The following is a 226,418-nucleotide window of genomic DNA, read 5'->3' on the forward strand; positions in this document are numbered from 1 at the left end:
GCGGCGTACCGCGCAGGGGTTCCGCGAGTGATCATCGCTTCCAGTAATCACGCCGCCGGCCTGCAGTCGCGGAATCTGGCCGGGCCGGGCGGTCTGCCCGATGACGTCGCGGCGCGGCCGGACACCTACTACGGCTGGAGCAAGGCGGCCGTCGAGTCGCTGGGACGGCTCTACCACGACCGGTACGGCCTGCACGTGATCTGTCTTCGGATCGGCAAGTGCGCCGAGCAGCCGGCGACGCCCCGCGACCTGTCGACGTGGCTGTCGCCGGACGACGCGGCACGGCTGGTGGAGGCGTCACTGACGGCGACCGGCTGGCGGCTGGTGTGGGGTGTCTCCGCCAACACTCGCCGCTGGTGGTCGGCGGCGGGTGGCCGGGAGATCGGTTATCACCCGCTCGACGACGCCGAGCCGTGGGCGGCCGAGGTGGGCGAACCTGACCCGGCCGGCCTGGACAATCGCCTGGTAGGCGGGAGGATGACCGGGACCCATCTCGGTTCGCGATGAATCAGGGGCGCAGGCCGGCGGGCGGGGCTGCTTGAGCCGAGGTGCGGGCTGGCGAGCCAGAGCCGCATGAATCGGGGTGCAGGCCGGCGAGCCGGGGTTGCCCGACTCGGGGTGCAGGTCAGGGAGGCGGAGCTGTAGGAATCGGGGTGCGGGTTGGGGGGAAGCGGCAGTAGCCGGGTGAGAGCCGCACACCGTACCGCCGCGCAGGCGATTTCGCCGATCCATGAGGGTCGATGGTCCGGCATCGTCGGAAGCCCGTCCCCCACGGGAAGACGACGAGAAGGGAGCAATCCCATGCGGAACCGAATCCTCATGACGGCGCTGGTCGCCGCCCTGGTGGCGATCGGTGTGCAACCCGGCGCCGCGCAGGCGGCGCCCGGCGGCTCCGGGCCGTACCCCGCCGACTACGAGACCACGATCCGCCTCTACAACCACACGATCTACCGCCCCTCCATCCTCCCTGCCGGGCTCGCCCTGCCGATCGTGGTCTGGGGCAACGGCGCCTGCCGCGCCGACGGCACCTGGTTCGAGAACATCCTCAAGGAGTTCGCCTCGCACGGGTTCCTGGTCGTCGCGAACGGCAGGCCCGGCGGCACCGGCAGCACCGACGCCGGCATGCTGACCGACGCCATCGACTGGGCGGTCGCGGAGAACTCCCGGGCCGGCAGCAAGTACCGCGGGCGCATCGACACCGGCAAGGTCGCCGTGATGGGCCAGTCGTGCGGCGGCCTGGAAGCCCTGGAAGCGAGTGCGGACGCCCGCGTCGACACCACCGTGTTCTGGAACAGCGGGCTGCTCACCGACCGGGAGAACGTCCGGCTCGCGCGGCTGCACGCCCCGGTCGCCTACATCACCGGCGGGCCGGACGACATCGCGTACCCGAACGCGGTCGACGACTACGGGCGCCTGCCCGCCGGCCTGCCGGCCTACCTCGCCCACCTGCCGGTCGGTCATTACGGCACGTTCGCGCAGGTCAACGGGGGCGAGTACGGCCGTGTCGGCGCCGCCTGGCTGAAGTGGCAGCTCAAGGGTGACCCGACTGCCCGGTCGGTGATCCTGGGCCTGGGCTCGACCGGGCAGTGGACCGTCACCAGCAAGAACCTGACGTAGTCACCAGTTGTGCATGGAGCCGTCCGTCAGGCGGTTCACGGGCAGGGAGGCGGCGCGGTACGGGTACCGCGCCGCCAGTTCCTCGTCGATGTCCACCCCGAGCCCCGGCTCCTCCGACGGGTGCAGATACCCGTCGGCGAAGGTGTACCCGTGCGGGAACACCGCATCGGTGGCCTCGGTGTGGCGCATGTACTCCTGCAGCCCGAAGTTCGGGATCGCCAGATCGACGTGCAGCGCCGCCGCCATGCAGACGGGGGAGAGGTCGGTCGCGCCGTGCGAGCCGCTGCGCACGTGGTAGAGACTGGCCAGGTCGAAGATCCGCCGCAGGTGGGTGATGCCGCCGGCGTGCACGACGGTCGTCCTGATGTAGTCGATGAGCTGCTCGGTGATCAGCTGCTGGCAGTCCCAGACCGAGCTGAACACCTCACCGACCGCGATCGGCGTCGTCGTGTGCTGCCGGATCAGCCGGAAACCCTCCTGCAGTTCGGCCGGCACCGGGTCCTCGATCCAGGTCAGGTGGTACGGCTCCAGGCTCTTGCCGAGCCGCCCCGCCTCGATCGGGGTGAGCCGGTGGTGCACGTCGTGCAGCAGTTTCAGGGTCGGCCCGAACTCCTCCCGGACCCGCGCGAACACCCGCGGCACGTGGTCGAGGTAGTGGGCGGTGGACCAGACGTTCTCGGTCGGGATCGCCGCGTCGGCCGGCTCGTAGAACAACTTGTCCTTGCTGACGCCGTACGTGCTCTCCAGCCCCGGAATGCCGGTCTGCACGCGAACCGCCTGGTACCCCAGTTCCACGTACGCCGCGATCTCGGTCAGAACGGCGTCGATGTCAGGCGCGTTGGCGTGGCCGTAAACGGTCACGCCGTCCCGGGACCGCCCGCCGAGCAGCTGATACACCGGCAGCCCCGCCACCTTGCCCTTGATGTCCCACAGCGCGGTGTCCACCGCCGCGATCGCCGTCATCGTCACCGGCCCGCGCCGCCAGTACGCCCCCCGGTACAGGTACTGCCAGGTGTCCTCGATCCGGGACGCGTCCCGCCCGATCAGCGCGGGCACCACATGATCGGTCAGGTAGGAGGCGACGGCGAGCTCCCGCCCGTTGAGCGTGGCGTCCCCGATCCCGCTGACCCCGTCCTCAGTGACGATCTTGAGGGTGACGAAGTTGCGGTCGGGGCACGTGACGATCACCCGGGCATCGACGATTCTCATGCTGTCATCTTTGTCGGGGCGCGGCCCAACCATCCAGGGGGTCCCGGGCGTTGGAGTGATGTGGATATCGAGTTCGCTGCCTTCGTCGAGGCCCGCCAGCATCGGCTGCTGCGGTCGGCGTACCTGGTCTGCGGCGACCATCACCTCGCCGAGGACCTGTTGCAGGGCGCGCTGGTCAAACTCGCCCTCCGGTGGGACCGGGTCCGCGAGGGCGACCCGGAGGCGTTCCTGCGCACCGTCGTGTACCGGGACGCGATCTCATGGTGGCGCCGGTTCCGCCGGGAGGACCTGCGGGACGCGCCCCCGGAACGCCCGGGCGGCGCCGACGACGTGCCGAACCGCCTGGTGTTCGAGGCGGCGCTGCGGCGGCTGCCACCCCGGCAGCGGGCGGTGCTGGTGCTGCGCTACTTCGACGACCTCACCGAGGCGCGCACCGCGGAGATCCTCGGCGTCACCGTCGGGACGGTGAAGAGCCAGGCCAGCGCGGGCCTGCGGAAGCTACGGGAACTCGCCCCGGAACTCGGCGAGATGGCGGGAAAGGGCTGACGATGGGAACCAACCGGCTCACCGAGCTCCTCGAGCAGACCTCGGCGGACGTCACCCCGCCGCAGTTCGCCGCGTCGGCCTGGGCGAAAGCGGGCAGGGTACGCCGTCGCCGGCGGATCACGGCCGCCGCGGCCGCCGTGCTGGTGGCAGCGATCACCCCGGTGGTGATCCTCCAGCAGCGCCCGGAACGGACCATCCCGGTCGTCACGCCGTCGATCTCCACGGGCCCCGTCCACCCGCTGCCGGGCCGGCTCGCCCGGCAGACCGTCGCCGGGCTGCCCGGGACCTGGGACATCCCGGCCGGCGCGCCGGTGCTCTCGGCGAACCCGGTGACCGAGGCGGTCGCGGTCGCCCAGGAGAAGAACTACGACGGGGAGATGCGGCCGCTGCACGTGCTCGACACGGCGGGACGGTGGATCCGGGTCGATGTCGGCGACCTGGTCCGTACCCATGACGGAGGGGGGAACGCGGCGGACCCGCTGCGCGCCGCCTCCCTCTCCCCGGACCGGCGCCGCGTCGCCCTTCCGCAGCCACAGGCCCTCGTCGTGATCGACCTGACCACGGCGAAGGCGGTCCGGATCCCCGTTCCCGGCCTGAACGAGCAGGTCATGTGGTGGGGCGACGGCACCGTGCTGGTGGGTGCGGGCGGTCCCGGGGTGGTCCGGGTCGACTGGCGGAGCGCTGCCGTCACGCCGGAGCCGGCCGGCGTCTCGGCCTGGAACGGCCTGGGCACCGACGTCCCCGCCGGTGAGCTGCCGGAACTGACCGGCGAGCGCACAGTGCGGGTCTGGCGGGCGGGTGCGGCGACGGCGCTGCGAGAGGTTCCGCTGGCGGAGAGCGGTCTGCCGCCGGGTTTCCGGCTCAACGAGTGGTACGGCGCCGCGGCGCCCGACGGGACCGGCCGTGTCGCGGCGTTCGGCTGGGGCAACCGGCCGCTGGACGGCCCGAACGGCGGCAGCATGGAGGGCGCCGAGATGCTGGCGGTGGTGGACACCCGGGACGGCTCGGTGGACCGGATCCTCGACCTCGGCGACACCACCCGTACCCGGAGCAAGGCCTGCTGCGCGGTCCTCGACTGGATCGACGAGCGGACCGTCCTCGCCCGGACCGACCTGGAGGGCCTGATCAGCTGGAACATCGAGACCGGCGAGGTCGTCCTGATCACCGCCGGCCCGATCGACGCGACCCTCTCCGTGCGGGTGCGGTGACGCGGGCCGGCGCCGCGGAGGTCACTTGTGGTTGACGCCGTGCATCAGCGCGAGGATCGCCCGGTTGAGCGGCACCGGTACGCCGTGCCGCTCACCCAGGCGCACCACCGCGCCGGTGATCAGCTCGTGCTCGGTGGCCCGCCCGGCGAGCCGGTCGTACAGCATCGACGTCCCGTCGTCTCCGGCGAACCCGTCGTAGATCTCCAGCGTGTGCTCGACATCGGCCTCGGTGAGCCGCGCACCCGCTGCCTTGCCGACCGCGATCGCCTCGTCCAGCAGCGCCTTCGTCAGCTCCCGAACCGCTGGGTCATGCTGAATCACGGACATCCGCTTCATGGTCAGCGACGTCACCGGGTTGGCGCCCACGTTGGTGAGCAGCTTGCGCCACGCCGCCGTCGGGAAGTCGGCGACCCGCTCGACATGCAGCCACGACCCGTCCAGCAGCGCCGCGAAACGCTCCGCCGGATCCGTCGCCGTCGCGTTGGCCCGCACCGCCGACCCGGGGACCGGCGAGTCGAACGTCGCCCGCATCCCGTCGGAGGCCGTCCCCGGCGCGCCCGGCACCGTGATCCGCGCGCCCATCCGGTGCAGCGTGTGCCCCGGCCCCAGCGACTCCGCCGCCACATAGACCAGCGCCGGCAGCACCCGGGTCCCGCGCGGCACCAGCGGCCCGATCCGCTCGGCGTGATCCACACCGTTCTGCAGCACCACGACCGTCGTGTTCGGCCCGATCAACGGCCCGAACCAGGCCGCCGCGCCACCCGCGTCCTGCGCCTTGGTGGCCAGCAGCACCCAGTCGGCCTCGGTCGCCTCGGCCGGGTCGACCAGCACCGGGACGTCCAGCTCGCGCACGCTGCCGGCCCGCTCGACGACCAGCCGCTCCAGCCGCCGCCGCGCGCAGACCACCACGTCGTGCCCGGCATCCACCGCAGCCGCGGCGACGACCGTACCGACCGCGCCGGCTCCGATCACCGCGACGCGGGTCCGTCTTGTGGACATGAACCAGCCTCCCGAAGTAACTGAGAATGTTTTCTCACTTCCCAGTCTCCGGGAGATCTTTTTCGCCTTCGTTACACGGCGGAGAAAGCGGCGCCGATCACATTTCCGGTACGCCGTACGCCGCATCCGTCCCCGCCACCAGCGTGCCGACCGCTCACCCGCCTCGTTGAGCACCGGGAGACGGCGGTGATGTCCGGTGCCGTCCCCACGGGCGGTATCGTCGTCGGGTGCCTTGCTCGACGCACGGCGTCCGCCCGGCCGGCGCGATCCACGCCGATCCGTGCGGAGTATCCCTGTTCGCCGTTGGAGCGGAGGTTTGATGGACACCTACGAACCTGATCCGATCGGGGCTGCCCCGGCAGTCGCCCGCCTGCTGCTGGAGCTTCGCGGCCGGACGAACGTGGACGTCAAGCCCTTCGGGCGGACGCTCCAGGTCCGTCCCAAGGGCGCCAGCCGGATCGCGGTCCACATCCACCCCGGCGGCGTCGACGTCGCCCTCGACCGGGAGAGCGCGGCTGTCTTCCTCGAGTCGGTGGAGGGCTCCTACCTGAAGGACCCCGACGACCCGGCCGGCCTCGTCTCCCTCGACGCCGACTGGATCGACGTCAACTACGACGCCCTGCTCGACGCCGCGGTGAAAGCGGTCGAGACGCAGGCCGCGCCCCGCCAGCCCGCCGCCGCCCGGGCCACGGCCACCCGGACCCCGTCCGCCCGCAAGGCCGCCGCCCCGGCGAAGGTCAAGCCCGCGCCGCGTCCCGAGCCGGCGATCTGCCCCACCTGCCGGCAGTACCAGCTGCTCGCCAGCGGCGAGTGCCCGTCCGGTTACTGCTGAGCGGACGGCTCACGCGCCAGGACGGGGCCGGTCAGGTTGACCATGTTGCCGTCCGGGTCGTGGACGTGCGCTACCCGCTGACCCCACGGCATGTCGTTCGGCGGGCCGAGCAGCCGCCCGCCCGCGGCCTCCACCCGTGGCAGCAGCGCGTCGACGTCGCCGACCTCGATGCTCAACAGCGTCCGCGACGGGCGGGACACGTCCGTCTCGGCGTTGCTGACGATCCCGAACTCGGAGTCGCCCAGCCGCAGGCCGACGAAGAAGAGCGGCCCCTCGGCGGGGTGGCGGTTCGTCTCGACAGCGCCGAGAAGCTGCTGGTAGAAGGCGATCTGACGGTCGATGTGCGGGGTGCTGATGATGGCTTGCACGGTGGGCACGGCGATCCTTTCGGCCGGTCGGCTTTCCCGGTAGACCGGCCGGGCGCCCGGAACTCATCGGGTCTCTAGGATCGCAGGATGTCGGCGGAGGCGGGACAGCGACAGCGGCGCGGGGACGCGCGGCTGCGGCGGGCGGCGCTGCTGGCCGCGGTGGGGGAGTTGCTGGCCGAGCGCGGGACCGGGTTCTCGCTGGCGGAGGCGGCGGAGCTGGCCGGGATCTCGACGGCGACCGCATACCGCAACTTCTCCGACACCGCGAGCGCGGTCGACGCGTTCTTCGGTGAGCTGGCCGTCGAGCTGATGGAGGCCTTCGACCGGTTGCCGGCCGGCGGCGATCCGATCGCGGACATCCGGGCGGTGTGCCGGGAGTGGGTGGCGCGGGCGTCCCGCTGGGGTGCGGCAGCCGTGCACATCCGCTCGCCGCGCGGGGTGCTGGCCCGGCGGGGTGATCCGTTCGTCGGTGGCCTTTACCAGCGCCTGGACCGGTTCGTCGAGGCGGCGATCGGGAGCGGCGCGGCGCCGGCGCAGGACGTGCGGTTCGCGGTCCTGATGTGGCTGACGATCTTCGACGAGCGGGTGGTCGTCGACCTGACCGGCACCCTCGGCTGGACCGTCGAGGACGCCGCCGAGCATCTGACCGGCGCGTTCCTGCGGGTGCTCGGCGTCTGACGGGTCACCACGGCCACCCCGCGCGCAGGATGTCGGCGCTCTCGCCGGGGTGGACGGCGAAGAGGTCGCCGCACGAGTCGTCGAGGACCAGTTGCGGTCCGGCGGTCTCGGCCAGGGCCTGCACCGCCGCGAGGACGGCGGCGGGGTGCGGTTTCCGGAACGCGACGTGATCCACCGGCGTCCCGAGATCGACGAGCTCACCGGCGTGGATGGTGACCTCGCCCAGGTCGAGACCTCCGGCGCATTCGCTGGGCGCCGGGCACTCCGGCAGGTGGGCGGCCGGGTCGGCGTCGCTCAGCCGGAACCAGGCCGTGCCGTGACAGCCCGCCCGCCGGAACGCGGCCAGCACCTCGGCGACGGTGGGCAGCGGGTGCTCGGGTATCGGCCCCGCCGGGAGCCCTCGCGTGTACGACGCCTCGTCGGTGAACTCGCGCATGCCGGTGTGCAGCGCGATCACGTACATCGACCAGCTCATCGCCGCATTGTGCCAACCGTGGGCAACTAGATTGTCTGCCTAACTAGGTAGGCATACCATCTAGTCATGGAGGAGACGCGATGGCCGGGCGACTGGCTCCGGGGGGCACTCGGCATGTGTGTGCTGGGAGTGCTCGCCGACGGGCCGACATATGGCTATGCGATCAGTCAGCGGCTGCAGGAGGCCGGGCTCGGGGTCGTCAAGGGCGGCACCCTCTATCCGCTGCTCGCCCGACTGGAGCAGGAGGGCCTGGTCGCCTCGTCCTGGCGGGCCGGTGAGGCCGGTCCGGGCCGGAAATACTTCGCTCTCACCGACGCCGGGCACGACGAGATGGTCAGCCGGTTCGAGCAGTGGGAGCGGTTCGTGGGAGTCACACGGCAGTTACTCACCACCCGGGAGAGTTCATGATTCCTCAGCACCTGATGGACCCGTGGCGGGACGCGCTGATCGCCGAGCTGCGGTTGCGCGACGTGCCGGGCAGCCGCATCGGCGAGGCGCTCGCCGAGGTGGATTCGTTCTGCGCCGACAGCGGGCAGACGCCGGAGGAGGCGTTCGGTGACCCGGTGGTCTACGCGGCGTCCCTGATCGCCGTGCACGCGCCGGCCGAGCCTGTCCCGCGCCGGTGGGGGTGGCACGCCGTGCGGGGCGCCGCCACTCTGGCCGGCATGTTCGGGGTGATGAACGGGGTGGACGCCGTCGTGCACGGCGACCCGGGCGTGATCACCACCGGCGAGGTCGTCTGTGTCGCCGCCGCTGCCGTGACGATTCCGCTGCTGGCGGCGGTCCTGCTCACTCCGGCGCTGTTCCGGAGGGTGTGGGCCTGGCGAGCCGTCGCCGCGGCCGGGATCCTGGGCGTCATCGTGCCTGGCGTGCTCTGGCGTGATCCGCTGGCGCACCCGCCCGCCTGGGCGCTGCTGCTCGGCGGCCTGCTCCTGCTGGCGGCGGCGTGGTGGCCGGTCGTCTCGCAGCGGATCGTCACCGCCGACCGGATCGTCGATCCCCGCACCGGGGCCGAGCCGTTCCGCACGCCGCGCTGGGTCGTCTTCATGGTCCGCTGGCTGCCACCGCTCACCCTGCTCGTGGCCGTCCTCGTCGCGGCCTTCCTGCCATGACCGGCGACGCCGCGCGGGCCGTGACCGGTGCCGCCGCGCGGGCGGTGACCGGCGATGACGTGCCAGGGAGACGAGCCGTGGGCGGCCCGGGACCGTTCGCGCGGGTCCGGGCCGCCCACGGGCGGCGGTGGTCAGCCGAGGGCCGCGACGGCCGCCAGGATCGTCTCGGTGACCGCGGCGGGCTGGGAGACCGGCAGGGCGTGACCGGCCCCCTCGATCTCGCGCTGGATCCGGCCGGCGGCCCGGTCGGCCATGAACGCCATCGCCTCGGCCGGGATGTTGCGGTCGGCGCTGCCCCAGACGAAGAAGCTCGGCACGGTGCGCCACGCGGGCTCACCCTCGGCCAGGCCCTCGGTCAGCGCGGCCTCGGTGACCGGGCGCTGGGTGACGGCCATCAGCGCGGCGGTGGCCGGGTCGACGTCCGCCGCGAACTGCTGCGCGAACTTGTCCTGGTCGATCGACAGCTCGACGCCGCCGCCGGTCAGGGTGCGCGGGACGACAGCGCCGCCGAGCGTGCTGCCCTCGAACTTGCCGGACAGCTGCAGGGCGCTCTCGCCCGCCTCCGGGGTGAACGCGGCGACGTAGACGAGCGCCTTCACCGCGTCGTTCCCGGCGGCCGCCTGGGTGATGACCTGACCGCCGTAGGAGTGCCCGGCCAGGATCACCGGGGCGTTCAGCGAGGCGACCACATCCCGGACATAGGCGGCGTCGCCGGAGAGGCTGCGCAGCGGGTTCGCCACCGCGAGCGTGCTGACGCCCGCCTCGGCCAGCAGCGTGGCGACACCGTTCCAGCTCGCGGACTCGGCGAACGCGCCGTGCACCAGGACGACGACCGGTTTGGACATGACTACCTCCCGTGGGTGTTTCCGACAGTGCGGGAGGCTACGGCGGCGATGTTGGCTATCAGTGACAAACGAGTGCATCAATCGGTGGCGGGTGGGTTATCGTTGCCCGCAGCCGTGGAGATCAGGAGAGAGACATGGCAGGGGACGACGACATCGCAGGGTGAGGACCCCGCCCCGGCCGCCCGCGTGGTGGCTGCCTTCGTCGTGCCCTGAAACTCCGATCTTGCTGTGGGGTCTCCATGTCCTTTTCCGTTTCCGAGCTGTCGTTCTCGTGGCCCGATGAAACCCCCGTCTTCGACTGCCTGTCATTGACCGTGCCGGAGGGCCGCACCGGGCTGGTCGCCGTCAACGGCGCCGGCAAGTCCACCCTGCTGAAACTGATCGCCGGTGAGCTCACCCCCACCGGCGGGGCGGTCACCGTCCGCGGCACGCTCGGCTACCTGCCGCAGCACCTGCCGCTCACCGCCGATCTGACCGTCGCCGAGGTCCTCGGCATCGCCCCGGTGATCGCCGCCCTGCACGCCATCGAGTCCGGCGACGCCGCCGAGGAGCATTTCGCTGCTGTCGGCAACGACTGGGACGTGGAGGAGCGCAGCCGCGCCGAACTGGACCGGCTCGGTCTCGGCGACGTCACCCTGGACCGCCGGCTCGGCACCCTCAGCGGCGGTCAGGCGATCTCCCTCGGGCTCGCCGCCGAGCTGCTGAAACGCCCGGACGTGCTGCTGCTCGACGAGCCCACCAACAACCTCGACCGGGACGCCCGGGAGCGGCTGATCGGGGTGGTCCGCTCCTGGACCGGCACCCTGCTGGTGGTCAGCCACGACCGGGAGCTGCTGGACGAGATGGACCGGATCGCCGCCCTCGATCCCGGCGGCGACGTGACCTGGTACGGCGGTAACTTCACCGCCTACGAGGAGGCGGTCGCCGCCGAGCGCGGCACCCTGGACCGGCAGCTGCGCAACGCCGAGCAGGACCTCAAACGGCAGAAACGGGAGGCCCAGCAGGCGAAGGAACGGGCCGCCCGCCGCTCGTCGAACGCGACACGCAACCTGGCCAGCGCCGGCCTGTCCCGGCTGCACGCCGGCAACCACAAACGCGGCGCCGAGGTGTCCGCGGCCCGGTCCGCCGACGTGCACGGGGACCGGGTCGGTCAGGCGCAGGCGCGGTACGACCAGGCGAGCTGGGCCGCCAAACAGGACGACCGGATCGTCCTGGACCTGCCCGGCACGCACGTCCCGGCCGGCCGCACCGTCTTCCACGGCGAGCACCTGCAGGCCCGGGACCTGTTCCGGGACGGCGGGCTGGAACTGATCATCCGCGGTCCCGAGCGGATCGCGCTGACCGGCCCGAACGGCGCCGGCAAGTCCACCCTGCTCCGGATGGTCAGCGAAGCGCCGGGTACGGCGTACCTCTCGCAGCGTCTCGACCTGCTCGACGGCGACCGCACGGTCGCTGCGAACCTGGCCGCCTTCGCCCCGAACCTGCCCGACGCGGAGCGGATGAACCTGCTGGCCCGGTTCCTGTTCCGGGGCGCCCGCGCGCACCTGCCGGTGTCGGTGCTCTCCGGCGGCGAGCGGCTGCGCGCCACCCTGGCCTGCATCCTGTTCGCCGAGCCCGCCCCGCACCTGCTCCTGCTGGACGAGCCGACGAACAACCTGGACCTGGTGAGCGTGGGCCAGCTGGAGAGCGCGCTGACCGCCTACCAGGGGGCGTTCGTGGTGGTCAGCCACGACGAGCGGTTCCTCGCCGAGATCGGGGTCACCCGGCGCCTGCATCTGGCGGACGGCGCCCTGACCGCCGTCGGATAGGCGACCGTTCTTTCACCCACAGGGGTGGACGGCCTTTTTGTACGGTTGGCGCCGGCGCAGGATCCGGCGGGCGAAGACACTGCCCCGCCCCGCCGGGTCCTGCGCGCACCGATCATCCGGCCGATCGGTGCCGATCATTGTGCCCCGGCGTCTTTCGGATGGTTCTTGGACACCTGCGTTGACTTCGGCATTCACGAGGCATCCATTGGAGTTCTGACAAATCCAACGGCGGCCGGAGGCTCACCATGTCCGTGGAACTGGATCGTCGACTCGCGGAGTCCGGCACGAAATTCCGGATCTTCCCGCAACCCCGCTTCCTGACCAAGGAAGGCACCAACGAACCGCTCTTCCCCGAGCCCGAGGTCGTGGTGGTGTCCGTCGAACCGGCCGCCATGCAGCCCGGACCCGCCGACGACCGGATGTTCGTGGTCGACGCGATCGGCAAGCAGCCCTACAACAGCTTCTTCCGGCCACCGTTCCGGGGCTCGGCACGGCCACCGGTCCGGCCGGCCGAGAACGGCCATTTCGATCACCTCGATCCGGCGAGCCGGGAATTCAGCGCGGCCACGATGTACGCGACCGTGCGCCGGGTCCTGGACATCTGGGAGGACTACTTCGGGCGTACCATCCAATGGCATTTCGAGTCTGATTTCGCCCGCCTCGAACTGATCCCGTTGATCGAATGGGACAACGCGCAATCCGGTTACGGATTCCTGGAATTCGGGTTCGGCCGCAAGGAGAACGGCACGATCGACCACGAGCGGCCGTTCTGCGAGAACTTCGACGTGCTCGCCCACGAACTCGGCCACAGCATCATCTTCGCCGAGGTGGGGGTGCCGGCCAGCCCGTTCGACGAGGGCATCGACTACGGCGGCATGCACGAGTCGGCCGGCGACCTGGTCGCGATCGTGGCGTCGCTGCACTTCCATTCGCTCGTCGACCAGCTGCTCGACTTCACCAAGGGCAACCTGCTCACCGTCAACGGCCTGGACCGGGTGGGTGAGCTGTCGAACAGCCGGGAGATCCGGGTCGCGCTGAACTCGCGGCGCATGTCCGACGTCGGCGACGAGCCGCACGAGCGGTCGCTGCCGCTGACCGGCGCGATCTTCGACACCATGGTCGAGGTGTTCCAGCAGGACCTGGTCGAACGGAAACTGATCACCGAGGATCTGCGCAACCGGTCCACGCACCTGCCCGGCAACGAGGCCGACCTGCGCCAGATCCAGGAGGACTTCACCGCCGCGTACACCGGCAACGAGGCGGCGTTCAAGGAGTCGCTGCTAATGGCGCGCGACTACCTGGGCCGGCTCCTGGCGGTCACCTACAGCGCCATCTCGGCGGACTTCCTGACCTACCACGGCATCCTGCGGGCGATCCTGGACGCCGACCGGGAGCTGACCGGCGGCGCGAACGCGCAGATCATCCGCGAGTGCTTCGCCTGGCGGGAGATCGCACCGGTGCCGACGTCGATGCTGGTGCGCCAGCACACCATCATGAACTGCGGTTTCACCGCCGGTAAGGGCCCGACGTACACCGACGAGGCCCGCCGCGACTACATGATCCCGGCGCCCCGGGCCAACGGCGCACGCCTCATCGTCCGCTCCTGAAGACCCGGCCGGGTGGGTGCCCGAACGCGCGACGGAACACGTCGATGAACGCGCTCGCGGACGCCCACCCGCACCGGCGCGCCACCACGGTCACCGCCTCGCCGTCGGCGAGCAACAGCAGGGCGTGGTGCAACCTCAGCTGGGTCCGCCACTGCGGGAAGCTCATCCTCAGGTCCGAGCGGAAGAGCCGGCTGAGGGTACGATCCCCGGCCCCGACCTGACGGCCCAGCTGCGCCAGCGTCCGCTCGTCGGACGGGTCCGCGCGCAGGATCGCGCACAGCGCCACCAGTCTCGGGTCGGCCGGCGTGGGCAGGTGCAGCGGCTGCTGCGGCGCCGCCCGGAGCTGGTCGATCAGCACCGCGAACATCCGGTCCCGGACCGCCCGGTCCGCGGCCGGCTCCCGGGTGTACTCCAGGATCAGCTCGCGCAGCAGCGGGCCCACGTTCAGGACCGTCGGGTCCGCGAACACGGCCGGCCCCGGGATCCCGACCAGCCGCAACTCGGCGTGGCCGTGCGCGCGGTGGGCGTGCACCGTGCCGGCCGGGATCCAGATCGCCCGGGTCGGCGGGGCCACCCAGGTGCCCGCGTCGGTCTCCACGGTGAGCACGCCCCGGGCGGCGTGCACGATCTGATGGTCGTCGTGGCGGTGCGGGGTGATGACGGCGCCGGGCGGCAACGGCTGGGCCCGGGTCGGGGCGACGGCGACGTGGCGGATTTCCGGCATCATGCGGCAGGTTATCGGAAGCGCGACACCCCGGGCGGTCCCGAGGATGGGAGGCGTGTCGCTGAGGAGACTGGCCGCGGGCCATGCGTGTGTGGACGTCTACCAGGGGGCGGTGGCTGCCCTGGTGCCGTGGTTCGTGGCGGAGCGCGGGTACTCGTACGCCGCAGTCTCGGGGTTGATGCTCGCCGCGGCGCTCATGTCGTCGGTGACACAGCCGGTCTTCGGTCTGCTCACCGATCGCTTCGCGATGCCGTGGCTGCTGCCCGCCGGCACGATCGTCTCCGGTACGGGCATCGCGCTCAGCGGCGCCGCCGGCTCCTATCCGCTGACCCTCGCGGCGGTGGCGCTCGCCGGGCTCGGCGTGGCCGCGTACCATCCCGAATCGGCCCGGCAGGCCCGGCTGGCGAGCCGTGGCAGCCACACCGGGATGGCCTGGTTCTCCCTCGGCGGCAACCTCGGGTTCGCGGGCGCACCGCTGCTGGTCGCCGTGGTCGCGGACGGCCCGCTGCTGATCGTCCCGGCCCTGGCCGGCGCCGTCCTCAGCCGGCGCGTCTCGTCCGCTCCGCCGGCGCCCGCCCGCGCGGACCGCACCGGGACGTCGCAGCCCCGCTCGTTCGCCGTCCTGGCCGCCGTGATCATCTGCCGTTCGATCGTGTTCACCGGGCTGAGCACGTTTCTCGCCCTCTACGCCGCCGCCCGCGGCGCCGACGGCACGATCGCGCTGTTCCTGCTGTTCCTGGGCGGCGCCGCCGGAACCGTGATCGGTGGCCGCCTCGCCGACCGCTGGAACCGGGTCCTGGTGATCCGCTGGTCCTACCTGCTGACCGCGGCCGCCGTCAGCGGCCTCCTGCTGGCCTCCGGCCCGCTGCTGTACGCCTTCGTCGCGCTCACCTCGGCCGGCCTCTACGTCCCGTTCTCCCTGCAGATCACTCTCGGACAGGACTACCTGCCGTCCCGTGCCGGCACGGCCAGCGGCGTCACCCTCGGCCTCACCGTCAGCGCCGGCGGCCTGGCCGCCCCGCTGCTCGGCGCCCTCGCTGACGCGACCACGCTGCGTACCGCCCTGGTTCCGCTGCTGGCCCTGCCGGTCCTGGCGTGCCTCCTTGCGGGGCAACTTCGCGAACCGGCGGCCCTCCCGGTGGCCGAGGGCTGACCCTGGAGGGGACGCCGACGATCGAGGAGGAACAGCATGACGTACGAGGTCACCGTCAAAGAGGTCGCCGCCCGCCCGGTGGCCGCCCTGACCCTGCGGGCGGGTCTCGCCACCATCGGCGAGGCCATCCAGCACGGGTTCGGCACGGTGATCAGCGCCGTCACCGCGGGCGGCGCCACCCCGGACGGCCCCCCGTTCGTGATCTACCACGCGGTCCTCGACGCCGAGACGGAAGGCGACGTGGAGATCTGCGTGCCGGTCCCGGCCGGCGCCACCCTCCCGGAAGGGCTGGTCCGCTACTACGAGATCCCGGCCGGAAGTGTCGCGTCCACTCTCCACCGTGGCCCGTACCAGGAGATCTCCCCGGCGTACCAGGCGCTGCGGGACTGGTTCGAGGAGCGGGGCGCGGGACCGTACGGCGCGCCCCGCGAGATCTACCTCGACGTGCCGGAGACCGTCGCCCCCACTGACCTGCGCACCGAGGTCCAGTTCCCGATCGGCTAACCCGCGAAGGATTCCCGGCCCACCACCCGCAGCAGTGCCAGGTGGCCGGCGGTCTCGCTGCCCGGTGGGGCGGTCAGCAGCTCCAGCCGCTGGTCCTCCGCCGGGGTGGCCAGGGTCTCGCAGTGGAACTCGATCAGCCCGACCGCCGGGTGCCGCAACCGGATCCGGCTGTGCCGGCGCACCGCCACCTCGTGCCGGTCCCACACCGCGGCGAACTCGGTGCTGGCCCGCAGCCGGGTGACCAGCGCGGCCGCCACCGGATCCGTGCCGCGGCGGGCGACAGCGGCGCGCAGATCGGCCACGTACAGCCGCGCCCAGTAATCGTGTTCCTCCACCGGGTACGCGGCCCGCATCCGCGGGTCGTTGAACCACCGCCACACGATGTTGTGGTCCCGGCCGTGGTCGTGGTCGAACGGCACGCAGATGTCACCGAACAGGGCCTCCGCCAGGGTGTTCTGCGCCAGCAGGTCGCCGAGGTCGCTGACGATCTGGGCGGGCACGCCGGTGAGCTGGTCCAGCAGGTACAGCAGACCGGGCCGGACATGCGTGCCGGCCGGCCGCCCGGCCGGCGGGCGGTGCCCGGCGAGCAGGTACAGGTGGTCGCGTTCGTCGTCGTCGAGCCGCAGCGCCTGGGCCAGCGACCGCAGCAGCTGGGTGGACGGTTGCGGGCCGCGGGCCTGTTCCAGGCGCATCAGGTAGTCGGTGGACATGCCGGCCAGCAGCGCCACCTCCTCCCGGCGCAGCCCGGGCGTGCGCCGCCGCGGCCCGGCCGTCAGCCCGACCTCCTGCGGCCGCAGCCGTTCCCGGCTGCGCCGGACGAAGTCGGCCAGCTCACGTCGATCCATGCCGTCCATCCTGGTGCAGCCGCCGTCGCACATCCAGGGACCGCCGGTCCTAGCCAGAGCCCCGACGGCGTGTGGAGTTCGGCCGCTGTGCGCGCCGCAACTTCACACGCTGCCGGGGGGACCGCCGGTCCTAGGGAGAACGGTCCGCTCCACAACGGGTCCCGGGCGTCGCAGGGTGGGTGCAGCCCTGACGACAATGAGAGGTGGCAGGCGTGGAGGCGATCGTCTTCGAGAGGTTCGGCGGGCCCGAGGTGCTGCACGTGGCCGAGGTCGCGGTGCCGGAGCCCGGACCGGGCCAGATCCGGCTGCGGGTGCGGGCGGCCGGGGTCAACCCGGTCGACTACAAGATCCGGAACGGGTGGCTGGAGCAGGTCTTCCCGACCACGTTCCCGGCGATCCTCGGGTGGGAGGCGTCCGGGGTGGTGGACGCGGTCGGCGCGGACGTCACCGGGCCGGCCGCCGGAGACGAGGTGTTCGGGTTCACCGACACCGGCGGCTACGCGGAGTACGCGCTGGCCACCGTGGTGGCGCGGAAACCGTCCGGGCTCGGCTGGGACGAGGCGGCGGCGCTGCCGGTGGCCGGTGAGACCGCGCAGCGGGTGCTGGACCTGCTCGCCGTGGGCGCGGGCGACACGCTGCTGCTGAACGGGGCGTCCGGCGGGGTCGGCGGGCTGGCCGTGCAGCTCGCGGTGGCGCGCGGGGCGACGGTGATCGGGACGGCCTCGCCTGCCAACCACGAGTACCTGCGCTCGCTGGGGGCGGTGCCGGTGGCGTACGGCGAGGGCCTGGCCGACCGGGTTCGTGCCGTCGCACCGCACGGTGTCGACGCGGTCTTCGACACCGCCGGGCCGAGCGCGCTGCCGGTGTCGGTGGAACTGCGCGGCGGCACCGGCCGGATCGTCACGATCGCCGACGCGGTGGCCGCGCAGGAGCACGGCGTCGCGTTCTCCTCGGCCGGTTCCCGTACCCCGCAGGGCTTGGCGCAGTTGGCTTCTGCCGGTCTGCGGATCGCGGTGGCGCAGACGTTCGCGCTGGCCGACGCCGGAAAGGCGCACGAGCAGGTGGCCACCGGGCACACGCGCGGGAAGATCCTGCTGCACCCGTGAGTGCCGCGGCTGTGGGCGGGAGCGCTCCCGCCCACAGCCGGCGCGAAGATCAGTACCGGGCGGGCGTGGCCTGCCGCTGGGCCTGCTGGCCCACCCAGGCCTGCAGCTCCTCGACCGTCATGATCGGGCCGAGGGCCGAACCCTGGCCGCCGGCGCAGCCGATCTGAACCACCGCGTCGTACAGCTCACGGGAGTCGATGCCCTCGACGACGGTGGTGATGTTCAGCGATTTCGCCAGCTCGACGGTGGACCGGACGACCGCCGCGTCCTGCGGGCTGTCCAGGATCGGGGTGACGAACGCCGGATCGAGCTTGATCTCCTCGACCGGGGTGGACCGCAGCCGGGTCAGCGACGGCGCCGACCTGCCGTAGTGGTCCAGCGACAGCCGTACCCCGAAGTGGCGCAGCTGCCCGAGCGCGGTCGAGGTGCGCCGCGGATCGATCAGCAGCACCTCCTCGGAGATCTCCAGGGTCACCGCGCCGGCCGGCAGCCCCAGCTTGTTGATCAGCGGGCCCAGCTCGTACGGCAGCCGCGCGTCGAGCACGTCAGCGGCGGTGACATCGATCGCCACGCCCATCTCGATGCCCTGCCGCAGCCAGTAGGCGCAGGTGGACAGGGCCGATTCGAGCAGGATCCGGGTCAGCTGCCGGGCCAGGCCGAGACGTACGGCCAGCGGCCGCACCCGCTCCGCGTCGATCACCCCGAGTGTCGGGTGGTGCCAGCGCAGCACAGCCTCCATCGCGATCGGCCGCCCGGTCGCCAGGTCGATCTTCGGCTGGTAGTAGGTGGCGAACTCGGACCTCTCGACCGCGCGGAGCAGGTCCGGGAACACCGACGGGCCGAACTCGTTGCCGAAGTCGGCGCTCCTGCCGTACGTCTCCACCTCGCTGCGGTTCTCCTTGGCCACCCGCAGCGCGTCGACCGCGCACCGGATCAGGTCGGCCGGCCGGTTCGCGTGCATCGGCGCGAGGGCGATGCCGGTGCTCAGCTCGATCTGCACGGCGCCCTCGCCGACCGGCACCGGAGCGGCCAGTTTGCGCAGCAGGGCCCGGGTCTGACCGTCGATGTTGTTGAGTTCGCCGGGCCCGAACATCCGCAGCACGGCCATCTCCACGCCGCCGAGCCGGGCCGGGATCGCGTCCTCCGGCAGGTTCTCCCGGAGCCGGGTGCCGACCGTGTCGATGATCGTGTCGCCGGTGCCGTACCCCAGGATGGCGTTGATGTCCGGCAGGTGGTCCACGGTGATGATGGTGAGCGCCAGCTGGCTCCCGGGGGAGATCTTCGACAGCAGCGCGGGCAGCTCCGCGTCCAGGACCCGGCGGTTGCCGAGGCCGCTGAGAAGGTCGGTGTTCGCCGCCTTCTGGGTACGGGCCAGCTCCCGCGCCTGCTCGAAGGTGAGCGCGGTCCGCCCACCCGCCGCGATCAGGCAGCCGCTGGCCAGGACGATCGAGATCGGGTGCAGCTCCACGAACGTGCCGACGATCAGCACCCCGAGCGCGCACAGCGAGAACAGGATCGGCACGATCAGCGTCGCGAACGCGCGCGCCTCCTCGACCGGGCCCCGGCTGCGGGCCGACCCGGCGAGGGCCATCAGGGTCAGGCCCACCATCCACACGCCGTCGACCCAGTTGCCGTCGGTGTAGGTGTTGTTGGCCAGGCTGAACAGGTACGCGGTGTCGGCGATGGCGAAGAACCCGGCGCCCACGCCGAGCAGCCACCAGGCCGGGTCACGCCGCCACCGGACCATCGCGAGCGCGGCCACCGTGACGACCATCAGCAGCAGGTCGCCGATCGGGTACGACAGGTTGGTCAGCGTGGCGGCGCTGTTGTCGGCGTCGGCCTCGGCCAGCACGTCGGCGAGCGCGAGCGCGGAGAACACCGCGCCGGCGGCCAGCGACGAGACCAGGCCGTCGAGCCACACCGAGGCGGGCAGCCGCTTGCTGCCGGCCCGTGCGAGCAGGATCAGGCCCAGGTAGGCGAGCGGGTACATGCCGACGTAGAACGCGTCGGCCAGGGACGGGACCGGGATCACCGCGGCGTCGGAGAACGCCGCCTGCCAGTAGATGTCGCCGATCGACCAGGACGTGATCGCGAGGGCGATCAGCAGCCACGCGGTCCGGTTGCGCCGCGACAGCAGCGGCCGGGCCAGCGCCAGCAGGCACGTGAGGACCAGCACGACGGGGTAGAAGCCGTTGTCGAGAAGGGCTGGGCGGGTGGCGAGGGGGGCCAGGGTGGTGAGCGCGTAGACGAAGCCGAGCCCGGCCACCACGACACGCGCCTGCCGGAAGAAGCTGCTGGTGAGGAAGCCCTCGTCGCGGTCGACCGGGTCCGCTTGGTCGACGTGGGCCGGGGTGTGCGTCACAATTCTGATCCCGTCGTCAAAATATGCTTAGCGGTCGACCGAGTAATGGTGAGGCGAAAAAATAGGGGGCACTCGAATAGGCGTATTAAGGGGGAACACGCCTCGAAATCGACCGGTCTGGATCTTAGTGCACGGTGAGTGTCCTGTGTGGCCCCACCGTCGCCGAACCGCCGACGGCTTCGACGAAAGGTGTGTCGAAGCCGTTGAAAGACGAGGCGTAAACCGAGGTGTACGCCCCCGCGCTGCCGATGAACACCTGGTCACCGGTGGACAGCCCCCGCGACAGCGGCACGCCGAACAGGATCGTGTCCTGGCTGTCGCAGGTCGGGCCGGTCAGATGACACGGCGCCGGATCGCGGTCCAGGGAGTCCCACACCGGGAAGTGCAGCCGGTTGCCGGTCTCCAGGCTCTCCATCAGGCCGTTGAACGCGCCGACGTCCAGGTGCACCCAGCGGCGCCCGGCCCGTTCGGCGACCCCGATCACCGTCGCGACGAGCGTGCCGGCCTCGGCGACCAGCGCCCGGCCCGGCTCGGCGACGGCGTGCACCGGGTACGGCAGGGCGGCCAGGCCCGCCGCGATCACGTCGCCGTACTCGGCGGCAGGTGGTGGTGGCACGTCGTACCGGGCGGGGAAACCGCCGCCCAGGTCGACCATCTCGAGGTGGATGCCGTCGGCGGCGAGCTTCGCCATGATCTCGCCCGCGACGGCCAGCGGCGCCCGCCACGCGGCCGGGCGCATCATCTGCGAGCCGACGTGGAAGGCGATCCCGTACGGCGGCAGGCCGCGCTCGCGGGCCGTCAGCAGCAGGTCCACGGCGGTCTGCGGATCGACGCCGAACTTGCCCTCGCTGGGCACCTCGCTGTCGATGTCCGGGGCGGCGAGCCGGATGAAAACGGCGGCCCCGGGAGCCAGCGCGGCCAGCTTGTCCAGCTCGGCGACCGAGTCGAAAGCGAACCGCCGCACCCCCGCGGCATAGGTGCGCTCGATCTGCCGGGGCGCCTTCACCGGGTTGCTGAACAGCACCTGACCAGGGTCGACGCCCAGCGGCAGGAGCAGGTCCAGCTCTCGCGCGGAGGCGATCTCGAACCGGCAGCCGAGCCCGTGCAGGGTGCTCAGCACGGGCGGGAAGTCGTTGCACTTCATCGCGTAGTGCAGGGTGACGCCGGGCAGTGCCGCGGTCATCCGCCGATAGCCGGCCGCCACCGCGTCCAGGTCCATCAACAGTCGGGGCGTCTGTTCGTGGCGCACGATGTCTCTCCGTTTCAGCCCGGGCCGGTGGTGCTGCCTTGCCGCGGCCGTGACGCGCCGACGGCGGCCACGGCGGCGAAGCGGGGAGCGGGCGGCGCGATCACCGCGGCGTCGATCCGGCGCCTGCGGGCCGTGGCGCGCCGCTGGGCGGCCTCGTAGCAGACGATCGCGACGATGTAGAAGACGACGTCGGCGAGGATCTTGCCGAGCGCGGAGCCGGTGACGATGCCGCCGGTGAGGAACGGGCCGAGGAGGAGCATGAGCGGGCGTACGGCGAGGGAGTCGACCGCCTCGGCGGGACCGAACTCGGCCGACAGCATCACTGCCGTCCGTGCCGCGCGCCGGCGTCGGCCGGGCGGCCCGACGGCCTGCCGCCGCCACTCCATGACCACCATCACCCCGTAGAACCCGGCGTTCTCCGCGATCGTGCCGGCCAGCGCCGCGGCGGCCCGGCTGTCCCACATCTGGAATGCGGCATAGGCGCCGATGACTGAGCAGATGGTTCCCACCAGCTCGGCGGGCAGGTAGCGGGAACACCATTCCCGCGCCTTGCGCAGCCAATGTCGACCGCGCACGCCGATGGTCGCCACGGAGTCACATTCTCTCTGTCGGGGGGAAACAGCAGCTCACGCGTGCGATCACGGCACATAGAGCCATGGGAATTTATCACGGGCCATTTACGCCTACAAGATTCGGGCCGAGGAATCGCAGCGAGTCCACAGTGAACTGCCGGTCACATTAAGATGATCATGAATAGATTGTTGCGGCGGCGGGGTGGCGATCTTGCCGGGTGCGGGCTTCGCCGGTAGCGTCCGCGGGGAAAGCGCTTACCCGCAGGCGGGGAGCCATGTCGAGGAAAGGTCGGCGGGATGACTGAGCTGCTGGTCGACGGGAACGCTGTCGCCACCTATGTGACCAGCCCCGACGTCGACATCCGGCTCGCCCCGCGGCCCTATCTCCACCCCGTCCGCACCCTCGGCGGAATCGTGGTCACCGACGAGTTCCCGTACGATCACCCCTGGCACCTCGGGGCCTCGGTGACCATGCAGGACGTCGACGGCATCAACATCTGGGGCGGGCGCACCTACGTGCGTGACGAGGGTTACCTCTGGCGCGACGATCACGGCCGGGTCGTGTCCGACGCCCGGACGCCGGCGCCCGGCGGCCTCACCGACAGCCTGCGCTGGTGCGACGCCACCGGCCGCACCCTGCTGCGGGAACAGCGGTCGGTCACGGCCGGTCCCGCACCGCGCGGTTGGGAGCTCTCCTTCCGGTACGAGTTGAGCACCCCCGCCGACTCCCCGGTCGTGATCGGCAGCCCCGCCACCAACGGCAGGAGCGGCGGGGCGGGGTACGGCGGCTTCTTCTGGCGCGCCACCGGCGGCGACGCGGTGGCCTTCACCCCGTCCGGCGCCGAACCGCACGGCTCGGCCGAACCGTGGGTGGCACTGACGGTGGGTGGGGCGTACACCCTGGTCTTCAGCGGTCTCGAAGGGGACGATCGGTGGTTCGCCCGCACCGGCGACTACAACGGGGTGTGCGTCGCCCTGGCCTACGACCACCCCCTGACGATCAAGCCCGGCGCCCCCTACGTCCGGGACATCCGCGTCCTGATCGCCGACGGCGCCCTCACCCCCGCCGACATCTCCTGAGCACCGTTCCCCGAACGGTCGCCCGTGGATCTTGTGCGGCTGGCTCTCATGGCTGTCTCGCGCCCATCGAGACAGCCATGAGAGCCGGCCGAGGTTCTCCGGCTGGTCGTCAGTGCTGTCTCCACCGGCCGGAGGCGGCACTCACCGCCGGCCGCACGGTCCCGCCATCGACCCTGGCAGGACCTGTGTTCCACCGGTCGGCCGGGCCGAGCGACGGTGGGGTCTCGTGCTGAGCCGTCGTCCAGGAGGGTTGTCCGCCGGCGGAGGCGAGCCTGGGCGACGGCTGGTCGTGCGCTGGCGGCCGTCGTTGAGCGCTGTTCAGGGTCTGCGGAAGCCGGGCTGGGCGACGGCTCGCGGTTTGCGTCGGATGCCGGCCGTCGTTGAGGGCTGTTGAGGGTCTGCGGAAACAGGTCTGGGCGACGGCTCGGGGTTGCGTTGACGGGCTGTGGGAACCAGGCCGGGTGTACGGCTGCTTGTCGGCCGGAAGTGGTCAGGTGGCCTGGGCCAGGAAGAAGCCCTGGCCGTCGCGTTCGCCGGGGTGGGGGCTGGCGGACCAGGCGGCACAGTTCGCGCAGGCCGGCCGCCCGGGCGTGCGCGGCTATCTCGTCGGCGGTGTAGTCGAAGCGCGTGAGGGTGATGTCGTAACCGAAGGCCCGGTAGAGCTCGCCGACGTCCCGGGTGCCCTCGCCGTGCTGGTAGCCGACGAGCAGGTAGCCGCCGGGGCGCAGGACACGGGCGGCCTCGGCGAAGATCTGCGGCTGGCCGGTGGGCGGGGTGTGGATCATCGAGTACCACATCAGCACGCCGGTGAACGAAGCGTCCGGGAACGGCAGACCGGTCAGGGACGCGACCGAGAACGTCAGGTCGGGATGATCACGGCGGGCCATCGCGATCATGACGGGGGAGAGGTCGACGCCTTCGGTGTGGCAGGCGCGGGCGGTCAGGTAGCGGCTCATCCGGCCGGCGCCGCAGCCGGCGTCCAGGACCCGCGGATCACCCGTGGCGACGACCGCGGAGGCGAAGGCGTCGACCATCGCGAGGTCGAGCGGCGCTTCGATGCGGGTGTCGGGCATCCGCTCGGCGTACTCCTCGGCGACCGTGTCATAGGCGAGCCGCACCCCACGGAGGTCCACGGGCTCGGCAAGGTACGGCGAGCCGGTGGTGGTAGCCGCGTGGGTGGTCTGTGCCGAACCGGTGTGGGGGACGGTGGGTGGAGGGTTGCTGGGATCGACCGGGTTCGTCACGCGGCGCATCATCGCATGGGGCGGGTCGGTGGGTGGGCAGCCCACCGCCACCAGGCGCAGCCGCAAGCCGCCGATCATGGGCCGGCCGGCTCGGACGTGACCGGGGCGGTGAAGAAGGAGGCGAGCGCGTCGATCAGGTGCTGCGGGGCGCGGTTCAGGGCGTCGTGGCCGGCGCGTGGCACCACCAGCGTTCGGGCGTGCGGCAGGGCGGCGGCCAGGGCCTCGTTGACCGGCTGGTAGTAGGGCGGGCCGGCGGCCCCGCACGCCAGCAGCACCTCGGCGCCGGCGCCGGCCCACTGCTCGGGCGGGCCGTCGTGGCGGTGGATCAGCTGGGACTCGTCCAGGGTGGTGGGCAGCAGCTCGCCCATGGTGCGGCCGATCGACGTGCGCAGGAAGAGACGGCATATGGCGACCTGGACGGCGAGCGGCAGCCGGGACGCGGGCGAGTGGGTGTTGATGCCGGCGGAGGTGAGAGCCATGGCGCGGGCGATGTCGCCGGCGGCTGCGGCCTGCCGGGCGGCGGGGAGCCAGCCGGAGGTGGGGCCGATGCCGTTGACCTGGACCGCGGCGTCGTAGAGGGCGAGCCGCCCGATCGGCAGCCGGCGCGCGGCGGCCCGCAGGGCGATGAAGCCGCCGCCGCTGTGGCCGATCACGTTGCGGGCGCCGGTCCACGTCAGCAGGGTGGCGAGGTCGTCGATGTCCTGCTCGCCGTCGTACGGCTCGGCGCGTGCGGCGGCGTCGGCCCGGCCCCGGCGGTTGTAGAGGTGCACGGTGAAACGGCCGGCAAGCCGGAGGGCGAGCCGCCGGTAGACCTCGATGGTGACGCCGCCGCCGTGCACGACGATGACGCCCGGGCCGATGCCGGTCGAGTGCAGCACGATCTCGGCCCCGTCTGCTGCCGGCACCCGCTGGACGGTCCATTGCTGTTCCACGTCGGCCCCCCTAAAAACTGCGAACGGCGTTTGCGGTTGTGAGTGTAGCGGCATCGACCTGCCGGCCGCCATGTCGCCTCGGCGGCGAGGCGCGCTATGAGAACGTTTCAAGGGGTGCTGCGGAAGGCGGGAGCCAGGATTCTGGGAAAGCGCTTGCCGTTCGGCAGCTGACATGCATAAATCGTTTCAGAACATACGACGGGATGAGGTGCGAGTTCGATGCCGGCTGATCTCGAGGTGCAGGGCCCGCACGGACCCGTCCCGGTGCGGGTGTACGAGCCGGGCACGCCCGCCGAGACCGTCCTCGTCTGGGCGCACGGCGGCGGTTTCCGGCACGGCGACCTCGACATGCCCGAATCCGATCACGTCGCCGCCGAGCTGGCCCGCCGTGCGAACGCCGTGGTCGTGGCCGTGGGTTACCGGCTGGCCGTCGGCGGGGTCCGCTACCCGGTCCCGATCGACGACGTGCACGCCGTCTGGACCTGGGTCACCGGCCGCGCCGACCTGCCGGAGCGGAGGGCGATCGGCGGCGCGAGCGCGGGCGCGGCCCTCGCCCTGTCCACCGCGCTGCGCGTCCGCGACGCCGGGGAGCGGGCTCCCGACCTGCTGCTCCTGGCGTACCCGTTCAGTCATTTCCCGGCACCGACGCTGGGACTGGGCCGGAGCCCGACCGGCATCGAGGACATGGTCCGCAACTACGTGGGCCGGATCAGCGATCTGCCGCCGGACGCGCTGCCCGGCGCGGCCCGCCTCGACGGCCTGCCCCCGGTGCACATCCTGCTGTCCGATAACGACGACCTGCGGCCCTCCGGCGAGCTGCTCGAACGGCAACTGCGCGAGGTGGGGGTGCCGGCCGAGTCGTTCCTGGCGCGCGGCACCACGCACGGCCATCTGAACCGGCCGCACGACAACCCGGCGGCGGACGACGCCTCGCTGGGGTTCTTCGCGGGCGTTTTACGCGTACCCCGCAAAGCTCCTCAATGGCTCCGCCGCGAGGGGGAGAACCGCATCGAGTTCGGCGCCGACTACAACCCGGAGCAGTGGCCGCGCGCGGTGTGGGCCGACGATGTGCGGGCGATGCGGGAGGCCGGGGTCACCATCGTGTCGCTCGGCATCTTCGCCTGGGCGAGGCTGGAACCGGCCGAGGGGCGGTACGACTTCGGCTGGCTCGACGAGATCATCGACCTGCTGCACGCCGCCGGCATCCTGGTCGACCTGGCCACCCCGACCGCGTCACCGCCGCCGTGGCTGACCACGAAGCACCCGGAGATCCTGCCCGTCGACCGGGAGGGCCGCACCGTCTGGCCGGGCGCCCGGCAGCACTGGCGGCCCACCTCGCCGGTGTTCCGCGAGCATGCGCTGCGGCTGGTCCGGGCGATCGCCAACCGGTACGCGAACCATCCCGCGCTCGCCGCCTGGCACGTCAACAACGAGCTGGGCTGCCACAACGCGCACGACTACTCCGACGACGCGGCGCGTGCCTTCCGGCTGTGGCTGCGGGAGAAGTACGCCACCCTGGACGATCTGAACGCCGCCTGGGGCACCGACTTCTGGTCGCAGCGGTACACCGACGGTGATCAGATTCTGCCGCCCCGCTACGCGAACGGACCGGTCAACCCGACCCAGCAGCTGGACTTCCGGCGGTTCTCCTCGGACGCGCTCAAGGACCACTTCCTGGCCGAGCGGCGGATCCTGCGGGAGATCACCCCGGACGTGCCGGTGACCACGAATTTCATGGTCGCCGGGGACATCAACGACATGAACTACCCGGACTGGGCGGCCGAGGTCGACTTCCTCGCCAACGACCACTACACCCGGCCCGGTCCGCAGAGCCGTGACGAGCTGTCGTTCTCGGCCAACCTGTGCGGAAACCTGTCCGGCGGCCGGCCCTGGTTCCTGATGGAACACTCCACCAGCGCCGTCAACTGGCAGCCCGTCAACGCGGCGAAACTCCCCGGCGAACTGGCCCGCGACTCGCTCACCCACGTCGCCCACGGCGCGGACGGCGTCTGCTTCTTCCAGTGGCGGCAGTCCCGGTCGGGGGCCGAGAAATACCATTCGGCGATGCTGCCGCATGCCGGGACCTCCAGCGCGATCTTCCGGGCGGTCACCGACCTCGGCGCGCGGCTGCGGTCGCTGTCGCACATCGCCGGTCTGCGGCGTACGCCGTCGCAGGTCGCCGTGGTCGTCGACTACGAATCGTGGTGGGCCGCCGAGCAGGACTCGCACCCGACCGGCCGGCTGCGTTACCGGCAGGAGGCCCTGGACTGGTACACCGCCCTGCTCGACGCCGGCATCCGCTCCGACGTGGTGCCGGTCGGCGCCGACCTTTCCGGCTACCGCCTGGTCGTCGCGCCGATCCTGCACATGGTCCCGGATCCGCTGCGGCAGCGTCTGGAGGCGTACGTGGCGGGCGGCGGCCACCTGGTCACCACCTACTTCTCCGGGATCGTCGACGAGAACGACCACGCCTGGCTCGGCGGCTACCCGGGCGCGCTGCGTGACCTGCTCGGCATCCGGGCCGAGGAGTTCGCGCCGCTGCTCGACGGCGAGACCGTGGAACTCACCAACGGCGCCACCGGCACCCTCTGGTCGGAACGGCTGGAGGTCACCGACCCGGCGGTCAAGATCCTTGCGGGGTACGCCGGGGGCGGCGGGCCGGCCGTGACCCGCCGCGAGGTGGGGGCGGGCTCGGCGGCGTACGTCTCCACCCGCCTGGGCCCGCAGGGTCTCGCCACCGTCCTGGACGATCTGCTCACGCCCGCCGGAGTGGCCAGCGAACTGCCGCCGGAGCTGCGCGGCACGGTGGAGCTGGCGATCCGCGGCGACGTCCGCTTCCTGATCAACCGCACGCCGCACCCGGTCGGCCTGTCCACGATCCCCGGCGCCCCGCCCAAGATCCCCGGCCGCGGCGTCGTCGTGTGTTGAGTTCGGCCGTCCTGCGCGCCCGAACCCAACACGCTTTCTGGTGTGTTGGGTTCGGCCGTCCTGCGCGCCCGTACTCGACACGCTTTCTGGTGTGTTGGGTTCGGCCGTCCTGCGCGCCTGAACTCAACACGCGCTTTCTGGTGTGTTGAGTTCGGGCGGCATACGCGTCCGAACTCAACACGCGGTCAGGGGTGGTACTCGCGGATCACGTCGGCGCCGTCGCGGGCGGTCTCGGCGAAACCGGCCTTCTCGGCGACCCGGGCGGACCCCGCGTTCGCCGCGTCGTGCCGGATCGCGACCCGCTCGATGCCGGGCAGCGTCAGCGCGACCCGGGTCAGCACGTTCACCGCCGCCGTCATGTGACCGCGGCCGGTGAACGGCGTCCGGATCCAGTAGCCGATCTCCAGCACGTCCGGCCCCATCCGGGTCATCAGCCCGATCGAGCCGATCAGCTCCCCGACGGTCGTGAAGATCGCGTAGTTGAACTGGGTGGCCTCGGCCCACTCGGTCACCGACCGGCCGATGTACTCGCCGGCCTGGGTCAGGTCGTAGGTGTCGGTCGCCCACGGCAGCCACGGCTTGAGCTCGGGCAGCGACTCGCGGACGGCGGCGGTCAGCTCGGCGGCCCATTCCGGTTCCCACCGTTTGAGCACCAGTTCACCGGCATTGATCATTTCGGGCGGTTCCATGATCCTCATTGTGCCGGTCTATATCGCAGGTTAGGGATGGGGATCCCGCCGCAGCCAGATCCGCCGGGGCCGCCGGGACGACAGACTTCTCCCCATGTTGATGCCAGCGCCGTCCGGCAGCCCGTACCACCGCCTCGCCCGCACCCCCGCCCACCGCTGGTGGCGTACCGTCCTGGGGTCGCTCTTCATCGTGATCTGCGGGTTCGTGGTGATGTTCGCCGGCTGGTTCGCCTACACCGGGGCAGCCGAACTCACCGGCCGCCCGGACGGGCCGGACGGCCTGGCCGGTTTCGGCCCGCTGCCCGATCTGGCGGTGGGGTTCCTGTCGATCGCGGTGTTCCTGCCGTTCATCCTGCTGGCCGCGCGGCTGATCCAGGAGCGTCCGGCCGGCACGCTGTCCTCGGTGGCCGGGCGGATCCGGTGGCGCTGGCTGATGCTCTGCCTGCCGGTCGCGGCGGTGACGATCGTGCTGTTCCTGACCCTCGGCACGGCGTTGCTGGCGGTCACCGGGGAGGACGCCGGACTGGGCGATCCGCTCGCCGGCTGGGGCCCGTTCCTGCTGTCCGGCGTCGTGATCCTGCTGGTGGTGCCGGTGCAGGCGGCCGCCGAGGAGTACCTGTGCCGGGGCTGGCTGCTGCAGGGGCTCGGCGCGTGGATCCGCAACCCGTGGGCGCCGATCCTGGTGCAGGCGGCGGTGTTCGCGGCGCTCCACGGCTGGGGTACGCCGTACGGCTTCGCGGATCTCATGGTCTTCGGGGTGGTCGCCGGCTGGGTGACGGTGCGCACCGGCGGCCTGGAGGCGGCGATCGCGCTGCACGTGCTGAACAACGTGCTGAGCTGCCTGGTCGCGGCCGCCTTCGGGCAGCTGGCCATCGACGAGACGGCGGCGGACATGCCGTGGCAGGCGGCGCTCGTCGATCTGCCGGTGCTGATCGGCTTCGCCCTGGTGATCGTGTGGCTGGCCCGCCGCCGGCGGCTCGCCACCGCCACCCCGATCGTGGCCCCCGGCGTCGCGGGCGGTTCGCGCCTCATGGCCGCCGCGCGATGAGCCCGGCTGGTTGTGGTGGCTGTCTCGAGCGGCCGGAGACAGCCACCACGACCAGCCCTGTTGTCGGCACGATGCGGGAAATGAGGTCTAAAAAGGAATAGTCCCGCAATTTCCGGGCGCAACTAAGATCAAACCGGGCAAATACTGAGAAGAACGTCACTATCCCGGGCCGAAAGCTTGGCTTCCGGCCCATCGACGTGGTTACCGTCGGGCCGTCCCGCGACGCGGGCACTGTGGACGGACCGCCGAGTCCTGCCGCCGCCCACAGACTCGATTCCGACGGCAGGAGCGGGGGACCCAATCTTCGCGGCGCTTCCCACAGCGCCTTGGGGTGAAGCCGTGCCCAGCACGGCCGGGACGCCTATCCCGAACCCGACAGCTCACCTCGCAGGCGTGGAGGATCATCCATGTCTCGGATCGTTGGTAGACGAGTGCGCCTCGCCCTGACCACCCTGGTCACCGCCGGTGTCGCCGGAGCGGGCGTGCTGTTCGGCCCGGTCGGCGGAGCCCAGGCCGCCGCCCGGCAGGTCAACTGGGACGTCGTCGCGAAATGCGAGTCCGGCGGGCGCTGGCACATCAACACCGGTAACGGGTACTACGGCGGCCTGCAGTTCAGCCGCAGCACGTGGAAGTCGAACGGCGGAACGAAGTACGCCCCGACCGCCGACCGGGCCAGCAAGGCCCAGCAGATCGCCATCGCGGAGAGGCTCTACAAGAAGCGTGGCCTCAAGCCGTGGCCGGTCTGCGGCAAGAAGCCGGGCGTCTACAGGTCCGGCTCCGCCACGAAGCCGAAGCCCGCTGCCAAACCGAGCGGCAAGACCTACGTGGTCCGCTCCGGCGACACCCTCGCCTCGATCGCGAAGAAGTTCACGATCAAGGGCGGGTGGCGTACGTTGTACGCGCACAACAAGGACCGCCTGTCCAGCCCGAACCGGATCTACCCGGGCCAGCGCATCCGGCTGTGACCTACCGGATCAGCGCCTGCAGGATCTGATCCGCGTGCGTCCAGAGCAGAGCGCCGCCCGCGCCCGCCACCACGTGCCGGCGGGCGTGCGGCAGACGTGACGCGCACGTGGCGCCCAGGTCCGGTGAGTGCACCGGGCTGGTGTCGGCGTCGCCGTACCAGAGGTCGACCGGGATCCGCACGTCCGCCGGATCGAACGGCCAGCGCGCCGACGCCAGCACCGTGTCCCGGGCGTACCCGCCGGGCCCCTGCGTGAAAGCCTCGCTCAGGGCCCGGCGGTACGCGACCTCGAACACCGGATCGGTGTAGACGGCCCGGTCGGCCGCCCCGGCCATCGACAGGATTCGCTGCCAGAACCCGTCGGCGTCACCCCAGCCGGCGAAGAGCTCCTCGGCGCCCGCCGGATCGGCCCGCACCGCCTCGACCATCGCGGCGACGTCCGGGATCAGCGACCCCGCGAACGCCGGATGGGCCAGCTCGTCGGTGCCGGCCACCACGGCCGCGGCGTCCAGGATGCCGGCGGCGGCACAGGCCAGCAGGAACGGGGCGCCCTGCGAGAAACCCACGCCGCGGACGCCGGTGAGCCCCCGCGCCGCGAACAGCCGCGCCATGTCAGCGGCGAATCCGGGCAGGGTCCGGCCGGGGGCCGGGTCCGACGCGCCGAGCCCGGGACGGTCCACCGACACCAGCCGGACACCCCGGTCACCCAACCCGGCGAGCAGATGGGCGCCGAACCCGAGCGACCGGCTGGTGGCGGCGCCGGGGCTGAACAGCACCGGGAGACCGTCCGTGGGTCCCCACTCGGCCCAGCCCAGTCGCCTGCCGCCGGGAAGCGGGGTCGTGCCGAGCCGGTCCGGTGAGGTCACGTTCTTGTCCACGGGACGCCATTCTCAGCGTTCGGCCGCGTCATGTCGCCCGGTTTTCTCCGGCCAGGCGGGGCCACCAGCGCCGGACCGCCTCGACTGCCTCGTGCACCCGGGCGACCGCTCGCGGCCCGCCCGCGCCGCGGACGATGTCGACCGCTGCGGAAAGACGGTCAAGGCCATGGTGCCCTTGTCCTCCAGCTCCCGGGCCAGGGCGAGGGCTTCCGGGCCAGGGCGAGGGCTTCCGGGCCAGGGCGAGGGCTTCCGGGCCAGGGCGGTGCGCTGAGGCTCGGTGGATTCCAGGGCGATCTCGGCCGGCGCCCACGGGACCTCGCCGGCGGTCAGCGCACCTGACGGAAAAACGCGCGCAGGTCGTTCACCAGCAGGCCGGGGACCTCCAGCGCGGGGAAATGCCCGCCGCTGCCGTGTTCGGACCAGAGCCGGATGTCGGGGTACCGCCGGGCCGCCCAGCGCCGCGACGGCCACGGCACCTCGGCGTGGAAGAGCGACGCGCCGACCGGAACGTCGACCGGCTCGGCGTCCACCCCGGTGATCCAGCCGGCGATCCGTTCGATGCTCTCCGCGTACAGCCGGGCCGACGACGCGGCCGTCCCGGTCAGCCAGTACAACGTCACCTGATCCAGGATCTGATCCCGGGTCAGGCCGTCACCCCAGGTCAGGAGCTTCTCCCCGAGCCACGCGCAGAGTCCCGCCGGTGAGTCGACGAGCCCGTACCCCACGGTCTGCGGCGCCGTCCGGTGGATCTCCGAGTACGCCGACGCGGACCGCCCCCGTTCCTGGATCCGCTGCAGCGCCGTCCGCTCGGCCTCGGTGAGATCGCCGGGTCTCGCCGGATCCGGGCCGGCCAGCGGGGGGATCAGGTGGATCCCGGCCACGTGGTCCCGGTGCCGCGCGGCGAGACAACTGGACACGCTGGTGCCCCAGTCGCTGCCCGCCGCGCCGTACCGGTCATAGCCGAGCCCCGCCATCAACTCCGCCCAGGCGTCCGCGATCCGTTCCACACCCCAGCCGGTGGTCGTGGGCTTCCCACTGAACCCATAGCCCGGCAGCGACGGAATCACCACGTCGAAGGCGTCCGCCGGGTCATCGGGATCGGTCAGCGGCCCGGCGAGATCCACCAGCTCGAGCACCGAACCCGGCCACCCGTGCGTGATCACCAGCGGCATCGCCCCGGGATGCGGCGACCGGGCATGCAGCACATGAACATCGACCCCCTGCACGGTCACCATCGACTGCGGGACCGCGTTCAGCCGCGCCTCCGCCGCCCGCCAGTCGTAGCCGTCCGCCCAGTACTCAGCGAGGCCGCGCACCACGTCGAGCGGAACGCCCTGCTCCCAGCCGTCCACCGGCGCCGCCTCCGGCCAGCGCGTCCGGGCGAGCCGCTCCCGCAGCTCCGTCAGCTCCGCCTCCGCCACCTCGACCCGGAACGGCCGCACCTGGATAGCCATCCCGCCAGTCTCCGCCACATCCGCCACCCGCGCAGCGTGCCGAACCAGCAGCCGAACTCGCGCTGATCATCTGACAGGAGAGGGGGAGACACTCAGTTCCAGTGGCTCGCGGTGCTGGCGGCCCGGTGGCAGTCCTCGCAGAGGAACAGGCTGCGGAATCCGGAACCGTGCTCGCGGATGGAGGAGGTCACCGTGGCGGCGTGGAACATCAGGCGTTCGCAGGACGGGCAGAGCGGGTTCGGATACAGCCCGATGGGTGGGCCGCCCGCTGTGCCGACCACGCCCGGCGTCCGGTGGGTGTTGCCGTTGCTGTAGATCAGGTCGGGACCATAGGGCCGCAGGACCGCCTGGCCCCGGCCGAACTCCGGGTGGTCCGGGACGGGGTCCTCGTCCTCGAGGATCACCTGCTCGCCCTGGTAACGGCCGTCGGGAGCGATGCCCGCGAACACCGTCCACAGGCCGGTGGCGGCCGGGGCGACCAGGTGCGCGTGCGGCGCCGGCCACGATGGCAGGCCGGGCACGTCGGCCAGGCGCAGCGACAGGTAGTGCCAGACGACGGGGCTGGTCGCGGGCTCGCGAACCACGCGCTCGACCGGCAGGCCCACCGGGTGCGCCGCGTCCGGGAAGTCGCCGGTCTCCAGGTGGACGGCCTGCCGGTGGGGAGTGAAGCGATACTCCGCGGGGCCGGTCGGGGGGATCCAGATGCCGGAGTCCTCGTAGTCGGAGCGGTCCGCGCCGTCCCGGACGTCCTCGGCGACGGCGGCCAGGGCCACGCCGGTGCCGATCGAGGCGAGCACCCAGGCGTCCTGGAAGGACCGGTCGGCTCGCAGCCGGCCGGCCAGAACATCCACGCACCGGTCGGAAGCGCCGGCGAAGAGCACGCACAGGTCGTCGAACATGACCTCGAACCGGTCGAGCAGGCCGTCGATCACCAGCTCCTGGAAGGGCCGGAACAGCTCCGGCCGGGTGCCGGCCAGATAGGAGAAGTGGTCGCCCAGCAGGTTTTTCTCCAGGTCACCCCGCTGCAGGTGCTCGACGAGCACCGCGACGTCGTCGGGTGTCTCCACGGGCAGCGGGTCCCTGCCCCGTCCGGCATCGATCGGCATGGCGGGGACGCTAACAGCAGGGTCCGACAAAACCCTCTGACCAGGGGAGACGGGTGCTCACCCGTACAGCGAAGTCATGGCGACGGCGCTGGACCGCATCATCTCCCGCAGAGCGGGTGGGGAGACCACCTCGATGTCCGCCCCGAGACGCAGGAACTCGGCGTGGGCGTGCTTGATCGACTCGATCGGGAGGGTGACGGTGGTCCAGCCGTCCGGATCGGGTGGCCCGATGCCGTCCCGGACGTTGCGGGCCATGGCGCGGGTCATCAGGTGCGGGATGCGGTCCAGCGCCGCCGGGGCCAGGCGGACCGTGGCCTCGTCCCGGTGCAGGCGCCGCTCGAAATCAGCGGCCCACTCCGCCCAGGTCGCCGCCAGGTCGAACCCCTCCGGCCGTTCGAACGTCTCGTCCAGCACGGTCAGATCGATGATCGTCGCGACCCGGTAGGTCCGCGGAGTGCCGGAGACGTGGGCGACGAAATACCAGACGCCGGCTTTCAGGACGATGCCGAGCGGCTCGATGTCCCGGTCCACCTCGCGCGGCTCGCGCCAGCGGCGGTAGCGCATCCGGGCGCGGCGCCGGTTCCACACCGCCGCGGCCAGGTCGGCCAGGTGGGGATGGGTCTCGGTCTCGCGGAACCAGCCGGCCGGATCGAGGTGGAACCGGTCGCGGATCTCGTCGACGTGCCGGCTGAGCCGGGCCGGCAGCGCCGCCCGCAATTTCAGCTCGGCGGTCGTCAGGACCGCGCCCAGACCGAGTTCGGCAGCCGCGTCCGGCACCCCGGCCAGGAAGATCGTCCCGGCCTCCTGCGGGGTGAGCCCGGTCAGCCGGGTCCGGTAGCCGTCGACGAGCTGATAGCCGCCGCCCGCGCCGAGTTCGGCATAGACCGGCACACCCGCCGCGTCGAGTGCTTCCATGTCCCGATAGACGGTCCGCACCGAGACGTCCAGCTCGGCCGCGATCTGCTGGGCGGTGAGCCGCCCACGGTCCTGCAGCAACAGGACCACCGACAGCAACCGGCTCGCACGCATGTTCCGAAGACTGCCACAGGTGACTGACACAGGATGTCAGTCACCCCCGGGCAGAGTGACACGTGACGAAAGGAGCACCACCATGGCACTCGCCACCCTCGCCGGCTTCTCCCTGGACTGCGACGACCCGGCCGCCCTCGCCGCCTTCTACCACCAGTTGCTCGGATGGGAGGTCAGTTACTCCAGCGACGAGTTCGTCTACCTGGGGGAGATGGGCAGCGGCCTCGGCTTCGTCAAGGTCGACAAGTACGTCCCGCCGACCTGGCCGTCCGCGGACGTGCCGAAGCAGGCCCACCCCGAACTCGGCGTCACCGACCTGGACTCCGGCGAGGCGGCGATCCTGGCGATCGGCGCCACCAAGCCGGAGTTCCAGCCGATGCCGGATCGCTGGCGGGTCCTGCTCGACCCGGCCGGCCACCCGTTCTGCATCTCGGTGATGTCCTCGTAGCGGTATGTCAGCCGGGCGTAGCGGGCGGTGCTCGCGGTCACCGCCTCGCCCGGCGACGTCACGACGTCGAGGACGGCGATCGCCAGAACTCGATCGCCTCGGTCAGGGCCCGGTCGGTCAGCGCCGGGTCGTGCCGGGGGCCGACGTCCCGCATGAACGCGTGCTCCCCGCCGGCGTAGACGTGCAGCTCCAGGTCGGCCAGCCCGGCGGCGTACAGCCTGTCCAGGATGAACAGCCGCGCGTCCGCCGGCACGTGCGGATCCTGACTGCCGAAGACGATCAGCAGGCGGCCCCGGATCTCCGCGGCCCGCGCGATCGAACCGGCGTCGGCGTCCTTGCCGAGCGCCCCGTTGTGCAGCCCGGTCGGATAGAAGCAGACCGTCGCCTCCACCCGCGGATCGAACGCGGCCCGGAACGCCAGATGCCCGCCGATGCAGAAGCCGGTCACGAACAGCCGGGTGATGTCGTCCCGGCCCTGCATCCAGTCGAGCACCGCCACCCGGTCCGCGTCGAACGCGGCGGCCGTGGTGGCCGCCGCGCCCGCCAGCCCGCGCTGCTTGCCCTCGTCGTCGAACGCGAGGGCCACCCCGGCCAGTTCCCCGTGCGGGTATATCTCCGGCGCCACCACCACGAACCCGGCCCCGGCCAGCCGCCGCGCCGTCCGCAACGTCGACTCGGTCAGCTGGAAGATGTCCGTGTAGAGCAGCAGGCCCGGCCACGTCCCGTCACCGGCCGGCCGCAGCACCACTGTCCGGATGGCACCGATCCGAACCTCTTCTTCGCGTACCTTCATGATCGAAACCCTACCGGCGGCAATTCCGGATATGTTCCCACCGGCCCGGCAGCCGTAGCGTCGAAGGAGTGAACCGACCGACACAGCCAACGATCGCTGTCGAGTTGCTCGCCGACCGCCCGGACCTCATCGCCGAGCTGGCCCGGCTCCGCTGGCACGAGTGGAGCCGCCACCCCGGCAGGGAGGACCCGCAGTGGTGGATCGACACCACCCGCCGGGAGACCGGCCGTACCCTGCCCCCGGTCACCTTCGTCGCCATCGACGAGACCGGCAACGTCGCCGGCGGCATCGGCCTCGTCCCCGTCGAACACCCCGAACTCGCCGACCGCGGCCCCTGGGTCGTCGGCGCCGTCGTCCGCCCCGACCGGCGCGGCCTCGGCGTCGGCGGCACCCTGCTCACCGGCCTCAAACTGTGGGCCACCAGCAGCGGCATCGAACGGCTGTGGGTGTCCACCGGCGGCCTGCCCGTCGGCTTCTACGCCCACTGCGGCTTCCGCGCCACCGCCCTCGTCGACCTGCCCGGCCGTGACCGCCTCACCATCCTCACCGTCCAGTTGGGAACCACCGACTAGGCTGCGGGCGGTGCCGATGACCTTCCCGACGCATCCCGCCGCCGTCCTCCCGCTCAAACTGTGGCGGCCCCGCTGGTTCGACGGCGTCGCCCTGGTCCTCGGCTCGGGGGCGCCCGACGCGGCGTACGCGCTGGACGGCAGCGGCCTCCCCGTCTGGCCCCTGTCGCACCAGCCGCACGGCCTGATCCTGTGGTGCCTGCCGGTCACCCTGATCGCCTGCCACCTGGTGCGCCGCGCGATCCCGGTGATCGCCGCCCACCTGCCGTCGTTCCTCCACGACTACGGCGCCCTGCACCGCTCCGGCCATCCGTGGTGGATCACCGCCGGGTCGGCTCTGCTCGGCGCCGCCAGCCATCTGCTGCTCGACGGCCTGGAGGAGTGGATGCCCGCGATCGAATACCCGGCCCACGCCGCCGGCACGATAGTGATGGCCGGCCTGCTGCTGGTCATCGGCCGGCGCGGGCTGCTGCGCCGCTGGCACGGCGCGCCGCCGCACCGGGAGCGGCGCCCGGTTCTGTTCTGGTCCGTCGTGGTGGCGATCGCCCTGCCGGGGCTTGCGGTCACCCCTTTCCTCCCGGCCGCCGGCCTTCTTCACACCTCGGGCGTACGGGTGATGGCCGCGCTCTCCCTCGGCCTCCTGCTCGCCGCCGCTGTCGCCGCCCCTCCATCGCGCCATGACACACACGGGAGTTCCCATGGTTCAGTCCTTCGACGCCGTCTCCGCCTGGCGGGCCGCCGGTGAGGCCGGTGACGCCGCCGGTGCGGTCGCCGCGCTCCGCCCCGACGTCACCCTGATCTCGCCGATCACCGAACAGTTCACCTTCCGGGGCCACCGGCAGGTGCACACGCTGCTCGAGGTCGCCCTGGCCGCCATCGACGACCTCACCTACACCGACCAGGTCGCCGAGGGCCGTACCGTCGCGTTGTTCTACGAGGCGCGCATCGGCACGACGCGTCTGCACGAGGCCCAGCGGCTGCGCCTGGCCGACGACGGCTTGATCAGCGAGATCACCCTCTACGTCCGGCCGCTGCCGGCCCTCACGCTCCTGATGAGCCGGCTCGGGCCGGAACTGGCCCGCCGCAACGGTCAAGCCGGTATGGCCCGATTGATCCCGCTCGCCAGCGGCATGATGAACTCGATGGCCACCACCGGCGAACAACGGATCATGCCGAAGGTGGCCCCCCGATAGCCGCGCCGGCGCGTCACTCCAGCGAGGAGGCCGCCGGCCCGCGGAACGTCGCGCGGTAGAGGCTCGGCGTGCAGCCGACCTGCCGCCCGAAGTGGTGCCGCGGGGTCTCGGCCGAGCCGAAGCCGGCGGTCCGGGCGATCCGGTCCACCGTGAGATCGATGGTCTCGGGCAGCTCCCTGACCCGTGGGAGGCGGCGGCCGAGCAGCCATGGCATGGGTGTGGCCCCGGTGTGGCCCGGAAACGCCGGGCCAGGTTCCGGGGGGCTCATCGCCGCGCGGGCGGCGATGCCGGCGACGGTCAACGGCGCCTCCAGACGCTCCTGGATCCAGTCGAGTGTCGGACCGAGATCGCCCGGATCGCCGGCCCGGGGGCGGTGGTCGATGAACTGCGCAGATCGTCTCCGGCCGCGTGGTCGACGACGGCGACCTCATCACGTCGGGCGGCGTGACCTCCGGGCTCGGCCTCGGCCTGTGGATCGCCGAGCGCTTCCTCGGCCCGGACGCAGCCCTGCAGGCCGAGATGGTGCTCGCGTACGAACGTCGCGGCACCGTCCGGCGCACTCAGAAAGAGCCGGCCAGCCGGTTGTCCGGGGTGTGGCTGCCGGGGTGGATCTCGCCGGAGCCGCGGCGGATCAGGGTGGTGGGGATCCAGTGTTCGGTGGGTGGGGTGCTGTCGCCGTCGATGCGGCGGAACAGGGCCTGCGCGGCGGTGCGGCCCATCGCGACCGGGTCCTGGGCGACCACGGTGATCGCCGGTTCGAGCAGGTCGGCCAAGGGGAAGTCGTCGAAACCGACGAGGGCGACGGTACGGTGCAGGCCGAGCCGGCGCAGGGCCCGGACCGCCCCGACGGTCACCAGGTTCTGGCTGGTGAACAGGGCGGTCGGTGGATCCGGGCGGTGGAACAGCTCGGTGACCTTGCATTCGGCCAGGCGTTCGGTGTGCAGTTCGGTGCCGATCAGGCGCGGGTCGGGTTCGATGCCGGCGTCCCGTAGCGCCGCGAGATAACCGTCCTGGCGGTGCCGGGCCGTGGAGATCCGGCTGTAGTCGCCGAGGCAGGCGATCCGGCGGTGCCCGTGCGCGATCAGGTGCCGGGTCGCCTCGCCGGCGCCGAGAACGTTCGTGGCCAGGACCGTGTCGCCGGGGAACCCCACGCCCGGCCGGTCGACGAACACCACCGGGGTGTCGACCCGTAGTTCCGTCGTCAGATAACCCTGATCCGGGCCGACCGGAGCCATGATCAGGCCGTCGGTGCGGCGCATGGTGAACGCGCGGGCGAGTTCGCGTTCGCGGGCCGGGCACTCGTCGAGGCTGCCGGTGAGCACCTGGACACCCCGGTTGCGGGCCTCGTCCTCCACAGCACGGTGCAGCGCCGCCGAGAACGGGTTCCCGACGTCCTCCAGCAGCAGGGCGATCATCTCGGTCCGGCGGTCGCTGCGCCGCAGCGCCCCGGCGCCGACGTCGGGACTGTAGTTGAGCAGCTTGATCGCGCTCCGGACCTGGGCGACCAGGACCGGGGAGACGTTCTCCTCGCCGTTGACGACGCGGGACACCGTCTTGAGGCTGACGCGGGCGGCGCGGGCGACGTCGTTCATGGTGGGCCGGCTGCGGCGGCCGGGCGTCCGGTCGGGGGACAAGGTGCTCCTCGCGTACCTCTGTGATGCGTCCGGCAGAGCTTAGCGAATCGTGCCTGCTCAGCCGGAATGACCTGCGACTATTTATTCGTAAAGAAACCTATTGAAATGTGTTGTTGACAAGATCGAGAGCCTCGCGTTCACTCCCCTGACAACGTTGTCACGAGCGGCGTTGTGACGTCCCCGCGTGATGACAGGAGCTGCGACACCCATGACGGCTGCCCCCGAACCGCCGCGCCCTGGCGGCTCGACCCCGTTCTCCTCGGCCGGCAAGCCGAACCCGGCCGGGCAGCACTCGCCGATCGTGGCGCTCGCCATGGCGACGACGGTCGCCATCCTCGGATACTCCGCCGTGGCCGTGATGCTGCTGGACCGGGGAGCGCCCCCTGCGCCGGCCCGACCGGCCCCGCCCGTGTTCGTACTGCCGCCCGGCTCGATGCCCGCCGCCCCGCCCGCCTCGCCGCCCGTCTCGATCCTTCCGTCGCCGGTGCCGTCCTTCGGGCCGCCGCGGACCGGCATCCGCGCCATCAGTGACGGGATCCCCGCCCGCCCGTCCCGCAGCGCCCCGTCCGCCGGGCGCAAGACCGCCGTCCCGAGCGCTTCCGCCGCGGCCCGGCCCGTCTTCGCCGTCGGGAACACCGTCGGCCTCGGGTTCCCCGCATGGCCCGGTTACCTGGTCCGGCACCGCGACCAGATCGCCCGCGTCGAGCAGGTCACGGCCGCGAGCGGCCCGGCCGACCGTCGCGCCGCCCGGTTCGTGGTGGAGACCGGCCGTGCCGACCGGCGCTGCTTCTCCTTCTCCTCGGCCGAGTACCCCGGCTTCTACCTGCGGCACCGTGGCTTCGTCCTGCGCCTGGAACACGCCGAGCCGACCACGCTGTTCCAGCACGACGCGACCTTCTGCGCCGTCCCCTCCGGCGCCGGTTTCGTGCTGCGCTCGACGAACTACCCGAACCATCACCTGATCCAGGACGGCGGCCTGCTGCGCCTCATCCCCTCGGAGCCCGGACAGGCGACCGTGTTCCGCGCGCTGCCCCCGATCTGACCGACAGGAAACCCATGCCCCTCACCCCGGCGGACATCCACACCGTGGAGTTCCGCAGACCAGCGCTGGGAAAACGCGGCTACGACGACGCCGCTGTCGACGCGTTCCTCGACGCCGCCGCCCAGGAGTTCGCCCGCCTCACCACCGAGAACCGCACCCTGCGGGAACGCCTGCGCCGCTCCGCCACCCCGGAAGGGCGGCCGGCGGCCGCTGCCGTCGCACTCACCGCGCGTCTGGAACGCCTGACGGCGGAGTGCTCCCGCGCGGAACAGGAGGCCCGCGAGGTGCGAGCCGCCCTGGAACATGCCCGCGCCGCCGACCCGCCGCCGGCCGCCGACCGCGTGGGGAGCCTCGCCTCTCCACCGGCCGCCGACCGTGCGGGGAATCTCGCCCTGCCCCCGGCCGCCGACCGTGTGGTGAGCCTCGCGCAGCGGACAGCCGACGAATACCTGCGGGAGGCCGCGGAGACCGGGCGTGCCCTGCTGGCCGCCGCGCGTACCAAGGCCGACCACCTGACCAGCGACGCCGCCCTGCGAGCCTCCACCATCGACAGCGACGCCCGCCACCGGCACGCCGAGGCGATCAGCGGCCTGGCGGACGCGCGCGCCGCGGCCCTCGCCGAGATCGACCGCCTCACCGGGCTGGTCCGAAGCCAGCGGGAGCGGTTGCAATCCCAGATGGCCCGGCGCCTGCACGACCTGTCCGGCAGCTGACCCGGGCGCCGGTACCTTCCCGTCGCTTCGCGGCGCATCGGGTGGACCGGCCCGTCGTTCCGCGGCGCGTCGGTGGCATCGGCTCGTCGATCCGGAGTGTGACCCGCGGCCGGTGTCACACCGTCGCGACCCACCCGCGGAGCACAGCCTGGACCGTCGAGTCGAAATGCACGTCCGCGGTGGCGCTGTCGAACGCGCCGGCGAGTTCGAGATCGACCAGCCCGTGCAGGGACACCCAGAGGGACACCGCGATGGTGGCCGGGTCGCCGGCCAGAACTCCCGCCGCCCGACCACGATCGATCGCGCCGATGAGCGGCCGGACCGGATCGCCGGCGCCGACCGGGCCGAACGGGTCGAACGCCTGGATGCCACCGAACAGGACCGCGTACAGGTGGCGATGGCCGAGGGCCCAGCGCCGGTACGCCACCGCCAGCGCGAACAGGTCGGCCAAGGGGTCGGCCGTGGCCGGCACTCCGGTCAGCTCCGCGGCCAGACCGCCGATCGCCCGCGCCCGCACCTCGCCGATCAGGGCTTCCTTGCTGCCGAACAGGGTGTAGACCGCCGCCGTCGCCGCGCCGGCGGCCTCGGCGAGGACGCGAACACTCATCGACCCGGAGGGCCGGGTGGCCACGACCGGCCTCTTCCTGGCGTTGGTGCTGCTCTTCCTCATGGCGATCGCCGCCACGGACGGGGCCGCCGGTGGCGTTCCCGCCTGGCTGCTGACCGTTCTCACCGGCGTCGCGGTCGCAGCCCGGCTCCGCCGCCGGCGGGAGGGCCAGAGGCCGGGACCCTGGCTGGTTCTCCCGGTGGCGGCGGCCGTGGTGCTCACCGCCTCGGTGTGCGTCCCGACCGTTCCCACCCAGCGGCGCCACCCCGCCGACCTGCCGTTCGTTGCGACCCAGCACTGGCGGCTCGCCACGGGCAGCCGGGTCGCCGTCTACCACCACCCGCCCGCCCCCGGAACTCCCCGGCGCCCGGTTCCCCTGGTCCACCTGCACGGCGGCCCGATCCGGAGCATCTCCCTGATCGATCACCGGTTCCTGCGGCAGCTGGCGAGCCAGGGGTACGACGTCTACGCCTACGAACAGGCCGGCGGAGGGCGGAGCGACCTGCTGCCGATGGCGCAGTACACCGTGGACCGGCTGGTCACCGACCTCGGAGCGTTCCTCGATCGGCTCGGTGGCGGCAACCGGCAGGCCGACGTGCTCGGATTCTCGTCCGGTGCGGTCGTGCTCACCAGGAGCCTGGCCGATCCGGCGATCGCCGCGCGGGTACGCCGTGCGGTCATCGCGGAACCCGGCCCGATGGACGGCCCGACCGCCCGGATCACCGGGCGCGCGGGCCGGCCCACCGCCCGTGGTCTCGCTCCCGGCCCGTCCGGCGCCCGGTCCACCCACCAGCCTCGTTACGGCGTCGCCTTCGGCTTCATGCGACTCGGGTGGCTCAGCGCCGACAACGGCCTGATCGGCCAGGCCGAGGGCGTGAACGCCTTCACCGCCGCGGACCTCGGTGGCGACGTCGCCTCCGCGTACTGTGCGGAGGACGCGGGCCGGATCGCCGACGAGGACAGCCCGGAGAACTTCTCCTTCAGCGCCGCCGCCAGCCTCCAGGTCCGGCAGACCATCCAGGACTCACCGTCGCTGGCGCCGCGATTGCGGCTCTCGGCCACCCCGGCGATGCTGCTGATCGCCGAATGCTCCGCCCAACTGCGTCAATGGGCGACCGCTGTGCTGGACGCCGACTCCGCGATCACCCGGACCCAGTTTCTCCGCGGGGTCGGGCACCGCCTGTGGAACGGCCTCGACGACAACGACGAGCGGGCCGGTGCCGTGATCACCGCCTTTCTCGAGGACCGCCCGGCGCCGCTGCCGGACTATCCGGCACGTGCCGACATCCCGGCCTTCCTCTCGTCAGGTAGGCCTTGACGTTGGTCACCTCGGTGCCCGCCCGTCGCGCCCGGACCAGGCCCGGCATCGCGTCCTGCACGATGTCCTCGGCGTCGCCGACGGAACCGGGCATGCCGTACGTGATGGAGAACAGCAGCGGCCGGAAGTCGCCCGCCGCCGTCTCGTCGTCGGTCGAGGTCACGCGAATTGACCCGGCTGGTACCGCCCGGCGGGCTGCTGGGTGATCACGTTCAGCCGGTTGAAGGCGTTGATCGTCGCGATCGTCGCCACCAGGCCGAACAGCTGATTCTCGTCGTAGTGCTTCGCGGCGGCCGCCCACACGTCGTCGGGGACGCCGCCGGCGCCGTCCGCGATCCGGGTGCCGTGCTCGGCCAGGGCGAGCGCGGCCCGCTCGGCGTCGGTGAAGACCGTCGCCTCCCGCCAGGCCGCGACCAGGTGCAGGCGCTGCGCGGTCTCGCCGGCGGCCGCGGCGTCCCTGGCGTGCATGTCGACGCAGAACCCGCAGCCGTTGATCTGGCTGACCCGCAGCAGCACCAGCTCACGGGTCGCATCCGGCAGGCCCGCGTCCTGGGCGGCTTTCCCGGCCGCGGTGAAATGCTGGAGGATCCGGGAAGCGTTCGGGTTGCCGAGTAGGTCGAGGCGAGCTTGCATGTCCGACTCCTTTGCCGTTGTACGTTGCTCGCCCTCTTTGACAGGACAACCCTCGGCCCTGTGACGTCACGCCGCTGAGATCTGCTTCACATCCTCTTCTCGTTTCACCGGTGGGTACATGATGCGGCCGTGTGCCCGGACGGTCTTCACGATCCGCTCCTGCGGGCGTGCGGCAGGGAAGGTGAGGGGTTCGAAGCGAGGCATGGCGGCATAGGTCGGCACCGCGGGCGGCGACTTCAGGAATCCTGCCGGTGAATAAGTCGATCGGCCGGGTGGCTGTGGAGAAGTCAGCGCGGACGGGTCGGCCGGGCGTCGGCGATGATGGTGCCGTTGCGCAGGATGATGTCGTATTCGAGGATCACGCGAGGCTCCGAGCTGCCCTTCCGGTTCGGGGTGAACGCCGGGCCCGGCCACCAGACGACGTACTGGCCGTCCTCGACCGTCGCCTGCGCGGTGAAGTTCCCGGCCCGGACGGTCACCCCGGCCACCTCGTCGCCGACCGCGCCCTCGGTCACCGAGGCGTCGATGAAGTCCGCGATGGCGCCCTGGGTGAAACGGCCGCCGGTGACCGTCCGTGCCGCGCTGGAGCTGCTGGCCGCCGCGGCCCGGATGTCGTCGACCTCGTCGCTGCCGGGGACGTTGTGGACCAGGCAGCTTCCGGCCATGTCCGGGTTCGTGCTGCGGAGCAGCATCATGACGTAGTCGCCACGCCGTTCGGCGAGAGCCACGGTGGTATCGCGGAAGAGGGAACTGCCCAGGTCGTCGCGGCATTCCGGGCCGATCAGGGCGATCTCGGCCGCGGTCAGCGGGGTGGGCGCGGGAGTCCACGAGGCGTACGCCCGGCCTCCTCCGTCGCCGGGGAGGACGGCGAACGCGCCACCGGCGGCAGCCACCGCGGCGGCCGCGGCGATCAGCGGCATCCGCCGCCTCGGGCGGCGCGGGACCGGCGCCGGGCCGGTGACGGCGGGATCGGACTCGAGAATCCAGTCCAGGGTGACGGTGGCGGTACGGTGCTGGTCGGCGGTGAGCGGCGGGGCGGCGTCCATGGTCCGCAGAACCGCGGCGAAGTCGGTGGTCACGACCGGGTCTCCATCCGGTTGGCGGGGTCGAGTCCGAGCCCGGTGGTCCCGGGCGCCGGGTCGGGGGAACGGTCGGTCTTGTCGAGTCCCAGGCCGGCCAGGCCGATGGCCTCGGCTGCCGGTTGCAGGGCGCGGCGCAGGGCGCGGCGGGCCCGGAGAAGACGCAGACGGTACGAGGTTGCGGTCACGCCCAGCACCCGCGCCGCCTGCGCCGAGGTCAGTTCCTCGAAGACCGTGAGGGCCAGGGTCTCCTGCTCGGCGGCGGTCAGCCGGCGCCACGCGGCGGCCAGGTCGATCCGGGAGACCGCCGCGTCGTCCTCGGGATGCCCGGCCGCGGCCGGTGGCGCCAGCTCGGTGATCCGGACCGCGAGCGCGTCCTGCCGGCCGATGCCGCGGCGGGTGTTGAGCAGGCAGTTGCGGGCGATTCCGAACAGCCAGGCCCGGGCGTCGCCGAGGTCGGCCGGGGCGGTGTCGAGGCGGCGCCAGGCGACCAGGAACGCGTCGGCGGCGACGTCCTCGGCGTGGCTGGGATGCACCCGGCGCTGCGCGAACCGCAGCACGTCGGGGTAGGTGTCGGTGAAGAGCGCCCGGAAGCGCGTCTCTCGGTCCGGCTTGATTGTCCTCACATCCGGTACGTGTCCACCACCCCGCCCGCTGTTTCCCGGCGGCAGGCGCCCATCGGATCAGCTCAGCACGATCGGTTCGAAGAGACGGTTGAAGTCGCGCTGCTCCTCGGCGGTGTCGAACCCGACGTAGTAGTGCAGTCTCCTGTAGTCGTCGTCGCTGGGGAAGACCAGCGGGCTGGCGGCGACGGCCAGCATCTCGTCGCGCATGTCGGCGGAGAGGTGGGCGGCGTCCTTGCGGATCTGGGCCCGGGCGGCGGGGACCGGGCAGACGTAGTTGATGTACTCGGCGAGCGACGCGGCGTTCTCGACCTCGTAGAAGAAGTCGATGAGCATCAGGGCGTCGACCGGGTTCGCGGCGGTGACCGGGATGGCGAAGTTGTCGGTCCAGATCGTTCCGCCCTCTTTCGGGATCACGAACTTGAGGTTCGTACCCTCGGAAAGGTTTTTCTGGAAGATGTCGCCGGACCAGGCCTGGGAGATCCAGATCTCGCCCTTGCCGAGGGCGTCCAGGTAGTCCTGTTCGTAGTAGTTGCGGACGATGCCGGCGTCCTTCTGCCGCCGGAGCCGGGCGGCGGCCTTCTTCCAGTCGGCCTCGCCGGAGGCGCCGGGGACGATGCCTTCGGCGAGCAGGCCGAAGTTCGCCAGCTCGGTCGGGTCGGACATCATGCCGACCTTGCCCTTGAACGCCGGGTCCCACAGGTCGTCGAGGCTGGTGATCGAGCGCTTGATCTTGGCGGGGTCGTAGGCGATGCCGGTGATGCCGGACGCCCACGGGACGCTGAACACGTTCGCCGGGTCGAAGGACTCCTGGGCGTACTTCGGGGCCGCGTTCTTGGCGAAGTTCGGCAGGCGGGTGTGGTCCAGCGGGGCGAGGAAGCCGGCCGCCCGGAACTGGCCGAACTGGATCCCGTTGGTGATCACCATGAGGTCGAAGCCGATCGGCTGCTTCGCCGACAGCTGCGGCTGCACCTTGGCGAACCAGGGGCCCATCTCCTGGATGACCTCCTGGTAGTTCACCTGGATGCCGGTCCGCTTGGTGAACTTCGCCAGCTCGGGCTTGGACGGGTCCATGTACAGCGGCCAGTTCGCGAAGTCGGCCCGGCCGTTCTTGACCTTGCCGTCCCAGAAGGTGGCGATCGTGGAGGCCGCGGGCGCGTCCGGCCCACCCGTCCCCTCGACGCCGCACGCGGCCAGCGTCGCCCCGAGCGCGGACAGGCCACCGATCCGGAGGGCGTCGCGGCGGCCGAGACGGCGCTGCGAGAGCCCGCGGAGCAGGGACGGGTCGGTGGCGGGGCGGGGGAGGATCCGGTCGATCATGATCTTCAAAGCTAGGCGCTTTCGTACGGATTACCGATCGGTAACCAAGCCATCCCGCACTGCCCGCCCGCCGCCGGACAGCGGCAACCGGCCGATCCTCCCCGCCCTTTCGGATGAGGCGACTTCCGGTGTGTGGAGTTCGGGCGCACATGGCGGCCGAACTCCACACACCAGAAGGGGCTCAGGGGGTGGGGCGGTTCAGGCGGCGGTAGACCGGAGCCAGGCGTTTGTGCAGGTCCTGGTAGATGTCGTAGATCTCCAGGTAACGGTCGTGGTCGGCGCCCGGGGTGTAGACGTGATCGTTGCGGGCCAGCGCCGGGATGTCGGCGAACGAGATCATCCCCGCGCCGACCGCGCCGATCCAGCCGGCGCCGCGGGCGTTGACGGTGACCGGGTTGGCGTCGCGGCGGATCTCGATGCCGAGGACGTCGGCGAAGATCTGGCACCACGACGCCGAGCGGGCCGCGCCGCCGGTGATCACCATCGACGGGACCGGCGCGCCGAGGAATCTGTCGACGGCCTTGGTCAGCCACCGGGTGTTCAGCGCGACGCCCTCGAAGACGGCCCGGAGCAGGTCGGACCGGGTGGTGTCGAGGGAGATGTTGAGGAAGGCGGCCCGCAGGTGGGGGTCGTCCACGGGGGCGCGTTCCCCGTACAGCCAAGGGGTGTAGAGGACGCCGTTGGCGCCCGCCGGGACCGAAGGGATGATCTTGTCGAAGGCGTCGAAGATGGTGCCCTCGTCCCGGCTGACGTGGCCGGCGCTGACGATGGGGTCGTCGTACTCCACGATCTTGTCGCGCAGCCACGTCAGGTTCGCCCCGGCGGTGGCCTGCAGCGCGGTCATCAGGTACCGGTCGGGGATCGCGCACGGGATGGACGCGATGCCGGTCAGCACGTCGGTCTTCTTCTTCGGCACGTGCGCGGCGATCCACGACGAGGTGCCGAGGTAGAGGTGGGCCTCGTTGTCGGCGATGGTGCCGGCGCCGATCGCGGCGGCGGTGTTGTCGATGGCGCCCGCGACCACCTGGACCGACGGGGGAAGACCGAGGTGATCGGCTGCCTGGGGGGCTAGGGTGCCGATCACCTCGGTACATCTCACGATCGGCGGGAACTTGTCCCGCTCGATCCCGCTGGCCGCGACCAGCGACGGCGCGTACCGGATCGCGCCGGCGCGGCGGTTGTCGGTGACCCACGAGGTGAGGATCGAGTCGACGGTCGCCACCGTGCGGCCGGTCAGTTTGAGGTTGATCCAGTCGAGGACGTTCAGAAATGTTCGAGTTTTATCGTAAATTTCCGGCATTTCGTCGCGGATCAGCAGCATGTGCGCGGCCGGATCCTTGCCGGTCACCGACGGCATGCCGCCGGTGAGCCGTAGCCAGCGCGCGATCTTCGTAACGGACATGCCCTGGTAGGCCGGGAAACCCCCGAACTGCCGCCGGAGGTGGACCGCCCCGCGCATGTCCAGCCAGCTGATGCACCGGGTCAACGGCGCACCCGCCGCGTCCACCGCGATCGTGCCCTCGCCCTGCGTGGACGAGCAGATCGTGGTCACCGCGCGCAGGTGATCGGGGAAGAGCCGGCCGAGGTCGGCGACGACCTCGGCGAGCGCGTCCCACCAGGCGACCGGGTCCTGCTCGGCGCCGCCGCCGGGCAGCACGACCAGCGGGACCGGGCGTTCGGCCCAGCCGGTCACCGTGCCGTCGGCCGCCACCAGCGCGGCCTTCATGCCCGACGTGCCGAGGTCGATCGCCAGCACCTGCGGCGGTATCGCCATCAGACCCCCTCGACCTGCGCGAAGACCTGGTCGAAACGGGCCAGCGCGTCGTCGATGACCTCGTCGGTGTCGGCCATCGACGTGTACATCCGGGAGCCGGCGAGCGTGATGATGCCGTGCGCGGCGTACGCGGCGCCCATCTGCTCCATCAGCTTCTTGCGGCCCTTGTTCTCCTTGAACAGCTTGACCGGGTTGCGCATGTCGAGCATCAGCACGCCGCTGGACTGCAGGTGCACGATCGAGCCCTGGTTGTACGCGACGTAGGGCAGCCCGTACTTGTCGATCAGGCGCTGCAGGCCGCGGGTCAGCCGGTCACCGGCCCGGCCGGCGATCACCGGGGCGTTCGTACGGGCCATCTCCTGGATCGCGTAGTAACCGGCGGCGCAGGACAGCGGGTTCGCCGACAGGGTGCCGCCGACCTGGATGTGCGCGCCGTGCTTGCCGTCCAGCCCGGAGCCGAACACCGCCATGATCTCCGCGCTGCCACCGACCCCGCCGGCCATCGGGTAGCCGCCGGAGACGGCCTTGCCGAAGACGGTCAGGTCGGGGGTGACGCCGAAGTAGCCGGCGGCGCCGCCCAGGCCGATCCGGAAACCGGTCACCACCTCGTCGAAGATCAGCAGCGCGCCGAACTCGTCGCACAGCTTGCGGACGCCGGCGTTGAAGTCCTTCGGCACCGGGCGAGTGCCGGACTCCGGGCCGAGCGGCTCGACGATGACGGCGGCGGTGCCGCCGCGGGCGCGGTTCTCGATGAGCTTGCGCTTGAGGGTGCCCAAGTCGTGCGGGAACGACTCGCGGGTCCGGCCGGTGGCGCCGAACGGGATGCCCTTCGCGTTCATCCGGAAGCTGCCGGGGACGCGGAGCCCGTACACCACGGTGTCGGACCAGCCGTGATAGGCGCCGCCGACCTTGATCACCATCTTCTTGCCGGTGTGGGCGCGGGCCGCGCGCACCGCCGCCATGACCGCCTCGGTGCCGGAGCCGAGCGACCGGTACATCTCGATGTGCGGCATGTACTTGTTGATGATCTCGGCGAGCTTCAGCTCGTACTCGTGGAAGAGGCCGGTGACCGGGCCGGACTCCCTGATCACCGCCGCGACCTTCTCGTTGACCGGGGCGTAGTTGCTGCCCAGGATCGTCGGGCCGCCGGCCTGCAGGAAGTCGATGTAGACGTTGCCGTCGCGGTCGGTCAGGTAGGCGCCCTCGGCCTTGTCGATCGCGAGCGGGAACGGGTAGTTGAAGGCCAGGTTGTGCTGGACGCCGCCCGGAATCCGCAGTTTCGCCCGGTCGGTGATCTCCTTGGACGCGCGGCACTTCGTGTCGAAGTAGTTCAGCGTGTCCAGCAGGGCGTCGTGACGCAGCCCGCGCAACGGCTGGGCGACCAGGGCCTTGAGCCGGCGCATGGTGTCGTCCACGTCGAGATACTCGCTGATCGAGTAGCCCAGGTCTTCCTTTTCGGGAATGTCGGAAACCGTCGGGACGCTGGGAAGCTCTTCCTCCTCCGGCACACGGATCGGCTCGACGGCCGAGGTGATCTGCGCGGCGATCCGCTTCTCGTCCTTGCGCAGCTTGCTGAACGCGATCTCGCGGATCGTGTCCGGAATCTTGTAGACCTTGCCGGCCTCGGTCGCCAGGGCCATCAGGTAGGCGATCGACACCTTCTCCAGCAGCGCCATGTTGAACACCGCCCGGTCCGGGTCGGTACCCAGTGCCACCACGCCGTGGTTGGCGATGATGAACGCGTTGTCGCCGCTCGCCACCTTCTTCTGCACGTTCTTCGCGAGGAAGCCGGTACCGGACGGCGCGTAGGCGATGATCGCGACCTGCTTGCCGAGGAACCGGACCTGCTCGTCGGTGAGCGCCGGAATCGGCTTGCGCAGGAAGGCGAGAGCGGACGCGTACGGCTGGTGGGTGTGCACGATCGCGTTGACGTCCGGTCGCTCGCGGTAGACGTTGGCGTGCATCCCGCACTCGATCGACGGGACCAGGCCACCGGCGCCGTCCGGATCGGGCACGTGCTTGCCGTCGAAGTCGACGATGCAGATGTCCTCGACCCGCATCTTGTCGTAGTCGTAGTTGCTCGGCGTCACCGCGTAGAGCCGGTGGCCGGGAACGCGGACCGAGACGTTGCCCTCGGTCGCCTTCAAATAGCCGCGTTCGAGCATCGTCCGGCACATGTCGACGACGTGCTGGCGGGAGAGGCGGTGTTTCATCAGGCGGATCCGTCCGTGAGCGAGAGGTCTTACCCGCACCATCGTCGTCCCGGGGCGCGGACGAAGCATCGTCCGGGAAACAGTAAGAATTGGCCCGTGACTTATCCCCGCGTGACAAAGGTGCCGTGGCTGCACGTCCCCGCCGATCTCGCCGACGCCATGCGGCCCCGGCTGCCCGACGCGGTGCCCGCCATCGCCGGGGCGGTCGCCGCCGTGTCCACCGGCGCCGGCGAGAAGTTCGAGCGCGACGTGCGTACCGCCGTGCAGGTGGCTCTCGAACGCTTCCTCGAACTCGCCGGCACCGACGAGCCGGCCCTGCCCCCGCGCATCCGCGAGGTCTTCGTGGCTCTCGGCGCCGCCGAGGCCCGGGAGAACCGCGGGCCGGAGACCCTGCTCGCGTCGTTGCGCATCGCCGGCCGTCTGCTGCTGCGCACCGCCACCCTGGCCCTGGAGGAACGGCGGCCGGTCGGTGTCGCCGAGGTGGTGGAGCTGTCCGACGCGACCAGCGCGTTCATCGACGAACTGGCCGCCGCCTGCACCGACGGGCTCGCCCAGCAGCTGCGCGAACAGGCCGGCGAAGGCGACCGGCGCCGGGGCCGGCTCGCCGACCTGCTGCTGCGCGGCGGCAGCTCGGCCGAGGTGATCCGCGAGGTCGCGGCCGGGATCGGCTGGCCGGCGATGGACCAGATCGTGCCGGTGCTGCTGCCGGCCGACCAGGCACGCGACGCCCGGTTCCGGTTCTCCGCGGACGGCATCGTCGCCGAACGCGGCCGGGACGCGGTGCTGCTGCTGCGCGCGGGCGCCCGGCCGGCCCTCGAGGAGGCGCTGCGGGACCGGGGCGCGGTGGTCGGCCCGGCGTCACACTGGACCGAGGTGCCGCAGGGCGTCCGCCTGGCCGAGCGCACCGCCGAACTGGTCACTCCCGGCGCGTCCCCGGTCTTCGTCGAGGACCATTTCGCGGCGCTGGCGTTACGCGGCGAACCGGGCGCGCTCGCGGTGCTCACGGCCCGCCGCCTCGCGCCCCTGGCGGGCCTGCGGGCGAGCCGGCGGGAGGCCTTTCTGGTCACCCTTTCCAGCTGGTTGCGGCACTGGGGTTCGCGTACGTCCGTGGCCGCCGAGTTGTTCGTCCACCCGCAAACCGTCAGTTACCGCCTCAACCGCCTCCGCGAACTCCTCGGCGACGACCTCGACGACCCGCGCGCCCGCTTCGAGCTGCAGCTCGTCCTCGCCTACCGCACCTGAGGCAGCGGTTCGGTGTGTGGAGTTGGGGTGCGGATGACGGCCGAACTCCACACGCTGGGTTGCGGCGGTTCGGTGTGTGGAGTTGGGGTGCGTGGGGCGGCCGAAGTTCACACGCTGGGTTGCGGCGGTTCGGTGTGTGGAGTTGGGGTGCGTGGGGCGGCCGAACTTCACACGTGTCAGTGGTCGCAGCTCTCCGGGTCCAGGTTCAGCGGGAAGGTGGGGCCGGGGGTGTCGGGGCGCCAGCCGCGGGTGCGGGCCTGGCGGATCAGGGTGGCGACCAGGGCCGGAACCGCGGGTGGGGTGGCGGTGCCCATCCACTCGGTGGGGCGGGTGCCCGGGGTGGTGGCGATCAGGATGGTGCCGCGGCGGTCGGCGCGTTCGATCGCGAAGGAGAGTGGACCCTGGTGGGCGGGGCGGCGGCGGACCCGCCAGCGGTAGACGACGCCGTCAACGGTGATCAGCCTGGTGCGCTTCTTCGCCGGAGTCATGGATCTTCTTCATGCCCGGTCCGGAGCGAGATCAACCGATGTGACGGCGAACCCGGTTGTGGCGGGGGATTGAACCGTGGTTCACTTCTTCCCTTGAGTTGAACTCGGATTCAGAGTTTGGGGTCCCGGATGCCATATCGGCCAACCGCGTTGACCAGGAAGAACGCGGAGGACAAGCGGGACCGTTTCCTGCGTGCCGCGCGGGCGCTGGTGGCCGCGGACGGGTTCCGGGCGGCGACCGTCGCGGCGATCGCGGCGCGCTGCCAGGCCAGCGTCGGCTCGGTGTATTCGTATTTCGACAGCCGGGACCTGCTGCTGGCCGAGGTGTTCCGCAGCGCGGCGAGCCACGAGATCGACCTGGTCCGGGCGGCGGTGGTCGACGCGCGGCTGCAGGCGTCGCAGCGGCTCGGCGAGCTGATCCGGATCTTCACCGGGCGGGCGCTGCACGGGCGGCGGATGGCGTGGGCGCTGCTGTTCGAGCCGGTCAGCCCGGTGGTGGAGGCGGAGCGGCTGGAATACCGGCGGTTCTACACCGACGTCGGCGAGCTGATCATCGCGGACGGGCTGGCGGCCGGGACGTTCGTGCCGCAGGATGCCCGGCTCGCGTCGTCGGCGGTGATGGGGGCGGTGTCCGAGGCGCTGGTCGGGTGGATCCGGCCGGACAGCCCGGAGCCGTCGCCGGAGGAGCAGCGACGCGTCGTGGACGGCATTCAGGGTTTCTGCTTCCGCGCATTGGGCGTGCGCGACCTCGCCGCCTCTGTCCCGGGTGGGGGCGCGACGAGCGTACGAGAAAACTTCGGAGGAGAGCCGTGAGCGTGACGCCCACCTTGGCCACCGCACAGCGGTTTCTGGCCGATCAGAATGTGAGCCGGATGTTCGGCACCCGGCTCGTCGCGTTCGGCGCGGACAGCGCCGTGGTCGAGCTGGACATCCGGGCGGAGATCGCCGATCAGCACGGGGCCGTGCACGGCGGGATCATGGCGTACGCGGCGGACACCGCCCTGGAGTTCGCCGCCGGCGCGGCGCTCGGGCCGGACGTGGTGACCTCCGGGCTGACCATCGACTACATCGCGCCCGCCGTCGGGCGCACGCTACGGGCCAGCGGTGTGGTGATGCGGGCGTCGGGGCGGCGTGCGGCCTGCCGCTGTGAGCTGCACGCGATCACCGAGGACGGGACCGAGACGCTGGTCGCGGTGGCGCAGGGCACCATCGTGGCGCCGGAGACGACGGGCGAGCAGACCCCGGCGCAGGAGCGCAAGGAGGAACGCGCGACCCGCACGGCGGCGGTCCGGCTCGGGCGCATCGGCACGCCGACCGTGCAGCAGGTGCTCACCGCGCGGCGGCGCACCGGCGACAACGACGACGGCGCCACCGTCGCCCTGGTCATCGAGGGTGGCGGCATGCGCGGCATCGTGAGCGCGGCGATGGCCGCCGTCCTCGAGGAGGAGGGGCTGCTCGACTCGGTCGACATGATCGTCGGCACGTCGGCGGGCGCGGTCAACGCCGCCGCCCTGGCCGTCGGGGCGGCCGGCGCGATGGCCGAGTCGTACGCCGAGGTGTTCGCCTCGCCCGAGTTCATCGACGTGCGGCGGCTCGCCCGGGGCCGGCCGGTGATCGACGGCGAGCGGATCGTCGGCCATGTCGACCACCTGCTCGACATCGGCTCAGCGGCCGGCACCGACTGGGCCGGGCGCCTGGCCATGGTGGCGACCGACGTGGCGACCGGGCGGGCCGAGGCGCTCACCGACTTCCGTGACCGCGACGACCTGATCAACTGCCTGCACGCGTCCGGGCTGCTGCCGCTGCTGGCCGGCGACCCGGTGGTGTGGCGCGACCGGCGCTGGCTGGACGGCGGGATCGTCGAGGCGGTGCCGGTGGTCACGGCGGCGGCGCGCGGCGCGACGCACGCGATCGTGCTGGCGACGCGGCCGGCGGGGACGCAACCGGCGTACGGGGCGGCCGATGTGGTGGTCGAGCGGTATCTGCGCCGGCTGAACCCGGAGCTGGCGGCGGCGTACCGGGGCCGCCCGCACCGCTACCGGGAGACGTTGCAGCAGGTCCGGGACGGGTGGTCGCACGGCATGAGCACCGTCGCGCTGACCCCCGGCCTGCGCGATCCGCTGCCGTCGCGGCTGGAACGGGATCAGGTCGCGTTGCGGGCCGCCCGGCGGGCCGCCGGTGACGTCGCGCGTTCTCTGCTGCGGGAGCTGCGATGACCCACGAGGTGGTCAACCAGGCGCCGCCCCGGGTGGACCTCAACGAGTACCTGATCAACCCGGCGCTGGTCGAGGCGGTCATGCGGTACGGCGGCGCCCGGCCGCACCTGGCCGACGTCGGTGAGCTGGTGGGCCGGGCGGATTTCCAGCGGGACGCGGAACTCGCCGACACGCATCCGCCGGTCTTCGCCTCGCATGATCGCTGGGGCGACCGGGTCGACGAGGTCGAGTTCCATCCGGCGTACCACCGGGTCATCGGGGCGGCGATCGAGCACGGCGCACACACCAGCTGCTGGTCCTCTCCCGAGCCCGGCGCGCACGTCGCACGGGCCGCCACGTTCATGTTGTTCGCGCAGGTGGAGGCCGGTCACGCCTGCCCGGTGAGCATGACCCACGCGGTGGTGCCATCGCTGCGGTTCACGCCCGAGCTGGCCGGCGAGTGGCTGCCGCGGGTGTATTCGCGGGTCTACGACCCGGCGCTTGCGGCGCCCAAGGCATCCGCCCTCGTCGGCATGGCGATGACCGAGAAACAGGGCGGTTCGGACGTACGGGCCAACACCACCCGCGCAATCGATGCCGGCGACGGGACGTGGCGGCTGACCGGGCACAAGTGGTTCTGCTCGGCCCCGCAGTCGGACGCGTTCCTGGTGCTCGCGCAGGCTCCGGGCGGGCTGTCCTGTTTCCTGGTGCCGCGGGTGCTGCCGGACGGTGCGCGCAACGTGTTCCGGATCCAGCGGCTCAAGGACAAGCTCGGCAACAGGTCCAACGCCTCCTCCGAGATCGAACTCGACGGTACGGCAGGCTGGCTGCTCGGCGAGGAGGGCCGTGGCGTTCGGACGATCATCGAGATGGTCGCGCAGACCCGTCTCGACTGCGTGCTCGGCAGCGCGGCCGGGATGCGCCAGTCGGTGGCCGAGGCGGCGTGGCACGTCCGGCACCGCAGCGCGTTCGGGGCGACGCTGATCGACCAGCCGGCGATGACAGCGGTGATCGCCGACCTGCAACTGGAGGCGGAGGCGGCGACCTGGCTGGGGTTGCGGCTGGCCGCGGCGTACGACGACGACGGCGCCGAGTCGGTCGCCTTCCGCCGGCTGGCCACCGCCGTCGGCAAGTACTGGGTGTGCAAACGCGGCCCGAACCACGCGTACGAGGCCCTGGAATGTCTCGGCGGCAACGGGTACACGGAGAGTTTCCCGCTCGCCCGCCGTTACCGGGAACAACCGGTGATGGCGGTGTGGGAGGGCTCCGGCAACGTGATCGCCCTGGACGTGCTCCGCGCCATGTCCCGCGAGCCCGACTCGGTCCAGGCCGTCGACGCCGAGATCGCGTCCGCGCTCGGGGTGTACCCCGCGTTCGACGCGCACGTCGCCGCCACCCGTGGGCTGATCGGGTCGGCGACCGCCGGTTCGGCCCGCCGGGTGGTCGAGGCGCTCGCGCTGGCCCTGCAGGCCGCCGTCCTGATCAAGGAGGCGCCGTCCGCCGTGGCCGACGGTTTCGTGGCCGCGCGGCTGGGCGCCGGCCGCGGCCTGGAGTACGGCGCGCTCGACCCGGGGCTGCCGCTGGCCGCGATCGTGGCACGTGCCTGAATGTGCCCCATGGTGTGACGGCGGTAACAGCGGCCTCCCGCGCGTGTGAGACTTCAGTGTCACTCGATGCGGGAGAGTCGCTGATGCATGAGCTGGCGATAGCCGAGAACCTCGTCGACACCGTGTGCACCCGGGCCGCCGGCCGCCCGGTCCGGCGGGTCACCGTCCGGATCGGGGCGCTCACCGCGGTGGTGCCCGACGACATGCGCTTCTGCTTCGACCTGGCGGCCATGGGGACGGCGGCACACGGCGCCGCCCTCGACCTGGACCTGCGCCCGGCCATGGTGTTCTGCCGGGTCTGCAAGGCCGACCAGCGGTTACCGGACCGGATTCCGCTCTGCCCCTGCGGGAGCGCCGACGTCACCGTCACCACCGGCCGGGAGCTGCACGTCGTCTCCGTCGAGACCGGCTGACACCGGCGTGGCAGGCCGTGGGGCGCGGCGGACCCCGACGGTCAGCAGGTAGCCGATGATCCAGAACTCGCCGACGGTCGCGAGGTAGGTGAACGGCGCGAAACCGGTGAACGCGTTCAGCACGTAACCGGCGCCGCTCGCCACCAGGATCCAGCCGAGGACCGGGGGCATGAGGCGGGTGCGCAGGATCGCCGTGCCCATCGGAACGAGCCAGAGGCCGAAGAAGACCGCGCCCACCGCCCACAGCTTGCCACTGATCAAGAACAGCAGCTGTACGGTCGAGGCCGCGTCCCCGAAGGGGTCGCCGGCGACGGCGACCGCGGTGGCCAGCATCGCGGCGCTGGCCAGGATCAGCGCCGCGTTGATCAGGCCACCCGCGCCGATCCCGGCGGCGCCGACCGGATCGCCGGCGCGGAACAGCCGGTAGAACCAGGCGGCCGTGAGCGCCTGCGTGACCACGATGAGCAGCTCGAAGACGACCAGCGCGGTGGCCAGCCGGGGCTGGCCGGTGAGGTTGGCGAGGGTGGCGGCGGGGTCACCGTCGGCGAACAGCCGCGGCCGGGTGACGAGGAACCCCAGCATGCCGGAGACGGCGAGCCCCAGATAGAGGAGCCCGGTGATGCGGGCGGTGCGGATCATGTGTCCTCCTGCGACGTGGCTACCTTACTCTGTAAGGTAAGCGGCGTGCGCAAGGCAGACAGGGAACCGCTGAGCCGGGAGCGGGTGCTCGCCGCCGCCGTGACGATCGCCGACGCCGACGGCCTCGTCGCGCTCACGATGCGCCGCCTCGGCGCCGAGCTGGGTGTCGAGGCGATGTCGCTCTACTACCATCTGCGTGGCAAGGACGCCCTGCTCGACGGGCTGGTGGAGACCCTGACCGAGGAGATCCTCGAGGCGGTCGGGCAGGTCGGCGAGGAGCACTGGAAAGCCCGCCTGCGGCAGTGGTTCCTGGCCGCCCGCGACGTCATGGAACGCCACCGGTGGGCCCCCGGCCTGCTGGCCTCCCGGCACACCGTGCCGTTCGGGGTCTACTCCTACTACGACCGGATCGTCGGCGTCATGACCGGGGCCGGATTCTCCCAGCGCCTCGCGCACCGGGCCCTGCACGCCTTCGGCAGCATGCCGCTCGGCTTCGTGCAGGAGATCTTCACCCCGGCGGCGGGGCAGGAGGACGGCGACGACCTCGCCGGCATGGCCGAGCAGCTGCCACACCTGGTGGCCATGGTCGCCGGCGAGGCGCACGACGCCGAGCTCGGCTGGTGCGACAGCCGGGCCGAGTTCGAGTTCACTCTCGACCTGCTGCTCGACGGGCTCGACCGGGCGCGGTGAGAAAGTCGTCGGTGGGGTCCCGTAAGCTCCGGCGCGGCGGAGTCGTAGCGCAGAGGTCGTCGCGCCTTGGCATCGAGCAGGAGGACGCCGGTTCGAATCCGGTCGGCTTCGCCCCTTTCTGTAGCGTTCGGGGGAGGTGGCGGCGGTGGCTGACGAGATCGTCGTGCGCTGCCCCGCGATCAGCGACCCCGACCGCGGTCTCGCCGATCCCGCCGACTTCGACGGCATCCTCGGCCGGCTCGCCGCCCCCGATCCGGTCACCGCGCCACAGGAGTTCGCGCGTGGCCTGTTGCGCCCCGACGGCCGGGTCGACCTGTGCAAGCAGGGCGTCGGGCCGGACGTGGCGGCCCGCGTGGTCCGGGTCGCGGCCGGTTCGCCGCACGTCGCGCACCTGCTGCTCGGCACCAACGGGCTCGGCGCCGACGGGGCCCGCGCGGTCGCCGGCGAGCTGACCCCGGGCCACCGGATCAGCACCGTCTACCTGGGCTGCAACCGGATCGACGCGGACGGCGCCGGGGCCCTGGCCGACCGGCTCGCCACCGACGGCGAGATCCGCGCCCTCTGGCTGAAACGGAACCCGATCGGTGACGCCGGGGTCCGCCGGATCGCCGGGGCACTCGCCGGCAACACCACCCTGCGTACCCTCGATCTGGTCAACACCGGCCTCACCGCAGCCGGGCTGGAACCGCTCGCCGACGCCCTCGCCGCCCGCCCGCCGGTCATGGAGCGCCTGTTCCTCGGCGGCAACGGCCTGCGCCCCGACGCCGTGCCGGTGCTCGCCCGTCTGGTCCGCGACGGTGGCGTGCGGGAGCTGTTCCTCGCGGTCAACCATCTCGGCGACGAGGGCGCCGCCGCTCTCGCGGAAAACCTCCGGGGGTTCGCGATGACCCTCGGCCTGGGTGGCAACGGCATCACCGACGTCGCCCCGCTCGCCGCGCACCTGCGGTCCTGGGTGGCGCTCGACCTGTCCCGCCCACCGTCCGAACGGGCCCTGGGCGGTGTCGGCAACGTCGTCGGCGACACCGGTGCGGCAGTGCTCGCCGCGGCCCTGCCGGGCAGTGCGCTGAAACGGCTCGACGTGCGGTTCACCGGTGTCCGCGGCCGTGGCGCCCGGCTGTTGCTGGAAGCGGGCACCGACCTCGACCACCTGGGCATCAACGGGGGCGTGCCACGCCGGATGCGGCGGCTCGCCCCGCGCGCGGCCACCCTGCCGCATGAGGACATCAACGCGATCGTGAGTGTGTACCGGTGAGTGGCCACGACCGTCTCGCGCTCGCCGAGTGGCAGCGCATCCGCCGCTACGCCGTCCCGGACCGGATGATCACCGAGGCCACCGCCGCCCGGGAACGCGGCGACTGGCGGGCCGCGTGTGCCGCCGCCGAGGTGGACGTCGACCTCACCGCAGCGCAGGTGGCAGCGTCTGCGGACGCGCTCGCCGGGTTCGCGCCCGACCTGCTGCGCTGGCACCTGCCCCGGGCGCTGGGCGGCAACACCACCCTCGCCATCGACGCCGACTACGCGCTGCGTACCCCCGAGCCGCTCACCAGGGACTCGGTGGTGCTGGTCGTGGAGGCGCCGGCCTCGATCCACGGCTCGCAGCGGCTCACCCTGCGGGCCGTCCCGGCGGTGGACTTCGAGCAGCTGCGGCGCTACCACCCGGTGCCGCCGCATCTGTGGGATGCCCGGCGGGCCGGTGACCTGAGGACCGCGGCCAGCCGGTCGATCAGGTCCTGGGCGGACGCCGGCCTCACCGTGACGACCGAAGGCGCGCGCTGGTTCGAGGACTATTCACATCGGGCGTGGCATATCGACCCGGCTCTGCTGGCCGGTGAGGTCCGGCAGGTGGCACGCTGGTCCGGCGAGCCGACCTTGACCCTCTGGCACGACAGGTTCGACTTCCTGCGCATCGATGTGGACGGCGACGCGGTGCACATCGTCCAGCTCACCGACTATGACCGGAAACTGGCCGGTCTGCCGAGACTGCACCATCAGCTGCTGCGCTACAACGTGGACCTCGACCTGGTCCGGGCCGGCCGGCTCACCCCCGGCGACCTGCATCCGCTGGTCCGCGACGCGTTGTTCCCGTCGGCGCCGGCACAGCCCGGGCCGGTCCCCGGGCCGCCCGGTCATGTCCGGATCCGGTGCGGGGACGGGTGGCACGGCATCGAGGCGCGCCTCGGCCGGCTCACGCTGACCGCGCACAGCGCCGCCGAACAGCAGCGGGAACGCGCCATGCGCGCCTTCGGCGGGACGGTCACCGGCTGTTTCGCCGTCGAGCAGATGTGGCACGGCGCCCCCGGCCGGCTGCCGAGACGTCTGCGCGCCCACCGCGACGACCTGTGGCGGCGGATGCTGCACGGCGGTACCCGCGCCGTCCTGGAACTGCTCGACGCCGGGATGGATCCGAACCTGCGCGACAGCCGCGGGCGTACCCTCGTGCACCGGGCCCGGTCCTTCGATCATCGGGTGCTGCTGCCCCGGCTCCTCGAGGACGGGGCCGACGTGAACGCCCGCGACCTGGAGGGCAGCACCCCGCTCTACCTCGCCGTCGTCTACCAGGCCCCGGCGGATCTGATCATCGCGCTGGTCGAGGCGGGCGCCGACCCGCACGCCCCCAACCAGGACGACATGTCCGTCATCGACTACCTCGACGACGTCCTCGCCTACCGTGAGGACACCGACGTGGACCCGGAGTTCGAGCCCGCCCTCGACTTCCTGCGCCGGCGGGCGTGAGCGGCGCCGATCCGCTCGCCCTCAGCGAGTGGCTGCGGATCCGGCGCCACACCGTTCCGGCGTGGATGATCGAGGAGTGCACCGCCGCCCGGGAACGCGGCGACTGGCGCCGGGCCTGCGCGATCGGCGAGATCGAGATCGCCTTCGACGAGCGGGACGCGCCCCTGGAGGACCTCGCCGGGTTGGCGCCCGACCTGCTCCGCTGGCACCTTCCCCGGCACTCCGGCGGGCACACCACGCTGCTCAAACAGGCGACCTACGTGCTGACCGAGTGGTCCACCGCCCTGGTCCTGCGGTCACCCGTCTCGTTCCTCGGCTCCCAGCGGCTGACCCTCGACCTGGTCGACCGCGCCGCCCTCGCCGACGGGAGATATGTCCGCCTGCCCCGCCCGCTGTGGGACGCCCGCGAGGCGGACCGGCTGCGGATCATGGTCGGTGGCTCCGCCCAGCGGGTGCCCTACTTCGACGCCGCCGGCGTGCCGCTGCCGGCCTCCGCGCTCGGGATCGGCGGCGACGCCCCGGCACGCGCGGAACGCCGGCACATCGACCGCCGGGACGGTTTCGGGCCGGACCGGCGCGGCCTCCCGGACCCGTCGGTCGACCTGGACCTGGTCCGGCACGGATTACTTCAACCCCAAGATCTTCACCCATTGGTACGGTCGTCGCTGTTCCCGACCGCACCAGCCGCCGTCCCGGCGACCCCTCCGGTGAGCGAACCGGTGCGGGTCCGCTGTGGTTCCGGCTGGCACGAGGTACTGAACCGGTCCGGTCAACTCGCCCTGCCCGCCCACTCCACCGCCGAACGCCGCCGCGAACGCGCCCTGCTCGCTCTCGGCGGCCCGGCCACCGGCTGCTTCGCCGCCGAACAGGCCTGGACCAGCCCTGTCGGCCGGCTGCCACGCCGGCTCCGCGCCGACCGTGACGCCCTGTGGCTGCGCATCCAGCACGGCGGCACCCGGGCCGCCCTGGACGCGCTCGACGCCGGAATGGACCCGAACCTGCGCGACAGCCGCGGCCGCAACCTGATGCACGCGCTCGGCTGGTTCGACCACCGGCGGGTCCTGCCGGTGTTCCTGGCGGCCGGCGTCGAGGTGGACGCCCGCGACCGGGAAGGGTGCACACCACTGGGGCGGGCGGCGTCGTACCCCTGGCCCCTCGAACTCATCGAGGGGCTGATCGAGGCCGGCGCCGACCCGTACGCCCCGTCGGCCGACGACCCGGACGTGCCGATCCACCGGTGCGACCACATCCGCCGCCGGATGCGCTGGGCAGGCGCCGGCCCGGAGACCCTCGCAGTGATCAAGTTCTTCGAACGGTACGCCTGAGAGCTGTAGCGCTCGTGATCGCCCTTCCGCTGCTGGCCGCCCGGGGCCTGTCGCCTACCCGGGGCCTGCCGACAGGCCCGGAGTCTGCCGCCTGCCCGGAGCCGAAACGGCGGCGAGAAATGTCGTAGGGCTCCCGTATGCTGCGGCGCGGCGAGGGTCGGAAGCGTGCGGATCGGCGTGTCCCGGCTGCGCTGTGGAGCGACACGGGGAGGTGCCGGGATGATCAGATCCGGCCATGGCAATGGTTCGGCGGCGGGCCGGTGAGCCGCCGCTGGCAGCAGTATTCCGTTCCGGACTGGCCGCTGATCCGGCGGTTCGCGGTCCCCGTGTGGATGATCGACGAGGCCACCGCGGCCCGCGAGCGCGGTGACTGGCGGGCCGCCTGCGTGGCGGCGAACGTCGAGGTCACGTTCGGCGAGATCGACGGCCCGGTGGCCGAGTTGCTCGCCGGGTTCGCCCCCGACCTGCTGCGATGGCACCTGCCCCGCGCTTCCGGGGTGACGACCCTGACCCGGGACGCGCGATACGTGCTGACGCCGGACGGGCCGATCGGGCCGGACACCACGGTGCTGGTCGCCCACACTCACGGGCCGACCCCGTCGGACCGTCTCACCCTGGCCACCGCGCGGGCCGGCGACCTGGCGGAGGGCCCGGTCCATCCGGTCCCGCCGTACCTGTGGGATGCCCGCCGCGCCGGCGACGTGCGGCTCGCGGCGAACGGTTCAGCCACCAGGCTGCCCCGTCTCACCGCGGAGGGCGAGCGGCTGCCGGAGGCTCTGTTCGGCATGGGCGACGACCTGCCCGCACTGGCGGAGCGGATCTCCCGGGCGTCCGGTCCGGCCGAGGCGTGGGCGATGGCCGGGTGGACCCCGGTCCATCACGGCGACCTGGGCGGCTATCCGATCCCGGGCGGCGTCGATCCGCTGCTGCTGGCGCGCGAGGTGCGGCGGCTCGCCGTCCAGTTCCGCCGCCGGGTGTGGGCGGTCGCGGCCGCCGACGCGGTGCCGGCGATCCACCTGGTGACCACCGGTGACCGTCCGCAGATCGCCCGGTTCTCCGCCGACGCCGAGCTGGCCGGGCCCTTCCGGGCATCGTTCCGGCTGCATCCGCACTTCGTGGCGGCGCCCGTCGACCTGAAACTCGTCCACGACGGGGAGATCCGTCAGGCGGATCTGCATCCGCTGGTCCGTGCGGCGCTCTTTCCTCGGTCGCCGGGCCGCCCGGAGCAGGTCACGGCAGGGTCGAGAGAACGTTCGGTCGCTGTGGTGGGTGTTGGGTCGGGGGAACGTTCGGTCGCTGTGGGCGGTGCGGGGTTGGGGGAACGTTCGGTCGCTGTGGTGGGTGTTGGGTTGGGAGAACGTTCGGTCGCTGTGGTGGGTGTTGGGTCGGGGGAACGTTCGGTCGCTGTGGTGGGTGTTGGGTCGGGGGAACGTTCGGTCGCTGTGGGCGGTGCGGGGTCGGGGGAACGTTCGGTCGCTGTGGGCGGTGCGGGGTCGGGGGAACGTTCGGTCGCTGTGGGCGGCGCTGGGTCGGGAGAACGTTCCGTCTCCGCGGTTGCCGCTGGGCTGCTCGCGGAGCGGCAGGTCCGGGTTCGGTGCCGCGGGGTGTGGCACATGGTCCACTATCGGGCCGGCCGGCTGAACATGCCCGAGCACTCGGCGGAGGAGCAGCGCCGGGAGCAGAGCCTGGGCGCGTTCGGCGGTCGCGTGGGCGGCTGTTTCCAGGCTCACTCCGCCTGGACCGGCGGCGGCGGCCACCTGCCCAAGTCCCTGCGCCACCACCGCACCGACATGTTCCACCGGATCCGCCACGGCGGTGCCCGGTTCCTGCACCTGCTGCTCGACGAGGGGCTCGACCCTTTCGTGCGGGACGGCCAGGGCCGCACGCTGCTGCACATGACCGGCGAGTTCGGTGACGCCGGGCTGCTGAACCGGCTGCTGACCGCGGGTCTCGACGTGAACGCCCGCGACAAGCAGGGCATCACCCCGCTGTACGAGGCGGTGTTTCCGCTGAGCCGGCGCTGGCCCAGCGATCTGATCATGGCGCTGGCCGACGCCGGCGCCGATCCCGTCATGCCGGCCGGCGAGATGTCGGTGCTCGGCTATCTGCGGTCGCAGGAGTCCCACTCCGGACCCGACGTCTCCGAACTGATCACCTACCTGCGGGGGAAGACGACATGACCACCGGGCTCGACGCCGCCGACACGCTGTTGCGCCAGATCCGGGTCACCCGGACCGAACCGGTCACCGACCATCGGGCCGCCGCGCTCGCGCTGTGTGTGGCCGCGAACCTGCCGGTGCTGCTCTGGGGTGAGCCCGGGATCGGCAAGTCGGCGACGCTCGCCCAGCTCGCCGACGGCCTGGACGTGCCGTTGGAGACGGTGATCGCCAGCGTGCACGAGCCGTCCGACTTCGCCGGACTGCCGATCGTCGGCGACGACCCGGCCGTGCAGGGGGTGCCGATGGCCCCGCCCGACTGGGCGGTCCGCCTCGCCCGCCGTGGCCGTGGCCTGCTGTTCCTCGACGAGCTGTCGTCCGCGCCGCCGGCCGTGCAGGCCGCCCTGCTGCGGGTCGTCCTGGAACGCCGGGTCGGCAGCCTCATCCTGCCCGACGAGGTGCGGATCGTCGCCGCCGCGAACCCGCCGGCCAGCGCCGCCGACGGCTGGCATCTGAGCCCGCCGCTGGCCAACCGGTTCGTGCACCTGCACTGGACGCACGACCCGCGGGTGGTCGCCCGCGGTCTCGCCGGGGTGTGGCCACAGATCGACGTCCCGGCCGTGCATGCCGACCGGGCGGCGAGCGCGCTGGCCCGGGCCCGCGGTGTGATCGCCGGGTTCCTCACCGCCCGGCCCGGCCTGACCCACAGCCTGCCGTCGGACGCCGAGGCCCGCGGTGGCGCGTGGCCGTCCCCGCGCACCTGGGACATGACGCTGCGGCTGCTGGTGTTCCACTTCTGCGCGGGCACCAGCCGGGAGGCTCTCGCGACCGCTGTCGTCGGGGCGGTCGGGGACGGCGCCGGGCTGGAGCTGGTCACCTACCTGGACGAGCTGGACCTGCCGGACCCGGAGCGGGTGCTGGCCAACCCGGCCGCCTTCGCCCTGCCCGACCGCGGCGACCGCCAGCTCGCCTTCCTGACCGCGGTGGTCGCCGCGATCGAGGCGTCCGTCACCCGGGAGCGCTGGGAGGCCGGCTGGACGGTCCTGGCCAAGGCCGTCGACGCGGGGGTGCCGGACGTGGCGGCCCGGGCGGCGTTCGACCTGGCCCGCATGCGCGATCCGGAGTGGCCGGTGCCGGCCTCGATCGACGCCTTCCTCGACGTCCTCACCGCATCGGGGCTGCTGACCGGTGGCGCCTGACCTGCCCCCGGCCGCACCGGCCGGGCCGACTGCACCGGCCGGGCCGGGCGGGCCGGGCGCGGCGGTCCGGCTGGATCGGACGAAGCTTCTCGCGGCGCGGTTGAAAGCGGCCGGGGCACAGCCCTACCTGGCGTCGGCGCTGTACAGCCTGACCGTGGTGCCCAGCGACGGTGTGCCGACGATGGGGGTGGACCGGCACTGGCGGGTCTACGTCAACCCGGGGTTCGTCGACGCGACGCCGGTGCGGGAGCTGGCGGCGGTCTGGGTGCACGAGGTCGCGCACCTGCTGCGGGACCACCATGTGCGGGCGGAGCTGCTGCCGCCGGGTGTCCGTGCGGACCATCGCCGGGTCAACATCGCCCAGGACTGCGAGATCAACGACGATCTGTCGTCGCTGCCGTCCGGTGCGATGCGGCCGGAACGGTTCGGGTTGCCCGCCGGGCAGCTGTTCGAGCAGTACCTGCCGGGCATCCCGGCGACGCCGACCTGTTGCGGCTCGGCGGGGAGCGCGGGCGAGTGCGACTGCGGCGGGGCCGGAGAGGCGCTGGGCGCGGCCGAGTGCGGGTCGGGTGCGCACGGCCGGGCGATGCCGTGGGAGAAGTCCGGCGGCGCGAAGGTCAGCGCGGTCGAGGCCGCGGCGATCCGCCGGCAGATCGCTCAGGAGATGCGGAACCACGCCAAGAGCCGGGGGCGGCTTCCGGGAAGCTGGAAACGCTGGGCCGACGAGATCCTGGAACCCACCGTCGACTGGCGGCGCGCCCTCACCGGCGCCGTGCGGGAGGCCGCGTCGTGGGCGTCCGGGGCTGTCGACTACACCTATCAGCGCCCGTCGCGCCGGGGCGCCGCCGTACCCCGCGTGGTCTTTCCCAGTCTGCGCCGGCCGATGCCGCGGGTCGCCGTGGTCGTCGACACGTCCGGTTCGATGGGGCCCGACGAGTTGGGCGCGGTCCTCGGCGAGGTGGCCGGGGTGCTGCGGGCGGTCGGTATCGGCCGCAACCGGGTCGCCGTGCTGTCCTGTGACGCCGACGTGCACACCGTCCGCAAGGTCAACACCGTCGGTGAGGTCGTCCTCGAGGGTGGCGGCGGCACCGACATGCGGGTCGGTATCGACCAGGCGTTACGCGGCCCGGAACGCCCGCACATCATCATCGTCCTCACCGACGGTTACACCCCCTGGCCGGCAAGCAGTCCTGGCAGCGCCCGCGTCATCGCCGGGCTGATCGGCGACAACGCGCCCGAGCCACCGTCCTGGATCGAGTCGATCAACATCCCCCTGGGCGAGGCGGCCGGGAGGTAGCAGAGCGCTGGGACGGCCGGCCCGGCGAAGAGTCCGGGGGCCTAGGTGGACGCGGTATCGGCAGCCGGGCGATCCGGTTACCGTCACGGCATGGATGACGGTCTCTTCGACGATGCCGCGGTCATCCGGCGGGTGGCCCGGGAAGGGCTCCTGCTCGCCGGTGGTGGCCGCGCAACCCTGCTTCAGATCGCGCACCCGGGCGTCGCACAGGGCGTCCACGAGCACAGCGACTTCGCGGCACGCCCTCTCGACCGGCTGCGGACCACGATGAGTTACGTCTTCGGCGTGCTCTTCGGCACCGTCGAGGAGGGCCGGGCGATCAGCCGGGCCGTCGTCGCGATGCACCGCAAGGTGACCGGCCCCGGCTACTACGCCGACGACCCGGACCTGCAGGTCTGGGTCAACGCCACCCTCTATGACACGGCGGTCCTGATCTACCAGCGCGTGTTCGGCCCGCTCAGTGCGGCCGAGCTGGACGAGTGTTACCGGCAGTACAGCGTGCTCGCCACCTCGATCGGCTGCCCCGAGGAGGCGTGGCCGGCCGACCGTGCCATGTTCACCGCGTACTGGGACCACGCCGTCGCCACGCTCCGGGTCGGCGACGAGGCGCGGGAGATCGCGGCCGCGCTGATGGAGCCGGAGAACATCCCGCTCGTGATGCGCCCGGCGAAACCCCTCCACCGCCTGGTCACGATCGGCCTGCTGCCGGAGCCGATCCGGGCCGGGTTCGGCTACACCTGGTCGCCGGGGCGGCAGCGGCTCTTCGACGCGTTCTTCGGCACGACCGCGGTGATCTACCCCCGCCTGCCCGGGAGGCTGCGTGACGCGGTGAAGGACTACTACCTCGCCGACCTGCGCCGCCGGCTGTCGCGCCGGCGCCATCCGCTGACCGCCGACGGGCGATAGGGAGGGCGGTCAGGACGATCCCCGGCAGGAGACGCTTGCTATGCAACTCGTTGCATAGCAAGATGCGGGCATGGCCCTCGAACACGCGATCCTGGTCTCCCTGCTGGAGCAGCCCGGGTCCGGATATGAGCTGGCGCGCCGGTTCGAGCGATCGATCGGCCGGTTCTGGACCGCCACCCACCAGCAGATCTACCGCGTGCTCAAGCGGATGGAAGCGGACGGCTGGGTGACCGCGGAGGAGATCGGCCAGGACGGGCGGCCGGACAAACGCCGCTTCACGGTCACGACGCGGGGCCGGGAGCTGCTGGCCGGGTGGCTGCGCGCGCCGGTCCAGCCGGAGGCGGTGCGGCACGAGCTGGCCGTCAAGATCCGCGGGGCGGCCTTCACCGACGCCGCCGGGCGCGCGGAGCTGATCGGTGAGGTGGAGCGGTACCGGGCTGATCATGAGACGCTGCTTCTCACGTACCTAAAAGGTGAAAAAAGGGATTTTCCTGAGCCGGCGAGTGTCGGCGAGAAACTCCAGCATGTGGTGCTGCAAGGCGGCATCGCCTACGAGCGGATGCTGATCGACTGGCTCGACGACGTCCTCCGCACGCTTCGGGCACTGTGAAAGGAAGTTCTGTGCTCTTCAACCCCACCACCTACGACCCGGCGCACCTCGACCCGGAGAGCCGGCGGCTGCTGCGGGCGCTCGTTGACTTCTTCGAGCAGCGCGGCAAGAAAGCCCTGGTCAAGAGCTATATCGACCGCGCCTGGTACAGCGACTTCCTGGAGTTCTCGGCCAAGGAGGGGCTGTTCGCGACGTTCCTGACGCCGTCGGCGGACGGTCACGGGGACCAGCGCTGGGACACCGCCCGCAACGCCGCGCTCAGCGAGATCCTCGGCTTCTACGGCCTCGACTACTGGTACACGTGGCAGGTGACCGTTCTCGGTCTCGGACCGGTCTGGCAGAGCGCCAACCAGCTCCAGCGCAAGCGGGCGGCCGAGCTGCTCGGCGAGGGGCACGTGATGGCGTTCGCGCTGTCCGAGCGCAGTCACGGCGCGGACATCTACGCCACCGACATGATCCTCACGCCGGCCGGCGACGGCGGGTTCACGGCGAGCGGCACCAAGTACTACATCGGCAACGGCAACGTCGCCGGCCTGGTGTCCGTCTTCGGCCGTCGCGCGGACGTCGAGGGCCCGGACGGGTACGTGTTCTTCGCCGCCGACAGCCGGCACGAGAACTACCACCTGATCAAGAACGTCGTGAACAAGCAGATGTACGTGAGCACCTTCGAGCTGACGGACTACCCGGTGCGCGAGGAGGACGTGCTGCACACCGGCAAGGCCGCCTTCGACGCCGCGCTCAACACCGTCAACGTCGGCAAGTTCAACCTGTGCACGGCGGCGATCGGCATCTGCGAGCACGCCATGTACGAGGCGGTCACCCACGCCCACCAGCGGATCCTGTACGGGCGGCCGGTCACCGCGTTCCCGCACGTGCGGCGGGAGCTGACCGACGCGTACGCCCGGCTCGTGGCCATGAAGCTGTTCAGCGACCGGGCCGTGGACTACTTCCGCAGCGCCGGCCCGGACGACCGCCGGTACCTGCTGTTCAACCCGATGACGAAGATGAAGGTCACCACCGAGGGCGAGAAGGTCGTCGACCTGATGTGGGACGTGATCGCGGCCAAGGGCTTCGAGGCGGACACCTATTTCGACAAGGCGGCGATGGACATCCGCGGGCTGCCGAAGCTCGAGGGCACCGTGCACGTCAACCTGGCTCTGATCTTGAAGTTCATGCCCAACTACCTCTTCAACCCGGCGGTGTACGAGCCCGTGCCGACCCGCCACGACCCGGCCGACGACGAGTTCCTGTTCCGGCAGGGTCCGGCGCGCGGGCTCGGGGCGATTCGGTTCCATGACTGGCGTACGGCGTACGACTCCCGTGCCGATCTCCCGAACGTCGCCCGTTTCCGGGAGCAGGCCGACGGCTTCTGCGCCCTCCTGAGGGAGCACGCCCCGAGCGGCGAACAGCAGAAGGACCTCGACTTCCTGCTGGCCATCGGGCACCTGTTCGCGCTGATCGTCTACGGACAGCTGATCCTCGAGAAGGGCGGCGTCGACGACCATCTGCTCGACGAGATCTTCGCGATCCTGGTGCGGGACTTCTCCGCGTACGCCACCGAGCTGCACGGCAAGACCGCGACCACCGAGGAGCAGGCGGCGTGGGCGCTCGCGCACGTGCGCCGCCCGGTCGCCGACGCCACCCGCGACGACGCCGTCTGGCAGCAGGTCCTGGCCCTGGCCGGCGCCTACGAGATGCGCGACTGACAGGGCCGCGGCCGTCCTTCCCTGCGGGAGGACGGCCGCTAAGCCTTGAGTTCTCCGGGTTCCGTCCGATCTATCGGGGGAGGACCAGCGGAGAGGACGACAGTTGACCAGCACGGGAACGGCCGGGCGGCCGGTCGATCACCTGCGCCGGGACCCGATGCTGCGTGGCCTGGTCGGGCTCACGCTGCTCGGGTGCGCGCTGTTCTTCCTCTTCTCCGGGCAGCCGGCCCGGCAGGTGCAGATCTACTGGGCGTTCCAGGTGCCGCTCGACGCGGCGCTCGCGTTCGGCGCGTGGCGGCTGCGCGGGCTCGCCCACGAGCGGTACCGCCGGTTCTGGACGATGATCGCCTTCGCGGGGAGTTCGTTCACCGTCGGTGACACGTACCACTGCCTCTCGATCCTGATCTCCCCGGTCGAGCCGTCACTGAACGGCGGCCTGGTCCAGTCGGTGTTCTTCACCATCGGGATGTGCAGCAACGTCATCGCCTGCCTGATCTTCCCGCAGGGCCTGCGGACCTCCCGCGAGCGCTTCATCTTCTGGCTCGACGCCACCACCGTGCTGGTCGGCGGCAGCGTGGTGGCCTGGTGCTTCGCGGTCAACCCGGTCGGCGGCGCGCACATCGACCGGATCACCGCCAGCATCACCGCGGCGCTCGTGCTGGTCGCGACGTTCTCCGCGACCAAGGTCGCCCTGATCAAGAAGCCGCCGATGGCCCGGATCGCGGCCTGGCCGATGGTCGCCGCGCCGGTGGTCCAGGGGGTCAGCACGTTCCTGCCGGGACCTTTTCAAACCCTCGACCACGGGTACGTGTACGCGATCCGCCTGCTCCCGTCGGTGCTGATCGCGCTCGGCCCGTGGATCCAGGTGATCGTGCTGCGGGTGGGTGACCCGCGTTACACCGCCAAGCGCCGCCCGTACAGCCTGCTGCCGTACGGCATGATCGCGATCACCTTCGTGGTGTTTTTCCTGATGCTGCCGGTGCACGCGTCGTCCCAGCTCGTCGGCGCGACCATCGGCGTCGTGGTGATCGTCTGCCTGGTCGCCGGCCGGCAGCTGGTCGCCTTCCACGACAACATGAACCTGATCGGCCGCCTCGACGTCGCCCTCGGCGAACTGCGCGACCAGGAGATCCTGCTGCGGGAGCAGGCCAGCACCGACGGGCTGACCGGGCTGGCCAACCGCACGCACTTCAGCGCCGAGATGATCCGGCTGCTCTCCCTGGGCAGGGGCGCGGACGGCAGCGCCTCGATGCGGCTCGCCGACGCCTGCGAGCTGGACTGTGACGCGTCCCTGCTGCTGATCGACCTGGACGACTTCAAGACGATCAACGACACGATGGGTCACGCGGCCGGCGACGCGCTGCTGGTCATCGTCGCGAACCGGTTGCGGGCCGCGGTCCGCGCCGACGACCTGGTGTGCCGGCTCGGCGGCGACGAGTTCGCCGTGCTGCTGCCGCGCACCGGCCCCGAGGGCGCCGGCACCGTCGCCGAGAACATCCTGCGCAGCCTCGCCGAACCCCTCGAACTGCTGCAGCACACCGTCGTCAGCCGGGCCAGCGCCGGGCTCACCGCGGCCCGGTCCGGCGACGACCCGTCCGTCCTGCTCAGCAACGCCGACATCGCCATGTACGAGGCGAAACGGCGCGGCAAGGGGATGTGGGTCGCGTACACCGACGAGATGGGCGCCCGGATCAGCGCCGAGGCGGTCCTCATCCGGGAGATGGGCCAGGCCATCGAGGAAAGTCAGTTCCGGCTCCTCTACCAGCCCATCGTGCGGCTCTCCGACGGCGTCCTGACCAGCGTGGAAGCGCTGATCCGGTGGGACCACCCGACCCGCGGCACGGTGCCGCCGGTCGAGTTCATCCCGGTCGCCGAACGGACCGGGCAGATCGTCGCGATCGGCCGCTGGGCGCTGCAGGAGGCGTGCCGGCAGGGCGCCGCCTGGATGCGGGAGTTCCCGGGCGCCGTCCCGCTGTCGGTCGGCGTCAACGTGGCCGGCCGTCAGCTGCGCGACCCCGGCCTGGTCGGTGACGTGGCCGCGGCGCTCGCCGCCTCCGGCCTGCCCGCCGCCAGCCTCACCATCGAGGTCACCGAGACCGCGGTCCTCGACGACGAGGAGTCGCACGCCACCATGCTGGCGCTGCGCGGGCTGGGCGTGAAGCTGGCGCTCGACGACTTCGGCACCGCCGCGTCGTCGCTCGGCCTGCTGCTGACCTGCCCGGTCAACACCCTGAAACTGGACCGCTCGTTCGTCGAGTCGATCACCACGGTGGGCCGGCAGGCGGCGGTGGCCACGGCGGTCAGCCAGATGGCGGCGGCGCTGGAGTTCTCGTCGGTGGCCGAGGGCATCGAGACGGAGGAGCAGGAGGAGGTGCTGCGGTCGCTGGGGTACCAGTACGGGCAGGGCTACCTCTACTCCCGGCCCGTCCCACCGGCCGACATCACCGCTCTGCGGGCCCGGGAACAGATCACCGTGCCCGCGCGCTGAGCCGTTCCTTCATCCGCGTTCTCCGGGAGGATCGGCGGGGCGGAGACCGGCCAGCAGCGCGGCGAGCCCGGAGCTGAACTCGGCCTCCGGGGTGACCTCGGCCGCGGCCCGGGCGGTGGCGGCCATCAGCGGGAAGTCCCGCTGACCCGCGATGACGCCGGTGCCCGGGCCGTCGAGCGGACCCAGATGTTCCAGTTGCAGCGCGCCGGCCAGATAACTCGTGATCGCGCGCAGCGCCACCACCCGCGCCGTCCCGTCGAACCCGGCCGCCGCCAGCACGCCGAGCATGCTCTCCGACCAGGTGAGCAGGGCGGGCGAGCGGTGCCGGTGGATCATCAGCAGCGGCACCACGGCCGGATGCTCGCCGACCGCCGCGCGCAGCCGCCCGGCGAGCACGGCGGCATGCTCGCGCCACGATCCCGGCACGTCCGGCATGGTCGTGTCGACAGGCGCGAGCACCAGCTCGACGACGAGGGCTTCGATCTCCTCCCGGCCCTGGACGTAGCGGTAGAGGGCCATCGTGCTCATGCCGAGCCCGGCGGCGACCGTCCGCATGGTGAGCGCGTCCAGACCGTCGTCGTCGATCACGGTGAGGGCGGCGGCGGCGATCCGCTCGGGCGTCAGGGAGCGAGGGCGAGGCATAGCGGCAACAGCGTACGGCACCCTTTTAGGTGTACGATGTACGCCTACGAATCAGGAGGCCATCATGCGTGTGACCGACCTGCACCTCACCTCGGTGATCGACGGGACGCCGGTGCCCGTGCCCGACCCCGATCGCTTCGTCCACCTGCAACTGCGCCGCTTCGCCGGCTGCCCGATCTGTCACCTGCACCTGCGGTCGTTCGTCCGCAGGCACGCCGAGCTGGAGCGCGCCGGCGTCCGCGAGGTCGTCGTCTTCCACTCCACGGCCGACGAGCTGCGCCCGCACGTGACCGGCCTGCCGTTCCCCGCGATCGCCGACCCGGACCGCCTGCTGTACCGGCGGTTCGGTGTCGAGTCGTCCCCGCGGGCGCTGCTCGACCCGCGGGCCTGGCCGGGAATCGTGCGCGCGGTCGCCCTCGGCAGCATCGGCGTGATTCGGGGCCGTGCCCACCTTCCGGCCGCCCGGCCCACCGGCGGGCGCCTCGGCCATCCCGCCGACCTGCTCATCGGCCCGGCCGGAGAGATCCTCGCCCAGAAGATCGGCGCCCACGCCGACGACCAGTGGTCAGTGGACGACGTCCTCGCGCGCTCCCGCGACGCCGCCGGTCTGAACCAGGTCTGAGGATCGCCGGGTGGGGCGTCCAGCCGTTCAACCCGTACGCGATGGTTAAGGTTCTGACGTGCCGCGTGTCTCCGAAGCCCACCTCGCCGCCCGCCGCCAGCAGATCCTCGACGCGGCGGCGCGGTGTTTCGTGCGCAACGGGTTCCATCAGACGTCGATGCAGGACGTGATCAAGGAGGCGGGGCTGTCGGTCGGCGCCTTCTACCGCTACTTCAAGAGCAAGAACGAGCTGATCACCGCGATCGCGACGGAGAAGATCTCGGCGGTGACGGGCGTGCTGGACCGGCTCCTCGAACTGGAGCCGATGCCGCCGATCGTCGCGGTGCTCGAACAGGTCCTCGAGATCGTGGACGCCTCGGTGGACGACGACGGGCCGGTGCGGATCGCCGTGCAGGTGTGGGGCGAGGCGGTGCACGACCCGGAGGTCGGGGCGCTGGTCGCGGAGATCTACGGCAGGGTCCGGGAGCGGGCGGTGCGCACGGCGGAACAGGCCCAGGCCGCGGGTCAGCTGCCCCCGGACGCCGACCCGGCCGGGATCGGGGCGGCGTTCTTCGGCCTGGTGCAGGGCTACATCCTGCAACGGATCCTGCTGGGTACGGTCGACCGGCAGCTCTACATGAACGGCGTCCGCGCCCTGATCACCTGAGCGCTGTCACCACCCCGGCGTGGCGGCCACCAGGACCAGGATGCTCGCGCCGATCTCGGCGAAACCGACCTGTTTCGGCGTCAGCGGCCGGCCCGGCAGCGCCCAGGCACGGGCCAGCAGCAGGGCGAACACCAGCGCGGCGAACACTCCGGTGGTGGCCGCGGCGGCGACGGCGGCCAGGTGGTACAGGATCGAAGCGCGACGGTACGCCACACTGCCGCGCTCACGGATCATCGTCTTGACGTAGAGCACCGTCCCGGTGAAATACAGCAGGACGATCAGAAACGGCTCCCCGCGCGGCCCGGCGCCGGCGACCACCGCCACGACCGGCACCATGAGGCAACTCTGCACGACGGAGGCGAGATCGTTGAGCAGGGCCCGTTCGTGGCGCCGCCAGGCGAACCAGGCGTTGACAGCCAGCAGGACGGCGTAGGCGGGCGCGAACCACAGAAGCTCCGGAACAGCCACGACGACGAGGGCGGCCAGGAGCAGCGCCGGTGGCCCGTACCAGGCGATCTGTCGTTGAAAGCGGGCCGGCCGCCGGGTCTTGATCGCCTGCAGCACGTAGTAGGACAGCAGGTATCCGGCCAGCCAGGCGCCCAGCAGCGGCACGTCCGGCCAGCGGAAACCGGACACCAGCAACCCGGTGAGGTACGGCAGGAGCAGCATCGCCCACGCGCCGTGCTGCGGCGGCACGAACTGCCGGACCGTACGGCGGCGGGCTGTCACTGCGGTCACGGGGTCACCTCGATCCGTTCGTGGTCCTTCCACGAGCCGGACGCTATGCCGCCGTCCGGCGGTGCGGACAGGGTAGGAGGGCCCTTCGGCCCCTGAACACTCGTCACAGGATCGGTTAATCTTGCCGTCATGAACGAGCGGGATGCCCAGCGGCGGATGGCCGGTTACCGGCTCGCCGTGCCGATGGCGGGCCCGCACGTGCGCCGGGTCTTCGACGAGCGCTGTCCGCGCGGCTGACGCCCCGCCGTCACCGGCCGGCTCGCCGGTGTGGCACGGTTGGCCCCGTCACGGGGCCGGCGCCGTCCCCCGCTCATCACCCGAGGAAGACCCGTGCTGGAAGACATCCGCGCCTATTGCCGGCGTGACCCCGCCCTGTACGGGATGAAGCTGGCCGAAGTGCTGCTCTATCCCGGCCTGTGGGCGCTCTGGGGCCATCGCGTGGCCCACCTGCTGCACCGCGCCCGCATCCCGTTCCTGCCCCGGCTCCTGTCCCAGGTGATGCGGTTCCTCACCGGCATCGAGATCCACCCCGGCGCGGTGATCGGCAGGCGGCTCTTCATCGACCACGGGTCCGGCGTCGTCATCGGCGAGACCGCCCGGATCGGTGACGACGTCACCATGTACCACCAGGTCACGCTCGGCGGGCGGGGCTGGCAGCGGGACGCCAAGGGCAGCCGCCGTCACCCCGAGGTGGGCGATCGCGTCATGCTGGGGGTGGGCGCCACCATCCTCGGCCCGGTCCGCATCGGCGACGACGCGGAGATCGGCGCGCTCGCTCTCGTCCTGTCCGACGTGCCCGCCGGCGCCCGTCTGCGCGCGCCTGCCGCTTTCTCCGTGACGCCCTCTGACATCTCGACGTTCACCGCAACCGCCGGCGCCAACCCTGGAGCGACCACATGATCTACAACGACGTCACCGAGCTGATCGGCCGGACCCCGATGGTGCGCCTGTCCCGGTTCGAGCCCGGCCTGCCGGCGAAGCTGATCGTCAAGCTCGAGTCCGCGAACCCCGGCGGCAGTGTCAAGGATCGGATCGCCCTCGCCATGGTCGAGGCCGCCGAGGCCACCGAGGAACTCCGCCCGGGATCCGCGATCGTCGAGGCGACCAGCGGGAACACCGGCATCGGGCTGGCTCTGGTGGCGGCGGCGCGCGGCTACAGCCTGACCCTCACGATGCCGGACAGCATGAGCGCGGAGCGGCGGGCGCTGCTTCTGGCGTACGGCGCGAAGCTGGTCCTCACCCCGGCGGCCGAGGGTATGAAGGGCGCCGTGGCGAAGGCGCTGGAGATCGCCGAGGAGCAGCGGGCGTGGCTGCCGATGCAGTTCGACAACCCGGCCAACCCGGACATGCACCGGCGTACCACCGCCCTGGAGATCTGGAACGACACGGACGGGCAGATCGACCTGTTCGTCGGCGGCGTCGGCACCGGCGGCACCCTCACCGGGGTCGGCCAGATCCTCAAGGAGAAGCGGCCCGAGCTGCGGGTCTACGCGGTCGAGCCGGACGAGTCGCCGGTGCTGTCCGGCGGGGCGTCGGGGCCGCACGGGATCCAGGGCATCGGAGCCGGGTTCGTGCCGGAGGTGCTCGACCCGACCATCTACGACGAGGTCGTGCGGGTGACCGTGGAGCAGGCGCGGGCGGCAGGGCGGCAGCTGGCCCGTAGCGAAGGGATCCTCGCCGGGGTGTCCAGCGGCGCCGCGCTGCATGCCGCGCGCGAGCTGGCCTGGCGTGCCGAGAACGTCGGCAAGACCATCGTGGTGGTCCTGCCGGACACCGGGGAGCGGTACCTGAGCACCCCGCTGTTCGCCGCCCCCTGAGAAGGTGACGTCCCGGCGTGCGGTGCACGCCGGGACGTTGGCAGGTCAGGCCTTGACGCCGATCGCGGCGCACGCCTTGGTGAGGGTGTCGGTGGCCTTCCCGCCTTCGGGGGTGTCCATCGCGCCCAGCGGGTCCTTCGGGTCGGCCGCGGCCTTAATCAGGCTGGCGGACCAGGCCTTGACGGCCTTCCCGATCTCGGTCTCGCTGCTTCCGGCGGCCGCGGTGAGAGCGGCGTTCAGGTCGTCCACGATCTTCTTGGCGTCGGCGACCGCGGGGTCGGCGCCGTTGGCGGCCTTCAGGAGGGCCATCATCGCCTTGCCCTGGGCCGTGGCGGCCGCGGCGGAGTCCTCACAGATCTTCTTGTCGGTGGGGGCGGGTGCGGCGGCCGCGGTAGTAGCGGCAGCGGTGGTGGCGGCGGCTGCCGGAGCCGACGTGGTGGTCTTCTCCTCCTCGCCGCACGCGGCGAGGCCCAGCATCGAAACGCCGACGAGTACGGCGGAGGCGATCTTCACAGGTTTCACGTCGCGAGACGCTAGTCGATCATGGGGTTCATGATCAATTGAACTTTCGGGCATGTCCCCCGGCGGCCCGGGGGACATGCCCGAACGGATCAGAAGTGGGTCGTGACGCCGGCCGCCTTGCAGGCCGTGTTGAACTCCTTGCCCGTCTTGGTCGCCTCCGGGGTGTCACCCGCGGTGATCGGGTCCGCGGCGCCGGCGGCGGTGGTCATCTGGGTCGCGATCAGCTGGGCGGTCGTGCCCGCCTTCGTCGTCGAGCTGCCGGCCGCCGTGGTCAGGCCGGTGGCGAGCGTGGTGAGCATCTTCTTGGCGTCGGCGGCCGGGATCTCACCGCCGGTCTTCTGGATGAAGTCCATGGCCGCCTTCTTGAAGGCGACGTTCGCCGTCTCCGCGGCCGTGCAGAGTTCCTTGTCGGACGGGGCCGGGGCGGCGGCGGCGGTGGTGGCGGCCGGGGCGGCGGCGGTGGTGGAGGACGACTTGTCGTCCCCGCCACAAGCTGCGAGACCCATCATCGAGATGCCGATCAGTGCGGCGGAAGCAACCTTCACGAGATTCACGGGGAGCGACGCTAGTCGATCACGTGTTCGATGTTCAAGTCGGGAGTGGACATTCGTTCCTCCCGGGCCCCACCCGGGCTCCACTCAATCCCGCAGGCCGGTCAGGGAGATCGTCACCCGGCCGTCGTGTGTCACGACCGAGGCGCATGCCGTGCCCCGGACCAGCAGCCATCCCACCGGCTGACAGCCCTCGGCCCAGCCGCGGGACTCCAGATGCCGCCGGAGTTCGGTGATCAGTGTGGAGTCCGGCTGTCCCGGCCGGCCGGTCACGACGATGTGGGTGGTGCACATCCCGGTGCCGCAGGCCTCCGCGCTGCCGGGCCCCTGAACGGTGGCGCTCAGCCCGTCCGGCAGCGGCATGAGCGAGTCCCCGTTCGGGTGGAACGGTTCGGGTTTCAGCACCACGCCGATCGCGCAGAGCAGGAACACCAGCCAGACGCCGAGCAGCCAGGCCGGCGCCCGTACCCGGAGGGCGGCGCCCGGCCCGGCGGCCCGCCGTTCGATCCGCCGCCCGGCGACCACCGCCGCGGCCGCCGCCGGCACGCTCACCACGACGACTTCGGCGACCCCGCGCGGCATCAGCGTGACCAGCACACCACCGCCGACGATGATCGCGGCGAGAACCGCGGCGACCGCCCACCGGACTCGCGGCACCCGCGACATCACCAGCCAGAGCACCAGCACCGGCCCGATGACGATGGATATCAGCTGCATCCCGCAGATCTTGCCCGCTCGATGCGAACGACGCCGCCCTGCGGCCTTCCGCTCGCCGGCCGCCCTGCCGCCTTCTCCTCGCCGGCCGCTCGCCGCCGGAATTGTCAGGGGGTCCCGGTAGCCTCACGCGGACCGATGGGCAGACCAGATCGAGGCCCGTCTCGCGCGGGTCCCCACCATCCCGGACCACTGGCACGCCTCGGCCATCACCACCCCCGCGGACCTGACCCCGTTCACCGTCGAGGACCTGGCGGAGGCGCGCAGCCGGCTCACCCGGGTCGCCCAGATCTACCGGGTGCGCCTCGCCCAGGTCTCCGAAGCCGACCTGGACCACCGCGACGGTGACGCCTGGTCGGTCCGGCAGATCGCCTTCCACCTGGAGTCCTCCCTCTATTACGCCGAGGCGGTCGGTCGTCTCCCCTGATCGGCGCCGGGCGGTTCGGTCAGCGTGGCCCGATCGGGGGTGGGGAGCGCTGACGAGCGGGCCTCGGCGAGTTCGTCGGTGATCAGGAGGTCGCGGCGGAAGAGACCGGCGCGATAGGCCGTCCGGCCGACCATGTGGGCCGCCACCGGGGCGGTGGCCAGCTGGAACAGGCCGACCAGCACCAGGGTGGTGATGTCCACGACCGTGCCGATCCGGATCGCGGTGCCGGCGAGGATCAGCAGCAGGCCGAGGACCTGCGGTTTGGTGGCGGCGTGCATGCGGGAGAGGAGATCGGGGAAGCGCAGCAGGCCCACCCCCGCGGCCAGGCTGAGCAGCGCGCCCCCGAGGAGGCAGGCCGCGGCGACGGTGTCGAGCACCCCGGCGGCGGTCACGGCCGGTCCCCGTGCGGGGAAGCGCTGGTGTCGATTACGCCGACCGGTTCCTGGTGAGCGGGGGTCGCGGTGTCGTGGATGCCCGCTGGACGGCCGGAAGCGGACGTCGTGGCGCCGGGCGTTCCGGTCGGGGGCGCGGCCTGACCGGCGAAAGCGGATCGGCGGGCGGCCGGGTCGGCGAACCGTGCCACCGCGACGGACCCGGTGGCGCCGAGCAGCGACAGCCCGAGCAGGATCGGCAGGCCGGTGGTGTCCCGGCTGTACGCGGCCTCGGTGGCGATCGCGCACACGGTGATGGCCAGCAGCACGTCGGTGGCCACGATGCGGTCCAGCGTGGACGTGCCACGGACGATCCGGACCAGGGCCATTCCGGCGGCCGCGGCCAGGAAGACGGCCGCAACGACAGCAACGACGGTCATTCGGATCCTTCCTTGCCGGGCGAGCCGGCGGTCGTTCCCGTAAGCGGGCCGGCTGCGGTGGGAAGGGCCGGCTCGGTGGGGAGGAGGGCGATCTCGGCGTCGGAACCGATGGCGTGGACGATGCGGGACTCGATGTCGTGGACGTCCTGGCGGAAGCGGGTGACGTCGGCCGGCCCGGTCACGTCGAAGACGTGGATGTAGAGGATGCCGGCGGCCCGGTCGGTGTCGACGATGAGGCTGCCCGGCACCAGGGAGACGGCCTCGGCGCACAGGGTCAGGTTGAGGTCGGAGCGGACCGCCAGGCGCACCGCGAGGACGGCGCTGCGGGGCACCCGCCGGCCGGTGACGGCGGTGCGGGCCAGCTGTGCGCTGGCGATCACCAGGTCGGTGAGGAACCGGACGGTGAAACGGATCAGCCCGGCCGGCCGCACCCGCCCGGCGAACGTCACCCTCGGCAGCGGGAACACGGCCAGCACCAGCACCGACACCAGCAGCCCGCCGGCCAGGGTGAGCCAGGAGAAGACGCCCCACAGCAGCATCCACACCATGGTGAGGGCGGCGATCGCGAGGATCCGGTCCCGGGCGCGGGCGATCACGGCAGCACCGCCTCGACGTACGGGGTGCGGGCCAGCAGGTCCTCGGCGACGGTGCCGGTCAGGTCGTACAGCGGGCCGGCCGCCAGAGTCAGCGCGACCCCGGCGATGACCAGCGCGGCGGTCGGGGTGACCATGAGCCGCGGGGAGGGCAGCGGGGCTGCCTCCGCGGTGGGGGTTCGCCAGAACGCCAGGTTCCACACCCGGGCCAGGGCGTACAGCGTGAGCAGGCTGGTCACCGCCGAACCGGCCACCAGCAGCCAGGACAGCGTCCCGCCCTCGGCCGCGCCGGCCTGGATCAGGCCGAGTTTGCCGAGGAACCCGGAGAACGGCGGGATCCCGGCCAGGTTGAGCGCGGGCAGGAAGAACAGCGCCGACAACACCGGGGCGGTCCGGGCGAGCCCGCCCAGCCGGTCCAGCGAGGTGCTGCCGCCGCGCCGTTCGATCAGTCCCGTGACCAGGAACAACGTGGTCTGCACGACGATGTGGTGCATGGTGTAGAACACCGCCGCCGCGATCCCGGCCCGGGACGCCAGGCCCACCCCGAACAGCAGATAGCCGATGTGGCTGACCAGGGTGAACGACAGCAGCCGTTTCAGGTCGGACTGTGCCACCGCGCCCAGGATGCCGACGATCATGGTGGACAGCGCGGCGACCATCAGCAGGTCGGCGACCCGCCCGCCGGGGAACAACAGTGTCTCGGTACGGATGATCGCGTACACCCCGACCTTCGTGAGCAGCCCCGCGAACACGGCGGTGACCGGCGCCGGCGCGGTCGGGTAGCTGTCCGGCAGCCACGCCGACAGCGGGAAGATCGCGGCCTTGATCCCGAAGGCCAGCAGCAGCATGCCCTGCAGCACCATCCGGGTCCCGTCGGGCAGCGCATCCAGGCGTTCCACCAGCTGCGCCATGTTGAGGGTGCCGGTGGCCGCGTAGACCAGGCCGATCCCGGTCAGGAAGATCACCGACGAGAGCAGGCTGACCACGACGTACGTGGTGCCGGCCCGGATCCGGTTCTCCGTCCCGCCGAGGGTGATCAGCACGTAGCTGGCGGCGAGCAGGATCTCGAAGCCCACGTACAGGTTGAACAGGTCGCCGGAGAGGAACGCGTTGGTCACGCCGGCGGTCAGGATCAGATAGGTCGGGTGGTACACCGAGAGCGGATGCTCCTCGTCGCCGTCCGCGCCGCCCTGCCCGATCGAGTAGAGCAGCACGCACAGCGTCACGGCGGCGGAGACGACGAGCATGAGGGTGGCGAGCTGATCGGCGACGAGCACGATGCCGAGGGGCACCGGCCAGCCACCGACCGCCACGACCAGCGGCCCGTCGGCGGACAGCACCAGCAGCACCGCCGACACCCCGAGGGTGGCGGTCAGCACGCTCACACTGATCACCCGTTGCACCCGTGGGCGGCGGAACATCAGCAACGTGGCCGCGGCGCCGAGCAGCGGCATCATCACCGGGAGCGGAACGAGCCAGGTCATGAGCGCACCGCCCCGGCCGGTTCGGCGTCGAGGTCCTCGGTGTCCGAGCCCTCGTCGCGTTCGGCGAGTTCCCGTACGCGCCGGTCCTCGGCGTCGTCCTGCACCTCGTCGTGCCCGCTCAGCCGCCAGCTGCGGTAGGCCAGGGCCAGCAGGAACGCGGTCATCCCGAGGGTGATCACGATGGCGGTGAGGATCATCGCCTGGGGCAGTGGGTCGGTCATCTCCGCGGCCGGGGAGGTGCCCACGATCGGCGGCGAGCCGGGCCGGGCGGCGGCCAGGATCAGCAGGTTGGCGCCGTTGCCGAGCAGCATCACACCGAGCAGGACCCGGGTCAGGGTGCGTTCCAGCAACAGGGTGGTCCCGGCGGCGAAGAGCACGCCGACGGCGACCAGCAACACGACACTCGGCCTCATACCAGCTCCTCCCGGGGAGACGTCGCGGACGGGGACGGGCCGGGTTCGCGGGCGTGCCGGTCCACCTCGGCCCCGAGGCTGCGCAGCACGTCGAGCACCAGCCCGACGACGATCAGGTAGACCCCGATGTCGAACAGCGTCGACGTGACCACGTGCAGGTGCCCGAACACCGGCAGATGCAGGTCGAGCACCGCGCTCTGCAGCACCTCACCGCCGAGCACGAGCGCCCCGGCCCCGGTGCCGACCGCGAGCAGGAGCCCCGCGCCGAGCACCGCGCCCGCGTCCACCGGCGCCGCCGTGGCCAGCTCGTAGCGTCCGCCGGCCAGGTAGCGCACGGTCAGCGCCAGGCCGGCGACCAGCCCGCCGGTGAAACCGCCGCCGGGCGTGTCGTGCCCGGTGAGCAGCAGGTACACCGAGAGCAGCACGATCACGTGGAACAGCAGCCGGGTGACGACCTCGAGCATGGTGGACCGGCGGCCGGCCTCCACGGTGTGCCCGGCCATCAGCCACACCGGCTCGCCGGGTGGCGGCTCGGTCGGCGTCTCCACCGGCCCGCGCCGGTGCAGCCGCCCGGCGTTCCGGAAGGTCAGGCTGGCCACCCCGGTCGCGACCGCGACCAGCACGGCGACCTCGCCCATCGTGTCCCACGCCCGGATGTCGACGAGGATCACGTTGACGATGTTGTGGCCGCCACCGAACGGCACCGCGAGGTCCGGGTAGGCGGCCGACACCGGTGCGGCCTGCCGCGCGGACACCGCCAGGAACCCGGCTCCGGCCATCACCGTGCCGACGGCCACCCCGATGCCGATCCGCACCCGCCGCCGCCACGCGCCGGGCCGGTGCGAGAAGTGACTCGGCAGCCGCCGCAGCACCAGCATCACCATGACCAGCGTGACCGTCTCCACCAGGAACTGGGTCAGCGCCAGGTCGGGCGCGCCGTGCAGCAGGAAGATCCCGGCGTTCGCGTAGCCCGTGACGCCGACGAGGATCACCGCGGTCAGCCGTCGCCGCGCCGGCGCCGCGCACACCGCGGCGATCACCGAGACGGTCACCGGCAGCAGGTGCAGCGGCGTGTCCCAGATCCGGAACCCGGCGCCCCACGGCCACCCGGCCAGCAGCGCCGGACCGGCCGTCGCGATCAGCACCAGCAGAATCGTCGCGAGGTAGAACGGCAGCGAACCGCGCTGCGTCGCACCGGTCACCTCCACCGCGAGCCGATCCATCGCGGTCATCACCCGCTCGTAGACCCGGCCGTCTGCCTTCGGCCCGGCCATCCCGCCCGGCACCCCGAAACGGAACAGCGCCAGACCTCCGGCCAGCACGAGCACCGAGAGAAGCAGCGGCACACCGGGGCCGTGCCACAGCGCGAGGTGATACCCGGGGGAGCCTTGGGGGTACGCCGTGAGCACCCGATCGACCGCGCCCGCGCCGATCCCCGCGGCCACCCCGGCCAGAGCCAGCAGCGCCGGCGCCACCAACAGCCCTCGGTCCAGAGCAGCGCCGCCCCCCGAGCTTCGAGTGTGTGGAGTTCGGCCGCTATTCGCGCCGGAACTCAACACACCGGAAACCGCGCTACCAGGAGCCGTGCCGGGTTTGGGGGCGAAGGCGCCCCACAGGAACCGGGCCGTGTACGCGATCGTCAGCACCGAGCCGGCGACCACACCCGCGAGCACGAGCCGTCCCGCCGTGCCGCCGTCGAGCAGCGCGGTGAACACCGCCTCCTTGCCCACGAACCCGATCGCCGGTGGCACGCCCGCCATCGACGCCGCCGCGGCCGCCGCGATGACCACGAGCAGTGGCGCCCGCCGGCCGAACCCGTTCAACTGCCGCAGGTCCCGGGTGCCCGCGGTCTTGTCGACGACCCCGACGACCAGGAACAGCGACGCCTTGAACAGGGCGTGCGCGAGCAGCATCGCCACCCCGGCCAGCGCGGTCGCCGGGCTGCCGAACCCGAGCACCGCCGTCAGCAGACCCAGTTGACTGACCGTGCCGTACGCCAGGAGCAGTTTGAGATCGGTCTGGAACAGGGCCGCCCAGCCGCCCGCGAGCATCGTGATCAGCCCCAGCCCGACGGCCAGGACCTGCCAGATCAGCGCCGCCGTGCCGCCCGTTGCCACGACCGCCGGCGCGAACCGGGCCACCAGGAACACGCCCGCCTTGACCATCGCGGCGGCGTGCAGGTAGGCGCTGACGGGGGTGGGCGCGGCCATCGCCGCGGGCAGCCAGAAGCTGACCGGGAAGATCGCCGACTTGGACAGCGCGCCGGCCAGGATCAGCACCACGGCGACGATCAGCGGCGCGCCCTCGGGGAGCGTGGTGAGCACGTCCGACCAGCGGTAACTGCCCGCGTGCCGGCCCAGGATGACGATGCCGACCAGCATCGCCAGGCCGCCCGCGGTGGTGACGATGAGCGCCTGCAACGCGGCGCGGCGGCCCGGGCGGGCGGTGCCGGTGTGGCCGATCAGCAGGTACGACAGGACGGTGGTGAGCTCCCAGAACACGTACATCAACAGCAGGTCGTCGCTGACCACCAGGCCGAGCATCGCCCCGGCGAAGCCGGTGAGGACGGCCGCGAACCGGCCGAGGCCGGGGGAGCCGGCGGAGAAGTAGCGGGCGCAGTATGCCAGGACCAGCGCGCCGACCCCGCCGACCAGCGCGACCAGCAGCCAGGACAGGGTGTCGACCCGCAGGTCGAGGGTCAGCCCGAGGCCGGGCACCCATGGACGCGACCAGGTCCGGACCGGCCCGCCGGTGTGCGCCACGGCCCAGCCGAACGTCGCTGCCGGCACGGTGGCCAGCAGGTAGAACGCGCGGGGGCCGAGGACGCGGACCAGCGGCGGCGCCAGCAGCGCCGCGACGAGATGAGCGCCGAGCAGCAGGATCAGCACGGCGCCGCCAGCAACTCGTGCAGCCGGGCCAGCTCGTCCGGGCCGCCGACGGCGATCAGCACGTCGCCGGGAAGCAGCCGGACGGCGGGGTCCGGGTGGGGGAGCACCCGGACCCCGCGGATCACGGCGACCACGTCGGCGCCGTGCGGGGTGGCGAGCGGCCGGTCGGTCCAGGCCGAACCGGCCGGAACACGGATCCGGACCGCCCGCACCTGCCCGGCGGTGGGGGCCGGGCCGTCGACGTGATCGAGGGTGACGGCAGGGTGCAGCACGTCGGCCACCAGGTGCGCCTCGTCGGCGCACAGCACCACCGACCCGGCCACCCGGTCGGGCTCCGCCGGGTCGTAGAAGGCCAGGTCACGGCCCCCGCCGGGGCGGGCGACGATGCCCAGGCGCTCGCCGTCGCGGGTGGTGAGAAGGTGCGACACGCCGACTCCGGGCAGACCGATCCGTTCCAGTGTCATCGCGGCACCTCCCACTCGTTCCTGCACGTCCTCCCATCCAAGCCAGCGGGCGGCCCGGCGACCATCGGGGCAGCTCTCCATTCCCGGGGCGGTTCACCACCCATTCCGGGTGCGGAGAACCGAACTTCGCATGGGTGGCAGCCCGGATGGACGCCGGACGGGCACGATTGGCAGGCTGGAGAACCGATGCGGCCGGTGGATGTCAGAGGAGGTGCGAGGATGCGGCGGTTGTCTCTGTTCTGGCGGATCTTCCTGCTCAACGCGGCGGTCGTGACGGCGGCGTTCGCGCTGCTCATGGTCGGCCCGTTCACCGTGTCCACGCCGGTGCTGCTGACCGAGGCGATGATCCTCAGCGGGGTGCTGGTGGTGATGCTGGTGGCCAACGCGGGGCTGTTGCGCTTCGGCCTCGCCCCGCTGGAGCGGCTCACCCGCACCATGAACACCGTCGACCTGCTGCGCCCCGGCCACCGGCTGGCGGTCCCCGGCCACAGCGGCATCGCCGACCTGATCCGCACCTTCAACACCATGCTCGACCGGCTCGAGGCCGAACGCGCCACCAGCGCCGGCCGGGCCCTGTCGGCGCAGGAGGCCGAACGGCAGCGGATCGCCCAGGAGCTGCACGACGAGGTGGGGCAGACCCTCACCGCGGTGCTGCTGGAGCTGAAACGGGTCGCCGGCCACGCGCCCGAGCCGGTCGCGGGGGAGGTGCGCCAGGTGCAGGAGACGGTGCGCAACGGTCTCGACGAGATCCGCCGGATCGCCCGCCGGCTGCGTCCCGGCGTCCTCGAGGAGCTGGGCCTGGCCAGCGCGCTGAAGTCACTGGCGGGCGAGTTCGCCACGGCCGGGGTGACGGTGCGCCGCGACATCGCCGGCGACCTGCCCGGCCTGGGCAAGGACACCGAGCTGGTGCTCTACCGGGTGGCGCAGGAGTCGCTGACCAACACGGCGCGGCACTCGGGGGCGCGGCAGGTCAACCTCTGCCTGGCGTACGAGGCCGGAGTCGCCCGGCTGCGCATCCGCGACGACGGCCGGGGCGTGGGTGACGCCCCGGAGGGCGCCGGCATCCGGGGCATGCGGGAGCGGGCGCTGCTGATCGGGGCCGACCTGACCGTCGGCCCCGCCCCGGGCCGGGGGACCGAGGTGCTGTTGCGCGTGCCGATCGGAGAGGAGACCGACCATGCTTGACCGCGAGCCCGCCCGCATCCTGCTGGCCGACGACCACGCGCTGGTCCGGCGCGGGGTCCGGCTCATCCTGGACAGCGAACCGGACCTGACCGTGGTCGCCGAGGCCTCGGACGGGGCGGAGGCCGTCGCCCAGGCCCGTGCCGAGCGCCCCGACCTGGCGATCCTGGACATCGCGATGCCCCGGCTGACCGGGCTGCAGGCCGCCCGCGAGCTGTCGCGCCAGCTGCCCGACCTGCGGATCCTGATCCTCACCATGTACGACAACGAGCAGTACTTCTTCGAGGCGCTGAAGGCCGGCGCCTCCGGGTACGTGCTGAAGTCCGTCGCCGACCGGGACCTGGTCGAGGCGTGCCGGGCGGCGGTGCGTGGCGAGCCGTTCCTCTATCCCGGCGCGGTCAACGCGCTGATCCGCAACTACCTGGAACGGGTCGCCGACGGCGAGGATCCCGGCCGGGCCATCACCGACCGGGAGGAGGAGGTGCTGAAACTGGTCGCCGAGGGCCACTCGTCCAAGGAGATCGCCGACCTGCTGGTGATCAGTGTGAAGACGGTCGAGCGGCACCGCTCCAACCTGCTGCAGAAACTCGGGCTGCGCGACCGTCTGGAGCTGACCCGTTACGCCATCCGCGCCGGATTGATCGAGCCCTGACCGGCGGCGGCCTCCTCCAGGACGGCGAGCCGCCGGGCGGCGTGCTCACGGCGCGGCCACAGCACGGCCAGGGTGGTGATGCCGAGCGCGGCGTACCGGCCGGCGCAGTCGCGGAACGCCTCGATCGAGTCGAGGGGGCGTTCCCCGCCGTACCCGAGGACGGCCAGGCGGGCCAGGGTCGCCGGGTCGCGGCCCTGGGCGGCGCAGACCTCGTCGAGCAGGGCGGTCTGGCGGCGGACCTCGTCGTACGGGTTGCCGGCGTAGACCCGCGCGTCCTGGCTGACGTCCTGGGTGATCCACAGGTCGGCGAACCGGGCGGCCAGCTCCATGCCGCGGCGGCCGGTGGACGCGACGGCGACCGGGGGACGGCGCGGCACGCCGCCACCGACGGCGACCTCGACCGCCGTGAAACAGCGGCCTGCCCAGTCGACCCGCTCCCGGGTCAGCAGCAGGTCGGTGAGCTCGGTGAACTCGGCGAACCGGGCGGTGCGAGCGGCCCGGTCCAGCGGGGCGCCGCCGAACGCGTCGGAGTCGGCGCCCGGCCCGCCCGCGCCGATCCCCAGCACGAACCGGCCCTCGCTGAGGGTGTCGAGGGACAGCGCGGCCTTCGCCGTGGTGACCGGGTGCCGGAAGTTCGCCGCGGTGACCATGGTGCCCACGCCGATGCGGGTGGTGGCGGCGGCGACCGCGGCGAGCGTGGTGTACGCCTCGTGCCACACCGGCCGGCCGCCCAGGTTCAGGTGGTCGTAGAGCCAGCCGCGGCCCAGGCCCAGCCGTTCGGCGTGCTGCCACTCCCGGCGGATGTCCGGCCACGGCTGGTCCGGCCACATGATCACGTCCAGGTTCACCGCGCGCTCACCGTTCCTCCTCGGCCGTCCCGTGATCATGGACGTTATCCGAGCGCGGCCGTGCGTGGCACGCCGCCCGCGCCGGGCGTGACCGCCGCCTCGGCCCACCGAGGAAAAGGCTGGGCCGAGAATGTCAGAGGGTCCGTCTACTGTGCCCGGTATGGATCCCGTGCGCCGTGGCCGGATCGCCACCTCCCTCGTCTTCCTGCTGTTCGGCACCGTGCTCGGGGTGTGGACCGCCCGCATCCCGGCGGTGAAGGAGAGCCTTGCGCTCACCGACGGGCGGCTCAGCATCGCGCTGCTGGCGTTCGCCGCCGGCTGCATCACCGGGATGGCGCTGATCGGCCGGCTCACCGACCGGTTCGGCAGTTCCCAGGTGCTCGTTCCGGCCGTGGTGCTGGAGGGGCTGCTGCTGGTCCCGCCGGGGTTCGCCGTCGACCTGGTCACGCTGTGTGTGGCGCTGTTCGTGTTCGGCGCCGTGCACGGCACGCTCAACATCGCGATGAACGCGAACGCCGCCGAGATCGAGCGGTCCATGGAGCGGCCGGTGATGTCGTCGTTCCACGCGATCTACAGCATCGGCGGCTTCCTCGGGGCGATGCTCGGCAGCCTGGCCGCGCACGCCGGCCTGAGCGTCCGCGAGACGGTGCTTTTCGCCGGGTTCGCCGCCTTCCTGCCGGCGGTCCTGGCGGCCCGGTGGGTGCTGCCGTCGGCGCCCGCGCCGGCCGCGACGGGGGAGGCCGGGCCGGGCGGCCGGTCGCTGCTGCTGGTCTTCTTCGGGGTGGTGGTGCTCTGCACGCTGGTCGGCGAGGGCGCGGCGGCCGACTGGAGCGCCGTCTACCTGCGTGACGGGCTCGGCACGTCGGAGGCCTTCGCGGCCTGGGGTTACGCCGCCTTCGCGATCATGATGACGGTGGGCCGGGTGTTCGGCGACCGGGCGGCGGCCCGGTTCGGGCCGGTCCTGCTGGTGCGGGTCAGCGGGGTGGTCGCGGCCGCCGGGCTCGGCGTCGCGCTGCTGATCGGTGAGCCGGTGGCCGGTGTCATCGGGTTCGGGCTGCTCGGGTTGGGGCTGTCGTGTGTCGCCCCGCAGTTCTTCTCCGCCGCGGCCGCCGCCGATCCGCAGCGGGCCGGGCGGGCGCTGTCCACCGTGGTGAGCATCGGCTACGCCGGGTTCCTGCTCGGGCCGGTCGCCATCGGGGCGGTGGCGACCGTGGCCGGACTGCCTGCCGCGCTGTGGATCCCGGTGGCGCTGGCCGTCTTCGTCGCGGCCAGCGCGGGCGCGATCCGGCTGATCAGGCGGCGGCCAGTGCACTCCGGGTGATCGCGGCGATGTCCGGGGTGCCGGCCAGCGCCATGGTCAGGTCCAGTTCGGCGACCACGTTGCGGATCACGTCGGCGACACCGGTTTCGCCGGCGAGCGCCAGGCCGTACATGTATGGGCGTCCCAGCAGCACCGCGTTCGCGCCCAGGGCGAGGGCGGTGAAGACGTCGGCGCCGGTGCGGACCCCGCTGTCGAACAGGAGCACCGGATCCGGGCCGACCGCCTCCCGGATCGTGACCAGCGCGTCGAGCGAGGCGATCGCGTTGTCGATCTGGCGGCCGCCGTGGTTGGACACCACGACCGCGTCGGCGCCCAGGTCGAAGGCGCGGCGGGCGTCGTCCGGGTGCAGGATGCCCTTGAGCACCACCGGCAGCCGGGTCCGGTCCCGCAGCGTCGCGAGGTGTTCCCAGCTCAGGCCCGGGTTGGAGTAGATGTCGAGGAAGGTCTCCACCGACGCGCGCGGGGCCGGCGAGCGCAGGTTGCCCCAGAACCGGCCGGGATGATTCCTGGTCATCGCCAGCAGGGTGCGGATCGCGCCCAGCGTCACCTCCGCGGCCGGCTGCGGCGGGCGGCCCGCCGCGATCTCCCGGAAGCGGGGGTCCGACGTGTACTGCGCGATCCCCTCACCGCGGCTGAACGGCAGCGAGCCCAGGTTCAGGTCCTGCGGCCGCCAGCCGAGCACCGTGGTGTCCAGGGTGACGACCAGCGCGCCCGCGCCCGCCGCCTCGGCCCGCGCGATCAGGCTGTCCACCAGCGCCTCGTCCTTGCTCCAGTACAGCTGGAACCACCGGGACGCGTCACCCATCGCGGCCGCGCACTCCTCCATCGGGTTGCAGCCCTGGTTGGAGAAGACGTACGTGGTGCCGGTCGCGGCCGCCGCCCGGGCGATCTTCACGTCACTGCCGGCGCCCATCAGCGCGCCCGCCCCGACCGGCGCGAGCAGCAGCGGCGTCGCGTGCCGGGCGCCCAGCAGCTCGACCGACAGATCCCGGTCCACCGCCCCGGACGCCATCCGCGGCACGATCGCCCAGCGGTCGAACGCCGCCCGGTTGCGCCGCATGGTCCGGCCCTCACCGGCGCCGCCGGCCACGTACGCCCAGGCCCGGGTGCTGCTCGCCCGGCGGGCCCGCCGCTCCAGCTCGGCGAAGTCGGCAGGCACCACGGGCCGCCGGCCCAGCAACCCCTGGCGGTAGATCGAGCTCAGCCGGGCGAGTCCGACTCCGGACATGGCGTTCCTCCCGAACGGAATAGCGTGGCTGACACGCTAGACCACGTTCGGCGGGGACCGTCAGGCCCGCGACGTCCGCACGCCGAGGTACGTCAGCGGGCCGGGATCCGGGACCGGCAGCACGGTGAAACCCAGCCTGTCGTAGAAGCCACGCGCCTTCACGTTCGCCGTCACCATGCCGACGTGCACCCCCGGCGCGTCGACGGTGGCGAGGAAACGCTCGATCAGCCGCCGGCCGAGACCGCGCCCCTGCCACGGCGGCAGCAGGTCGATGTGCAGGTGCGCCGGGTACCCGTCCAGCCCCGGCACCAGCATCCGCTCCGGGTTGTGGTGCAGCGCCACCATGTCCTGCTCGGGACTGCGCGGCGGGGCCGGTGGAACCGGATAGCGGTCGCCGATCAGCGGGATCCACTCCGCCCGGTACCGCTCGGCGAACCGGGCGGTGTCCGCCGTGCCGACGACGTATCCCGCGACCTCGCCGCCGTCGTCGACCACGAACGCGAGATGCGGCTCCAGGTGCGCGTACGGCCCGGCGAACAGGTCACCCATCAGCTCGTCGCTGGAGTACAGCCCGCGGGCGTCCTCGCCGGCGTCGGCGGTACGCACGCAGATGTCGTAGAGGGCGGCACGGTCGGCAGGCCGGTACTGGCGGATCTCGGGCACGCCCGTACGTTAGGCGCTGGAACCGCTTGCACCGCAAGCGGCGAGGACGTCCCGGTAGTGCTGGTTGAACATCACGCCGAGGATGTTGCCGAACGGGTCGGTGACCGAGGCCGTGACGAAACCCGGACCGCGTTCGGTCGGCTCGTCGTGCGGGGTGGCGCCGAGCGACAGCAGACGCCGATAGGCGTCCTCGACGTCGTCGACCGCCCAGTAGATCACCGCCCCCGCCGGGCGGCCGGCCGGCTCGTGCGGCGCGAACCGGGTGTTGAGCAGGCCGAACTCGTGCTGGTAGTCGCCGGCCCGCCACTCCAGGTAGGCGAACTCGCCCCCGGCCTCCCGAACGAAGTACGGCTCGGCGCCGAACACTGTCGTGTACCACTCCCGGGCCGCGGCCATGTCGTCGGCGTAGAACGTGACGGTGCTGAATCCACGAAGCATCATGCGTCCCATGCTCCCGGCATAAGTGCTCACCTCCTGAGCACTTTTCCTGCCATTCTCGGGTCATGCGCGCGGACCGGCTCGTCGCCACCCTCCTGTTCCTGCAGTCCCGCGGCCGGGTCACCGCCGCGGAGGTCGCCGCCGAGCTGGAGGTCTCGGTGGCGACCGCCCGGCGGGATCTGGAGGCGCTGTCGGCTGCGGGCGTCGCGGTCTACCCGCAGCCGGGCCGGCACGGCGGCTGGTCCCTGGTCGGCGGTGCCCGGACCGACCTGACCGGCCTGTCCGAGCCCGAGGCGCAGGCGTTGTTCCTGCTCGCCGGCCCGGCCGCGGTGTCCGGCGAGGCGCGGACGGCGCTGCGCAAACTGCTCCGGGCGCTGCCCGCGCCGTTCCGCACCGACGCGCAGGCCGCCGCCGAGGCGACCCTGATCGACCCGTCCGGCTGGGGCGAACGGGACCGGCGGCCCCCCGCGATCGTCGGCCTCCTCCAGGACGCGGTGGTCCGGCGCCGGCGGATCCGGTTCACCTACCGTGCGGCGGAACGCGAGGCCGATCCCTGGGGCGTGGTCGGTAAGGACGAGGTGTTCTACCTGGTCGCGGGCACGTCCCGGGTCCGCGTCGGCGCGCCGGAGCCCCGCGATCTCGCCCGCACGCTGTCCGGCTGGGGCGCCACCGCCGAGGTCCTCGACCCGCCGGAGGTCCGCGCCGAGCTGGCGCGCATCGGCGCCGAACTGGTCGCCCGCTACACCGGCTGACCCCCTCGGCATTTTCTCAGGGCTGTCTCAGCGCCGCTGAGACAGCCCTGAGAACCAGCCGGTAGCAACCCGGTCAGGCCGTCCGCCGGAAGATCGGGCGGCTCGGGAACAGTTCGGTCGTGGCGGGTGTGCCGAGAGCGGCCCGGACGGCGGCGGCCGCGATCTGTTCGACCGGGTGGGTCGCGGTGGACAGGGCGGGGAAAGCCGCGAACGGGATGTCGTCGAAGCCGGTCACGGCGATGTCGTCCGGCACCCGGACACCCGCGCCGGCGAGCGCCTGCAGGACCCCGAGAGCGGTGGCGTCGCTGACCGCGGCGATCGCGTCGGTGTCCGGCCAGCGGCGCAGGATGCCGCGGGCGGCGGCCCGGCCCCGGGCGGCGGTGAAATCGCCGGGAACCACCCGGACCGGCAGGCCGGCCGTGGTCATCAGGCGCGTGTAGGCCCGCAGTGGGGCATCCGCCGCGGCCAGCCAGCGCGGGCCGCCGACCAGGGCGATCCGGCGGCGGCCGGTCCCGTGCAGATGCCGCAGCAGGGCACTGATGCCGGTGGCGCTGTCCACGTCGAACCCGCCGGCGCCGATCGTCGCGAACCTGCCCCGCAACGCCACCGGCACGCTCGCCGGCAGCGCGTGGTCGTGGCCGGCCAGCACGACGGCGGCGACGCTGCGGTCGGTGGCGATCTCCGCCAGGCCGGCGGCCGCGTCCAGCGGCAGCCGGCGCAACGCGACACCGAGGCCGTCCGGCTCGACGGCGGCGGCCATCGCGGTGACGGCCCGGGTGACGAACGGGTCGAGCAGGATGTCGGCGCGCCTGTCCCGTACCGCGAACAGCACCCGGGTCCCGGAGCCGTGCGCGAGCCGCCGGGCCACCGGATGCGGGACGTAGCCGAGTTCGGCGGCGGCCCGGCGGACCGCGTCCCGGCTGGTGGAGGACGCCGGCCCGCGGCCGGACAGCACCCGGGACGCCGTCGCCGTGGAGACCCCGGCCCGGCGGGCCACCGCGGCGAGATCGGGTCTGGTCGTCATGCCGCTCAGCATGCCTCGACCGGGCCGGACGGGAAACGGGCGGGACCAAAGTCCCGGGACATGCGGGACTCGGGGCTCAGGCGGCGCGGGACCGGGATCGGCGAGGGTGAAGGGGCGCCGGGCGACCGCCCGGGGCGACTGCTCCACGGCGAAGGAAACCACCGTGTCACTGGATCCCGGGACCGCCCCCCTGCTGGGCGCACGACGCTTCCTCACCCGTGAGACGGTCGGCGACCACGGCCGTACCCTGCACCGGGTCGACAACAGCGAGTGGGACGCGTTCTACCGCGACCGCTGGCGGTACGACAAGGTGGTCCGGTCGACCCACGGCGTCAACTGCACCGGCTCCTGCTCGTGGAACGTGTTCGTCAAGGACGACCTGATCACCTGGGAGCATCAGGCCACCGACTATCCGACGACCGGGCCGGACGCGCCGGACTACGAGCCCCGGGGCTGTCCGCGTGGGGCGAGCTTCTCCTGGTACGAGTACTCACCGAGCCGCGTACGCCACCCGTACCTCCGCGGGGTCCTCGCCGAGATGTTCCGTGAGGCGCGGCAGCGTCTCGGTGACCCGGTCGCCGCGTGGGCCGAGATCGTGGAGACGCCGCTCAAGGCGATGGCCTACAAGGCGCAGCGTGGCCGGGGCGGTTTCGTCCGTGCGAGCTGGGACGAGGCGATCGAGCTGATGGCGGCCGCGCACGTCTACACCACGAAGGTGTACGGGCCGGACCGTGTCGTCGGTTTCTCGCCGATCCCGGCGATGTCGATGGCGTCGTTCGCGGCCGGCACCCGCTATCACGCGCTGCTCGGCGGCACGCTGCTCAGTTTCTACGACTGGTACGCGGACCTGCCGATCGCGTCGCCGCAGATCTGGGGCGACCAGACCGACGTGCCGGAGGCCGGCGACTGGTGGAACGCCACGTACCTGATGATGTGGGGCTCCAACATCCCGGTGACCCGTACGCCGGACGCGCACTTCCTGGCCGAGGCCCGCTACAAGGGCACGAAGGTCGTCGCGGTGAGCCCGGACTACGCCGACAACGTGAAGTTCGCCGACGACTGGCTGGCCCCGCACCCGGGCACCGACGGCGCGCTCGCGATGGCGATGGGTCACGTGATCCTCACCGAGTTCTTCCGTGACCGCGAGATCCCGTACTTCCAGGACTATGTCCGTAAATTCACGGACCTGCCGTTCCTGGTCACGATCGTCGACGGCAAGGCCGACCGTTTCCTCACCGCCGCCGACCTCGGCGAGGAGGGCGGCGAGCACAAGACGGTCCTGATCGACTCCCGCAACGGCGACCTGGTGACGCCCAACGGATCGCTGGGCCACCGGTACGGCGAACCGGGCAAATGGAACCTCGACCTCGGCGACGTCGTCCCGGCGCTCGGCATCGACAGCGACGAGGCGATCGAGATCGACCTGGCCCGCTTCGACGTCGGCGACACCGAGGGCGGCTCGACGGTCCGCCGCGGCGTCCCCGTCCGGCGCGTCGGCGAGCACCTGGTCACCACCGTGTTCGACCTGGTCATGGCGACGTACGGGGTCAAGCGCGGCGACCTGCCCGGCGAGTGGCCCACCGGCTACGACGACGCCGACAGCCCCAACACCCCGGCCTGGCAGGAGCGGATCACCGGCGTCGACGCGACGCTGGCCGCCCGGATCGGCCGCGAGTTCGCCCGCAACGCCGAGCGCAGCAAGGGCCGCTCGATGATCGTCCTCGGGGCCGGCGCGAACCAGTGGTTCCACTCCGACATGACGTACCGGGCCTTCATCTCGCTGGTCACGCTCACCGGCTGCCAGGGCGTCAACGGCGGCGGCTGGGCGCACTACGTCGGCCAGGAGAAGGCCCGCCCGATCACCGGCCAGCAGCACATGAGCTTCGCGTTCGACTGGCAGCGGCCGATGCGGCACCAGGCGTCCACCCCGTTCTGGTACCTGCACACCGACCAGTGGCGCTACGAGCGCGTCCCGGCCGACGAGCTGTCGTCCCCGCTGGGCACGGGCCGTTTCAAGGACATGGCGTTCGCCGACACGGTCGCGGCCGCGCAGCGGATGGGCTGGAGCCCGGGCCACCCGTTCTTCAACCGGAACCCTCTCGATCTTGCCGAGGATGCGGCGGTGGCAGGCGAGGAGATCTCGGATCATGTGGTGAAAGCGCTCGAAGCGGGCACGCTGCGGCCCGTCGCTGAGGACCCGGACGACCCCGCGAACTTCCCGCGCTGCCTCACCCTGTGGCGCGCCAACCTCCTCGGCTCCTCCGGCAAGGGCAACGAGTACTTCATGCGCCACCTGCTCGGCGTCGAGGGCTCCGCGACCGCGTCGGAATGCGAGCCCGGCCGGCGCCCGCGGGACGTGACGTGGCGGGACGAGGCGCCGGTCGGCAAGCTCGACCTGCTCACCGCGATCGACTTCCGGATGACCAACACCGGCCTGCACGCCGACCTGGTCCTGCCGGCCGCCACCTGGTACGAGAAGCACGACATCTCCACCACCGACATGCACCCGTTCGTGCACGCGTTCAGCCCGGCGGTCGCGCCGCCGCCGGACGCGCACACCGACTACGACACGTTCCTGGCCCTGGCCGACAAGGTCAGCGAGCTGGCCGTGACGCACCTCGGCACCCGCACCGACGTCCTGGCCGCGCCGTTGCAGCACGACACCCCGGACGAGCTGGCGATGCCGAGCGGACGGGTGCGGGACTGGAAGTTCGGCGAGTGCTCGCCCGTTCCCGGCAGGACGATGCCGAAGCTGATCACCATCGAGCGGGACTACACGCTGATCGGCACGAAGATGCGTACGGTCGGCCCGCTGATGGACAAGCTCGGCACGACGACCAAGGCCATCACCGTCGACGTGAACCCGGAGATCGAGTACCTGAAGCACCAGAACGGCGTGATCGACGGCCGGCCGTCCCTGGCCACCGCCGACCGGATGTGCGAAGCCATCCTCGCCTTCTCCGGAACCACGAACGGGCGGCTCGCGAGAGAAGGCTTCGAGCAGCTGGAACAGCGCACCGGCCGGAAGTTCACCGACTACATCGAGGGCCACGAGAACGACCGGATCTCGTACGCGCAGACGCAGGAGAAACCGATGCCGGTGTTCACCAGCCCGGAGTGGTCCGGGTCGGAGAAGAACGGCCGCCGCTACTCCCCGTTCACGATCAACGTGGAGCGGCTCAAGCCGTGGCACACCATCACCGGCCGGCAGCACTTCTTCGTCGAGCACGACTGGGTCGCCGAGCTGGGCGAGCAGCTGCCCGGCTTCCGGCCGCCGCTGAACATGGCCCGCCACTTCGGCAAGCCCGGCGACGCGGTCGACGGCGGGGTGACCGTCCGGTTCCTGACCCCGCACGCCAAGTGGTCGATCCACTCGATGTACCACGACAACGAGCTGATGCTGGCGCTGTCCCGGGGCGGCCCGGTGATCTGGATGAGCGTCCAGGACGCCGCCAAGATCTCCGTCCGCGACAACGAGTGGATCGAGGCGCACAACCGCAACGGCGTCGTGGTGGCCCGGGCCGTGGTCAGCCACCGGATGCCGGAGGGAACCGTCTTCCAGTACCACTCCCCGGAGCGCACGGTGAACGTCCCCAAGGCCGAGAAGTCCGGCAAGCGCGGCGGCTACCACAACTCGATGACCCGGCTGCTGATCAAGCCGACCCACCTGGCCGGCGGGCACGCCCAGCTCACGTACGCCTTCAACTACTACGGCCCGATCGGCAGCCAGCGCGACGAGATCACCGTGATCCGCCGCCGTACGCAGGAGGTGGAGTACTGATGCGGATCCGCGCGCAGGTCGCCATGGTGATGAACCTGGACAAGTGCATCGGCTGCCACACCTGCTCGGTCACGTGCAAGCAGACGTGGACCAACCGGGAGGGCACCGAGTACGTCTGGTTCAACAACGTCGAGACGAAGCCGGGCATCGGCTACCCGAAGCACTACGAGGACCAGGAACGCTGGAAGGGCGGCTGGGTCCTCGACGGCAAGGGGCGGCTGAAGCTGCGCAGCGGCGGCCGGGCCCGGCGGCTGAGCCGGATCTTCGCGAACCCGGACCTGCCGACGATCGACGACTACTACGAGCCGGCCACCTTCGACAAGGACATCCTGGTCAACGCGCCGGGCGGGCTCGCCGACACCCCGGTCAAGAAGCCGTACTCGCAGCTGACCGGCGAGCCGATGAGCATCGAGTGGGGCGCCAACTGGGAGGACTCGCTCGGCGGCGACACCTTTGACCAGGACCCGAACCTGCGCAACATGAGCGAGAAGGTGCGGTTCGAGTTCGAGAAGACCTTCATGTTCCACCTGCCGCGGATCTGCGAGCACTGCCTCAACCCGGCGTGCGTGTCGGCCTGCCCGTCCGGCGCCATGTACAAACGCGAGGAGGACGGCATCGTCCTGGTCGACCAGGATCGCTGCCGGGGCTGGCGGATGTGCGTGTCGGCGTGCCCGTACAAGAAGGTCTACGTCAACCACGCCACCGGCAAGGCCGAGAAGTGCACCCTCTGCTTCCCCCGGATCGAGGCGGGGCAGCCGACCATCTGCTCCGAGACGTGCGTCGGCCGCCTCCGCTACCTGGGCATTCTCTGGTACGACGAGGACGCCGTGCTCGCCTCCGCATCGGTTCCCGAGGAGGAGTTGCTGGACGCGCAGCGGGCCGTGTTCCTCGACCCGCACGACCCGGGCGTGCAGCAGGCTGCCCGCGACGCCGGCCACCCGGAGGAGTGGATCGAGGCCGCGAAGGCGTCGCCGGTCTGGAAGCTGATCAGCGAGTACCGGATCGCGCTGCCGCTGCACCCGGAGTACCGGACGCTGCCGATGGTCTGGTACGTGCCCCCGCTGTCCCCGGTCCTCGACGCCGCCGGGGCCGCCGGCCGCGACGACACCGACGCCGACGACATCTTCCACACCATCCAGGACCTGCGGATCCCGGTCGAGTACCTGGCGTCCCTGTTCACCGCCGGGGACACCGCGGTGGCCGGGGGAGTGCTGATGAAACTCGCGGCCATGCGCTCCTACATGAGGGCCAGGACCCTTGACGGTACGGTCGCGCAGGAACTGCTCGACGGCATCGGCATGACCGGCGAGCAGGTCGAGGCCATGTACCGGCTGCTCGCCATCGCCAAGTACGACGAGCGGTACGTCATCCCGGCCGCCCACGCGACGACGGCAGCCGCGCTCGAGGACCTCGGCGGGTGCTCCCTCGACACCCCGGGCGGCCCCGGCATGGGCGGCCAGGTGCCGGTCACGATCACCGGGCGGAGGAACCGCTGATGGACCGCTCCCGGATGTTCCAGCTGGCGTCCCTGCTGCTCACCTACCCCGACCGGGAACTCGTCGAAGCCGGCGCGGAACTGCGGGCCGCCGCGCGGGGCGAACTCGGCGGCTTCCTGGACTGGCTGCTCACCACCCCGCTGATCGAGGTGCAGCGGCACTACGTGCAGACGTTCGACCTGCGCCGGCGGTCCGGGCTGTACCTCACCTACTACCTGCACGGCGACACCCGGAAACGGGGGATGGCGCTGCTCATGCTCAAGCAGCGGTACCGGGCGCACGGGCTGCGCCTGGCCGACGGGGAACTGCCGGACCTGCTGCCGGTGGTCCTGGAGTTCGCGGCCGCGGCCGGGCCGGGCGACGGCGAGGCGCCGCTGCGGCAGCACCGGCAGGGCATCGAACTGCTGCGCGCGGCCCTGCACGAGACGCGGTCCCCGTACGCCCACGTCCTTGATCTCGTCTGTGACGCCCTGCCGCAACTCACCGGCGCCGACCGGGAGGCCATCGCCGCCCTCGCCGTCGACGGCCCGCCGGTCGACGGCACCGACCCGACCGTCCCCTATCCCATCTGCGGAAACGCCGAGGTCTCCCGATGAACGCCCTGATCTGGATCGTGCTGCCCTACACCTGCCTCGCCGTCTTCGCCGCCGGGCACGTCTGGCGGTGGCGGCACGACCAGTTCGGCTGGACCACCCACACCAGCCAGCTCCTGGAGAACCGGCTGCTGCGGCTCGGGTCGCCGCTGTTCCACCTGGGCGCGTTCGGGGTGATCGGCGGGCACGCGATGGGCCTGCTCGTCCCCGCCTCCCTCACGGCGGCGCTCGGCATCTCGGACCACGCCTACCACCTGGTGTCCGTCACCGGCGGCACGATCACCGGGATCATGCTGGTCGCCGGCCTGGCGCTGCTGATCGCGCGGCGGTTCGTCTCCGGCCGGATCCGGCGGGTCACCACCACCATGGACAAGGTCCTGTACGTGGCGCTGACCGCGATGGTCGTGCTCGGCATGAGCGGCACCGTGGTGATCAACCTGTTCGGCGAGGGGTACGACTACCGGGAGACGATCGCCGTCTGGTTCCGTGGCATCTTCTGGTTCCGGCCCGACCCGGCCCTGATGGCGGACGCCCCGCTGGTGTTCCAGCTGCACGCGATCGGCGGGTTCCTGTTCCTGGCGCTGTGGCCGTTCACCCGGCTCGTGCACGTCTGGTCGGCGCCGCTGGCGTACCTCTGGCGCCCGTACGTCGTCTACCGCGGCCGCCGCACCCCCGCCCCCGCCCCGCAGCCCGGCCCGGCCGCCGTGCGGAACGCGGGCCGCCGCGACAGCACGCCGGCCCGATGACTACCGTGAAACGATGATCAGCGACAACCTCTGGCTGCAGAAGATCGCCGCGGACCCGGGCCACTCGCAGTGGTACATCGACCGGTTCCGGCAGATGGCCGCGCGCGGTGAGGACCTGGCCGGCGAGGCCCGGATGATCGACGCGATGGTGCCCCGCGGGTCGCGGATCCTCGACGCCGGCTGCGGCACCGGCCGGGTCGGCGGCCACCTGGCCGCCTCCGGGCACCGGGTGACCGGGGTCGACCTCGACCCGCGGCTGATCGCCGAAGCCCGGGAACAGCACCCCGGCACCCGATGGGAGGTCGGCGACCTCAGCGAACTGGACCTGGGCGAGCGGTTCGACGTGCTCGTCTGCGCCGGCAACGTGATGACCTTCGCCGCCCCGTCCACCCGGCCCGAGATCCTGCGCCGGTTCGCGGCGCACCTGGCCGAGGGCGGGCGCGCGGTCGTCGGTTTCGGCGCCGGGCGGGGGTACGAGTTCGACGCGTTCCTCGCCGACGCGACGACCGCCGGGCTCACCCCGGACCTGCTGCTGAGCACCTGGGACCTGCGCCCCTACCGGCCCGGCGCCGACTTCCTGGTCGCCGTCCTGTCAGTGGTATCCGCGGGGACGGTTCTCTAACGCACGGCGCAGCGCGCGGACGACCATGTTGAAGACGCGCGGCTCGTGGCTCTCGAACAGCACCACTGTCCGGCCGTGATAGTCGGCCGACAGACGATACGACGGCTTCCGGTGCGGTAACCGCCACCACGGATGATCCAACCGGGTCAGGGAGAAACCGGCGATCTCCTCGATGGCGAACCGCTCCGGCTGCCCACCCGGGTCACGGATGAACAGCAGGTCAGTGATCTCCGCGTCGTAACTGCGGTAGTAGACCCTCGGCACCAGACCCCCTCTCGGCCCCTTACGGCATGGTCACACGAGGTTCGACATCACTCAATGCGAGCGGGGACCGGGGTCCCCCGCCGAACGGGTCCAAGGTCCCTGTCGGCGCGCGTCCCGCACCGGAATTCTGAAGGCGGCCCGGAGAGTCGGGCCACCACCGGACGATGGAGTGGAACATGAGCGCACCGCAGACCCCGGCCGCCCGCAGCGGCGGACCGGCAGGACTGATGCTCGCCCTGGCGACCATCGGGTTCGCCGTCAACTTCTGGGCGTGGGCCCTGCTCAGCCCGCTCGCCACGAAGTTCCAGGCGGCGCTGCACCTCACCCCGTTCCAGCAGGCGCTCCTGGTCGCGGTGCCGGTCGTCGTCGGATCGGTCGGCCGGATCCCGGTCGGCGCCCTCGCCGACCGGTACGGCGGCCGGATCATGTTCCCGCTGATCTCCCTCGTCACCATCGTGCCGGTGCTCTACCTGGGCCTGTTCGGTCACGACGCGCTCACCTCGCTGCTGATCGGCGGGTTCTTCCTCGGCATCGGCGGCACCGCCTTCGCGGTCGGCGTCCCGTTCGTCAACGCCTGGTTCCCGCCGGAACGCCGCGGCCTCGCGGTCGGCGTCTTCGGCGTCGGCATGGGCGGTACGGCGATCAGCGCCCTCACCACGGTCCGGCTCGCCGACGCCGGCCGCACCGCCACCCCGTTCCTGCTGACCGCGGTGGTGCTGGCCGCGTACGCCGGCATCGCCTGGCTCCTCCTCCGCGACGCGCCCGGCCGCCCGGTGCCGACCGCCCCGCTCGCGCAGCGCCTCGCCGCCGTCCTCCGGCTCCGCATCACCTGGCAGGCCTCGGCCCTGTACGCGGTCGCTTTCGGGGGATACGTCGCCTTCTCCGTCTACCTGCCGGCCTACCTGAAGACGGCGTACGGGCTCACCCAGGCCGACGCCGCCAACCGGATGGCCGGTTTCGTCCTCCTCGCCGTGATCATGCGGCCGGTCGGCGGCTGGCTGTCCGACCGGTTCGCCGCCAGCCGGGTCCTCGCCGTCTCCCTCGGGATCGTCGTCCTCGGCGCGATCGTGCAGGCCTTCACCCCGGGCCTCGCCCCGGTCGGCACCATCGCCTTCCTCGCCATGGCGGCGGCGCTCGGTGCCGGCAGCGGCGCCACGTTCGCGCTGGTCGCCCAGGTCGCCCCGGCCGGCCAGGTGGGTGCGGTCACCGGCGTCGTCGGCGCGGCGGGAGGTCTCGGCGGGTTCGTGCCGCCGCTGGTGATGGGGGCGATCTACGGGCAGTTCCAGTCGTATGCGCTCGGGCTCGCGTTGCTCGGGGTGGTCGCGCTGGCGGCTCTGCTGCTGGATGTGCTCTCGGTCGGCCGCCGCCGCGCGGTCACCGCCTGACAGCCCTTCACCGCCCGGTCCCTCCGCCTGCCCGGCAGCCCTCCGCCTACCGGTCGACTCCGTCCCTCGGCTCCCCGACAGACCCCGTCCCCCCCCCCGAACGGCCGGCCACCAGATCCCTCCTCCCGGTGGCCGGCCGCTGGCGTTCACGATCGCGACACCTGCCGAACCGTCATCCGGGCGATCCCGCCAAGATCACGCTGATCGGGGCGCGGGCCGGGCGTCATGCCCGATCTTGAGCACCTGGATCCGGGGCTGGGTGCACAAGATCGGAAAGCCGCCACTTCTTGTGCGCGCGACTCCGGCAACCCGATGCTGCAAGCCCAGGATCGCGGCCCTCGTCGATCTTGGGTCGGAAGCGCCGGTGGGAATCGCTCAAGATCGCAGCTGGCGCGGCCGGCAGCGGCGCGCAACTGCTCAAGATCGCTACGCGTGTGCCGGACTTGCGGCGTGTGCCGCTCTTGCTCCACGTGCGCCGGACTCGCTACGCGCGCCGTGCTCGCCCCACGAGCGCCCGCTGGGAACCCGAGGAGGGTTGCCGGGCTCAGCGGACCCGGCTCAGCGCCTCCGGATCGAGAAGAGTGATCGTCCGGTAACCGGTCTTCACCAGGGACTGCCGGCGGAAAGCCGCCAGCGCGCGATGCACCGTCGGCACCGCCGCCCCGATCAGGCTGGCGAGTTCCTGCTGGCTGAGCGGTACGTCGAGACGAATCCCCAGCGCCACCGGACGACCGCACACCACCGTCAGATCCAGGAGCAGCCGGGCCAGCCGAGCCTCCGCGGAGTACGCGCCCCCGTCGACGCGCCGGCGGTTGGCCCACGACAGCCGGTACCCGGCCATGCGACTCAGCTGCTGCGCGGCGTCCGCGTGCCGGCGCAGGAAGGACTGGAAGGCGGGATGCGGGACGGCGGCCAGTTCCACGGTTCCACTGGCGGTCACGGTGGCGGACCGTACCTGCCCGTTGAACTCGGCCATCTCCCCGATCAGGTCGCCCGGGCCACGGATCGCCAGCAGAGCCCGGTAGCCCTCGGCGGTGGTGACGGAGACCTTGCAGTACCCGTACAGGATCACCTCGACATGCGACCCCGGCTCCCCTTCGCCGAAGATCTGCTTGCCCGGTTCGGCGGTGTGCAGGCGGGCGATCGTGAGCAGGCTGTCGACGGTCTCCTCGGACAGGCCGCTGAGCAGGCTGCCCGGCATCCAGCGGGCGCGGCGTGCGGCGGTCACGACGTGAGGCTCCCGATCAGGTCACGGGCTTCTGCGACGTACGGGCCACCGCCGCCGAACGTGGCCATCCGCTGGTCGAGCGCCGCCCGGGCGGTCCGTACGGCCCCGGCCCGATCGGTGCGTGCCTCGCTGCGGGCCAGCGCGAGCAGCGGCCGGGCCGGGTCGAAGACGCGGTTCCCGGCGTGCAGCGCGTACGCCAGCCGGGCCACCCGGGCAGCCTCCTCGGTGCGCCCGGCGAGCAGCAGCGCTTCGGCGAGCAGCACGTGGGCGGGCGTCAGGTGATCGTAGGCGGGATCCCGCAGATCGGTGACGTCCTCCTCGGCCAGCACCAGGTCCTCGGCGATCGCCAGCGCGCCCGCTGCCGCCGCCGGTTCGGTGCGGCCGGCCGCCAGCAGCACTTCCGCCTGCACCCGCCGCGCCGCCACCGCCGCCGGCTGATCCGAGACCGGGTCGTCCCGGTGCCGCCGTACCTCCCCTTCGATCAACCCCACCGCCTCCCGCAGATCCCCCCGCCCCGCAGTCCCGCCGAGCCGCTCACCGGCCGCGTTGTCGTTCACGGATGCCGGTTCGGTGAAGACGCCCAGGCAGGCGCGGTCCCGCAGGGCCAGAGCCAGATCGGTACGGGCCTCGCCCGCCCCCTGCCGATCCGGGATCACCGAGCGATGGTCGATCTCCTCCCGGCACAGCTCGACGAGCAGATCCAGATCGTCGTGCCGCCCCCGGCACCGGAGCCGCCGCAGGTGCCGGAGACGGATCGCCAGCTCAGCGGGCGTACCCGCCGGAACCGCCTTGGCGGCCCGTTCCCGCAGGCCCGCCCAGACCGGCACCGAGGCCGCCGGGCTGCGGTCCCGATCCCGCCGTAACTCCAGGTGGTACTCGGTGAGCAGCGTCGTCTCGTGTTCGGTCCCCAGCCGCCGCCCCGCCTCGGCACAGAGCGCCTCGAAGTCTGCGGTCGCCCGCCCGGCTCCGATCAGGGTCTGCAGGCGGGCGCTGATCCGCCCGACGATCGCGTGCTCCCGGTCCGCCGCCGGCTGCATCTCCCCACTCATCCCGCACCCGTTCCCGGCTGGTCGTCGGCCGGGAGCGGGCCCGGTGGCGGGCCGTTCCGGGAGTTGGCGGGACCGCCCGAGGGCGTGCCGTTGTGGGGCACGGAACCACCGGGCCGCGGACGGGGAACGTTGGTGTGCGCCGACGACCCGGCAGCCTCGGGCCGCCCATTGCCGGCCGCCGGCGGAAAACCGGGCCGCCCGTTGCCCGCTGCCTGTGGGAAGTCGGGCCGCCCATTGCCGGCCGTCGGCGGGGAGCTCGGCCGCGTGTTGCCGGCTGCCGGCGGGAGGTTGGGGCCGCGCGGTTCGGCCGGCGGGTTCAGGCCCGCGTTGAGGTGGTCGAAGACCGGCAGCGGCTGCCCCGCCTCGAGCTGCCGGATCGCGTCGCGCATCAGGGCGACCGCGTGCTGGCGTTGCTCGTACGAGGTGCGCTGGTTGCGGGTCAGCTGGTCGATGACCTGGGCGAGCCGCTGGTTCCCGGCGGCCGGGGCGGGCGCCGGCCGGAAGTGTGCCCGCATCGCGTGGACCACCCCGTCGATGCTGCATCCGGCCGCGAACCGCAGCAGCGCCTCGCGCAGGATCCGGGCGGCGGCCGGCGCGGGGATGCCGTGTTCGCGGATCATCAGCAGGTCCTCGACGGCGCAGGCGGGTGGCGCGTGGTCGAGGGCGGCGGACAGGGCGGTGTGCCGGCCGGCCCAGTCGAGCAGCACCCGGATCAGGCAGTCGGCGACGGCGGTGCGGCTGAGCCCGTCGGTGTTCAGCAGTTCCTGGACCCAGCCGACCCGGTGCGGCCAGTAGCTCCAGACTTTCGCCTCGGCGATCAGCATCTGCGTGACCGACTCGTGGTCGAGGCAGCCGGCGACGTCGCGGACGGGGCCGGCCGGCGCGTTCTGGTAGGCGCGCAGCAGCGGGTGTTTGGCGTGCCGCCCGGCGACGGCGAAGAACGTGGTGCGGGTGCCCTGCGGCTGGACCTCGGCGACGACCTCGCCCCAGGTGCTCCGGTCGGTGCCGTCGCCGGTGAGGATGCGTTCGGCCGCCCAGTAGTAGGCGACCTTGGTGAGCCAGTGTTTGCGGACCGAGGGTTCGGGCCCGGCGAGTTCCCGGCGCCAGCGGCCGGCGACGGTGTCACGGAGCGTGTGAACGACGAACGCCAATGAGCACCTCGTTGTGATGTGAGCCGGGCACACATTAGCCAGGCGACGGCGATGCCGACACTTTGGCACGGTAGGGGATCGCCGATTCCTTAAAAATATGGAAAGTGGCGGAGTCCGACCTGGGCAGTCGGCAGCACCCCTCGGCCGTTCGGTCCGAGGCCGGTGCCCGTCCGGTGTGACCGGCCGATACCGACGGTCACAGGGGACGGAATCATTCCGAAGAATCAGTGGGGACTGTGGAATGACAGGTGATTCCGCGGATCTTGAAATAGTCGCGGAATCGTACGGGCAAGCGCTTTCCCGCATTGGTGCGACCACATTGGCGTGCCAGACTTCCGGACCAGCGAAGCCATCGGGCAATGGGTGAACGGTGGAGGGGAAATGCTGAACGTCGCCGCCATGACGGCCCGTACCCGGGCTCTCGGTCCGGGTCTGCGCTCGGTGCTGTGGGTGCAGGGCTGCCCGTTCCGCTGTGCGGGCTGCATCGCCGAGGAGTGGATCCCGAAGATCGAGGCCGAGCTGATGACCCCGGCCGAGGCCGCCGCCAGGCTCCTCGCCGACCCCGAGGTGGACGGTGTCACCTTCTCCGGCGGGGAGCCGATGCTGCAGGCCGCCGCGCTCGCCGAGACCATCGCGATCGTCCGGCGCGAGCGGGACGTCAGTCTCATCTGTTTCACCGGCTACCGCCTGGAGGTGCTGCGCCAGCGCCCGCCGGCCCGGGGCGTCGGCGCGCTGCTGGCCGCCGTCGACGTGCTGGTCGACGGGCTCTACGTGGCCGCCCGCGACGACGGTCTCGGCATGCGCGGCAGCTCCAACCAGCGGATCCACCACCTGACCGGCCGGCTGCGCGACAGCGGCCACGACTTCGAGCACCGGCAGCGCACCACCGAGCTGCAGTTCGCCGGCGACGATCTGCTGCTGGTCGGCGTGCCCGACCCGCTGACCGCCGCCGTGTTCGGCCCCCGATCCACCCACCGACCCGGGAGTGACTCATGAGCGGGCGCAAGGTCAGCTATGTCAGCGTCGAGGCCGGGGAGGCCCGCCGGATGCGGGAGGCGCAGGCCCGTCTCACCACGCTGCGCGCGGACCTGCCGCGCCTGCTGGACAAGGTGCGGGAGGACACCCGGCGGGCGGCGGACCGGCAGGTGCGGGAGGCGGAGAAACGGCAGCGCAGGTACGCGGAGGCGGTCGGCCGGCTGAGCACGGAGATCCGTCAGGTCGAGGCGCACGCGCAACGGCGTACCGAGGAGAACGCCCGCAGGTTGCAGCGTGAGATGACCGCCCAGCTCGCCGCCGCGGATCAGCGGCATGCCGCTGACCTGGCCGAACACGACCGCCGGATCCGTGACACGGTCCGCCGCGGCGAGGAGCGGCTGCAGTCCGCGCTGGACGCCGAGTCCACCGCCCGGCGGCAGGTCACCGAGCAGCTGGCCCGCGGCATCGAGCAGATCGGCCAGGACGTCGCCGCCCAGCGGGAGCGGGAGCTGGCCGCGGCCCGGCAGTGGCTGGCCGACGCGGGCGTGCTGCGCGACTACATCGCCGCGGAGCTGGCGCACGACCGGCTCGCGCCCGGCCGCCTGCACCGGCTCGACCAGGATCTGGCGATCGCCGCCGGCAACGCCGCGAACGGGCTGTCGCAGGCGGCCGTCGCGCAGGCGCAGGCGGCCTACGCCGGTCTCAGCGAGCTGCGCGCCACCGTGGAGCTGCGCCAGCAGGAGTGGACCGAGCTGCGCGACCAGGCCCGCGAGCGGTTCCTGCTGCTGCGCGGGGTGATCCACGCGATCAGTGAGCCGGGCGGCGTGGACGGTGCGGAGGTCGACGTCGACTACTGGACCCACGGGCGCTACCGGGCCGTGGAACAGCAGGTGGACCGGATTCTCGAGGCGCTCGACGACGACGGCCCGGAGGAGTTGCGCCGGCTGCTGGAGACCGAGGCGCCGCGCCTGCAGGCCGAGCACGAGCAGCTGGTCGAGATCGCGGCGGAGGCGGTCGGCAACTCCCAGCTGCGGGCCAACATCGCCGACCGGGTGGTGCAGACCCTCGCCGCCGCCGGGTACGACCGCGACATCGACGGCGGCTACGAGGGCGAGGACTTCCGCAGCGGTTTCGTGGCCCGGACCCGGCACGAGGACGGCAGCGAGGTGGTGATCACCGTGCTGCCGGTCGACGAGCGCGGCACCGCCGAACTGGCCATCCACTCGATCGACATCGGGCTCGGCGCCGAGGAGGACCGGCGGGCCCGGGCCGCCGCCCTGGTCGGCGAGCTGCGCCGGGGCGGCCTGCACGTGTCCGATCCGGGCGAGGCCCCGCCCGCCGGGGAGGTCGGCGAGCTGCGCGACATCGCCCGGATCAAGAAGATGCCGCCCGGGTCGGTGGTGCCGGCGCCCGAGGGCCGCCGGTGACCGCGCCGGGTTCGGCCGAGCGCCTGTCGGCCGGCTGGCCGGTCGACACCGGCGACGCGGTGGTGGTGCTCTACGGCGCCGGCACCAAGGACCGGTTCTGCTGCCGCGACTACCAGGAGCGCGGGTTCGAGGAGGCGCTGTGGGCGCTGCTGAAGGACGCCGGCTACGAGCGGATCGTGTTCTGCGCGCTCAACGGGCTGTACTTCCGCGACGAGCACTCGGCGCTGCTCGACCGGGGCGGTCCGGCGCCGGCGGCGGCCGCCGGACCCGGCCGGATGGGCCATTTCAGCGGCCCGCGCGGGCGTGGCACGACGATGCCGGCGGGGGAGCCGGCGCCTGCCGGGCCGACGATGGCCGACCCGCAGATCATCCAGAAGCTGGACGCCTGCATGACCGGCCGGACCGTGCGGACCGCCGTGGTGCTGCTGCGCACCGAGGATTTCCTGCAGTACAACCAGGCGCCCCGCCCGTTCGTGGACCGGATCGGCAGCTGGATCGCGGCCGGCCCGTCGGCCGGCAACATCTGCGTGCTCACGTTCAGCAACAACGGCCTGCAGGAGGTGCAGGAGGCGATCCAGAACAACGCCGGGATGGGCACCCTTCAGGCGTTCCTCAGCGACCATCGGCGGTCCGGCAGCGGCATCAGCCGGATCGGTGAGCCGGGCGAGGCGGAGCTGACCCGGCTCGTGCACCGGATCCGGGTCCACGACGGGCTGCGGATCGGCGACTGGTCCCGGCTGGCCCGCCTGATCACCGCGATGACGGCGATGAACCAGCCGGCCGGGGTGTGGCTGGCCCGGCTGCGCGGCCTGGCCCGGGACGGGGTGGCGCTGTCGGCGGAGGAGGCGCGGCAGCGCGGCTGGATCGAACGCGCCGGCGCCGACGACCGCCCGGCCGTGGAGCGGCTCGCCGCGCTGACCGGGCTGGCCGGGGTGAAACAGCACATCGGGCGGCGCGCCGACTGGGAGCGGGTGCAGCGGAAGCTGCCCGCCGCCCGGGACGGCCTGGCCTCCCCGCATCTGATCTTCACCGGCAACCCGGGCACCGGCAAGACCACGGTGGCCCGGCTGGTCGGCGAGATCTACGCCGACATCGGCGTGCTGCGGCGCGGGCACGTGGTGGTCGCCGACGCGCCGAAACTGGTCGGCCAGTACGTGGGCCAGACCGCGCCCCGCGTCAACGACGCCGTCGACGAGGCGCTCGGCGGGGTGCTGTTCATCGACGAGGCGTACCGGCTGGTGGAACCGGACCGCGGGGGTTTCGGGATGGAGGCGATCGACGCCCTGGTCGACCGGATGGAGAACGACCGGGACGCGTTCCTGGTCATCGCCGCCGGCTACCCGCGCGAGATGGTCCGGTTCCGGCTCGCCAACCCCGGCCTGAACAGCCGGTTCCCGGACGGCAACGTGATCGGGTTCGCCGACTACCTGCCCGGCGAGCTGCTCACCATCGCCACCGGCATGCTCCGCGAGAAGGGCCTGACCTGGTCCGGCGACTTCGAGAAGGCGCTCACCCAGATCGTCGAGGGGATGTACCGCGACCGCGACGAGGGCTTCGGCAACGCCCGCGCGATGCGGGAACTGGTCGCCGAAGCCGGTTACGCCTGGGCCTCCCGGATCGGCGACGACGTCCGGATCCCCCTCGAACCCGGCGACCTGCCCGCCCGCCTGCACGGATACCTGTCATGACCGGCTGCCCGGTCTGCCTGTGCCCCGCCGACACCGCGGTCTGCGCCCGCTGCGGCTGGACGCTGCGGGGCCCACTGCTGCTGGGTGGCGCCGACGCGGCGGCCACGGCGGCCTTCGACCACGAGCTGCGCGAGGCGTGCGGTCGCTGGGACACTGCCGCGGCGCACCGCGCGTCCGGGGATCACGACCTTTCGCCGTACGGGCCACTGCTGCGCGGATCCGGCTCGGCAACCGCCCCCGAACACGTGCCACCAGCCCCCGCCACCCCACCGGCCGACCTGTCCCCGCTCCTGACCAGGCTGGTCACCGGCGCCCTGCCGGCCCTGCACTTCCTGGAGTTCACCCCGGACGCCGCCGTCCACGTCGCGGTCACCACCGACCGGGCCGGCGTGCCGGTGGTGAACCCGCCGGTCCCGCTGCCGTGGAGCACCGCCGTCCTCGGCGCCGGCCCGGTGCTGCGCCGGTTCCGGCTGGCCGGCGGGGTCGGCCACGATCCGCTGTCGCCGGGCGCCTTCGACGACCTGGTCCGGAAGGCTCTGCACCACCTGCTCCCGGACGCCGGTGACACCGTCCTGGTCGCCCGCCACCCCGGCTGGGTGCTGCTCGACCACGCCCTCGACCGGGCCCGCGACCACCGCCCGGCGGCCGAACTGACCGGTGACGACCCCGCCGAGCCACTGCCCGCGCTGGTCGCCCGGTTGCTGCGGCAGGCCCCGCTCGCGTACGACTACGTGCTGCTCGGATCGGTGCTGGACGCCGGATCGGGACGCGTGGACCTCGTACCCCTCACGCTCTTCCCCGCGGGCACGGTCGTGCCCGCCGGCCGGACGCTGACCCGCACCGTCACCCTGCACGGCCCGCCGCTCGCGCCGGAGAACCCCACGATCACCGTGCCGCTGCTGGCCCGCCGCGGCGACCAGCCCCGCGACTGGCCACCGCTGACCCTGCCGCGCACCGCGATCCCCGCGCAGGCCACCGCCACCGTCGAGGTCCACCTCACCGGCCCCGGCACGGTGACCTGCCACAACGGCAGCGGGCCGCTGCGCGACGGCGACCCCGGCAGCCTGCACACCGGCCTGCGCACCCGCACCGTCCGGCTGCCCACGCCCCCGCCGCTCGACCTGGCCTGCCTGATCGAACTGTGCGGCGGAGCGGACCCGGCCGAGGTCCGCGCCCGCCTCGACCTGCTGCTGCACACCCTGGACCTGGTCACCGAGCGCTACGCCCGGCGCGGCGGCCTGCGGGTCGCCGCCCTCGGCTACTTCGACCACGTCTACAGCGAGGCCGGGGGAGACCCGCGCCGGGAGCTGGTGCGGCCCGTCGAGTTCGGCGCCCCGCCGGTGGTCCGCGCGGCGGTGTCGGCGTGGCGGCCGGCCCGCAAGGAACGGGACTACGTCACCGCCCTCGGCGACGCGCTGGCGCGGGTGCGGCGGCTGCGCTGGCGCCGCGACGACCCGGCGGCGCGGCGCACGGTCCTGGTGATCGGACGCCGCCCGCCGGAGCCGCCCGCCGGGACGTTCACCCTGGTGCCGCCCTGCCCGAACCGGATCGACTGGCAGCTCGAGGCCCGGCGGCTGCGGCAGTCCGGCGTGCGGATGGTCGCCCGCACCGACGTGCCGGCCGGGTGGCCGGGCGACGGCCCGGACGACCGGCGGGCCGCCGACTACGCCGAACGCGCCTGGCGGACCCTCGCCGCCGACGGGCTGCTGCGCGGCGCGGGCGGGCCGGAGGCGCTCGCACTGCTCCGCCTCGCCCCGGAGGAGCCCGGAAGACGGATCTTCCCGTTCCCCTTCCTCGCGCCGGCCGGGACCACACCGTGACCTCCGATGACGAAACAGCGAAGGGAGACCTCCGATGACTGACGACGAGCAGGACGGATATCCGCGGTCGGCATGGCCGTCGGTGGGCGACGGGCCGTCGGCGCCGACCCGGCCGATGTTCCCGGGACCCGGCCTCCCGGACAGCCCACCGATCGCCAACGGCAACGCCACGCCCCTGGTCCCGGCGCAGCCGTCGCACGCCTCCCCGGCGGAGCCGGTCAGCGCGATCCCGGTCGACGTGCCGCAACGCCGGCCGGGCCCCGAACCGGACCCGGTGCCCCTGCCGGTTCCCGGCGTGGCGCAGGCCACCCACGTACCGGGCCTGCGGATCGGCCTGTGGGGCGCGGCCCGCGGCGGCAAGAGCACCTATCTCGCCGCGTTACCGCTCGCGGCGATGCAGTCGTCCCGGCGGTGGGTGGTGGGCGGCGCCGACCCCTCCGCCGTCGAATACCTCGTGCAGGGCGTCGATCGTCTGGTCAACAAGCGCGAGTTCCCGCCGCCGGGCCAGGTCAACGAGCTGTTGAGCTGGGTCTTCAGCGCGCCGCCGCCGGAGGGGGTGCGCCGGCTGTTCGGCCGCCCGCCGGAGTTCACCCTGCAGCTCCAGGACGTGCCGGGCGAGTTCTTCCGCACCGGGAACCTGGACCCGGAGATCGTCGAGAGCTTCGCCACCTCACAGGGACTCATCTACCTGTTCGACCCGCTCGGTGACGCCGCCGACGACCTGCGCAGCTTCAACTTCTTCTACGAGATGCTGCAGGCCGTCTACACCCGGGTCCGTGAGGCCGGGCAGCTCAGCGGCGGGCGGCTGCCCCACCACGTCAGCGTCTGCGTCACGAAGTTCGACGAGCCGACCTTCTTCGAGGCCGCGCTGCAGGCCCGCTGGGTCAACCAGCACCCGGACGGGTCCCGGCTGCCGCACATCGCCGACGGGCAGGGCGAGGCCTTCTTCGACTGGGTGTGCCGCGGCTACCGGGGCGGCACCGCCGGAACGATCCGGGACGCCCTGCAGACCTTCTTCCACCGCAAGCGGGTCGCCTACTACGCCTCCTCGGCCATCGGCTTCCGGCTCAACGGCAACCGCGTCTTCGACTACTCGGACTACCACAACACCGAGCAGCGCAACGGCAGGCTGGGGCTGCGGACCACCCCCACGCCGGTGAACGTGCTGGAGCCGCTGATCGACCTGGAACGCCGGATCAACGGCCGGAGGGTGTGAGCGCCGTGTCCGAGGTCCCGATCAGCCGGGAGGCGCCGCCGGCCCTGGCCGCGCACTGGGCGCTGCGCAGCAAACGTCCCGGCGTGCTGATGAGCTACGAGATCCTCGCCGGCGACGGGGACGAGCGGCTGGCCGAGGAGCTGATCCGGGCCGGTGTCGTCGGCAACCCGGAACGGTCCGAACCGGGGCGGCCCGACGACTACCCGTGGCTCGCGTTCGTGCCCGGCCGTACCGAAGCGGTGCTGGCCTGCGTGCAGACCACCTGGACCGAACAGGTCGACGGGACGGGCCAGCCGATCGCGCCCGCACGGGTGGTCTACCTGCCGTACGCCGACGCGATGGCCGCCCCGCCGACCTGCCGCTCGTTCGCCGCCGCGTTCCTGCGGGCCCCGTGGCCCGGTGTCGACGCGCCGCCGGCCGGGCTGACCGCCGATCACCGGCTGCCGCTCGCGCTGCCCCCGCTGGACGTGCGCGGCCTGGCCGACGTGGTGCAGCGGCGCGGCTTCCAGTGGGCCGCCACGGCGGCCGCCGTGCTCGTCGACGGCGGGTCGGTCGCCGTCGTCGCCGACGCCGCCCGGTTCCCCGGCCTGGAGGACCGGCTGGACGCCCTGGACGCGGTGCTCGCGCTGCTGCCGTACTGGTACCGGGCCGAACTGGCCGTGGCGACGTGGACCAGCCCGCGCGCCCGGCACGGCATCCGGCTCGGCTTCACCACCCGGGCCGGGGCCGGGCAGACCGAGATCCGCTGGGACGTCCCGGCGCCCGGGCACCAGCCGGCCACCGAGGACGGACGCCAGTACCTGAAGGAACTGTTCGTCGCGGTGAACGACGAGACGGTGGGTCTGACCGGGCTGATCCGGCATCTCGCCGGGCGCTGCCGCCGACCGTCCCGGGACGTGCCGGCCCGGGCGCTCGAGGAACTCCGCGAGGCCCGGTTCGCCGAACTCGTCCTCAGCGAGATCCGGCAGGACAAGGGCGACCCGCAGCGCGTCGGCCAGGTGCTCGCCCGGGGCTGGGACCTGCTCGACGGCGAGAAGCAGCGGATCTTCACGTGCTGGCTGGCCGACTGCGCGGGCCGGGGCGGCGACCCGGGCCGGCGGGCGTTCGAGGTGCTGCGCCAGCACTGGCACGACGACATGGCCGACCTCCTGTTCGCCCGCGTCCGGCAGGACCTGGAAGCGCGCGACGCCGGCGCCGCGCGTGGCCTCCTGAGCCGGGTCGCCGAGGCCGCGCCGGCCGGATCCGGTACGGCGGACCGGCTCTTCCAGCGCCTGCTCCAGACCGGCCGGACACCGCCCGCCATGGTCGTGGAACTCCTGCTCGACCCGCCCGCGGGCGCCGACGTGCGGTCGCCCGCGGTGGCCGCCGGCGTGCTGCGCGACGACGCCGTGGTCCGGCAGCTCGTCGAGCACCTGCTGCGGGTCGACGCCGACCGGGCGATCGGCTGGATCCGGCACCTGGACGCGGCAGTGGACGGCCGGGCGCCGGCCTGGTTCCGCCCGTTCCTGGCGGTGACCGAGGGCGACCCGGGCCGCGCCGACCCCCGGGACCTCGCCGACCTCGCGCAGCGGTGGACGGACGCGGGCAGCACTCTCTTCGAACTGGCGCTGCGCCGCGACGTGCCGGCGGTCATGGTGTCGGAGCCGTTGTGGCCCGCGCTGATCCAGCACGTCAAGAGCTGCCTGAACGCCGGCCGGCAGGTGGCTCTGCCCCGCTTCTCGGTCAACCGCAACGGCGACGCCGCCCGCGCCGATCTGGCCCGGCTGGCGGCCGGCCACCGCATGACGTACCTGGCCGGCTACCCGGCGGAGATCTCGCCGGGATATCTCACCGCGCTGGCGGCGGGCTGGAACGGCGCGGAGTTCGACGAGGCGGCACGGATCGCCTGGGCCGGTGAACTCGTCCGGGACATCCCCGCCGCCGGCGACGGCCGGCGCTGGCGCAACCTCTGCGCGGTCGGTGACGCCCTGACCGACGGCGTGCCGGGCAACCCGGCGGTCATCGCGGCGATCACGGCCGAACTGGTCCGCGAGGTGCAACAGGCGCGGCCCCACCTCCTGCCGCTGACCGGGGACTGGGGCCGGCGCATCCGGGAGAGCGGGCAGCTCGCCTACTACGGCCCGCTGCTCGACGTCGGCGCCCTCAGCCGGGAACCGGCCCCGGCCGACCGGATCGCGGGCGCGATCCGGGCCGCCGGTGGGCACGGCGCCCACGCGGACGAACTCGTCCCGATGATCGCCACCTGGGTCGGGAAACAGAACGAGCGCCGGCATGTGCCGGGCCGGTCCTGGCGCCTGCTCGTCGAGATCGGCCTGGCCGACGGGAGGCTGTCGCCGCTCGCCGTCGGACTGGCCGCGGCCATCCGCGGCGGGATGGCCGCGCCGGAACTGACCCATGACCTGGAGGGCGCCCTGCACCGGGCGGTCGCCGTGGGTGGCGCCGCGCACCTGCTCCTGACCAGCCAGGAACACTCCGGCGCGGCAGCGCAGGCGCCACCCGGCCCGCGCCGGCGCCCCGGGCCGATGACGTCGCCGCAGTACGGGCCGCCGCCGAAGACCGGACGGCTGGCCAAGGTGGCGAGCCTCTTCGGGTTCAGGCCGTCATGAGGGTGGGCGTCGACCTCGGGTCGGCCTTCATCAAGATCTCCACGGTACGGGCGGACGGCGTCCCCGTCCCCGTCGAGCACCCCGGCCTCGTGCCCGGGCACGGCGTCCCCCGCTCGTCCGCCGACCCGCGCGCCGCGCTGGCCGACGCGCTGAGGCCGCTGCGCACCAGCCGGGTCGTGCTGGCCGTCCCCCCGGGCGTGCCGGTGGACGACCCCGCCGGAACCGTCGCGCCGGCGGTCGCGGCGACCGTCTGGGCCCGCCACCGGGCCGGCGTCGGCGACGGCCTGCTCGTCGTCGCCGACCTCGGCGCGGCCGGCTGCCGGGTCACCACCTGCCGGATGGAGAACGGCCTGATCGGCGTCGTCGCCGAACACAGCGCGGCCGACGAGACCGGCTTCGGCGCGGTGTTCGACCAGGCGGTCCTCGACGGCAGCGGGGCCGACGCCGGCCTCCTCTGGAAGACCCGCGCCGCCGCCGATCCCCGGCAGGTCCGGGACACCCTGGCCGTGGCGGCGGCCCGGCCCCGCTACGCCGGCGCCCCGCTCTACGGCACGGGCCCGTTCCCGGTCGCCGGAACCCTCGCCGCCTGGCAGCCACTCGCCACCCGCGCCCGCCGGCTGCTCCACCGCCTCGCCGCACCCCTGGCCGGCCCGCCTCACACGGTCGTGCTCCCCTCGCCGGCAGCGGGAGAACGGGCCTGGTTGCTGCTGGTCGGCGGGCCGGCCGACTTCCCGCCCGCCGTGCCCGACCTGGCAGCCGCCGTACCCGGCCTGCCGTTGCTCGACGTCCCCGGCCCCGACGACGTCCCCAGAGCTGGCGACGCCATCGGATCCGGCGATGGCGCGCCCGGCGACCGGCTTTTCGCCGCGGCGCACGGCGGTCGGCCTCCAGCCGCGGCGCACGGCGATCGGCCCTTCGCCGCGGCGCACGGCGCGGCCCTCATCGCCGCGGGCCGGGCGACAGCCGGTGACCGGCTGGCGCACCCGGTGACGGTACGCGCCAGGCAGATCACCGGCGGCCGTCTCGTCACCACCGACATCCCGGTGCCCGGCCCCATCGTGGCAGGCGAGGACGCCTCCTACACCGGCGCCGGCACGCCCGGTGTCCACCTCGACGGCCTGCCACCCGGCGCGCCCGTCCTGGACATGCCCGCCGACGGCACCTGCTGGTCGATCACCGACCCGGCCCGGCTGCCCGGTGCCGGCGCCGCCTACCGGGTCGGGGTCCGCCTGCACGCCGGCCGCCCCGAACTGGTCCTCGCCCCACTCGGCGGCGGCCCACCGACCACCCACTCCCTCACCGCACACAGCGCCGTCCCACCCTGGGAAGGACAGGCCCGATGAACGAACTCCCGACCGGCATCGTCCCGGCCCCCTGCCGACGCTCCCTGGCCACATCAGACGGCCCCTCCGCTCCCGCATCGTCCGGAGCCCTGAGCCGAGCCCGCCCGTTCCCCGGTGGATCTTCTCCGGCTGGTTCTCATGGCTGTCTCGCCCGCCCGGAGACAGCCATGACAACCAGCCACGCAAGATCCGCCGCCGGCTGGACACGCCCTCGCGGGTTCGTGAGCCGTCGCTCAGAGGGGGTTCGGGCGCGGGGTGACCGGCGTGGCGTACGGCTGGGCCGCTCAGCCGTACGCCACGCATGGTTTGTGGCGCCCCGAGAGGTGTCTGAGCGACGGCTGAGCCGCTCACGCGTACGCCAGGGGTGTTCTGCGGTGCCCGGAGGGGTGTCTGAGCGACGGCTCAGCTGCTCATGCGTGCGTCACGCCGGGTTTGTGGTGTTCGGAGGGTGGGTGAGCGGCGGGTGGGCCGGTCGAGTGTGGCGGAGGGGCGTGATGAGCGGGGGTGCGGTTCCGGTCGGGGTGGTGCGGGACATGGTGGCTGGGGAGGTGGGCGATGAGTGAGGGTGCGGATCCGATCAGGGTGTTGCGGACGTTGCGGGACGCGCTGGCGGCGGCCGGGGACGCCGTGGATGCGGCGGTGGCGAACGGGCAGGTCAATCTGACGGTGATCGCGGAGTTGGATGAGGCGCTGGGGCGTACGCCCAAGGTGGCGGCGGCGGTGCAGGGGCTCCTCGATCACGCCGATCCCGGGCAGGCGGTCGCCGCCGACATGCGGCGCTGGTCGGGTGAGCTGGCCGGGCTGTCGGCGCGGCTGGCGGGGCTGCGGGACGAGCTCAGCCGGGCCGCCGCCACCGAGGAACGGGTTCGGGAGGCGGCCGCCGAGGCCGAGCGGGAGCAGCAGCGGATCGACGATCTGCGCCGGGCGGAACGGATGGCCGGGCGCCTCGACGAGCTGCGGGACGCCCGGGAACGGCTCGACGCCGAGCACGGTGCGCTGCGGGAACGGCTCGACGCGGCGGAGCGCGCCTTCTGGCCGCCCCTGGACCGGGCGATCGACGTGCTCGCCCGCAACGCCGCCGGCCTGCGGGAGGCGACCACCGAACGGGGCCGCCGGGCCGCCGAGCTGGCCGGGCAGGTGGTCGCCGCCCGGACCGAACTCGATCAGTCCAACGAGGCGGCCGCGCACAGCGCCCGGCAGATCGAGCTGCTGCAGACCGAGATCACCGCGGCGGCGGAACGGCAGCGGCAGCTCGCCGGGGAGATGAACCAGCTCGCCGAACGGCACCGGCGGCACGCCGAAGCGGACCGGGAACTGGCCGAGGCCCTCAACGGCGGGGGCGCCGAGGAGGGCGCGGTACCGAACATGGCCGAGGCGCGGACCCGGCTCGCCGGGATCGAGGAGCAGCTCACCGAGATCGACCGGGTGCTGCGGGACAGCCTCCTCGACGCCGGCCGGCGGGACCCGCTGTCACCGCATCAGATCCGCCCGGGCGGGCGCGCCTCATGACAGCACGAAGGGGAGGGGTGGGGTGGTGAGAACGGGAGCTTGGCGGCGTACCGTCGCAGGGATTCTGATCCTGGGGTTGGGGGTGCCCGCGCCGGCCGCGGCGGAACCCGCCGTCAGCCGGGAGCAGGTGTTCGCGGCGCTCGGGGTGGACCGGGTGCCCGCCGACTACGTGATCCTGGTCGACACGTCGGCGTCGATGGCGGCGCAGAACCGGTACGGCCAGGTCCGTTCCGTCCTGGTCCCGTTCCTTCGCGGGCTGTCCGGAACCGATCAGGTCGCGCTGTACACCTTCGACTCCCGGCCGGCGCTGCGCTACCAGGGTGGCGCGGGCAACCCGGCGGCGATCGCCGGGACGCTGCCGGGCGGGCCGACGCCGGGCGGGCAGACCGACATCGGCGCCGCCGTCGACGCCGGGCTGGGCGTGCTGGAACGCAACGGCGCCGCCGGGGTGGCGACCATCGTCATGATCACTGACGGTGACCATGACGCGCCGGCCGGATCGGTGTACGCGGCCCGGAACAACGCCGCCTGGAAGGACCTCGGCACGCGGGCCGGAGCGCTGACCGGGACCGTGCACGCCTACGCGCTGCCGATCGGCGCCCGCGACGGCGCGGAACTGCTCGGCCAGGTGGTCAAGACCACCATCCTCGACGCCAGATCGGTCCGTGACCTGGCCGGATTCCTCGACCGGGCGAAGGCGCAGACCCGTCTCGGCAAGGCCGCCGCCGCCCTCCAGGCCGACCGGGGCCGGGGTGTCACGGTGCGCTGGGACGTCCCGCCGGACATGGACCTGACCGTCGGCGCCCGGACCGTCCGCGCCACCCTCACCTCCGGCACCACGAGACTGCCACTGACCGTGACCGGCCTGACCGCCCGTGCCACCGGCGGGATCACCGCCCGGGCCGGGGTGGGCGAGGTGCGGCTGCCGCCCGGCGGCTCGGTCACCGTCGACGTCGACCTGTCCTGGGATCCCGCCGCCGACCCGCTGCCGGTGAAACGGATCCGCACGGAGGCCGTCGACCTGACGCTGACCGGGCAGGTCACCTCGCCGTGGGCGGCGGCGCTGCGGCCCGCCGTCGACCTGGCCACCCCGCCGCTGCCGGACACCGCCGCCCGGACCACCGCGACCGCCCGCACCGGCCTGCCCTGGTTGCTGCCCGCGGCCCTCCCCGCTGTCGCGTTGTTCCTGCTGATCGTGTGGCTGGCCGTGTACCGCCGGCGGAACCCGTTCATGACCGGCGCGATCTCGGTGCGCACCCCGGACAGCGGCGCGGAGCTGGCCCGGTTCCCGTTGCAGCGGCGCCGCCCGGTCGCGCTGCGGTCCCCGGCGGTGCCCGGCAGCGGGATGGTCCGCGGCGACCGGCGGTCCCGTGCGCGGGGCGCGGTCGAGGTCACCTACAGCCCGGACGGCAGCGACGGCCGCCGCACCCGGACCGTCCTGAGACCCCGTGAGCCGCTGCTGGTCGGCGGCCTCACGTTCCTGCACGAGACACCCGAGGAAGGGGGCCGCTGACATGGCCGGTCTCTACGCGCTGGTGGCCGGGATCGACGCCTACCGGCCGCCGCTGCGCACCCTGGCCGGCAGCCGCAACGACGCGGCCCTGGTCGTCGAACTGCTGCGCGGCCGGGTCGCCGAACCCGACCTGCACCTGCGGGTGCTCCTCGACGAGCAGGCCACCCGGGCCGCGGTGATCGACGGGTGGCGGCGGCATCTGGCGGCGGCCGGGCCCGGCGACACGGCCCTGTTCTGGTACAGCGGGCACGGTTCGACCGGCCCGCTGCCCGGCGAGCTGCGGTTCACCGAGGCCGACGGCCGCTGCCAGACCCTGGTGTGTTTCGACAGCCGCCACGACGGGGTGCCGGATCTCTACGACAAGGAGATCGCGGTGCTGGCGCGGGCGGTGCTCGACCGGGGCGCGCACCTGGTCACCGTGCTCGACTCGTGCCATTCGCAGAGCGGGCACCGTGGCCCGGCCGACGGCCCGCGGGCCCGGACCGCGCCGGCGGTCGCTGCCGCGCCGCCCCGGGAGGCGCTGCTGGCGCAGCTCGGCGACGATGCGGGGGTCCATGATCCGCGGCATGTCGCGCTTGCCGCGTGCCAGACCTTCGAGGTGGCGTACGAGACCCGCGACGCCGGCGTCCCGTACGGCTGGTTCACCCGCGAGCTGACCCGATCCGTCGCCGTTCTCGGTGGCACCGCCACGTACCGGGAGGTCATGGCGCTGGCCCGGGCCCGGGCCGGGTGGCAGCATCCGGCGCTGGAGCCGGGCGAGCCGGGCGGGGCCGCCGACCGGGAGTTCCTGGGCCGGCTGCTGCGCCCGGCCGGGGCGGCGGTCACCATGACGCACGACGGCGAGGACTGGACCGTCGACGTCGGCGTGCTGCACGGGCTGGCCGGCGGCGGCGCCGAGTTCGCGGTGCACGGCAGCGATCCGCCGCTGGTGGCCCGGGTGGCGGACGCGCGGACCCAACGTTCTGTCGTCGAGCCGGTGGGGTGGGTTCCGGAGCGGCTCCGCCCGTACCCCATGGTCCTGACCCGCCTGCCGCAACCACCGGCGACCGTGACGGTGGACGGCGACCCGGACGCCGCCGCGCAGCTCACCCGGGAGATCGCGGGGAGCCGGCACGCGCCGCACGTGCGGATCGCGCCCGCCGCCGGCCTGCGGGTCACCGTCGGCGAGGGCCTGGTCACCATCGCCGGGGCCGACGGGGAGCCGCTGGCCGGCCCGCTCCCGGCGACCGGCGACTGGGCGGCCCGCACCGCCGCCGAACTCGACCACATCGCCCGCTGGACGCGGGTCCGCGACCTGCTCAACCCGGGCAGCTCCCTGCGCGACGCGGTGCACCTGGAGGTGCTGGCAGCCGGTGACGACACCGATCTGGCGCCCGGCCCGGTCCACCTGGAGTACACGTGGGGACCGCGCGGCTGGACGCCGCCCGCCGTGACCGTGCGGCTGGTCAACACCAGCGACCGGCGGCTGTACTGCGTGCTGCTGAACCTCACCGACACGTACCGGATCCACGCGAAACTGTTCCCCGGCGAGCACGTCGCCGCCAAGTGGACCACCGCCGCGTCCGCGGGCCGCCCGATCAGGATGTCGCTCCCCGCCGGCCGGCCGGTCGAGCCGGGCGCCCGGGTCACCGACCGGCTGGTGCTGCTGGTCGCCGAGGAGCCGTTCAGCGCCGAGCCGTTCCTGCTGCCCCGGCTGCGCGACCCGGAACCGGCCACGAGCCGGACCGCCGCCGGGCTCCGCGGGATCCTCGACCGGATCGGCCTGGACGTGACGCACCGGGACGCCGACATGGACGAGCCGACCGCCACCGACTGGGCGACCCGGTCGATCGAGTTCGTCACGACGGTCCCGTCATGACCCCGGCGACCCGCGGGGACCTGGTCGCCGCGCTGCTGCTCGCCGGGCAGCACCGGATCGACCCGGCGGCCGGTCCGGGCCGGTACTGGCCGCCGTCGGACGCGCTGACCGCGGCCGCCGCCGCGCTGGCCGCCGGGGAACCCGGCCGGGCCCGGCACTGCCTGCAGGCGGTCACCGGCGGGCCGGACGGCATCCGGGCCGTCCTGGAACACGCGGTGGTCGTCGTCGACCGGCAGTGGCCGGTCCCGGGCACCGGTTCCATGCTCACCGACGGTGCGGTCGCCGCGTTGCGGGCCGCCGACGAGACGCTGCCGGAGACGGCCCGGCACAGCCCGCTCGGGATCCTCGCCGCCATCCTGCTGCCGGACCTGTACGCCGTCCGGGCGATGAGCGAGGACCAGCACCGGGCCGGGCTGTCGCTGCCGGCGGCCCGGCGGCGGCGCCGGCTCGCCACGGCCGCCGGAACCTGGCCGGGACTGGGCCCGGCGGCCCGGTCGTACCTCGCCCTGGCCTGCGCCGACCTCGCGCACCGCGACGCCGACCGGATCGCCGCGGAGGCCGCCCTGCGGCAGGCGGCCGTCCTCGCCGACGGCGACGCCGCCGCCCAGGCCCACCTCGACCTGGTCCGCGGCGACTGGCTCGCCGAACCGGCCGGCCACGTCGAGACGCTCGGCGGGCCCGGCCCGCACGCGCTCGAAGCCGCCCGGGAACTGTACGCCCGGGCAGAGCAGCGCTGGGCGGCGATCGGCAGCCGCTCCGGGCAGGCCGCGATCGCGTTGCGCCGGGCCCACCTGGCCCGGGTCGCCGGGCGGGACGCCGACCGCGACGAACACCTCGACCACGCCGCGCGACTGGCCGGCGCGGCCGGGCACGGCGCCCTCACCGCGCTGATCACCGTGCACCGGGCCCTCGACTCGATCGGCGACGGGCGGCGGCCGCCCCCGGAAGCGGTCGACCAGGTCGGCGACTGGATCCGCGGCGACGGCAGCCGCTCGTACGGGGCCGGGCTGGTGCGGCTGCTGCTGATGCGGGCACGGGCCTGGCGCGACGACGGCGACTTCACCCGCGCGCACCGGACGGTACGGCTGGCCCGGCGGCTCGGTGGCCCGGACGGGCACCGCCTCGACGGCGCGTCGATCTCGGTGGCGCTGGCCGCCGACTACGGCGGCGCCGGGTACCGGCGGGCCCGGATGCGCCGCGCCGAGGCCGAACTCGACACCACGCCCCGGGCCCGGACCGCCCTCGACTGGATCACCTGCGCGGTCCGGGCGATGGAGCTGTACGCGGAGGCCAACGCCCTGGCCGACCCGGAGGCCCTGGACACCGCCGCGGCCCGGCTCGGTCAGGTGCTGGTGCTGCCGGTCCGCCCGGACCCCGACGACATGGCCGCCGTCGGCGCCGCCCGGTCCGAGGTGGCGCTCGCCTGGGGCCGGTCCACCGCGCTGCGCGGGTGCTACGAGGGGATGCGCCTGCGTGACCAGGGCCGCCCGGAAGCCGCCCGGCTCGCGCTCGAGCAGGCCCTGGAAGCGGCCGGTGACGACGCCTTCCCGCGCTGCGTGGTGCTGACCGTGCTGGGCCGGCGCGACGAGGCCCTGAGCATCGCGTACGACCTGTCCACCACGATGCCGCCGGTGCAGGCCGCGAATCTGTTCCTGCGGCTGGGCGAGGCCGAGTTCGCCGCGCTCGCCCTGTCCGGCGTGGACCGGCCGGCCGACCCGCCGTGGCTGGTGGACGCCCTGTGGGCCCGGCTGCACCGGATGACCGGCGACACGGCAGGGCAGATCCGCCGCGCGAGCGCCGCCGTCGACCTCTTCGAGGAACGCCGCAACCGGCTGGCCCGGGATCTGCTGCGCAGCGCCGCCAGCGACGACCCGGCCGTCGCCGGCGCCTACCACGACCTGCTCACCGGCCTGCTCGCCGCCGGGGACACCGCCGCCGCCCTCGCCGTCTCCGACCGGGCCCGCGGCCTGCCGTTCACGCTGCTCGCCGACCTGTCCACGGAACCCGGCCGGGTCCGCCGCGCGGTCCGCGCCTGGCTCGCCGAGGAGTCCCGCTGGGCCGCCGCCCACGAGGCCCCGACGCTGGACCCGGAGCGGCTGGACCGGGCCGAGGAAGCCGTCGACGAGGCCGAGGAACGCGTCGAGGAACGCCTGCTGCGCCGCCGGATCGCGCCGCCGCCGGACGTGGCCGCCGCCGTCGCCGCGCTGCCCGCCGACGCGGTGCTGCTCGCCTACCACCTGTACGAGCAGGAACTGGTCGGCTGGGCGGCCACCGGGGACGGGGAGATCACCCGTGCCGGCCCGGTCCGGGACCCGGAGGTGCTCGCGCACACCGCCCGCTGGCAGGACGCCCTGCGTGCCGGCGAGACCGACCCCGGCTCCGCCGCGGCCCTGGCGGAACGGCTGCTGGAACCGTTCGCCGACCGGCTCGCCGGCCGCCGCCGGGTGCTCGTCGTCCCGCACCGCGACCTGGCGCTGGTGCCGTTCCACGCCCTGCCGTGGGGCGGCGGGCTGCTCGGCGACCGGCACGACGTGTCGTACCTGCCCGCCGTGTCGTTGCTGACCCGCCGGCCGGGCGGCCCGCTGCGGCTCGGCGGCGCCCTGATCGCCGGCGATCCCGCGTTCGACGAGCGGACCGGCCCGCCCCCGCTGCCGGGAACCCGCTGCGAGGCCCTCGCCGTCGCCGCGCTCCTCGGCGCCGGCCCGCCCCTGCTCGGCGCCGCCGCCACCGCCGCCGCCGTCCTCGACCGCGCGCCCGGCGCCGGGATCGTGCACCTCGCCTCCCACGCGATCGTCCCGCCCGGCGCCCCGAACCGGGCCCACGTCGTCCTCGCCGGCGGCAGCCGCCTGACCGTCGCCGACCTGCTCGGCCTCGACCTCACCGGGGCGATGGTGGTGCTGTCGGCGTGTCAGACCGGCACCGGAACGGCCACCCACGGCGGTGACCTGATCGGGCTGACCCGGGCCGTGCTGCTCGCCGGCGCCGACCACGCCGTCGTGTCGCTGTGGCCGGTGCACGACGCCGTCGCCGCGGTGCTGATGCGTGACTTCTACACCCACGTGCGAGACGGGGTACGGCCGGGCGCCGCCCTCGCCCGGGCCCAGCGCCGGGTCCGGTCCCTGCCGGAGAGCGCGCTGACCGGCGAATACGCCGACCTGGCCGCCGGGTTCGAGGTCCCCGCCGACGCCGCCGGGATCCGTGACGCCGACGGGAGCCGGGACACGGACCCCGGCCCGATGCCCGGATGGGCTCCGTTCGTACACGTCGGAGGCTTCTGATGGACCTGATCGCGCAGACCACCCTGATGCTGACCACCGACGCCGACCCGGGCGCCTGGCACTTCACCCGGTGCTGGCTGCGGGCCGCCGGGCAGCCCGCCGACCTGGACGGCGCCCTCGACGACTTCGACGCCATCCCGGACCGGATCCCGGGGCGGGCGAGACTGGCGGCGTACCTGGCCACCGAGCAGATCCGCGCCGGCCGGCTGCGCGAGGGCCCGGCCATCCACCGGGCCGGGCGACTCGCCGCCGTCGCCGACACCGACCCCACGCCGCTGCCGGAATGGCCCGCCAACCGGGCCCTCATCCGCGCGCTGGTACTGGTCCGGCTCTGCCAGGAGGGCGACGCCACGGTCACACCCCGGACCGCCCTCACCGAACTCGACGGCCTGCGCGCGGTGATCGGCGACCGGCAGCCGCACGGGCGGATGCTGGACCTGGCCCGGCTCGCGCTCACCGGGCTGCGCGCCGAACAGAACCAGGACCACGACGGTCTCGACCGGGCCACCGCCGAGGCCGGGCGGATCGGCGGCTACCGCGGGGAGATGCTGGCCGCCGCCTCCGCGGCCCGGGCGGCGGTGGCCCGCGGCGATCTGGCGGGCGCCGCGGCCGCCGTGGACCGGATGCGGGCCGCCCTGGACGCGTACCCGCCAGGGGACCCGGGCCGCCGCGCCGCCGAACAACTGCTGGCGTCGGTGGCGCCGCTGCTCGGGAAAGGGCCGCCCGCGGGCCCACCGGAGTCCGGTCTGACCGCCGCCGAGCAAGCGTTGCGGCTGTCCCAGCTGGGGGTCGCCGAGATCACCGTGCCGCGGACCGCCGACGACGGGGTGCGCCACCTCGCCGAAGCCGTCGCGATCGCCCCCGAACACGACGCCCGGCTGCCCTACTATCTGCTCACCCACGGGTACGCGCTGATCCAGCGGTACGAGACGCACCGCCGCCGCGCCGACCTCGACGACGGGACCCGGCAGCTGGAACGGGCCCTCGACCTCTGCGCCGGGCCGGCCGCCGCCCAGTGGTCGCTGGTCAGCCAGATGCTCGGCCACGCGTACCGGCTGGCCGGGCACTTCGGCCGCGGCCGCCGGACCGCCCTCGCCGGGTTGCGCGGCCACGCGTGGAGCGTGCTGCTGCAGGCCCACACCGACGCCGCGGCCGCCGCCGCCCGGGACGCCGCCGGGGACGCCGTCGACGTCGCCCGCTGGTGCCTGCAGGACGACGCCGCCGACGACGCGGTCACCGCCCTCGACGCCGGCCGCGGCCTGATTGTCTACGCCGCCACCCGGATCCGCGGCGTCGCCGGCCAGCTTCAGGACGGCCACCCGGACCTGGCCGGCCGCTGGCGGGCCGCCACCGCCGGCCGGCCGCCCGGCGAGGTCGACGTCGAACTGCGCCGTGAGGTCCTGGAGGCGCTGACCGCCGGAACCGAACGCCTGCTCGATCCGCCGTCCACCCACGAGATCCGGGCGGCGCTGACCGCGCTCGGCGCCGACGCGCTGGTCTACCTGGTGCCCGGCGACGAGGGCACCGGCGCCGCCGTCGCCGTCCCCGCCCACGGCCCGGCCACCGGGATCCGTCTGCCGCTGCTCACCGGCACCGCCATGACCGCATTCGACATCCGGCCGCGGCGCCTGCGGGACGCCGGATCCGACGAGACCGAGGACACCGCGCCGCGCACCCTCGACGAAGTCTGCGACTGGGCGTGGCAGGCCGCGATCGGGCCCGTCCTCGGCCTGCTCGACCTGCCCGCCGACGGGTCCGGCCGGATCATCCTGATCCCGATGCGGGAACTCGTCCGGATCCCGTGGCACGCCGCCCGCGACAACCGGCGGGGACACGCGATCGCGCGGGCCGGTTTCTCGTACGCCGCCTCCGCCCGCCTGATCTGCGACGCCGCCTGGTCACCGCCGGTCCCGCCGGCCGCGACCGGCCTGATCGTCGGCGACCCCGACACCCGCGGCGCCGCCCCCGACCTGCCCGCCGCCCGGATCGAGGCCCTCGCCGTCCGGGACGCGTTCTACCCGTCGGCCCGGTACGTCGGCCGCCTCGCCGACGGCGCCCCCGGCCCCGACGGCCCCGGAACCCGCCGCGACCTGCTCGCCTGGCTCGCCGACCCGGACGGCGGCCACATCCTGCACCTGGCCTCGCACGCGATCGCCCGCCCGTCGGACAGCCACCTGCTCCTGGCCGGCGGCGACCACCTGTCCGCCGAGGAACTCGTGGCCGCCCTCACCGCCGGCACCGGCCGCGGCATCGCCCTCGCCGCGCTCGCCGCCTGCGACACCGGCGTCTCCTCGCGCGGCTACGACGAGGCGTTCAGCCTGGCCACCGCTTTTCTGGCCAGCGGCGTACGGTCGGTGGTCAGCTCCCAATGGTCCGTCCCGGACGAGGCGACCTCGGTGCTGATGTTCGCCTTCCACCACTTCCTGAACGCCGGCCCCGGCAGCCGGCCCGGCGATGCCCTGCGCGCCGCCCAGCTCTGGCTCCTCGACGAGCGCCGCTCCCATCTCGACGGCATGCCGGAGACGCTTCAGCAGCGGTTGAAGTCGCTCACCCCCGTGGAGACCGCCGACTGGGCCGGCTTCTTCCATTCCGGACATTGACTCCGGTAGTCGAGCGCACGAGATCCGTATTCGGCCCGAACTGGTATGCCCGGCGTCGAGAACAAGCCTTCCGCGGGCGGCGTGGCCGGTCAGTCTTCGCGGTTCCTAAGAGCCGGCTCGTCATTGCGGTTGCCGAGGGCCGGTCCGTCAAGCCCCGTGCCGGCGGCCCGAACCGTCCCATGCCTGATCTTGGGGAAGCGGCATCGGGCCGAGGCGCACAAGATCGGCATCGTGCCCGAACTTGTGCGCTCGACTCCGGAAAGCCGGTGCTCCGAATCCAAGATCGCGGGTCTCGCCGATCGTGGGCCGGGGTGGCCGGTGCGCACCGCACAAGATCAGGTTCGGCAACCGGTCCCGGCGGTCTCTGCTGCTCAAGGTTGCGGGCGGCGGCTGGTTGCGGTGCTGCGCTGCTCAAGATCGGGGATGTCGGCCGCGGATCTTGGGCAGCCGCTCGAGACGTCGCCCCCATGCGGCCGCGAGCCGCTGATGGTGGCTCGCCGGTGGCGTTGGCTGCCGGGAACAGGTTCCGTCCGGCCACCTCTGCGCCAGGCGGCGGGAGCCACCCGGGAGGGCGCCGGCCCGGCCCGAGGGCCGGGCCGGTTCTGATCAGCGGGCCGTCGTCGCGAAGCGTTGCACCGGGGTGGCCTGGTGGCCGTTCGTGGTGATCGGCTGGCGTTGTGGGCCCGACTCGATCGTCTGCAGGGTCACGGCGGCCTCGACGGCGTTGCCGAAGGCGGCCTGTTCGCCCGGGTCGCCGCTGCCCGGCTCGTAGCGGAGCCAGGCGAAGATGTCCCGCCGGGCCTGCGCGGCCGCGAACTGGGCCATCAGATCACCGGGGTGGGACCCGTCGGCGTCGAGCAGCCGGCTGACCACGGCCCAGACGCCGTCCGGGTCGTCGCCGGAGATCTGCCTGCGGACGTCGGGGTTGGTGAGGACCAGCAGCGCCCGGTCGAGTTCGGCCCGCAGGCTGCGGATCTGGAACTCGGTGACGCCGCTGACGGCCCGGTCCAGGTCGTACCGGACCTCGTTGGCGGCCAGGTCGGCCTGCACCCGGCTGGGGTCGGTGCCGGCCCGGCAGGAGCACCGGTCCCGGTCGAAACCGGCCAGGGCCGCGAGCAGCCGCTGGAACGCCGCCGGGAAGGCGGTGTTCGCGGCCGGTCCGGGCAGCCCGAACACGCGGGACTGCACGCCCCGCCGTTCCGCGCCGCTCAGGTTGGCGTCGTCGCGCAGCGTGCAGTACAGGAACCGGTTGACCTGCTCGTCGGTGAACCGGTACGCCCCGGCGGACCAGCGTTCGACCAGGGCGTCCCGGGCGGCGAAGACGCGCATGCCGTCGCCGACCGCGGTGACGTCGGCCAGGTCGGCCGCCGCGTCGATCAGGTTCGTGTCGATGCCGGTGCTGACCGGTGGGATGGGGAGGTCGCCGAGCACGACGTTCCCGACGTCGCAGGGCGAGCCGGGGATCGCCGGCGCCGGCGCGTACCGCGTGAAGACCGTGAAGAGCCGGTCCTCCTGGAGCCGGGCCACGACGAAGTCCGAGCCCTGGGCGGCGGTGCGCCGGCCGGCGTCCGGGTGGGTGTCGGCGAACCGTTGGAGGTACGTCCCGAGGATGTGGTCCCGGCTCAGCAGCAGCCGGGCGCGTGGCCGTAGCACCGGCTTCTCCAGCCGGGTCACGATGTCGCGCGTCTCGGCTTCGGTAAGCACGCTGTTCTTGACCAGGTCGTCGGGCGTCGGGCCGGCCGCGAACCGTTCGTTCTCGATCTTCTGGGCGGCGGTCACCTCCGCTTTGGTGACGCCGGTGGGTGCTGTCACATGGATTGTCATGATTGTCGCTCCGGTACTGGTTGGTCGTCGGAAAGTCCGGCCGACCGCCCTCCACCAGGGCCGGTCACGAGGGCTTCCCCTCGCCGGGATCGGGTCCGGTGGCCCGGGCCGCGGGTGGGCGCCGGCCCGGGAGTCACCGCCCCGGCGCCGCCGCCCGGCGGCTCGTGCCACCGGTCTCTCCTCCGGTGTAGCGCGAACGAGTCACGTACACCAGTCGTCGGAATGTGCGACGCATGTATGCGGCCGCGCGAAGACGCTGCTTCCGCACGCCTGCCCCGGTGGCGAGACTGGTCCGGTGGGTACGGTCAGCGCGTGGTTCGCCGGTCTCGCCGACGCCGGCGCCACGGTTACCACCGACGTGGAGAACGCCCTGGTCGCGGCGGGTCTGACGGTGGCCGCGCAGGAGCCGGGCCGGCCCGGGATCCTGTTCGGCCCGCCGGCGTCCCTGGTGGACGCGGTGGCTGTTTCGAGTGACGGCGGCCGTACCCGGGTGCTGGCGCTGTCGAGTCCCGGACAGGAGCTGACCGCCGGTGACGCCTGGCGGCTGTTGCGGGCCGGCGCGGCGGACGTGCTCGCCTGGCATCCCGGCCGGGCCGCCGACGTCGCCGCCCGGATCACCCGCTGGGCCGAGGTGGACGCGCTGCTGGACGGCCCGCCGGTGGCCGGCCGGCTGATCGGGCGGAGCCGGGCGTGGCGGGCGGTGCTGCGCCGGGTGGTGGAGGTGGCCCGGTACACGACCGCGCCGGTGCTGCTGACCGGGGAGAGCGGGACCGGCAAGGAGTTGCTGGCCCGCCTCGTGCACGACCTGGATCCGCGGCCGGACCGGGGCGCGCTGGTGATCGTGGACTGCACGACCGTCGTGCCGACGCTGTCCGGCAGCGAGTTCTTCGGCCACGAGCGGGGCGCGTTCACCGGGGCCTCGGTGGCCCGGGACGGCGCGTTCGCGCTGGCCAACGGCGGGACCCTGTTCCTGGACGAGGTCGGGGAGCTGCCCTTGGAGCTGCAGTCGGAGCTGCTGCGGGTGGTGCAGGAGGGCACGTTCAAACGGGTCGGCAGCAACCGCTGGCAGCCGACCCGGTTCCGGCTGGTCTGCGCCACCAACCGGGATCTCGCCGCCGAGCAGGTGGCCGGCCGGTTCCGGCGGGACTTCTACTACCGGATCGCGGCGACGACGCTGAGCCTGCCGCCGTTGCGGGACCGGCCGGGCGACACGCTGCCCCTGGCCGAGCACTTCCTGGCGGAGCTCAATCCCGGCCGTACGCCGCCGGGTCTGGATCCGCTGGTCCGGGACCTGCTGGTGAACCGGGACTATCCCGGCAACGTGCGCGATCTGCGTCAACTGGTGCACCGCCTGAGCAGCCGGCACGTCGGGCCGGGGCCGATCACCGTGGGTGACGTGCCGGAGGAGGAGCGGCCGGCCGCGGCCGACGGGACCGACCGCGACGGGACCGGTCTGGACGCGGCGGTGCATCAGGCGATGCGAGCCGGGATGGGTCTGCGGGAGTTGCGGGAGGCGACGGCGGAGGCGGCGGTACGGGTGGCGCTGGACGAGACCGGCGGCAATGTCCGGCAGGCAGCGGCCCGCCTCGGCGTCACGGAACGGGCGCTGCAGCTGCGCCGGGCCGGCTGGCGGGCGACCCTGGCCGCTGTGCCCGACCCGGGGTGACCGCGCCGGACCACACCTGGGCCGCGGTCATGGCCAGGGCTTTCGCGCCGTCGAGCACGGCCCGGTCGGCGGCCGGCAGGACGGCCCAGCGGGCGAACTCGGGGGTGTGCGGCGCGACGTCCGGCGGGCAGACGGCCAGTTTCGGATGGATCGCCGGGACCAGGTGGCTCACGTCGCCGAGGTCGGTCGACCCGGCCCGGCCCGGCGGGATCGCGGACGGCGGGATCGGGCGCCTGCCGAGTTCGGCCAGGTTGGCCGCGAACGCCCGGGCCAGCGGCAGGTCGTGCCGCATCTCCCGGTACGCCGGCCACAGCGCCCGTACGGTCAGCCGCGCGCCGGTGGCCTGCGCGCCGCCGGCCAGGCACGCCTCCACCCGGCCGCGCAGCGCCCGTACGGCAGTGGTGTCACCGGCCCGGATCAGGAACTCGGCGGAGGCGCGGGCCGGCACGATGCTCGGCGCCCGGCCGCCGTCGCGGATGACGCCGTCGACCCGTTCGCCCGGACGCAGCCGGGCCCGCAGCGCCGACACCCCGAGGTAGCCGAGCACCAGCGCGTCGAGGGCGCTGATCCCCAGCTCCGGGTACATGCCGGTGTGCGCGGCGCGGCCCACCAGCACGGCGTGCAGCCGGGTCATCGCGGTGATGTGCGGCAGGACCGTCTCGTACGGGGACGGGTGCACCAGCATCGCCGCGCTCGCCCCGGTGAACGCGCCCCGCTCGGCCAGCAGGATCTTGCCGCCGCCGCCCTCCTCGGCCGGGGTGCCGAGCACCGTCACCCGGCCACCGAGCCGCGCCGCGAGCGGGGCCAGCGCCAGGCCCGCCCCGAGACCGGCCGCGGCGACGACGTTGTGCCCGCAGCCGTGGCCCATGCCGGGCAGCGCGTCGTACTCGCAGCAGATCACCACCCGCGGCCCGCGTTCCCCGGCGTGCGCCTCCACGGCGGTGGGCAGCCCGTACGCGGGCGCTGTCACCCGGAACCCGCCCCGGCGCAGCCGGTCCGCGAGTCCCGCGGCGGCCCGGTGCTCCCGGTGGGCGAGTTCCGGGTGCCGGTGCAGCTCGTGCGAGAAGGCGATCAGGTCACGGGCGTGCCCGTCCACCGCGGCGGCGATCATGGCCGTACCTCCGTGAGAGCAGTGGCCGCCCGGTCGATCGCGGCGTCCGTGTGCGCCGCGGTGATCAGCAGGCTGACCGCGGCGCCGGGCCGGCATGGCGGCAGGTGCGCGACCGCCCGGACCCCGCGGTCCAGCAGCGCCTCGGCGATCTTCTCCGCCTGCGCAGGCGGGACCGGGATCGACTGCATCGGGAACAGTCCGCCGGTGAGACCGTCCACGGCGGCGCGCAGCCGCCGCACGGACGCGGTGAGACGGCGCCGTCTCCGGTCGCCGTCGGTGTCGTTGCATCGCAGCGCGTGGGCGGCGGCGGCCAGATCGGCAGCGGACGGCGCGCTGCCGTGCGTCCGGGCCGGTCCCCGGTCCCGGACCCGTGCGACGACGGCCGGATCCCCGGCGATCACCGCCATCGGCACGCCCAGCCCTTTGGCCAGCGACGCCACCGTCACCAGCGCGGGTCCGCCCGCGCCCAGCCCGGCGGGTGTGCCGCCACCGCCGGGCCCCAGCACCCCGGCGGCCTGGGTGTCGTCGACGGCCACCAGGCCGCCGGCCCGTTCCGCCACGGCCAGGTACGCGGCCAGCGGCGCGAACGTCCCGCAGCCGGGGCAGTACCCGTCGCACAGCACCAGCGGCCGCCGCCGGTCCGCCGCCACCCTCCGTCGCAGGTCGGCCGGATCGTGATGGCCGAACGAGCGGGCCGGGTGTCCCGCGGCCGCCGCCGCCCACCCGGCGACCGGGTAGGCGCCGGCGTCCCGCCAGATCCGGGCGCCGTCCCCGAGCACGCTGACCACGTCGAGCAGGGCGTGCAGGCTGGACCGGGCCGGCAGCGCCGCCGGGCGGCCGAGCAGCGTCGCCAGCCCCGCCGCCACGGTCACCGCCGCCGGGTCCTCGGCCAGCGCGGCCGGCCGGCCGGTGGTGAGCCGCTGCCAGGGCGCCAGGCAGCGGCTCGGATGCCGGAGAGCCAGGTACCGCGCCGACGTGAAGTCGACGACGGTCAACCCTGCTCCAGCTCGGCGGACGCGGTCCGGCTCCGCTGGCCGAACCCGGGCTGGCCGAACCCGGACTCGCGCTGCCCGGTGAGCGCCGGCCGGCGGCTGCCGTCCAGCGCGGGCCGCCGGGGCCTGCCGTCGAGCCGGGACCGGCCGGAGTCGGCCAGCCGCCGGCGCAGCAGCACGGCGGGCGGCGTCGCGTCGATGTCCTCGGTCAGGTCCACCCCGGTGGCCGCCCGGTACGCGTGCACGTACCGCTGAATCTCCGCACGCCAGTAGCGCGCCCAGTTCGCGGCGGTCTGCGGGTCGTTCTCGACGCTCCAGTTGCCGTACCGGATCGACACCAGCAGCTGCTCGCCGAAGACCGCCATGTCCCGGAAGTGGGTGATGCTCACGTCGGTCCAGCCCTGCAGGTTCTTCATCGAGTCGACGCGGTCCATCCACGCCTCCTCGTACGGCACCATGATCCGGCCGCCGAGGAAGTCGCGCATCTCCGGCCGCGCCAGCAGCCACTGCGTCACCATCATCTCGGCGCGGGCCGTGGACGGCAGGTCGCCGAACTGGTTGTGCGCCCCTTCGGCGAGCAGCAGGTGCGTCTCGCGCAGCGCGTTCAGGATCGGGAAACCGTCCGCGATGATCGTGGTGTCGTCGTCCTGGCGGAAGTAGTCGTGGCACAGGTAGAGCAGGTTGTGCAGCGCCTCCAGGAACCGGGACCGGCGATCGACCGGCGCCGGCACGTCACGCAGCGCCCGCCCGTGCAGCGGCAGGCCGTACTCGTGCTCGTACTCCAGGTGCCGCCGCCGGACGGTGAGCCGGTGCCCCTCGTCCTGGGCGAAGCCCCAGAAGATGTTGCCGAGCGGCCGCAGCGGGTCGACGTCGAACCGGGCCAGCGGGTCCGGCTGCCCGTCCGGGCGGATCCGGCGGTTCTCGAACCGGGCCAGCACCGTGTTCATGGTCTGCGCCAGCATGCCCTCCTCCAGCCAGTACGACCAGAACAGCTCGAGGGCCAGCGGCGCGGTCAGGTGCGAGCGCAGGATCCCGTACGACCGGTCCGGCACCGATCCGGGCGGCTTGAGCGGGATGTCCGCCAGCCGTTCCCGGATGATCCGCAGGTACGGCAGCACCCGCGGGTCGGGGATCTCGTCCTTGAGCGCCACGAAGTAGTTGTCCCGCAGCCGCCGCAGCTCGGCCAGGTTGAACGGCCGGCCCAGCCGCCGTTCCTCCTGCAGCCGCAGCGCCTCCGCCTGGGTCGGGTCGTCGAGCTGGTCGGAGATGCTCTGCAGGGCGATCTCCGAGTTGAGCCGGGCCAGCGCCGACGGCTGGACCAGGCCGGCCCGGACCACGCCGAGCGGGTCGAGGACACCGACCTCCTGCATCAGGAACGCGTCGGTGGCGAACTTGAGCAGCGCGTACGAGTCCCCGCCGCGGAACGGCAGCGGCCCGACGTCGCCCACCTTGTCGGCACCCATGACGTCGTCGATGAACTGCTTGTACGGCCGGAACCCGATCGCGTTCGTCCGGTCCCGGATGATCACCCAGAGCGCCTGGTCGATGGTCTCCACGTTGGCCGTGCGCTGCAGGCTCACCGGGAGCGGCCCGTCCTGGCCGCCGGATGCCGGGGTCAGCTGGATGCTCCACGGCTCGGTCTCCACGTCGCCGGGCGGCGGGGCGCCACCGGACGGCGGGGCGGACACCTGCACGGACGAGAAGCCGCGGTTACCGCCCGGGCCGAGCCCGAACGTGCCGGTGACGCCGTCGGCGCCGTCCTGTCTGCCGTCGGTCTTGCCGTCCGGCGGGACGGTGTCGTCGACGGGGGAGAGGCGGGCGGAGATCCGGTACGAGCCGGCCCGCCATCCCTCGGTGTCCCAGTCGTACGCCGCCCGTCCGGGGAACCGCTGCACCATGCCGGTGAACGGTCCCTCGACCTGCCACTCGAAGGTGAACCGCCGCTGATCCGGGTCGGGGTCGATGGCGAAGTTCACCACCGTGCCGGCCACGACCGGGCGCTTGTGTTCGCAGATGGTGTGATATTCGTACGTTCCTTGGTACGCCATGGCGTCCGAGCCTCCGGCGGTTTAGGTGACGGTCAGGAGCGCCCGCGCGGGTACGGCGGGCGTGGAACGCACATCGGCGCAGATCGCCGACGTGTCGAGGGTGCTGCGCAGCGCCCACTGGGTGAGCAGGTCGCCGACCACCCGGCTCTCCCGTTCCGGGGACAGCCGGCCGGCGGCACGGGCCTGGCCGAGCACGGCGAACGCCACTGTCGGCGGGGTCGCGTACATCGCCCCCGGGTCGTGGCGCCACGTGCCGTAGGTGCGCAGCAGCGCGGCGGCGGACCGGTCCGGGCGGCGCAGCACGTCGCCGAGCCGGGCCCCGTGCAGCGCCGGCGGCCGGTGCCCGAGCAGCGCCTCGGTGAACGTGGGCAGGTCGGCGGCCAGCCGTTCCAGCACCGGCCGGGACCCGGCGCCCACGTCGTCCAGCGGATACATGGCCCGCCAGCCGTCGGCCAGCGCGCGCCACTGCGGATCCGGGTAGAGCGCGTCGCCCATCGCGCAGCTGAGCAGCACGCGCAGCCACGGCACCGGGTGCGGGTCCTCCCCGCCGAACCGGAAGACGAACCAGCGGGGCAGGCTCACCACGCCGATCAGCCCCAGCGGCGCGCTGATCCCGAGCTGCGCCACCGACCACAGGTCGGCGACCACCTCGGAGACCCAGCGCCCGAACCAGGACCAGCCGCGCACCCGGGCCACCTCGGGACGTAACGACGCCACCAGGTCCAGCAGCGCCGCGCCCTGATGCCCCACCTCGTGGACCAGCGAGGACGCGATGCCGTGGCCCACCATGCGCTCCCGGGGCACCCGGATGATCGCGACCGGGTTCTCGTCGCCACCGGGCAGGCGGGTCCGGGCCCGCCGGATCGCCGCGCCCGGCCCGCGGGCCAGGTAGCAGATCACCGGCGGCGGTTCGAAGTAGCCGCCGGGCAGGCCGAGCGCGTCGGCCGCCGCCACGTCCAGACCGGACAGCCACACCCCGGTCTCGTGTTCGCTGCGCTGCGTGACGACCTCGGTGAACAGGTCGAACTGGGACAGCACGTCGTTGAACCGCAGCCGGATCAGGGTCAGGCGCCGCTGTTGTTCGGGCACCGGCGCCTGTCGTCCCGGCCCGCGCATCCACCGCAGGAAGTCCACGACGTGGCATCCGAGGTCCGACCGGCCGTCGATGAGGAACCGTTCGATCCGGATCTGGGCGGCGGGCGCCAGGGCGGCTGCCGGCACCATCGTCTCGTGCAGGGCGAACGGGCGCACCCGGGCGAGCCGCGTGAGCAGCGCACGGGCCTCCTGTTCGATCAGAGCCGAGGCGATGGCCGCGCCGCTCATGATCAGGACCCGAGAATCATGATCTTGTGGCCGCGGCGGACCCAGCGGCCGCTCTGCGCCCGGCGGGAACGGCGCGGCTCGTCCGGGTAGCCCTGGTCCTGGTCCTCGTACCCGTCGTCCGGCTCGTAGCCGTTGTCGTAGGACGAGTAGGACCGGGACTGTGAGTAGGAGCGGCCACGGCCGGGCCGTCCCGTGCCGGGCCGGGACTTCTTGTCGTACGGCGTGCCCCGCACCAGCCCGGGCGCGTGCTTACGGGCCGCGGTGACCACCGCCGCCCGGGCCACGGCCTGCGGGGGCGCGTTGCGCGGCGCCTTCGCGGCGTTCGCGGCGGCGCTGCCGGCGAACCGCACGTAGCGGCGGGCGGCCTCGAACTCGGCCTCCTGCTCGCTCATGTTCTCGAACTCCATCTCGAACAGGTTCGAGGCCATCGAGCCGAGCTTCGACCCGATCGCGGTGCCGACACCGGGCGCGACGAACGACCCGAGGGCCCCGCCGACCATCGGCAGCGCCTTCTTCGCGACGTTCGACAGCACGCCGGTCAGCGCCTTGCCGGTGCCCGAGCGCAGGAACCCGCCGACGCCGGAGGCGACCTTCTTCACCAGGCTGCCGAGGAACTCCTCGAGCTCCTCCTCGCTCTGCGTCTCCAGCAGCGCGTTCGCCGCCTCCATCTCCTGGACCTCGGACAGCGGGCTCTCCGACTCGCCGACCTCGCCACCCAGCACCGAGCTGAGCAGGCCGCCGAGGAACTGCTCGGACTCCTGCCCGGTCTCGGTCTCGCCGTACTCGAACTCCGGCGTCTCGAACTCGCGCGTCATGTCGTACGTGGTCATGATGGTCTCCGTCTTCAGATCTCGAGGATCAGGATCGAGTTGCCCTGCCGGACCCAGCGGCCGGACCGGGACGCCTGCTTCTTCGGGGTACGTGAGCCGTTGGCCGGCGCGGCCGGCGAGGCCGGTGCGGTCTTCGTGGCCGCGGCCAGCAGACCCGGCGCGTGCTGGCGGGCCGCCGCCACCGCCGCCTTCTGGGCGATCTCCTTCGGCGGCGCGCCGGGCGGGGCCTTCACCGCGTTCTTGCAGGCGGTCTGCGCGAACCGGACCAGGGCGCGGGCGGTCTCGAACTCGCGGTCCTCGTTCGACAGGCCCTCCAGCTCCAGGCCCAGCAGGTCCCCGACGGCCTTCCCGGCGCGCGCGCCGGATTCGGCGTACGACGGCGACAGCCAGCCGCCGATGCCCCGGCCGACCACCGGCAGCGCCTCCTTGGTGGCGTTCTTGACGATGCCGCCGAGGGCCTTGCCGGTCGGCGAGCCGGCGAAGCTCTTCGCCGCGCCGACCGCCTTGCCGAACAGGTCACCGATGAAACGGTCCAGCTCGGCCTCGTCGCGGACCTCGAGCAGCCGGGCGGCCGACTCGAGCTCGCCCTCGTCCTCGTACTCGGTCTCCATCTCGGTCTCGCCGCCGATCGCGCCCTTGAGCATCGAGCCCAGGACACCCAGGAAGTCCTCCTGCTCGCTCCCGTACTCGCCGGTCTCGAAGAGTGTGCGGTCCAGGTTGTGCATGGCGTTCTCCTCGCCAGTGCCGATGAATGTGCCTCCACTTCGGTGATGGCAAGTTCCGTGCCAGCCGTCGCGACCTGGCGGCCGGGCCGTCCCGTGGCGAACCCGTCTTCGTGTTCCGGCCGCCGCGGGCGAAGCGGGCTTCATGCCGGGCCGCGCCGGCTGCACGCCGGGATGCCGAGCTGCCCCCGGTACTTCGCCACCGTCCGGCGCGACACCGGGAAACCGCGCCGCAGCAGTTCCGCGGCCAGGTCGGCGTCCGACAGCGGCCGCTGCTCGCCCGCCACCACGGCCCGCAGCGCGGTGTGCACCGAACCGCTGGCGCCGAACAGCGCGCTGAACGCCACCACCCGCCCGTCCGGCAGCAGCAGCCGCTTGCCGCTGACCGCCCGGCTCACCGTCGACTCGTGCAGGCGCAACGCCGCGGCCACCTCGGCTCGGGTCAGCGGCAGGTGGGCGGCCGGCCCCTCGCGCAGATAGCGCAGCTGGCGGCGGGCCGCGTACGAGGCGATCCGGCGCAGCGTGCCGGCCCGCTCCCGCAGCGCCGCCAGGAACGCGCGGGCCTGCCGGGCGTGGTCACGCAGCGGGCCGTCGGTGAGGTCCGCCCAGAGCGGATCGACCCGCAGCCGGGGCGCCGGGTCGCCGACGATCTCCACCTCGACGCCGCCGTTCGCGGCGAATCGCAGCACCAGATCGGTGCCGGCGGCGGTGACCGCCGGGGCCGGGTCGTCGAGGGCCGCCCACGGCCGCAGCCGGGCCCGGATGAAGTCCCGGGCCGCCGCCGTCTCCGCCACCGAGGCGCCCAGCGCGGCGGCGACCGGCCGGATCCGCTCACCACCCAGCTCGGCCAGGTGCTCCCGGATCAGCCGGCGGGCCAGCGGCGGCGCCGTGCCGGCGGCCTCGAAGACGGCCAGTTGCAGCAGCAGGCATTCGGCGGCGCCGGCGGCGCAGAGCCCGGGCGGGCCGGCCGATCGCAGCGCCTCGATCACCCGTACCACCCGGTCGTGGTCGACGCCGAGCGCCCGGGCCACCCCGGCGGGACCGCCCTCCAGGAACCCCCGCGAGTCCAGATCGCCGAGGATCCACGCGGCGAGCGCCCGATCCGCCGCGCCCAGATGCGCGGCGGCGTCCGACAGCACCGCCGCGGCGCCGCCGTCCATTGACGGATATCGGTCACTTTCCGGCGGCTCCGCCGGAATGCCGCCCGGACCGGCCAGTGGGCCGCGCGCGCCGTACGGGCGTACGCCGGCCTCCACGACGTCCAGGGCCGGATTGCGTTCCAGCTCCCGCGCCACCCGCTGGTCGATCTCGTCCAGCGGGCAGGACAGCAGGTCACAGTATTCGACGAGGGCATGGGTGACGCGATGCTCGGTCGTCACGGACCGGGTCAGCGTGGTCGTCAGGGTAGTCATGCACCGGCAGTCTCGTGGTGCATCCCGGACACGGACAGTCACCCGTAGCCGCGTCCGCGCCCGCGCTGCCCCGTCCGGGGACGTTCGTCGGGGGGAGCCTCCACAGGGGAGCGCCGACAAGGGTCGCTCGATCGTGCGACATCACCGGTGCCCGCCGGGAATAGCCTGCGGGCAAGGGCTCCATCGGGTTCGAGCACGGCTAGGGGGAATCATCATGAACGCCGTTGACTCCACGATCGGCGAACCGCCCCTCGGCGAACAGGCCGATACCGAGCTCGTGCTGCTGGCCCAGGCCGAGATCCAGTTCGAGCTGCGCCACCTGATCCGCCGCCTGGTGGAGGGCGCCCGCCTGCTGCGGCAGTGCCACACCCCCGCCGAGAACGCCGCCACCGCCCCGCAGGTCCTGCTCGACCTGGACGTCGACGGCGTCCGCTGCCTGCTCACCCGCCGCGCCGCGGACGCCAACAAGGGTGTCTCCCGGCTCACCACCCGCGAACGGGAGGTCGCGCACATGGTCGCGATGGGCCTCACCACCAGCGCGATCGCCGGCAAACTCGACGTCAGCCCGTGGACCGTCTCCACCCACCTGCGCCGTATCTTCGCCAAGCTCGACGTCTCCACCCGCGCCGCGATGGTCGCCGTCCTCGCCGAGCGTTAGATTCTCGCTGGCACCGGAGATTCTCGCTGGCACCGTAGATTCTCGCTGGCACCGTGCGCCCTGGTGGTCCAGGATCGGCGGGTGGGGAATCGAGCTGCCGCGATGTCGGCGATGCGGGGACTGGCGCTGGGCGACGCGTTCGGCGAGACGTGGCTGCTGCGGCCCGCCGAGGTCCTGGAGGTGGCGCTGGCGGAGCGCTGGCTGCCGACCGGCCCGTGGCCGTGGACCGACGACACCGCGATGGCCCTGTCGCTGCTGAGCGTCCTGGACCGGTACGGCCACGTCGACCAGGACGCCCTCGCGGACGCGTTCGCCGCCTCGTACGCCGCCGACCCGTACCGCTCCTACGGCGGCTCCATGCACAAGGTGCTGCGCGCCATCGGCGACGGCAGGCCGTGGCGGCAGGTCACCCGCGACCAGTTCGACGGGATGGGCTCGTGGGGCAACGGCGCGGCGATGCGGGTGGCCCCGCTCGGCGCCTGGTTCGCCGCCGACCTGGACACCGTGGTCGCCGAGGCCACCCTGTCCGCCGAGGTCACCCACGCCCACCCGGAGGCCGTCGCCGGCGCCGTGGCGGTCGCCGTCGCGGCCGCGCTGAGCGTCACCGGCGTCCCCGCCGCGGAGTTCCTGGCGGCCGTCACCGCCCGGGTCCCGGACAGCGAGGTCGCCTCCCGTCTGCGCCGGGCCGCCCGGTTCGCCCCGTCCGCCGACCCCCGGCACGTCGCCGCCACCGTCGGCTGCGGCGAGCGGATCTCCGCGGTCGACACCGTGCCGTACGCGATCTGGTCCGCCGCCACCCACCTCGGCGACCTCACCGAGGCCCTGTGGGCGACCGCCCTGGCCGGCGGCGACGTCGACACCACCTGCGCCATCGTGGGCGGCATCGTCGCCGCCCGCACCGGCCTGTCGAGCGTCCCCACCGACTGGCTGACCGCCTGCGAGCCCTTACCCGCCTGGGTGGTCAGCGAGTCGTGATCAGCGGGCGGCGTCCAGGATCAGGCCGATGTCGGCGCCCCAGCCGTCCAGGACGTCGCCGTGGCCGCGCCGGCGGGCCAGGTCCACGACCGCCGGGAACACGGTGAGGACCCGGTCGGCGACGTGCTCCGGGGCGACAGCGGCCGCCCACTCGCCCGGCAGCGGGTACGTCGCCAGCTCCCACGCCAGGTACCGGTTGTACGGCCGGAGCCGCCCGTGCAGCGCGAACACCGTGGCGAGCAGCCACTGCACGCTCTCGATCTCGTCGAGCCGGGCGGCCGCCGGGGAGCCGTCGCGGCGGCTCTTCACCGCCCGGTAGAGCTGATTGACGTACGCGTCCAGAAAGTCCCGTGACCATCCCGCGGCCTCCCGCTCGGTCGGCGTGGACTGCTTCGCGACCAGTTCCGCCACCCCGCCGCCGAGCCGGTCCAGGAGGATCCGCGCGCCCCGGTAGGCGTACCGCTGCCAATGCACCGACGTGTCGGCGAACTCCTCCGCCGTGACCGCCGCCTGGTCCAGCCGTGCCGTCCGGATCCGCCGCCAGCGTTCCAGGCCGCCGGACGCGACCACCACCGTCACGTCGTAGTCGGAGTGTTCGGTGGCCAGGCCGCGCGCCCACGACCCGGTGAGCACCACCCCGTGCACGTCCGGGTCACCGGTCGCGTCCGCCACCAGCCGGTCGATCACATCCATGCCGGTCACACCCATGCCGGCCATCGTGGCACAGACCGTCCCTCAGCTGGCGGTTCCGGTGCCGCGGATCGGGCCGGTCGCCGGGGCGGTCCGCTGCATGACGACGATCCGGCCCTTGGCGGTCTCGTACACCCGGCGGAAGCCCATCTCGTCGAGCTGCCGCATGATCTGCGGGATCTCCTTGGGGCCGATCGGGCAGCTCGGGTTGTACGCGTCGAGGATCGCCCAGTCGCCCTTGTCGACGTTCGAGCCGATCAGGGTGACCTCGTTGGTCGGCAGCAGCGGGATCAGCATGTTGTTGGTGGCCCGTACCGGAACGCCCGGCGGGATCCTGGACAGCGCGTCCTCGGCCTCGCCGACGATCGACGCGTTGGTGAACGGGTAGGCGGTGCCCTGGTACCACTTGACGACCTGGCTGTCGCGGGCGTCGTGCACCGCGAACCCGATGAACACCGGCGCCGCGATCGCCGCCATGATCGTCGCCGTGGGTATCTGCCAGCGGGACCGCTCCGCGGGCAGCTTGCGGAACCGGTCGGCCCAGCCGCCGATCCGGCGGAACCCGTCGGCGACCGCCGCGAACAGGATCGGCATCAGCGGCATGTCGTAGTACAGCCCCGACGACCACTGGGTGTCCCGCGACGACAGCATCCGGCTGAGCATCACCGGCACGATCAGCAGCGCCAGCGGCGACGCGAGCGCCGCGAACCCGAGCGGGATGAGCAGCTGCTGCCAGGTCTCCACCTTCGCCGGCTGGTCGGTCATCAGCCCGAGGATCTCCAGCGGGTGCGTGATCATGTAGGGCAGCCCCGCGAAGATCGAGTCCGCGTGCAGGCTGGCCTGGTAGTCCTTGGCGTAGGTGAACCCGCCCGGGTTGAGGTTCGGGATGATGAACTTGAGCGTCACGATGAACCAGGTCGCGCCCCAGCCGATCAGGAACGCCCCGTGCTTCCACTTCTTGTTGAGCAGCGCGTAGAGGCCGATCAGCACGCACATCAGCCCACCGTCCTCCTTGACGGTGATCAGCGCCGCGAACAGGATCGTCGCGTGCGTCCACCGGTCGGCGAGCATCCGTTCCATGCCCCAGGCCAGCAGGACCGCCCCGAACATCACCTCGTGCACCGGGAACTGCACGGTCCCGAACACGGCGTGGCTGCCCAGGTACGCGATCAGCATCCCGCTGCCGACCAGGACGCCGTGCTGCCGGCGGAAGATGTGGTAGATCGGCACGCCGGACAGGCAGATCAGCACGATCTGCGCGTACACCAGGGTGATCGCCGAGTCGTACACCCAGACCATCGGGGCGAGCAGCGCGAACGCGGGGGAGAAGTGGTCGCCGAGCTGGGCGTACCCCTTGATCGGCACGTACGGCCAGCCGCCGTACGCCCACCCCTGCACCGCCTGGTAGAAGATCCCCAGGTCACAGGCCCCGGTGGTGAGCGCCTCGTACTGGGCGCGCGCCCACCCGGAGAACAGCACGATCGCGATTCCGACGATCCATGTACATGGGGAGAGAACCACGCCCCGCACTTTCGACAGCACGGCCGCACAACCTAGTCGATCACCCGGTCGAGCGGAAACCCGCGGGTGACACACTCTCTTCCCATGGGCCTGTTCACGCTCCCCGAAGCTCGCGCCGAGCTGACCCGTCTCCACCCGATCATCGCCGAGATCATCACGTTGCGCGCCGACATGGTCGAGCTGTCCGCCGCGCTGGTCCCCGGCGGTGAGCCGACGCCGCTGGGCGGCCTGCCGGAACGCAAGGCCGCCGAGGCCCGCCTCAACGAGCTGATGACCACGATCCAGGAGACCGGCGCCGAGCTGAAGGGCGTCGCCCCGCTCCTGATCGACTTCCCCGCCGACCTGGACGGCGTGCCCGTCCTGCTCTGCTGGCTCGAAGGCGACACCGACATCACCTGGTACCACCGCGCCGACCTGGGGTTCGCCGGGCGCCGCCCTCTGCCCTGAGGATCAGTGGGGCAGGATCAGCGGGGCAGGATCAGCGGGACAGGGCGAACCGGCGGCGCGACAGGCCGTCGGTGGGAGCCGGCCAGCGGGCCGGGCGCTCGAAGACGTGCTCGAGGCCGTCCTCGTCGTCCCACTGCTCGCCGACCTGCTGGAACCCGGAACAGGCGGCCAGCGCGAGCGAGGCGGCGTTGTCCGGGCCGATGCTGAGCCGGACCGTGTGCACCGTGGCGGTGGCCCGGGCGGCCCGGGTGAGCAGGCACTCCAGCGCGGCCCGGGCATAACCGCGGCGGCGGTGCGCCGGGTCGATCCGGTAGCCGATCTCGACCGTGCCGCGGCACGGCGGGCCGTGGAAACCGGCGGCGCCGACCGCCTCGTTGAGCGAACCGGCCCAGACCAGGCCGGTGACCCAGGCGGCGGACGCCGGGTCGGCGTCGCACTGCGCGGCGCGCATGCGCCAGACGGACCGGCATTCGGGACCGAGAAGGTACGGGCTGACCGGCACCGGGATGACCTCGGCGGCCGCTGTGGCGTCGCCGTCGGCCAGGGCGTGGAACGCCGGCGGGGTCAGATGGAGGATGCGTACGTCGGGGTGTGACTGAGGCACCGGGCGAGCCTGCCACACAACCCGGCGGCGGTGCCGATCCCTATCGGACACGTCACAGCAGTGAGGATCACACCCGCCCCGGATAGGTATGCCTAGACACCTCTCGGTACCCCACCTACATATGCCTGACCAGCGAAGATAGGTAAGCGATCCCGATGTGACGACTCCGCCGCGCGCCTTGAATGGAGTCATGTTGATGCACCCGAGCATGTTGATGGAACTGGCCCACGACCGCAGCCACGAACGGATCGCCGAAGCCGACCGGCGGCGCCTGCTCGCCCGCGTGCGCCGCCCCGGGAGAAAGATCACCGGTGCGGAGCGCGCCACCGATACATTGGCGTCGTGCGAAGTGTCCGTGGCGGTGCCAGCCCCGTGATGATCGGCCGGGACGGCGAGCTGCGCCGCCTGACGCGGCTCGCCACCGCACCGGAGCCGGCCGTCGCGATCATCGCGGGGGAGCCCGGCATCGGCAAGACCCGCCTGGTCCAGGAGTTGCTGGCCACCCTGCCGCCGGAGACGGCGGTGCTGGTCGGGCAGGCCGAGCCGGGGTCCCTGGCCCGGCCGTACGAGGTCCTCCTCGACGCCATCGACGGGCACCCCGGCGTCGACGAGGAGCAGCTCGCCGGTCTCGCCGACCCGGCCCGCAGCCCGGTGGAACGCCTGCACACCGGCCTCGCCGTGCTGACCGACCTGATCGGCGACGCGCCCGCCGTGATCGTCTTCGAGGATCTGCACTGGGCGGACTCGGAGAGCGCCGCCCTGTTCGAGCGGATCGCCGACCAGCGTGGGCCCCGCCTCGTCATCGGGACGTACCGGCCGGACGAGGTGACCCGGCGGCAACCCGTCGCCGGTCTGCTGGCCCGGATGGAACGCCGGCACGCCGTCACCCACGTACGCCTCGATCGTCTCACCCCCGCGCAGACCGCGACCCTGCTGGCCGCCGCGACCGGCGCGCCCGCCCCGCTGCGCGCCGCGACCGCGCTGCACCACCGGACCGGCGGCAACCCCTTCTTCCTGGAGGAGCTGCTCCGGGCCCTGCCGGGGTACGACGTGGCGGCCCTCGTCGAACAGCCCCTCCCGTGGAGCCTCGCCGAGGTGCTGCGCCGCCAGGTCGACGACCTGGACCCGGTCAGCCACCGCATCGTCGAGGCCGCCACCGTCCTCGGCCACCGGATCATGTTCGACCTGCTCGCCGACGTCACCGGCACCGGCGAGGACGAGCTGATCGCGGTGCTGCGTGACCTGGTCACCCGGGGTGTGCTGGTGGAGTCGGGGGTGGACGAGTTCGCGTTCCGGCACGCGCTGGTCCGGGAGGCGATCGCGGCTCAGATGCTCGGCCGGCAGCGCCGCCGCCTGCACGAGACCGCCCTGGACGTGCTGCTGCGCGGCGGCTCCTCGGACCCGGCCCTGGTGGCCCACCACGCGTGCGGCGCCGGCCGGTACGACGACATGGTCGCCGCCGCCCGCCGCGGCGCCGCCCTGTACCTGTCGATCGGCTCCGCCTACCAGGCGCTGCAACTGGCCGAGATGGGCCTGGACGAGATCCCCGACGACCCGGAGCTGCTGTCGTACGCGGCCCGCGCCGCCTGGCTGGCCGGTCTCCTCGACGACGCGCTGCGCCACGGCCGGCGCTGGCGGGACCTGGCCGCCACCAGCACCGACCGGGCCGAGTCGCTGTACCTGCTGGTCCGGGTCGCCTGGGAGTCCCGCGAGACCGGCGAGATGCGCGCGCTCACCGAGGACATCAGGACGCTGATCGCGCAGTTGCCGCCCGGCGCCGACCGGGCCCGCGCGATGACCGCGATCGCCCAGTCCGCCTACCTGCGCGACGAATTGGACCTGGCGCTGTGCTGGGCCGACGACGCGCTGGCGCTGGCCGCCGAGTTCGACCTGCCCGCCGTCCGCCTGGCCGCCCTGGTGGAGAAGGGCTCCACGCTGATCGAGACCCCGCAGGGCGCGGTCGAGGGCCGCCGGATCCTGTCCGGTCTCGTCGACGAGGCGGAGAAGGCGGGGGAGTGGGTGCTGGCCGCCCGCGCCCTCAACGCCCTGGTCCAGGGGGAGCCGCCGACCTCCCCGGCCGAGCACGCCGAGACCCTGGAGCGGATGCGGGCCGCCGCCGAGCGGGCCGGCCTGGAATCGCTCGCCGTCGCCACCTACTTCCAGGGCCGGGCCCGGCTCGCCGTCCGCGCCGGCGACCTGCCGGCCGCCATCGCCGCCCTCGAGGAGGGCCGGGAGCAGGACCGCGGGTTCGAGCGCCGGGGCCGCTGGGCCGACTACCACGCGGTGTTCCTGGCCGGGCTCTACCTGGAGGCGGGCCGGCTGGACCGGGTCGGGCAGCTGATCACCGACCTGGCCGCGCTGCCGAACAACCCGCCGATCACCATCCCCGGCCTCACCTTCCATCTGGCCTGCCGGCAGGGCGACCTGCCGGCGGCCGAAGCCGTCCTGGACGATCTGCACACCGCTCTCGCCGGGCAGCCGTGGCGCAGCGGCGAACAGGCCCACGACCTGATCTCCGCCGCCCTGGAGGCCGGCCTGCCTGCGACCCGGCTGGACCGGCTCGCCGCGGACCTGCTCGACGCCGAGGTGTGGGACGCCTACCGCACCCTGGTCGACGCGCAGCTCGCCGAGGCGCACGGCAGGCACGCCGACGCCCTCACCGGCTATCTGTCGATCACCGAGGCGCACATCCTCGGGCCGGCGGCGCGGGGCACGGTCCGGGTGGGCGCCGCCCGCTGCCTGATCGCCACCGGCCGGGCCGATGCCGCCGCGGAGCACGCCGAGGCGGCCGGGACGCTGCTCGCGCAGTGGGGCGGCTGGCGGGCCGCCCAGCTGGAACGGGTGCGGGCGCAGCTCGGCATGGCGCCGGCCGGCGGGGTCACCGGGCCGGGGGCGCTGACACCCCGGGAACGGGAGGTGGCGCTGCTGATCAGCGACGGCCTGACCAACAGCGACCTGGCCCGGCGGCTCTACATCTCCCCGAAGACGGCTGCCGTGCACGTCTCCAGCATCCTGCGGAAACTCGGGGTGTCGTCGCGTACCGAGGTGGGCGCCCACCTCGGCAACCCGTGACGGTCAGCGGGTGGGGTCGATCAGAATCTTCGGGGCGCCCGCCGGCCGTTCGCCGGCCAGCACACCGGCCGCCTCGCCGAGCCCGACCGTGGCCGCCACCAGCGGCCGCGGATCCACCGACCCCGCCGCGAACGCCGCGATGGCCGGCGCCAGGCCCGCCGACGCCCCGAGGATCCCGACCGCCGTCACGTCCTTGAGCACCACGTCCCGGGTGTCGACAGTGCTGGGCGAACCGGCGAGACCGATGTAGACCACCCGCCGCCCCGGCTCCACCAGGTCCACCGCGAGCCCGGGCAGCGCCGGCGCGTTCGACGCGTCGACCACCGCGTCCCACGGCAGGTCCGGCAGCTCACCGCGGGTCCAGGTCCGGTCGAACCCGAGCGACCGGGCGAACCCCGGCTCCTGCGCGAGCAGGTGCACCTCGTACCCGCGGCCCCGGGCGAGCATCGCCGTGAGCAGCCCGATCGTCCCGGTCCCGAGGACCAGCAGCCGTTCCCCGGGGTTGAGCGCGGCCGCCTCCACGCAGCGCTGCGCGTTCCCGGCCGGTTCGACCAGCGCTCCCGCGACCGCGTCCACCTCGTCCGGCAGCGCGTGCAGGTACGCGGCCGGAAACGCCAGCCGCTCCGCGAGCGCCCCCGGCAGCCCGTCCCGGATCCCCAGCTCGTGCCGGTCCGGGCAGACATGGTGCCGGCCACCGCGACACCGGCGGCAGCGACCGCATCCGATCATCGTGTCCCCGGTGACCCGCCGCCCCAGCCAGGCCTCGTCGACCCCCGGCCCGGTCGCCGTCACCGTGCCGGACCACTCGTGCCCCGGCCGCAGCGGATAGGACGCCGCCCCGGTGTGCAGGTAGCTCATCTCCCCGGTGAACAGCTCCACGTCGGTCCCGCAGACCCCGGCCCGGGCGACGTCCACGACGACCTGTCCGGCCGCGGCCACCGGCTCCGGCACCTCCCGTACCCCCGCCTGCCCCGGACCGGTCAGCACCAGCGCACGCATCATGATCGCGATGCTATTACCGCCGGGCGGCCCGCGGCCGCGCCGGCCGCCGTCTGCAGCAGCCCCAACCCGATGATCATCACGAGGGTGGCCTGCCAGGCGCCGGTCCGTTCGGCGAGGATCCCGGCCGCCACCGGCCCCGCCGCCGCGAGCAGGTACCCCAGCGACTGCGCCATCCCCGACAACCGGGTCGTCTCCGCCGCCGTCCGCCCGCCGAGACTGATCAGCGTCAGCGCCGTGACCAGCGCCGCCCCCTGCCCGAGCCCGGCGATCGCCGCCCACAGCACGGTCAGCGCCGGCGCCGCAAGCAGACCCGACACCGCGATCACCACCGGCAGGCTGGCCGTCACCGCGCCCACGGCCCGCCGCCGCGGATCCCGCAGCAGCACCGGGATCGCCAGACCGCCGGCGATCCCCATCCCCTGGAACAGGAACAGGTGCAGCCCCGCCGTCCGCTCGGACACCCCGCCGGCCACCTCGATCGTCGGCAGCCACGTCACCAGCACGTAGAAACACGTCGACTGCAACCCCATGAACGCCGTGATCAGCCAGGCCCGCCGCTGCCGCCAGACCGCCTGGTCGCTCCCGCCCCGCACCGGCTCGGGTTCCGGTGCCTTCGCCGCCCGCGGCGCCCACGCCATCGCGACCACCACCGCGAGCACCGCCCACATCGCCAGCGACAGCCGCCAGCCGACCGCGTCCGCCACCGGAACCGCCACCGCCGACGCCAGCGACGCCGCGATCGTGATGAACGCCGTGTACACCCCGGTCGCCCGCGACACGTTCCCCGCGTAGTCCCGCTTCACGATCGCCGGAACCAGCACGTTCCCGACCGCGATCGCACACCCGATCACCACGGTCCCGGCCCACAGCCCCGCGTCCCCGGTGTAGGACCGCACCACCGTCCCGGCCGCCAGCACCAGCAGCGCCGCCAGCACCGCCCGTTCCATCCCGAGCCGTCCCGACATCCGATGCACCTGGGGCGACACCAGCGCGAACGCCAGCAGCGGCAGCGCCCCGAGCAGCCCCTGCGCCGCCTCCCCGAGCCCTTCCTCCACGCTGATCTGCGGCAGCAGCGGCCCGACCGCCGTGATCGCGGGCCGCAGACACAGCGCCACGAGAAAGATCGTCGCGGCCGGCAGTAGGCGCTTCATGCAGGCGAGCCTCTTACGCCCCCAACCCGAAATCAAGATCCCTTCCCGGTACGCCCACCCAAGCGCGCCGCTCCCACCTGCCCGCCCACGTCCCCTCGCGGAATCCACCGGCCGGCGCCTCGGGGCCACTGCCGGCGGCGACCGCAGCGATTTGCGATGATCGACGTATGGCGACCCCGGGCACCGGTCACGTGACGCAGAACCGGAAGGTCACGACCGCTGACCGGGTGGCCAGGCTGCTCACCGAGGTCCTGTCGCCGGCGGTGCTGGTGGCCGTGGTGCTGCTCGCGGTCGCCGGGGCCTCCGCCGAGTCCGCGCTCTCCGCCCTGATCATGGGCGTGATCGCCGCGGCCGCCGCCAGTTTCCTTCCGATCGCCTACATCCTGCGCGGCGTACGGCGCGGCTCGTGGACCGACCGGCACGTCGGCGACCGGGCCCAGCGCACCCTGCCGCTGCTGGTCTGCCTCGGCTCGACCGCCTCCGGCACGGCAGCGCTCGCCGCCGTCGGCGCCCCGCGCGACCTGCTCGCCCTGATCGCCTGCATGGCCGCCGCCCTGGTCGTGGCCACGCCGATCACCCTGCTGGCCCGCTGGAAGATCTCCATCCACTCACTGGTCGCCGCCGGCGTCGCCGTCACGTTCACCGTCGTCTTCGGCTGGGCGCTGCTGCCCACGTGGCCGCTGGCCGCCGCCGTCGGCTGGTCCCGGGTACGTCTCCGCGACCACACCACCGCCCAGGTCGTCGCGGGCGCCGTGGTCGGCGCCTGCGCCACCGGCCTGCTCTATCCCGTGCTGCGCTGACGCCCGGCGCCGGTGCAGCAGGAGGTCGTTCCCGCGATGCTCGCCAAGGAGCCGTCCCATGGCGATGAGCTGCGGACCCGGCTGCGGGAGGCGCTCGGCCCGCTCGTCGGCCGGATGACGGACCAGGCCCGGCGCGTCGGCCTGCTCAAGGCGGCGTATGCCCGTACCCCTGCTGTTGTCCCCGCGAGTGACCGCCGCCCGCGCCGGCCGGCGCCGTCCTGGGCGTCTTCCCCGGCGGCGCCGCGATCAACTCCGCCACCGGCGCCGACGGTTCCCGCGCTGCCCCGCCGGCTGTCTGGCAGCTGCTCGGTCTCATCCTGGGTACCGTCGCCATCGTCATCCGCGGCCCTCGCGCGAAGCCCCTGATCGTCGCGCACGAACCAGACAGTGCGATGAACAGCGATCTCACGAAGAACGCCGCCGCTTGGCCACCACTCCGGCTCACGATCGAGACACTGAGAGCGGTCGGTCCACCACTAGCCCGGCACCGGTGATGCTGCCAGCCGGTTTGTCCGTTTGTGAGGAGCGGGCCGATTGAGGCGGAAGGCGGCCGTCGCCCCCCGGTTTTTGTCGTACGCATGTTCGAGGATGCTGGCATGCGGGAGACGATGCGGCAGCTCAATGGTCTAGCGGCGCAGTGCGCCACGTGGCGGATGAGCCCATTGCCTGACGCCGAGCTGCTCGACTTCCTCGACGGCGTGCACCACGCGCAGCAGATGCTCCAAGCCGCCCTGCTGCACGCCGTCCACGAGACCCGGGCCCGGAGGATACCCGCGGGCCAGCGCGCTCCCTCCCCGAGGATCTGGCTGCGCGACCGGTTGCGGGTCAGCCTTCGTACCGCCTCCCAGCTGCTCCAACAAGCCACCACCCTCGATCTGCATCCCGGCCTGGACACGGCCCTGGCCACCGGAAAGGTCAACGCCGAGCAACTCGCCACGATCACCACGGCCCTGGCCGGGATCCCGAAAACCGTCGACTCCACCGTCCGCGACGACGCTGCGGCGGCACTGGCCGGGTTGGCGGCCCAGCTGGATCCGGCAGGTCTGCGTACGGCGGGCCGGCGCATTCTCGACCACGTCGCCCCCGAGATCGCCGAGGCCATCGAGGAACGCCGCCTGCGTGACAGCGAACGTGACGCCCACGAGCAACGCCATTTCACCCTGACCGCGGTCGGCGACGGCCGGGTACGGGTGTCCGGAATCCTCGACAGCGAAGCCGCCGCGATCGTCAGCGCCGCCCTGGACCCGCTGTGCAAACCCGATACGGTCGCCGCCGAGCTGGCCGCGACCGGCGAGGCACGTACGCCCGGTCAGCGGCGCGCCGACGCCGTGGTGGAGGTGTGCCGCCTGGTGATGACCGGCGGACCGCTGCCGGACAACGGCGGCGACCGGCCGCAGATCGCCGTCACGGTGAGCTTTGATCCACTTCTGGCGGCGCTCGGCACCGGCGTGCTGGATTCCGGGGAGCCGGTGTCCGCGGAGACCGTACGGCGACTGGGCTGTGACGCCCGGATCCTGCCGATCATCCTCGACGGCGCCGGGCAGATCCTCGACGCCGGACGCACCCGCCGCACCGCCACCGGACCCCTGCGCCGCGCCCTCACCGTCCGCGACAAAGGCTGCGCCTTCCCCGGCTGCGACCGGCCGGCCCGCTGGTGCGACGCCCATCACGTGATCAGCTGGGCCGACAACGGCCCGACGGATCTCGGAAACCTGGTGCTGCTGTGCGAACACCACCATCGCGTTGTCCACGCCGACGCCGGCTGGAAGATCCGCATCGCCGACGACGGCCTGCCCGAGTTCGTCCCACCGGCCTGGCTGGACCCGAACCGGCTACCCCGCCGCAATCAGTACCACCGGCGAACGTGAGACCACACGGAGCGCCCGAACGGGCAGAGGCATTCCGTCGTAGGCGCTGCCTCTGCCCGAGCGAGGCGAACCAGCCGTCATCCGCAGCGTGCGTGACAGCGCCAGTGACCACCCGGATCCGGCAGCGATCATGACCGGCGGTGTGGCGGGCGGCGGCCCGGGCGTACGGCAGTGCCTCCGCGTCACGGCCGGCCTCCAGCAGGCGGCCGGCGAGGTCCGAGCGGGCCAGCGGCAACGCCTCGGGACGGGCGCGGTCCAGGCCGGGCACCTGTTCCAGCAGAGTGAGGACCTCCGTCGCGTGCCGCACCGCGCCGGCGTGGTCGCCGGTCGCCGCGAGGCCGGTGGAGAGCCGGATCAAGGCCTGGATCAGCAGCGAACGGCTCTTGGGACGTGCGGCGAGGCGCAGCAGGCGGACCGCGTCCTGGCCGGCCTCGACGGCGTCGGCATGACGGCCGCTCCCGGACAGGGCCGCGGCGTCGTCGACGAGCTTGGCGGCCAGTCGGCCCCCCACCCCGGCGGTCCGGCCTCGAATTTACGACGACCGATCAAGGCGATGCTCGATCAAACAGCCTCGATCAGACAGGCCCGATCAAACAGGCTCGATCAAGCAGTGAGGTACGTGGCGGAAGCCGACGCCAGCACGAGCCCGGCAAGGAACAGGGTCAGCATCGTCGCGCGGCCGGTGCGCAGCGCGTCGCGGCGGGCGGCGATCACCTCGGCGCGGGTGCCGGGAGTGACGATCGTCGGGCCGGTCCGGAGTGGGACCAGGCCGCTGCCGGTGACCCGGCCCAGGGCGAAGACGGGCAGGCCGCGCGGTACCCGTACCTCGATCAGTCTCAGCTTCTCGCCCTTGCGCAGATCGCCGAGGACCTCCGTGGCGACGATCGGGGGAAGCGGGACCGGCGCGGACCGGCGATGTTCGAGGCTGGTCACGGTCGCGACGCGGGGTTCGTCCTGGATCGGGTCGAACAGGGCGCGCGGTCCGGTGAGCAGACGCGGGTCGACCGGGATCCGGCCGGTCCGGTCGGCGATCGCCGGCCAGGCGGGCGTCTCGATCTCCAGCAGCACGTCGTGATCGGGGCCGACGTCGCCCGTGCCGTGGCGGGCCGGTTCGCGCAGCAGCGTGACCCGGAACCACACGCACTCCTCGCCGGTGACCGGGCCGATCTGGCGGCCGGCCCGGCCGTGATCGGTAACGCCTTCGACGGACACCCGGCCGCCGCCCGAGCGGGGACGGACGCGGCGCAGCGTCCACAGCGCACGGACATCACTGAGCATGAGCAGCAGGAAGATGCCGGAAGCGGCCAGGAGCAGGCCACCGATACAGAACGTCACGGTCGCGACGGTCATCACACCACCACCGTAGGGGCGGCGGTCCAGCGACCGTCTCAGCCGGCCGCGATCTGCTGGAGGTGGGCGGCACGCCGGGTCAGCAGCCGGCGGAGGTACGGCGCCAGCACCACCCTGGTCACCACCGCGCCCACCGGCCCGAACGGCGCGGCGACGGTCATCCGGTCGATCATGCGGGTCCGCCCGTCCCCGAGATCCTCGAACCGGTGCTCGTGCCGCATCGACCGGAACGGCCCGCGCACCTGCTCGTCGACGAACCGATGCGGGCGCTGGTAGGCGCTGATCCGGCTGGTCATCCGCCAGCGCACGCCGAAGTGCCGCCCACGGAACGTCACCTCGTCACCCAGCGTCAGCCGATCACGGCCGGTGCTCGTCGTCGCGGTCTCCCCGCTGTCACGCAGCGCGTCGGTGTGCACCCCCACGTCGAGCTTCAGATCGAACACCCGGGCCGGCACGGCATCGACGACGGACACGACCTCGACCAGCGCTGCCATGATCCGCAGCCTAATACCGCCGGTCACCCCATCACCGGCGCTGATCCCTGGCATGTCCACGAATGATTTCCGGGAAACGCCCGCCTCTGCTGAGCTGTAGCCGGGGGACGGCGAACCGGGGAGCGCGCGATGAGGTGCAAGGACAAGGTTGTCGTGATCACCGGGGCGGCCCGGGGCCAGGGCGCCGCCGAGGCCGCCGCGCTGCGGGACGAGGGCGCGATCGTCATCGCCACCGACGTCCTGGAAGCCGACGGGGTACGGCCGCTCGACGTGCGCTCGCTCGGCCAGTGGACCCGGCTGGCCGAGGAGCTGCGGGAGACGTACGGGCACGTCGACGCGATCGTGAACAACGCCGGGATCACCGGCCGGGACCGGCTGCCCGACATCGACCTGGCCGCCTGGGAGAACACTCTCGCGATCAACCTGACCGGGCCGATGCTGTCGATGAAGACGCTGGTCCCGCTGATGCGGCCGGGTTCGTCGATCGTGAACATCTGCTCGGTCGCCGCGGTCTCCGGGCACGCCGCGGCCCCGTACACCGCCAGCAAATGGGCCTTGCGCGGGCTGATCGACACGCCGCTGATGGAGTCCGCGCCGCAGGCGTTCTTCGACGCGGCGCTCCCGGAGATCCCGCTGGGCCGGGTCGGTGTCCCGGCCGACGTCGCGCCCCTGATCGTCTATCTGGTGTCGGACGAGTCCGCGTACGTCAACGGGGCCGAGATCGTCGTGGACGGCGGTCTCACCGCCCACGTCTCCCACAAGGCGATCGCCGACGCGACCCGCCCGCAAGCGTGAACCTCCGGCGGGCGCCATGATCTGACACCGCCATGATCTGACACCGCCGGGAGCGCAACCGGGCGCCGTACGCGGTCATGCTGGTCCTGTGTCGACGCGCCGTCGCGTTCTGCTGGTCACCGGCCTGGTGCCGGTGGCCGGCGGCCTCGTCGTGGCCTGGTGGGCGCTCGGCCCCGATCTCGCCGACAAGGTGGCCAGCGTGCTCGCGCTGTTCCTGGCCCTGGGTATCGCGCTGATCCCGTTGCTGCGCCGGTGGAGGGGGAGCGAGCCGGTCACCGCGCCACCGGTGGACCGGCTGGTGCCCAGGGTCGCCGAGACGATCGCGCTGCGGCAGCCGGGCGGCACGGTACGCCGGCTGCCCGGCGACCCCGGCGACGACCTGGCGTTCCTGCTGGTGACCTCGACCGCGCGGGCCGGTTCGGCGGACATCGTCGAGGAGACCCTGATCGGGGTGTGCGAGCACACCGCCACCGAGACCGACCTCGACCGGGTGCTGGCCGTCAAACGCCGCGACTACCCGGGGGACGGGATACCGGTGACGCTGCTCTACGGCGGGGAACCGGCGAGTGAGCGCCTGCGCCGCCAGGCCGCGCGGGAAGGCGTACATCTGATCAGTTTCATCGAGTACAAGATCGGATTCGATCTGCGGCGGTTCGCCGCGGGTCAGCACCGGGAGCTGGAACACGATCCGCGCTACCAGTCCCGGTTCTATGTGCCGCAGCGGTACCAGGAGATCGACACGGCGCCGGGCCCCTCCCGTGAGGATCTCCTCGGCCAGCTGCTGAGCTGGCTGGACGAACTCGACGGCCCGTTCGTGGTGGTGCTCGCCCCGTTCGGGTTCGGCAAGAGTTTCCTGCTGCGCGAGCTGGCCCGCCGGATGCACACCCACGACGACGGTGTGGTGCCGGTCCTGGTGCGGTTCCGTGACCTGACCCGGATCCGTGCCGTCGACGAGCTGGTGACCCAGCAGATCAACCGGTACGCGGAGCCCCGCATCACCACCGCCGCGGCCGGCAAGCTGCTGATGTACGGCAGAATCGCCCTGCTGGCCGACGGGTTCGACGAACTGGTGACCCGGGTCGGTTACGTCGAGGCCGCCGACCATCTGCAGGCACTCGCCGAAGTGGCACAGGGCCGGGCGAAGATCGTCGTCGCCGGCCGGGACGAGTACTTCCTCACCGACCGGCGCGGCATGACGGGGCTCGGGGAACGCCTCAACGCCATCCCCGACCGGCGGGTGGTCCGGCTCGCCGGTTTCGACAGCGACCAGATCCACACCTTCCTCGCCCAGCGGCTCGGCAGCGACCAGGCGGCCGGCCGCCGGCTCGCCCTGCTCGGCGAGGTCGAGGACCTGCCCGCGCTCGCCGCCAATCCCCGGATGCTCGACTTCCTCGCCGCCGTGGAGGAGACCCGGCTGCGCGCGGCCGGCGGCTCGTCCGGCGCCGGCCTCTACCGCGAGGTGCTGCGCCAATGGCTCGACGGCGAGCACCGCCGCCTGACCCGGTCGAGCGCCGTGCCGCCGACGGTGGAACAGCTCTGGGAACAGGTGGGTGAGATGGCCGAGCGGGTGTGGTCGTCGCCGGACCATGCCCTCGGCGACGACGAGACGGGCGCCGGCAGCCTGCTGATCCGCGGCCACGACGGCCGGCACCGTTTCGTCCACCAGTCCGTTCTGGAGTGGCTCGTCGCCGACCGGGCGGCCCGCCTGCTGACCGCCGGCGACCCCATGCCCGGCGCCCTGCGCGAGGAGGTGCCGCGCCTGCTGATCGGATTCGTCTGCGGGCTGGCCGGCGCGGCTCCGGCCCGTGACTGGGCCGAGCGGGTGCTGCGGGACCGGGCGGCGCCGGCGGGCGCGGTGATGAACGCCGTCGAGATGCTGAAGGCACTCGGGCTGCGGGCCACGGACGCGGCACAGATCGCCGGTAAACAGCTGCCCGGCGAGGACCTCTCCGGGCAGGTGTGGCGTGGCGCGGACGCGGCCCGGGCCAACCTCGCCGAGGCCAACCTGGGCGGCTCCGACCTGACCGGCGCCAACCTGACCGGGGCACATCTGACGCGGGCCCGGCTGGACCGGACGATCCTGCGCGACGCCATCCTGCGGAACGCCGACCTGACCGGAGCCCGCCTGCTGGGCGCCGACCTGACCGGCGCCGACCTGTCGGCGGCCCGTGCCCGCCGGGCCGCCCTCACCGGCGCCGTGGTCGAACCGGCCCAGTGGGAGGGCGTCGACACGCACGGCGCGGCCGGGCCGGCCGACCTGCCGCGGCCCCGGTTCCGGCCGTCGTCGGTGGCCCGGTCCACGGCGGTCGTCGTCGCGGGCGGACTGATGGCGGAAGCCGGATCCGACGGTACGGTACGGCTGTGGGACGCCGAAGCCGGCCAGCTGCTCCAGGTCCTGGCCGCGCACTCCGCGACGGTTCACGCGGTGGCGTTCCTCGGCGACGGCCGCCGGCTGGTCAGCGCCGGCGGCGACGGGCGGGTCCGCCTGTGGGACACCGCCACCGGCGAACCCGGCGGTGACCTGGAAGCCGGCTCCGGCGCGGTGCACTCGGTGACGGTCGCCCCGGACGGGCGCACGGTCGCCGCGGCGGGCCGGGACGGCGTCATCCGGGTCTGGGACGCGGACACCGGCGTCCCGTCACTCGCGCTGCCATCCGGATCCGGCCCGGTCTGGGCGGTGGCGCTGTCCGTCACCGGCCGGCTGGCGGCGGCCTGCGAGGACGGGACCGTCCGCCTCTGGGAGCGTGACGGCACACCGTCCCACGTGCTGCGCGGCGGCGCCGGGGCGGTGTGGGCGGTCGCGTTCGCGCCGGACGGCGCCACCGTGGTCGCCGGGGGCGCGGACGGCGCCGTACGCCGCTGGCACACCGCCGACGGCATCGAGGTTCCGCCGCTGCGGACGGGTGGCGCGGCGATCTGGTCCGCCGCCTTCGCCGGCACGGGCGACCTGGCCACCGGCGCGGCCGACGGCACTGTCACCCTGTGGCCGTCCGGTCGCGTGCTCGCCGGGCACAACGGGCCGGTGTGGTCGCTGGCGTTCGGGCCGGACGGCAGATGGCTGGTGACCGACGACGGCACGCTACGGAAATGGCATCCCGGCGACGGGCGCCTGCTGCGCCACCTCACCGGCGGCAACATCCCGGTGCGCGCTCTCGGGTGCGCCGGCGACGGCCTCCTGGCCAGCGGCGACGACCTGGGGGTGATCCGGCTGTGGACGCTGCCGTGCGCCCGCCAGATCCAGTACGTGCACGGCCACACCGGCCCGGTCCGGGCCCTCGCCCTCTCCGCCGACGGGCAGTCGCTGGCGGTGGCCGGTGGCAAGGTCACCATCCTGGACACGGTCACCGGTCAGGTCGCCGGCGAGTACTCCGACTACGTCGGCCCGGTGCGGGCATTGGCGTTCTCTCCGGACGGCGGGCGGCTGGTCAGCGGCAGCAGCCAGGTCCGGATGACCGATCTCGCCACCGGCCACGTCACCGGACTCGGCGCGCACACCGGCTCGGTCCGTGCCCTGGCCTGGTCGGCGGACGGCAAACGGATCGCCAGCAGCGGCGACGACGAGACCGTACGGCTGTGGGACGCGGCAACCGGCGAGCATCACCTCGACCTCGACCACCGGGGCGGCTCGGTACGCGCGGTCGCGTTCGCCCCCGACGGTGACATGCTCGCCACCGGCGGCGACCGGATCCGCCTGTGGGACCTGGCCACCGGCCGTCCCGCCGCCGAGGTCCCGGGCCACGGCCCGGCGGTGCACACCCTCGCGTACTCGGCCGACGGCCGGCGCCTGGCCAGTGCCGGAGCCGACGCGGCGGTCCGGGTGTGGGACGCGCGTACCGCCGCTCCGGTCGCCACCCTCGACGGCCACGGCGGCTGGTCGTCGGCGGTGACGTTCCTGGCGGACGGGGACTGGGTCGCCGTCGCGGGCGAGGACGGCACGATCCGCCTGTGGAACGTCCCGCGCCTCCGGTGCGAGGTGATACTGGTGCCGCTCACCGGCCGCGGCTGGGCGGCGATCGCCGCCGACCTGCGCTACAAGATCGAGGGGGTGACCACCGGCGAGTTCTGGTTCGGCGCCGGGCTGTGCCGGTTCGAGCCCGGGGAGATCGACCCCTACCTGCCGGCCGTGACCCGTGTCGGCATCGAGACGACCCTGCTGGACGACGGGACTCAGCCGGCGAGCCGCCGCAGCACCTCGTCCTGAAGCCTGCCGTTGGTGGCGACCGCGTTGCCGCCGTCCGGGCCGGGCCGCCCCGCCACGTCGGTGAGGGTCCCGCCGGCCTCCACCACGATCGGCACCAGGGCGGCCAGGTCCCACACCGCCAGCTGCAGTTCGACCATGATGTCGACAGCGCCCTCGGCCAGCATCATGTAGCCGTAGAAGTCGCCGAACCCGCGGCTCCGCCAGGTGTCGCGCATCAGCTGGAGCATCGGCTCCAGCTTGCCGATCTGCTCCCACTCCGGCAGCGACGCGTAACAGAACGAGGCGTCCTCGAGCCGCTCCACCCCGGACACCCGGATCCGGGCGGGCTCGCCGGTCCGCCGGTCGGCGTAGGCCCCGGCGCCCCGGGAGGCCCACCACCGCCGGCCCAGCGCCGGCGCCGAGACCACACCGACCACCGGTGTGCCGTCCTCGACGAGGGCGATGAGGGTGGCCCACAGCGGCACACCGCGCACATAGTTCTTCGTGCCGTCGATCGGGTCGATCACCCACCGGCGGTTGCTGCCGCCCGGCGCCCCGCCGACCATCCCGCCCTCCTCGCCGAGGACCAGGTCGCCGGGGCGGACCCGGGACAGGACGGTCCGCAGTGCCAGCTCCACCGCGGTGTCGGCGTCGGACACCGGCGTGAGGTCGGGTTTGGAGCTGACCTGCAGGTCGAGCGCCAGGAACCGGTTCATCGAGATGGCGTCGGCGGTGTCGGCCAGGCTCTGGGCGAGCGCGAGGTCAGCGGCGTACCCGGACATGGACACAGGCTATCCGGCCCGGGTACGCCGTGGGGCCTCGTTCAGGTGCGGAACGGGCCGGTGACGCAGTAGGTGATGCCGCCCGAGGACGAGCCGCTGGCGCCGCGCTGCGACGAGAAGTACAGGCGGTTGCCGGCCGGGGTGAACGCCGGGCCGGTCAGCTCGGACGAGCCCTGGCCCGTGACCCGCAGGAACACCGAGATCTTGTCGTCCGGCGTGATCATGCAGATCTCCATGGTGCCGCCGTCCTCGGCCACATAGAGGTCGCCGTACGAGGAACCGGTCACGTTGTCGACACCGGTGAGCGGCGCGGTCCCGGCGGTGACGAGGTTGTCGTCGTACGCCAGCTCGTAGGTGTTGCTCCGCAGATTGACCTGCCACACCCGGTTGTCGCCCTTGGTGGTGAACCAGGCGGTGTCGTTGGCGTAGTGGCAGCCCTCGCCGCCGTTGAACGACTTCGAGCCGGACACCTGGTACCGGGTCTGCGTCGGGGAGCCGTCCGGGTCGGGCACGTTCTTCCAGCTGAACGAGCCGGACGTGCCTGTCCCGGCGATGAAGACCTGCAGCGTGCCCGCGGACAGATCACCCCAGGTGTTCGGCACGAACCGGTAGAACCTGCCGTCCGTCTCGTCCTCGGTCAGGTAGATCACCTTCCGGACCGGGTCGGCAGCGGCCGCCTCGTGCTTGAACCGGCCCATCGCGGGACGGTTCACCGCCGTGCCGCCCAGCGGGTAGGTCTCGAAGACCCGGCCGCGGGTGACCTCCTCGCAGCTCAGCCAGGTGTTCCACGGGGTCTTGCCGCCGGCGCAGTTCTGGTTGGTGCCGGACAGGATCCGCGACGCGCCGACGATCGCGCCGGACGCGTCGAACAGGATCCGCGACGCGCCGCCCCCGGCCGACGAGCTGACCTCGGAGTTCGACACGTAGATCCAGCCGTTGCCGTTCGGGATGACCGCCCCGCCGTCGGGCGCGTCGTGCCAGACGTAGGTGGTGCCCGGAACGGTCTGCCGGGAGCGGGCGATCACGGTGCTCGTGAATCCGGCGGGCAGCTGGATGCCGTTGGCGTCGGCGGGCTGGAGCGCGCCGTACGGGCCGGTGGCGTTCTGGGCCGGTGCCGCATAGGCGGCCGACCAGGCGGTGAAGGGCAGGGCCAGGCCGCCAGCGCCGGCCACGGTGGTACGCAGAAGGGTTCGCCGATCCATGACAGCGGACCGTAATGATCCAATGAGGACGCCGTCTGAACAGTTCGCAACTAATCGCTGTCCATCAATCTCGGGTGTGGTATGCCCGATTGGACGGATTTGTAGCCGGGTGCCCGGACGGCCGTCTCAATTGTCTCCGTAACTATTGTCGGCGCGTTGTCCGTACTCCAAAAATCGATGGGAGGTAAACGTTTCATCCAGTGGGGAGAAGGAAATGCGCAGTGCAGTCCCGAAACTATTCGGAATCGTCGCCGCCGTTGCTCTCGGTGCCGCGGGGATCACGCTGATCCCGGATGCCGACGCCGCCACCGAGCCGGCCACCGCGTCGTTCGCGAAGGGCCCCGCGCCGAGCAACGCCGGCATCGAGGCGACCCGCGGGCCGTTCGCGATCACGCAGACCACCGTCTCCCGGGCCGCGGTGTCCGGCTTCGGCGGCGGCGACATCTACGTCCCGGCCGACACCAGCGCCGGCACGTTCGGCGCGGTCGTGATCGCGCCCGGGTTCACCGCCCGCAAGTCCAGCATGGCCTGGCTGGCCCCGCGGATCGCCTCGCAGGGCTTCGTGGTGTTCAACATCGACACGCTGACCACCTCCGACCAGCCCGCCAGCCGCGGCCGCCAGCTGCTGGCCGCCGCCGACTTCCTGACCGGCCAGAGCAGCGTGCGGACCCGCGTCGACGCGTCCCGGGTGGCCGTCGTCGGGCACTCGATGGGCGGCGGCGGCACCCTGGAGGCGGCGCTGAGCAGGCCGTCGTTGCAGGCCGCGATCCCGTTGACGCCGTGGAACCTGACCAAGTCGTTCAGCCGGGTCACCGTGCCCACGCTGGTCGTCGGCGCGGAGTCGGACACCATCGCCCCGGTGCGGTCGCACTCCGAGCCGTTCTTCGCCAGCCTGCCGGCCGCGCCCGGCAAGGCGTACCTGGAACTCAACAGCGCCTCGCACTTCGCCCCGAACACGCCGAACACCACGATCGCGAAGTTCAGCATCGCGTGGCTGAAGCTGTTCGTCGACAACGACACCCGCTACCAGCAGTTCGTCTGCCCCGGGCCGGGCGCCGGCTCGGCCGTTCAGGAGTACCGCAACACCTGCGCCAACTTCACTGTGTAATCAAGGCCCTCAGCGCCGGCTCGGCCTGCTCGAACGCGATCGGCCCGCTGCCCAGCAGCGGGCCGTACAGCACCCCTTCCAGCGTACGGACGTAGAGCGCGGCCTTGCGGCGCAGCTCGTCGGGGTCGCCCTCGATCCCGCACTCCCGGAAGATCGCCAGCTGCGCCTCGATGGCCCGGCTCTTCACATCGGTCGCCGCGGTGAACAGCACCCGCGCCGCGACCTGCGGCTCCGCCTCGGCGAACCGGCGCATCTGCTCCGCCGAGCCGAGCAGCTCCGCGAAGATCCGCGAGATCGCGATCACCCGGTCCGGGCCACCCTTGCCTGTCTCGCCACCCGCCTCGCTGGTCGCCTCCGCGATCAGGATCTTCGCGATCGCCCAGAACACCTCGCCCAGCAGCGCGTCCCGGCTGCCGACCGCCCGGTACAGCGTCGCCCGGCTGATCGCCAGCTCCGCCGCGAGCGCATCCATGTCTATCGTCGAATGCTGCAGATAATGGTTCGCCGCGCCCCGCAGCAGAACCTCCGGTGCCATGACTCGCCTCGCGGTGGGAATGGCGATTCTCCTTCCCCTGGAGAATGAACACTAGCCGGGCAGAATACGTTTCAAGACGCCCGTCGGTTCAATCCTTTCCCGAATATCATCCGAAAGGGCATTCCCGGGTACGCCGTTCGCGCCCCGCATCTCCACATGACGTCGGCCGTTCCGCCAGAAATCAGGCCAAACAGCACGAACGCCGCGGTCGATCTGCAACCATCCGCAGGTTGCCACCAACCGGATACGGGGGTCGAAATGCGCGGATCAGCACGATCGGGCCGGGCGCCGTGGTGGGCGCGGCTCGGAATCGCCGTCGGGAGTCTTCTCCTGGTTCCGGCCGCCGTCCCCGCCGTCGCGTCGCACCTCGGCGGCGACCGCGTGCTCACCCTCCGCAGCGGCCCACTGAACGTGCTGCTCGTCGGCATCGACCCGCGCGGCGCACACACGAAACCGCTCGCCGACACGATCGTCGTCGCGCACATCCCCGCCGACCGGCGAGGCGTCTACCTCTTCTCACTGCCCCGCGACCTGGTCGTACGGATCCCCGCCTTCCCGAAGTCCGGCAGCACCGCCCAGCGCGCGAAGATCAACGCTGCGATGGGCCTCGGCAGCCGTCTCCCCGGCGGCCTGCGGTTCGACCCCGCCCGCGGCTACGAGCTGCTCGAACGGACCGTCCGCCAGGTCACCGGGATCCCCCGGTTCGACGCCGGCGCGGTCCTCGACTTCCCCGGCCTCACCAAGCTGGTCACCGCGATGGGCGGCGTGACCATGACGATCGACCAGACCGTCGTCTCCGAGCACCGCAAACCCGACGGCAGCCCCCGCGACCGGCTGCCTCGGTGCCAGGGCGACAACAAGTGCCTGCGCCCCTACACCGGACCGCAGAAGACCTACCCCAAGAGCGACGTTCCGGTACGCCTGTCCGGCTGGGAAGCCCTCGACTACGCCCGCCAGCGGTACGGCCTGCCCCGTGTCGACTACGACAGGCAGCGTCACCAGCGGCAGATGATCCGCGCGCTGGCCCGCCAGGTGACCCGCGACGTGACCACCGACCCCGCCAGGCTGCCCCGCGTCTTCGGCGCCCTCGGCAGCTCGCTGACCTTCACCGGCGCCGGGTTCAGCCCTCTCGCCTGGGCCGTGGCCCTGAAGAACCTGAACCTCGCCGAGCTCACCTCGATCACCCTGCCGGGCGGGCCGCTGTTCGAGAACGGCCGCTACCTGGGCGAGAAGCTGAGCCCGGAGGCCGGCTCGTTCTTCGCAGCCGTCCGCGACGACCGCGCCGCCCGGTTCCTCCTCGACCATCCCGCCTTCGTCGACCGCGCCCCCTGACCGCGGCGGCGAGCGGGTCAGCCCGGCCGGTTGCGGCGGCGGGCGATCAGCAGGCCGATGGCGCCGGCGGCCACCGCCAGGCCCAGCCCGGCGATCATCGCGCCGATCGGCAGGCGGCTCTCCGGCGCGGTGGCGGCGGAGACGGCGGCCGGGGCCTGCGGTGTGCCGGAGGAGGCAGCCGGAGTCGTCGTGGCCGGCTGTGGGGCGGAGTCCGGGCGCGGATAGCGGAGCAGGTCGGCGCTCTTCGCCCCGTCGGTCATCTCGGACACGGTGAGCAGGGCGGCGCCGTCCGACGTGTAGGCCAGCGATTCGCCCTGCGGCTCGTCCGGCAGCGCGATCGTCCGGGCCGCGCCGCCGGTGATCGCCCGGACCAGGGCGTCCGCTGTCGTGCCCGCGGCGGTGCCGTCCCCGCCGGGAACGTCGAACTCGAACGCGTCGGCGTACGTCCGCAACGCTGCCCGCTGCCCGTCCGGGCTCACCGCTCCACCGGTGACCACCAGCCGGCCCTTGAATCCGAACGGGTTGTTCGTCCCGGTCACCGGAATCGCGAAGTCACCGGCCCGGCGCAACGGCGTCGTCGCCCCGGCCCGCAACGGCCCGTCCGGCACGTAGACGCCCGCCGTGAACGGGTCCTTGGTCACCACGATCGGGATCCCGTCACCGCCGGTCAGCAGTGCCTCCGCGTCGTGGGCGCCGTCCGGGTAGGACAGCCGGAACAGCTCCGGCGCCGAGGCCCCCGGCGCGAGCCGCCACACCCCGACGGTGTCCCGGTTCTGCCCGTTGTCGCCGATGTCGCCGACCCAGAGCGTGCCGTCCGCGCCGCGGGCCAGGTCCTCGGTGTCCCGGGGCCGCGAGGGATACGCGATCGTACGGGTCACCTTGCAGTTCCGGTTCAGATGGAAGATCCGCCGCCCGGCCGCCTCGTCCGCCCCGTCGTTGACCACCACGTACCCGTCGCCGTCCGCGACCAGCCCGGAGATCTCCACGAGCCGCTTGTCACTGATCCGGCAGGCCGTCGCCGGAACAGCGGCCCGGGGAACAGCGGCCCGGGGAACAGCGGCCAGGGGAACGGGGGCCAGCGAGACGATCAGGGCCGCTCCGGCGGACAGCAGTGTCATCTCACTCCTCGCGCTCGTGGCGGCCGGCCGGCCCGCGTCCCACCTTGCCATGAGCGCGCCAGCGTCGTCGCGGCCGCACAGCAAGCCCACAGGGCGCTCCTGGGAGAGCCCAAAAGTCCCAGGTCACGCTTCTGGGCATGACGCAGATGACGTTCCCGATCGCCTACTCGCCCGCCCGCCGCGCCGAGGCCGTCCCCGCTTCGCCGGCCCGGTGGCGTCTCCTCGGCGCCGAGTTCGCCACGGCGCTCGCCGTCACCCTCGGACCCGCCGCCGACCGGCCCGCCGACCGGCCCGCCGACCGCGGCGTCCTGACCACCGCCGCCAGCCCGGGCGCCGTGATCGTCGGCCCCGGGACCCGCCTCGTCGCCGTCCAGCCCTCGATCACCTCGTGGTGAGCCCGCCGACCCGTGAGAGCCAGCCGTCGCTCACGCCTGCCGAGCGGCGTCCGCCGGGTGTCCCGGCTACGGCAGGCACGGTCAGCCGTACGCCAGGCTGGTCACCGGCCCGCCGTAACCGGCGTGGACGACGGCTGGCGAACCTCGCCACGGCACACCAGCGGGCCCGCGGCGGGCAGCCTGCCGGATTCGCCCGTGAGGGAGGGGGAGACGGATCTCATATCGCCCGCATGGTGGTCGTGCTGCAGCGCCCGGCAGCGGCCGCGGCCGATGGTCATCCGGCCTGATCTGCGGGGACGCCCTGGAAGCCGGCCGATCGAGGTCGGATTTGCGGCGTATCGGGGGGAGAGGGGTGGGTGCACCGGAAAGACGGTTACCGGTACCGTTCCGCAGTGCCCGACGACCGCCCGAAAATGATCGCCGAACGTTACCGCCTGGTAGGCCAGCTCGGCCAGGGCGGCATGGGCCGTGTGTGGGCGGCCCGGGACGAGCTGCTCGACCGTGACGTCGCGGTCAAGGAGATCGTGCCGCCGGCCGGGCTCACCGGGGACGAGCTGCGTACGCTGCGGGAACGCGCGATCCGTGAGGCCCGGGCGATCGCCATGCTGGACCAGCCCAACGTGGTCCGGATCTTCGACGTGGTCTTCGAGGGCGGCGAGCCGTGGATCATCATGGAGCTGGTTCCGTCCCGGTCGCTGTTCGACACCGTCCGTGACGACGGGCCGATGGCGCCCGGCCGGGCCGCCGGGGTCGGGCTCGGGGTCCTCGCCGCGCTGAACGCCGCCCACCGCGCCGGCCTGCTGCACCGGGACGTGAAGCCGGGCAACGTCCTGCTCGCGCACGACGGCCGGGTGGTGCTCACCGACTTCGGCCTGGCCACCGCCGCCGGCGACGCCAGCATGACCAGCACCGGGGTGGTGCTCGGCTCCCCGCAGTACCTCGCGCCGGAACGCGCCCTCGACGGCGACGTCGGCCCGGCAGCCGACCTGTGGTCCCTGGGCGCGACCCTGTACACCGCGGTCGAGGGGCGCCCACCGTACGTCCGCTCGTCCCCGATGGCCACGCTCGCCGCCCTGGCCACCGAGCTCCCGGACCCGCCGGAACGCGCCGGCGTCCTGCGCCACGCCCTGACCGCGCTGCTGCAACGCGACCCCGCCGACCGTGCCGACGCCGAAACCGCCCGCCGTCTGCTGCTGGCCGCGAGCGTGCCCGGTTCCCCGCCGCCACCGAACGCGCCGATCTACCCGGAACCCACCTTCGCCACCCCGAAACAGGTAGCGCCCCGCCCCGTCACCCCGGTCGACGCCTTGGGGACGCCGCCGGCGGCGCCCGCCGGAGGACCGGCCGCGCCCGTCGCGCCCGGGCCCACGCAAGAGCTGCCCGACGCCTCCGGGGTGAGGCCGCCGAGGACGCGGGCGCGGCTCCTCGCGCTGGTCGTCGTGGTGGCGCTGGTGGTCGCGGTGGGGTTTCTCGCGTACCCGTGACGGCGACCGGAAGCGGACCTACCGCAAACCGGAGCGTTCGGCGGCGACGGCCAGCTCGACCGCCTGGTGCACCGGTGCGGCAGCGGGCGTGACGAACGTACCGAAGAGAAGATCCTGTCCGTAGTCGGTCATCGGGTCGCCGCCTTGACGTCGCAGACGTCGAAGTCGTCACGGAACAGGCTGTCCGGGTCGTAACGCTCCTTCAACGCGCGCAGCCGGGCCAGGGTCGCCGGCGGGAACGCCTCCTCGACCCGGTCGGTCGCGGTCTCGAAGCTGAGGTGGAGCCCGTCGAAGTGCGGCCGCAGCCGGTCCCAGGCCGCGTCGACGAGGAAGGTGTCCGCGCCGAGCGCGAGCAGTTCGTCCGGCCCGACCCCGGGACCGATCCTCGAACTCGTGCCCCTCGAAATCGTGGGTCCCTCGCTGATACCTCAACGCTCACGCGACGGCCGGTGAGGCCGATTACCTCACCGTGACCGTCGTGCCGTCGTTGCGCCGTGACCCCGTGCTGCTCGTGCTGGGGTCGGTGGCGCTGGTGTCGTCGGTGATCGCCGTCGCGGACACCGGCGGGCAGCTGATGCGGGCGGTGATCTGGCCGGCGCTGGTGGCGCTGTGCGCGGTCACGGCCGGGAACGGTCTCCGGATCCGGCGCGACCCGCACGCCACCGGCATCGAACGGCGGATGTGGGGTTCGGTCCAGCTCGCCGCGACGATCTTCCTGGTCAGCGACGTCTGGCAGTTCGGGGTGTTCCTGCGCGCGCCGGACAGCATGGCCGGATCGATCGGTGGTCCGGTGTACAGCGCGGGCATCTTCGCCGGCACCGTCTGCCTGGTCGGGGCGCTGCTGGTGACGCCACTGGACTACGGCACCCGGCGGGAACGGGCCCGGTTCCTGCTCGACGCGGCCACCGTGCTGGTGTTCGCGGCCACCCTGGGCGGCTACTTCACCGTGACCGCGGGCGCCGCCGGGGTGGCCGGGGCGGGCCGCTGGATCTCCCTGCTGTTCGGGCCGGCGATCTACATGGTGGCGGTGTTCGCCCTGATCAAGCTGCTGCTGATGCCGGTGAAACCGTTCGCGCCGCTGGCCGGGGCGCTGCTGTCGGCGGCCGCGCTGCTGGAGGGCGCCGCCACCGGATTCCGGCCGCTGCTGATCCAGCACGGTCACATCCCCTGGCAGCAGGGCGCCACGGTGGTCGCCGTGGCGGCGCTGGCCGCCGGGACCCGGGTCCAGTTCCTGCAGATGCGGGCCGGCGCGGCCGGTACGCCACGCGCCCGCCGCCGCCCGTACAGCCTCCTGCCGTACGCCGCCGTCGCCGGAACGTTCGCCCTGCTCATCGGCGTGCTGGCGGTGGACGGCTGGCAGCCCGCCACCTGGATCGCGGTCGGCGGCGCGGCCGGCTCCTCAGCGCTGGTCGTGGTGCGGCAGCTCGCCGCCTTCGCCGACAACGCGCGCCTGGTGACCATGCTCGACGCGAAGGTCGCCGAGCTGCACAGCCTCCTCGCCGAACGGGACCGGCTCGCCGCCGAGCTGGAGCACCGGGCGTTCCACGACCCGCTGACCGGGCTCGCCAACCGGGCCCTGTTCCAGCAGAGCCTGGATTCCGCCGCCGGAGAGGGCCGGGTCGTGCTGCTGCTCGACCTGGACGGGTTCAAACCCGTCAACGACACCTACGGCCACGCCGCCGGGGACGCCGTGCTGACCGCCGTGGCGCTGCGGCTGCGCGCCCACGCCGGCCCCGGCGACCTGGTCGCCCGTCTCGGCGGCGACGAGTTCGCGCTGCTCAGCGCGGGCCCGCTGACCGAGGCCGAAGGGCGTGACCGGGCGGACGCCATCGCGGCGGCGATCGCCGTGCCGATGACCGTTCTCGGCCAGCAGGTACGGGTCGGCGCGAGCATCGGCGTCGCCTCCGGCCGGGCCGGGCAGACCGGCGACGCGCTGCTGCACGAGGCCGACCTCGACATGTACGCGGCGAAGGCCCTCCGGGTCTGCCCTGAACCGGCGCGGGCAGGTGAGCCACCGGTCACCCCGGTCTTCCCGGCGCCGCACCCCCGAGACGGCCTCCGCGGCCGACCCTGAGCCGGCTCGGGGGTTTCTCGTCCTGGCGGATGGTTCGGCCGCCGGATCGGTCGCTGACGATCGAGGGCAGGCCGCGCGATGAGTGCGGCGTCGAGAAGGGATCCCGCGTGCGCATCCGAACGATCTCCGCCGTTCTCGCCCTGACCCTGCTGTCCTTGGTCGTGGCCGCCCCCGCCGGTGCCGCGCCACCCCGCGATCAGCTGCGCAGGGATCTCCAGGCGGTGGTCGCCGCCGGGGCCACCTCCGCGATCGCCGAGTCCGTCGGCCCGTCCGGCACCCGGCGGGCCGCCGCCGGCGTCACCGAACTGGGCCGGCGGACACCCGCGCCGGCCGACGGGCGGTTCCGGATCGGCAGCGTCACCAAGACGTTCGTGGCCACCGTGGTGCTGCAACTGGCCGCCGAGCGGCGGCTGAGCCTGGACGACACGGTCGAGCGGTGGCTGCCCGGCACCGTGCCGAACGGGGACGGGATCACTCTGCGGCAGCTGCTCGGCCACACCAGCGGGCTGTACGACTACACCGCCGTGCTGGACGTCTCCCCGGCCGGCTGGCTGCCCCAGCGGTACCGCTCGTGGGAACCCGCCGAACTCGTCGCGCTGTCCACCGCGAAACCGCCGCTGTTCGCGCCCGGCGCCGACTGGTCGTACTCGAACACCAACTATGTGCTGCTCGGCATGGTGGTGAAGGCCGCGACCGGCCAGCACTACGCGGCACAGATCCAGCGCCGCATCATCGGGCCGCTCGGTCTGCGGCACACCGAGTCGCCGGGCGAGCGGATCCGGATCAGCGGCCCGCACGCGCACGGCTACGTGCCGTTCGGCCCGGCCGGCAACGAGAAACCGGTCGACGTCACCACGTTCAACCCGAGCATCGCCGACGCGGCCGGCGACATGATCTCCAGCACGGCCGACCTCAACACGTTCTTCCGGGCCCTGCTGGGCGGCCGGCTGCTGCCGCCCGCCCAGCTCGGCGCGATGACCACGATGCGGACCGTGGAGCCGGGCCACGGCTACGGCCTCGGGCTGGAGACCACCGAGCTGCCCTGCGGCACGCTCCTGTACGGGCACGGCGGCAGCATCTTCGGCTACGCCACCAGCACGCTGCACACCCGGGACACGAGCCGGCAGCTCAGCGTGTCGGCCACCCCGTACGTCGGCGACCCGGGCGCCGCCTTCGAAGCCCTGCTCGACCACACCTTCTGCTGACCCGAGCCACCCCCGGTGTGTTGAGTTCGGCCGTCATACGCGCCCGAACTCAACACACCGAGCAGACCGCGGGCCGTCAGCGGACCTCGATCACCAGGTCGTCGGCGCCGGGGACCGGGTGAAGACCGGACACGGACAGGTCGGGCAGAGCGGACCAGACGGCCTCGGGCAGATCCAGCTCCAGCCAACCGTCGCCGGGCTGCCGGACGGCGTACGCCGCGGCGGGGAACAGCGCGACCCGGGCGTTGCCGTCGCCCTCCAGCACGAGCTGCCTGCCGTACGGAAGACGATCCCGCACGCCCGCCGCCACCAGATCCGCGTTGATCTGCTTGAAGCTCAGCCGGATCGTGCCGTCCTCGTCGGCCGACCAGTGGAAACCGGCGATCATCAGCACGCCGGTGGACGAGCCGTCCCGTTCCCGGCCGGCGTCGGCGGCGGCCCGCAGCGCCGGGTCGTCCAGGGCCGACGGTCGGTCCAGGTCGGTGACCAGCAGCGGGTTCCGCTGGGCGAGCAGCTCCAGCACACCCGAGGCGTGCCACTGGCGGGCCGCGTCGTACTCGTCCGTGGTCAAGCCCACCACCTGCAGGAACTGCAGCCGCCCGTGCGGGGTGGCGATCGTGCCGAGCTCCGGGTCCTCGGCGAACGTGATCGCCGTCATCAGCGTGTCGTAATCCTGCCGGAGCGGGCCGTTGGCGTTCATGTGGTGGAACGGCTCGAACCAGTTGCCACTGCCGAACACGTACCGGGCCAGATTGTTCAGCAGGTGCGCCGCCCAGAACGGCACCTCCGTCTCGCCTGCCGCCCGCGCCACCCGCATGGTGAACTCGAAACCCCAGCCCGACTCCTCGGTCTCCGGCGCGTCCGCGTCCCGCTCGTACAGCTCGCTCATCCCGTACGTGACGATGTGCCAATGATCGCCCCGCGGGTAGAAACTCATCCCGTCGAGCGGATCCGGCCCACCCAGGGCGTACTTGATCAGCGTGCCGAAGTGCTGCGGCTCGACATCGGGATAGAACTCGTCGAGGCGGGCGGTGATGGCGTCCCAGCCCGGGGTGTCAGACGTCATCGCGGAATGAGATCACACTCCGCGGGCCGCCGCGGCACCGCTCGTTATGCTGGCGCGGCAGCAGAGTGGCGGCGGAGATCCCCGAGGAGTGGCTTGGTGCGCACGACCGTGCAGGACGTCGCGCGTGCGGCCGGTGTGTCGGTGTCGACGGTGTCCCGGGCGCTGACCGGCGGCGCGGTCAGCCCGGCCACCCGGGAAGCGGTCGTCGCCGTCGCGCACCGGCTCGGCTACCAACCCAACCGGGCGGCCCGGGGACTCATCACCGGCCGTACCGGAAACCTGGGGTTGATCGTCCCCGACCTGCGCAACCCGTTCTTCGCCGACGTGGCCAAAGGCGTCACGGCCCGGGCCCGCGCCGTCGACTGCGGGGTGTTCATCAGCGACACCGACGAGGACCCCGTCGCCGAACTCGAAGCCGTCGCCACCCTGCGGCACAACACCGACGGCATCCTGCTCTGCTCCCCACGGTCCACCGACGCGCAGATCCTCGCCGCCGCCGACCCGCGCACCACCGTCCTGCTGCACCGGCGGGTGCCCGGCATGACCTCCGTCGTCGCCGACATCGTCGACGGGATCCGGCAGGCCGTCCGGCACCTGCTGGCGCTCGGGCACCGGCGGATCGCGTTCGTCTCCGGCCCCGACGGCTCCTGGGCGTCCCGGCAGCGGATCAGCGGCCTCGACGAGTTCACCCGCGACCACGACCTCGAGATCCTGCCGGTCGGGTCGGTCGCCCCCACGTTCGACGGCGGCGTCCTCGCCGGAGACCTGGTCCTGGCGAGCCCGGCGACCGCGGTGCTCGCCTACAACGACCTGGTCGCGACGGGGCTGCTGCACCGGCTCGCCGCGCGCGGCGCGGTGGTCCCGGACCGGATGAGCGTGGTGGGGTACGACGACGTCAGTCTCGCCGGCATGAGCCATCCCCCGCTGACCAGCGTCGCCGTCCCCAAGGACCGGGCCGGCGCGATCGGCCTCGACCTGCTGCTCGGCCGCGCCGGAACCGTCACCGCCGAACACGGCGCCGAGGTCATCCTTCCCACCACCCTGGTCGTCCGCGCGTCGACCGGCGTCGCCCCGTCCCGATCGGCGCCGTCATGACCGACGAGATCCCGCTCACCGGCGGTAACGTGGCGGCCGGCGTGGTACGCGTCGGCGACACCGTGCGGCGTCCTGCCGGGTTCTGGACACCGTCGGTGCACGCGCTGCTCGAACACCTGTGGTCCGCCGGATTCCGGAACGCGCCGCGGCCACTCGGCCTCGACGAGCAAGGACGCGAAATCCTGACGTACGCCGCCGGCGACGTGCCGTGGCCGTCCCACTTCGCACTGCTCGAACCACACGAACGGCTCGCCGAGGTCGGCAGGCTGATCCGGGACCTGCACGACGCCTGCGCGGAGTTCGTGCCGCCCGCCGGCGCCCGCTGGAACAACCTGCTCCCCGACGGCCGCGACGACCTGATCGTGCACTACGACATCGCGCCGTGGAACCTGGTGATCGGCCCCCGGATGGTGCTCATCGACTGGGACAACGCCGGGCCCGGGTCCCGGCTGTGGGACCTCGCGTACGCGGCGCACGGGTTCGTGCCACTGTCCGCCCACCCGGACTGGCAGCGGACCGATGACGCGGGCAAGCGGCTGCGGGTGCTGGCCGACGCGTACGGGCTCGACGAGGAACAACGGCGTCAACTGGTGCCGCTGCTGGCCGCCCGCAGCCGGGCCACCCACGACTTCCTGCGCGAGCAGGCGGCTCTCGAGGCCGAACCGTGGGTGACGCACTGGCGCACCGGTCACGGGGACGCATGGCGCAACGACGCGGACTACACCGAACGCCATGCCGCCCTCTGGCTGTCCGCACTCCTCGACTGAAAGCCGTCAGGGGTCGGGTGTCCGGCTTTCTCGTCTGGGGTTCGGGCGTGTTGAGTTTCTTACCCGTGGGGCGAGGTGTCCAGCTTGCTCACCCGGGGCAACAGGCGTGTTGAGTTTCTTACCCGCGGGGCGCGGGATCCGTTTTTCTCGCTCCTCTGTGCTGGCTTTGCTGCGCTTCGCTCCGCGTGCAAAATGCCCCCTTGGAGTTGGTGTCGAGCCAGGCTATTTTCCGCCGCCCAGCAAAAACCACTGGGCGTCGGAAAATAGACTGTCTCGACACCAACGGGCATTTTGCGGGCAGTTCTGTGAATACGACCTCGCGTAGACTACGGGGGTGATTTGACGGCCGCATCGAAAACCCGGGCACCTGGGCAAAGCTCCGTGGTCTGCGGTGCGCGTGGCCACGTAACGGTGATGCCCTGTAGTCTGCGGTGCGCGTAGTAACGCAACTGTGAAGCCCCGCAGTCTTCAGTGCGGGCGTGGCCACAGAACAGTCCCGCAAAATGCCGTTGGTGTCGAGACAGTCTATTTTTCGACGTCCAGTGGTTTTTGCTGGGCGGCGAAAAATAGCCTGGCTCGACACCAACTCAGAGGCATTTTGCACGCGGAGCGAAGCGAAGCAAGTCAGCACAGAGGGGCGAGATATCCGGATGCCTCGTCCCGTGGGGAAGAAACTCAACACGCCTGTTCCCTCGGGTGAGATAGTCGGATACCTCGTCCCGTGGGTAAGAAAGTCAGCACGTCTGAACTCCGGGCGAGACGGCTGGATACTCCGACCTGCGGGTGGGCGAGCCGGCACACCTGACCCCAGCCGGACACCCCGGCCCGCGGGTGAGAAGGCCACCCGCAGATGCGCCCCGCGTCGTCGAGGACCGGAACCCGGCTACGTGACCGCGCCCAACTGCCATGGGATGAACTCGTCGCGTCCCAGGTCCAGGTCTTCGCTGACGGTGGGCCGGCCGGAGGCGACGGCCAGGATGGCCTCGAAGATCTGCTCGCCCGATGCGGTGATGGTGGTGGACCCGGTGACGATGCCGCCGGTGTCGAGGTCCATGTCCTCGCGCATGCGCTGGTACGTCTCCGAGTTGGTGGCGACCTTCAGCACCGGGGCCGGTTTGCCGCCGAGGACGGAGCCGCGGCCGGTGGTGAACACGACGACGGTGGCGCCGCCGGCGACCAGGCCGGTCACGGACACCGGGTCGTAGCCGGGGGTGTCCATGAAGGTGAAGCCGGCGTCGGTGATCGGTTCGGCGTACTCGTAGACGGCGGTCAGTGGGGCGGATCCGCCCTTGGCGACGGCGCCGAGGGATTTCTCCAGGATGGTGGTGAGGCCGCCGGCCTTGTTGCCGGGGGACGGGTTGTTGTCGAGGGTTCCGCCGCCGGCTTCGACGTACCGGTGCCACCACGCGATGCGGTCGAGGAGGCGCCGGCCGACCTTCTCGCTGACGGCGCGGCGGGTGAGCAGGTGCTCGGCGCCGAACACCTCGGGGGTTTCGGCGAGCACGGTGGTGGCGCCCTGGGCGACGAGCAGATCCGACGCGTGGCCGAGCGCGGGGTTGGCGGTGATGCCGGAGTAGCCGTCGGAGCCGCCGCAGTTGAGGCCGACGACCAGGGCGGAGGCGGGGACGGTCTCGCGGCGGCGGTCGTCGAGGCGGTCGAGGAGGGTGCGGACGGCGGTGGTTCCGGCGCGGACGGTGGCCCGTACGCCGCCGGTGTCCTGGATGGTCAGTTTCTCGACGATCGTGTCCGAGTCGTCGGGGAGGCCGGCGAGGAGGGTGTCGACGCCGATCATCTCGCAGCCGAGGCCGAGGACCAGGATGCCGCCGATGTTGGGATGGTTGGCGTAGCCGCGGAGCGTACGCAGCAGGATCTGGCCGCCCTCGCTGGCGGGGACCATGCCGCAGCCGGAGTCGTGGGCGAGGGCGACGACGCCGTCGACGTTCTCGTAGGCGTCCATGATCGGGCCGCGGAACTGGTCGGCGATCATGCGGGCGGTGGACGCGGAGCAGTTGACGGAGGTGACGATGCCGACGAAGTTGCGGGTGCCGACGCGGCCGTCGGCGCGCCGGTAGCCCTGGAAGGTGCGGGTCTCGAGGGCGGGGGCGATCGCGGTGACGCCGGTGCCGAACTCGTACTCGTGGTCGACCGCCGCCATGCCCAGGTTGTGGGCGTGCACGTGGTCGCCGGCCCGCACGTCGGTGGTGGTGCTGCCGATGACCTGCCCGTACTTGTGGACCGGGGTGCCGGCGGCCAGATCCCGCAGCGCGATCTTGTGCCCGCGCGGGACGGTGGCGAGCACCGGGATCTCGTGGCCGGCGTGGCGCAGGACGTCGCCGGCGGGCAGTTCCCGGGTGGCCACGGCGACGTCGTCGTGTTCGCGCAGCAGCAGCGCCACTTCGCGCAGGTCCAAGTGCGGCATGGGCAATCCTTGACGTGTTGCGGGAACGTTTGCGGTCCCATCCTGACACGTCCGCCGATGACGGTCGAGGGGTCGCGGCTCTTGACCTGGGCGGTGCGGCACGGCAAGGATGGGAATGCGCTTTCCCCCAGCTAGCGCGATTTTTGGAGGATCCCGTGAAACGATCCAAGAATGGTTGACCGCTACCGCGCCGCGATCGTCGGAACCGGGGCCGTCGCGGGCGCCCACGCCGAGGCCCTCCGCGCCCACGACAGCCGGGTCGAGACCGTCGCCGTGCACGACCTCGACCCCGGGCGGGCCCGCGACTTCGCCGGCAGGTGGAACATCCCGGCCGTTCGGGACGACGTCGAGGACCTGATCGGCGGCGGCGTCGACATCGTCCACCTGTGCACCCCGCCCGGCACCCACGTCCCGATCGCCCGGCGGCTGCTGGCCGCCGGCGTGCACGTGCTGGTGGAGAAGCCGCCGGCGCTGTCGCTGGCCGAACTCGACGTGCTCGCCGGGGCGTCCGCCGCCTCCGGGGCGCACCTGGCGACGGTCTTCCAGCACCGGTTCGGCGCCGGGGCGAAACGGCTGCGCGCGCTGATCGCCGGCGGCACGCTCGGCCGGCCGCTGCTGGCCACCTGCCACACGCTGTGGTTCCGCGACGACGAGTACTACCGCGTGCCGTGGCGCGGGAAGTGGGCGACCGAGGGCGGCGGGCCGACCATGGGGCACGGCATCCACCAGTTCGACCTGCTGCTGTCGATCCTCGGGCCGTGGGAGCGGGTCAGCGCCCTCGCCGCCCGCCGCAGCCGCCCGGTGGAGACCGAGGACGTGTCGATGGCCCTGGCCGAGTTCGCCGACGGGACCGTGGCGTCGGTGGTCAACTCGGTGGTGTCGCCGCGGCAGACGTCGTCGTTGCGGTTCGACTTCGAGCACGCGACCGTCGAGCTGGACCATCTGTACGGCTACAACGACGACGACTGGACCGTCACCGCCGCGCCCGGGCACGAGGAGCTGGGGGACGCCTGGCAGGCGGCGGCCCACGAGAAGGCCCGCAGCGGGCACGCCGACCAGCTCGCCGACGTCCTGGACGCGCTCGACGCGGGGACGGAACCGCCGGTCACGGTCGCGGAGACCCGCCGGACGATGGAGTTCATCGCCGCGATCTACGCCTCGGCGGCCGAGGGGCGCCCGGTGCGGCGCGGTGAGATCGGCGCCGGCCATCCCTTCCATGAAGCCATGAACGGAGAAGCCATGAACGGAACCGTATGGAACTTCGGGTAGACCACCGGGTCGGCTGCTCGGTCACCGTCAGCGCGGGGGCGACGGCCCTGGCGACGTACGTCTACCGGCCGGACACCGTCCAGCTGGAGTCACCGAAGCCGTACCTGCATCCGCTGCGCACCCTGGCCGGCGACGAGGTGTCGCTGTTCCGGCCGCACGACCACGTCTGGCACAAGGGCATCGCCTGGTCGCTGCCGTACGTCGGCGACCACAACTTCTGGGGCGGCCCGACCTACGTGCACGGCAGCTCCTACGTGCAGAGACCCAACAACGGAACGGCTTCCCACCGTACGATCGACGCCCTCGACGTCACCGCGAGCACCGCATCGCTGAGCCATCGCCTGGACTGGACCTCGCAGGGCGGCGAAGCCGTCCTCAGCGAGCGGCGCGCGCTGGGTTTCGCCCTGGTCGACGAGGTGAGCTGGGTGCTGACGTTCACGACGGCGATGACCAACGTGTCGGGGGAGACCCTCGCGTTCGGGTCGCCCACCACGAAGGGGCGGGAGAACGCGGGGTACGGCGGGCTGTTCTGGCGCGGGCCGCGCGCGTTCACCGGCGGGGTGCTGCAGTCGCCCGGCCGGACCGGCGGGGACGACCTGCGGGGCACGCGTGCCGAGTGGTTCGCGTTCCGCGGCCGGCACGACGGCGTGGACCGCTCGTCGACGGTGCTGATCGCCGATCACACCGCGAACCCGCACCACCCGCCGCAGTGGTTCGCCCGTACCGAGCAGTTCGCGTGCCTCAACCCGGCGCCGTTCTTCAGCCAGGAACTCGATCTCCCGGACGGCGAGACCGTGACGTTCCGCTACGCGGTCGTGATCGCCACCGGTGACCACGGGGACGCCGGAACGGCGGCCCTGGCCGCCCACGCCCGGGCCGCGCTGGCATGACCGGCTTCCCGGGTGGCACGGCGGTCACCGGACTGCGGGTGTACGGCGACGGCGGCGGCACCCCGCACCTGCACACCGTCTCGTCCGAGGCCTACGTGGTGATCGGCGGCAGGGGCACGCTGCAGACGCTCGACATGTCCGGATACCGGCAGACGCCCCTCGAGGTGGGCAGCACGGTCTGGTTCACCCCCGGCGTCATCCACCGCGCGATCAACGACGGCGACCTGCAGGTCGTCGTGGTGATGTCGAACGCCGGGCTGCCGGAGGCCGGCGACGCCGTCATGACGTTCCCGCCCGAGATCGTCGCCGACCCGGCGCGGTACCGCGCGGCGGCAGACGTCGGGACGGACCCCGAGCACGGCGTACGGGTACGCCGTGACCTGGCCGTCGAAGGCTTCCAGCGGCTCATCGGCTCCCCGGGCGCGCTCGCCGGGTTCTACCGCCACGCCGCCGCCCTGGTCCGGCCCCGGGTCGAGGAGTGGCGCCGGATCTGGTCGCACACCGCCGAGGCGCAGACCCGCCGTACCGCCGCCATGCTCGACGCCCTCGGCAGCGGCGACTTTCAGCACCTGCACGACGCCGCCCTGCAGTCGTCGGCGCCCTCGCCGGCGACGGCCTGGGGCATGTGCGGTCACCTCCGAAGACTGGAAGGACACTGATGACTCGTCGTTACGGCCTGATCGGCACCGGTCACCGGGCCCAGCTCTACATCGACGCGCTGGCGGGGGAGTGGAGTGACGCGGGACGGCTCGTGGCGCTGTGCGACACCAACGCGACGCGGATGGCGTACTACAACACGAACGGTCTTCCGGTCTTCCGGCCGGACCGGTTCGCGGAGTTCCTGGCCAGGATCGACGCCCTGATCGTCACCACCGTCGACGCGACCCACGCGGCGTACGTCTGCGCGGCCCTGGACGCCGGCGTCGACGTGGTCGTGGAGAAGCCGCTGACCATCGACGAGGAGGGCTGCGCCCGGATCGCCGAGGCGGCCGCCCGGAGCAGCGCCCGGTTGATCGTCACGTTCAACTACCGGTACTCGCCGCGCAACTCCGCGGTCCGGGAACTGCTCGCCTCCGGCCGGATCGGCGAGATCACCGCGGTCCACTTCGAGTGGCTGCTGGACACCATCCACGGCGCCGACTACTTCCGCCGCTGGCACCGCGAGCGCGACCGGTCCGGCGGGCTGCTGGTGCACAAGTCCACCCACCACTTCGACCTGGTCAACTGGTGGCTGGACAGCACGCCGGCGACCGTGTTCGCGCAGGCCGGGCTGCGGTTCTACGGCCCGGACGGCGCCGGGGCCGGGCGTGCCGACGGCGACCTGTTCCGGCCGGACCTGTTCGCCGACCCGCGGTTGAAGGCGCTCTACGCGGATGCCGCGCACGAGGACGGCTACGTGCGTGACCAGGACGTCTTCGGCGCCGGTGTGACCATCGACGACACCATGTCGGTGCTGGTCTCCTACGCGAACCGGGCGGTGCTGACGTACGCGCTGAACGCGTACTCGCCGCGGGAGGGCTACCGGGTCGCGTTCACCGGCACGCGCGGGCGCATCGAGCTGGAGGTCTCCGAGCGGGCGTGGGCGTCCCCGGACGCCGCCCTCGACCCGACGGCGGGCAAGTCCGAGGAGGAGACGTACGAGCGCCTGACCGTCCAGGAGCACTGGAAACCGGTCGAGGAGATCGAGATCGAGCGGGGTACGGGCGGCCACGGCGGCGGTGACGCGCTGCTGCTCGACGACGTCTTCCGCGGCCCCTCGCACGATCCCCTGGCCCGGCAGGCCGGCTGGCGCGACGGCATCCGCAGCGTCCTGACCGGTGTCGCCGCCGACCGTTCCGCCCGCACCGGCCGGCCGGTGCGGTTCACCGACGGCGGGCTGGGTCTCCAGGACGGGTGAAACAGCGGATTCCCGGAGTGGCGGTGCTTGCGCAGGGCCTGTGCCATCCTTAACTTCGTGCAAATGAAAATCGCTTTCACTGGCAAGGGCGGCAGTGGGAAGAGCACGATGGCCGCGCTGTTCGTGCAGTACCTGCGCGCCGCCGGCCATCGTGTCCTCGCCGTCGACGCCGACGTCAACGTGCACCTCGCGCCGCTGCTCGGGGTCGACGCCGGGGCCACCGGGGCGCTGTCGCACCCGGACAACGCGCGGGACGTACGCGCGCACCTGCTCGGCGGCAACACCCGGATCGCCGGGGTGGAGCACTTCGTCGCGACCACCCCGCCCGGGCCCGGCTCCCGGCTGGTCCGCATCGACGCCGCCGACCCGGTGCTGGCCCGGCACGCGACGGCGCTGGACGAGCGCACCCACGTCATGCACGTCGGCACGTACGAGGCGAAGGACATCGGGTCCGGCTGCTACCACGGGCACCTGGCGATCCTGGAGAACCTGCTGTCCCATCTCGACCCCGCAGACGACGGCTGGGTGGTGTGCGACATGGTCGCCGGGACCGACGCGTTCGCCAACACGCTGCACGCCCAGTTCGACGTGATCGTGGTGGTGGCCGAACCCACGCCGGAGTCGGTGTCGGTCGCCCGCCGGTACCGGGAGCTCGCCGGGGCGGCCGGGGTCGCGGACGCGGTGGTGATCGTCGGGAACAAGGTGGCCGACCGGGTGGACCGGGACTATCTGGAGACCGCTCTGGGCGTACCCCCGATGGCGGTCCTGGGCCTGCAAGCCGGTCTGCGGCGGGCCCGTCAGGCGGGCGCGCCACCGCGACCCGGGGATCTCGACGACGTGTCCGCGCTGGCGCGGATCGCCGAACACGCGGCGAACCGGTCACCGTCCGCGGACCACCGGCGGGATCTGCTGCGTACGCTCCACCTGCGCCTGGCCGGGAAGGGCTGGGTGCGGGCCGCGCACGGCGACGTGACCGTCCAACTCGGCCCCGTTCCTGCCGGATCCGCGCAGGGCCACTAACATATGCCGCGATCTCTGTAGCGGCATTCTTGGGGCGAGGCGACATGCGGTGGTTCCGGTTCGGGTCGGGTAAACGGCGGGCCGAGCAGGATCCCGGGCGGCAGCAGGAGATCTACCGGCAGGTGCGGGACGGGTTCGGCGCGCACGTGCCGGGCCGGTTCGCCGACCAGGCGGCCGGGACGCTCGCGCTGCTCGACGGCGACGACGGGATCGTCGTGGCCGCCGCGATCCTGCGCGACTACGCCGACGCGATCGCCGGGGCGATGCGGGCGCAGGGGTTCCAGGCCGAACGCCGCGACTACCGGTGGGCCTGGCGGAACGCGGGGCCGCGGCTGCGGTCACCGCTGCTCGCCGGCCCGTTCCACCCCTACGTTCAGGTGGCCGCGGCCGTGACCGTCGTCGCCACCCGCGCCAAGCAGCTCGTCAGACTGGTCGACCCGGACCCGGTCCTGACGCACATGCTGGAGATCCTCGACGTGATCACCGCCGGCTGGGAGTACGGCGGGGTGCCGGCCGACGTCGACACCGCCACCCTGGCCGGCGGCCTGATCGCGGCGGTCCGCGACCTGCGCGCCGCGATGCCGGAGGAGCCGCCGCTGCCGTCCCCGATCCGCGAGCAGATGCGCCGCAACAACACCGTGGACGTCTGGGACCCGACCACCAACCGGGTCGCCGGCGGCTTCAACCCCGGCCGCTCGATGCGCGAGTCCTTCCTGGCCTAGTTCCCGGTGTGTTGAGTTCGGCCGCTATGCGCGCCCGAACTACACACAGCGGAGTTTGCGGCCGGCGACCGTGATCCGGACGCGCTGGCCCCACGACAGCTCCAGGGCGTCGGACTCCAGGCCGTCGGCGAAGACGACCAGGCGCTCCGACTCGCACGTCACCTCCAGTTCGGCGCCGGCGGCGAGCAACCCGGAGGTACGGGTGACACCGGTCGCCGGGGAGGGCCACGCCTCCCGCACGAACCAGCACAGCGCCGGCTCGCCCGGGCCCGGCAGCGGCGGGGCCCCGGCCCGTTCCCGGGCGATCGAGGCGCACCAGCCGGTCGCGCCGGTGCCGGTGCCGGCGATCAGCCCGGACGACGACTGCCGTTCCCGGGCGCCGTCCGGAGTGGTCAGCACGTACCGGGCGGACTGGTGGCCGGCGTGACCCAGGTAGACCTCGTTGAGCCCGTACAGCTCCTGGCCGTCGTCGAGCCGCGCCACCACCATGGTCCGCAGCTCGCCGGGATCACCGCCGGTGACCGCCCGCAGCAGGCCGGGCAGGGCGGCGGCCCGGTGCCGGGCCAGCACGCCCGGGTTGCGGCCCGGCTCCGGGTCGACGCCGATCACCGGCTGGCCGTCCAGGTACTTCGCCACGTTCGCGACCAGGCCGTCCTGACCGACCGCGACCACCACGTCCTCCGGCGCGAACAGGAACCGGGGCAGGTCGGCCCGCTCCACCCGGCCGCGCCGCCAGTCGGCCGGGACGGCCGCGCCGACCTCGGTCAGCGCGGCCCGCAACGCCTCGTGCCGGGCGGTCACCTCGGTCAGGTCCCGGCCGCGCTGGCGCAGGAAGTAGGCGGCGGCGCCGAGCGTGCCGTGCCGGGCGAGCAGCTCGTCGAGCTCGCTGCGCCGCGACACGACGACGATCCGCGGGGTCAGGACGCTCACTTGCCGAGCCGCCCGGCCAGGCTGGTCAGCACGTCGGGGGTGATGGTCAGCTCGTTGATCTGCGGCAGCTGGCCGGCCACCTCGCGCAGGGCGAGGGCCTGCAGCACCTCCGGCGGCAGGTCACGGTAGGCGGCCATCCGCGCGGCCTCGGCCTCCGCCTCGGCCAGGCCGACCAGGCGGGCGCCGGCCGCACGGGCCTCGTCGCGGATCTGGGCGCCCTCGGCGTCGGCCTTCGCGGTGACCAGCTTCGTCTCGGCGTTCAGCTCGGCCTCGCGGCGGGTGTTCGCGCCGTGCTGCTCGACCAGTTGCTGCTGGCGGCGGGCCAGCTCGATCTTGCTCTGCAGCTCGTTCTCGGCGATCTGCCGTTCCTGCTGGACGGCGTGGGCGCGGCGGGCGTACGTCGCCTTGTCCGCGTCCTGCTGCACCTGCTCCCGGGTCGGCGTCTGCAGGGCCCGCTCCAGGTCGGGCTCCGGCCGGATCGCGACGACCCGGGCGCTGACCACCGCGACACCGGTCTCGGTGAGCCGCGGATCGGTGGCGAGCGCGTCCGCGACCGCCTGCCGGACCGGCGCGATCCCGCTGGTCAGCGCCTCGGCCAGGGGCAGCCGGGCGAGCACGTCGAGAGCCGGCTGCTGGGCCAGCTCGGCGAGCAGCGTGGCCACCTGGTCCAGTGGCTGGCCGCGCCACCTTCCCCGGTACGGATCGATGGAGAAGTCCAGCCGGCTCGCGGCGGCGGCCGGGTCGCTGAACCGGTACGTCACGGTGGCCTGCACCGTCACGTCGGCGAAGTCCCCGGTGCGGGCGTGGAACAGCAGCGGCAGCTCCCGGTCGTCCACCGGGACCTCGCTGAGCACGGCGGTCAGCGGCCGGTACCAGAACGAGAGCCCGGTGCCGGAACGCCGCACCTTGCCCTTGACGGTGTGGCTGACCCAGCTCGTCGGGGCGCCACGCAGGTGCCGCAGGTGGAGGCGTCGCGTCACGTCAGCCATGTCGGGGGATCCCTTCGTTTGTCGTCACAGTGACGATAAAGGGTGGCCGCTATTATCGTCAACATGACGCTTAATGTGGTGGCGCTCACCGTCGACCTGGTGCTGCTGACCATCCGGCAGGGCACGCTGCAGGTGCTGCTGATCCGCCGGGGCATCCCGCCGTACCGGGAAGCCTGGGCCCTGCCCGGGGGCTTCGTGCTGCCCGAGGAGGATCTGGACGACGCCGCCGCCCGGGAACTGCGCGAGGAGACCGGCCTCGATCCGGAGCACGGCCATCTCGAGCAGCTCGCCACGTACGGCAGCCCCGGCCGTGACCCCCGCGGCCGCGTCGTCACCGTCGCCTACCTGGCGTTACTGCCCGACCTGCCGGCCCCGGTGCCCGGCAGTGACGCCGCCGTGGCGGCCTGGCGGCCGGTCGCCGAGGCCGGCGGGCTGGCCTTCGACCACGACCGGATCCTCGCCGACGGTTGGGAACGGGCCCGGGCCAAACTGGAGTACACACCTTTGGCCGCCAGCTTCTGCGCGCCGGAGTTCACGGTCGCCGACCTGCGCGCCGTCTACGAGACCGTCTGGCGGACCCGGCTCGACCCCCGCAACTTCCACCGCAAGGTGACCGGCGCCGACGGCTTCATCGAGCCCACCGGCGGCACCGTCATACGCGAACGGGGCCGCCCGGCACAGCTGTACCGGCGCGGCCCCGCCACCCACCTCCACCCACCGTTGCTCCGGCCGTGAAGGCGCTCGCGATCAGGCGGTGATCAGCGGCTTCAGGGCGGCGCCGACGGCCGACACGACGCCGGGGCGGTGACCGTTGCGGATCAGGTTGATGGTGATGCCGTCGATGCCGGCGGCCAGCACCTTCTCCCGCAACTGCTCGGCCACCTGGTCGGCGGTGCCGAGGAAGGCCCGGTTGCGGCGGTCCTCGGGGATCGTCTCGCCCAGCTCCTTGGCCTCCTGCTCGGTCTCGCCGACCATGCCCATCACCAGGTAGCTGGTGGCCAGGGTGGCCGGGTCACGGCCGATCTCCTCGCAGCGCTGCCGCAGCACGGCGACCTTGCGGGCCAGGTCGTCGACGTCGCAGATGATGTTCATGTGGTCGGCGAACCGGGCCGCCAGCCGGAACGTCTTCTGCTCGCCGGATCCGCCCAGCATGATCGGCAGGCCGTCGCGGAACCGCGGGTTGTTCATCGCGCCGCGGGTCGTGTACCACTTGCCCTCGAAGGCGGACGGCTCACCCTTGAGCATCGGCGCGATGATGGTGAGCGCCTCCTCGAGCCGCTCGAACCGCTCGGTGAACGTGCCGAACTCGAAGCCCAGGTCGTGGTGCTCACGCTCGAACCAGCCGGCCCCGATGCCGAGGACCGCCCGCCCGTGCGACACGACGTCGAGCGTGGTCACGGTCTTGGCGAGAAGAGCGGGGTTACGGTACGTGTTGCCGGTGACCAGCGTCGACAGCTGGATCGTCGAGGTCGCCGTGGCCAGCGCGCCGAGCGTGGTGTACGCCTCGAGCATCGCGTTCTCGGGCGCGCCGATGCCGGGCAGTTGGTAGAAGTGGTCCATCACCAGGACGGTGTCGAAGCCGGACGCCTCGGCCTCGCGGGCCTGCGCGACGACGGTGTCGAACGTCTGCTCGACCGGGCCGGGGTAGGTGAAGTTCGGGATCTGGTAACCGAGCCGGATCGTCACGATGCCTCCGATGAGCTGGTGTTCCTCTGGGTGGCCGGTGCCGGCTCGCCCGAGCAGGCGGCGCCGGGCCCGCATGTAAGAGGGCTATCACTTGCCGAAGTAAGAGCCTACTCACATGAAGGCATGCGTGCGAGCGGATCGCGGGGTGAGGTCCGTTCCACAGTAGGTGGAGGGCCGATGTCGCCGCCCCGGCGACATCGGCCCTCCACCAGGGCGGTCCGGGGCGATCAGCAGCCCGCGCTCACGTTGCCGCAGTACGTCCAACCGTAAATCCACCGGGAAAAGGCCGGATACCGAATGTAGTACCAGCGATTACCTGCGCTGTTGTAGGCGTAATGGCTCCATTGCACCCGAACCCCGGCGTCCGCGTTCATCACGGTGCTGCAGGACTGCGCGTAGCATTCCCGGATGGGGCCGCCACGCGACGTCGTCCAGGTCCATTCCGCAGCGGTGGCCTCGACTGCCGAGCCCACCCGTCCGGTGGCGTCGGCCGAGGCCGGTGCCGCGCCACCAAGAACGAGTGCCGCACCCACTCCGAGACCGAGAATTGGTTTCGTCACATTGATCACAACGTTCCTCCCATGACGTCGCCCGGATCCACGCATGCCGTGGCGGCTCGTGGCCATCGCAAGGCATCGACAGTTGCAACAGTTTTGTGATCGGTCGTGGCGCCGGTCAATGATTCCGGTCCGTCCCGAACTGTTCCGTACGGTTGTGTCGACGGCGGCCCTTGCGGCGCTTGCGGCGGCCCGGCTGAGGTATGTCCCGGACGAGCATCGCCATGATCAGTTCCCCCCGCTTGCATCATCATCTGTGCCCGTGCGCCCCCGATCCGCGGAGGGCGCCGGGATCTGTGCCGCCCCTTCCAGGTCGCCGAGCCGGAGCAGAATCTGCCGGGCCTCCTCGAATGCGTGCTGTGCGCGTCTCGGATCGAGTTGCATGTGCGCCCGGCCGAGCCGGATCAGGGCGGCGGCCTGGAGCGAGGGCCACCCGCGGGTGCGCCACAGTGCGACCGACTCTTCCAGCCAGACACTCGCCGATTGCGGCCGGCCGGCGAGCAGTTCCAGCTCGCCCAGGATCTCCAATGCCTCGGCGAGGTGGTGCGGCATTGCGTTCGCGCGGCTGAGCCGCATGGCGGCGGCAGCCGCGTCATGTGCTTCGGCGTGATCCGACGGCAGGTACAGTCTGGCCCAAGCGAGCAGGCTGAAAACCTCCGTGTAAGTGTCGCCGCAGGCGCGTGCGATGGTCAGGGAACGTGCCAGGAGCGCGCTGCTGGCGTCGGCGTTGCCGAGTTCCCGCTGGGCGATGCCGGCGAATTGCAGCACGGTCGCTTCGCCACGAGGGTTGTCGAGAACCGTGACCCGTTCCAGGGCGCTACCCACATGCTGCGCTGCCAAGTGGTAACGGCTGTACTGGTGATGGGCCACGGCAAGAGCCAGATGGGCCCGGACCTCGCCGCCGGGATGTTCGCCGCTCCGTGCGAGTTCCAGACCGCGAGTCGCCAGATCGATCGCTTCGCCGTCGTTACCTACGGCCGTCGCCGCCCACGAGCACATCACCGCCGCGTCCGACATGCCGGCTCGATGACCCAGGGTGGTGAACATGCCCAAGAGTCGATGAGCATCCGCGTACAGGCGGGGCATCGCGACGTCGCGCGGGTCATCGGTGATCCAGGTGGTGACGTCAATGAGGCCGCGGAGCATCACCGCCTCGCCGAGTAGGTTGCCGGTGCGCCGGCAGAGCTCCATCACCTCGGTGTTGACGCGCGCCCATTCCTGATACCTTCCCCGCACGTCGAAATACTTCTCCAGGCAGCCCGCCAGGTCGAACGCCATCTCGTCGAGGCCGAGCCCGCACGCCTGCCGGATGGTGGCCGCCAACGCGGGATACTCCACGTCGAACCAGGATGCCGCCCCCATCGGGCCAGCCGGCAGCCGAACCCCGTGCGGACGGTACCGTGGCGTGGCTCCCGAGACGGCAGCGAACAGTGGCCCCGGAACCTGGTCCGCCATCGCGCCGGCGAGAGCCAGCCAGGCCCCGAAGACGCGGTCGCGCGCGCCGGTGGCCGCTGCAATGGTCTCCTCGTCGGCCAGTCGTTCCTGCGCGAAGAGGCGTACCAGATCGTGGAACCGGTAGCGAAACTGCCCGGTCGCATCGGCGCCGGTGGTGCCCAGCAACTGCGTGTCGACGAGTTCTTCCAAGTACATCGTCGCTTCGTCGAGCGAGCAGTCCAGCGCGGCGGCGGCTATCCAGTCCGGGAAGTCGGGCACCGCGAAGCTCGACAGCAGCCGCAGCAACCGGCGCGGCTCCTTGTCCAAGCTCTGATAACTCAAGCTCAGGGTCGTCCGAACGCCGAGGTCCCCGGTGGCGAGATGGTCGAGACGCTGCCGTTCGTCCCGCAAGACCCACGTCAGATCGGCGAGGCGCCAGGCGGGACGCGCGTTCAGACGCGCGCCGGCGATACGTACGGCCAGCGGCAGCCCGCCGCACAATTCGACGATCCGGGCCGCCTGATCGGGCTCTGCCGCGACCCGTTCGGCACCGGCGACAAGTGACAGCATGCGAACCGCTGTTCCGGGTGCGAACGCTTCCAACTGAGTGCGGTGTACTCCGGCCAGGCCGGTCAGCCGGTCACGTGCCGTCACCAGTACCGCGCAGCCCGCAGAGCCGGGGAGCAACGGCCGAACCTGCTGTTCGGAGGCGGCGTTGTCGAGGATGACGAGCAACCGGCGGCCGGCGAGCAGCGTCCGGTACATGGCCGCGCACTCGGCGGTCTCCGCCGGGACGGCTCGGCTCGGCACTCCCGAGGCCCGTAGGAACATGGCGAGCACGTCCGTGGACCGTGCCGGACTGTCGTCTGCTCCTCTGAGATCGGCGTAAAGCAAGCCGTCCGGGAACGCTGCGGCGATCCGGTTGGCGACATGGACGGCCAGCGTGCTCTTGCCGACCCCGCCCATGCCGGTGATGACGGCGACCGCGGGAGCGGTGGGCGCCTGCTGTCTGGCGATACGTCCGCTCAGGTGTTCCTCGAGGGCGCGAAGGTCGTCGTCGCGCCCAGTGAAGTCCGCCACGTCCGGCGGCAGCATGTTGGGTACGCGTACGGGCTGGTCGACGGCGGGGACGGGATCCGCCGGGGGCGCTTCATCGGCACGGGTCGCCAACTTGCGATGTGTGGCCAGCCACCGGCTGACCGTTACGTCGTCGATGTCGCTAGCACGAAGAAACGCTTCCACGACCTCACGGCGTGGCAGGGTACCGCGATTGAGAGCGGATGCCAGAGTGCTCACCGGCAGCACATCACCCCGCCGCTGTGCCCGAGCAGCCAACTGGCGATACGTCAGGCCGCTACCCAATCGGAGCCGGCGCAGTTCCGCCATGAATCCATCGATGCCGATCGAGGCATCGGGTGCGTCTCCGGTGTCGATTTCGGGCACATTCCCCCCAGTGGACCGACCAATGTGGACATCATGACCTTACCGGCGGTGCCCGTGTTCTCCGGGGGATCGAGGGGTGCCGCAGTGGCTGTTCGGGACTGATCGGGACGGGCTCGAAATCCTTGCGCCGACATCGGCCGTTTCGCATCCTGGCTTCGGCGCCGGGCACGGCTCGGGATGGCGGCCGGCATCGCGGCTCCTGCCTGGACCGCCTTCGCCGGCTGCCGTTGGCGTGGCGGCCGTCGGCATCGTCAGGCGCGGGTGAACGCCCGCTTCGCGCCATCTCGTGATCCGGCGGAAGGGTGCGTGCGGTGCCGGCCGAGGGCGACGTGCGGGTGGTGCGCCCGGCGCCGCGGCGGTATGCCGCCGTGATCCCTGCTTCATCGAATCAAACGGAAAGGTCACCAAGATGAACGTACGCGTACGGCGGTGGTTCCGGAGCGCGCTTGCCGGGCTGGTGGTGTCGACGGCGGTCTTCGCGATGCCTGGTCAGGCTCATGCGGCCCTCGGGTCCTGGAACCTTCAGCACACCGTGGGGGATCTCGTCGGCGCTCACGCCTGGGGAACCTTCACTCTGGGCGGCGATGGCCGCTACTACATGACCGCGAACATCAAAGACACCGCTGCGGATGGCCACGGGGCCCGGCTCGAGGTCGTGGCCTATTACAACGACGGTTGGAGCAGCCGCTACGAGAACCTGAACGCCACGGGTAACCAGGTGACGAAAACCTTCAGGTGGAACTTCGCCCCGGACCTCAATTACATCGACGCCAGGGAATGCCTTACCGAGGGTGGCGAGGTGTACCGCTGCACGAGCTACTGGCATGTGATCCACCGGGCGAATCCGTAAGCCCGTTCTGCCTCCGGGGGGGGGGTGGTCTTGCCGGAACCTGGTTCCGGCAAGACCACCGGTGCTGCGTTGTCGGGCGTCGTCGGCCGGCAGAACTCTCGCGCCCGTTCGGGCGCCGCGGTGACTTCGGGCGCGTGCGCTGGCCGCCGCGGGTCGACACGTTCGCGATGCTCTGCCCAGGAGTGGTCATTCCGGGCGAGCGGCCGGCGTCTTCAATAGGATCGATGACCACGTGGCGGACTGGCGGTGACCGTGCCGGGGGGAGGAAGCCAGGCTTCGTCTTGGCTGGCTACGGCGCGTACGTCTTCGGCTGTTGACGAAGATGTGGTGAGAAGGCCGACACTTGCTAATGTAAGAGCCTACTCACATGGAGGCAAGGGTGTCGGCGCAACGGGCGTATCACCACGGCGACCTGCGTGCCGCGCTGATCGCCGCCAGCTTCGACCTGCTCGCCGAGGCCGGGCTGCAGCGGTTCTCGGTCGCGGCCGTGGCCCGGCGGCTGCACGTCAGCTCCGCCGCGCCGTACCGGCACTTCGCCGACCGGGGCCACCTGCTCAGCGCCGTGTCGGCCGCCGCCGCCCGCGATCTCCACGCCGCGATCGTGGCCGCCGCCGACGCCGCCGGACCCGGCCCCGCCGACCGGTTGCCCGCCGCCGCCGGCGCCTATGTGCGGTTCGTCGCCCGCACCGGCGCCGGCCTGCCCGTCATCTACGCCCCCGAGCTGTACCGGATCGAGGACGACGCCCGCCGCGAACACACCCGCGCCCTGATGACCACCATGCTGGACCTGGGCACGGCCACCGGCGCCCGCACCTACCAGGAGACGGTCCTGCTGGTCGAGGCGACGATCGCGGTCGCCCACGGTTACACCTCGCTGTTCACCGACGGCTTCTTCGCCCGCAACGCCAGCACGGCAGACGACATCGCGGCCCGCGCCGTCGAGGCCGCCCGCGCCCTGATCCCCGGCACGTCGCCACCGGATACGCCTCCGGCGTGATGGCTCGGTGACGTGGGGCTCAGCAGCCGGACCCCGGCGCGCGGTGTGTCAGCGGGCCGGGCGGCGGCGGGCCAGGTGAGCGATGACGTCGGCGTTGATCTCGACGGTCGGGGGCAGGACCTGCGCGATCCGGGTCAGGGCCTCGGTGCGGGTCGCCGGTGGGAGCTGCAGGTAGGCGGACAGGGTGCCGAGGTGGCCGGTGTAGGCGGCGGCGCTCAACGTCAGCGGCTGCGGGAACACCAGCTGCCGGACGTCGGTGAACCACTCGGAGGCCTCGAGTTCGGTGCCCGGCCACTGCATGGGGTTCTCCGGGGGAGTGCCGTCGGGGGACGGGACGTCGTCACTGTCCAGGAACGGGGCGCGGGCCGCGCGGACGGCCTCCTCGACGGCGGGGTCGGCGAGCTGGACCGGGCCGCCGAACGAGGCGAACACGCCGCCCGGCTCGAGCATGCGGGCGATCCGGGGCCAGCGGCCCGCCGGGGCGGTCCAGTGCAGCGCGGCGGCCGCGTACACCAGGTCGAATCTCTCGCCGAGGTCCAGGTCCTCGAAGGACGAACGGATCGTGCGGACCGTCGAGGGGACGTGTCTGCGCAGCTCGGTGAGCATGGCGGGGTCGGGTTCGGTGGCGGTGACGGTCAGGCCGGCGGCGGCGAACAGGCGGGTCGCCTTGCCGGTTCCCGCGCCGATCTCCACCGCGGTCCGCACCGGCCGGTCGGCGTGCTCCAGAACGGCTCCGGCAAGTTCGGCGGGATAGCCGGGCCGGAACCGTTCGTAGGCTTCCGCCACCGCCCCGAAAGTCAACGCGCGCACAGCGACCAGACTAGAGGGTGTCAGGGGGAGAGGCGGCCGAAGGTGGAGCGGTGGAAGACGAGCGGGCCGCCGTCCTGGTCCGGGCTGTGTTCGACGGCGTGCAGGCGGAGCAGGACGATCGTGTGGTCGCCGGCCTCCACCTCGCGGTAGATCGAGCAGTCGAACATGGCCAGCCCGTCGTCCAGGGTGACCGCGCCGGTCTCGGTGACCGACGTGGGCACCCCGTCGAAGCGGTGCTCGACCGGACCGGCCAGCTGCCGGCACACCTGGCCGTGGTGGGCGGCCAGGATGGTCACCCCGACGTGCGCGGAGCGGCGCAGGTCGGGCCACGTCTTCGAGGTGTTCGCGATGGAGATCGACACCAGCGGCGGGTCCAGGCTGACCGAGGTGAACGAGCTGGCGGCCAGGCCGACCAGGTTCCCGTCGACCTGGGCGGCGATGGCGACGACCCCGCTGGGGAAGACCCCGAAAGCTTGACGGAGGCGTACGGCGTCAAGGTCCTGATTGGTGGTGAAGACGGTCATCGGACCGGTCTCCCGACAGCGGCGAACGGGACGACCGCGCGGTTGCGGCGGCGGGGTCGCTCGTCCTTCCACAGGCCGCGCTCGGCCAGGATCGGCAGGACGCCCTCGCCGAACCAGTAGGCGCCTTCCAGGTGGGGGTACGCCGAGAGCACGAACTCCTCGATGCCGAGCGCCGCGTATTCGGCGATCCGGTCGGCGACCTGCTCGTGGCTGCCGACCAGGGCGGTTCCGGCGCCGCCGCGGACCAGCCCGACCCCGGCCCACACGTTGGGGTGGATCTCCAGCTTGCCGGTGCGGCCGCCGTGCAGGTCGAGCATCCGCCGCTGGCCCTCGGACTCGGACAGCCGGAGCCCGGCCTGCACCTTCTCGATCGTCTCGGGGGAGATGCCGGCGAGCAGCCGGCCGGCCTCGGCCCAGGCCTCCTCGGCGGTGTCCCGGGTGATCGTGTGCATCCGGATGCCGAAGCGGATCGGCCGGTTCTCCGGGCCGCGGCCCTCGGCGGCGGCCAGCGACCGGATCCAGGCTATCTTCGCGGCCACCGCGTCCGGCGGCTCGCCCCAGGTCAGGTAGACGTCGGCGTGCTTGGCGGCGACGGTTCCGGCGGCCGGCGACGACCCGCCGAAGTAGATCTCCGGGAGCGGGTCGGGGATCTGGCCCAGCTCGGCCGCGGCGACCGACAGGTGCTCGCCCTGGAAGTCGACGGTCTCCCCGGCCCACAGCCGGCGGACGATCTCGAGGAACTCGTCGCAGCGCTGGTAGCGGGCGTCCTTGTCGAGGAAGTCGCCGTACATCCGCTGCTCGTGGCTCTCCCCGCCGGTGACGACGTTGAGCAGCAGGCGGCCCTCGGACATGTTCTGGAAGGTGCCGGCCATCTGCGCGGCCAGGAACGGCGAGACGACGCCGGGCCGGAACGCGACGAGGAACTTGAGCCGGTCGGTGGTCTGGCTGAGCATCGCGGTGCTGAGCCAGGCGTCCTCGCACCAGGCGCCGGTGGGGGTGAGGGCGGCCGCGAAACCGTTGTCCTCGGCGGCCCGGGCGACCTGGGTCAGGTAGGCGACGTCGGCGGGGCGGCCGGAGCCGCCGGCGGGGACGCCGTGCCCGCCGCCGACGACATGCCGTCCGTCGCCGCCGTTGGTCGGCAGGAACCAGTGGAACGTGAGGGACATGCGACGGCCTTTCACTAAACCTTCAACACCCATAGGTTTACCGGAATTCAGGAGAAGGGCAAGAGTCAGGTGTACGGGTGTGCCGAACGCCCCATCGGCCCCGCCGAACCCGCCAGCCGCCCGATTATCTCCGCGAAGTCCCGGATCGTCGCCGGGACCCTGTCGTACCGCCGCCGCAACAGAACGATCATCACCGGTGGCGCCTCCTCCGCGAGCGGCCGTGCGGTGATCACCCCGGCCGTCTCCAGGGGATCGCCGTGAATGCTGTAGTCCGGCAGGATCGCCGGGCCCATCCCGCTCGCCACCAGGCTCTTGCCCATCTCCGCGCCGTCGGTGGCGAACGTGTCCGGCGGCGGCGCGTCCCCGAACAGCCGTTGCGCCAGCCGATGCATGATGTACCCCGGTCGCATCGCCATGAACGGCCCCGAACTCCCGGACCGCCGGGACCAGCAGCGCCGACGTGCCGGCGTGCACCGTGCCGATCCGGAGGGTGCGCCCGGCCAGGGCCTGATCCCGCGCGGCCGCCCGGAGCTGCGCCACCCCGGCCAGGATCTCGGCGATCAGCGGCAGGAGATTCCGGCCCGCACGGCTGATCCGGGCTCCGGGCCGACGGCGTTCCAGCAGGGGCACGCCCAGCTCCCGCTCCAGCGAGCTGATGGCCTCGCTGAGCGCCGACGGGGACACGTGCAACTGCTCACCGGCCCGCCGCAGCGACCCGTGCCGGATCACCGCGGTCAGATATTCGAGCTGCTCCAGCCGCACACCGCCGATCCTAGATCCGGCCGTAGGACCGCAGCGTCCGCAGTGCCTGCAGGGTGACGACGCCGCGCCACTCCAGGCGGGCCGCCTCGCTCGGCGGCTCCCACGTGATCGGCCATCCGCCGTCCGGCTGCTGTGCCGCGGCGAGGGCGTCCAGGTGGGCCTCGATCCCCGCGTCGTCGAAGAGACTCCGCCAGGGCGACCCGGCGGTGGTGGCGATGTGCAGCGGGGTCAGGCCGTACGCGCCGGGGGTGGGGGTGGCCTGGAACATCGCATCGGCGGTGAGCCGCTCCAGGACGGCGGGGACGTTCTTCTCCGCGCGGACCCGGTCCGGGACGTGCGCGAGGAACACGAACACCTCGGACAGCGCGTGCACCTCGTCCGGCAGCGCGCCGGTCTCGATCGCGTCCCAGCAGTACCCGGCGGCGACCTCCCGCCACGGGTGCTCGAAACCGAGCCGGTACAGGTGCCCGGCCAGCCCGGCGGTCGGGTTGAGGCCCGGCTCGTAGGTCCAGCCGGTCCAGTGCGCGGCCCGCGGGAACCCCTCGATCACCGGGAAGGCCAGCGGCACGGCGCCCGAACCGGCGGCGACCCGCTGCAGGAAGTCGCAGGCCGGCCCGAGCAGGCCCGGGTCCGCGGCGGTGAGCGACTGCACGGCCACCTCGACGTCGATCGGCAGGCTGGCCGGGCAGCGCTTGTCCGGTTCCAGGCCGTGCCCGAACCCGCCGTCGTCGTTGCGGTAGCCGCGCAGCACGTCCGCCACGCTCTCCGGGGACGCGCCCTGGAAGTGGACGGCGAACAGGCGGCGCTCCAGCAGGCGTCCCTCCCGCTCCAGGAATCCGGCGGCGGCCGAGAAAGAAGTCATGCCGCCGACAGTAGGCCGCCCGCGCCGGGGGCGTCTTGAACGAAACGGTCACGCGGGATACTGGGCGGCATGGGGAGCTACGCCGAGTCGGCGCCACCGGCGGCGCTGCGCGGCGCCGTGGTGTGCCTGTGGCGCCGGGTCCCGGGCGAGCGCGACCGGCAGGCCCTCGTCCTGCCCGACGGGTGCGCCGACCTGATCTGGGACAACGTCCGGGGCGCGTTCGTCGCCGGCCCGGACACCGGGCCGATGCCGGGCACGACGGCCGCCCGGCAGAGCGTGGTCGGGGTCCGGCTGCGGCCCGCCGCCGGGGGAGCGCTGCTCGGCCTGCCGCTGGACGAGCTGCGAGACCTCCGCGTCGACCTGGCGGACCTCGATCCGGCCGCCGCCCGTGGCCTGCCCGCCGATCTGCCGCCGGCCGAGGCGCTGCGCCGGCTGGTCGATCTGGCCGGCGGCTACACCGTGCGGCGCCCGCCCGACCCGGCGATGCTGGCCGCCGCCCGGCTCCTGCACGACCGGGACGTGCGGGTGCACGAGATCGGCGACCGGCTCGGGCTCGGCGAGCGGCAGCTGCGGCGGCGGTTCACCGCCGCCGCCGGCTACGGCCCGAAGACCCTGCACCGGGTGCTGCGGTTCCGCCGGTTCCTGGACCTGCTGGAGCGGGAGCGGGAGCGGCCGCCGGGCGGCCTCGGTGAGCTGGCGCTGCGGGCCGGTTACGCCGACCAGGCGCACCTCACCCGGGAGTCGGTTCAGCTGGCGGGCCTGCCCCCGGCGGCGCTGGCCCGCCGGCGCGGTCAGGCGTAGCTGTAACCCAGGGTGGTGATGTCGCGCAGCGCCGACGGCGTCTTGCCGGTGGCGAACGGGCGCATCCGTTCGTTGTTGTCGATCACGCCGGACGTGGCGCCGGTGCGCGGCTGGTACGTGTCGATGCCGCGTTCCTGCTGCCACAGCCACCACAGCCGGTCGACGTTGCAGTGGTGCAGCCAGAACACCGGGTCGTTGGGCGCCTCCCGGGTGCCCATGTGCCCGCCGACGTAGTTGTGCACCCGGTTGTGCAGCTCGATCTCGGCCCGGTTGCGGTAGCTGTTGGACACCGTCGAGTTCCACGGCGACCTGTCGTACGTGGTGAAGCCCTGCACGCTGGTGACCGTGCTGGCGGTGGGCCGGGACGCGTTCTGGCCCACCCGCCGCTGCAGGAAGTTCGTGGCGATGCTGCTGCGGTACACCGACCAGCCCCACGACGGGCTGAAGTTGCCGCTGGACACGCTGCCGCTGGTGATCGCCCCGCAGAAGTCGGCGGTGAACGGCGACACCGGGCCGGTCCAGTCCCAGTAGGGAAGGAACATGTCCGGGTTGCCGGTGACGGTCTGCAGATCGAACTCCAGCAGCCGCAGATATTCGCGGTGCCACGGGAAGAACGACGGCGACTGGTGGGCGTGACTGATGTTGTCGGAGGTACGCGCGAAATAGGTGATGTGCTGATCGATGTAGGAGTTGTAGCTGCGCCCGTTCACCGGGGTCGACTTGAACTGGCGCAGCGCATTCGCGAATGCGGTCTTCTCCGCGCTGGTCATGTCCGCGATGCTTTTACGTACGGCCACCGGTCACTCGCCTTTCCGAATGCGAATCAATGGAAGTGGCCTTTTCCGGCCTCGTCGCTGAGTTCGAGGCCGCCCAGCCGGTCGACGATCCGGCGGCCCAGCCGGCGCAGCCCGTCGGAGGTCCGTGCGTCGTCGATCTCCACCGGGTCGTAGTGGTTGATCGCGCTGATGTAACCCACCGCCACGTACGGCTCGGAGCCGTCCTCCGGCACGAACAGCGTGCTGACCTCGGTGAGCGCGAGCGGCCGGTCGTTGACCTGGAGTTCGTCACGGCCCCGGCCGAGGTGCCGCCCGCGGATCCGCTTGCCCCGGTAGTCCTCGTCGAAGTCGCGCGGGTCGCGGCGCGGCTTGCCCTCGGCCGGCTCCGATCCGGCCAGCGCCTGCACCCCGTAGAGCGCGGTGGCGGTGGTGACCGCGCCGGCCGCGCTGTACCGCAGAACATCGCGGCGTCTCACATCGGTCATGAGAATTCCTTTTCGGCTGATGTCCCTTTCGGCTTGTACCGGGTACAACCGGATCGGGCGGGCCCGGGGAAACGGCATGCGCATGTCCCCGAAAGGATTACCGGCCCGCCGGACGGCGGTAGGATCGGGTCAGGGGTGGTACGCGATGAATGCGAAACGGCGGAGAATTGCGGGGACCCTGGCGGCGGTGGCGGTGATGGGGACGCTCCCGCTGAGCGGCGCGGCCGCCGGTGGGCCGCCGGAGCCGGATTTCGACGAGACCCATCACGGGCACCGGATCACGGGCTGGGGCAGCGGCGAACGGGCCTGCGCGTACATCGACGGGAGACGGCTCGTCGTCCTGCCGCAGGCGGGCGGCGGCTACACCAGCGCGGTGCTGAGTTTCCAGCCGGCGCCGGATCTGCGGGCGATCACGCGGGCGTCGGCGGCGGCCCTCGGCGACCTGGGCCTGACCACGACGGCGGAGCCGTCGGCGCACTGCCCGCCGGCGGCTCCGGGGTTCGTCGGCTGACCGGCGCGGGTTCCCGGAGGCGGCCGATCAGGGCCCGGCCCACCTGGCGGGCCCGTTCCGGCAGCAGAGCCATGGCCCCGGCCTGGCCGTCCAGGGCGGCGCCGGCCAGAGCGTGGATGTCCGGCCGGTCGATCACGCGGCCGCCTCCGTGACGTCGCATGCTGTCACCGGACGTTTCACGGCCGGTGACACGGTCAGGGCAGGAACTGCTCCTCGAACCCGGTCACCGCGCCGCCCTCGACCGTCAGCCAGAACGGCAGCAACGCGACCTCGCCCGGCGCGACCTCGAGACCCGCGTTCTGTTTCTTCAGGAAGGCCGGCAGTTCGGCGTACCCCACGGTGGTGAGATCGACGCCGCCGAGAGTCGCGAGCACCTTGCCCTTGGTGCCGGGTGCGACCGGCAACGTACGCAGTCTCTTGTTCTCGTTGATGATCATGTAGTCGTTGTCCGGCCCGTCCGGCCCGTTCGGGTGCTCCTTCTTCCACCGGGCCTCGGCCTCCTTCCCGGTCAGGAACTCGATCAGGTCGAACGTGACCGACGTGCCCGCCAGCTTGCTCAGGTAGACCGGGTGCCGCCCGTCGGCCAGCACCGGCTTCGCGGTGGTCGCCTCCGGCGTGGGCGCGCCGGTGGTCTCCGCCGTGGCGGGGGCGGTCGTGGTCGCGGCAGGAACGGCGGTGGTGGCCGCCGGCGTGGCGGTCCCCGCCGTGTCGCCGCATCCGGCCAGTGCGAGCGCGACCACAGCCGTCAGGCCGGTCGCGCGGATCAGTCCGTTCACGCGCTTCATGCCGTCATTGTGGTCACCCCGGCGCCACCCCGGCCGGGCTACCGCGCGGTGATCGATTCCGATAATCTGTGCGGCTGTCCACCGAAAGGGCGTCCGTGACACCTGACCGGGTCTCGCTTCCCCAGTTCACCAGCCTCACCTGGCGCGACGTCGACCCCGCGCGCCGGCCGCCCGTCGACCCGGCCGCCGTCGCCGCCCTGGTGCGGGGCCTGCCCCAGGTCGCCGAGATGCCACCGGCGGGATCCGACCGGCGGCTCACCGACTTCTGGTACGACCGGATGGCCGAGGGGCTCGTCGAGCACCTGGGCCCGTGGGCCGCGGCGTGGCATCACACCGTGACGATGGAGGACTACCGGGACTTCCCGATCCGGCCGGCGGGGAGACCGAGGTGGCGACCCTGCCGGACGTGGTGCTGCTACCCGCACTCGGCGACGACACCGGAGGCGACCGCGGCCGTGATCGCGGCGGCCGTGCTCGAATGGCACGAGTGGCTCGCCGGCCTGGCCCGGATGGTGCACGGCATCGCCGCCGCCACCCGTCGCCGTCACGCGCGGGCCACCGGTCCGGCCGTTCCGGCGGTCAGTGGCGGAAGCCGCTGACCAGCTGGGACAGGTCGCCGGCCATCGCGGTCAGGCCGGCGGCGGCGCGCTGGGTGGCCTCGGCGCTGTCGGCGGTGGCCGAGGCGATGCCGGCGACCGAGGAGACGGTACGGGCCACGTCGCCGCTGTTGGTGGCGGCCTCGGCGACCGAGCGGCTCATCTCGGCGGTCGTCGCGGTCTGCTCCTCCACCGCCGAGGCGATCGTGGTGGTGTAGTCGCCGATCCGGGCGATCACCTCGGTGATCTCGCTGATCGCCGTGGCCGCCGCGTCGCTGGAACTCTGGATGGCGGAGATCCGGGCGGTGATGTCCTCGGTGGCCCGGGCGGTCTGCTGGGCCAGCTCCTTCACCTCGCCGGCCACCACCGCGAAACCCTTGCCGAGTTCCCCGGCGCGGGCCGCCTCGATGGTGGCGTTCAGGGCGAGCAGGTTGGTCTGCTCGGCGATGCTGGTGATCAGCCGGACCACCTCGCCGATCTCCGCGCTGACCACGCCGAGTTCGGCGACCCGGGCGGTGGTCTGCTGCGCCACCGCCATGCCCTGCTGGGCGACCTCGGCGGCCTGGCCGGCGTTGGCGGCGATCTCGGTGATCGACGCGCTCATCTCCTCGGCGCCGGCGGCGACGCTCTGCACCCCGGCGCTGACCTCCTCGCCGGCGTGCGACGCCGCCCCGACCCGGTGGGACGCCTCGGCGGCGCTGGCCTGCAACTGCCCGCTGACCCCGGACAGCTGCTCGGCGGCCGCGGACAGGGTGATCGCGACCTGCGCCATCCGGTCGACGCTGGCGGCGATCTCGGCGGTGCCGGCGTCGAGTTCGCCCGCCATCCGGCCCAGCTCGTCGCGGCCGGACACACCGGCCCGGACGGTCAGGTCGCGGGCGGCCAGGGCCCGGGTGACCCGCCCCACCGACGCCAGGGTGCGCATGATGCCGCGGACCACCAGCGCCGCCATGCCGAGGGCCACCGCCAGACCGGCCACCAGCAGAACGATCATGAGGGTACGGGCGGACGCGTACGCCTCCGCCGTCTCCGCCCGTTTCTCCTCGGCGACCCGCGTCTCGATCGTGACGAGCTCGTCGAGGGCGTTCACCGCCGCGGACAGCGCGGGCCGTCCGGCGTCGTCGCGCGCCGCCGCGAAACCGGCCAGGTCGTCGGCCCTGGCCCGGGGGATGAGGCGATCGTCGCGGACCGTGCGCAACTGCTGGAGCGCGGCCCGGAAGTCCGCCACCGCGTCCTCGCGGCCGGTCATGTCGGTGGCGGTGTACTCGGCGAACACCCGGTCCAGCTGCTCGTCGGAGTCCGCGGCGGCGGCGCTGTCGGCGGACTTGCCGGCCGGCTGCCGGGTGATCAGCGTGTCCAGGGCCGCCACCCAGGACCGCTGCAGCTCCTCCTGGACCGTGCCGAGCTGCGCCACCGGGACCAGGTTGTCGCGGTACAGGTACTCCGCCGCGTCGGCCATCTGCGCCATCTTGTTCAGACCGACCACGCCGACGGCGGCCGCCGCCGCCCCGGCGAGCGCGACCACGGCGTAGATCTTCAGGCGGACCGACAGGTCGTCGAACCAGCGCACGGCACACCTCCCCAGCGAACACGGCCACAACCGGCCACCCCCACTATGGGCAGGTCAGCGGCTCGACGCAGCGATTCGCAGGATCCGGTCGTCGCCGTCGCGGACGTCGCCGCGGCCGTCGGTGTTGGAGGTGGTGAACCAGAGGCTGCCGTCCGGCGCCCTCTCGACCGTGCGCAGCCTGCCGTACGTGCCGGTGAACCGGGCCGCGGGCGCGCCGAGCCGGTCGCCGTCCAGCGGCGCGGTCCACAGGCGCTCGCCGCGCAGCGCCGCCACGTAGACGGTGTCCCCGGCGATCGCCATGCCGGACGGTGACGCGTCCCGGACCGCCCAGGTGAGCAGCGGGTTCACGTACCGTCCGCCGCCGGTGTCGCCCTCGCCCTCCACCTCGGGCCAGCCGTAGTTGGCGCCGCCCTTGATCAGGTTGACCTCGTCGAGGTCGTTCTGGCCGAACTCGGTGGCGAACAGCCGGCCGGCCGAGTCCCAGGCCAGCCCCTGCACGTTGCGGTGACCGAGACTGAACACCGGCGAACCCGCGATGGGGTTGCCGGGCGCCGGCTTGCCGTCCGGGGTGAGCCGCAGGATCTTGCCGTTGGGGCTGGCCGGGTCCTGCGAGCTGGCGGTCTCCCCGGCGTCGCCGGTGCCCGCGTAGAGCATGCCGTCCGGGCCGAACGCGATCCGGCCGCCGTTGTGGTTGCGGGCCTTCGCGATGCCGGTGAACACGGTCTCCTGACTTCCGCCGTCGAGCCGGAACCGGACGATGCGATTGTCGGAGGCGGCGGTCAGGTAGGCGTACACCAGATTGTCGGAGGAGAAGCCCGGCGAGACCGCGAGGCCCAGCAGACCTCCCTCACCGCCCGCGTCGACGCCGTCGATCCGGCGGACCTCCGCCGGCTGCCCGCCCGGGGTGAGCCGCAGCACCCGGCCGGTGCCGCGTTCGGCGACCAGCGCGTCGCCGCCGGGCAGGAAGGCCAGGCCCCACGGCACGTCCAGCCCGCGGGCCATCTCCTGGACGTCCGGGTCGGGCCCGCTCGCCTGGGCGGTCGGGCTGGCGGGGCTGTCGCAGGCGGTCAGCCCGGCCGTGAGCAGGACGGCCAGGGCGGCCCGCAGTGACGGAAAGCGCATCGTTCTCCTTCGGAAAATTCGGCGTGCTGATTTCGGGTGGACCGGTCCGCCCCGAATCAACACGCCAAGTGTTCAGGAAGGGGACACCGGTACCGAACAGAAGGTTCCCGGCCGGGCCGCGACTGTGCAAACTGCCCAGCCGCGGGAGCGCGTGTTGCGCCCGCCGTCCAGCCTTTGGGAGGCTCGCCCCATGATCAACAACGCCGTCCTGGAGCAACCCGCGCCGCCGGTGATCCGGCACAGTCGCGTGGAGGACGCCGTCAGCATCGTCACCGGCGCGTTCCTGGCGTCGCTCGGGCTGTACCTGCTGTCCTCCGCCGGGATCGCCACCGGCGGCACCGCGGGCCTCGGCCTGGTCGTCGAACGGGCCGTGGGCTGGCCGCTGCCGCTGGTGTTCGCGCTGGTCAACGTACCGTTCGTGGCGCTCGCGATCAGCCGGCGCGGCTGGGCCTTCACGCTGCGCTCCGCGGTGGCGATCGGGCTGGTGTCGGTGTTCTCGCTGCTGCACCCGGCGATGATGTCGGTGGGCACGCTCACCCCGGTCTACGCCACCGTGGCCGGCAACCTGGCCGCCGGGATCGGCGTCCTGATCATCTTCCGGCACGGGGCCAGCCTCGGCGGGTTCGGCGTCGTCGCGCTGATCTGCCAGGACCGGTGGGGCTGGCGCGCCGGCTACGTCCAGATGGCCCTGGACGCTGTCGTCATCCTGCTGTCGCTGCTGGTCCTGCCGCCGGCCGCGGCGCTGCTGTCGGCCGGGGGAGCGGTGGTGCTCAACATGGTCCTGGCGATGAACCACCGCCCCGGCCGCTACGCCGCCACCTGACCCCTCAGCTCAGCGTGTTGATTACGGGCGGACCGGCCCACCCGGAATCAACACGCTGAAATGCCCGGCGAGCAGGCGCAGCAGCTGTTCCTGGGCGGGGCCGGCGCGGACGGTCCGGCCGGCGCGTTGCGCGTGCGCGACCGTCGCGAGGGCGCTGACGTCCAGGAACGTCATGGCGGTGATGTCCAGGACGTCGCCGGGCCGCAGCTCGCGGGTCAGCGCCGCGAAGGCGGTGGTGTTCGCCATGTCGGCCTCGCCGGACACGTACAGCGTCCGGCCGTCCGGCCCGCGGCGGTGGCGCAGCGGTGACGTGCTGTCCGGCCCGGCCGGATGCGCCTGACAGGCGGCCCGCACCCGGTCCGCCGGGAAGACCCGGGTGTCGTAGTGGCACAGCGCCGTCAGCTCCCGGCCGGTGAACAGGCCGGACGCCTCCGCCTCGAACCGGGCCAGCGCCTCCGGGCCGGCGGTCCGGGCCCAGCTCATGTCGACGCTGACCCACAGCCCGGTGAAACCCGCGGTGACCGCCTGCCGGGTCGCCGCCGTGTAGGCCGCGCGCAGGTGGCCGGGATCGAAACGGCCGGGCGCCCACTGGACCAGCCGGCTGTCGCCCAGCGTGACCCGCCCGCCCGCCAAGCCCGCGGCGACCGCCGGGCTCCGGGCCGCGAGTTCACGGCGGAAGGCGGGAAGACCGTCCCGGTACGGGTCACCCGGGAAGATCATCACCAGGGCGCCGGCGTCGAGCCCCTGTTCGGCGAAGGCGGCCGAGGCCCGGGCGAACTCCGCCAGCGACGCGAAGACGGCGCCGATGTGGTCCCCGGGCTGTACGGCAAGCACCGGTCGACTGTGCCGGAGCCGCGGCGGCAGGGGCAAGGCCCGTCACACGATCAGTGGTGCTGATCAATGTGCGGATCGGGCTTCAGGTTCCGGGTGGTCCGTGCCGAACTGGTAGGAGAGGGACCGTGGGAGGGGACGTGGCGGGCGTACCGGGACTGGACGAGCCGACCGAGGCGTCGGTGATCGCCGAGCTGGCCGGCACCATCGGGGCGGAGAACGCCGAGATGCTGTGGGTGGTCGTCTGCCGCCGGCTGAAGATCTCCCGGCCGGTGACCGGCCCGGACCTGATCAAGGCGACCGAGACGCTGATGGAGCTCGGTGACGTGCTGCGGGTCACCGGGCGTTCGGCGAAGGTCCGCCTGATCACCTACCGGGCGCTCAAGGGCGCCCTACCGGGCTGAGGAGCGACCCGTGCCCTCACTCACCGACTGGAACCGGCTCGCCGTGATCGGCGAGATCGACTTCGACCACCCGGCGCTCGTCCGCGCCCTGGACGCCATCGCCGAGGACACCGCCCGGCGCACCGGGGTGCCGTACAGCCTGGCCACGCTGGTGCTGAACTCCGCGCAACTGGTCGCCGGGGCCAGCCGCACGTTCCGGCAGTGCGTCCCGCTGGAGGGCACCCCGGTCGAGTGGTCGTTCTGCGCCCGGATCGTGACCGGCGGCGACCCGTTCGTCGTCGCCGACGCGGCCACCGACCCCCGGACCGCGGGCAGCCCGGCCGTCCTGCTGGCCGGCATCGGCAGCTACGCCGGTGTCCCGGTGGTCCTGCACGGCGAGATCGTCGGGGCGCACTGCCTGGTCGGCCTGACCCCGCAGCCGTTCACCGACGGCCAGCTCGTGGTGCTGCACCGCGGCGCCCACGCCATCGCCGGCGTCCTCGCCGCCCACCCGGTCGTCTAACGGCGGGCGATCCGCTGGGACAGGGTGTGCGCGGCCTCCAGGAGCAGGGCGCCGAGCCGGGCCGTCCGGTCGCCGTTGAACCGGGACTCCACGCCGGTCAGGCTGAGCGCCCAGGCGGGGGAGCCGGCCCGGTCGAACACCACCGCCCCGATGCCCCAGCTGCCGGGGACGAGCATGCCGGGGTTCACCGCGTACCCCCGCCGCCGGGTCGAGGCCACCCGCCGCAACAACGCCGCCGTGTCGTGCTGCTCCCCGTAGGCCGCCGCCAGATCGCCGCCGCGCCGCCGGGCGTAGGCGGTGGCGTCGTCCGGCGGCAGCAGCGCCAGGATCGCCAGGCCCGCCGACGCGACGCCGAGCGGCAGCCGGATGCCCTCGTACAGCACGTGTGACCGGAGCGGGAAGCTGCCCTCCTCGCCGGCCAGGCACACCGTCTCCGCGCCGCGCCGGGCCGAGAAGAAGGCGCTCTCCCCGCTCTTCTCGGACAGCGCCCGCAGGGTGTCCCGGGCGATCGAGGTCACGTCGTAACGCTCCGCCGCGACCGAGCCGAGCAGGAACATCTCCGGGCCCAGGAACCAGCGGCCGCGGCGCGCGTCCCGGTCGACGAAGCCCTCCTCGGCCAGCGCGGCGAGGACCCGCTGCGCGGTCGAGCGGGGCAGCCCGGTCGCCGCCGCGACGTCGGCGGTGGTGACGCCCTCGGAGGCGCTCGAGGAGACCCGGCGCAGCACCGCGGCGACCCGGCTGACCAACTGGGACCCCTGCATGCTCACATTATGAGCAGACAGCGCCCATCGCGGTCACGGGATGATCAGCGCCACCGTCCGCCGCCGCGGTGTGGTTAGCGTGCCCGGCCATGAGCAAACTCGTGGACAGCGCGGCGCGAGCCGTCGCGGCCGTCGCCCGGGACGGCATGACCGTGGCGGTCGGAGGCTTCGGCCTGTCCGGCATCCCGATGTCACTGATCACGGCGCTGCGGGACACCGGCGCCCGGGATCTCACGATCGTCAGCAACAACATGGGCGCCGACGGCAAGGGCCTCGGCCTGCTGCTGGAGAACAAGCAGGTCCGCAAGGTCCTCGCGTCCTACGTCGGGGAGAACAGGCTGTTCGCCCGGCAGTACCTGGACGGCGACCTGGACGTCGAGTTCGTCCCGCAGGGCACCCTCGCCGAGCGCCTGCGCGCCGGCGGCGCCGGCATCCCGGCCTTCTACACCCCGGCCGGCGCCGGGACCCCGGTCGGTGACGGCAAACCCGAGAGGGTCTTCGACGGCGTCCGTACGATCCTCGAGCACGGCATCGTCGCCGACCTCGCCCTGGTCCGGGCCGATCGCGCCGACCGCGCGGGCAACCTGCGGTACCGGCTGACCGCCCGCAACTTCAACCCGCTCGTCGCCACCGCCGGCCGGGTCACCATCGCCGAGGCCGGCACGGTCGAGGACGGCTTCCTGCACCCGGACGACGTGCACACCCCCGGCATCTACGTGCACCACCTGGTCCGTTCCGAGATCCGCGAGAAGGACATCGAGCAGAGGACGGTGCGGCCCCGTGTGGACGCGTGACGAGATGGCGCGGATCGCCGCGTCCGAGCTGACCGACGGCCAGTACGTGAACCTGGGCATCGGCATCCCCACCCTGGTCGCCAACCACCTGCCGGCCGGCGTGCGGGTCACCCTGCAGAGCGAGAACGGGATCCTCGGGATGGGCCCGTTCCCGTATGAGGGAGACGAGGACGCCGACCTGATCAACGCGGGCAAGCAGACCGTGACGCTGCTGCCCGGCGCGTCGGTGTTCGACTCGGCGACCTCGTTCGGCATGATCCGCGGCGGCCACGTGCAGACGGCGATCCTCGGCGCGCTGCAGGTCGCGGCGAACGGTGACCTGGCCAACTGGACCATCCCCGGCAAGCTGGTCAAGGGCATGGGCGGCGCGATGGATCTGGTCGCCGGCACCCCGCGGGTCGTGGTGGTGACCGAGCACGTGGCCAAGGACGGCAGCCGCAAGATCGTCGAGCGGTGCACGCTGCCGCTGACCGGCGCGGGCGTGGTGGACCGGATCATCTCCGACCGGGCGGTGTTCGACGTGACCGACGGGGGCCTGGTGCTGCGGCGGCTGGCCGACGGCACGACCCTCGGTGAGCTGCGCGACCTGACCGGCGCGGACTTCGCGGCATGAGCGCCGTGATCGCGGGTTACGCCCGTACCCCCTTCACCCGTTTCGCCGGCGCGGTGCAGCGGGTGTTCGCCGGTCAGGTGCTGCAGGCCCTCGCCGGGCAGAACCCGGCCCGGCAGGCGGCGGTCGCCGCGGGCATCCCCCGGCACACGCCCGCGACCACACTGAACGCGGTGTGCCTGTCCGGCATCGAGGCCGTCGCGTCCGCCGCCGCTCTGACCGATCCGGAACCGCCGGCCGCGGCGAGATGGGCGACAACGGCGTTGACGGCGTCGCGGCCGGCCCGGTTCGCGCCGACGGTGGACTGGGACGGGCCGAACCCGACCAGGTGGACCCGCGGCTCGCCGGCCACCTGGGTGCCGATCAGCCGGATCCCGCCCTGCTCATTGCGCAGGCGCAAGGGCGCCAGGTGGTCCAGGGCGGCCTTGAAGCCGGTGGCCCAGACGATGGCGTCGACGGTGGTGTAGGAGCCGTCGGCCTCGCGGACCCCGTACGGCTCGATCGCGGTGAACATCGGCCGCCGCTCCAGGGCGCCGCGCTCCTTGGCCGCGAGGGCGTACGGCGTCCAGATCAGCCCGGTGTACGAGACGACGCTGCCGGTCGGCCGGCCCGCCGCGACATCCGCCGTCACCTTCGCGATCGTCTCCCGCCCGGCGCCCTCCGGGGTGAACCCGTCGGTCCGGAACACCGGCTCCCGGCGGGTGTACCAGTACGTCCGCGCCACCCGGGAGATCTCCTCGAGCAGCTGCACCGCCGAGATGCCGCCGCCGACCACCGCCACCCGCATCCCGGCGAACCGCTGCGCCGACACGTAGTCCCGGGTGTGCACCTGCGGGCCGGTGAACGTCTCCTGCCCGGGGTAGACCGGCCGCACCGGGTTCGTCCACGTCCCGGTCGCGTTGATGATCGCCGAGGTGGCCCAGGAACCCCGGTCGGACTCGACGAGCAGGCCGCCGCCGCGACCCTCCCGGACCGCGCCGACCCGGACCGGGCGCAGGATCGGCAGGCCGGTCGCGTCCTCGAACGACGAGAAGTAGCGCGGCACCGCCGTCCGGCTCGGCTCGGCCGGATCCAGCGGCGGGCGGGGGAAACCGGGCAGGTCGAAGATGCCGTTCACGGTCGCCATCCGCAGCGACTCCCAGCGCTCCCGCCACGCCCCGCCGGGTGCGGGGGAGGAGTCCAGCACGACGAACGTACGCCCGCCGGAAAGGTCTTCCAGGGCGCTGGCGAAGCCACGCCGTCGCAGGTGGAACCCCGCGGAGAGGCCGGACTGGCCGCCGCCGATGACCACCACTGTCGCCGCGTTCACGCGTCGGGGAACCTCGCCGGCGCGGCGGATATTTCCGCCACCCTCACCGTATGCCAGAGCGGGGGGCTTGTGGCAAGACCCCGGGCCGGGCGCAGAATCGACCGGTGATCGAGCGATATGTGCGGGAATTCCCGGAGATCGACGGGACCCAGGTGGCGGACGTCGGCGGCAAGGGCGCCAACCTGGGCGCGCTGACGCGGCTCGGCGACGTCCCGGTGCCGGCGGGCTTCTGCGTCACCACCGCCGCCTTCCGGCGGGTCCTGGACGAGACCGAGATCAACGACTTGCTGGTACGGCTGGACGCCGACGTCCCCACGGTCGCCGCGGAGATCCGCCGCGCCATCGCGGCCGTCCCGGTGCCCGCCGAGATCGCCGCGCAGATCACCGGCCTGCTGGAGGACGGCGCGTACGCGGTCCGGTCCAGCGCCACCGCCGAGGACCTGCCGAGCGCCTCGTTCGCCGGCCAGCAGGACTCCTACCTGAACGTGACCGGCCCGGCGGAGATCCTGCGGCACGTCAGCCGCTGCTGGGCGTCACTGTTCACCGAACGGGCCGTGCGCTACCGGCAGCGCCAGGGCATCGACCATCGGCACGTCGCGATGGCCGTCGTCGTGCAGCGGATGGTCGCGGCCGAGGTGAGCGGCGTCCTGTTCACCGCCGACCCGGTCACCGGCAACCGCCGGGTCACGTCCGTCGACGCGGTCCGCGGGCTCGGCGAGGACCTGGTCTCCGGCCTGGCCACCCCGGACGCGCTCCGGATCCGTGACGGTGTGGTCACCAGCCGGGGCGTCGCGGGGCTTCTGACCGACGCGCAGGCGCTACGTCTCGCCGCGCTGGGCCGCCGGATCGAGACGCACTTCGGCCGCCCCCAGGACATCGAATGGTGCCTGGCCGGCGACGGGTTCGCGATCGTGCAGAGCCGGCCGATCACCACACTGTTCCCGGTCCCGGCCGCGCCGGACGGCGAGAACCGGGTCTACCTGTCGGTCGGGCACCAGCAGATGATGACCGACGCGATGCGGCCCCTCGGATGGTCCATGTGGGCGCTCACCGCGATGGCGCCGATGGTCGAGGCGGGCGGGCGGCTCTGGGTCGACGCGACCCGGCGGCTGGCCGTGCCGCACGGCAGGGCGGCGCTGCTCGACATGATGGGCAGGACCGATCCGCTGTTCCGGAACGCCCTGGAGGAGCTGCTGGAACGCGGGGACTTCGTCACCCCGTACGCCGCAGGGCCGGAGAAGCCACCGGCAGGCGGGACGCCGCCGCGACTCGACAACGATCCGGCCATCGTCGCCGGCCTGATCGAGCGCAGCGAGGCGTCCCTCGCCGCGCTGCGCCGCGACATCGCCGGGAAGACCGGGCCGGAGCTGTTCGACTTCCTGCGGGAGGCCTTCGACGAGCACAAACGGGTCCTCAGCGACCCGCTCAGCATTCAGGCGATCATGGCCGGGATGACCGCGACCTGGTGGCTCGACGAGCACCTCGCGGAGTGGCTCGGCGAGACGAACGTGGCCGGGCAACTCACCCTGTCCGCGCCCGGCAACATCACCGCCCAGATGGGCCTGGACCTGCTCGACGTCGCCGACACGGTGCGCGCGGATCCGTCGGCGCTCGAGGGCGGCGCTCTCCACGCCTTCCTGGACCGGTACGGGATGCGCTGCACCGGGGAGATCGACATCACCCGGCCGCGGTGGAGCGAGGATCCGTCCGTTCTGATTCCGGCGATCCTGGACAATGTTCGCAACTTCGCGCCGGGGGAGGCGAAACGACGCTTCGAGGAGGGGCGGCGGCGGGCCGAGGAGAAGGCGCGGGAGATCCTGGAGCGGCTGCGGGCCCTGCCGGTCGACGCGGCCGAGACCGCGGCGATGATCGAGCGGGTACGGGTCTTCACCGGCTACCGCGAATACCCGAAGTACGACATCGTCAGCCGGTACTGGATCTACAAGCAGGCGCTGCTGGCCGAAGCCGCCCGCCTCGTGTCCGCCGGGGTGATCGCCGGCCGGGACGACGTCTACTACCTGACGTTCGACGAGTTCCACGACGCCGTCCGCACGCACACCGCCGACCGGGAACTGATCCGTACCCGCCGCGACGAATTCCGGGTGTACCAGGGACTCACCCTGCCCCGCCTGCTCACCTCCGACGGCGAGGCGATCATGGGCGAGTTCCGCCGCGACGGCCTGCCGGACGGCGCGCTGCCCGGCGTGCCCGTCTCCGCCGGAACCGTCGAAGGCCGCGCCCGGATCGTCCTCGACCTCGCCGACGCCAACCTGGAACCCGGCGACATCCTGGTCACCGCGTACACCGACCCGAGCTGGACGCCCCTGTTCCTCACCGTCGCCGGCCTGATCACCGAGGTCGGCGGCCAGATGAGCCACGGCGCGGTGATCGCCCGCGAATACGGCCTGCCCGCCGTCGTCAGCGTCCCCGGCGCCACCCGGCTGATCCAGGACGGCCAGCGGCTCCGCCTGCACGGCGCCGCCGGCTACATCGAGATCCTCCCCTGACGGTCCGCCGGTTCGCCGCACCTGCTCACCGTCCCACCCTCGCGTTCGGCCCCACCGGCAAGCCGCTTCATGGCTTTGACGGCGCCCCGAGGCAGTTCGGTTGTTTCGTCTGGCTGGTTCTCATGGCCGCTGCCCGCTGTGGCCCAGCCGTGGGGCACGCATGTCGTTCGCGATAGATCTTGTGGTGTCGTCGCCGGGTCCCCTCGCGCAAGATCGAAGATCGGCCCGATGGTGTGCCCTCGGCTTCGGAAATCCGGTGCCTCGAGCCCAACATCGCCCACCTTGCCGATCTTGGGCGCGGGAGGCCGGTGCGGGTGGCACAAGATCCTGGGTGGTGGGTGGGTGGGCGAGTTTCTCGCCACACTCGGTGGAGGCGGATTCGTGGGAGAGATGTAGTAGACAGACTGCCGTGACAGAAGGATCTTCGATCAGGCAGGCGGGGCGCAGCCTGGCCATCGCCACGCTCGCGTCGCGGGTTGCGGGGTTCGTGCGGATTCTGGTGCTGGCGGCCGCGCTGGGGCTGGGCACCCGGCTGCTGGACACCTACAACGTCGCGAACACCCTGCCGAACCAGGTGTACGAGCTGATCGTCGGCGGCACCATGGCCAGTGTCGTGGTTCCGCTGCTGACCCGGGCCACGCTGAGCGAGTCCGACGGCGGGGTGCTGTACGCGCAACGCCTGCTGTCGCTGATCATCTACGTGCTCAGCGCCGTCACCCTGCTGGCGATCGCCGGCGCGCCGCTGCTGATCGACGTGTACGCGCCCGGGTTCACCGCGGAGCAGCGGGGCCTCGCTGTCGTGTTCAGCCGCTACTTCCTGCCGCAGATCCTGTTCTACGGGATCAGCGCGACCGCCGCCGCGATCCTGCAGATCCGGGGCCGGTTCGGGACGCCGGCGTGGGCGCCGCTGGCCAACAGCCTGATCGTGATCGCGGTCGGGCTGACCTACGCGGCGGTCGGCGGCACGACGACGACCAGCCTGGAGACCGGCCATCTGCTGCTGCTGGCCGTCGGCACGACGGCCGGGGTGCTCGCCCAGATGGTCCTGATCGTGGTGGCGCTGCGGCGGACCGGGTTCCCGCTGCGGCTGCGCCTGGACCCGCGTGGCATCGGCATCCGGCGCATCGGGAAGCTCGGCGCGTGGGTGCTCCTCGCCGTCGTCACGTCGCAGATCCTGTTCGCGGCGGCGACCCGGGCGGCGTCGTGGGGCGGGCCGGGCGGCATCACCGCGTACCAGAACGCCAACATGATCTTCTATGTGCCGTACGCCGTCTTCGCCGTCTCCATCATGACCGCGATGCTGCCCCGGCTCAGTCAGCACGCGGCCCGGGGCGAACACAACCGTGTCGTGACCGGGCTGTCCCGGGCGGTCCGCACCTCGCTCGTCGTGACGGCCCCGATCGCTACCGCGTTCCTGCTGCTCGGGCCGCAGATCGCCACGGTGCTGTTCGCGCACGGCAACAGCAGTCCCGCGACCGTCCGGGTGCTGGGCCTGGTGCTGGCCGCGTTCGGGCTGACGCTGGTGCCGTTCACCAGCTACATGATTCTGCAGCGCGGCCTGTACGCCATGCAGGAGACGAAGACCGCCGCGCTGATCACGGTCGCGGTCGCCACGGTGGGGGTGGCCGGCTGTGCGGCGGCCGGGTCGCTGCTGGAACCGGCCGACATCGTGCTGGGCATCCCGATCGCGTACGCCGCCGCCTACACCACCGGGCTGAGCCTGACCGCGATCGTGTTGCGCCGGCGCCTCGGTCACATCGACGGGCGGCGCTTGATGCGTACGCACGCAAGGGTGTTGATCGCCGCGGTGAGCGGAGCCGTCTGCGCGGGGCTGGCGCTGTGGGCGGCCCGGTCCGCCACCGACCTGTCCGCGTGGACGGACGCCCTGGTCACAGGCTTGATCGCGACGCTTGCCGGGGCGCTGGGCTATCTCGCGGCGGGACGGCTGCTGCGCCTGGCCGAGCTGCGGCACCTGCTGAACGCGGCGCTGCCGGGCATCCGCACCTGGTGATCGCATCGGATGCGGGACCGGCCGGGCGGGGTTAAGGTCGGGTCATGGGGGTGCGCGCCTGGATCGAGGGCTGGCCGGTCTACCGGCAGCTCACCGGCACCGACCCGCTGGGCCGGGGCGCCGCCGCGCAGTCCGCGCGCTCCCGGCAGCTCACCGCCCGCACCGAGACCGCCGACTCGATGGCCCGGTCCGTGTGCCCGTACTGCGCTGTCGGCTGCGGCCAGCGGATCTTCGTGAAGGACGGGAAGGTCGTCCAGATCGAGGGCGACCCGGACAGCCCGATCTCCCGGGGCCGGCTGTGCCCGAAGGGTTCGGCCAGCAAGAGCCTGGTCACCAGCGACCGGCGGGTGACGACGGTGCGTTACCGGCGGCCGTACGCGACCGACTGGGAGGACCTCGACCTGGACACGGCGATGGAGATGATCGCCGACCGGGTGCTGAAGGCCCGCGCCGACACCTGGGAGGATCATGACGAGGACGGGCGGCCGCTGAACCGGACGCTCGGCATCGCCAGCCTCGGCGGCGCGACCCTGGACAACGAAGAGAACTACCTGATCAAGAAGTTGTTCACGGCGCTCGGCGCGATCCAGATCGAGAACCAGGCGCGTATTTGACACTCCGCCACGGTTCCCGGTCTGGGGACCAGCTTCGGCCGTGGCGGGGCCACCGGATTCCTGCAGGATCTGGTCAACGCGGATTGCATCGTCATCCAGGGCTCCAACATGGCGGAGGCCCACCCGGTGGGTTTCCAGTACGTGGTGGAGGCGAAGAACCGCGGCGCCACGGTGCTCCACATCGATCCGCGGTTCACCCGGACCAGCGCGCTCGCGCACACCTACGTGCCGATACGGGCGGGGGCGGACATCGCGTTCCTGGGCGGGATCGTCAACTACATCCTCCGTGAGGAGAAGGACTTCCGGGAGTACGTGGTCGCGTACACCAACGCGTCCATGATCGTCAGCGAGGACTTCCGGGACACCGAGGACCTCGACGGCCTGTTCTCCGGATACGACACCGAGCTGAACGTGTACGACCAGTCGAGCTGGCAGTACGAGGGCCAGGGCCACATCGGCCAGGAGGAGGGCGAGGCGCACGCCGACCGGGAGACCGCGTCCGGCCTGGAGCAGGAGTCGCACGGCCCGCCGGTGCCCGCCGACGTGCCCCGCGACCCGACGCTCCAGCATCCGCGGTGCGTCTACCAGATCCTGAAACGGCACTACGCCCGGTACACCCCGGAGGTCGTCGAGGAGGTCTGCGGCGTACCCAAAGCGAAGTTCCGCGAAGTTTGCGAGGCGTGGACCGCCAACTCCGGCCGGGAACGGACCACCGCGCTGGTGTACTCGGTCGGCTGGACGCAGCACAGCGTCGGCGTGCAGTACATCCGCACCGGCGCGATCATCCAGTTGCTGCTCGGCAACATGGGCCGGCCCGGCGGCGGGGTGATGGCGTTGCGCGGGCACGCCAGCATCCAGGGCTCCACCGACATCCCGACCCTGTTCAACCTGCTGCCCGGCTACCTGCCGATGCCGCACCACCGGCAGCACGAGACGTTCCGGCAGTGGGTCGACGCGATCCGCCACCCCGAGCAGCAGGGTTTCTGGGCGGAGGCGGAGGCGTACGCGGTGAGCCTCCTGAAGGCCTACTGGGGGGACGCCGCAACCGCCGAGAACGACTGGGGGTACGGCCGGCTGCCCCGGCTGACCGGCGACCACGGCACGTACCAGCAGGTCCTCGACATGATCGACGGGAAGATCAAGGGGTACTTCCTGCTCGGGCAGAACCCGGCGGTCGGATCCGCGCACGGGCGGGCCCAGCGGCTCGGCATGGCGAACCTGGACTGGCTGGTGGTGCGGGACCTGTTCGAGATCGAGAGCGCGACGTTCTGGAAGGACGGGCCGGAGGTCGCGACGGGGGAGATCGTGCCGTCGGAGTGCCGGACCGAGGTGTTCCTGATGCCGGCGGCGTCGCACGCGGAGAAGGAGGGGACGTTCACGCAGACGCAGCGGTTGTTGCAGTGGCGCGAGAAGGCTGTCGACCCGCCGGGTGACTGCCGTTCCGAGTTGTGGTTCTTCCACCGTCTCGGTGAGTTGATCCGTTCCCGGCTGGCCACCTCCTCGCTCGAACGTGACCGGGCGGTTCTCGACCTGACCTGGTCCTCGTCGGAACCCAGTGGCGAAGACGTGCTCAAGGAGATCAACGGATTCAACGATCATGGCGACCTCTTGTCCGGATTTACCGAGCTAAAAGCGGACGGATCGACTTCTTGTGGTTGCTGGATCTACTCCGGCGTATACAAGAACGGGGTCAACCAGGCGGCACGGCGCAAGCCGGGCAGTGAGCAGGACTGGGTGGCCCGCGAGTGGGGCTGGGCCTGGCCCGCCGACCGGCGCACCCTCTACAACCGGGCGTCCGCCGACCCCGACGGCCGCCCCTGGTCGGAGCGGAAGAAGTACGTCTGGTGGGATCCGGACGCGGGCGAGTGGACCGGGTACGACGTGCCCGACTTCGAGAAGACCAAACCGCCGTCGTACCGCCCACCCGAGGGGGCCACCGGTGTCGCGGCGATCTCCGGCGACGACGCGTTCATCATGCAGGGCGACGGGAAGGGCTGGCTGTACGCGCCGAGCGGCCTGATCGACGGGCCGCTGCCCACCCACTACGAGCCGGCCGAGTCGGCGGTCGCCAATCCGCTCTATCGCCAGCAGGCCAACCCGACCCGCAAGGTGTACGCCCGGGAGGACAACCCGATCAACCCCAGGTCCGAGGTCTATCCGTACGTGTTCAGCACCAGCCGCCTCACCGAGCACCACACCGCGGGCGGCATGAGCCGGCAGCTGGCGTACCTCTCCGAACTGCAGCCGGAGATGTTCGTCGAGGTCTCGCCCGCGCTCGCCGCCGAACGCGGCCTGGAACACCTCGGCTGGGCGCACATCGTCACGTCGCGCGCGGCCATCGAGGCCCGGGTCATGGTCACCGAACGGCTCACCCCGCTGCGCATCGGCGGGCGGATCGTGCACCAGATCTGGCTGCCGTACCACTGGGGCAGCCAAGGTTTGGTCACCGGCGATTCGGCGAACGACCTGATCGGCATCGTGCTCGACCCGAACGTTCTCATCCAGGAGAGCAAGGTCGGCACCTGCGACATCCGGCCCGGGCGCCGCCCGGCCGGCGGGGACCTCCTCCGGTACGTCTCCGAGTACCGCCGGCGAGCGGAGAACCGTGATGGATGACAGCCACGGCTGGACCGGTGACCAACCGCGGATGGGGTTCTTCACCGACACCAGCGTCTGCATCGGCTGCAAGGCGTGCGAGGTCGCGTGCAAGGAGTGGAACCTGGTCCCGGACGACGGGTTCAACCTGCTCGGCACCTCGTACGACAACACCGGCGGCCTCAGCTCCCACTCGTGGCGGCACGTCGCGTTCGTCGAGCAGCCGGCCACCGTCGACGCGCTCGCCGCCGCCGGGACCGGCGGGCCGCAGTTCCTCGGCATGCCCGCCCGGGACCTGCCGGGCCGCGACCCGGGCGCGCCGCGCACCGACTTCCGCTGGCTGATGATGTCGAACGTGTGCAAGCACTGCACCCACGCCGGTTGCCTGGACGTGTGCCCGACGGGGGCGCTGTTCCGCACCGAGTTCGGCACCGTCGTGGTGCAGGAGGACATCTGCAACGGCTGCGGGTACTGCATCCCGGCCTGCCCGTACGGCGTCATCGACCAGCGGCAGGACGACGGGCGGGCGTGGAAGTGCACGCTCTGCTACGACCGGATCGGTGACGGCCTGACGCCCGCCTGCGCGAAGGCCTGCCCGACCCAGTCCATCCAGTACGGGGAACTCGACGAGCTGCGCGGGCGCGCCGCCGAACGGGTCGCCCGGCTGCACGATCAGGGCGTCAGCGAGGCGCGGTTGTACGGCCACGACCCGGCGGACGGCGTCGGCGGGGACGGGGCGTTCTTCCTGCTGCTCGACGAGCCCGAGGTGTACGGGCTGCCACCCGACCCGGTCGTGCCCACCCGCGATCTCCCGGCCATGTGGAAACGGGCCGGGCTGGCCGGCCTCGCGATGGCCGCCGCCGTGGTCGTGTCGTTCCTGGGCGGCCGCCCGTGAAGGATCGATCGATGGTGCCGCCGGCGGACTTCCGCTCCTACTACGGGCGGCCGATCGTACGGCCGCCGGTGTGGCGTCACGACATCGCCGCGTACCTGTTCACCGGCGGTCTCGCGGCCGGAAGCGCGCTGCTGGCGGCCGGCGCCGACGCGACCGGGCGGCCCGCGCTGCGCCGGGCGGGCCGGACGACGGCGCTCGGGGCGCTGATCGCCAGCACCTACTTCCTGATCAACGACCTGGGGCGGCCGGCCCGGTTCCATCACATGCTGCGGGTGGCCAAGCCGACGTCGCCGATGTCGGTCGGCACCTGGATCCTCAGCGGGTTCGGCGCGGCGGCCGGGGTGTCCGCGGTCGCCGAGGCCGCGCCGCTGCTGCCCCGGCCGCTGGACCGGCTGCTGCCGCCGCTCGGGACGGCCGGTCAGTACGGCGCGGCGGTCCTCGCCCCGGCGCTGGCCACGTACACGGCGGTGCTGCTGGCCGACACCGCGACGCCGAGCTGGCATGCCGCGTACCCCGAACTGCCGTTGATCTTCGCGGGCAGCGCCCTGGCCAGCGGCGCCGGGGCCGGGCTGATCGGCGCCCCGGTCGCGCAGGCGGGCCCGGCACGGCGGATGGCGGTGTTCGGCGCGGCGCTCGAGCTGTACGGCGCGCACCGGGTCGAGACCAGCAAGGGCATTCTCAGCGAACCGTACACACAGGGGCGTGCCGGGCGGCTGCTGCGGGCGGGGCGGGCGCTGACGGCGCTCGGGGTGGCCGGGGCCGTGCTGGGCCGCCGCAGCCGTGTGGTGTCGGCGCTGTCCGGTGGGGCGCTGCTGGCCGCCTCCCTCGCCACCCGGTTCGGGATCTTCGACGGGGGAGTGGCGTCCGCGAAGGACCCGAAGTACACCGTCGTCCCCCAGCGCGAACGCCTCGCCGCAGCAGCACAGCAGCGTGTTGATTCGGGGTGGGACGGTGCGCCCTAAATCAACACGGTGAAACGACCCTGAGCGGGGATCAGCTCGCCGATGACCGGGTGGCCGGGGACCTCGCCGGCCACCAGCAGGCCGCCGGACGTCTGCGCGTCGGCCAGCAGCAGCAGGTCGTCCTCGGCGGTGGTCCCGGCGTCCAGGTGCGGGCGGACCCAGTCCAGGTTGCGGCGGGTGCCGCCACTGACGTACCCCGCCCGCAAGGCTTCTCTCGCGCCCTCCAGGTAGGGCACCGCCGCCGGATCCAGGCGGGCCGTCACGCCGCTCGCCCGGGCCAGCTTGTGCAGGTGCCCGAGCAGCCCGAACCCGGTGACGTCCGTCGCGCACGCCGCCCCCGCCGCGAGGGCCGCCTCGGACGCCTCCCGGTTCAGGGTCGTCATGGCGTCGACGGCCTGCGCGAACACCTCGCCGGTCGCCTTGTGCCGGCTGTTCAGCACCCCGATGCCCAGGGGTTTCGTCAACGTGAGCGGCAGGCCCGGCCTCCCCGCGTCGTTGCGCATCAAGCGGGCCGGGTCGGCGATCCCGGTGACCGCCATGCCGTACTTCGGCTCCGGATCGTCCACACTGTGCCCGCCCGCGACGTGACAGCCCGCCTCCCGGGCCACGGTCAGGCCGCCGCGCAGCACCTCCGCCGCCAGTTCCATCGGCAGCACGTCGCGGGGCCAGCACAGCAGGTTCACGGCGACGACCGGGGCGCCGCCCATCGCGTACACGTCGGACAGCGCGTTGGCCGCGGCGATCCGTCCCCAGTCGTACGCGTCGTCGACCACCGGCGTGAAGAAGTCCGCCGTCGCCACGACCGCGGCGCCATTGGCGATCCGCACGACCGCCGCGTCGTCCCCGTCGTCCAGCCCGACCAGCAGCTCACCCGGCCCGCGCGGGACCTCCCCGCCGAGCAGCCCGGCCACCACGGCCTCCAGCTCCCCGGGCGGGATCTTGCAGGCACAGCCACCGCCGTGCGCGTACTGCGTCAGCCGTTCCACCGTCGCACTCTCGCACACCGCGGCCTGATCGGCTCGTCGGACGAACCACCGCCCACCGAGCGGCGGCGGGGCGGAGCGGATAGCGTGGGCGGCGGAGGCGTTCAGGTGGCTGGTGCTCCTCGCGGTCTTCAACACCGTTGTGGTCCGGTATCCGGGCCGGGCGGGTTCGATTCCCGTCCGCCTCCGCCAGCAGAGGACAGAGCGTGCGGAGGTACGGGTGGAGCAGGCGGCTGCCGATCCGCGGCGACGCGTACCCCGTACCGATGAGGTCCTGAGAGATCCCCGGTTGCGAGCCGCCGGTGAGCGGATCGGCCGCAACCCCGTGAAAGCCGCCGTGGTCGCGGCGCAGCAGCGGGCGCGGGACGGTGCGCTGGATCCGGCGGCGGTCGCGGACGCCGCCGTCGCCGCGCTGCCGCAGACCGCGGGTGGGCTGCGGCGGGTGCTCAACGCGACCGGTGTCGTCCTGCACACCAACCTGGGGCGAGCCGCGCTGTCACCGGCGGCGGTCGACGCCGTGGTGGCCGCGAGTGGTCCCACCGACGTCGAGTTCGACCTGGTCACCGGCCGCCGGGCCCGGCGGGGGCGGACCGCTCTGGCCGCGCTCGCCGCCGCGGTGCCGGGCGCCGGGGGAGTGCACGTGGTCAACAACGGCGCCGCCGCGCTGGTGCTGGCCGCGACCGTGCTCGCCGCGGGCCGGGAGATCGTGGTGAGCCGCGGTGAGATGGTGGAGATCGGGGACGGGTTCCGGCTGCCGGACCTGCTGGAATCCACGGGCGCGCGGCTGCGGGAGGTGGGCACGACCAACCGGACGTCGGCCGCCGACTATGCCGCGGCGGTCGGGGCGGACACCGGGTTCATCCTGCGGGTGCATCCGTCCAACTTCGTGATCACGGGGTTCACCGGCACTCCGGGGCTCGGGGAACTCACCGGGCTCGGTGTGCCGGTGGTCGCCGACATCGGTTCGGGGCTGCTCGCGCCGGATGCGCTGCTGCCCGGCGAGCCGGACGCCGCCGGCGCCCTGCGCCAGGGCGCGGACCTGGTCGTGGCCAGCGGCGACAAGCTGCTCGGCGGTCCGCAGGCGGGGCTGCTGCTCGGCGACGTGACGCTGATCGAACGGCTCCGGCGGCATCCGCTGGCCCGTGCGCTGCGGGTCGACAAGCTGACGCTGGCCGCGTTGCAGGCCACCGTGGACGGCCCGCCCACACCGACCTGGCAGGCGCTGCACGCCGACGCCGGCGAGCTGCGCGAGCGCACCGAACGGCTGAGGGACCGGGCCGGCGGCGAGGTGGTCGCGTCGGTCGCGGTGGTCGGCGGCGGCGGCGCGCCGGAGCGGGAGATCCCGTCCTGGGCGCTGGCGCTGCCGGAACGGTACGCCCGGCCGCTGCGCACCGGCACGCCCGCGGTCGCCGGCCGGATCGACCACGGGCGGCTGCTGCTCGACCTCCGCACCGTCCCCGTCACCGCCGACGACGACCTGGCCCGTGCGATCGGCGCCGTCCGTGACACGCCGGCCGGCACAGGGCTCTGACGTGCACGTCGTCGCCACCGCCGGGCATGTCGATCATGGGAAGTCCACGCTGGTGCGGGCGCTGACCGGCATGGAACCGGACCGGTGGGCCGAGGAACGCCGCCGTGGCATGACCATCGATCTCGGGTTCGCCTGGACCACCCTGGCGTCCGGGCGCACGATCGCGTTCGTGGACGTGCCCGGCCACGAACGGTTCGTGCCGAACATGCTCGCCGGGGTCGGCCCGGTTCCGGCCGTGATGATCGTGGTGGCCGCCGACGAGGGCTGGATGCCGCAGTCGGCGGAGCATCTGGCCGCGCTGGACGCTCTCGGCGTACGACACGGCCTGCTCGTGGTCACCCGCGCCGACCTGGCCGAACCCGGTCCCGCGATGGCCGCCGCCGGGGAGCGGATCGCCGCGACGTCGCTGGGCGCGGTGGAGGCGGTGGCGGTCAGCGGGCGTACCGGGGCGGGCCTGGACGACCTGCGGGCGGCCCTGGACCGGCTCGCCGCCGGGCTCCCGGCCGCCGACCCGGATACGCCGGTGCGACTGTGGATAGACCGTTCGTTCTCCATCCGGGGCGCGGGCACCGTGGTCACCGGCACGCTCGGGGCGGGCACCCTGCGTACCGGCGACGAACTGGAACTCCGCGGCAGCCCCGTCCGGATCCGCGGCCTGCAACGTCTCGGCGAACCGGCTGCCGAGGTCACCGCCGTCGCCCGGGTCGCGGTCAACCTGCGCGGCGTCGACCGGGACACCGTCACCCGCGGCGCGGCCCTGCTCACCCCGGGCCGGTTCCGGGCGGCAGGGCTGATCGACGTACGCGTGCACGGCGACCCGGTGGCCGCCCTGCCCGCCAGGCTCACCCTGCACGCCGGTTCGGCGGCCGTGCCGGTCCGGGTCCGGCCCCTCGGCGCCGACACCGCCCGGCTGCGCCTCGCCGAACCGCTGCCGCTGCGGATCGGCGACCGGGCCCTGCTGCGCGACCCCGGCCGCCGGCACATCCCGGGCGGCGTCACCGTCCTCGACGTCGCCCCACCCGCCCTGGCCAAGCGCGGCGCCGCCGCCCGCCGGGCCACCGACCTGGCGGCCATGGACGGCCGCCCCGAACTGGCCGCGGAACTGCGCCGCCGCCTGCTGATCCGCCGCGACGACCTGCTGCGGATGGGCGTGGCCGTGGCCGGGGAGCCGGTGGCCGGGGACTGGTACGCCGACCCCGCGCACTGGGCCACGCTCGGCGACCGGCTCACCGAGGCCGTCGCCCGGTACGCCGCCGAACACCCCCTCGAACCGGGCGTCCCCCTGGAAGCGGTGCGGCACATCCTCGGCCTGCCGGACCGGTCACTGGCCGAGGCCCTGGTACGAGCGCCGCTCTCGATCCGGGACGGCCGGGTCACGGCCGGCAGCGTGGTGCCCGACGGTCTGGTCCGGTCGGTGCGGCAGGCTTTCGAGGAACTGACCGGCCTGCCGTTCCGGGCCCCGGAAGCCGGCCGGCTGACCGCTCTGGGCCTGGGCCCGCGCGAGATCGCCGCCGCCGCCCGGGCCGGTCTGGTGCTGCGCCTCGACGGCAACGTGCTGCTCGTCCCGGGCGCCCCGGAGCGTGCGGTCAGCGTGCTTGCCGCCCTGCCGCAGCCGTTCACCGTCAGCGACGCACGCCAGGCCCTGGACACGACGCGGCGGGTGGCCGTACCCCTGCTGGAACTCCTGGACCGCACCGGCGCGACCCGCCGCCTCCCCGGTGACCGCCGCACGGTCCTTGATCATGCGGGGCCGGCGTACGAGTAGACCCGTCCCGCGGCCGGCGACCTTCATGTCGACGCTCACGTCCGCATCGCCGTCGAACCGTCGGGGTCGACCGGCGTCGGCATTCTGGTGCGATTCGTTCCGGCGTCTGCCGCCCAAGATCGCGGTAAGGCTGGCGATCTTGGGGTCTTCTCCGGGGGTGCTGAACGGCGAGTAGTCAAGCCCTTGTCCGGGGGCGGTCACGACTACGGCCGAGGCTCCCCGGGTCAGTTCCCGATCTTGCGGACCTGACGCCGAAGCCGAGCGCACAAGATCTGATTCTTGCTCCTTCTTGTGCACTGGGCTGCGGAAATCCGGCACCTCCTGCCCAAGGTCGAGAGCCTTGTCGATCTTGGGCAGGAGGTGCCGGGCCGCATCGCACAAGAACGCCGGCCGCAGGTCGCTCGTGATGGTCAATCACGCCTGCGGACCGGGCCGACCATCCGCGTGCCGCGGACTGGGTGGACGCGCTGCGGCGGCTGGCGGCCCGGACCGGCATGCGCGAGCTGACGGTCCGGGCGATGCGCCACAACGCCGATCCCGGTGACCGGTCCGCCGGCGACCTGCCGGCCGCCGGCATCCGGAATCAACTGCTTGCGGGGGTACGCCGTACCTGAGCCGGAATTCGCTCCTCTCGCGGGCGACGAGCCCGAGGACGATGCCGAGGATCAGCCCGGCGAGCACCTGTGCGGCGAACGGGATCCGTTGCAGGCGTCGTGGCACAGCAAGGGATCGTGCCGCGTCGATCGGGATGATCCATCGACTGCAACCCAGCCTCCTAGGACGGCCTACGGCTTGTATCGTGCGTCGCATGCCCGCGCGCCCGATCACGTACTACGGCAACCCGGTCCTGCACCGCCGCTGCGCCGACGTCACCGTCTTCGACCAGGCTCTCGCCGACCTCGTCGCCGACATGTTCGACTCGATGTACGAGGCGCGGGGCGTCGGCCTCGCCGCCAACCAGATCGGCGTCGACCTGCAGGTGTTCGTCTACGACTGTCCCGACGACAAGGGCGTGCGGCACAAGGGGCACATCGTCAACCCGGTCCTTCAGGCGCCGCCCGCCGGGGAGCTGACGGTCTCCGAGGGCTGCCTGTCCGTGCCGGGGCCGCGGTTCGAGCTGCCGCGGGCCGCGCAGGCCACGGTCACCGGGTGCGACGTCGAGGGTTCACCGATCACGGTGTCCGGGAGCGGCTACTTCGCCCGCTGTCTCCAGCACGAGACCGATCACCTCAACGGCATCCTCTACGTCGACCGGCTCACCGCCGCCGAGCGCGAGTCCCTGCTCCGCGAGGCCGGCCTGCTCTCCTCGTAGCGGTCCCCGGCCGGTTGCGGTTCCGTCCGGCTGGTCGTGGTGGCTGTCTCAACCCCGCCGAGACAGCACTGACAGCCAGCCGGGGGTGACCGGAACGGCATGCATGACCCGCACCCGCGGGTCGGTCGTGAGGGGACGCCTGCCGTGGCTGCCGCGAGGCACGGGACGCTGGGTGGCCCGTACCGATCAGGGGTTTTCGGTGGTGACCGAGGCGCCTGCGATGACCACCGACAGGCAGTCGCGGAACAGGTCGTCGACGGTGCGGCCGGGCCCGAAGTACTCGGTGATGGCGGCGATCGCGGTGGGATGCCGCTTCGTGAACGCGTCCATGTCGAACGTCTGCAGCGCCTCGGCGTCCGGGCGCGGGGCCTGTTCCTCGAGGACGTGACCGGCGGGTGAAGCGCTCGACGGTCAGGACGATCACGGGGGCGTGCCGCGCTGTGCGGACTTCCCGGAGCCGGTGCCCGGTGACGGCGAGGTGATCGCCGCCGGGACCCACCATGTGAGCGGGCCGCACCTCACGCGGTCGCCGTTCGTCCCGGGGCTCGTCGGTGCCGGCGCGCTGCCGGACGGCACGGTCGTCGGGTGCGCGAACCCGCGCCGGCCCTACGGCGTCCTGCCCGAGGTGACGGTCCCGTTGAGTGACGCCGAGGCCGCCTGGCCGGGTCCCGGCGGGCCCGGAGTGCCGTGACCGGTCAGCCGGGGACGGTCCAGCCGCCGCTGTTGCACTCCGGGCAGTAGAGGAACGACGGCGAGTCCTCGCGGTCCGGCCACGGGACGAGCCTTCCCCGTACGTTCGCCAGCTTGCCGTGACCACCGCACACGTGGCAGGTGACCGCTGCCGGTGGTCGTGGCGGCCTGAGGTGGGCGAGTTCCGGGTACAGCGCCGCGGCCCGGATCAGCCCGAATTCGTGCAAGCCGGGCTCGGCCGGCCGGAGCGGCCCGTCCTCCTCGTCGTTCTGGACGATGTCGCCGGCCGAGGTCAGATACATGACCAGACCCATGTTGTTGAACACGGGCAGGTGCCCCGGCAGGACGTCGCCGCGCCGCCAGTCGTCGGCCCGGGCGCACTCCTCGATCAGCCGGTCGATCAGTTCCGCGTCGCTCATGGGGCGCAGCCTAGGAACCGGCCGCCAGCGCTCAGGTGCTGGGCGGCTGGATGACGGAGAGTTCGAGGACGGCGGGGAGGGGCTGGACGCCGGGGCCACCGGCGGTGACCCAGGCGACCAGGTCGTCGACGACCACGTCGTCGAGCATCAGGCCGAACCAGACGGGGCGGGCGCCGGCCCGGCGCGCGGACGGCGCCGGGTGCACCACGATCACGTTGGACTGCGAGCAGGCGTCCAGGCAGAGGCTGGTGCGGACCCGGTGGGCCGGTTCCAGGGCGGCGCGCAGGCCGTCGAGCTGTCCGTCGTGGTCGACGCCGGGGTGTTTGCGCAGGCTGCCGCAGCAGCAGTCGCGGCAGACGGTGAGGGTGCAGCCCGGCAGGTTCGTGGTGCTCACCGGGCGACCCTACGCAATCCGGTGATCAGGAGGCGTTGCGGCCCCGCTTCAGCTCGCTGAACTGCGGCACCGTGGACAGCAGGCGCAGTGCTTCGAGGAGCCGGTCCGCGTCGGCGCCCGACGGTGCGGGGGTGACGACGGGGCCGAAGAAGGCGGGGCCGTCGTCGAGGGCGGTGACCGGGCTGCCGGATTCGGTGCCGACCCGGTTCTGGGCCTCGTCGTGGCTGGCGCGGACCACGCTGTCCAGGGATTCGTCGCCGGCCGCGTCGATCAGGTCGGCGGGCAGGTCCGCGTCGGCGATGGCGGAGGTGAGGGTGCCGGCGTCGGGTGCGCCGTCCTGTTCGTGCAGGCGTTCGCCGAGGGCCGTGTAGAGCTTGTCGACGGCGTCCTGCCCGTGTTTGTGGTCGGTGGCGGCGAGGACCCGGTGGGCGCGCAGGCCGAAGGCGTGGAACGCCCGGTACTGCTCGGGGATGTCGTTGTTCTCGTTGAGCACGGCCAGGCTGAGGAATCTCCAGGTGATCGGTTCGCCGGTCCGGGAGGCGGCGTCCTTGAGCCAGCGGGAGGTCTTCCACGTGAAGGGGCAGATCGGATCGAAGTAGAAGGTGATCGCCATGGCAGGAATCTTGCCGCATCCCGGCGCTCACCGCTCGGATGCGGGGCGGACCGGGGCCTCGCGGCGCCGGGCGGCGGTCAGCGCGAGGACAGCGGCGGCGAGGCTGATCAGGGCGGCCGTCGCGGTGATGGCGGTGAACGCCTGCGTGGAGCCGGTGCCGCCGGGTGTCCAGGCGCCGCCGGTTTCGGCGACGGCTCCGGCGGTGGCGGCGCGTTCCGGGTGGGCGCCGGTGACGACGAGTTCGGTGGTCAGCGCGTACACGGGCCGCCGCGGTGACCGCGATCCTGCGGGACACCGGCGTGCGCCCGGAGCTGACCGCCGCGGGGGAGACCCTGACCGCCGGGTGGTCCGTGCCGCGCGCCGAAGACACGGTGCTCGCCGCGGCGGCACTCGCGTTACGGGAGCAGCTCGCCGCCCACCCCGGCCGGATCGGGGTCTGCGCCGACCGCCGCTGCGCCGACGTCTACGTGGACGCCTCACCCGCCGGCCACCGCCGCTTCTGCTCCGTCACCTGCCAGAACCGGACCCGTGTCGCCGCCTTCCGCGCCCGCCGCACGTGAAACCCGGCGGCAGAGCAAGCGTGTTGATTTCGGGCGCTATGCGCGGCCGAAATCAACACGCCGGGTCAGGACCAGCCGATGGCCTCGTCGACGCGGGTCAGGGGATCGTCGCCGCCGACGCCGCGCAGCAGGTCGACCGCTGTCGTGCGGATCTGGCCGACGATCATCGTGACCGGCGGGGGCGTCTCGGTCTCCAGGAGTTTCGCCGCGATCCGGACCGCCTCCAGGGCGTCGGCGTCGGCCTGCGAGGCGTGCCGGCCGGCGTCGTCGCCGCCGGTCAGGTCGGTGGCGAGACAGTCGCCGGCGGACCGGACCGCGCCGGCCAGCGCCTCGATCGCCCGGCCCAGCTCGTCGGGGGTGCAGGTGTGCAGGCGGGTCAGGGTGGCCGCGTGCCGGGCCAGGACCTCGACGTTGCCGGCCACGTGGTCCAGCTGGTGGGTGGTGGCTTCCACGTTGCGGACCTGCTGCAGTCGGCGGCGCCGGCGGACGTGCAGTTGCAGGGTCTCGCCGGCGGCCAGGACGGCGGCGTTGAGGCGTTCCACCTGGTCGT

207 protein-coding genes, 2 tRNA genes, 6 pseudogenes and 1 riboswitch (2 of these 216 cut by a window edge) are annotated in these 226,418 nt (G+C 72.8%); of the genes and pseudogenes, 116 read left to right on the forward strand and 99 right to left on the reverse strand.

Annotated features, from left to right (window positions below; translation table 11 throughout):
* Both ACZ3II_RS10905 and ACZ3II_RS10910 read left to right on the forward strand, forming a co-directional pair.
* On the forward strand, positions 1–507 hold the 3' portion of the coding sequence (locus tag ACZ3II_RS10905) for an NAD-dependent epimerase/dehydratase family protein (protein ID WP_465517421.1). Its footprint begins 243 nt before the window's first position; the window shows 507 of its 750 coding nt (coding positions 244–750); its start codon lies off the left edge, out of view; its stop codon occupies positions 505–507.
* 294 nt (positions 508–801) lie between these two features.
* Complete coding sequence (locus ACZ3II_RS10910; RefSeq protein WP_465517422.1) at positions 802–1,617, forward strand: poly(ethylene terephthalate) hydrolase family protein; 816 nt, start codon at positions 802–804, stop codon at positions 1,615–1,617.
* On the opposite strand, the gene manD is transcribed toward ACZ3II_RS10910, so the two are convergent.
* Entirely contained in the window at positions 1,618–2,826 is a 1,209-nt protein-coding gene (gene manD, locus ACZ3II_RS10915) for a D-mannonate dehydratase ManD (RefSeq protein ID WP_465517423.1), read from the reverse strand.
* A gap of 60 nt (positions 2,827–2,886) precedes the next feature.
* Between manD and ACZ3II_RS10920 the strand changes: the two genes are divergently transcribed.
* Positions 2,887–3,372, forward strand: a complete 486-nt coding sequence (locus tag ACZ3II_RS10920) for a SigE family RNA polymerase sigma factor (RefSeq protein WP_465517424.1) — start codon at positions 2,887–2,889, stop codon at positions 3,370–3,372.
* Positions 3,373–3,374: 2 nt separating this feature from the next.
* Positions 3,375–4,580, forward strand: coding sequence for a hypothetical protein (locus ACZ3II_RS10925; protein ID WP_465517425.1), 1,206 nt, complete (start codon positions 3,375–3,377; stop codon positions 4,578–4,580).
* A gap of 21 nt (positions 4,581–4,601) precedes the next feature.
* Here ACZ3II_RS10925 and ACZ3II_RS10930 read toward each other — a convergent pair whose 3' ends face one another.
* Entirely contained in the window at positions 4,602–5,579 is a 978-nt protein-coding gene (locus ACZ3II_RS10930; protein ID WP_465517426.1) for a 2-dehydropantoate 2-reductase, read from the reverse strand.
* 319 nt (positions 5,580–5,898) lie between these two features.
* On the opposite strand from ACZ3II_RS10930, the gene ACZ3II_RS10935 reads away from it, so the two are divergent.
* Positions 5,899–6,411, forward strand: coding sequence for a hypothetical protein (locus tag ACZ3II_RS10935; protein ID WP_465517427.1), 513 nt, complete (start codon positions 5,899–5,901; stop codon positions 6,409–6,411).
* Here ACZ3II_RS10935 and ACZ3II_RS10940 read toward each other — a convergent pair.
* On the reverse strand, positions 6,402–6,788 hold the full coding sequence (locus ACZ3II_RS10940; protein WP_465517428.1) for a VOC family protein: 387 nt from the start codon (positions 6,786–6,788) through the stop codon (positions 6,402–6,404). The two genes, ACZ3II_RS10935 and ACZ3II_RS10940, sit on opposite strands and share 10 nt — an antisense overlap.
* A 78-nt stretch (positions 6,789–6,866) precedes the next feature.
* Here ACZ3II_RS10940 and ACZ3II_RS10945 point away from each other — a divergent pair, with 78 nt between their 5' ends.
* Positions 6,867–7,457: a TetR/AcrR family transcriptional regulator gene (locus tag ACZ3II_RS10945; protein WP_465517429.1), complete on the forward strand. Its 591-nt coding sequence runs from the start codon at positions 6,867–6,869 to the stop codon at positions 7,455–7,457.
* A gap of 4 nt (positions 7,458–7,461) precedes the next feature.
* On the opposite strand, the gene ACZ3II_RS10950 is transcribed toward ACZ3II_RS10945, so the two are convergent.
* Positions 7,462–7,932 (reverse strand): hypothetical protein, encoded by a 471-nt coding sequence (locus ACZ3II_RS10950; RefSeq protein WP_465517430.1) that lies wholly within the window; start codon positions 7,930–7,932, stop codon positions 7,462–7,464.
* Between the two features lie 66 nt (positions 7,933–7,998).
* Between ACZ3II_RS10950 and ACZ3II_RS10955 the strand changes: the two genes are divergently transcribed.
* Together ACZ3II_RS10955 and ACZ3II_RS10960 are read left to right on the forward strand one after the other, a co-directional pair.
* Entirely contained in the window at positions 7,999–8,340 is a 342-nt protein-coding gene (locus ACZ3II_RS10955) for a PadR family transcriptional regulator (protein WP_465517431.1), read from the forward strand.
* On the forward strand, positions 8,337–9,044 hold the full coding sequence (locus ACZ3II_RS10960) for a hypothetical protein (protein ID WP_465517432.1): 708 nt from the start codon (positions 8,337–8,339) through the stop codon (positions 9,042–9,044). The genes ACZ3II_RS10955 and ACZ3II_RS10960 overlap by 4 nt, the downstream gene beginning before the upstream one ends.
* A 131-nt stretch (positions 9,045–9,175) precedes the next feature.
* Here ACZ3II_RS10960 and ACZ3II_RS10965 read toward each other — a convergent pair whose 3' ends face one another.
* Positions 9,176–9,889, reverse strand: coding sequence for an alpha/beta fold hydrolase (locus tag ACZ3II_RS10965; RefSeq protein WP_465517433.1), 714 nt, complete (start codon positions 9,887–9,889; stop codon positions 9,176–9,178).
* Positions 9,890–10,128: 239 nt separating this feature from the next.
* Between ACZ3II_RS10965 and ACZ3II_RS10970 the strand changes: the two genes are divergently transcribed.
* Both ACZ3II_RS10970 and ACZ3II_RS10975 read left to right on the forward strand, forming a co-directional pair.
* On the forward strand, positions 10,129–11,697 hold the full coding sequence (locus tag ACZ3II_RS10970) for an ABC-F family ATP-binding cassette domain-containing protein (RefSeq protein WP_465517434.1): 1,569 nt from the start codon (positions 10,129–10,131) through the stop codon (positions 11,695–11,697).
* Positions 11,698–11,942: 245 nt separating this feature from the next.
* Positions 11,943–13,304: a gluzincin family metallopeptidase gene (locus ACZ3II_RS10975; RefSeq protein WP_465517435.1), complete on the forward strand. Its 1,362-nt coding sequence runs from the start codon at positions 11,943–11,945 to the stop codon at positions 13,302–13,304.
* Here the strand turns inward: ACZ3II_RS10975 and ACZ3II_RS10980 are convergent.
* Positions 13,288–14,028: a helix-turn-helix domain-containing protein gene (locus tag ACZ3II_RS10980; protein WP_465517436.1), complete on the reverse strand. Its 741-nt coding sequence runs from the start codon at positions 14,026–14,028 to the stop codon at positions 13,288–13,290. The genes ACZ3II_RS10975 and ACZ3II_RS10980 overlap by 17 nt on opposite strands.
* Before the next feature lie 55 nt (positions 14,029–14,083).
* On the opposite strand from ACZ3II_RS10980, the gene ACZ3II_RS10985 reads away from it, so the two are divergent.
* Positions 14,084–15,181 (forward strand): MFS transporter, encoded by a 1,098-nt coding sequence (locus tag ACZ3II_RS10985; protein ID WP_465517437.1) that lies wholly within the window; start codon positions 14,084–14,086, stop codon positions 15,179–15,181.
* Positions 15,182–15,217: 36 nt separating this feature from the next.
* Positions 15,218–15,685 carry a GyrI-like domain-containing protein gene (locus tag ACZ3II_RS10990; RefSeq protein WP_465517438.1) on the forward strand — a complete coding sequence of 156 codons (468 nt, stop codon included), beginning with the start codon at positions 15,218–15,220 and terminating at the stop codon, positions 15,683–15,685.
* Here the strand turns inward: ACZ3II_RS10990 and ACZ3II_RS10995 are convergent.
* Complete coding sequence (locus ACZ3II_RS10995) at positions 15,682–16,530, reverse strand: helix-turn-helix transcriptional regulator (RefSeq protein ID WP_465517439.1); 849 nt, start codon at positions 16,528–16,530, stop codon at positions 15,682–15,684. The genes ACZ3II_RS10990 and ACZ3II_RS10995 overlap by 4 nt on opposite strands.
* 212 nt (positions 16,531–16,742) lie before the next feature.
* On the opposite strand from ACZ3II_RS10995, the gene ACZ3II_RS11000 reads away from it, so the two are divergent.
* The gene (locus ACZ3II_RS11000) at positions 16,743–17,636 is read left to right on the forward strand and encodes an NADP-dependent oxidoreductase (RefSeq protein ID WP_465517440.1); all 894 of its coding nucleotides are present in this window, start codon (positions 16,743–16,745) and stop codon (positions 17,634–17,636) included.
* Positions 17,637–17,685: 49 nt separating this feature from the next.
* Here ACZ3II_RS11000 and ACZ3II_RS11005 read toward each other — a convergent pair whose 3' ends face one another.
* The 3 genes from ACZ3II_RS11005 to ACZ3II_RS11015 form a co-directional block, all read right to left on the reverse strand.
* The gene (locus ACZ3II_RS11005; RefSeq protein WP_465517441.1) at positions 17,686–19,998 is read right to left on the reverse strand and encodes an EAL domain-containing protein; all 2,313 of its coding nucleotides are present in this window, start codon (positions 19,996–19,998) and stop codon (positions 17,686–17,688) included.
* 124 nt (positions 19,999–20,122) lie between these two features.
* Positions 20,123–21,247 carry a type III PLP-dependent enzyme gene (locus ACZ3II_RS11010; RefSeq protein ID WP_465517442.1) on the reverse strand — a complete coding sequence of 375 codons (1,125 nt, stop codon included), beginning with the start codon at positions 21,245–21,247 and terminating at the stop codon, positions 20,123–20,125.
* Between the two features lie 14 nt (positions 21,248–21,261).
* On the reverse strand, positions 21,262–21,837 hold the full coding sequence (locus tag ACZ3II_RS11015; protein ID WP_465517443.1) for a hypothetical protein: 576 nt from the start codon (positions 21,835–21,837) through the stop codon (positions 21,262–21,264).
* 279 nt (positions 21,838–22,116) lie between these two features.
* Between ACZ3II_RS11015 and ACZ3II_RS11020 the strand changes: the two genes are divergently transcribed.
* Entirely contained in the window at positions 22,117–22,899 is a 783-nt protein-coding gene (locus tag ACZ3II_RS11020; RefSeq protein WP_465517444.1) for a DUF6807 domain-containing protein, read from the forward strand.
* On the opposite strand, the gene ACZ3II_RS11025 is transcribed toward ACZ3II_RS11020, so the two are convergent.
* Positions 22,836–24,209: a class I SAM-dependent DNA methyltransferase gene (locus ACZ3II_RS11025; RefSeq protein WP_465517445.1), complete on the reverse strand. Its 1,374-nt coding sequence runs from the start codon at positions 24,207–24,209 to the stop codon at positions 22,836–22,838. The two genes, ACZ3II_RS11020 and ACZ3II_RS11025, sit on opposite strands and share 64 nt — an antisense overlap.
* Before the next feature lie 8 nt (positions 24,210–24,217).
* Entirely contained in the window at positions 24,218–25,075 is an 858-nt protein-coding gene (locus ACZ3II_RS11030; RefSeq protein ID WP_465517446.1) for an alpha/beta fold hydrolase, read from the reverse strand.
* 219 nt (positions 25,076–25,294) lie between these two features.
* Between ACZ3II_RS11030 and ACZ3II_RS11035 the strand changes: the two genes are divergently transcribed.
* Positions 25,295–28,003: a beta-galactosidase gene (locus ACZ3II_RS11035; protein ID WP_465517447.1), complete on the forward strand. Its 2,709-nt coding sequence runs from the start codon at positions 25,295–25,297 to the stop codon at positions 28,001–28,003.
* Between the two features lie 185 nt (positions 28,004–28,188).
* Here the strand turns inward: ACZ3II_RS11035 and ACZ3II_RS11040 are convergent, their stop codons facing one another.
* A complete protein-coding gene (locus ACZ3II_RS11040) occupies positions 28,189–28,692 on the reverse strand; it encodes a GNAT family N-acetyltransferase (RefSeq protein WP_465517448.1) in 504 nt (167 codons plus the stop codon).
* 94 nt (positions 28,693–28,786) lie between these two features.
* On the opposite strand from ACZ3II_RS11040, the gene ACZ3II_RS11045 reads away from it, so the two are divergent.
* Together ACZ3II_RS11045 and ACZ3II_RS11050 are read left to right on the forward strand one after the other, a co-directional pair.
* Positions 28,787–29,740: a lysostaphin resistance A-like protein gene (locus ACZ3II_RS11045; protein WP_465517449.1), complete on the forward strand. Its 954-nt coding sequence runs from the start codon at positions 28,787–28,789 to the stop codon at positions 29,738–29,740.
* A 261-nt stretch (positions 29,741–30,001) separates the two neighbouring features.
* A riboswitch (cyclic di-AMP (ydaO/yuaA leader) is annotated at positions 30,002–30,144 on the forward strand.
* Positions 30,145–30,147: 3 nt separating this feature from the next.
* Positions 30,148–30,705, forward strand: coding sequence for a transglycosylase family protein (locus tag ACZ3II_RS11050; RefSeq protein ID WP_465517450.1), 558 nt, complete (start codon positions 30,148–30,150; stop codon positions 30,703–30,705).
* A 1-nt stretch (position 30,706) separates the two neighbouring features.
* On the opposite strand, the gene ACZ3II_RS11055 is transcribed toward ACZ3II_RS11050, so the two are convergent.
* From ACZ3II_RS11055 to ACZ3II_RS11070, 4 genes are all read right to left on the reverse strand, one after another.
* A complete protein-coding gene (locus tag ACZ3II_RS11055; protein WP_465517451.1) occupies positions 30,707–31,582 on the reverse strand; it encodes an alpha/beta fold hydrolase in 876 nt (291 codons plus the stop codon).
* 326 nt (positions 31,583–31,908) lie between these two features.
* Positions 31,909–33,036 carry an epoxide hydrolase family protein gene (locus tag ACZ3II_RS11060; RefSeq protein ID WP_465517452.1) on the reverse strand — a complete coding sequence of 376 codons (1,128 nt, stop codon included), beginning with the start codon at positions 33,034–33,036 and terminating at the stop codon, positions 31,909–31,911.
* Between the two features lie 92 nt (positions 33,037–33,128).
* Complete coding sequence (locus ACZ3II_RS11065; protein WP_465517453.1) at positions 33,129–34,142, reverse strand: hypothetical protein; 1,014 nt, start codon at positions 34,140–34,142, stop codon at positions 33,129–33,131.
* Positions 34,143–34,199: 57 nt separating this feature from the next.
* Positions 34,200–35,171, reverse strand: a complete 972-nt coding sequence (locus tag ACZ3II_RS11070) for a helix-turn-helix transcriptional regulator (RefSeq protein WP_465517454.1) — start codon at positions 35,169–35,171, stop codon at positions 34,200–34,202.
* 82 nt (positions 35,172–35,253) lie between these two features.
* Between ACZ3II_RS11070 and ACZ3II_RS11075 the strand changes: the two genes are divergently transcribed.
* On the forward strand, positions 35,254–35,619 hold the full coding sequence (locus tag ACZ3II_RS11075) for a VOC family protein (RefSeq protein ID WP_465517455.1): 366 nt from the start codon (positions 35,254–35,256) through the stop codon (positions 35,617–35,619).
* Between the two features lie 58 nt (positions 35,620–35,677).
* Here the strand turns inward: ACZ3II_RS11075 and ACZ3II_RS11080 are convergent, their stop codons facing one another.
* The gene (locus ACZ3II_RS11080; RefSeq protein ID WP_465517456.1) at positions 35,678–36,412 is read right to left on the reverse strand and encodes a dienelactone hydrolase family protein; all 735 of its coding nucleotides are present in this window, start codon (positions 36,410–36,412) and stop codon (positions 35,678–35,680) included.
* A gap of 68 nt (positions 36,413–36,480) precedes the next feature.
* Between ACZ3II_RS11080 and ACZ3II_RS11085 the strand changes: the two genes are divergently transcribed.
* Genes ACZ3II_RS11085 through ACZ3II_RS11095 form a run of 3 tightly spaced genes read left to right on the forward strand, consistent with a single transcriptional unit; the run spans position 36,481 to position 38,174 of the window.
* A complete protein-coding gene (locus ACZ3II_RS11085; protein WP_465517457.1) occupies positions 36,481–36,984 on the forward strand; it encodes a GNAT family N-acetyltransferase in 504 nt (167 codons plus the stop codon).
* 16 nt (positions 36,985–37,000) lie between these two features.
* The gene (locus ACZ3II_RS11090; RefSeq protein WP_465517901.1) at positions 37,001–37,726 is read left to right on the forward strand and encodes a DUF4184 family protein; all 726 of its coding nucleotides are present in this window, start codon (positions 37,001–37,003) and stop codon (positions 37,724–37,726) included.
* Entirely contained in the window at positions 37,680–38,174 is a 495-nt protein-coding gene (locus tag ACZ3II_RS11095; RefSeq protein WP_465517458.1) for a nuclear transport factor 2 family protein, read from the forward strand. The genes ACZ3II_RS11090 and ACZ3II_RS11095 overlap by 47 nt, the downstream gene beginning before the upstream one ends.
* A gap of 13 nt (positions 38,175–38,187) precedes the next feature.
* Here ACZ3II_RS11095 and ACZ3II_RS11100 read toward each other — a convergent pair whose 3' ends face one another.
* Positions 38,188–38,475 carry a helix-turn-helix domain-containing protein gene (locus tag ACZ3II_RS11100; protein WP_465517459.1) on the reverse strand — a complete coding sequence of 96 codons (288 nt, stop codon included), beginning with the start codon at positions 38,473–38,475 and terminating at the stop codon, positions 38,188–38,190.
* 259 nt (positions 38,476–38,734) lie between these two features.
* Complete coding sequence (locus ACZ3II_RS11105) at positions 38,735–39,808, reverse strand: LacI family DNA-binding transcriptional regulator (protein ID WP_465517460.1); 1,074 nt, start codon at positions 39,806–39,808, stop codon at positions 38,735–38,737.
* A gap of 208 nt (positions 39,809–40,016) precedes the next feature.
* Here ACZ3II_RS11105 and ACZ3II_RS11110 point away from each other — a divergent pair, with 208 nt between their 5' ends.
* On the forward strand, positions 40,017–40,850 hold the full coding sequence (locus ACZ3II_RS11110) for an AbfB domain-containing protein (RefSeq protein ID WP_465517461.1): 834 nt from the start codon (positions 40,017–40,019) through the stop codon (positions 40,848–40,850).
* A 14-nt stretch (positions 40,851–40,864) separates the two neighbouring features.
* Positions 40,865–41,563 carry a DivIVA domain-containing protein gene (locus tag ACZ3II_RS11115; protein WP_465517462.1) on the forward strand — a complete coding sequence of 233 codons (699 nt, stop codon included), beginning with the start codon at positions 40,865–40,867 and terminating at the stop codon, positions 41,561–41,563.
* 115 nt (positions 41,564–41,678) lie between these two features.
* Here ACZ3II_RS11115 and ACZ3II_RS11120 read toward each other — a convergent pair whose 3' ends face one another.
* Positions 41,679–42,170 (reverse strand): TetR-like C-terminal domain-containing protein, encoded by a 492-nt coding sequence (locus ACZ3II_RS11120; RefSeq protein ID WP_465517463.1) that lies wholly within the window; start codon positions 42,168–42,170, stop codon positions 41,679–41,681.
* 16 nt (positions 42,171–42,186) lie between these two features.
* On the opposite strand from ACZ3II_RS11120, the gene ACZ3II_RS11125 reads away from it, so the two are divergent.
* Positions 42,187–43,488: an alpha/beta hydrolase gene (locus ACZ3II_RS11125; protein WP_465517464.1), complete on the forward strand. Its 1,302-nt coding sequence runs from the start codon at positions 42,187–42,189 to the stop codon at positions 43,486–43,488.
* A 40-nt stretch (positions 43,489–43,528) separates the two neighbouring features.
* Here ACZ3II_RS11125 and ACZ3II_RS11130 read toward each other — a convergent pair.
* The 7 genes and pseudogenes from ACZ3II_RS11130 to ACZ3II_RS11160 form a co-directional block, all read right to left on the reverse strand.
* A pseudogene (locus tag ACZ3II_RS11130) lies at positions 43,529–43,582 on the reverse strand (hypothetical protein); the annotation flags it as partial.
* Positions 43,583–43,647: 65 nt separating this feature from the next.
* Positions 43,648–44,121 carry a carboxymuconolactone decarboxylase family protein gene (locus tag ACZ3II_RS11135; protein ID WP_465517465.1) on the reverse strand — a complete coding sequence of 158 codons (474 nt, stop codon included), beginning with the start codon at positions 44,119–44,121 and terminating at the stop codon, positions 43,648–43,650.
* A gap of 287 nt (positions 44,122–44,408) precedes the next feature.
* Positions 44,409–45,200 carry a hypothetical protein gene (locus ACZ3II_RS11140; protein ID WP_465517466.1) on the reverse strand — a complete coding sequence of 264 codons (792 nt, stop codon included), beginning with the start codon at positions 45,198–45,200 and terminating at the stop codon, positions 44,409–44,411.
* Positions 45,197–45,826 carry an RNA polymerase sigma factor gene (locus tag ACZ3II_RS11145; protein ID WP_465517467.1) on the reverse strand — a complete coding sequence of 210 codons (630 nt, stop codon included), beginning with the start codon at positions 45,824–45,826 and terminating at the stop codon, positions 45,197–45,199. Before ACZ3II_RS11145 ends, ACZ3II_RS11140 begins: the two co-directional genes overlap by 4 nt.
* A gap of 57 nt (positions 45,827–45,883) precedes the next feature.
* A complete protein-coding gene (locus tag ACZ3II_RS11150) occupies positions 45,884–47,143 on the reverse strand; it encodes a polyamine ABC transporter substrate-binding protein (RefSeq protein ID WP_465517468.1) in 1,260 nt (419 codons plus the stop codon).
* Positions 47,144–47,324: 181 nt separating this feature from the next.
* Entirely contained in the window at positions 47,325–48,917 is a 1,593-nt protein-coding gene (locus ACZ3II_RS11155) for a xylulokinase (RefSeq protein WP_465517469.1), read from the reverse strand.
* Positions 48,917–51,130 carry an aminotransferase class III-fold pyridoxal phosphate-dependent enzyme gene (locus tag ACZ3II_RS11160; protein ID WP_465517470.1) on the reverse strand — a complete coding sequence of 738 codons (2,214 nt, stop codon included), beginning with the start codon at positions 51,128–51,130 and terminating at the stop codon, positions 48,917–48,919. Before ACZ3II_RS11160 ends, ACZ3II_RS11155 begins: the two co-directional genes overlap by 1 nt.
* 96 nt (positions 51,131–51,226) lie before the next feature.
* On the opposite strand from ACZ3II_RS11160, the gene ACZ3II_RS11165 reads away from it, so the two are divergent.
* Complete coding sequence (locus tag ACZ3II_RS11165; protein WP_465517471.1) at positions 51,227–52,372, forward strand: PucR family transcriptional regulator; 1,146 nt, start codon at positions 51,227–51,229, stop codon at positions 52,370–52,372.
* Between the two features lie 176 nt (positions 52,373–52,548).
* Here ACZ3II_RS11165 and ACZ3II_RS11170 read toward each other — a convergent pair whose 3' ends face one another.
* Entirely contained in the window at positions 52,549–52,860 is a 312-nt protein-coding gene (locus ACZ3II_RS11170; protein ID WP_465517472.1) for a hypothetical protein, read from the reverse strand.
* A gap of 129 nt (positions 52,861–52,989) precedes the next feature.
* Here ACZ3II_RS11170 and ACZ3II_RS11175 point away from each other — a divergent pair, with 129 nt between their 5' ends.
* From ACZ3II_RS11175 to ACZ3II_RS11190, 4 genes are all read left to right on the forward strand, one after another.
* Entirely contained in the window at positions 52,990–53,673 is a 684-nt protein-coding gene (locus tag ACZ3II_RS11175; protein ID WP_465517473.1) for a TetR family transcriptional regulator, read from the forward strand.
* Positions 53,674–53,675: 2 nt separating this feature from the next.
* Positions 53,676–55,076 (forward strand): patatin-like phospholipase family protein, encoded by a 1,401-nt coding sequence (locus tag ACZ3II_RS11180; protein ID WP_465517474.1) that lies wholly within the window; start codon positions 53,676–53,678, stop codon positions 55,074–55,076.
* Positions 55,073–56,662: an acyl-CoA dehydrogenase family protein gene (locus ACZ3II_RS11185; RefSeq protein ID WP_465517475.1), complete on the forward strand. Its 1,590-nt coding sequence runs from the start codon at positions 55,073–55,075 to the stop codon at positions 56,660–56,662. Before ACZ3II_RS11180 ends, ACZ3II_RS11185 begins: the two co-directional genes overlap by 4 nt.
* 83 nt (positions 56,663–56,745) lie before the next feature.
* The gene (locus ACZ3II_RS11190) at positions 56,746–57,075 is read left to right on the forward strand and encodes a hydrogenase maturation nickel metallochaperone HypA (RefSeq protein WP_465517476.1); all 330 of its coding nucleotides are present in this window, start codon (positions 56,746–56,748) and stop codon (positions 57,073–57,075) included.
* Here the strand turns inward: ACZ3II_RS11190 and ACZ3II_RS11195 are convergent.
* Complete coding sequence (locus ACZ3II_RS11195; protein WP_465517477.1) at positions 56,980–57,714, reverse strand: DUF4386 domain-containing protein; 735 nt, start codon at positions 57,712–57,714, stop codon at positions 56,980–56,982. The genes ACZ3II_RS11190 and ACZ3II_RS11195 overlap by 96 nt on opposite strands.
* A gap of 45 nt (positions 57,715–57,759) precedes the next feature.
* On the opposite strand from ACZ3II_RS11195, the gene ACZ3II_RS11200 reads away from it, so the two are divergent.
* The 12 genes from ACZ3II_RS11200 to ACZ3II_RS11255 all read left to right on the forward strand — a co-directional run bounded on the left by ACZ3II_RS11200 (position 57,760) and on the right by ACZ3II_RS11255 (position 72,824).
* Positions 57,760–58,404, forward strand: coding sequence for a TetR/AcrR family transcriptional regulator C-terminal domain-containing protein (locus tag ACZ3II_RS11200; RefSeq protein ID WP_465517478.1), 645 nt, complete (start codon positions 57,760–57,762; stop codon positions 58,402–58,404).
* A gap of 38 nt (positions 58,405–58,442) precedes the next feature.
* Positions 58,443–58,515: transfer RNA gene (locus ACZ3II_RS11205), tRNA-OTHER, on the forward strand.
* Positions 58,516–58,549: 34 nt separating this feature from the next.
* Positions 58,550–59,656: a leucine-rich repeat domain-containing protein gene (locus ACZ3II_RS11210; protein ID WP_465517479.1), complete on the forward strand. Its 1,107-nt coding sequence runs from the start codon at positions 58,550–58,552 to the stop codon at positions 59,654–59,656.
* Positions 59,653–61,137 (forward strand): ankyrin repeat domain-containing protein, encoded by a 1,485-nt coding sequence (locus tag ACZ3II_RS11215; RefSeq protein ID WP_465517480.1) that lies wholly within the window; start codon positions 59,653–59,655, stop codon positions 61,135–61,137. Before ACZ3II_RS11210 ends, ACZ3II_RS11215 begins: the two co-directional genes overlap by 4 nt.
* The gene (locus ACZ3II_RS11220; protein WP_465517481.1) at positions 61,134–62,462 is read left to right on the forward strand and encodes an ankyrin repeat domain-containing protein; all 1,329 of its coding nucleotides are present in this window, start codon (positions 61,134–61,136) and stop codon (positions 62,460–62,462) included. The genes ACZ3II_RS11215 and ACZ3II_RS11220 overlap by 4 nt, the downstream gene beginning before the upstream one ends.
* 260 nt (positions 62,463–62,722) lie before the next feature.
* Positions 62,723–64,642: a hypothetical protein gene (locus tag ACZ3II_RS11225; RefSeq protein WP_465517482.1), complete on the forward strand. Its 1,920-nt coding sequence runs from the start codon at positions 62,723–62,725 to the stop codon at positions 64,640–64,642.
* A complete protein-coding gene (locus ACZ3II_RS11230; RefSeq protein ID WP_465517483.1) occupies positions 64,639–65,817 on the forward strand; it encodes an AAA family ATPase in 1,179 nt (392 codons plus the stop codon). Before ACZ3II_RS11225 ends, ACZ3II_RS11230 begins: the two co-directional genes overlap by 4 nt.
* Positions 65,807–67,114 (forward strand): vWA domain-containing protein, encoded by a 1,308-nt coding sequence (locus ACZ3II_RS11235; protein WP_465517484.1) that lies wholly within the window; start codon positions 65,807–65,809, stop codon positions 67,112–67,114. The genes ACZ3II_RS11230 and ACZ3II_RS11235 overlap by 11 nt, the downstream gene beginning before the upstream one ends.
* A 90-nt stretch (positions 67,115–67,204) precedes the next feature.
* A complete protein-coding gene (locus tag ACZ3II_RS11240; protein ID WP_465517485.1) occupies positions 67,205–68,020 on the forward strand; it encodes an oxygenase MpaB family protein in 816 nt (271 codons plus the stop codon).
* A 70-nt stretch (positions 68,021–68,090) separates the two neighbouring features.
* Positions 68,091–68,630, forward strand: a complete 540-nt coding sequence (locus ACZ3II_RS11245) for a PadR family transcriptional regulator (RefSeq protein ID WP_465517486.1) — start codon at positions 68,091–68,093, stop codon at positions 68,628–68,630.
* Positions 68,631–68,641: 11 nt separating this feature from the next.
* A complete protein-coding gene (locus tag ACZ3II_RS11250) occupies positions 68,642–70,336 on the forward strand; it encodes an acyl-CoA dehydrogenase family protein (RefSeq protein WP_465517487.1) in 1,695 nt (564 codons plus the stop codon).
* A gap of 103 nt (positions 70,337–70,439) precedes the next feature.
* On the forward strand, positions 70,440–72,824 hold the full coding sequence (locus ACZ3II_RS11255; RefSeq protein ID WP_465517488.1) for a putative bifunctional diguanylate cyclase/phosphodiesterase: 2,385 nt from the start codon (positions 70,440–70,442) through the stop codon (positions 72,822–72,824).
* 9 nt (positions 72,825–72,833) lie between these two features.
* Here ACZ3II_RS11255 and ACZ3II_RS11260 read toward each other — a convergent pair whose 3' ends face one another.
* Positions 72,834–73,466 carry a TetR/AcrR family transcriptional regulator gene (locus tag ACZ3II_RS11260; RefSeq protein ID WP_465517489.1) on the reverse strand — a complete coding sequence of 211 codons (633 nt, stop codon included), beginning with the start codon at positions 73,464–73,466 and terminating at the stop codon, positions 72,834–72,836.
* A gap of 64 nt (positions 73,467–73,530) precedes the next feature.
* Between ACZ3II_RS11260 and ACZ3II_RS11265 the strand changes: the two genes are divergently transcribed.
* Positions 73,531–74,088: a peroxiredoxin-like family protein gene (locus tag ACZ3II_RS11265; protein WP_465517490.1), complete on the forward strand. Its 558-nt coding sequence runs from the start codon at positions 73,531–73,533 to the stop codon at positions 74,086–74,088.
* Between the two features lie 58 nt (positions 74,089–74,146).
* A complete protein-coding gene (locus ACZ3II_RS11270) occupies positions 74,147–74,734 on the forward strand; it encodes a TetR/AcrR family transcriptional regulator (protein WP_465517491.1) in 588 nt (195 codons plus the stop codon).
* 6 nt (positions 74,735–74,740) lie between these two features.
* On the opposite strand, the gene ACZ3II_RS11275 is transcribed toward ACZ3II_RS11270, so the two are convergent.
* Complete coding sequence (locus tag ACZ3II_RS11275; protein WP_465517492.1) at positions 74,741–75,505, reverse strand: YwiC-like family protein; 765 nt, start codon at positions 75,503–75,505, stop codon at positions 74,741–74,743.
* A 297-nt stretch (positions 75,506–75,802) separates the two neighbouring features.
* Between ACZ3II_RS11275 and epsC the strand changes: the two genes are divergently transcribed.
* Positions 75,803–76,372, forward strand: a complete 570-nt coding sequence (epsC, locus tag ACZ3II_RS11280; protein WP_465517493.1) for a serine O-acetyltransferase EpsC — start codon at positions 75,803–75,805, stop codon at positions 76,370–76,372.
* The gene (gene cysK, locus ACZ3II_RS11285) at positions 76,369–77,289 is read left to right on the forward strand and encodes a cysteine synthase A (protein ID WP_465517494.1); all 921 of its coding nucleotides are present in this window, start codon (positions 76,369–76,371) and stop codon (positions 77,287–77,289) included. Before epsC ends, cysK begins: the two co-directional genes overlap by 4 nt.
* Before the next feature lie 45 nt (positions 77,290–77,334).
* On the opposite strand, the gene ACZ3II_RS11290 is transcribed toward cysK, so the two are convergent.
* The 3 genes from ACZ3II_RS11290 to ACZ3II_RS11300 form a co-directional block, all read right to left on the reverse strand.
* Entirely contained in the window at positions 77,335–77,811 is a 477-nt protein-coding gene (locus ACZ3II_RS11290; protein ID WP_465517495.1) for a hypothetical protein, read from the reverse strand.
* 89 nt (positions 77,812–77,900) lie between these two features.
* Complete coding sequence (locus ACZ3II_RS11295; RefSeq protein ID WP_465517496.1) at positions 77,901–78,365, reverse strand: hypothetical protein; 465 nt, start codon at positions 78,363–78,365, stop codon at positions 77,901–77,903.
* A gap of 84 nt (positions 78,366–78,449) precedes the next feature.
* The gene (locus ACZ3II_RS11300; protein WP_465517497.1) at positions 78,450–79,079 is read right to left on the reverse strand and encodes a hypothetical protein; all 630 of its coding nucleotides are present in this window, start codon (positions 79,077–79,079) and stop codon (positions 78,450–78,452) included.
* A 295-nt stretch (positions 79,080–79,374) separates the two neighbouring features.
* On the opposite strand from ACZ3II_RS11300, the gene ACZ3II_RS11305 reads away from it, so the two are divergent.
* Positions 79,375–79,503: a hypothetical protein gene (locus ACZ3II_RS11305; protein WP_465517498.1), complete on the forward strand. Its 129-nt coding sequence runs from the start codon at positions 79,375–79,377 to the stop codon at positions 79,501–79,503.
* Here the strand turns inward: ACZ3II_RS11305 and mnhG are convergent.
* The 7 genes from mnhG to ACZ3II_RS11340 are packed head-to-tail and all read right to left on the reverse strand — an operon-like array spanning position 79,473 to position 86,156.
* Complete coding sequence (gene mnhG, locus ACZ3II_RS11310) at positions 79,473–79,895, reverse strand: monovalent cation/H(+) antiporter subunit G (protein ID WP_465517499.1); 423 nt, start codon at positions 79,893–79,895, stop codon at positions 79,473–79,475. The two genes, ACZ3II_RS11305 and mnhG, sit on opposite strands and share 31 nt — an antisense overlap.
* Positions 79,892–80,314: a monovalent cation/H+ antiporter complex subunit F gene (locus tag ACZ3II_RS11315; RefSeq protein ID WP_465517500.1), complete on the reverse strand. Its 423-nt coding sequence runs from the start codon at positions 80,312–80,314 to the stop codon at positions 79,892–79,894. Before ACZ3II_RS11315 ends, mnhG begins: the two co-directional genes overlap by 4 nt.
* Entirely contained in the window at positions 80,311–80,910 is a 600-nt protein-coding gene (locus ACZ3II_RS11320) for a Na+/H+ antiporter subunit E (protein ID WP_465517501.1), read from the reverse strand. The genes ACZ3II_RS11315 and ACZ3II_RS11320 overlap by 4 nt, the downstream gene beginning before the upstream one ends.
* Positions 80,907–82,391: a Na+/H+ antiporter subunit D gene (locus tag ACZ3II_RS11325; RefSeq protein WP_465517502.1), complete on the reverse strand. Its 1,485-nt coding sequence runs from the start codon at positions 82,389–82,391 to the stop codon at positions 80,907–80,909. The genes ACZ3II_RS11320 and ACZ3II_RS11325 overlap by 4 nt, the downstream gene beginning before the upstream one ends.
* Positions 82,388–82,804 (reverse strand): Na(+)/H(+) antiporter subunit C, encoded by a 417-nt coding sequence (locus ACZ3II_RS11330; protein WP_465517503.1) that lies wholly within the window; start codon positions 82,802–82,804, stop codon positions 82,388–82,390. Before ACZ3II_RS11330 ends, ACZ3II_RS11325 begins: the two co-directional genes overlap by 4 nt.
* Complete coding sequence (locus ACZ3II_RS11335) at positions 82,801–85,689, reverse strand: Na+/H+ antiporter subunit A (protein WP_465517902.1); 2,889 nt, start codon at positions 85,687–85,689, stop codon at positions 82,801–82,803. The genes ACZ3II_RS11330 and ACZ3II_RS11335 overlap by 4 nt, the downstream gene beginning before the upstream one ends.
* Complete coding sequence (locus ACZ3II_RS11340; RefSeq protein WP_465517504.1) at positions 85,686–86,156, reverse strand: cation:proton antiporter regulatory subunit; 471 nt, start codon at positions 86,154–86,156, stop codon at positions 85,686–85,688. Before ACZ3II_RS11340 ends, ACZ3II_RS11335 begins: the two co-directional genes overlap by 4 nt.
* Before the next feature lie 219 nt (positions 86,157–86,375).
* On the opposite strand from ACZ3II_RS11340, the gene ACZ3II_RS11345 reads away from it, so the two are divergent.
* Both ACZ3II_RS11345 and ACZ3II_RS11350 read left to right on the forward strand, forming a co-directional pair.
* Entirely contained in the window at positions 86,376–87,341 is a 966-nt protein-coding gene (locus ACZ3II_RS11345) for a HAMP domain-containing sensor histidine kinase (protein ID WP_465517505.1), read from the forward strand.
* Entirely contained in the window at positions 87,334–87,990 is a 657-nt protein-coding gene (locus tag ACZ3II_RS11350) for a response regulator (RefSeq protein WP_465517506.1), read from the forward strand. The genes ACZ3II_RS11345 and ACZ3II_RS11350 overlap by 8 nt, the downstream gene beginning before the upstream one ends.
* Here the strand turns inward: ACZ3II_RS11350 and ACZ3II_RS11355 are convergent.
* Positions 87,957–88,838, reverse strand: a complete 882-nt coding sequence (locus ACZ3II_RS11355; protein WP_465517507.1) for an LLM class flavin-dependent oxidoreductase — start codon at positions 88,836–88,838, stop codon at positions 87,957–87,959. The genes ACZ3II_RS11350 and ACZ3II_RS11355 overlap by 34 nt on opposite strands.
* Before the next feature lie 160 nt (positions 88,839–88,998).
* Here ACZ3II_RS11355 and ACZ3II_RS11360 point away from each other — a divergent pair, with 160 nt between their 5' ends.
* The gene (locus ACZ3II_RS11360) at positions 88,999–90,159 is read left to right on the forward strand and encodes an MFS transporter (protein WP_465517508.1); all 1,161 of its coding nucleotides are present in this window, start codon (positions 88,999–89,001) and stop codon (positions 90,157–90,159) included.
* Here the strand turns inward: ACZ3II_RS11360 and ACZ3II_RS11365 are convergent.
* Genes ACZ3II_RS11365 through ACZ3II_RS11375 form a run of 3 tightly spaced genes read right to left on the reverse strand, consistent with a single transcriptional unit; the run spans position 90,131 to position 92,491 of the window.
* The gene (locus tag ACZ3II_RS11365) at positions 90,131–91,387 is read right to left on the reverse strand and encodes an alpha-hydroxy-acid oxidizing protein (protein ID WP_465517509.1); all 1,257 of its coding nucleotides are present in this window, start codon (positions 91,385–91,387) and stop codon (positions 90,131–90,133) included. The genes ACZ3II_RS11360 and ACZ3II_RS11365 overlap by 29 nt on opposite strands.
* 60 nt (positions 91,388–91,447) lie before the next feature.
* A complete protein-coding gene (locus ACZ3II_RS11370; protein WP_465517510.1) occupies positions 91,448–92,050 on the reverse strand; it encodes a GNAT family N-acetyltransferase in 603 nt (200 codons plus the stop codon).
* Positions 92,051–92,059: 9 nt separating this feature from the next.
* The gene (locus tag ACZ3II_RS11375; protein ID WP_465517511.1) at positions 92,060–92,491 is read right to left on the reverse strand and encodes a VOC family protein; all 432 of its coding nucleotides are present in this window, start codon (positions 92,489–92,491) and stop codon (positions 92,060–92,062) included.
* 62 nt (positions 92,492–92,553) lie between these two features.
* On the opposite strand from ACZ3II_RS11375, the gene ACZ3II_RS11380 reads away from it, so the two are divergent.
* The gene (locus ACZ3II_RS11380) at positions 92,554–93,240 is read left to right on the forward strand and encodes a helix-turn-helix transcriptional regulator (protein ID WP_465517512.1); all 687 of its coding nucleotides are present in this window, start codon (positions 92,554–92,556) and stop codon (positions 93,238–93,240) included.
* A gap of 73 nt (positions 93,241–93,313) precedes the next feature.
* Here the strand turns inward: ACZ3II_RS11380 and ACZ3II_RS11385 are convergent, their stop codons facing one another.
* The gene (locus ACZ3II_RS11385) at positions 93,314–94,273 is read right to left on the reverse strand and encodes a LacI family DNA-binding transcriptional regulator (RefSeq protein ID WP_465517903.1); all 960 of its coding nucleotides are present in this window, start codon (positions 94,271–94,273) and stop codon (positions 93,314–93,316) included.
* 181 nt (positions 94,274–94,454) lie between these two features.
* Here ACZ3II_RS11385 and ACZ3II_RS11390 point away from each other — a divergent pair, with 181 nt between their 5' ends.
* Genes ACZ3II_RS11390 through ACZ3II_RS11410 form a run of 5 tightly spaced genes read left to right on the forward strand, consistent with a single transcriptional unit; the run spans position 94,455 to position 101,502 of the window.
* The gene (locus ACZ3II_RS11390; RefSeq protein ID WP_465517904.1) at positions 94,455–98,045 is read left to right on the forward strand and encodes a nitrate reductase subunit alpha; all 3,591 of its coding nucleotides are present in this window, start codon (positions 94,455–94,457) and stop codon (positions 98,043–98,045) included.
* Positions 98,045–99,541, forward strand: a complete 1,497-nt coding sequence (narH, locus tag ACZ3II_RS11395; RefSeq protein ID WP_465517513.1) for a nitrate reductase subunit beta — start codon at positions 98,045–98,047, stop codon at positions 99,539–99,541. The genes ACZ3II_RS11390 and narH overlap by 1 nt, the downstream gene beginning before the upstream one ends.
* Positions 99,541–100,137 carry a nitrate reductase molybdenum cofactor assembly chaperone gene (gene narJ, locus ACZ3II_RS11400; protein ID WP_465517514.1) on the forward strand — a complete coding sequence of 199 codons (597 nt, stop codon included), beginning with the start codon at positions 99,541–99,543 and terminating at the stop codon, positions 100,135–100,137. The genes narH and narJ overlap by 1 nt, the downstream gene beginning before the upstream one ends.
* Positions 100,134–100,880 carry a respiratory nitrate reductase subunit gamma gene (gene narI / locus ACZ3II_RS11405; RefSeq protein ID WP_465517515.1) on the forward strand — a complete coding sequence of 249 codons (747 nt, stop codon included), beginning with the start codon at positions 100,134–100,136 and terminating at the stop codon, positions 100,878–100,880. Before narJ ends, narI begins: the two co-directional genes overlap by 4 nt.
* A 13-nt stretch (positions 100,881–100,893) precedes the next feature.
* On the forward strand, positions 100,894–101,502 hold the full coding sequence (locus tag ACZ3II_RS11410; RefSeq protein ID WP_465517516.1) for a class I SAM-dependent methyltransferase: 609 nt from the start codon (positions 100,894–100,896) through the stop codon (positions 101,500–101,502).
* Here the strand turns inward: ACZ3II_RS11410 and ACZ3II_RS11415 are convergent.
* On the reverse strand, positions 101,473–101,766 hold the full coding sequence (locus ACZ3II_RS11415; RefSeq protein WP_465517517.1) for a DUF6232 family protein: 294 nt from the start codon (positions 101,764–101,766) through the stop codon (positions 101,473–101,475). The genes ACZ3II_RS11410 and ACZ3II_RS11415 overlap by 30 nt on opposite strands.
* 176 nt (positions 101,767–101,942) lie before the next feature.
* On the opposite strand from ACZ3II_RS11415, the gene ACZ3II_RS11420 reads away from it, so the two are divergent.
* Complete coding sequence (locus ACZ3II_RS11420; protein ID WP_465517518.1) at positions 101,943–103,151, forward strand: MFS transporter; 1,209 nt, start codon at positions 101,943–101,945, stop codon at positions 103,149–103,151.
* Positions 103,152–103,695: 544 nt separating this feature from the next.
* Here ACZ3II_RS11420 and ACZ3II_RS11425 read toward each other — a convergent pair.
* The 3 genes from ACZ3II_RS11425 to ACZ3II_RS11435 are packed head-to-tail and all read right to left on the reverse strand — an operon-like array spanning position 103,696 to position 106,579.
* Positions 103,696–104,379: a Crp/Fnr family transcriptional regulator gene (locus ACZ3II_RS11425; protein ID WP_465517519.1), complete on the reverse strand. Its 684-nt coding sequence runs from the start codon at positions 104,377–104,379 to the stop codon at positions 103,696–103,698.
* Positions 104,376–105,428, reverse strand: coding sequence for a hypothetical protein (locus ACZ3II_RS11430; RefSeq protein ID WP_465517520.1), 1,053 nt, complete (start codon positions 105,426–105,428; stop codon positions 104,376–104,378). The genes ACZ3II_RS11425 and ACZ3II_RS11430 overlap by 4 nt, the downstream gene beginning before the upstream one ends.
* A complete protein-coding gene (locus tag ACZ3II_RS11435) occupies positions 105,425–106,579 on the reverse strand; it encodes a hypothetical protein (protein WP_465517521.1) in 1,155 nt (384 codons plus the stop codon). Before ACZ3II_RS11435 ends, ACZ3II_RS11430 begins: the two co-directional genes overlap by 4 nt.
* Positions 106,580–106,960: 381 nt before the next feature.
* On the opposite strand from ACZ3II_RS11435, the gene ACZ3II_RS11440 reads away from it, so the two are divergent.
* From ACZ3II_RS11440 to ACZ3II_RS11495, 12 genes are all read left to right on the forward strand, one after another.
* Positions 106,961–107,575 carry a 4Fe-4S single cluster domain-containing protein gene (locus ACZ3II_RS11440; protein WP_465517522.1) on the forward strand — a complete coding sequence of 205 codons (615 nt, stop codon included), beginning with the start codon at positions 106,961–106,963 and terminating at the stop codon, positions 107,573–107,575.
* Positions 107,572–108,981, forward strand: coding sequence for a hypothetical protein (locus tag ACZ3II_RS11445; RefSeq protein WP_465517523.1), 1,410 nt, complete (start codon positions 107,572–107,574; stop codon positions 108,979–108,981). Before ACZ3II_RS11440 ends, ACZ3II_RS11445 begins: the two co-directional genes overlap by 4 nt.
* Entirely contained in the window at positions 108,978–110,669 is a 1,692-nt protein-coding gene (locus ACZ3II_RS11450; protein WP_465517524.1) for an AAA family ATPase, read from the forward strand. The genes ACZ3II_RS11445 and ACZ3II_RS11450 overlap by 4 nt, the downstream gene beginning before the upstream one ends.
* Positions 110,666–112,489 carry a hypothetical protein gene (locus ACZ3II_RS11455; RefSeq protein ID WP_465517525.1) on the forward strand — a complete coding sequence of 608 codons (1,824 nt, stop codon included), beginning with the start codon at positions 110,666–110,668 and terminating at the stop codon, positions 112,487–112,489. Before ACZ3II_RS11450 ends, ACZ3II_RS11455 begins: the two co-directional genes overlap by 4 nt.
* Positions 112,490–112,523: 34 nt before the next feature.
* Entirely contained in the window at positions 112,524–113,705 is a 1,182-nt protein-coding gene (locus ACZ3II_RS11460) for a hypothetical protein (protein WP_465517526.1), read from the forward strand.
* Positions 113,706–113,710: 5 nt separating this feature from the next.
* Positions 113,711–116,311 carry a hypothetical protein gene (locus tag ACZ3II_RS11465; RefSeq protein WP_465517527.1) on the forward strand — a complete coding sequence of 867 codons (2,601 nt, stop codon included), beginning with the start codon at positions 113,711–113,713 and terminating at the stop codon, positions 116,309–116,311.
* Positions 116,308–117,654 (forward strand): serine/threonine-protein kinase, encoded by a 1,347-nt coding sequence (locus ACZ3II_RS11470; protein ID WP_465517528.1) that lies wholly within the window; start codon positions 116,308–116,310, stop codon positions 117,652–117,654. Before ACZ3II_RS11465 ends, ACZ3II_RS11470 begins: the two co-directional genes overlap by 4 nt.
* Before the next feature lie 555 nt (positions 117,655–118,209).
* Positions 118,210–119,163 (forward strand): hypothetical protein, encoded by a 954-nt coding sequence (locus tag ACZ3II_RS11475; protein WP_465517529.1) that lies wholly within the window; start codon positions 118,210–118,212, stop codon positions 119,161–119,163.
* Between the two features lie 25 nt (positions 119,164–119,188).
* Entirely contained in the window at positions 119,189–120,676 is a 1,488-nt protein-coding gene (locus ACZ3II_RS11480) for a vWA domain-containing protein (RefSeq protein WP_465517530.1), read from the forward strand.
* 1 nt (position 120,677) lies between these two features.
* The gene (locus ACZ3II_RS11485) at positions 120,678–122,534 is read left to right on the forward strand and encodes a caspase family protein (RefSeq protein ID WP_465517531.1); all 1,857 of its coding nucleotides are present in this window, start codon (positions 120,678–120,680) and stop codon (positions 122,532–122,534) included.
* Positions 122,531–125,812 (forward strand): CHAT domain-containing protein, encoded by a 3,282-nt coding sequence (locus tag ACZ3II_RS11490; protein WP_465517532.1) that lies wholly within the window; start codon positions 122,531–122,533, stop codon positions 125,810–125,812. Before ACZ3II_RS11485 ends, ACZ3II_RS11490 begins: the two co-directional genes overlap by 4 nt.
* Positions 125,812–128,412 carry a CHAT domain-containing protein gene (locus tag ACZ3II_RS11495; RefSeq protein ID WP_465517533.1) on the forward strand — a complete coding sequence of 867 codons (2,601 nt, stop codon included), beginning with the start codon at positions 125,812–125,814 and terminating at the stop codon, positions 128,410–128,412. The genes ACZ3II_RS11490 and ACZ3II_RS11495 overlap by 1 nt, the downstream gene beginning before the upstream one ends.
* Before the next feature lie 606 nt (positions 128,413–129,018).
* Here ACZ3II_RS11495 and ACZ3II_RS11500 read toward each other — a convergent pair.
* Positions 129,019–130,224: a hypothetical protein gene (locus tag ACZ3II_RS11500; protein WP_465517534.1), complete on the reverse strand. Its 1,206-nt coding sequence runs from the start codon at positions 130,222–130,224 to the stop codon at positions 129,019–129,021.
* 307 nt (positions 130,225–130,531) lie between these two features.
* Here ACZ3II_RS11500 and ACZ3II_RS11505 point away from each other — a divergent pair, with 307 nt between their 5' ends.
* Entirely contained in the window at positions 130,532–131,902 is a 1,371-nt protein-coding gene (locus ACZ3II_RS11505; RefSeq protein ID WP_465517535.1) for a sigma 54-interacting transcriptional regulator, read from the forward strand.
* Here ACZ3II_RS11505 and ACZ3II_RS11510 read toward each other — a convergent pair.
* From ACZ3II_RS11510 to ACZ3II_RS11540, 7 genes are all read right to left on the reverse strand, one after another.
* The gene (locus ACZ3II_RS11510; RefSeq protein ID WP_465517536.1) at positions 131,829–133,013 is read right to left on the reverse strand and encodes an amidohydrolase; all 1,185 of its coding nucleotides are present in this window, start codon (positions 133,011–133,013) and stop codon (positions 131,829–131,831) included. The two genes, ACZ3II_RS11505 and ACZ3II_RS11510, sit on opposite strands and share 74 nt — an antisense overlap.
* Entirely contained in the window at positions 133,010–134,008 is a 999-nt protein-coding gene (locus tag ACZ3II_RS11515; protein WP_465517537.1) for an aminotransferase class I/II-fold pyridoxal phosphate-dependent enzyme, read from the reverse strand. The genes ACZ3II_RS11510 and ACZ3II_RS11515 overlap by 4 nt, the downstream gene beginning before the upstream one ends.
* The gene (locus tag ACZ3II_RS11520) at positions 134,005–136,053 is read right to left on the reverse strand and encodes a hypothetical protein (protein WP_465517538.1); all 2,049 of its coding nucleotides are present in this window, start codon (positions 136,051–136,053) and stop codon (positions 134,005–134,007) included. Before ACZ3II_RS11520 ends, ACZ3II_RS11515 begins: the two co-directional genes overlap by 4 nt.
* A 21-nt stretch (positions 136,054–136,074) precedes the next feature.
* Positions 136,075–137,376: a hypothetical protein gene (locus ACZ3II_RS11525; protein ID WP_465517539.1), complete on the reverse strand. Its 1,302-nt coding sequence runs from the start codon at positions 137,374–137,376 to the stop codon at positions 136,075–136,077.
* Positions 137,377–137,378: 2 nt separating this feature from the next.
* The gene (locus tag ACZ3II_RS11530) at positions 137,379–138,206 is read right to left on the reverse strand and encodes a hypothetical protein (protein ID WP_465517540.1); all 828 of its coding nucleotides are present in this window, start codon (positions 138,204–138,206) and stop codon (positions 137,379–137,381) included.
* Positions 138,207–138,220: 14 nt separating this feature from the next.
* Positions 138,221–138,931, reverse strand: coding sequence for a hypothetical protein (locus tag ACZ3II_RS11535; RefSeq protein ID WP_465517541.1), 711 nt, complete (start codon positions 138,929–138,931; stop codon positions 138,221–138,223).
* Positions 138,932–139,071: 140 nt separating this feature from the next.
* Positions 139,072–140,340, reverse strand: coding sequence for an RNA polymerase factor sigma-54 (locus ACZ3II_RS11540; protein WP_465517542.1), 1,269 nt, complete (start codon positions 140,338–140,340; stop codon positions 139,072–139,074).
* Positions 140,341–140,554: 214 nt separating this feature from the next.
* On the opposite strand from ACZ3II_RS11540, the gene ACZ3II_RS11545 reads away from it, so the two are divergent.
* Together ACZ3II_RS11545 and ACZ3II_RS11550 are read left to right on the forward strand one after the other, a co-directional pair.
* Positions 140,555–140,998, forward strand: coding sequence for a response regulator transcription factor (locus ACZ3II_RS11545; RefSeq protein ID WP_465517543.1), 444 nt, complete (start codon positions 140,555–140,557; stop codon positions 140,996–140,998).
* A 102-nt stretch (positions 140,999–141,100) separates the two neighbouring features.
* Positions 141,101–141,973: an ADP-ribosylglycohydrolase family protein gene (locus ACZ3II_RS11550; protein ID WP_465517905.1), complete on the forward strand. Its 873-nt coding sequence runs from the start codon at positions 141,101–141,103 to the stop codon at positions 141,971–141,973.
* Here ACZ3II_RS11550 and ACZ3II_RS11555 read toward each other — a convergent pair whose 3' ends face one another.
* Together ACZ3II_RS11555 and ACZ3II_RS11560 are read right to left on the reverse strand one after the other, a co-directional pair.
* Positions 141,974–142,681, reverse strand: coding sequence for a nucleotidyltransferase domain-containing protein (locus tag ACZ3II_RS11555; protein ID WP_465517544.1), 708 nt, complete (start codon positions 142,679–142,681; stop codon positions 141,974–141,976).
* Positions 142,682–142,708: 27 nt separating this feature from the next.
* Positions 142,709–144,205, reverse strand: a complete 1,497-nt coding sequence (locus tag ACZ3II_RS11560) for a DUF2079 domain-containing protein (RefSeq protein WP_465517545.1) — start codon at positions 144,203–144,205, stop codon at positions 142,709–142,711.
* Positions 144,206–144,268: 63 nt separating this feature from the next.
* Here ACZ3II_RS11560 and ACZ3II_RS11565 point away from each other — a divergent pair, with 63 nt between their 5' ends.
* Entirely contained in the window at positions 144,269–144,631 is a 363-nt protein-coding gene (locus ACZ3II_RS11565) for a DUF2203 domain-containing protein (RefSeq protein ID WP_465517546.1), read from the forward strand.
* A 31-nt stretch (positions 144,632–144,662) separates the two neighbouring features.
* On the opposite strand, the gene ACZ3II_RS11570 is transcribed toward ACZ3II_RS11565, so the two are convergent.
* The gene (locus tag ACZ3II_RS11570; RefSeq protein ID WP_465517547.1) at positions 144,663–145,235 is read right to left on the reverse strand and encodes a GNAT family N-acetyltransferase; all 573 of its coding nucleotides are present in this window, start codon (positions 145,233–145,235) and stop codon (positions 144,663–144,665) included.
* 208 nt (positions 145,236–145,443) lie between these two features.
* On the opposite strand from ACZ3II_RS11570, the gene ACZ3II_RS11575 reads away from it, so the two are divergent.
* On the forward strand, positions 145,444–145,611 hold the full coding sequence (locus ACZ3II_RS11575) for a hypothetical protein (RefSeq protein WP_465517548.1): 168 nt from the start codon (positions 145,444–145,446) through the stop codon (positions 145,609–145,611).
* Positions 145,578–148,307: a helix-turn-helix transcriptional regulator gene (locus ACZ3II_RS11580; RefSeq protein ID WP_465517549.1), complete on the forward strand. Its 2,730-nt coding sequence runs from the start codon at positions 145,578–145,580 to the stop codon at positions 148,305–148,307. The genes ACZ3II_RS11575 and ACZ3II_RS11580 overlap by 34 nt, the downstream gene beginning before the upstream one ends.
* A gap of 3 nt (positions 148,308–148,310) precedes the next feature.
* On the opposite strand, the gene ACZ3II_RS11585 is transcribed toward ACZ3II_RS11580, so the two are convergent.
* Together ACZ3II_RS11585 and ACZ3II_RS11590 are read right to left on the reverse strand one after the other, a co-directional pair.
* Positions 148,311–149,309 carry a zinc-dependent alcohol dehydrogenase gene (locus tag ACZ3II_RS11585; RefSeq protein ID WP_465517550.1) on the reverse strand — a complete coding sequence of 333 codons (999 nt, stop codon included), beginning with the start codon at positions 149,307–149,309 and terminating at the stop codon, positions 148,311–148,313.
* Complete coding sequence (locus ACZ3II_RS11590; RefSeq protein WP_465517551.1) at positions 149,306–150,460, reverse strand: MFS transporter; 1,155 nt, start codon at positions 150,458–150,460, stop codon at positions 149,306–149,308. Before ACZ3II_RS11590 ends, ACZ3II_RS11585 begins: the two co-directional genes overlap by 4 nt.
* A gap of 167 nt (positions 150,461–150,627) precedes the next feature.
* Between ACZ3II_RS11590 and ACZ3II_RS11595 the strand changes: the two genes are divergently transcribed.
* Together ACZ3II_RS11595 and ACZ3II_RS11600 are read left to right on the forward strand one after the other, a co-directional pair.
* Entirely contained in the window at positions 150,628–151,260 is a 633-nt protein-coding gene (locus tag ACZ3II_RS11595) for a phosphatase PAP2 family protein (RefSeq protein ID WP_465517552.1), read from the forward strand.
* Positions 151,261–151,838: 578 nt separating this feature from the next.
* Positions 151,839–153,128: an HNH endonuclease signature motif containing protein gene (locus ACZ3II_RS11600; protein WP_465517553.1), complete on the forward strand. Its 1,290-nt coding sequence runs from the start codon at positions 151,839–151,841 to the stop codon at positions 153,126–153,128.
* A gap of 603 nt (positions 153,129–153,731) precedes the next feature.
* On the opposite strand, the gene ACZ3II_RS11605 is transcribed toward ACZ3II_RS11600, so the two are convergent.
* Both ACZ3II_RS11605 and ACZ3II_RS11610 read right to left on the reverse strand, forming a co-directional pair.
* A complete protein-coding gene (locus ACZ3II_RS11605) occupies positions 153,732–154,478 on the reverse strand; it encodes a hypothetical protein (protein ID WP_465517554.1) in 747 nt (248 codons plus the stop codon).
* A 38-nt stretch (positions 154,479–154,516) separates the two neighbouring features.
* On the reverse strand, positions 154,517–154,972 hold the full coding sequence (locus ACZ3II_RS11610; protein WP_465517555.1) for an SRPBCC family protein: 456 nt from the start codon (positions 154,970–154,972) through the stop codon (positions 154,517–154,519).
* A 129-nt stretch (positions 154,973–155,101) separates the two neighbouring features.
* On the opposite strand from ACZ3II_RS11610, the gene ACZ3II_RS11615 reads away from it, so the two are divergent.
* Both ACZ3II_RS11615 and ACZ3II_RS11620 read left to right on the forward strand, forming a co-directional pair.
* On the forward strand, positions 155,102–155,767 hold the full coding sequence (locus ACZ3II_RS11615) for an SDR family NAD(P)-dependent oxidoreductase (RefSeq protein WP_465517556.1): 666 nt from the start codon (positions 155,102–155,104) through the stop codon (positions 155,765–155,767).
* 88 nt (positions 155,768–155,855) lie between these two features.
* Positions 155,856–159,968, forward strand: coding sequence for an NACHT and WD40 repeat domain-containing protein (locus ACZ3II_RS11620; RefSeq protein WP_465517557.1), 4,113 nt, complete (start codon positions 155,856–155,858; stop codon positions 159,966–159,968).
* Here the strand turns inward: ACZ3II_RS11620 and hisN are convergent.
* Together hisN and ACZ3II_RS11630 are read right to left on the reverse strand one after the other, a co-directional pair.
* A complete protein-coding gene (gene hisN, locus ACZ3II_RS11625; RefSeq protein ID WP_465517558.1) occupies positions 159,935–160,729 on the reverse strand; it encodes a histidinol-phosphatase in 795 nt (264 codons plus the stop codon). The genes ACZ3II_RS11620 and hisN overlap by 34 nt on opposite strands.
* 41 nt (positions 160,730–160,770) lie before the next feature.
* A complete protein-coding gene (locus tag ACZ3II_RS11630) occupies positions 160,771–161,931 on the reverse strand; it encodes an alkaline phosphatase PhoX (RefSeq protein WP_465517559.1) in 1,161 nt (386 codons plus the stop codon).
* Positions 161,932–162,145: 214 nt separating this feature from the next.
* Between ACZ3II_RS11630 and ACZ3II_RS11635 the strand changes: the two genes are divergently transcribed.
* Positions 162,146–163,039, forward strand: coding sequence for an alpha/beta hydrolase family protein (locus ACZ3II_RS11635; protein WP_465517560.1), 894 nt, complete (start codon positions 162,146–162,148; stop codon positions 163,037–163,039).
* Here the strand turns inward: ACZ3II_RS11635 and ACZ3II_RS11640 are convergent.
* Positions 163,029–163,574: a QsdR family transcriptional regulator gene (locus ACZ3II_RS11640; RefSeq protein ID WP_465517561.1), complete on the reverse strand. Its 546-nt coding sequence runs from the start codon at positions 163,572–163,574 to the stop codon at positions 163,029–163,031. The genes ACZ3II_RS11635 and ACZ3II_RS11640 overlap by 11 nt on opposite strands.
* Before the next feature lie 258 nt (positions 163,575–163,832).
* Between ACZ3II_RS11640 and ACZ3II_RS11645 the strand changes: the two genes are divergently transcribed.
* Positions 163,833–164,906, forward strand: a complete 1,074-nt coding sequence (locus ACZ3II_RS11645) for an LCP family protein (RefSeq protein WP_465517562.1) — start codon at positions 163,833–163,835, stop codon at positions 164,904–164,906.
* A 17-nt stretch (positions 164,907–164,923) separates the two neighbouring features.
* Here the strand turns inward: ACZ3II_RS11645 and ACZ3II_RS11650 are convergent, their stop codons facing one another.
* Entirely contained in the window at positions 164,924–166,024 is a 1,101-nt protein-coding gene (locus ACZ3II_RS11650) for a hypothetical protein (RefSeq protein ID WP_465517563.1), read from the reverse strand.
* Positions 166,025–166,161: 137 nt separating this feature from the next.
* On the opposite strand from ACZ3II_RS11650, the gene ACZ3II_RS11655 reads away from it, so the two are divergent.
* Positions 166,162–166,419, forward strand: a complete 258-nt coding sequence (locus ACZ3II_RS11655; protein ID WP_465517564.1) for a hypothetical protein — start codon at positions 166,162–166,164, stop codon at positions 166,417–166,419.
* 413 nt (positions 166,420–166,832) lie between these two features.
* Positions 166,833–167,747: pseudogene (locus ACZ3II_RS11660) on the forward strand (serine/threonine-protein kinase); the annotation flags it as partial.
* Between the two features lie 284 nt (positions 167,748–168,031).
* Here ACZ3II_RS11660 and ACZ3II_RS11665 read toward each other — a convergent pair.
* A complete protein-coding gene (locus tag ACZ3II_RS11665; RefSeq protein WP_465517906.1) occupies positions 168,032–168,328 on the reverse strand; it encodes a BBE domain-containing protein in 297 nt (98 codons plus the stop codon).
* Positions 168,329–168,381: 53 nt separating this feature from the next.
* Here ACZ3II_RS11665 and ACZ3II_RS11670 point away from each other — a divergent pair, with 53 nt between their 5' ends.
* Both ACZ3II_RS11670 and ACZ3II_RS11675 read left to right on the forward strand, forming a co-directional pair.
* Entirely contained in the window at positions 168,382–169,977 is a 1,596-nt protein-coding gene (locus ACZ3II_RS11670; protein WP_465517565.1) for a diguanylate cyclase domain-containing protein, read from the forward strand.
* 107 nt (positions 169,978–170,084) lie between these two features.
* Positions 170,085–171,182, forward strand: a complete 1,098-nt coding sequence (locus ACZ3II_RS11675; RefSeq protein ID WP_465517566.1) for a serine hydrolase domain-containing protein — start codon at positions 170,085–170,087, stop codon at positions 171,180–171,182.
* Positions 171,183–171,258: 76 nt separating this feature from the next.
* Here ACZ3II_RS11675 and ACZ3II_RS11680 read toward each other — a convergent pair whose 3' ends face one another.
* A complete protein-coding gene (locus ACZ3II_RS11680; protein ID WP_465517567.1) occupies positions 171,259–172,248 on the reverse strand; it encodes a suppressor of fused domain protein in 990 nt (329 codons plus the stop codon).
* Positions 172,249–172,344: 96 nt separating this feature from the next.
* On the opposite strand from ACZ3II_RS11680, the gene ACZ3II_RS11685 reads away from it, so the two are divergent.
* Together ACZ3II_RS11685 and ACZ3II_RS11690 are read left to right on the forward strand one after the other, a co-directional pair.
* Positions 172,345–173,343, forward strand: coding sequence for a LacI family DNA-binding transcriptional regulator (locus ACZ3II_RS11685; protein ID WP_465517568.1), 999 nt, complete (start codon positions 172,345–172,347; stop codon positions 173,341–173,343).
* Positions 173,340–174,110: a phosphotransferase gene (locus ACZ3II_RS11690; protein WP_465517569.1), complete on the forward strand. Its 771-nt coding sequence runs from the start codon at positions 173,340–173,342 to the stop codon at positions 174,108–174,110. Before ACZ3II_RS11685 ends, ACZ3II_RS11690 begins: the two co-directional genes overlap by 4 nt.
* 883 nt (positions 174,111–174,993) lie before the next feature.
* Here the strand turns inward: ACZ3II_RS11690 and ACZ3II_RS11695 are convergent.
* Complete coding sequence (locus ACZ3II_RS11695; protein ID WP_465517570.1) at positions 174,994–176,529, reverse strand: UxaA family hydrolase; 1,536 nt, start codon at positions 176,527–176,529, stop codon at positions 174,994–174,996.
* A gap of 171 nt (positions 176,530–176,700) precedes the next feature.
* On the opposite strand from ACZ3II_RS11695, the gene ACZ3II_RS11700 reads away from it, so the two are divergent.
* The 6 genes from ACZ3II_RS11700 to ACZ3II_RS11725 all read left to right on the forward strand — a co-directional run bounded on the left by ACZ3II_RS11700 (position 176,701) and on the right by ACZ3II_RS11725 (position 182,327).
* On the forward strand, positions 176,701–177,798 hold the full coding sequence (locus ACZ3II_RS11700; protein WP_465517571.1) for a Gfo/Idh/MocA family protein: 1,098 nt from the start codon (positions 176,701–176,703) through the stop codon (positions 177,796–177,798).
* Complete coding sequence (locus tag ACZ3II_RS11705) at positions 177,783–178,688, forward strand: DUF6807 domain-containing protein (RefSeq protein WP_465517572.1); 906 nt, start codon at positions 177,783–177,785, stop codon at positions 178,686–178,688. The genes ACZ3II_RS11700 and ACZ3II_RS11705 overlap by 16 nt, the downstream gene beginning before the upstream one ends.
* Positions 178,685–179,347 carry a cupin domain-containing protein gene (locus ACZ3II_RS11710; RefSeq protein ID WP_465517573.1) on the forward strand — a complete coding sequence of 221 codons (663 nt, stop codon included), beginning with the start codon at positions 178,685–178,687 and terminating at the stop codon, positions 179,345–179,347. The genes ACZ3II_RS11705 and ACZ3II_RS11710 overlap by 4 nt, the downstream gene beginning before the upstream one ends.
* A complete protein-coding gene (locus ACZ3II_RS11715) occupies positions 179,347–180,585 on the forward strand; it encodes a Gfo/Idh/MocA family protein (protein ID WP_465517574.1) in 1,239 nt (412 codons plus the stop codon). The genes ACZ3II_RS11710 and ACZ3II_RS11715 overlap by 1 nt, the downstream gene beginning before the upstream one ends.
* 63 nt (positions 180,586–180,648) lie before the next feature.
* On the forward strand, positions 180,649–181,605 hold the full coding sequence (locus ACZ3II_RS11720) for a nucleotide-binding protein (RefSeq protein ID WP_465517575.1): 957 nt from the start codon (positions 180,649–180,651) through the stop codon (positions 181,603–181,605).
* Positions 181,606–181,649: 44 nt separating this feature from the next.
* The gene (locus tag ACZ3II_RS11725; RefSeq protein WP_465517576.1) at positions 181,650–182,327 is read left to right on the forward strand and encodes a hypothetical protein; all 678 of its coding nucleotides are present in this window, start codon (positions 181,650–181,652) and stop codon (positions 182,325–182,327) included.
* A 39-nt stretch (positions 182,328–182,366) separates the two neighbouring features.
* On the opposite strand, the gene ACZ3II_RS11730 is transcribed toward ACZ3II_RS11725, so the two are convergent.
* The gene (locus ACZ3II_RS11730; protein WP_465517577.1) at positions 182,367–183,257 is read right to left on the reverse strand and encodes an NAD(+)/NADH kinase; all 891 of its coding nucleotides are present in this window, start codon (positions 183,255–183,257) and stop codon (positions 182,367–182,369) included.
* Positions 183,254–184,246 (reverse strand): SPFH domain-containing protein, encoded by a 993-nt coding sequence (locus ACZ3II_RS11735; protein WP_465517578.1) that lies wholly within the window; start codon positions 184,244–184,246, stop codon positions 183,254–183,256. The genes ACZ3II_RS11730 and ACZ3II_RS11735 overlap by 4 nt, the downstream gene beginning before the upstream one ends.
* A gap of 63 nt (positions 184,247–184,309) precedes the next feature.
* Here ACZ3II_RS11735 and ACZ3II_RS11740 point away from each other — a divergent pair, with 63 nt between their 5' ends.
* Entirely contained in the window at positions 184,310–184,981 is a 672-nt protein-coding gene (locus ACZ3II_RS11740) for an NUDIX hydrolase (protein WP_465517579.1), read from the forward strand.
* 12 nt (positions 184,982–184,993) lie between these two features.
* Here the strand turns inward: ACZ3II_RS11740 and ACZ3II_RS11745 are convergent, their stop codons facing one another.
* The 3 genes from ACZ3II_RS11745 to ACZ3II_RS11755 form a co-directional block, all read right to left on the reverse strand.
* Positions 184,994–185,932, reverse strand: coding sequence for an LLM class F420-dependent oxidoreductase (locus ACZ3II_RS11745; RefSeq protein WP_465517580.1), 939 nt, complete (start codon positions 185,930–185,932; stop codon positions 184,994–184,996).
* A 227-nt stretch (positions 185,933–186,159) separates the two neighbouring features.
* Positions 186,160–186,501 (reverse strand): hypothetical protein, encoded by a 342-nt coding sequence (locus ACZ3II_RS11750; RefSeq protein ID WP_465517581.1) that lies wholly within the window; start codon positions 186,499–186,501, stop codon positions 186,160–186,162.
* Between the two features lie 216 nt (positions 186,502–186,717).
* Positions 186,718–189,366 (reverse strand): ATP-binding protein, encoded by a 2,649-nt coding sequence (locus tag ACZ3II_RS11755; RefSeq protein WP_465517582.1) that lies wholly within the window; start codon positions 189,364–189,366, stop codon positions 186,718–186,720.
* 409 nt (positions 189,367–189,775) lie between these two features.
* Between ACZ3II_RS11755 and ACZ3II_RS11760 the strand changes: the two genes are divergently transcribed.
* A complete protein-coding gene (locus tag ACZ3II_RS11760) occupies positions 189,776–190,216 on the forward strand; it encodes a hypothetical protein (RefSeq protein WP_465517583.1) in 441 nt (146 codons plus the stop codon).
* A 367-nt stretch (positions 190,217–190,583) separates the two neighbouring features.
* Positions 190,584–191,213: a TetR/AcrR family transcriptional regulator gene (locus ACZ3II_RS11765; protein ID WP_465517584.1), complete on the forward strand. Its 630-nt coding sequence runs from the start codon at positions 190,584–190,586 to the stop codon at positions 191,211–191,213.
* A 48-nt stretch (positions 191,214–191,261) separates the two neighbouring features.
* Here the strand turns inward: ACZ3II_RS11765 and ACZ3II_RS11770 are convergent, their stop codons facing one another.
* The 6 genes and pseudogenes from ACZ3II_RS11770 to ACZ3II_RS11795 all read right to left on the reverse strand — a co-directional run bounded on the left by ACZ3II_RS11770 (position 191,262) and on the right by ACZ3II_RS11795 (position 195,337).
* Positions 191,262–192,023, reverse strand: a complete 762-nt coding sequence (locus ACZ3II_RS11770) for a class I SAM-dependent methyltransferase (protein ID WP_465517585.1) — start codon at positions 192,021–192,023, stop codon at positions 191,262–191,264.
* Between the two features lie 20 nt (positions 192,024–192,043).
* The gene (locus ACZ3II_RS11775) at positions 192,044–192,547 is read right to left on the reverse strand and encodes a flavin reductase family protein (RefSeq protein WP_465517586.1); all 504 of its coding nucleotides are present in this window, start codon (positions 192,545–192,547) and stop codon (positions 192,044–192,046) included.
* Complete coding sequence (locus tag ACZ3II_RS11780) at positions 192,544–193,713, reverse strand: LLM class flavin-dependent oxidoreductase (protein WP_465517907.1); 1,170 nt, start codon at positions 193,711–193,713, stop codon at positions 192,544–192,546. Before ACZ3II_RS11780 ends, ACZ3II_RS11775 begins: the two co-directional genes overlap by 4 nt.
* Before the next feature lie 65 nt (positions 193,714–193,778).
* Positions 193,779–194,129, reverse strand: a complete 351-nt coding sequence (locus ACZ3II_RS11785) for a LysR substrate-binding domain-containing protein (protein ID WP_465517908.1) — start codon at positions 194,127–194,129, stop codon at positions 193,779–193,781.
* Positions 194,130–194,349: 220 nt separating this feature from the next.
* Positions 194,350–194,475, reverse strand: a pseudogene (locus ACZ3II_RS11790) (LysR family transcriptional regulator); the annotation flags it as partial.
* 10 nt (positions 194,476–194,485) lie between these two features.
* Entirely contained in the window at positions 194,486–195,337 is an 852-nt protein-coding gene (locus tag ACZ3II_RS11795; RefSeq protein ID WP_465517587.1) for a hypothetical protein, read from the reverse strand.
* A 69-nt stretch (positions 195,338–195,406) separates the two neighbouring features.
* Between ACZ3II_RS11795 and ACZ3II_RS11800 the strand changes: the two genes are divergently transcribed.
* Positions 195,407–196,138 (forward strand): DUF6597 domain-containing transcriptional factor, encoded by a 732-nt coding sequence (locus tag ACZ3II_RS11800; protein ID WP_465517588.1) that lies wholly within the window; start codon positions 195,407–195,409, stop codon positions 196,136–196,138.
* Here the strand turns inward: ACZ3II_RS11800 and ACZ3II_RS11805 are convergent.
* Both ACZ3II_RS11805 and ACZ3II_RS11810 read right to left on the reverse strand, forming a co-directional pair.
* On the reverse strand, positions 196,129–196,908 hold the full coding sequence (locus ACZ3II_RS11805; RefSeq protein WP_465517589.1) for a tyrosinase family protein: 780 nt from the start codon (positions 196,906–196,908) through the stop codon (positions 196,129–196,131). The two genes, ACZ3II_RS11800 and ACZ3II_RS11805, sit on opposite strands and share 10 nt — an antisense overlap.
* 53 nt (positions 196,909–196,961) lie before the next feature.
* On the reverse strand, positions 196,962–197,399 hold the full coding sequence (locus tag ACZ3II_RS11810; RefSeq protein WP_465517590.1) for a tyrosinase family oxidase copper chaperone: 438 nt from the start codon (positions 197,397–197,399) through the stop codon (positions 196,962–196,964).
* Between the two features lie 145 nt (positions 197,400–197,544).
* Between ACZ3II_RS11810 and ACZ3II_RS11815 the strand changes: the two genes are divergently transcribed.
* Positions 197,545–197,910 (forward strand): tyrosinase family oxidase copper chaperone, encoded by a 366-nt coding sequence (locus tag ACZ3II_RS11815; protein ID WP_465517591.1) that lies wholly within the window; start codon positions 197,545–197,547, stop codon positions 197,908–197,910.
* Between the two features lie 194 nt (positions 197,911–198,104).
* On the opposite strand, the gene ACZ3II_RS11820 is transcribed toward ACZ3II_RS11815, so the two are convergent.
* Entirely contained in the window at positions 198,105–198,695 is a 591-nt protein-coding gene (locus ACZ3II_RS11820; protein WP_465517592.1) for a hypothetical protein, read from the reverse strand.
* A 95-nt stretch (positions 198,696–198,790) separates the two neighbouring features.
* Between ACZ3II_RS11820 and ACZ3II_RS11825 the strand changes: the two genes are divergently transcribed.
* Entirely contained in the window at positions 198,791–199,294 is a 504-nt protein-coding gene (locus ACZ3II_RS11825; protein ID WP_465517593.1) for a hypothetical protein, read from the forward strand.
* Here ACZ3II_RS11825 and ACZ3II_RS11830 read toward each other — a convergent pair.
* Together ACZ3II_RS11830 and ACZ3II_RS11835 are read right to left on the reverse strand one after the other, a co-directional pair.
* Entirely contained in the window at positions 199,275–200,861 is a 1,587-nt protein-coding gene (locus ACZ3II_RS11830; protein ID WP_465517594.1) for a methyl-accepting chemotaxis protein, read from the reverse strand. The genes ACZ3II_RS11825 and ACZ3II_RS11830 overlap by 20 nt on opposite strands.
* 54 nt (positions 200,862–200,915) lie before the next feature.
* Positions 200,916–201,983: a PQQ-dependent sugar dehydrogenase gene (locus ACZ3II_RS11835; protein WP_465517595.1), complete on the reverse strand. Its 1,068-nt coding sequence runs from the start codon at positions 201,981–201,983 to the stop codon at positions 200,916–200,918.
* A gap of 190 nt (positions 201,984–202,173) precedes the next feature.
* Here ACZ3II_RS11835 and ACZ3II_RS11840 point away from each other — a divergent pair, with 190 nt between their 5' ends.
* Complete coding sequence (locus tag ACZ3II_RS11840) at positions 202,174–202,806, forward strand: YitT family protein (RefSeq protein WP_465517596.1); 633 nt, start codon at positions 202,174–202,176, stop codon at positions 202,804–202,806.
* 21 nt (positions 202,807–202,827) lie between these two features.
* On the opposite strand, the gene ACZ3II_RS11845 is transcribed toward ACZ3II_RS11840, so the two are convergent.
* Positions 202,828–203,640: an MEDS domain-containing protein gene (locus ACZ3II_RS11845; protein ID WP_465517597.1), complete on the reverse strand. Its 813-nt coding sequence runs from the start codon at positions 203,638–203,640 to the stop codon at positions 202,828–202,830.
* 125 nt (positions 203,641–203,765) lie between these two features.
* Here ACZ3II_RS11845 and ACZ3II_RS11850 point away from each other — a divergent pair, with 125 nt between their 5' ends.
* Together ACZ3II_RS11850 and ACZ3II_RS11855 are read left to right on the forward strand one after the other, a co-directional pair.
* Complete coding sequence (locus ACZ3II_RS11850; protein ID WP_465517598.1) at positions 203,766–204,041, forward strand: hypothetical protein; 276 nt, start codon at positions 203,766–203,768, stop codon at positions 204,039–204,041.
* Positions 204,042–204,051: 10 nt separating this feature from the next.
* Positions 204,052–204,543, forward strand: coding sequence for a GAF domain-containing protein (locus ACZ3II_RS11855; protein WP_465517599.1), 492 nt, complete (start codon positions 204,052–204,054; stop codon positions 204,541–204,543).
* Here the strand turns inward: ACZ3II_RS11855 and ACZ3II_RS11860 are convergent.
* Entirely contained in the window at positions 204,540–205,304 is a 765-nt protein-coding gene (locus ACZ3II_RS11860) for an IclR family transcriptional regulator (RefSeq protein WP_465517600.1), read from the reverse strand. The two genes, ACZ3II_RS11855 and ACZ3II_RS11860, sit on opposite strands and share 4 nt — an antisense overlap.
* 89 nt (positions 205,305–205,393) lie before the next feature.
* On the opposite strand from ACZ3II_RS11860, the gene ACZ3II_RS11865 reads away from it, so the two are divergent.
* From ACZ3II_RS11865 to ACZ3II_RS11875, 3 genes and pseudogenes are all read left to right on the forward strand, one after another.
* A complete protein-coding gene (locus ACZ3II_RS11865) occupies positions 205,394–206,098 on the forward strand; it encodes a CoA transferase subunit A (RefSeq protein ID WP_465517601.1) in 705 nt (234 codons plus the stop codon).
* Positions 206,085–206,711, forward strand: a complete 627-nt coding sequence (locus ACZ3II_RS11870; RefSeq protein ID WP_465517602.1) for a CoA transferase subunit B — start codon at positions 206,085–206,087, stop codon at positions 206,709–206,711. The genes ACZ3II_RS11865 and ACZ3II_RS11870 overlap by 14 nt, the downstream gene beginning before the upstream one ends.
* A pseudogene (locus ACZ3II_RS11875) lies at positions 206,708–206,926 on the forward strand (thiolase family protein); the annotation flags it as partial. The gene ACZ3II_RS11870 and the pseudogene ACZ3II_RS11875, both read left to right, overlap by 4 nt.
* 476 nt (positions 206,927–207,402) lie before the next feature.
* Here ACZ3II_RS11875 and ACZ3II_RS11880 read toward each other — a convergent pair.
* Positions 207,403–208,017: pseudogene (locus ACZ3II_RS11880) on the reverse strand (flavin-containing monooxygenase); the annotation flags it as partial.
* Positions 208,018–208,121: 104 nt separating this feature from the next.
* Between ACZ3II_RS11880 and ACZ3II_RS11885 the strand changes: the two are divergent.
* The 5 genes and pseudogenes from ACZ3II_RS11885 to nrfD all read left to right on the forward strand — a co-directional run bounded on the left by ACZ3II_RS11885 (position 208,122) and on the right by nrfD (position 217,601).
* Entirely contained in the window at positions 208,122–210,524 is a 2,403-nt protein-coding gene (locus tag ACZ3II_RS11885) for a phosphoenolpyruvate synthase (RefSeq protein WP_465517603.1), read from the forward strand.
* A 448-nt stretch (positions 210,525–210,972) separates the two neighbouring features.
* Positions 210,973–212,535 (forward strand): murein biosynthesis integral membrane protein MurJ, encoded by a 1,563-nt coding sequence (murJ, locus tag ACZ3II_RS11890; protein WP_465517909.1) that lies wholly within the window; start codon positions 210,973–210,975, stop codon positions 212,533–212,535.
* A 44-nt stretch (positions 212,536–212,579) separates the two neighbouring features.
* A pseudogene (gene fdh / locus ACZ3II_RS11895) lies at positions 212,580–215,747 on the forward strand (formate dehydrogenase); the annotation flags it as partial.
* Positions 215,748–215,757: 10 nt separating this feature from the next.
* Positions 215,758–216,639 (forward strand): 4Fe-4S dicluster domain-containing protein, encoded by an 882-nt coding sequence (locus tag ACZ3II_RS11900; RefSeq protein ID WP_465517604.1) that lies wholly within the window; start codon positions 215,758–215,760, stop codon positions 216,637–216,639.
* An 11-nt stretch (positions 216,640–216,650) separates the two neighbouring features.
* Positions 216,651–217,601: an NrfD/PsrC family molybdoenzyme membrane anchor subunit gene (gene nrfD, locus ACZ3II_RS11905; RefSeq protein WP_465517605.1), complete on the forward strand. Its 951-nt coding sequence runs from the start codon at positions 216,651–216,653 to the stop codon at positions 217,599–217,601.
* Here nrfD and selD read toward each other — a convergent pair.
* On the reverse strand, positions 217,598–218,605 hold the full coding sequence (selD, locus tag ACZ3II_RS11910; protein ID WP_465517606.1) for a selenide, water dikinase SelD: 1,008 nt from the start codon (positions 218,603–218,605) through the stop codon (positions 217,598–217,600). The two genes, nrfD and selD, sit on opposite strands and share 4 nt — an antisense overlap.
* A gap of 75 nt (positions 218,606–218,680) precedes the next feature.
* Between selD and ACZ3II_RS11915 the strand changes: the two genes are divergently transcribed.
* The 5 genes from ACZ3II_RS11915 (at position 218,681) to def (ending at position 223,192) form a co-directional block, all read left to right on the forward strand.
* Positions 218,681–218,776 (forward strand) — tRNA-Sec (locus tag ACZ3II_RS11915).
* A 28-nt stretch (positions 218,777–218,804) separates the two neighbouring features.
* Positions 218,805–220,115 (forward strand): L-seryl-tRNA(Sec) selenium transferase, encoded by a 1,311-nt coding sequence (gene selA, locus ACZ3II_RS11920; protein ID WP_465517607.1) that lies wholly within the window; start codon positions 218,805–218,807, stop codon positions 220,113–220,115.
* A 1-nt stretch (position 220,116) separates the two neighbouring features.
* Positions 220,117–221,880 carry a selenocysteine-specific translation elongation factor gene (selB, locus tag ACZ3II_RS11925; protein WP_465517608.1) on the forward strand — a complete coding sequence of 588 codons (1,764 nt, stop codon included), beginning with the start codon at positions 220,117–220,119 and terminating at the stop codon, positions 221,878–221,880.
* A 458-nt stretch (positions 221,881–222,338) separates the two neighbouring features.
* The gene (locus ACZ3II_RS11930) at positions 222,339–222,494 is read left to right on the forward strand and encodes a hypothetical protein (RefSeq protein ID WP_465517609.1); all 156 of its coding nucleotides are present in this window, start codon (positions 222,339–222,341) and stop codon (positions 222,492–222,494) included.
* A gap of 194 nt (positions 222,495–222,688) precedes the next feature.
* Positions 222,689–223,192, forward strand: coding sequence for a peptide deformylase (gene def, locus ACZ3II_RS11935; protein WP_465517610.1), 504 nt, complete (start codon positions 222,689–222,691; stop codon positions 223,190–223,192).
* Positions 223,193–223,378: 186 nt separating this feature from the next.
* Here the strand turns inward: def and ACZ3II_RS11940 are convergent, their stop codons facing one another.
* Complete coding sequence (locus tag ACZ3II_RS11940) at positions 223,379–223,522, reverse strand: hypothetical protein (RefSeq protein ID WP_465517611.1); 144 nt, start codon at positions 223,520–223,522, stop codon at positions 223,379–223,381.
* Positions 223,523–223,622: 100 nt separating this feature from the next.
* Here ACZ3II_RS11940 and ACZ3II_RS11945 point away from each other — a divergent pair, with 100 nt between their 5' ends.
* Positions 223,623–223,883, forward strand: coding sequence for a hypothetical protein (locus tag ACZ3II_RS11945; protein ID WP_465517612.1), 261 nt, complete (start codon positions 223,623–223,625; stop codon positions 223,881–223,883).
* 4 nt (positions 223,884–223,887) lie between these two features.
* Here ACZ3II_RS11945 and ACZ3II_RS11950 read toward each other — a convergent pair whose 3' ends face one another.
* Genes ACZ3II_RS11950 through ACZ3II_RS11965 form a run of 4 tightly spaced genes read right to left on the reverse strand, consistent with a single transcriptional unit; the run spans position 223,888 to position 225,569 of the window.
* Positions 223,888–224,301, reverse strand: coding sequence for a hypothetical protein (locus ACZ3II_RS11950; RefSeq protein WP_465517613.1), 414 nt, complete (start codon positions 224,299–224,301; stop codon positions 223,888–223,890).
* A 31-nt stretch (positions 224,302–224,332) separates the two neighbouring features.
* Positions 224,333–224,695, reverse strand: coding sequence for a hypothetical protein (locus ACZ3II_RS11955; protein ID WP_465517614.1), 363 nt, complete (start codon positions 224,693–224,695; stop codon positions 224,333–224,335).
* A 25-nt stretch (positions 224,696–224,720) separates the two neighbouring features.
* Entirely contained in the window at positions 224,721–225,308 is a 588-nt protein-coding gene (locus tag ACZ3II_RS11960; protein ID WP_465517615.1) for a mycothiol-dependent nitroreductase Rv2466c family protein, read from the reverse strand.
* Between the two features lie 27 nt (positions 225,309–225,335).
* Positions 225,336–225,569, reverse strand: a complete 234-nt coding sequence (locus ACZ3II_RS11965; RefSeq protein WP_465517616.1) for a hypothetical protein — start codon at positions 225,567–225,569, stop codon at positions 225,336–225,338.
* Positions 225,570–225,580: 11 nt separating this feature from the next.
* Between ACZ3II_RS11965 and ACZ3II_RS11970 the strand changes: the two genes are divergently transcribed.
* Entirely contained in the window at positions 225,581–225,868 is a 288-nt protein-coding gene (locus ACZ3II_RS11970) for a CGNR zinc finger domain-containing protein (protein WP_465517617.1), read from the forward strand.
* 65 nt (positions 225,869–225,933) lie between these two features.
* On the opposite strand, the gene ACZ3II_RS11975 is transcribed toward ACZ3II_RS11970, so the two are convergent.
* Positions 225,934–226,418, reverse strand: partial view of an FUSC family protein gene (locus tag ACZ3II_RS11975; RefSeq protein ID WP_465517618.1) — the final stretch only. It continues 619 nt past the right edge of the window; the window shows 485 of its 1,104 coding nt (coding positions 620–1,104); its start codon lies beyond the right edge, outside the window — the gene reads right to left on this strand; the stop codon is at positions 225,934–225,936.

The organism is Actinoplanes sp. NPDC019969 (assembly GCF_055562375.1).

Bases quoted from the DNA above. Each gene is read 5' to 3' on its own strand.
- ACZ3II_RS11600 (WP_465517553.1), top strand. From the start codon at position 151,839: ATGTTCGAGGATGCTGGCATGCGGGAGACGATGCGGCAGCTCAATGGT.
- ACZ3II_RS11265 (WP_465517490.1), top strand. From the start codon at position 73,531: ATGCGTGTGACCGACCTGCACCTCACCTCGGTGATCGACGGGACGCCG.
- ACZ3II_RS11420 (WP_465517518.1), top strand. From the start codon at position 101,943: ATGAGCGCACCGCAGACCCCGGCCGCCCGCAGCGGCGGACCGGCAGGA.
- ACZ3II_RS10980 (WP_465517436.1), bottom strand. From the start codon at position 14,028: ATGCCGGAAATCCGCCACGTCGCCGTCGCCCCGACCCGGGCCCAGCCG.
- ACZ3II_RS11040 (WP_465517448.1), bottom strand. From the start codon at position 28,692: ATGGAACCGCCCGAAATGATCAATGCCGGTGAACTGGTGCTCAAACGG.
- ACZ3II_RS10965 (WP_465517433.1), bottom strand. From the start codon at position 9,889: ATGTCCAAACCGGTCGTCGTCCTGGTGCACGGCGCGTTCGCCGAGTCC.
- ACZ3II_RS11860 (WP_465517600.1), bottom strand. From the start codon at position 205,304: ATGCAGGGGTCCCAGTTGGTCAGCCGGGTCGCCGCGGTGCTGCGCCGG.
- ACZ3II_RS11260 (WP_465517489.1), bottom strand. From the start codon at position 73,466: ATGCCTCGCCCTCGCTCCCTGACGCCCGAGCGGATCGCCGCCGCCGCC.
- ACZ3II_RS11535 (WP_465517541.1), bottom strand. From the start codon at position 138,931: ATGCACAACCTGGACCGCACACTCTTCGAGACCGGCGAGTACGGGAGC.
- ACZ3II_RS11185 (WP_465517475.1), top strand. From the start codon at position 55,073: ATGACCCACGAGGTGGTCAACCAGGCGCCGCCCCGGGTGGACCTCAAC.
- ACZ3II_RS11525 (WP_465517539.1), bottom strand. From the start codon at position 137,376: ATGAGCGGCGCGGCCATCGCCTCGGCTCTGATCGAACAGGAGGCCCGT.
- ACZ3II_RS11720 (WP_465517575.1), top strand. From the start codon at position 180,649: ATGAAAATCGCTTTCACTGGCAAGGGCGGCAGTGGGAAGAGCACGATG.
- ACZ3II_RS11725 (WP_465517576.1), top strand. From the start codon at position 181,650: ATGCGGTGGTTCCGGTTCGGGTCGGGTAAACGGCGGGCCGAGCAGGAT.
- ACZ3II_RS11635 (WP_465517560.1), top strand. From the start codon at position 162,146: ATGCGCAGTGCAGTCCCGAAACTATTCGGAATCGTCGCCGCCGTTGCT.
- ACZ3II_RS11575 (WP_465517548.1), top strand. From the start codon at position 145,444: ATGTTGATGGAACTGGCCCACGACCGCAGCCACGAACGGATCGCCGAA.
- ACZ3II_RS10995 (WP_465517439.1), bottom strand. From the start codon at position 16,530: ATGGATCGACGTGAGCTGGCCGACTTCGTCCGGCGCAGCCGGGAACGG.
- narH (WP_465517513.1), top strand. From the start codon at position 98,045: ATGCGGATCCGCGCGCAGGTCGCCATGGTGATGAACCTGGACAAGTGC.
- ACZ3II_RS11565 (WP_465517546.1), top strand. From the start codon at position 144,269: ATGGGCCTGTTCACGCTCCCCGAAGCTCGCGCCGAGCTGACCCGTCTC.
- ACZ3II_RS11655 (WP_465517564.1), top strand. From the start codon at position 166,162: ATGACGCAGATGACGTTCCCGATCGCCTACTCGCCCGCCCGCCGCGCC.
- ACZ3II_RS11640 (WP_465517561.1), bottom strand. From the start codon at position 163,574: ATGGCACCGGAGGTTCTGCTGCGGGGCGCGGCGAACCATTATCTGCAG.
- ACZ3II_RS11590 (WP_465517551.1), bottom strand. From the start codon at position 150,460: ATGAAGCGCCTACTGCCGGCCGCGACGATCTTTCTCGTGGCGCTGTGT.
- ACZ3II_RS11090 (WP_465517901.1), top strand. From the start codon at position 37,001: ATGACCTTCCCGACGCATCCCGCCGCCGTCCTCCCGCTCAAACTGTGG.
- ACZ3II_RS11455 (WP_465517525.1), top strand. From the start codon at position 110,666: ATGACCGGCTGCCCGGTCTGCCTGTGCCCCGCCGACACCGCGGTCTGC.
- ACZ3II_RS11160 (WP_465517470.1), bottom strand. From the start codon at position 51,130: ATGAAACACCGCCTCTCCCGCCAGCACGTCGTCGACATGTGCCGGACG.
- ACZ3II_RS11120 (WP_465517463.1), bottom strand. From the start codon at position 42,170: ATGAGTGTTCGCGTCCTCGCCGAGGCCGCCGGCGCGGCGACGGCGGCG.
- ACZ3II_RS11645 (WP_465517562.1), top strand. From the start codon at position 163,833: ATGCGCGGATCAGCACGATCGGGCCGGGCGCCGTGGTGGGCGCGGCTC.
- ACZ3II_RS11960 (WP_465517615.1), bottom strand. From the start codon at position 225,308: ATGGCGATCACCTTCTACTTCGATCCGATCTGCCCCTTCACGTGGAAG.
- ACZ3II_RS11460 (WP_465517526.1), top strand. From the start codon at position 112,524: ATGACTGACGACGAGCAGGACGGATATCCGCGGTCGGCATGGCCGTCG.
- ACZ3II_RS11650 (WP_465517563.1), bottom strand. From the start codon at position 166,024: ATGACACTGCTGTCCGCCGGAGCGGCCCTGATCGTCTCGCTGGCCCCC.
- ACZ3II_RS11075 (WP_465517455.1), top strand. From the start codon at position 35,254: ATGGCACTCGCCACCCTCGCCGGCTTCTCCCTGGACTGCGACGACCCG.
- ACZ3II_RS11865 (WP_465517601.1), top strand. From the start codon at position 205,394: ATGAGCAAACTCGTGGACAGCGCGGCGCGAGCCGTCGCGGCCGTCGCC.
- def (WP_465517610.1), top strand. From the start codon at position 222,689: ATGCCCGCGCGCCCGATCACGTACTACGGCAACCCGGTCCTGCACCGC.
- ACZ3II_RS11940 (WP_465517611.1), bottom strand. From the start codon at position 223,522: ATGGACGCGTTCACGAAGCGGCATCCCACCGCGATCGCCGCCATCACC.
- ACZ3II_RS11350 (WP_465517506.1), top strand. From the start codon at position 87,334: ATGCTTGACCGCGAGCCCGCCCGCATCCTGCTGGCCGACGACCACGCG.
- ACZ3II_RS11475 (WP_465517529.1), top strand. From the start codon at position 118,210: ATGAGTGAGGGTGCGGATCCGATCAGGGTGTTGCGGACGTTGCGGGAC.
- hisN (WP_465517558.1), bottom strand. From the start codon at position 160,729: ATGTCCGGGTACGCCGCTGACCTCGCGCTCGCCCAGAGCCTGGCCGAC.
- ACZ3II_RS11070 (WP_465517454.1), bottom strand. From the start codon at position 35,171: ATGCGTGCGAGCCGGTTGCTGTCGGTGGTCCTGTTGCTGCAGGACCGT.
- ACZ3II_RS11035 (WP_465517447.1), top strand. From the start codon at position 25,295: ATGCCGGCTGATCTCGAGGTGCAGGGCCCGCACGGACCCGTCCCGGTG.
- ACZ3II_RS11195 (WP_465517477.1), bottom strand. From the start codon at position 57,714: ATGATCCGCACCGCCCGCATCACCGGGCTCCTCTATCTGGGGCTCGCC.
- ACZ3II_RS11815 (WP_465517591.1), top strand. From the start codon at position 197,545: ATGAATGCGAAACGGCGGAGAATTGCGGGGACCCTGGCGGCGGTGGCG.
- ACZ3II_RS11300 (WP_465517497.1), bottom strand. From the start codon at position 79,079: ATGCAGCTGATATCCATCGTCATCGGGCCGGTGCTGGTGCTCTGGCTG.
- ACZ3II_RS11110 (WP_465517461.1), top strand. From the start codon at position 40,017: ATGACGGCTGCCCCCGAACCGCCGCGCCCTGGCGGCTCGACCCCGTTC.
- ACZ3II_RS11440 (WP_465517522.1), top strand. From the start codon at position 106,961: ATGCTGAACGTCGCCGCCATGACGGCCCGTACCCGGGCTCTCGGTCCG.
- ACZ3II_RS11495 (WP_465517533.1), top strand. From the start codon at position 125,812: ATGGACCTGATCGCGCAGACCACCCTGATGCTGACCACCGACGCCGAC.
- ACZ3II_RS11490 (WP_465517532.1), top strand. From the start codon at position 122,531: ATGACCCCGGCGACCCGCGGGGACCTGGTCGCCGCGCTGCTGCTCGCC.
- ACZ3II_RS11785 (WP_465517908.1), bottom strand. From the start codon at position 194,129: ATGGCGATGCGACCGGGGTACATCATGCATCGGCTGGCGCAACGGCTG.
- ACZ3II_RS10925 (WP_465517425.1), top strand. From the start codon at position 3,375: ATGGGAACCAACCGGCTCACCGAGCTCCTCGAGCAGACCTCGGCGGAC.
- ACZ3II_RS11245 (WP_465517486.1), top strand. From the start codon at position 68,091: ATGGCCCTCGAACACGCGATCCTGGTCTCCCTGCTGGAGCAGCCCGGG.
- ACZ3II_RS11340 (WP_465517504.1), bottom strand. From the start codon at position 86,156: ATGACACTGGAACGGATCGGTCTGCCCGGAGTCGGCGTGTCGCACCTT.
- ACZ3II_RS11555 (WP_465517544.1), bottom strand. From the start codon at position 142,681: ATGGGTGTGACCGGCATGGATGTGATCGACCGGCTGGTGGCGGACGCG.
- manD (WP_465517423.1), bottom strand. From the start codon at position 2,826: ATGAGAATCGTCGATGCCCGGGTGATCGTCACGTGCCCCGACCGCAAC.
- ACZ3II_RS11585 (WP_465517550.1), bottom strand. From the start codon at position 149,309: ATGATGCGTGCGCTGGTGCTGACCGGTCCGGGGCAGGCGGGGGTACGG.
- ACZ3II_RS10930 (WP_465517426.1), bottom strand. From the start codon at position 5,579: ATGTCCACAAGACGGACCCGCGTCGCGGTGATCGGAGCCGGCGCGGTC.
- ACZ3II_RS11765 (WP_465517584.1), top strand. From the start codon at position 190,584: ATGGAGGCAAGGGTGTCGGCGCAACGGGCGTATCACCACGGCGACCTG.
- ACZ3II_RS11155 (WP_465517469.1), bottom strand. From the start codon at position 48,917: ATGGCGATACCGCCGCAGGTGCTGGCGATCGACCTCGGCACGTCGGGC.
- ACZ3II_RS11345 (WP_465517505.1), top strand. From the start codon at position 86,376: ATGCGGCGGTTGTCTCTGTTCTGGCGGATCTTCCTGCTCAACGCGGCG.
- ACZ3II_RS11950 (WP_465517613.1), bottom strand. From the start codon at position 224,301: ATGAGCGACGCGGAACTGATCGACCGGCTGATCGAGGAGTGCGCCCGG.
- ACZ3II_RS10955 (WP_465517431.1), top strand. From the start codon at position 7,999: ATGGAGGAGACGCGATGGCCGGGCGACTGGCTCCGGGGGGCACTCGGC.
- ACZ3II_RS11375 (WP_465517511.1), bottom strand. From the start codon at position 92,491: ATGATGCTTCGTGGATTCAGCACCGTCACGTTCTACGCCGACGACATG.
- ACZ3II_RS11610 (WP_465517555.1), bottom strand. From the start codon at position 154,972: ATGGCAGCGCTGGTCGAGGTCGTGTCCGTCGTCGATGCCGTGCCGGCC.
- ACZ3II_RS11380 (WP_465517512.1), top strand. From the start codon at position 92,554: ATGCGCGCGGACCGGCTCGTCGCCACCCTCCTGTTCCTGCAGTCCCGC.
- ACZ3II_RS11080 (WP_465517456.1), bottom strand. From the start codon at position 36,412: ATGAAGGTACGCGAAGAAGAGGTTCGGATCGGTGCCATCCGGACAGTG.
- ACZ3II_RS10935 (WP_465517427.1), top strand. From the start codon at position 5,899: ATGGACACCTACGAACCTGATCCGATCGGGGCTGCCCCGGCAGTCGCC.
- ACZ3II_RS11240 (WP_465517485.1), top strand. From the start codon at position 67,205: ATGGATGACGGTCTCTTCGACGATGCCGCGGTCATCCGGCGGGTGGCC.
- ACZ3II_RS11760 (WP_465517583.1), top strand. From the start codon at position 189,776: ATGAACGTACGCGTACGGCGGTGGTTCCGGAGCGCGCTTGCCGGGCTG.
- ACZ3II_RS11045 (WP_465517449.1), top strand. From the start codon at position 28,787: ATGTTGATGCCAGCGCCGTCCGGCAGCCCGTACCACCGCCTCGCCCGC.
- ACZ3II_RS11735 (WP_465517578.1), bottom strand. From the start codon at position 184,246: ATGGCTGACGTGACGCGACGCCTCCACCTGCGGCACCTGCGTGGCGCC.
- ACZ3II_RS11780 (WP_465517907.1), bottom strand. From the start codon at position 193,713: ATGTCCCTCACGTTCCACTGGTTCCTGCCGACCAACGGCGGCGACGGA.
- ACZ3II_RS11520 (WP_465517538.1), bottom strand. From the start codon at position 136,053: ATGGCGTACCAAGGAACGTACGAATATCACACCATCTGCGAACACAAG.
- ACZ3II_RS10990 (WP_465517438.1), top strand. From the start codon at position 15,218: ATGACGTACGAGGTCACCGTCAAAGAGGTCGCCGCCCGCCCGGTGGCC.
- ACZ3II_RS11330 (WP_465517503.1), bottom strand. From the start codon at position 82,804: ATGAGGCCGAGTGTCGTGTTGCTGGTCGCCGTCGGCGTGCTCTTCGCC.
- ACZ3II_RS11065 (WP_465517453.1), bottom strand. From the start codon at position 34,142: ATGCCGATCGATGCCGGACGGGGCAGGGACCCGCTGCCCGTGGAGACA.
- ACZ3II_RS11615 (WP_465517556.1), top strand. From the start codon at position 155,102: ATGAGGTGCAAGGACAAGGTTGTCGTGATCACCGGGGCGGCCCGGGGC.
- ACZ3II_RS11800 (WP_465517588.1), top strand. From the start codon at position 195,407: ATGGGGAGCTACGCCGAGTCGGCGCCACCGGCGGCGCTGCGCGGCGCC.
- ACZ3II_RS11840 (WP_465517596.1), top strand. From the start codon at position 202,174: ATGATCAACAACGCCGTCCTGGAGCAACCCGCGCCGCCGGTGATCCGG.
- ACZ3II_RS10970 (WP_465517434.1), top strand. From the start codon at position 10,129: ATGTCCTTTTCCGTTTCCGAGCTGTCGTTCTCGTGGCCCGATGAAACC.
- ACZ3II_RS10975 (WP_465517435.1), top strand. From the start codon at position 11,943: ATGTCCGTGGAACTGGATCGTCGACTCGCGGAGTCCGGCACGAAATTC.
- ACZ3II_RS11795 (WP_465517587.1), bottom strand. From the start codon at position 195,337: ATGACTTCTTTCTCGGCCGCCGCCGGATTCCTGGAGCGGGAGGGACGC.
- ACZ3II_RS11820 (WP_465517592.1), bottom strand. From the start codon at position 198,695: ATGAAGCGCGTGAACGGACTGATCCGCGCGACCGGCCTGACGGCTGTG.
- ACZ3II_RS11605 (WP_465517554.1), bottom strand. From the start codon at position 154,478: ATGACCGTCGCGACCGTGACGTTCTGTATCGGTGGCCTGCTCCTGGCC.
- ACZ3II_RS11115 (WP_465517462.1), top strand. From the start codon at position 40,865: ATGCCCCTCACCCCGGCGGACATCCACACCGTGGAGTTCCGCAGACCA.
- ACZ3II_RS11175 (WP_465517473.1), top strand. From the start codon at position 52,990: ATGCCATATCGGCCAACCGCGTTGACCAGGAAGAACGCGGAGGACAAG.
- ACZ3II_RS11805 (WP_465517589.1), bottom strand. From the start codon at position 196,908: ATGACCAGCGCGGAGAAGACCGCATTCGCGAATGCGCTGCGCCAGTTC.
- ACZ3II_RS11050 (WP_465517450.1), top strand. From the start codon at position 30,148: ATGTCTCGGATCGTTGGTAGACGAGTGCGCCTCGCCCTGACCACCCTG.
- ACZ3II_RS11410 (WP_465517516.1), top strand. From the start codon at position 100,894: ATGATCAGCGACAACCTCTGGCTGCAGAAGATCGCCGCGGACCCGGGC.
- ACZ3II_RS11170 (WP_465517472.1), bottom strand. From the start codon at position 52,860: ATGACTCCGGCGAAGAAGCGCACCAGGCTGATCACCGTTGACGGCGTC.
- ACZ3II_RS11630 (WP_465517559.1), bottom strand. From the start codon at position 161,931: ATGGATCGGCGAACCCTTCTGCGTACCACCGTGGCCGGCGCTGGCGGC.
- ACZ3II_RS10950 (WP_465517430.1), bottom strand. From the start codon at position 7,932: ATGAGCTGGTCGATGTACGTGATCGCGCTGCACACCGGCATGCGCGAG.
- ACZ3II_RS11835 (WP_465517595.1), bottom strand. From the start codon at position 201,983: ATGCGCTTTCCGTCACTGCGGGCCGCCCTGGCCGTCCTGCTCACGGCC.
- ACZ3II_RS11540 (WP_465517542.1), bottom strand. From the start codon at position 140,340: ATGACTACCCTGACGACCACGCTGACCCGGTCCGTGACGACCGAGCAT.
- ACZ3II_RS11710 (WP_465517573.1), top strand. From the start codon at position 178,685: ATGACCGGCTTCCCGGGTGGCACGGCGGTCACCGGACTGCGGGTGTAC.
- ACZ3II_RS11095 (WP_465517458.1), top strand. From the start codon at position 37,680: ATGGTTCAGTCCTTCGACGCCGTCTCCGCCTGGCGGGCCGCCGGTGAG.
- cysK (WP_465517494.1), top strand. From the start codon at position 76,369: ATGATCTACAACGACGTCACCGAGCTGATCGGCCGGACCCCGATGGTG.
- narI (WP_465517515.1), top strand. From the start codon at position 100,134: ATGAACGCCCTGATCTGGATCGTGCTGCCCTACACCTGCCTCGCCGTC.
- ACZ3II_RS11445 (WP_465517523.1), top strand. From the start codon at position 107,572: ATGAGCGGGCGCAAGGTCAGCTATGTCAGCGTCGAGGCCGGGGAGGCC.
- ACZ3II_RS11430 (WP_465517520.1), bottom strand. From the start codon at position 105,428: ATGAGTGGGGAGATGCAGCCGGCGGCGGACCGGGAGCACGCGATCGTC.
- ACZ3II_RS11020 (WP_465517444.1), top strand. From the start codon at position 22,117: ATGACTGAGCTGCTGGTCGACGGGAACGCTGTCGCCACCTATGTGACC.
- ACZ3II_RS11190 (WP_465517476.1), top strand. From the start codon at position 56,746: ATGCATGAGCTGGCGATAGCCGAGAACCTCGTCGACACCGTGTGCACC.
- ACZ3II_RS10945 (WP_465517429.1), top strand. From the start codon at position 6,867: ATGTCGGCGGAGGCGGGACAGCGACAGCGGCGCGGGGACGCGCGGCTG.
- ACZ3II_RS11315 (WP_465517500.1), bottom strand. From the start codon at position 80,314: ATGACCGTCGTTGCTGTCGTTGCGGCCGTCTTCCTGGCCGCGGCCGCC.
- ACZ3II_RS11135 (WP_465517465.1), bottom strand. From the start codon at position 44,121: ATGCAAGCTCGCCTCGACCTACTCGGCAACCCGAACGCTTCCCGGATC.
- ACZ3II_RS11900 (WP_465517604.1), top strand. From the start codon at position 215,758: ATGGATGACAGCCACGGCTGGACCGGTGACCAACCGCGGATGGGGTTC.
- ACZ3II_RS11485 (WP_465517531.1), top strand. From the start codon at position 120,678: ATGGCCGGTCTCTACGCGCTGGTGGCCGGGATCGACGCCTACCGGCCG.
- ACZ3II_RS10910 (WP_465517422.1), top strand. From the start codon at position 802: ATGCGGAACCGAATCCTCATGACGGCGCTGGTCGCCGCCCTGGTGGCG.
- ACZ3II_RS11365 (WP_465517509.1), bottom strand. From the start codon at position 91,387: ATGTCCGGAGTCGGACTCGCCCGGCTGAGCTCGATCTACCGCCAGGGG.
- ACZ3II_RS11325 (WP_465517502.1), bottom strand. From the start codon at position 82,391: ATGACCTGGCTCGTTCCGCTCCCGGTGATGATGCCGCTGCTCGGCGCC.
- ACZ3II_RS11595 (WP_465517552.1), top strand. From the start codon at position 150,628: ATGGCGACCCCGGGCACCGGTCACGTGACGCAGAACCGGAAGGTCACG.
- ACZ3II_RS11715 (WP_465517574.1), top strand. From the start codon at position 179,347: ATGACTCGTCGTTACGGCCTGATCGGCACCGGTCACCGGGCCCAGCTC.
- ACZ3II_RS11510 (WP_465517536.1), bottom strand. From the start codon at position 133,013: ATGATCGCCGCCGCGGTGGACGGGCACGCCCGTGACCTGATCGCCTTC.
- nrfD (WP_465517605.1), top strand. From the start codon at position 216,651: ATGGTGCCGCCGGCGGACTTCCGCTCCTACTACGGGCGGCCGATCGTA.
- ACZ3II_RS11700 (WP_465517571.1), top strand. From the start codon at position 176,701: ATGGTTGACCGCTACCGCGCCGCGATCGTCGGAACCGGGGCCGTCGCG.
- ACZ3II_RS10960 (WP_465517432.1), top strand. From the start codon at position 8,337: ATGATTCCTCAGCACCTGATGGACCCGTGGCGGGACGCGCTGATCGCC.
- ACZ3II_RS11470 (WP_465517528.1), top strand. From the start codon at position 116,308: ATGAGGGTGGGCGTCGACCTCGGGTCGGCCTTCATCAAGATCTCCACG.
- ACZ3II_RS11230 (WP_465517483.1), top strand. From the start codon at position 64,639: ATGACCACCGGGCTCGACGCCGCCGACACGCTGTTGCGCCAGATCCGG.
- ACZ3II_RS11545 (WP_465517543.1), top strand. From the start codon at position 140,555: ATGAACGCCGTTGACTCCACGATCGGCGAACCGCCCCTCGGCGAACAG.
- ACZ3II_RS11740 (WP_465517579.1), top strand. From the start codon at position 184,310: ATGACGCTTAATGTGGTGGCGCTCACCGTCGACCTGGTGCTGCTGACC.
- ACZ3II_RS11690 (WP_465517569.1), top strand. From the start codon at position 173,340: ATGACCGACGAGATCCCGCTCACCGGCGGTAACGTGGCGGCCGGCGTG.
- ACZ3II_RS11530 (WP_465517540.1), bottom strand. From the start codon at position 138,206: ATGACCACGTACGACATGACGCGCGAGTTCGAGACGCCGGAGTTCGAG.
- ACZ3II_RS11360 (WP_465517508.1), top strand. From the start codon at position 88,999: ATGGATCCCGTGCGCCGTGGCCGGATCGCCACCTCCCTCGTCTTCCTG.
- ACZ3II_RS11550 (WP_465517905.1), top strand. From the start codon at position 141,101: ATGTCGGCGATGCGGGGACTGGCGCTGGGCGACGCGTTCGGCGAGACG.
- ACZ3II_RS11705 (WP_465517572.1), top strand. From the start codon at position 177,783: ATGGAACTTCGGGTAGACCACCGGGTCGGCTGCTCGGTCACCGTCAGC.
- ACZ3II_RS11775 (WP_465517586.1), bottom strand. From the start codon at position 192,547: ATGACCGTCTTCACCACCAATCAGGACCTTGACGCCGTACGCCTCCGT.
- ACZ3II_RS11060 (WP_465517452.1), bottom strand. From the start codon at position 33,036: ATGGCTATCCAGGTGCGGCCGTTCCGGGTCGAGGTGGCGGAGGCGGAG.
- narJ (WP_465517514.1), top strand. From the start codon at position 99,541: ATGGACCGCTCCCGGATGTTCCAGCTGGCGTCCCTGCTGCTCACCTAC.
- ACZ3II_RS11150 (WP_465517468.1), bottom strand. From the start codon at position 47,143: ATGATCGACCGGATCCTCCCCCGCCCCGCCACCGACCCGTCCCTGCTC.
- ACZ3II_RS11680 (WP_465517567.1), bottom strand. From the start codon at position 172,248: ATGACGTCTGACACCCCGGGCTGGGACGCCATCACCGCCCGCCTCGAC.
- ACZ3II_RS11810 (WP_465517590.1), bottom strand. From the start codon at position 197,399: ATGACCGATGTGAGACGCCGCGATGTTCTGCGGTACAGCGCGGCCGGC.
- ACZ3II_RS11695 (WP_465517570.1), bottom strand. From the start codon at position 176,529: ATGCCGCACTTGGACCTGCGCGAAGTGGCGCTGCTGCTGCGCGAACAC.